The sequence below is a fragment of the Burkholderia sp. LAS2 genome, from assembly GCF_018417615.1.
GTDB classification, from domain to species: Bacteria; Pseudomonadota; Gammaproteobacteria; order Burkholderiales; family Burkholderiaceae; genus Burkholderia; species Burkholderia sola.
Genome location: NZ_CP071052.1, coordinates 2,674,391 through 2,901,445 on the forward strand (window position 1 = coordinate 2,674,391; position 227,055 = coordinate 2,901,445).

Here is a 227,055-nt window from a genome sequence, read left to right on the forward strand (position 1 = left end):
CATGACGACACCTTTTGCCACAGTTCGCGACCTGCTGCGCTACGCGGTCACGCGCTTCTCGAAAGCAAAGCTCGCGTTCGGCCACGGTTCCGACAACGCGTACGACGAAGCGGCCTACCTCGTGCTGCATACGCTCGACCTGCCGCTCGACACGCTCGAGCCGTTCCTCGACGCGCGCCTCTTGCCCGACGAAATCGCGGCCGTGCTCGCGGTGATCGAACGACGTGCGGCCGACCGCGTGCCGGCCGCGTACCTCACGCATGAAGCGTGGATGCATGGCCACCGTTTCTACGTCGACGAACGCGTGATCGTGCCGCGCTCGTTCATCGGCGAATTGCTCGACGACGGACTGCAGCCATATGTCGCCGATCCCGAGCAGGTCGGCGCGGTGCTCGAACTGTGCACCGGCTCCGGCTGCCTCGCGATCCTCGCGGCGAGCGCGTTCCCGAACGCCGAGATCGACGCGGTCGACCTGTCGGACAAGGCGCTCGAAGTCGCGGAAATCAACGTGCGCGACTACGGCCTCGAAGACCGCATCGGGCTGCACCGCGGCGACCTTTACGCCCCGCTGCCCGCGTTCCGAACCGATCCCGACTCGCGCTACGACGTGATCCTGACGAACCCGCCGTACGTGAACGCCGCGTCGATGGCCGCGCTGCCGCCCGAATACCGGCACGAGCCGGAGATGGCGCTCGCCGGCGGCGACGACGGGATGGACATCGTGCGACGCATCGTCGCCGACGCGCACCGCTGGCTGCATGACGACGGCGTGCTCGTCGTCGAGATCGGCAACGAGCGCGAGCACGTCGAAGCGGCGTTCGGCGGCCTCGAGCTCACGTGGCTGCCCACCAGCGCGGGCGACGACGCCGTGTTCCTGATCCAGGCGTCGGACCTGCCCCGCAAGGGCTGAGCGTTCCGCCGGGCCCGCCGTGCGGCGCACCATTGCGCCGCACGGTTGGGTAAGATGCGCGTAGGCGGCCGCCCGGCCGCACGACTTCGGGAGTCCCCTCGGGCGTCCCGCGGGAGTCCTTCAAGCGCCCATGACCCTCGACTGGCTACATCTCGGCACCCTGATCCTGACCATCCACGTGCTCGGGATCGTCGCGGCATGCCATGCAATCATGAACACGCGCACGTCGCAAGGCGCGATCGCGTGGGCCGTCTCGCTCACGGCCATGCCGTACCTGACGCTCGTTCCCTACCTGTTCCTCGGCCGCAGCAAATTCTCCGGCTACGTCGACGCCCGGCGCCACGAACTCGAAATGTTGCGCACGCACACACCGCGTTCGCCGTGGCGCGCGACCGACGCAACCGACGGGCCGGCCGCCGACGCGCTGGGGCAGGCTGCCGTGCTCGCGCTCACGCGGCTCGGCGGCATGCCGTTCCTCGGCGGCAATTCGGTGCGCACGCTCGTCAACGGCGACGCGACGTTCTCGGCCATCCTGTCGGCGATCGACGCCGCGCGCGACTACGTGCTCGTCCAGTTCTTCATCGTGCGCGACGATGCGCTCGGCCGGATGCTGCGCGACTCGCTGCTCGCGCGCGTGGCCGCCGGCGTACGCTGCTGCGTGCTGTACGACAGCATCGGCTGCTTCGACCTGCCGCACAGCTACGTCGACGCATTGCGCCGCGGCGGCGTCGAGGTCCATCCGTTCGCGACCAACCGGAAATTCGTCAACCGCTTCCAGTTGAACTTCCGCAACCATCGCAAGATCGTCGTCGTCGACGGCAATTGCGCGTTCGTCGGCGGCCACAACGTCGGCGTCGAATATCTCGGCGCGAATCCGCGCCTGTCGCCGTGGCGCGACACCCACATCGAGATACGCGGCCCCGTGGTGGCGAGCATCCAGTACGTGTTCGCCGAAGACTGGCACTGGGCGACGCAGAAGCTGCCGCCGATCGCGCTGCCGCCGCCCGCGCAGCCCGGCGACGGCATGCATTGCCTCGCGGTGCCGATGGGGCCCGCCGACAAGCAGGAAACCGGCTCGCTGTTCTTCGCCGAATCGATCAATGCCGCCCGCGAGCGGGTGTGGATCACCACGCCGTACCTCGTTCCCGACGAAGCCGTGGTGTCCGCGCTGAAGCTCGCCGTGATGCGCGGCGTCGACGTGCGCATCCTGATCCCGAGCCGGCGCGATCACTACGTCGTGTTCGAGGCGTCGAAGCTTTACGCGCGCGACCTCGTCGATGCGGGCGTGAAAGTGTTCCGCTACCGGCCCGGTTTCCTGCACCAGAAGGTCGTGCTGATCGACCGCATCGCGGCAGCAATCGGCAGCGCGAATCTCGACAACCGTTCGTTCCGCCTCAATTTCGAGGTCATGGTGCTGACCGTCGACCCGGCCTTCGCCGACGAGGTCGAAACGATGCTCGACGCCGACTTCGCTCAGGCGTACGAGGTCGACGCGGACGAATACCGGCAGTCGCCCGCCTGGCGGCGCATCGCGATGCACGTCGCGCGGCTGTTCGCACCGATCCTGTAACGGCCGCGACGACCGCCGCCCCCGCACGATCCGCACCGGCGCCGCGCACGCGGCGCTGCGCCGTCACAGCAGCTTGTCGATGTCCGCGGCGATTTCGTCGGGCTTGGTGGACGGCGCGTAGCGCTTGACGATGCGCCCTTCGCGATCGATCAGGAATTTCGTGAAATTCCACTTGATCGCCTTGAGGCCGAGAATGCCGGGCGCCTCGTCGGTCAGGTAGCGATACAGCGGATGCGCGTGGTCGCCCTTCACGTCGATCTTCGCGAACATCGGGAACGTGACGCCGTAGTTGCGTTCGCAGAACGCACCGATCTGCTCGGCGTCGCCCGGCTCCTGCTTGCCGAACTGGTTGCACGGGAAGCCGAGTACGAAGAAGCCGCGCGCCGCGTACTGGTCGTACAGCTTCTGCAGCCCCGCGTATTGCGGCGTGAAACCGCACTCGCTCGCGGTATTGACGATCAGCAGCACCTTGCCGCGATACGCGTCGAGCGACACCGGCGCACCGGCCAGCGTCTCCGCGTTGAACGAATACAGGGTGGACATCGGGCACTCCTTTTACGAAACCGGATCGACGTGGAGTCTAGGCGAAATCGCGCCGTTGCGGCATCCGCCGAACGGCCGATGCCCGGCGCAACCGGCGCGCGGTCTAGAATAGCGGTTTTGGCCAGTCATTTCCGCCGTGATCCGTTTCAATCAGTTCAGCCTTGCGCGCGGCACCAAGCCGCTGTTCGAGTCGACCTCGTTCGTGCTCAATCCCGGCGAGAAAGCCGGCCTGATCGGCGCGAACGGCGCCGGCAAGTCGACGCTGTTTTCCGTCCTGCGCGGCGAGCTGCATTCCGACGGAGGCGATTTCTCGATGCCGCCGTCGTGGCGGATCGCCCACGTGTCGCAGGAAACGCCCGCGGTCGATCGTTCCGCGCTCGACTACACGCTCGACGGCGATACCGCGCTGCGCGAGATCGAGGCCCGCATCGCCGCCGCGTCGGCCGCGCATGACGGCGCCGCCGAAGGCGACGCGCACGCGGCGTTCGCCGACGCCGACGGCTACACCGCGCCGGCCCGCGCCGAAGCGCTGCTGCTCGGCCTCGGCTTCACGCTCGCGCAAACGCGCGAATCCGTCGCGAGCTTCTCCGGCGGCTGGCGCATGCGCCTGAACCTCGCGCAGGCGCTGATGTGCCGCTCCGACCTGCTGCTGCTCGACGAACCGACGAACCACCTCGACCTCGACGCGATCGTGTGGCTCGAAGACTGGCTGCACCGCTACCCCGGCACGCTCGTCGTGATTTCGCACGACCGCGAATTCCTCGATTCGATCTGCAACGTCACGCTGCATCTGGAAAACCGCCAGGTGAAGCGCTACGGCGGCAACTACTCGCAGTTCGAAGTGCTGCGCGCGCAACAGCTGGCGCTGCAGCAAAGCGCGTACGAAAAGCAGCAGAAGACGATCGAGCACCTGCAGAGCTTCGTCGACCGCTTCAAGGCCAAGGCGACCAAGGCCAAGCAGGCGCAAAGTCGGATGAAGGCGCTCGAGAAGATGGAGCTGATCGCGCCCGCGCACATCGCGTCGCCGTTCACGTTCGAATTCCGCACGCCCGATGCCGCGCCGAACCCGATGATGGTGATGGAAGACGTCCGCTGCGGCTACCATGCCGACGACGGAACGGATATCCCGATCGTCGAGCGCGTCGCGCTGTCGATCCAGAACGGCCAGCGCATCGGCCTGCTCGGCGCGAACGGCCAGGGCAAGTCGACGCTGATCAAGACGCTGGCCGGCACGCTCGCGCCGCTGTCCGGGCAGGTCCGCGACGGCAAGGGGCTGACGATCGGTTATTTCGCGCAGCACCAACTCGAAACGCTGCGCGAAGACGATTCGCCGCTCGCGCATCTGGCGCGGCTCGCGCCCGACACGCGCGAGCAGGAATTGCGCGACTTCCTCGGCGGCTTCAATTTCTCGGGCGACATGGCGACCAGCCCGGTCGGGCCGTTCTCGGGCGGCGAAAAAGCGCGCCTCGCGCTGGCGCTGATCATCTGGCAGAAGCCGAACCTGCTGCTGCTCGACGAACCGACGAACCACCTCGACCTCGAAACGCGCCACGCGCTGACGATGGCGCTCGCGCAGTTCGAAGGCACGCTGATCCTCGTGTCGCACGATCGTCACCTGCTGCGCGCGACGACCGACCAGTTCATGCTGGTCGCGAAGCATCGGCTGCAGCCGTTCGACGGCGACCTCGACGACTACCGCGACTGGCTGCTGCAGCATGCGGCCGAGCAACGCGCGGCCGCGAAGGCCGACAGCGCGGCCGCCGCAGGCGCCGATCCGGGCGTCAACCGCAAGGACCAGAAGCGCCAGGCGGCCGAGGAACGCCAGCGGCTGTCGCAGCTGAAGAAACCGCTGCAGAACCGCATCACGAAGCTCGAAAAGGAAATGGAAGCACTGCACGCGGAGAAGGCGCGCCTCGACGCGTTCGTCGCCGATCCGGCGAGCTACGAGGCCGCGCGCAAGACGGAACTGACCGACGCGATCCGCACGCTCGGTGAAGTCACGACCCGGCTCGAGACGGTCGAGGCCGACTGGCTCGCCGTGCAGGAAGAACTCGAGCAGATCGGCTGAACGCGGCCATCGGCGCCGGCAGGCGACGAGCGTGTCGGCGGCGGCATAGCGCGGCGGGGCGCCGGGGCGTCGACACCCCATGAATCCGCCGGGCCGCGCCCCGGGCCGGCCCGGAAACGACAAGGCCGGGCGCCCTGGCCCGGCCTCGTTGTCATTGCTGCGTTCGACGCGGTTGCGTCGGCTGGCGCCCGTATGCCCGCCGCACCATCCGCTCAGCGGCGCGGCAGCGTATCGCGCGGCATCTGCTCGTCGTCGTCCATCAGGTACCGGCGCCCTTCGGTTGGCCGGCGGATCGCCGCGGCGACTTCCGCTTCGGTCACATCCTCGGACACGACCTTGCGCGCCAGACGCCCTTCTTCGTCGATCCACTCGACGATCCGGCATCCGCCGCCCCACGGCTGGCGAATCGGCTCCGACACGCGGCAGCCGCGCAGGTTGTAAAGGCGTCCGCCAGGCGCTTCCCCATAGGATTTCAACATAGGTTCCCTTCGCATTGCGCGGTTCGACAATCCGGCAAAGGATAGGGAAAAGCGATGTCCGGCGGGTTACAGCAGCCTACATATTCTTTACAGCGAATTACGCGACAGATCGCCCGGCGACGCACGAGCCGTGCGCGCGCCGGGCCGCTCATTCAAGATCGCGCACGCGGTCGATCGCCTGCTCGAGCCGCTCGACGGCCATCACGTTGAGCCCTTCGATCGGCTGTTTCGGCGCATTCGCCTTCGGGATCAGCGCGGACGTGAAGCCGAGCTTCGCCGCCTCGCGCAGCCGTTCCTGCCCGCGCGGGGACGGCCGGATCTCGCCGGCCAGCCCCACCTCGCCGAACACGATCAGCCCTTTCGGCAGCGCTTTGTTGCGCATCGACGAGTGAATGGCGAGCAGCACCGCGAGGTCGGCGGCCGGCTCGGTGATCTTCACGCCGCCCACCGCGTTCAGGAACACGTCCTGATCGAAGGCCGCGATGCCCGCGTGGCGGTGCAGCACCGCGAGCAGCATCGCGAGCCGGTTCTGCTCGAGGCCGACCGCGAGCCGGCGCGGGTTCGGCACGTGCGCCGTATCGACGAGCGCCTGGATTTCGACGAGCAGCGGGCGCGTGCCCTCCTGCGTGACGAGCACGCACGAACCGGGCACGACCTGCTCGTGCTGCGACAGGAACAGCGCGGACGGGTTGGCCACGCCGCGCAGCCCGCGCTCGGTCATCGCGAACACGCCGAGTTCGTTGACCGCGCCGAAGCGGTTCTTGAACGCGCGCACGAGCCGGAACGACGAATGCGTGTCGCCCTCGAAGTACAGCACCGTGTCGACGATGTGCTCGAGCACGCGCGGGCCGGCGAGGTTGCCCTCCTTCGTCACGTGCCCGACCATGATGATCGCGGTGCCCGACTGTTTCGCGATGCGCGTGAGCTGCGCCGCGCACTCGCGCACCTGCGCGACCGAGCCCGGCGCCGACGTCAGCGCCTCGGAATAGACGGTCTGGATCGAGTCGATGACGGCCACGTCCGGCCGCTCCGCGTCGATCGCGGCCTGGATCTTCTCGAGCTGGATCTCGGCGAGCAGCTTCAGTTCGGCCGCCGGCGCGCCGCCGTCGAGCAGCGCGAGCCGTTGCGCGCGCAACGCGATCTGCGCGGCCGATTCCTCGCCACTGATATAGAGCGCGCGCCGCTCGTTCGCGATATCCGCGAGCGACTGCAGCAGCAGCGTCGACTTGCCGATGCCCGGATCGCCACCGATCAGCACGACGCCGCCGGGCACCAGCCCGCCGCCCAGCACGCGGTCGAATTCGCCGATGCCGGTCGAGAAGCGCGGGACGTCGGCAGCCTCGATGTCGGCGAGACGCTGGACCGGCGCCCGCTTCGCGAGCGACTGGAACCGATGGGCGGCCGGCGACTCGGCGACCGATTCGACGAGCGTGTTCCACGCCTGGCACGACGGGCACTGGCCCTGCCACTTCGGGGTCTGTCCGCCGCACTCGCTGCAGACGTATACGGTTTTCTGTTTGGCCACGCGCGACGCCCTTATTCCGCTCGCACCGGCACGCGGGCCGCGACCGCGCACATCAGCTCGTAGCCGATCGTCCCGCAATGGCGCGCGACGTCGTCGATCGGCAGCGCGTTGCCCCACAGCTCCACGCGCGCGCCGACGCCGGCCTGCGGGCACGGCATCAGGTCGACGGTGATCATGTCCATCGACACGCGACCGACGATCCGCGTGCGGATGCCGTCGACGATCACCGGCGTGCCTTCCGGCGCCACGCGCGGATAGCCGTCCGCGTAGCCGCACGCGACGACGCCGATCCGCATCTGCGCCTGCGCGGAGAACGTCGAGCCGTAGCCGATCGCCTGGCCCTTCGCGATCGTCTGCACCGCGATCAGCTCGGACGAGAGCGTCATCGCGGGCTTCAACCCCGTGTCGGCGATATCGGACGACAGCCCGGACGGCGACGCCCCATACAGCACGATCCCCGGCCGCACCCAGTCGAAGTGCGTGTCCGGATGCCACAGCACGGCCGCCGAATTCGCGAGACTGCGCGCGCCGGCGATGTTTTCCGCGCCGCGCTCGAACGTCGCGAGCTGCTCGGCGACGCCGCGCGCGTTGTCCGCGTCCGAAAAATGGGTCATCAACGTGATCTGGCCGATGCCGGGGCACGCGCGGGCGCGCTCCCACGCGGCACGGTATTTTTCCGGCGTGTAACCGAGCCGGTTCATCCCGCTGTTCATCTTGAGCTGCACGTTGACGGGCTTCGACAGCCGCGCCGTTTCCAGCATCCGCATCTGCTCGTCGTTGTGGACGGTCGTGGTCAGGCTGTAGCGGTCGATCACGTCGATGTCGGTCGAGCGGAAGAAGCCTTCGAGCAGCAGGATCGGGCCGGCCCAGCCGAGCTCGCGCAGCTTCACGGCCTCGTCGAGGTCGAGCAGGCCGAAGCCGTCGGTGCCGCGCAGGCCCGGAAACGCACGGGCGAGACCGTGGCCGTACGCGTTGGCCTTGACGACCGCCCAGACCTTGGACGGGCCGGCAAAGCGGCGGACGACGGAGAGATTGTTCGCGAGAGCGGCGGTGTGGATGGTGGCGGAGATCGGGCGCGGCATGGGAAATTTACGTAAAGACGCTTGCGAATCATCAGCTTACCGCGCCTTTTGAGCACCGAAGCCGACAATTTGCGGAACGATCGGGGAATCTTGCTAGTCCGAATTCGCGTATTTTCATGTTATAAAGCCGTGCGCACAACCCATTTCGAACGGAATAAGCCGATCGCATACCAGGCGGCCTACGCGGCCCTGCCGCAGCGACGAAAGCATCGCATCAGATGAAAAAAGGTTTTTACACCATCATGGCCGCGCAGTTTTTCTCGTCGCTGGCCGACAATGCGCTTCTCATCGCCGCCATCGCCCTGCTGAAAGACCTCCACGCCCCCAACTGGATGACACCGCTGCTGAAGCTGTTCTTCGTGTTGTCGTATGTGGTGTTGGCGGCGTATGTCGGTGCGTTCGCGGATTCGCGTCCGAAGGGCCGCGTGATGTTCATCACCAACTCGATCAAGGTGGTCGGCTGCCTGATCATGCTGTTCGGCGCGCACCCGCTGATCGCGTACGGGATCGTCGGGTTCGGCGCGGCGGCCTACTCGCCCGCCAAATACGGGATTCTCACCGAGCTGCTGCCGGCCGACCGGCTGGTCGCCGCGAACGGCTGGATCGAAGGCACGACCGTCAGCTCGATCATTCTCGGCACCGTGCTCGGCGGCGCGCTGATCAGCCCGCACATCGCGGCGCACGTGATCGCGCACACGCCGGCCTGGATCGGCACGCCCGCCGAAGCCGCGATGGCGATCATCATGGCGATCTACGTGGTCGCCGCGCTGTTCAACCTGCGCATTCCCGACACGGGCGCCCGCTATCCGAAGCAGGAACGCGGCCCGGTCAAGCTGCTCACCGATTTCGCCGACTGCTTCATGGTGCTCTGGCGCGACAAGCTCGGCCAGATCTCGCTCGCGGTCACGACGCTGTTCTGGGGAGCGGGCGCGACGCTGCAGTTCATCGTGCTGAAGTGGGCCGAGGTGTCGCTCAACATGTCGCTGTCCGAAGGCGCGATCCTGCAGGCCGTCGTCGCGGTCGGCGTCGCGGCCGGCGCGATTGCCGCCGCCGCGCGGATTCCGCTGAAGAAGTCGCTGACCGTGCTGCCCGTCGGCATCATCATGGGCATCGCGGTGATGCTGATGGCGTTCTACACGCGCGACCTGTTCCCGTCGCACTGGGCCGTGCATTTCGGCCATCTGCGCCTGCCGTTCTACCTGATCGTCGCGTACATCTTCCTGATCGGCGTCGGCGCGCTGTCCGGCTACTTCGTCGTGCCGATGAACGCGCTGCTGCAGCATCGCGGCCACGTGCTGCTGTCGGCCGGTCATTCGATCGCGGTGCAGAACTTCAACGAGAACCTGTCGGTGCTCGTGATGCTGTGCCTGTATGCGGTGCTCGTGTGGCTCGACGTGCCGGTCGGCGTCGTGATCGTGCTGTTCGGTACGTTCGTCTGCCTGACGATGTGGCTCGTGATGCGCCGCCATCAGGCGAACCAGCGTCAGTTCGACTCGGTCGCGCTGATCGGCGAATCGCGGCACTGACGCTACACTTCCGGTTTTCGTCCGCCGGCGCCGGTCCTCGAACCGGCGCGTTGCCCTCATGACGCACCCGATACCCAACCTCCTGACGATCGCCGGCTCCGATTCGGGCGGCGGCGCAGGTATCCAGGCCGACCTGAAGACGTTTTCCGCGCTCGGCGCGTACGGCGCGAGCGTGATCACCGCGCTGACCGCGCAGAACACGCGCGGCGTGACGGGCGTGCATGCGCCGGACGCCGCGTTCGTGACCGCGCAGCTCGACGCGGTGTTCGACGACGTCCGCATCGATGCGGTCAAGATCGGGATGCTCGCGAACGCGGCGATCGTGCAGGCGGTGGCCGACGCGCTGCGCCGTTACGCGCCGCGCTTCGTCGTGCTCGACACGGTGATGATCTCGAAGAGTTCGCACGCGCTGCTCGCGCCCGATGCCGTCGCCGCGCTGCGCGACACGCTGCTGCCGCTCGCGACGGTCGTCACGCCGAATCTGCCCGAAGCGGCCGCGCTGCTGAACGTTGCGCCCGCCACCACCGAAGACGACATGGTCCGGCAAGGTCAGGCGCTGCTGCAGAGGGGCGCGCGCGCCGTGCTGATGAAGGGCGGCCACCTGCCCGACGCATCCGCGAGCCCCGACTGGCTCGTCGAAGCGACCCGCACGGTGCGGCTCGACGGCGCGCGCGTGCCGGTCAGCAACACGCACGGCACCGGCTGCACGCTGGCGTCGGCGATCGCCGCGCTGCTGCCGCAGCAGCCCGATCTGGAAAGCGCGGTGCGGGAAGCCAAGACCTACCTGACCGGCGCGATCGCCGCGAGCGGCCACCTCGACGTCGGCCACGGCGTCGGCCCGGTCCATCACTTTCACCGCTGGTGGTGAGCGGCCGCTGACGCGGCGTCAGCGATCCTGTGCGGCGAACGCCTGCGCGCGCGCCGGCCAGTCGTCGGGCACGACGAACCCGCGCGCCGTCTCGCGCCACGTGCCGTCGCCGCCCTTTTCATGGATGCCGATCAGGTCGGGCGCCTCGCGCGTCGCCAGCACGGGCGGCAGTTCCGGTGCGCTCGCCAGCGGCTCGGGCTCGACACCCGCGCCGGCGGCGACACGTCGCGGCGCCAACCACGCCAGCCGCGGCAATACGCTCCATGCGGCGCCGTCACGCTGCGCGGCCGCCCACGCCGGCCACTGCGCATGCGTCAGCCAGAAACCGCGCGGGTGATCCGGCGCGATTTCGGCGGATACCGGCGGCACCGGCGCGCCGTGCGGATGGAACAGCCAGCCCTTGATGAACATCTGCGCGTCGGACGGTGCACCGTAGCCGAGCCGGGCGAAGCCGTCGTGTTCGCCGAGCCGCAACTGGTGGTCGAGCAGCCGGCTGCGCTTGCGGTCGAACCGGTCGACGAGATTGGGGCCGACGAAGTCGGCGAGCGACGCGCCGTCGCGGACCGGCGCGCACAGATAGCACTTCACCGCGAGTTCCCAGTGCAGGCGTCGACCGTCCGGCGCATCGACGAGAAAGTCGACTTCGCCGAGCGTGCGGCCGTTGCTGCGCAGCGGCAGATTAGCCGCGACGAGCCGCAGCGACGGCCCGTGCGTCAGGAAGTATTCGAGCAGGCATTCGGCATAGCGGCCGAGCCGGGTGGGCCGAAACCCGTCGAGCGCGCGATGCAGCGGCCCGGGCTGCGCATCGAGCGCGGCGAGCCACGCTTCGACGGCCGCTTGGCCCGCCGCATCCGGCCAGGGGCGCGCGAGCGGCGCGCCCGGCACCGCGGTGAGCAGGCTCGGGCTGGCCAGCAGCCAACCCAGATCGCGTACCGCGGCGTCGAGCAGCGTATCGACGAACGCGCACGCCGCGCCGGTCGTCATGACCCGGCCGGGCCGTTCGCGCCGCCGCCTTGCGCACGCTGGAACGTGTCACGTGCGAGGCACAGGTCGGCCCACGCCTTCGACTTGTCCTGCAGGCTGCGCAACAGGTAGGCCGGGTGGTAGGTAACGATCACCGGCACGCCCTCGTACGCATGCACGCGGCCGCGCAGCGATGCGATGCTGGCGTCCGTCTTCAGCAGCGTCTGCGCGGCAAACCGGCCGAGCGCGACGATCAGCTTCGGCTTCACGAGCGCGACCTGGCGCTGCAGATACGGCTCGCAACTCGCGACCTCGTCCGGCTCCGGGTTGCGGTTGCCGGGCGGCCGGCACTTGATCACGTTCGCGATGTACACGTTGTCGCCGCGCTTGAGCGACAGCGACTGCAGCATGTTGTCGAGCAGCTTGCCGGCCTGGCCGACGAACGGCTCGCCCTGCTTGTCCTCGTTCTCGCCCGGCGCTTCGCCGATCAGCATCCAGTCCGCTTCGCGGTCGCCGACGCCGAACACGGTGTTGGCCCGCTTCTCGCACAAGCGGCACAGCGTGCAGTCGGCCACGCGCGCGGCCAGCGCATCCCAGTCGAGCGTGGCGACCGGCGTGCCGGCAGGACGCGATTCGGCGAGCGGCGCGGGCGTGGATTCGCCCGGCGGCGCCGCGTCGAACCAGGCGAAATCGTCGTCCGCTGCCGGCGGCGCATCATCCTTCGGCGCCATCGTATCGGGCGATGCCGCCGATGCAGCTTGCGCAGGCGGGCGATCGCCGTCGTCGACACCGTGCGCCGACACCCGCGATTCGCGAGCCGCAGAGGCGCCGGCCGCGCCACGCGCGACGGCCGTCGGCGCATCGTCCTGCACCGGTGCACGCGCTGCCCGCACCGGCCGATCAGCCGCGACGGCGGAACCGTCGTCGGTCGCCGCGGTCTGCGCGACGGCAGGCGCGTCGGCTGCCGCGCCTTCGTCCGCGCGCTGCCCGCGCCGCACCCAGATCTGCGCGAGGCCCAGTTCCTCGAGCGCCGCTTCACCCCACGCCATGTGCGTCCCCCTCGTCCTTGTTCAGCGTCAGACGCATCACGATCGCGTCCTCCCGGCTCCGATGCTTCGCCGGATAGTAATTCTTGCGCCGGCCGATCGTCACGAAGCCGAAGCGCTCGTACAGATGGATCGCGCGCGGATTCGACGGCCGCACTTCGAGCAGCATGCCGTCGAGCCCTTCCGCGCGCGAAATGCGCACCGCCTCGCGCAGCAGCGCGAGGCCCGCGCCCGCGTGCTGCGCGACCGGCGCGACGCACAGGTTCAGCAGATGCATCTCGTCGACCACGGGCATCAGCACGCAATAGCCGACGAGCGAGCCCGTCACGTGCCTCAGGCACACGCCCAGATAGCCGTTGCGCAGCGAATCCTCGAAGTTGCCGCGGCTCCACGGGAATTCGTACGCGACGTGCTCGATTGCGACGACCTCGTCGAGATCGGCGTCCGTCATCGGCGCCAGATAGCGGTCGCTCAGCAGGACACCCGTCATCCCTTCGCTCCGCCCGTCTGCGCGGCCCGTACAGCGAGGCGCTCGGCCGTCGTCTGCGCGACCTTGTCGCGCACGTATTCGGGCGCGGCCTGTTCGGCCGGCACCGCTCGCCCGGCGCGGAACGCGCGCAGCGCGGCATGCGCGACCGCCAGCGCATGCGGCAGCGCATCGCCGTCGATCACGGCCGCCCGCGCGGCGGCCGGCAATTGCGCGCCGAACGCCGCGGCCGCATTGCCGGCGAGCGTAAACGGCGCGTCGGGCACGCCGACGGTCCCCGGTGCGTCGAGCGACGCCGGATGCAGCGTGCGCCAGTCGCCCGCGCCGTCGTCCCATTCGAAATCCGCCCAGTAGGCTTCGTCCATCCGCGCGTCGAGCGCGGCGAGCACGCGGGTCGTGCCGGGCGCGCGCAGCCGCGCGTGCTCGGCGCATGCGAGCAGCGTGCCGATCGGCACGACCGGCAGCCCGGCGCCGAACGCGAGGCCCTGGGTAATGCCCGTCGCGGTACGCAGGCCCGTGAACGAGCCGGGGCCCGCGCCGAACGCGATCGCGTCGCAGTCGGCGAGCGTCAGCCCGGATTCGGCGAAGAGTTCCTGGATCGCCGGCAGCACGCGCGTGCTCGACACGGCGCCCGTCGGTTCGTGACGGACCCAGGTTTGCGGAGTGGAAACGGCGTCATCGGCCGGGGCCGAGCGCAGCAGCGCGACCGAGCAGTATTCGGTCGACGTATCGATGGCGAGGAGCACTGTTTGCGTCATGGCCGACATTGTAATGCGCCGCCCCGCTCCCACGGGCCATCGGGCCCGATCTGTGCGCACGTGCGGCGCCGGCGGCGGTTTGGAAGGATCGCTCGACCCGGCGCGACGGTCCGCTTGTTAAGATCGGCCGATCTGAAACCCTTACGGAGACACCCGATGAGCGAACTCACCGCCCAATTCGACCAGGCCCAGATCGACGTCAAGCAACTGACGGAACGGCCGGGCAATCTGACCCTGCTGCGCCTGTACGCGCTCTTCAAGCAGGCGACCGACGGCGACGCGCACGGCGACAAGCCCGGCTTCACCGATATCGTCGGCAAGTACAAGTACGATGCCTGGGAAGCGCTGAAGGGCACGTCGCCGGACGCGGCGAAGCAGCAGTACGTCGAACTCGTCGAATCGCTGAAAAACGGCACGGCGTCCTGACCAAACCGCCCCCGCCGCAATAGGCAATCAAATCAGTGGCGCAGCGCAGCAAATTTCTTTATAATGCGGTCTGCGTCACCTCCCGCGCTCGGCTCGAAGCCGTTCCGGCCCGACGCCTCGTAGCGTTAAGCTCCAATCCGGTTTAGAACCTGTCCCCTCCTGCTTCGACCCTTGCGGTCGTCAACTAGGCTGGCGGCCCCGCTCCAGAAGCGCGCCGCACCCAAAACAGCTTCTAATGCCTCATCCGCCGACGGTTCGGCGGATTGCACCCGTTTCCCGATTTGCTCGCTGAATCCGACGACTTGGGTATGCGCGATTGGCGCCGACGTTTCACCCACTGTGTTTCAAGGATTGTTATGACTTCGAGCATCAACTCCAGCCCGCTCAACGCGATCGCCGACCAGGCGCTCGGTCTCGACGCCGCCGCCGCACCGGCCGCGGTCGAACCGGCGTCGGACGAGCCGAGCTTCGCGTCGCTCGGGTTGTCGCCGGAGATCGTCTCCGCGCTGCAGGCCGCCGGCTACGTGAAGCCGACGCCGGTCCAGCAGCGCGCGATTCCGGCCGGCATCGCCGGCCGCGACCTGCTGGTGTCGAGCCCGACCGGTTCGGGCAAGACCGCCGCATTCATGCTGCCCGCGATCGAACGTTTCGCACAGCTCCAGAAGACGCAGGCGCAGCAGCCGCGCGCGCCGCGCGACCCGAACCAGGGCGATCGCCGCGCGCGCCGCCCGCAACCCGTCGCGCGCCCGGGCCTGCTCGTGCTGACGCCGACCCGCGAACTGGCGATGCAGGTCACGACGGCCGCCTCGACGTACGGCAAGCACCTGAAGCGCCTGCGCACGGTCAGCATCCTCGGCGGCGTCGCCTACGGCCAGCAGCTGATGCTGCTCGCGAAGAACCCGGAAATCCTGGTTGCGACGCCGGGCCGCCTGCTCGATCACCTCGAGCGCGGCCGTATCGACCTGTCCGAACTGAAGATGCTGGTGCTCGACGAAGCCGACCGCATGCTCGACATGGGCTTCATCGAAGACATCGAAACGATCGTCGCCGCCACGCCGGAATCGCGCCAGACGATGCTGTTCTCGGCCACGCTCGACGGCAAGATCGGTTCGCTGACGGGCCGCCTGCTGAAGGACCCGGAGCGCATCGAGATCCAGCAGCGCCTCGAGTCGCGCACGAACATCGCGCAGACGGTCCACTACGTCGACGACCGCGATCACAAGGATCGCCTGCTCGATCACCTGTTGCGCGACGACGCGCTCGACCAGGCGATCATCTTCACGGCGACCAAGATCGACGCCGACCAGCTCGCCGGCCGTCTCGCCGACGCAGGCTTCGAATCGGCCGCGCTGCACGGCGACCTGCCGCAGGGCGCGCGCAACCGCACGATCCGTGCGCTGCGCGAGCGCCGCGTGCGCGTGCTGGTGGCGACCGACGTCGCGGCACGCGGCATCGACATCCCGGGCATCACGCACGTGTTCAACTACGACCTGCCGAAGTTCGCGGAAGACTACGTGCACCGTATCGGCCGTACCGGCCGCGCGGGCCGTTCGGGCACGGCGGTCAGCCTCGTGCACCACGCCGAGCAAGGCGCGCTCAAGCGCATCGAACGCTTCGTGCGCTCGCCGCTGCCGGTCAACGTGGTCGAAGGTTTCGAGCCGCGCAAGTCGCCCCCGCGTAACGGCGGCACCGGCGGCCGCGGCCGTCCGGGCGGTGGTAACGGCGGTCGTCGTTTCGGCGGCAAGCCGGGCGGCGGTTATGGCGGCAACGGCAATAGCAGCGGCAACGGTCGCAGCTACGGCGGCGGCAATGGCGGTGGCTGGAGCGGCAAGCCGGGCGGTAGCCGTGACGGCGGCCCGCGTCGCGACGGCCAGCGCAGCGGCGCCCCGCGCCGTAGCAATTCGGCATCGTAAGCATCTGGGCGGCCCTGCAGCCGCCCCCGCGGATGGGCACCTCGCCCATTCAACCAACCGGCGCATCCGCGCCGGTTTTTTTTCGCCCCCCCGCCAATTTCACGATGCAGGAAATTTTTTTGCGTCGTAAAAAATCATGCTGCACGGCACAACCCGTGCGATTGCGGGATAGGAAAACGCATTTCTTATCTCGAAATGGCGAATGCAAATCGTTGATTAAAAACAATTAAAAAATTCCGCACTTCCCGAGCCAACCCCTGTTTCGCTCCCGCCGATTTGCCTAGACTCTTATACAAGACTTCGCGAACGGGAACGCATCGCTTCCCCGCCTCGCAAACCGCATCGTCACCGCCAGATTCGGCCCGTCACGCATACATCGCATCAAGGAGCTCATCATGTCGCGTCAGCAACAGGCACAGGAACTGCAGCAGCAATGGGAAACCGATCCGCGCTGGAAGGGCATCAAGCGCAGCTACTTGGCCGAGGACGTGGTCCGCCTGCGCGGCTCGATCCCGATCGAGCACACGCTGGCCAAGCGCGGCGCGGAAAAGCTGTGGAGCCTCATCAACAACGAGCCGTTCGTCAACGCCCTCGGCGCGCTGACCGGCAACCAGGCGATGCAGCAGGTGAAGGCCGGCCTGAAGGCCATCTACCTGTCCGGCTGGCAAGTGGCCGGCGACGCGAACGTCGCGGGCGAAATGTACCCGGACCAGTCGCTGTATCCGGCGAACTCGGTGCCGCTCGTCGTCAAGCGCATCAACAACACGCTCACGCGCGCCGACCAGATCCAGTGGTCGGAAGGCAAGAACCCGGGCGACGAAGGCTACGTCGATTTCTTCGCGCCGATCGTCGCCGATGCGGAAGCCGGCTTCGGCGGCGTGCTCAACGCGTTCGAGCTGATGAAGGCGATGATCGAGGCCGGCGCGGCGGGCGTCCACTTCGAGGACCAGCTCGCGTCGGTGAAGAAGTGTGGCCACATGGGCGGCAAGGTGCTCGTGCCGACGCGCGAAGCCGTCGCGAAGCTGTCGGCCGCGCGTCTCGCGGCCGACGTGATGGGCACGCCGACCGTGCTGGTGGCCCGCACCGACGCGGAAGCGGCCGACCTGATCACGTCCGACGTCGACGACAACGACAAGCCGTTCCTGACCGGCGAGCGCACGGTGGAAGGCTTCTTCCGCACGAAGCCGGGCCTCGAGCAGGCGATCTCGCGCGGCCTCGCGTACGCACCGTACGCGGACCTGATCTGGTGCGAAACGGGCAAGCCGGATCTCGAGTACGCGAAGAAGTTCGCGGAAGCGATCCACAAGCAGTTCCCGGGCAAGCTGCTGTCGTACAACTGCTCGCCGTCGTTCAACTGGAAGAAGAACCTCGACGACGCGACGATCGCCAAGTTCCAGAAGGAACTCGGCGCGATGGGCTACAAGTTCCAGTTCATCACGCTGGCCGGCTTCCATGCGCTGAACTACTCGATGTTCAACCTCGCGCACGGCTATGCCCGCACGCAGATGAGCGCGTTCGTCGAACTGCAGCAGGCCGAGTTCGCGGCGGCCGACAAGGGCTTCACGGCCGTCAAGCACCAGCGCGAGGTCGGCACCGGCTACTTCGACGCGGTGACGCAGACGGTCGAACGCGAAGCGTCGACGACCGCGCTGCACGGCTCGACCGAGGACGAACAGTTCTTCGACGGCAAGAAGGTCGCGTAACACGCCAGGCGTTACGCCGATGCCCGCCGCGTCTCGCGACGTCGCGGCATCGGCCACCGGAACAACAATCAGGGAGGAGACGGCAGGCGCGCGAGTCCCATCGCGCAACCGGCCACGCGGCCTGCGGGCCGCCAGCAACGCTGCGCGCCGGCTTCGTCCGGCGCGCCCTTTTTCCGATGCACAGCCCGCCCCGCCACGGCCGGCGCTGCCCTACCGATAGACGATCACCGGAATTTTCGTATGGGTCAGCACGCGCTGCGTCTCGCTGCCGATCAGCAGGCTGCCGAGCCCGCGGCGTCCGTGGGACGCCATGAAGATCACGTCACACCCGCCGCGTTCGGCCGCCTCGATGATGCCGAGATACGGCGACGGATGCACGCTCGTCCACGTGTCGCACGCGACCCCGGCCGCCTTCGCGGCCGCTTCCACCTCGTCGAGATGCGCGCGCGCCTCGCGCTCGCTGCGCGCGCGGAAATCGGCGGGCGGCTCGATGATCACTTCGGAAAACGGCGAGTACGGGTATTGCGGCAGGCACGCATAGGCCGTGACCTGCGCGCCGACCGCGCGCGCCAGGTCGATCGCGCCGTCGATCGCCTTTTGCGACAGTTCGGAACCGTCGGTTGGAACGAGGATGTGCCGGAACATCGCGCCCTCCTTCGTCAATCGCACGCCGCGCGCCCCGGCTCCGGCCGAGCCGGCCGCGACACCGCGTGCATGCCTCTTACGATTGTAGTGGGTGAAACCGTGCAAGCCGCACCGCCAGCGGGTTCGCCCTCATATCGGAAACACGCGGGCGCGCGGCGCCTACTCGCCCCAATAGCCGGGCCGCTCGTACGTGTGCTTCAGGTAATCGAGAAACAGGCGCACGCGCAGCGGCAGATGTCGGCGCTGCGGAAACACCGCGTGAATGCCGATCGGCGGCGCGGCGAACGCATCGAGCACGCTGACGAGCCGGCCGGCCGCGACGTCCTCGCCGACTTCCCACCACGAGCGCCACGCGAGGCCGTGGCCGGCGAGGCACCATTCGTGCAGCACCGCGCCGTCCGAGCATTCCATCGTGCCGTTCACGCGGATCGACACGACCTTGTCGCCTTCCTGGAACGCCCAGCCGCGCTGCTGGTTCGCATTCGCCGCGAGCGCGAGGCAGTTGTGCCGCGCCAGTTCCGCGAGCGTGGCCGGCGTGCCGCGCCGTGCGAGATACGCGGGCGACGCGACGCACACGCGGCGGTTCTCGCCGAGCTTCAGCGACACGAGCGACGAATCGGGCAGCTCGCCGAGCCGCACCGCGCAATCGAACCCCTCGTTGACGAGGTCCACCATCCGGTCGGACAGGTCGAGCGTGACCGACACGTCCGGATGCGCGCCGCTGAATTCGGGCACGAGCGGCGCGACGTGCCGCCGGCCGAAGCCGGCCGGCGCGGAGAGCCGCAGATGGCCGCTCGCCTTGACACCGCCGGCGGACACGCTCGCTTCCGCGTTCTGCATCTCGTTGATGATGCGCTGGCAATCCTCGAGGAACGCCGACCCCTCGAACGTCAGCGTGAGCTTGCGCGTCGTGCGCACCAGCAGCTTCACGCCGAGCCGCTCCTCGAGTGCGTCGAGGCGGCGGCCGATGATCGCCGGCGCGACGCCTTCCGCGTGCGCGGCCGCCGACAGGCTGCCTTTGGCCGCGACCGCGGCGAACGTTTCGATCTGTTTGAACCGGTCCATGACTCCGTCGAGAGGACGGCCTCGCCGTCCTTCAAATAGCTTGAGCCGCACAAGATTAGGTATATGAAAGTAAAAGATCAAGTGATGTTTAGCGTCTTTTTTAGCAGCTTATATCACGAATAGAATCGACCCGACCTCTGAAACTGGAGCGCAAGGCTATGTCGGCCACAACGACACTCTCCTCCCCCGACGCCATCCTCTTCGACGCATTCGGCACGTTGTTCGACGTGCGTGCCGTGCTGGCCGCGGCTGAGCAGATGTTTCCCGGACACGGGGAACGGTTGTCGCAGCTGTGGCGGCGCAAGCAGATCGAATACTCGCAGCTGCGCACGCTCGCCGATCCGGCCGGCGCGCACTATCGCCCGTTTCGGGACATCACGCTCGACGCGCTGCGGTTCGCCGCGCGCAGGCTCGGGCTCGCGCTGAACAGTGCGGCCGAGAAACGCCTGATGGACGAATACGCGTGCCTGTCCACCTATCCCGACACGGTGCCCGCGCTGCGCCAGCTGCACGCGCTCGACCCGCGCCCGCCGCTCGCGATCCTGTCGAACGGCACCCCGCAGATGCTCGACATCGCGATCAAGAGCGCGGGCATGACCGGCCTGTTCGATCGCGTGCTGTCGGCCGACACCGTGCGCGCGTACAAGCCGAGCCCGGCCGCGTATGCGCTCGGCACCGCCGCGTTCGGCGCGAACCCGCGCGGCATCGTGTTCGTGTCGTCGAACGCGTGGGACGTCGCGGGCGCCACCTGGTTCGGCTACACGACGTTCTGGCTCAACCGCACGGGCGCGCCCGCCGAGGAACTCGGCGCGCCGCCCGACGGCACGGGCGCCGGCATGGCCGACCTGCTCGCGTTCCTCGCCACCCCCGCCCCGGCTCCGTCCGGCAGACCCGCAAACCGCACGCGCCCCGGCCCGGGTGCATGACGTTTCGCAGCGCTGCCGCCTTCCCCTTTCACCGAAACCGCAACTGACCGACCAAGGAGATGAAACTCATGAGCACCCCGATCACGCTGCCGCAAGGCATGACGATCACCGGCGAAATCAAGCCGGGTTACGAAGCGATCCTGACGCCCGACGCGCTGGCACTCGTCGCGTCGCTGCATCGCACGTTCGAATCGCGCCGCCAGACGCTGCTGCAGGCGCGCGTCGAGCGCACGAAACGCCTCGACGCGGGCGAGCGCCCCGATTTCCTCGCCGAGACGCAGGCGATCCGCGAAGGCGACTGGAAGGTCGCGCCGCTGCCGGCCGACCTGCAATGCCGCCGCGTCGAAATCACGGGCCCGGTCGAGCGCAAGATGATCATCAACGCGCTGAACTCGGGCGCCGATTCGTACATGACGGACTTCGAGGATTCGAACGCGCCGAGCTGGACGAACCAGATCGACGGCCAGATCAACCTGAAGGACGCGGTGCGCCGCACGATCTCGCTCGAGCAGAACGGCAAGTCGTACCGGCTGAACGACAAGGTCGCGACGCTGATCGTGCGTCCGCGCGGCTGGCACCTCGACGAGAAGCACGTGACGGTCGACGGCCAGCGCGTGTCCGGCGGCATCTTCGATTTCGCGCTGTTCCTGTTCCACAACGCGAAGGAACTGATCGCGCGCGGCTCGGGCCCGTACTTCTACCTGCCGAAGATGGAAAGCCATCTCGAGGCGCGCCTGTGGAACGACATCTTCGTCGCAGCCCAGGAAGCGATCGGCGTGCCGCGCGGCACGATCCGCGCGACGGTGCTGATCGAGACGATCCTCGCCGCGTTCGAGATGGACGAGATCCTGTACGAACTGCGCGAACACAGCTCGGGCCTGAACGCCGGCCGCTGGGACTACATCTTCTCGGCGATCAAGAAGTTCAAGAACGACCGCGACTTCTGCCTGGCCGAGCGTTCGAAGATCACGATGACAGTGCCGTTCATGCGCGCGTACGCGTTGCTGCTGCTGAAGACCTGCCACAAGCGCAACGCGCCGGCGATCGGCGGGATGAGCGCGCTGATCCCGATCAAGAACGATCCGGAAGCGAACGACAAGGCGATGGGCGGGGTGCGCTCGGACAAGCAGCGCGACGCGACCGACGGCTACGACGGCGGCTGGGTCGCGCATCCGGGCCTCGTGCCGATCGCGATGGAAGAATTCGTCAAGGTGCTCGGCGACCAGCCGAACCAGATCGCAAAGCAGCGCGACGACGTGCAGGTCGAAGGCAGGAACCTGCTCGACTTCCAGCCGGAAGCGCCGATCACCGAAGCCGGGCTGCGCAACAATATCAACGTCGGGATCCACTACCTCGGCGCATGGCTCGACGGCAACGGCTGCGTGCCGATCCACAACCTGATGGAAGACGCGGCGACGGCCGAGATCTCGCGCTCGCAGGTGTGGCAATGGATCCGCTCGCCGAAGGGCGTGCTCGACGACGGCCGCAAGGTCACGGCCGACCTCGTGCGCGAATTCGCGAAGCTCGAGCTCGACAACGTGAAGCGCTCGGTCGGCGGCAACACGCAGCCGTACGAACGCGCCGCGGCGATCTTCGAGCAGATGTCCACGTCGGAAGGCTTCACCGAATTCCTGACGCTGCCGCTGTACGAGGAAATTTGACGACGCCGTCGGCTGCGATCGCCGGACGGCCACGCCGTGTCGGCGGTCGCATGCGATGACGGGTCACCGGCAGGAAAAAAGCGCCCCGCGGGGCGCTTCCTCTTTTGCAGCGAATCCTGCCACCGCCCGCAGGCACGCTCAGGCGGCTTCCTGCTCGCGCCGGTGCTGAACCCAATCGCCGGACGCGATGCGCGGACGCCCGGCCGCCGCGTGCGCGGCGACCGGATAATACAGGCACGCGTACTGCCGGCCGCCGAGCTCGACCGTTACCTCGTCCGGCTTGAACAGCGAATCGACGCCCGGATAGACGCGCTCGATCTCGTCGAGCACCGGGACGAGCTGCGCGTCGACCTCGTAGACGTCGCCCCACACCAGCGACTTGCCGGCCGTACCGGCGATCATGCCCGGATACGTGCCGAAATCGACCAGTTCGCCCGGCAGCGCGACCGCGCCCAGCAGCGTCGGCGCGGCGATGCCGTGGCGGGCGGCCGCATGGCCGATGTCGTTGGCCTGTCCGGCTCTCAAGGTGCCATAGACGAATACGTGGCGCATCGTGGTTCTCCTCTTCGATTCGTGTGTTGCCGTGTTGGCGTGCGACCGGTGCGCGATGGGCGCGACGTGGCGCACGCATCGATAGACCGCGATATCGGCCCGATGGTTCGAACCGTCGGTGCGACCGGCTGCGGGCGACCGGCTGCGGGCGACCGGCTGCGGGCGACCGGCTGCGGGCGACCGGCTGCGGGCAGCCACCCCGGATTCGCCGACGCCCACACAAAGTTCATTTGAAGCCGGCATGATGGCCCGAAAAACCGCCGCATGCGCACGCGCGGCGCCTTCTAAAATAACGGCATCGCCGCCGCGCCGCCCGAACTTTCATGAATCCGCCCGCCCAAGCCGACGTATCGAACCCGTACGACGTCATCGACATCCCGCCGGAATTCGCGCCGACCGCCGACCATCCGATGCGCGTGCGCGCGCGGCAGGTCGATGCCGGCCGCCGCATTCCGCTGCACACGCATGCGTGGGCGCAGCTCGCGTATGCGTCGCGCGGCGTGCTGCGCGTGGCGACGACCGGCACGACCTGGATGGTGCCGCCGTCCCGCGCGATCTGGGTGCCGCCGCACGTGTCGCACGAAGTCGTGATCGTCGAAGAGGCCTACTTGCGCACGCTGTATATCGACGAGTCGATCGTGCCGGGCGGGCTCGATGCATGCCGCGTCGTCGAGGTGACGGGGCTGCTGCGCGAGCTGATCGTCGCACTCGACGCGCGCGACCTGAGCGCCGCGCGCGAGCGCCTGCTGTGCGGGCTCGTGCTCGACGAGCTGAGTCATGCCGAACCGTTGCCGCTCGCGGTGCCGATGCCGGACGAAAAACGGCTGCGCCTGCTGTGCGAATCGGTACTCGCGCAGCCCGCGCATGCGGAGTCGCTCGAACACTGGGCGAGCGAGGTCGGCGCGAGCACGCGCACGATCTCCCGGCTCTTCAAGCAGGAACTGGGCGTGAGCTTTTCGCAGTGGCGCCAGCAGGCGCTGCTCGCGCGGGCGATCCCGCTGCTGAACCAGGGGCGACCGCTGTCGCACATCGCGCGCGAACTCGGCTACCAGAGCCAGAGCGCGTTCTCGGCGATGTTCCGCCGCGCATTCGGCGAAAGCCCGCGCGCGTTCATGCTGCGCGGCTACGAGCATCGGGGCCCGGAAGGCGACGTCGCGGAAAACGAAACGCCGGACGACGACGGCGCGATCGACGCGGCCCGCTGATCGCTCGTTTCCGCGCGCCGGACCGTCAGACCGGCCGCACCATGTGGCGGATCGAGCCGAGTTGCGCGAGCCGCGGCCCGGTGACGCGGTAGCCCATGCGCAGATACAGATGCGCGGCAGGATTGTCGACGAACACGCGCAACTGCAGTTCGTGCAGCCCGCGCGCACGCGCCCAGCGATGCGACATCTCGAGCATGTAGGTACCGGCGCCCTGCCCGCGACGGCCGGCCGCGATCTGCACGTCGCGGATGTGCAGCGAATCGCCCTCCTCGGTCACACGCAGCACGCCGATGCGCTCGCCGTCGGCTTCGAGGATGAAGTTTTCGGATTCGCGCCAGCTCGCATAGAACAGGTCGCTGCGCCACACGAGCCCATGACGCTTGTAGTAGCCGCCCATGTTGCCGTGCGTCAACGCTTCGGCATACGGAAAATCGCCGGGCTCCGCGGGTCGGAGCTGATACAGGAGTCGCAGGTCGGTCGGATCGAGCATCGCGCAGGAGTCGGAAACGCATCCCGCCACGATAGCGCAGTCGCGTGCGGATGCAATCGCGAATTTCTCGTAGGGGCGCGGCGCGCGGTGTGGGGTGTCAGCGGAAGGCACAATGGACGATTCAAATGAAAAAGCCCGCACGAGGCGGGCTTCTTCATTTTCTGGCGGAGCGGACGGGACTCGCCTACATCCCGCAGGCCGCGGCTGCGCGTGCACGCGCAGCCCTTCGAGTCCCGTCGGAAGCCGCGCAGGCGGCTTCCTCCGCTCCGCAGTCACGCGCCCGCGAGCGAGCACAACGACCGAATGCACAAACAACAATGCCCGCACAAGGCGGGCATTGTTGTTCGTTTGGCGGAGCGGACGGGACTCGAACCCGCGACCCCCGGCGTGACAGGCCGGTATTCTAACCGACTGAACTACCGCTCCAGTCTTGCTGCTTGCCTGGCAGGCGTCGGTTACTTCCTGCCGGCGCGTCGTTTGTTCGAACGACGCCGAAATCTGGCGTCCCCTAGGGGATTCGAACCCCTGTACTCACCGTGAAAGGGTGATGTCCTAGGCCTCTAGACGAAGGGGACAACGTACTGCTTACATCCTTAACGAGAAAGCCCGTTCAAAAAAACGCTTTTTGAACGGGCTTCGTTCTGGCGGAGCGGACGGGGCTCGAACCCGCGACCCCCGGCGTGACAGGCCGGTATTCTAACCAACTGAACTACCGCTCCAGCTTTTCTGCACCACCGCCTGCAGGATCTCGTCACGTTCCTGCACGCGTTGCGACACTTCCATGAAACGCCGCTGAATCTGGCGTCCCCTAGGGGATTCGAACCCCTGTACTCACCGTGAAAGGGTGATGTCCTAGGCCTCTAGACGAAGGGGACAACGTACTGCTTACATCTTTAATACAAAAGCCCGCTCAAAAACGTCTTGAACGGGCTTCGTTCTGGCGGAGCGGACGGGACTCGAACCCGCGACCCCCGGCGTGACAGGCCGGTATTCTAACCGACTGAACTACCGCTCCAGCTTTCTTACCCAACCTGCAGGACGTCGGTTACGTTCCTGCAAGCCTTGCAACGCTTCTACGAAACGCCGCTGAATTTGGCGTCCCCTAGGGGATTCGAACCCCTGTACTCACCGTGAAAGGGTGATGTCCTAGGCCTCTAGACGAAGGGGACAAAATCTTTTCAGATTTGTCTGACTTTCGCGATTTACTTTACAGTCAACAGCGAAGGCCGAAATTCTAACTGCTTTGAATCATTTTGTGAAGCATTTATTACTACCGCTGCTTCGCAAATCAATCCAGCTTGTTCTGTTGGTGGAGGTAAGCGGGATCGAACCGCTGACCTCTTGCATGCCATGCAAGCGCTCTCCCAGCTGAGCTATACCCCCTTGCAGAACAGAAGTGAGATTATATGGACCGATTTCGAACTTGTAAATACCCTTTTTACGATTCGCGCGAAATTTTTTGCGAAGCCGCCGCGCGCTCATGCGCGGCGGCTTCGCGCTCGCCCATACGTCAGCCCAGCGCGGCCTCGATGCGCGACACCACGACGTCGCGACCGAACAGCACGAGCACCGCATCGATCGACGGCGTGTGCGTCGTGCCCGCCACCAGCAGACGCACCGGCATCGCAAGCTGCGGCATCTTCAGCTTGTGCGTGGCGAGCGTCGCCTTCAACGCCGCGGACACTGCCTCCTTCGTCCAGTCGGCCGCCTTCAGCGCGACGACGAGATCGGCCAGCGCCGGCCGCACCGCATCGGTCACGTGCTGCGCGAGCGCATCGGCGTCGGGCGCCGGCACACGGTAGAACATCGTCGCGCCTTCCGCGATCTCCTTGACCGTCGTCGCACGATCCTTCATCAGGCCGACCACCGCGTCGAGCGCGGGGCCCGTCGCGATCGCCGCGTCGTCGATGCCGAGCGCATCGAGGAACGGCTTCGCGAGCGCCGCGAGGCGCGCGTTGTCGGCTTCCTTGATGTAATGCGCGTTCAGCCAGCTCAGCTTGCTGTGGTCGTACTGCGCGGGCGACTTGCCGAGGTGCTCGAGATCGAACCATTCGACGAACTGTTCGCGCGAGAAGATCTCGGCGTCGCCGTGCGACCAGCCGAGGCGCGCGAGATAGTTGACGACGGCCTCCGGCAGGAAGCCTGCGTCGCGGTACGCCATCACGCTCATTGCGCCATGCCGCTTGCTCATCTTCTCGCCCTGCTCGTTCAGCACGGTCGGCAGGTGCGCATAGACGGGCGGCTCGCCGCCGAGTGCGTTCAGGATGTTGATCTGGCGCGGCGTGTTGTTCACGTGGTCGTCGCCGCGGATCACGTGCGTGATGCCCATGTCCATGTCGTCCACCACCACGCAGAAGTTGTAGATCGGCGTGCCGTCCGGGCGCGCGATCACGAGGTCGTCGAGTTCCTCGTTCGAGATCTCGACACGCCCCTTCACCGCGTCGTCCCACACGACCGTGCCCGTCAGCGGATTGCGGAAGCGCAGGACCGGCTTCACGCCGGCCGGCGGCTCCGGCAGCACCTTGCCGGGCTCCGGACGCCACGTGCCGTCGTAGCGCGGCTTCAGGCCGGCTTCGCGCTGGCGTTCGCGCAGCGCGTCGAGTTCCTCGGCCGACATGTAGCACGGATACGCGAGGCCCTTCTCGAGCATCTGCGCGAGCACTTCGCGATAGCGGTCCATCCGCTGCATCTGGTAGATCGGGCCTTCGTCGAAATCCAGCCCGAGCCATTGCATCCCTTCGAGGATCGCATCGACCGCTTCCTGCGACGAGCGCTCGACGTCGGTATCCTCGATGCGCAGCACGAACGTGCCTTTCATCTTGCGGGCGAACGCCCACGGATAGAGTGCGGAGCGGATGTTGCCGAGGTGGATGAAGCCGGTGGGACTCGGCGCGAAGCGGGTACGGACAGGACGGGTCATAAACGGTAACTCGAACGCCTGGGGCGCATGAATGATTCGACGCGGGACGACGGCAGCCCGGACAGCAACGGAGCCGGCGACGCCCGGAACGGGAAAGAAGCCGGAATTATACTCGCGCCGGACATCGCGCCAAGCGCGCCGCTTGCTTTATGATGTGCGCGCCGCGGCCGCCAGCCGGTGCGGCGCCGGCCGCGCGGAACCCGCTGCGCGGCCTCGGAAACCCTCGCCGCCGCGGGCCGTGTGACCCGCCGCCAAGCCGCCGGAGAACCATCGATGTCGTCCCCTCGCCTGTCGCGCCGCCACTTCACGATCGCGTGCGCGTCCGCCAGCCTCGCCGCCTGTACGTCCTTCGGCGACAAGTCCCGCCCCGGCACGGCCCTGCCGCAGGAGAAGCCCGTCAAGATCGGTATCGCGCTCGGCGGCGGCGCCGCGCGCGGCTTCTCGCACATCGGCGTGCTGAAGGCGCTCGAGGCGCGCGGCATTCCGATCGAGATCGTCGCCGGGACGAGCGCGGGCTCGGTGGTCGGCGCACTCTACGCGTCGGGCATGAACGCGCTGCAGATCAACAAGATCGCCCTCGACATGGACCAGGCGGCGATCAGCGACTGGGCGCTGCCGTTCCGCTCGCGCGGCCTGCTGCAAGGCGTCGCGCTGCAGAACTTCCTGAACAAGACGCTCAACAACCGGCCGATCGAGAAGATGGCGAAGCCGCTCGGCATCGTCGCGACGGACCTGCAAAGCGGCCAGCCGATCCTGTTCCAGCAAGGCAACGCGGGGCTCGCGGTGCGCGCGTCGTGCAGCGTGCCGTCGGTGTTCGAGCCGGTGAAGATCGGCACGCGCGAATATGTCGACGGCGGCCTCGTGAGCCCTGTGCCGGCGTCGTTTGCGCGCAAGATGGGCGCGAGCTTCGTGATCGCGGTCGACATCTCGGCCCGCCCCGACGGCGCAGCGACCAACAACCCGATCGAGATGCTGCTGCAGACCTTCACGATCATGGGCCAGACGATCAAGACCTACGAGCTCGACAAGTACGCGGACGTCGTGATTCGCCCGAACCTCGCGGCGATGGGCGGCAGCGACTTCAACCAGCGCAACGCGGCGATCCTCGCGGGCGAGGAAGCGGTCGCGCGCATCATGCCGGAACTGCAGCGCAAGCTCGCGGCGGCGCGCGGCGTGGCCGTGGCCGCGTAAGCCGCCCAAGCCACGATGAGCGGGAGGCCGCGGCACGCGCCGCCTGCCGCCCGTGGCCGACGCAACGACTTCCGCCCCGCCGTCGACGCCGCCCCAAAAGCAAAAAACCCTGCCGCCTTTCGGTGACAGGGTTTTTTATTTTATCGTCCGGCCCGCGCGACCGGCAAACGTCAGTTGCTGCCGTTCGCCGAATCGTCGCCGAGCGTCGCGCGCACGCGCTGACGCAGGTCTTCGGGCTTCATCGGGAATTCCGATTCGATCCGGCGCGCACCGGTGAAACGCTTTTCCCAGTAGCCGCTGTCGAGATCGTCGACGCGAACCGTGCTGCCCGTCGACGGCGAATGCACGAACTTGTTGTCGCCGATATAGATGCCGACGTGCGAGAACGTGCGGCGCATCGTGTTGAAGAACACGAGATCGCCCGGCTTCAGGTTGCTCATGCTCACCTTCTCGCCGACGCGGCTCATTTCTTCCGCGCGACGCGGCAGCGACATGCCGAGCGTGTCCTGGAACACGTAGCGCACGAAGCCGCTGCAGTCGAGGCCCGAATCCGGCGAGTTGCCACCCCAGCGATACCGCACGCCGATCATGTTCAGCGCGCCGACCACCACGTCGCCTGCCTTGCCCGCCATGCCGGCAAGGAACGACTTCGCGCCGCCGCTCGACGGCTGCGCGCTGGTCTGCTGGAGGGGGGAACCCGACCCGATCTGAGTCGAATTGCTGACATTCTGGTTAAAACTGCTGACTTCGTCGGCGAACGCGCCGGGTGCTGCTGCGAACAGGGCGCCGATGAACAGCCCGGCGATGGTGCGCGCGCATGCCTGGGTCAGGGATCGATGCTGCATTGGTCGATGGAATATGCTTAAAAATCAGCTGATTGGCGGAAAATTTCGGTCGATACTAGCCAGCGCGTAATCGTTTGTCAAAACAAATTAATAAATACAATCGAGATGGTCAGACCATTGGCCGCCTATCACGCTTTCCAGACCGCTTTCAACAGCTTTTGTGTGTAAGGATGTGACGGTCGGGTGAAGATGTCGGACACCTCCCCCGACTCGACGACGGCGCCGTCCTGCATCACCGCGACGCGGTGCGCCATCGCGCCGATCACCTCCAGGTCGTGGCTGATGAACACGTAGCCGAGGTTGTATTTCTGTTGCAAATTCGCGAGCAGCTTCAGCACCTGCTGCTGGATCGACACGTCGAGCGCCGACGTGGGCTCGTCGAGGATCAGGATGCGCGGCTCCAGCACCAGCGCGCGCGCGATCGCGATCCGCTGGCGCTGGCCGCCCGAGAATTCGTGCGGATAGCGGTGCAGCACCGTGCGGTCGAGGCCGACTTCGCGCAGCACCGCGAGCGACTTCGCGCGGCGCGCGTCGGGCGTCATGTCCGGGCGATGCAGCTCGAGCCCCTCGCCGACGATCCGCTCGATCGTGTGACGCGGCGAAAGCGAGCTGAATGGGTCCTGAAAGACCACCTGCATGTTCGAGCGCAGCGCGGTCTGTTCGCGGCCGCGATAGGTCGACAGCGCACGCCCCTGGAATTCGATCTCGCCGCCGGCCGTCTTCTGCAGCCCGAGCAGCGCCATCGCGAGCGTCGACTTCCCCGATCCCGATTCGCCGACGATGCCGAGCGTTTCGCCCTGCCGCACCGACACCGACACGTCGGCCACGGCCGTCACCGGCACCGTGCCGAACCAGCCGGCGAAGCCCGGCCGCTTGCGCGCGAACTGCACGCTCACGTGGCGCGCGTCGAGCACGACGGGCGCGATCGGCATCACCGGCGTGACCGCGCGTTGCGGCCGGCTGTTCAGCAGCCGCTGCGTATACGGATGCTCGGGCGACGCGAAGATCCGCTCGACGGGCCCGCTCTCGACGAGCCGGCCATGCTCCATCACCGCGACGCGCTGCGCGAAGTGCCGCACGAGATTCAGGTCGTGCGTGATCAGCAGGATCGCCATCCCGCGCTTTTCCGCCTCCTCGCGCTGCAGCTCGAGCAGCAGGTCGACGATCTGCGCGCGGATCGTCACGTCGAGCGCGGTGGTCGGCTCGTCGGCGAGCAGCAGGCGCGGCCGGCACGCGAGCGCCATCGCGATCATCGCGCGCTGCCGCTGGCCGCCCGACAACTGGTGCGGGTAGCTGTCGACGCGCTTCTCGGGCTCCGCGATGCCGGTGCGCGCGAGCAACGCGATCGCCCGCTTGCGCGCCTCGACGGCCGATACGCCGTCGTGCAGCACGATCGTCTCGCCGATCTGCACGCCGATCGTATACAGCGGATTGAGCGCCGTCATCGGCTCCTGGAAGATCATCGCGATGTCCGAGCCGCGCAGCCCGCGCATCTCGCGCTCGCTCTTGGCCGCCAGATCCTGCCCGGCAAAACGGATCGCGCCGGTGACATCGGCGTCGCGCAGCAACCGCAGGATCGACAGCGCGGTCACGCTCTTGCCGGACCCCGATTCGCCGACGAGCGCGACCCGCTCGCCGCGCCCGATCGCGAGCGTCACGTCGTCCACCGCGACCGTGTCGCCGAAGCGCACGTGCAGATGCTCGAGCGACAGCAGCGGTTCGTCCGCCTTCGATACGACTGCGTCGCTCATCGCTGCCCTCCCGCCGCGCGCACCGAATCGGCGATCCGCGTGTCGAGCGCGTTGCGCAGCGCATCGCCCATGAAGGTCAGCAGCAGCAGCGTCGCGACCAGCACGCCGAACGTCGACAGCGAGATCCACCACGCGTCGAGGTTGCCCTTGCCCTGCGCGAGCAGCTCGCCGAGGCTCGGCGTCGGCGGCGGCACGCCGAGCCCGAGGAAATCGAGGCTGGTGAGCGCGAGAATCGAGCCGCTCATCCGGAACGGCAGGAACGTGATCACCGGCGTGAGGCTGTTGGGCAGCACGTGGCGCCAGATGATCTGCCAGTTCGTGAGTCCCATCGCGCGGGCCGCGCGCACGTAGTCCTGCGTGCGGTTGCGCAGGAACTCGGCGCGCACGTAGTCGGCAAGCCCGATCCAGCCGAACAGCGACAGCAGCACGATCAGCAGCAGGAAGCTCGGCTCGAAGATCGACGCGAAGATGATCAGCAGGTACAGCTCGGGCAGCGAGCTCCAGATCTCGATCAGCCGCTGCCCGACGATGTCGATGCGGCCGCCGAAGAAGCCTTGCACCGCGCCCGCGGCGATCCCGAGCAGCGTGCCGATCACGGTCAGGATCAGCCCGAACTCGACCGAGATGCGGAACCCGTACACGAGCCGCGCGAGCAGGTCGCGGCCCTGCGCATCGGTGCCGAGCCAGTTCTCGCGCGACGGCGGCGCCGGGTTCGGCACGTTCGAGAAGTAGTTCAGCGTGTCGTAGTAATAGCGGTTCGGCGGATAGACGACGAAGTTGCCGGGCGCCTCGAGCCGCTTGCGCACATACGGATCGAGATAGTCGGCCGGCGTCGGGAAATCGCCGCCGAAGGTGGTCTCCGGGTACGCATGGAACATCGGGAAATAGGTCTGGCCGTCGTAGCGCACGACGAGCGGCTTGTCGTTCGACCACAGCGGCGCCGCGAGGCTCGCGGCAAACGCGACGACGAAGATCACGAAGCTCCAGTAGCCGAGGCGCTGCTGCCGGAAGCGCTGCCACACACGGCGGGCGGGCGACGGCGACACGCGCGCGCGCGCGGCGTCGATGCGGGGGGATGCGACGGCCCGGTTCATCGCGCGCCTCGCCCGCTGGCGCCGGGCATGCGAATGGCTCGTTTCATGTCAGCGCTCCAGGTTGTCGAATTGAATGCGCGGATCGACCCACACATAGCAAAGATCGGAAATCAGCTTGGTCGCGAGCCCGATCAGCGTGAACAGGTACAGCGTGCCGAGCACGACCGGGTAATCGCGCCGCACGACCGACTCGTACGACAGCAGCCCGAGGCCGTCGAGCGAGAACAGCGTCTCGATCAGCAGGCTGCCGGTGAAGAACGCGCCGATGAACGCGGCCGGGAAACCGACGATCAGCGGCAGCATCGCATTGCGGAACACGTGCTTCCACAGCACGCTGCGCTCGGAGAGCCCCTTCGCGCGCGCGGTCAGCACGTATTGCCGGCGGATCTGGTCGAGGAACGCATTCTTCGTGAGCATCGTGACGACCGCGAAGCTGCCGACGACCGACGCGGTGATCGGCAGCGCGATGTGCCACAGATAGTCGAGCACCTTGCCGACGAGCGACAGCTGCGCGAAGTTGTCCGACGTGAGGCCGCGCAGCGGAAAGAGCTGCCAGAACGAGCCGCCGCCGAACAGCACGAGCAGCAGCACGCCGAGCACGAAGCCCGGAATCGCATAGCCGACCAGCACGACGAGACTCGTCGCAACGTCGAACGGCGAACCGTTGCGCACGGCCTTCGCGATGCCGAGCGGCACCGAGATCAGGTACGTGAGGAAGAACGTCCACAGCCCGATGCTGATCGACACGGGCAGCTTCTGCACGACTAGCGACCACACGCTCTGGTGGCGAAAGTAGCTTTCGCCGAGATCGAAGCGCGCGAAGCGCTTGAGCATCAGCCAGTAGCGTTCGAGCGGCGGCTTGTCGAAACCGTACAGCGCCTTGAGCTGCGCGAGCTGCTGCGCGTCGACGCCGGTGTGCGCGCGCATCCCGAACGGCGTCGCGCCCTGCTCGGTCGCGCCCTTGCGCAACTCCTGCACGGCCTGCTCGACCGGGCCGCCCGGCACGAACTGGATCACCGCGAACGTGAGCGTCAGCACGCCGACGAGCGTCGGGATCATCAACAGCAGGCGTTTGAGGATGTAGCTCCACATAGGGCGTCGACTCGTGATCGGTGGCGGGTTGGATGAAGGGCCGGCGCGGCTCAGTGATCGGGCTTCGCCCACCAGGTCGACACGACCCAGCCCTCGGCCGAATAGTACAGCGGCAGCGTCTGCGGATAGGCGAGCGTGTGCCGGTACGCGACGCGGTGCGTCGTGCTGTACCACTGCGGCACCGCGTAGTAGCCGTGCATCAGCACGCGGTCGAGCGCGTGCGTCGCGTCGAGCAATTCCTCGCGCGTCTGCGCGGTGCCGAGCGCGTGCAGCAACGCGTCGACGGCCGGCGATTTCAATCCGATGAAGTTGTCGGAGCCCGGCTCGTCGGCGAACTTGCTCGCGTACCGCGAGTATTGCTCGGCGCCGGGCACCTGCACGCCCGGCAGGCGGATCGTCGTCATGTCGTAGTCGAACGCATCGAGGCGCTTTTGCAGCAGCGCGTAATCGGCCGTGCGAAACCGCACGGCGATGCCGAGCTTCGCGAGGTTGCGCTGGTACGCGGTCACGACGCCTTCCATCGCGCCACCCGCATCGTCGAGGATCTCGAAAGCGAACGGCTCGCCCTTCGCATTGCGCAGCGCGCCGTCGCGATAGGTCCAGCCGGCCTGTGCGAGCAGCGCGCGCGCCTTCAACAGGTTCGCGCGCAGCGAGCCCGGCGGATTCGTGTTCGGCTGCGTGACCATCGGGCCGAACACGGCCGGATCGAGCTGCGCACGCAGCGGCTCCAGCAGCTTCAGCTCGCCCTCGCCCGGCGTACCGGTCGCCTGCAGGTCGGTGTCGGCGAAATAACTGTTCAGGCGCGTGTACGCGCTGTAGAACAGCTGGCGGTTCAGCCATTCGAAGTCGAACGCGAGGTCGAGCGCCTGACGCACGCGCACGTCGCGGAACAACGGCCGGCGCAGGTTCATGAAGAAGCCCTGCATGCCGGCGCCGTTATGCTGGCGGAATTCGCGCTTGACGAGCTCGCCGCTGTCGAAACGCTTGCCGACGTCGCGTCGCGCCCAGTTGCGCGCGACGTACTCGACGAGCACGTCGTATTCGCCGGCCTTGAACGCCTCGAGCCGCGCGACGCCGTCGCCGTACAGCTTGTAGACGATCCGCTCGAAGTTGTGGGTGCCGACTCGCACCGGCAGGTCGGCGCCCCAGTACGCGGGGCTGCGCCGGTAGGTGATCGTGCGGCCGTTGTCGTAATGGTCGATCACGTACGGGCCGCTGCCGATCGGCTGCTCGAACGCGAGCTGGTCGAACGGGATGCGCGAGCCGTCCGCGCGCAATCCCCACTTGCGCGAGAACACCGGCACGCCGCCGGCGATCAGCGGCAACTCGCGGTTCGCGCTGTGGAATTCGAAGCGCACGGTCGCCGGATCGACGACCACGGCCTTCGTGATTTCGGCGAAGTACGCGCCGAACTGCGGTGCGGCCTGCTTGCTCTTCAGCGTGTCGAACGAAAACTTGACGTCGTCCGCCGTGACGCGATCGCCGTTCGAGAAGCGCGCGCGCGGATTCAGGTGGAACGTGACCGAGCGGCGGTCCGGCGCGACGTCGATGTCGTCGGCGAGCAATCCGTACGCGGACGCCGGCTCGTCCAGGCTGCCGGTCGCGAGGCTCTCGAACAGCATGTCGATGCCCGGCGCGGTGTTGCCGCGCATCGTGAACGGATTGAACTTGTCGAACGACGTCAGCCGGCTCGGGTTCGCGAGCACGAGCGTGCCGCCCTTCGGCGCGTCGGGGTTCACGTAGTCGAAATGCTTGAAGCCCGGCGGATACTTCGGCTCGCCGTACTGCGCAATCGCGTAGGCCGCGTGCGCGGCGGGCGCGCCAGCGCCGCGTGCAGCGCCAGCACCGCGGCCACGCGGCCGGCGGCCCGCAGCGCACCGAGGCAGGCGCGCGCGGCGGCGGCCCGGGGCGAACCCTTCGTCATAGAGGCCCTGTCGTCGAATGAGGGTAGTAACGTGGAGCGATTCTACCCATTCAATCCGTCGAGCCAAAAGAAAACCGCCACGCGGGCGGTTTCCTCACGAGCCATTGTCGCGCGCGCGGCATGCATGCGCGACCGGTCGATCAGCGCCAGCCGTTGTGGCGGCCGTGATCCCAGTGACCGCGATCGCCGCCCCAGCCGCGACCATGGTGGCGATACCATTCGTCGCGGCCCCAGTAGCGGCGGCCGTCCCAGTAGCGGTCGCCGTGCCAGCCGATCACGATCGCCGGCGCCGGCCCGTACACGGGCGCCGGTGCGTAGACGGGCGCCGGCTGGTAGACGACCGGCGGAGGCGGCGGCGCATACACGGGCGCGGGCGCGACGTAGACCGGTGCCGGCACGCCGACGTTGATCCCGACATTGACTCCCGCCATTGCTGCGCCCGACACGAGCAAGGCCGTCATACCGGTCACGAGCGAGGCAACACGCAAAGTCTTCATGGATTCCTCTTCTGGTTGTGTCATGTGTGATTCGACTATAGCGGCAAGCGCCCGCCCCGCATATTTCAAGTTTGTAAGAACTGATGCGCCGCATCGCAACGGGAAGCCCGCGCTAACGTCTTGTAACAATCGGCGCCCGGCGCCCCCCCTTTCCGGAAACGTCCTTCAACCTGCGCCGCGGCCCGCGTCAAGCGGCGCCGCGCCCGCGTCGAACCGGAAGCCGAATCGCGCCACCGTTTCGATCCGCGCGGAAAACGCATGCGCGGCCAGCTTGCGCCGCAACCGTACGACCAGCGCATTGACCGTTTCGGGTTCGATGTCCGCATCGCCCCACGCATAACGCAGCACGGCGTCGCGCCCAACCGGCCGCCCCGCTTCGCGCAGCAGGCATTCGACCACGCGAAATTCCCGGGCGCTGAGCGCGAGCCGCCGGCCCCGCTCGTCGAGCGCGCGCGTCGCCGTGTCGAGCCGGATCGATTCCCGCATCGCGATGACGCCCGTGCGGCGCCACAGTGCGCGCAGCCGCTCGTGCAATTCGACGAACGAGCACGGATGGGCCAGGCACACGTCGCAGCCCGCGTTCAGCATCCGTGCACGCTCGGCGGACGTGGTGCCGGCGACGATCGCGGCAATCGTCGCGCTGCCGGCCGACGCGGCGAGCGGCGGGAATCCGTCGAGAAGCGTCGGCACGGAAGCGCCATCGGTCGCGAGGATCACGATCGCGTCGAACCGGTCCTGCGTCGCCGCGAAACAGCCGTCGCGCCATTCGTCGACGCGTTCGACGCCGTGCATGCTTTCCCGAAACGCCTTGTCGAGCCGCGACGCATCAGGCGTCGGCGGCGCAATCAGCAGGATGCGCATCGATCGGCCCCCTCCGTCACGCGAGCGAACGCGGCCAGCATTCGACCGTGATCGCCGCACCGGCCGGCTGCGCATCGCCGATCCGCAGCACGAAACCGTGCACGCGCATCACCGCCGACACGATGCTCAACCCGAGCCCCGAGCCGTTCACGTGGCGCGTGCGCTCGCCGCGATAGAAGCGCTCGAGCACCGCATTGCGCTCGCCGGGCGGGATGCCGGGCCCGGTGTCCTCGAACCGGACGAGCGGACCATGCGACGTCGTCTGGAGCGCGACGCGCACGCGGCCGCCGGGCGGCGTGAATTTGATCGCGTTGTCCGCGAGATTGCTGAACGCCTCGAACAGCAACGCACGGTCGCCATGGATGCCGTCGACCGCGGCCGCATCGAGCTCCAACGACACGTCGACCGCCTCGGCCAGCGGCTCGTAAAGTTCGCACACGTCGCGCAGCAACGCCGCGACGTCGACCGCGGCAAACCCGCCGCGCCGGCTCAGCGTGCCGATCTCGGAGATGCGCAGCATCGCGCGAAAACGTTCGAGCAGCCGGTCGGTTTCGTCGCGCGCCGACGCCAGCAGCGCAGCCGACGCGGGATCGTGTGCGCAGAACGGCTGGTCGGCGAGCCGCGCCAGCATCGTATGCACGCGTGCGAGCGGCGTGCGCAAGTCGTGCGCGATCCCGTCGCAGGTATGGCGCACCTCGCCCATCAGCCGCTCGACTTCGTCCAACATGTGGTTCACGAGATGCGCGAGCAGGTCGAGTTCGTCATAGCCGCCGACCGGCAGCCGCTTGCCGAGATCGCCCTCGGCGATCTGCCGCGTGACGCGCCGGATCTCGGCGACGCGGCGCATCTGCCGCATGCCGAGCATGCTGCCGCCCGCGACGCCCGCGATCAGGATCATCACGCCGCCGATCACGAGCCCGCGAATCGCGACGTCGCGGATCTGGATGAAATGCGACAGGTCGCGCGCGACGACCAGCGTCATCCCGTCGTCGCGGCGCACGGCCATCGCGCGCGTGATCGGCGACGATTGACCGTCGAGCGGCGCGAGCGTGCGGTTCAGCGTCCGGCCGTGGCGATCGGTACGCAGCACGGGCGGCGTCGCGATGTCGCCAGCCACGCGGCGCCCGCTCGCGTCGAACAGCCCGTAGAAATTCGTATGCATGTGCTCGTGCTCGAGCCGCCGATGGATCGCGAGCGGCAGCTCGGCGTCGGGAATCGAATCGAAATAGATCAGTTGCCACGCAAGCACCTCGTCGGTGTCGCGGGCCATCGTGTGCGTCGCGGCCACGCTGATCACGCCCGCGAGCAGCAGCAGCGACACCGAGAAGATCGCCGCGTAAGCACACAGCCAGCGAAACGTCGTCGTATGCCAGCGGCGCGTGAAGTTCGCCGCGCGGGCTGCGTCCATCCGTGCCTCCGTCAAGCGAGCATGTAGCCCGATCCGCGCACCGTCTGGATCATCGGGTTCGCGCCGGGCGGATCGATCTTCTTGCGCAGCCGCCCCATGTGAACGTCGATCAGGTTGGTGCCGGGATCGAAGTGATAGCCCCACACGGCCTCGAACAGCATCGTGCGCGTGATCGTCTGGCCCGCGTTGCGCATCATGAATTCGAGCACGCGGAACTCGGTCGGCAGCAGCGGAATCTCGTCGGCGCCGCGGCGCGCACAGCGCGAAATGAGGTCCAGCTCGAGCGCGCCGACCTTCAGCAGCGTCTGCTGCGGCACGCCCGATGCCTGCCGGCGGCGCAGCAGCACTTCGATGCGCGCGCTCAGTTCGCCGGAATCGAACGGCTTCGTCAGGTAATCGTCGCCGCCCGCACGCAGACCGCGAATGCGCTCGTCGACGTCGCCGAGCGCGCTCAGCATCAGCACCGGCGTATCGATGCCGACCGTGCGCATCGCGGTCACGATCGCGAGACCGTCCGCCCCCGGCAGCATCCGGTCGAGCGTGATCGCGTCGTACGATGCGCTCATTGCGCGCATCATTCCTTCTCGGCCGTTGTCGATCCAGTCGACCTCGAAGCCGCGTGCGGTCAGCTCGCCGACGATTTCGTTCGCGGTCACCGCATCGTCCTCGACCGTCAGTACTCGCATGGTTGCCCTCGCAATGAACGTCAAGACGGGCGCGCACGATGCGCCCGCCGCTATCGTAAGCGCCGCGATCGCCGCGCGGCGCCAGATGAAAATAGCTTCATCCTGCGTCGCGGCACGCGCCTGTGAAACATGTTTCATCCGTGCGTCGGCCGCGCTGCGGCCGGGGCCGCCTACGCTGACGTCATGCGGCATCGGGCCGCGAAACCAGGAGCTACCGGATGAAACTGTCGACCACCGTCGCCTGCATGCTGCTCGCATGCGCCAGCACCGCCGCATTCGCGGGGCCGCACCTCACCCCGCAGGAATGCAATGCATACCCGTTCGTGCACACGGGCCGCGACGTCACGCGGGCGGACCTCGTGCGCGAGCTGACCGAACTCGAACAGGTCGGCTACGATCCCGCCCATGCGAGCCCGTACTACCCCGACGACCTCGACGGTGCGAAGCGTCGGCTCGCCGCCGAGTACCGCGCGGACTGCACGCATGCGCTGACGGCCGATGCCGGCGTGCGGCACTGACCGCCCTGCCCCGCGCGACGCAGCAGCGGGAAAAAACGAAAAGGCGGCACGTGCCGCCTTTTCTTCATGAACGCGCATGGAGGTGAACCCGATGCGCCGCGCCGCCGCTCAACGCGACATCATGTTCATGCTCACGTTGTGCATCACCCACAGCGTGCCGACGATCAGGATCGCGGCAGTCAGCACCGTATAGCTGAACGCCATCACGTTCCAGCGCTGGCCCGACGAGCCGTTCATGTGCAGGAAGTACACGAGGTGCACGACGATCTGCACGAGCGCGAGCACGGCGAGCCCGATCAGCGACGCATGCGGCGACAGCACGCCGCCCATCACGAGGCCGAACGACGCGGCCGTGAGCAGCACCGACAGGATGAAACCGGCGACGTAGCCGCCGACACTGCCGTGCCCTTCTTCGAGTTGAGACGAATGCGAATGGGCCATTTAGATCACGCTCGCGAGATAGACAAAGGAAAACACGCAGATCCACACGATGTCGAGGAAGTGCCAGAAGAGGCTCAGGCACGTCAGGCGTCGCAGGTCGCGATCGGTCAGGTCGCCGCCGCGCAACACGATCTGCGCGGCCAGCACGATCATCCACAACAGGCCGGCCGTCACGTGCAGCCCGTGCGTGCCGACCAGCGTGAAGAACGCCGACAGGAACGCGCTGCGCTGCGGGCCGGCGCCTTCCGCGATCAGGTGCGAGAACTCGCGCAGTTCCATCGCGAGAAACGCCGCGCCGAGCACGAACGTCACTGCGAGCCACGCGAGCAGCGCACCGCGCCGCTGCTTGTACGCCGCGAGCATCGCGAAACCGTACGTGATGCTCGACAGCAGCAGCGCGGCGGTTTCCACCGCGACGCCCGGAATGTCGAACAGCTCTTTCGCGGTCTGCCCGCCCGCGTACTGGTGGCCGAGCACCGCGAACGTCGCGAACAGCGCCGCGAAGATCACGCAGTCGGTCATCAGGTACAGCCAGAACCCGAACACCGAATGCGACGGCGGATGGTCGTCGTGCTCGAGCAGGGTTGCGCTCAAGGTTTTCTGCAACATCAGTTGGCCTCCAGTTCCACGTCGTCGACGCGCGCCGGGCGCTTCGTCGGCTGCTTGTCTTCGGTCTTGCGCACCGTCGACGCAGGGATGTAATAGCCGTCGTTATCGCGCGAGCTGTAGATCACGAGCGTCGCGATGATCCCGACGAGCCCGCCGATCGCCATCCACCAGATGTGCCACACCAGCGCGAAGCCGAGCACCAGGCTGAAGATCGCGATCACGAGGCCCGCACAGGTATTCGACGGCATGTGGATGTCGCGGATCACGGCCGGGTTCGGCCGGCCTTCGCCGCGCGCCTTCATGTCCGCATACGCGTCGAGCGTGCGCACCTGCGGGATCACCGCGAAGTTGTAGTCGGCCGGCGGCGACGACGTCGCCCACTCCAGCGTGCGGCCGCCCCACGGGTCGCCCGTCGTGTCGCGGTACTCCGGCAGATGGCGGTTGCGGATGCTGACCACCAGTTGCAGCAGCTGGCACGCGATGCCGATCGCGATCAGCACGGCGCCGAACGCGGCGACCAGCAGCCACGGATGCCAGGCCGGGTTGTCGTAATGGTTCAGGCGGCGCGTCATGCCCATGAAGCCGAGCACGTAGAGCGGCACGAACGCGACGTAGAAGCCGACCTGCCAGAACCAGAATGCCGCCTTGCCGAGCTTCTCGTTCAGCTTGAAGCCGAACGCTTTCGGAAACCAGTAGTTGAAGCCCGCGAGATAACCGAACAGCACGCCGCCGATGATCACGTTGTGGAAGTGCGCGATCAGGAACAGGCTGTTGTGCAGCACGAAGTCCGCGCCGGGAATGGCCATCATCACGCCGGTCATGCCGCCGAGCGTGAACGTGACCATGAAGCCGATCGTCCACAGCACGGGCGTCGTGAACTGGATCCGGCCGCGATACATCGTGAACAGCCAGTTGAACACCTTCACGCCGGTCGGAATCGCGATGATCATCGTCATGATCCCGAAGAACGCGTTCACGTTCGCGCCCGAGCCCATCGTGAAGAAGTGATGCAGCCACACGAGGAACGACAGCACCATGATCGCGCAGGTCGCGTACACCATCGTCTTGTAGCCGAACAGCGGCTTCTTCGCGAACGTCGCGATGACTTCCGAGAAGATCCCGAACGCCGGCAGGATCAGGATGTACACCTCCGGATGGCCCCACGCCCAGATCAGGTTCAGGTACAGCATCGCGTTGCCGCCGGCGTCGTTCGTGAAGAAGTGCATGCCGAGGTAACGGTCGAGGCCGAGCAGCGCGAGCGTCGCGGTCAGGATCGGGAACGACGCCATGATCAGCACGTTCGTGCAGAGCGCCGTCCACGTGAACACCGGCATCTTCAACAGCGTCATGCCGGGCGCGCGCATCTTGATGATCGTCACGAAGAAGTTCACGCCGGTCAGCAGCGTGCCGACACCGGAGATCTGCAGCGCCCACAGGTAGTAGTCGACCCCTACCCCCGGACTGAACTGCAGCTCCGACAGCGGCGGGTACGCGAGCCAGCCCGTCTGCGCGAATTCGCCGATCACGAGCGACAGGTTGATCAGGATCGCGCTGACCGCCGTCATCCAGAACGACAGCGAGTTGATGAACGGGAACGCGACGTCGCGCGCGCCAATCTGCAGCGGCACGATCAGGTTCATCAGGCCGACCATGAACACCATCGCCATGAAGAAGATCATGATCACGCCGTGCGCGGTGAAGATCTGGTCATAGTGGTGCGGCGGCAGGTAGCCGGGCGCGTTGTACGCGAGCGCGAGCTGCATGCGCATCATGATCGCGTCGGCGAAGCCGCGCAGCAGCATGATCAGCGCGACGATGATGTACATCACGCCGAGTCTCTTGTGGTCGACCGTGGTCAGCCATTCCGTCCACAGCCATTTCCAGCGGCCGGTGATCGTCAGCGCGGCGAGAATGCCCAGCACGACCAGCCCCATGAAGGCGCCGGCCCCCATGATGATGGGCTGATCGAACGGGATCGCCGAAAGTGTGAGTTTGCCGAACATGCGTTACCCCTTCGTGCCGCAGGCGGCGTCCTTCAGGTCGAGGACGTGGCCATCGTTGTATTTCGCGATGATGTTGTGGAAGAGCCGCGGATCGACCGACGAGAAGTAGCGCACCGGCGCCTTTTCGCTCGGCTGCGCGACGCTGCCGTATACGGTCGCGTCGAGCCGGTCCGGCGACGCCTTCACCTTCTGCACCCACGCATCGAACTGCTCGCGCGGCTCGGCGAGCGTGCGGAACTTCATGTCGGAGAACCCGCGGCCGCTGAAGTTGGCGGACGTGCCCGCGTAATTGCCGGGCTCGTCGGCGATCAGGTGCAGGCGCGTCTGCATGCCGGCCATCGCGTAGACCTGGCCGCCGAGCTGCGGGATGAAGAACGAATTCATCACCGAATCCGACGTGATGCGGAAGTTCACCGGCGTGCCGACCGGAATCGCGAGCTGGTTCACCGACGCGATGCCGAATTCCGGATAGATGAACAGCCACTTCCAGTCGAGCGCGACCACCTCGACGTCGATCGGCTTCACCGCCGATTCGAGCGGCTTGTACGGATCGAGTTCGTGCGTGGTCTTCCACGTGAGCACGCCGAGGAACAGGATGATCAGCGTCGGCACCGTCCAGATCACGACCTCGATCGCGGTCGAGTGCGACCAGTTCGGCGCGTAGGCGGCGTTGCGATTCGACGCGCGGTAACGCCACGCGAACCATAACGTCAGCAGGATCACCGGCACGACGACGATCAGCATCGCCCACGTGGACGTCGCGATCAGCGCCTTTTCGGCCGCCCCCACGCTTCCTTTCGGATTTAGTACATCTAAATTACAACCTGACAGGCTCAATGCCGCGCCCATTGAAAGCAGCGCCGACCAGCCTCTTGATGCTCTTCTTTTCATCACACAGCCCGAGGGTCATTGAATCCGTTTGCGTATGCCCGATGCGCATTCGATTCACGAAATTGGCCGAATCATACGTCGCGCGAGTGCGATGAAAAACCGGTGCATGCGGCAAATCATCATTGCAAAATCTGCCGTGAGTCACATTGTCGCGGGGCAATTTCACGCAGCCGGAAGCGCGCCCGGCACTTGCCGTGCCGGGCCGCGGATCGATGTGTGCGCAACGATGCGCGCCGCGCGATGCGGCGGGCTTGCGCGGCGTGGTGCGGCTCGGTGTGCCGCGCTCAGTCGTGCGTCGATGCCATGTACGACGGCAGCGCCGGCGCGGGGCCATCCCCCGCCGGCACCTTCGAATGGCTCGCTTCCTGGATCAGCTTGCCGACGGTCGGATCGATCGCATCGGTGAACGGCTTCGGATCGATGCCGACCGCCAGCACGATCAGCGCGAGCGACGCGAACATCACGATCTCGCGACGGTTCAGGTCGGCGAGCTTCGCGATCCGCTGGCTCGCGACCTTGCCGAACACCACGCGCTTGAGCATCCACAGCGTGTACGACGCGCTGAGGATCAGCGTGAGCGCCGCGATCGCGCCGATCCAGAAGTTGAAGCGGATCGCGCCCATGATCACCATGAACTCGCCGACGAACCCCGACGTGCCCGGCAGCCCGACGTTGGCCATCGCGAACAGCAGCGTGAAGGTCGCGAAGCGCGGCATCACGCCCGCCACGCCGCCGTATGCGGCGATCTCGCGCTGCCGCGTGCGATCCACGAGCACGTTCACGCACAACAGCATCGCGCCCGCCACGAAGCCGTACGACACGAGCTGCACGATCGCGCCTTCGACGCCGATCCGGTTGAACAGGAACAGCCCGAGCGTGACGATGCCCATGTGCGCGACCGTCGAATACGCGAGCAGCTTGCCGAGATCGGTCTGCGCGAGCGCGATCAGGCTCGCGTAGACGATCGCGAACAGCGACAGCGCGATCACGGCCGGCGCGAAGAAGTGGCTCGCGTCGGGCGTGATCGGCAGCGCAAAGCGCAGGAACCCGTAGCCGCCGAGCTTGAGCATCGCGAGCATCAGCGCGGCGCCCGTCGGGCCGTCCGTGTACACGTCGCTCAGCCACGTGTGGACCGGCCACATCGGCACCTTGACCGCGAACGCGGCGAAGAAACCGAGGAACACCAGCAACTGCGGCGCGAAGCCGAGCTGCAGCGTGCGCCACACGGCCATGTCGAACGTATGCGACTGCGCGTACAGGTACAGCATCGCCATCAGCAGCAACAGCGAGCCGGCGAACGAGATGAAGAAGAACTTCACGGCCGCATACACGCGGCGCTCGCGCCCCCACGTGCCGATCAGCAGGTACAGCGGGATCAGCGTCGCCTCGAAGAAGATGAAGAACAGCAGCCCGTCCTGCGCGACGAACACGCCGACCATCAGTCCGGACAGGATCAGGAACGACGCGTAGTACTGCGCGACGCGCACGGTGACCGATTCCCACGATGCCACCACTACCACCAGCGTCGTGAACGCGGTCAGCACGACGAGCCACAGCGACGCGCCGTCGATGCCGACCCGCCATCCGGCATTGAATGCCGCGAGCCAGTCGCGTCTTTCGACGAACTGCATCGCCGCCGAATGCGCGTCGAAACCGGCAATCAGCGGAACGACGGCCGCCAGCCCGGCAATCGAGCCGACCAGCGCAATCAGTCGTATTCGGCGGAAATGCTGGTCGGAACCGGCGCGCAGCAGGCCCGCGCCGAACAGTATCGGAACCCAGATGGCCAGGCTCAGAAAGGGGAAATCATGCATGTCAACAACGCCTTGAGGAGGTCGCGCCTTGCATCGGGGACAGGCGCGACGAAAGGAACGAAATCAAATCGACAGGTAGATTTCGTGAATCGCCAATGTTGGCTAAATGTAAAGCAGCATCACCGGAAAACTTGATGCCGCTCAAACGCGATCGGGTTAACCAGCATAAGGCGATTGATTATTTTCTGCAGCGCAGCAGAGCATTGTTTTTTGGCGTCGGCGTAGGCCAATGATTTATATGCGTAATTTTTTGTATTGACCGATGCGGCGCGCGCCAGGAATAGACGCAGCGCCGCATTTTTGATACCAACCGGTCGTTTCGAAGGGCCGGAACGACCGGATTGACGGCTCGCGGTGGGGAGATCGTGCAGGGTCGCCTGCCTTACACACGCCCTTTCATTTTTATTTCACAGGGGTCGCGTGATCTTTTCCGCGACAGGAATCGATCGCGCGACCATAGAAAGTTCATTTCACGACCGAATACAGCAGCGACCCCGAAAACAGAACCAGCAGCACCGACGCCGAACGAAATAGCGCCGTGATATGACGCGGCCCGGATGCCAGTATCCTCGTCACGCGCCCGAGGCTCGCCCAACCCGCTCCAATGGGCACGAGGACCAGCAGAAACGCACCGAACGCGACGGCCCCGTTACCGACGTTCTGAAACGCCTGGAGTGGAAACGCCGTACTTGCAAGCAGAAAAGCCTTCGGATTCAATAGCGTGGCGACGACGACATCGTGCCACGTCACCGGCTTCGAACGCCGATCCTCTTCCAGCGTGCCCCGTGCCCACATTTTTGCCGCCAGCAGCAGCAGATACGACGCGCATGCCAACTTGATCACGCTCAAGATTTGAGGATGCGCCACGGCGAACGCCAGCAGCGAAACGCCCCAAGCCGAGATAGCGATGACGTAGCCTGCGCCTTCGGCGAACAGGAGCGGGAGGGTTCGCGTCAGACCAACGCTTATTCCGGACGAAAAAAGTAACGTGTTGGTCGGTCCCGGAACGATCAATACCAGGGCCGAGTAAAGGCATATCGTAATGAGTTGATGCGTATCCACTGCAATCTCGATCGAAGGGGTGAGCCAATGTATTCGGCTTCTCGCGCTACGAGGCGATGTCGGTCCCGCCTATCGAACTGCACAACTGCGCAAGAATATCGAGACCCCGCGCCGGCTCCCGTACAAACGGATTCGTCTGGTCCCACGCATAACCCGCCAGAATCGAGCAGACCATGCGTTTCACGTCGGAGGCCTTGTCTTCGTGAAACACGATGTCTTGCAGCGCGCCCGAGTACCAGCGTTCGACGAAGGCGCGGAAGGTGTCGATGCCCTTGCGCAGCGCGATGTCGTAATCACGTGCCCAGTCGACCGACTCGCCACGCAACTGCCGTTCGAGTGCGGCGACCGCCAGTTGAGCCGAGCGCATCGCGATCGTCACGCCCGACGAAAAGATCGGATCGAGGAATTCGCCCGCGTTGCCGAGCAGCGCATAGCCGGGGCCGTGCAGGGTCTCGACGTTCGACGCATAACCCGAGATGCGGCGCACGGGCATCACGAACGGCTTGCTGCCGACCAGTCGCGACAATGTCGGCTCGCTTTGCAGCAGTTCGCGCAACAACGATTCCTGTCGCGCGTCCGGCACGTCGAGAAACCCGGCATCGGCCACGCAGCCGACCGACGAGCGCCCGTTCGTCAGCGGGATCATCCAGAACCACACGTCGCGTCGCTCCGGATGAACGGCGATGCAGATCTTGTCGCGATCGGTCGACCCGGCCGGCAGGCTGTCCTCGACGTGCGAAAAGAGGGCCGCTCGCGTCGGCAGGCCGGTCGGCGCGTCGAGATCGAGCAGTCGCGGCAACACGCGGCCGAACCCGCTCGCATCGAGTACGAACGACGGCTGAACGGAATAGTCGTGCCCGGCTTCGTCGACGATGTCGAGCCGCGGCTTGTCGCCCGGCTGGAAGGCGCGCACCGTATGGCCGAATCGCACGTCCGCGCCCTGTTCGGCCGCACAACGGATCAGCAGATCGTCGAAGGCCGCGCGCTCGACCTGATAGGCCGTCCCCCAGCCCGCGGAAAACTTCTCGCGAAAATCGAACGACGACATCCTGTCGCGATAGACGAAGTACGCGCCGTTCTTGAACTGGAAGCCGGCCTCGACGACCGCCTGCAGCATGCCCGCCTCCTCGAGATACTGCATGCTCTGGGGCAACAGGCTTTCTCCGATCGAAAAGCGCGGAAAATGCTGACGCTCGAGCACCAGCACCGAACGGCCGGCCTTGCGCAGCAGCGCGGCCGCGACGGCACCGGAAGGCCCGGCCCCGATGATCGCGACGTCGATGGAATTCGATTTCATTTCACTCATGCTTGCCAATTCAGTCCGATTGATTGGGTATCTTATGTTTCTGACGCCACGATCCGGCGTTGCCAACTACAATAGGCGCTCAACAAATCCAAGATCGATGAGAGACCCATGACGTCCTCCCGCACGCACGCGCCCGCCTATGTTCCCGAAACCCGGTTCGGCATCTGGTTTCTTCGCACGCATACGTGGGAACATCACGTGCTCAAGGTTGCGATCGACGATCTGAAGCGGCTCATCGCGGCGCCGCTGCCGTCGGCCCCCGTCCTCCTCGACGCAGGATGCGGTCAGGGCAAGTCGTTTCGCCTGCTGAGCGAAGCGTTCGCACCCGCCAGGATCATCGGTATCGACTGCCACGACGACTCGCTCGCGCATGCGTCGGAAGCGGCGCATCGCTGCGCCACGCCCGTCGAACTGCGGCATGCCGACTGCACGCAGATTCCGCTTGCCGATGCGAGCGTCGACATCGTGTTCTGCCATCAGACCTTTCACCATCTCGTCGATCAGGACCATGCGCTGGCCGAGTTTCGCCGCGTGCTGAAACCCGGCGGACTGCTGCTGTTCGCCGAATCGACCGACGCGTACATCAAGTCGTGGGTGATCCGGCTGCTGTTCCGCCACCCGATGGAGGTTCAGAAAAGCGCCGACGGCTACCTTGCCATGCTACGCGACGCCGGGTTCGGTTTCGACACCCGCAACGTGTCGTTCCCCTATCTGTGGTGGAGCCGCGCGAAAGACTTCGGACTCCTCGAGCGCATCGGCCTGTACGCACCGAAACCCGGCAAGCGCCGCGAAACGCTCGTCAACGTCGCCGCGCGCAAGCCTGCCTGAGCCAGCAAGGCCGCCGTTCGGCGGCCCCCTGCTACCGGCCGGTGCCGGTTACTGCTTCAACGTCACGACCTCGCCCGTCAGCGCCGCGCCGGCAACCACCGCGCCGGCACCGCACGTGTACTCGCTCGGGCTGGAGCGCGACACGTTGCGGTAATTGCTCTTGATGCCGACCACCGCATTGCCGCCCTCCTTGCGCGCGCGCGCCTGAAGCTCGATCACGGCCGACAGGAATACATGCTGACACGCCGCCTCGTCGCTCTTGCCGAACGCGTTGGTCTTCTTGTTGGTCGCGAACGTCCCGTACGACTTCATCACGCGCGGATGCGGCTGATCGCCGAAATAGAGCGCGACGCCGTCGTCGAGCTTGCCTTCCTCGCTCTTCAACGCGCTGTCGATCGGATAGTCGCGGATCGTATCCCGTGCGTAGGCGGCCGAAGCCGCGAACGTCGCGCCGATCAATGCCAGTGCCATGCGATATTTCACGTGTGCCCCCGTCATTGAGCATTCAACTGCACGACGTCGCCCGACACGGCAATCGCGCCCGCACTGCCGCTCACGCCACACGTATATTCGGTCGTCGAATTCGAGCTTTTTTCATGGAAGCGCGTCGTCACGTTGATGACCGCATTCCCGCCGTGATGCTTCGCATAAATGCGAAGACGGTTCAGCGCTTCCGCCAGCGCTTGCTCGCACGTCGGCTGCTCGCTTTCGACCCGGCGCACGCGCACCGATTCCGAACGCGGACCGATGCTGGTCTTGACCTCCGGATGCGGCTGCGCACCGAAATAAATCGCGACGCCGCTCGTGTCCGGTGCCGTTGCCGCTGCCGGCAGAGGCAGCGAACGCACCACGGTGCCGCACCCGGTCAGCAACGATGTCGCGACCAACATGCCGGCCAGATGTCGTGTGTGCTTCATTGTTATCGTCCTCCCAGCTCAGTAAGTTCACTTCAATCGCCCTTCCAGGCGTCCAACAACACACTTGCACAGCTGCCGCCGAATCCGAACGAAACCGACAGCGCGCGTTCGATCGCGAATTCGCGCGCGTCGCGCACGAGCGGCATGCCGGCTATCGCGGGATCGGGCACATCGCCGACGGCCGAGCCCGCGACGAAGCCGTCGCGCATCATCAGGATCGTATAGATCGCTTCATGCGCACCGCTCGCGCCGAGCGGATGCCCCGTCATTCCCTTCGTCGACGAGAACGCCGGCACGTCGCCGCCGAATACGTCGCCGAGCGCTTTCAGTTCCTCGACGTCGCCGCGCTGCGTCGACGGCGCGTGCGTATTGACGTAGTCCGGACGCCGTTCGCCGCCATGTTCGAGCGCGCCACGCATCGCGCGCGCCATCCCCGGCGCATGCGGCATCGCCATGCCGGCGTTGTCCGTGCATTGGCCGAATCCGCTGATCTCCGCATGAATTCGCGCGCCGCGCGCGCGTGCATGCTCGAGCGATTCGAGCACCAGAATGCCGGCGCCGGACGCGATCACGAAACCATCCCTGTCAAGCGCATACGGACGCGACGCGCGGTCCGGCGTGTCGTTGAAACCGCTGGACAACACGCCCATCGCGTCGAACATCAACGTCATGTTGTCGTGCAGCGCCTCGCTTCCACCGGCCAGCACGATGTCCTGGCACCCGGAGCGGATCAATTGCGCCGCTTGCCCGATCGCGAGCGCCCCGCTCGTGCACGCGGACGACGGCGAGTACGACACGCCCTCGATGCCGAACACCTGCGCGACGCATGCCGACGCCGTGCTGCTCATCGCCTTCGGCACGACATAGGGCGGCGTCTTGTCGATGCCGCGATGCTGCGCGATCGTCATCGCGTCGTCGTAGTCGGCCATCGATCCGATGCCGGACCCGACGATCGCGCCCACGCGCGGCGAACGGAGCACGTCGGCAGCGAGGCACGCATCGTCGAGCGCCGACGCGGCCGCATGCGCGGCAAAGCGCGCCGTGTCACCCATGAAGCGTTCGTGCTTGCGGGCAAACCGCGCTGCCGGGGCGACCGACGCCACGCCGGCGACCTGGCTGCGAAAACCGCGCTCGCGCCATGCGTCCACGCGGCTCACACCCGAGTGACCGGCGCGCAGCGCGGCCGATACTTCGTCAAGCGCGTTGCCGAGGCACGACACGATGCCGAGCCCCGTGACGACGACGCGCGCCGTCATGCGGCGACCCGCCGGAAGATCAGCGACGTGTTGATCCCGCCGAACGCGAAGTTGTTGCTCATCACGAATTCCGCTTCGATCCGGCGCGCGTCGCCGACGATGTAGTCGAGCGGCGCGCAGGCCGGATCGATCGTATCGAGATTGAGCGTCGGCACATACCAGTTGCGCTTCATCATCTCGATCGTCCACCACGCCTCGAGCGCACCACATGCGCCCAGCGTATGCCCGACATAGCTCTTCAGCGAGCTGATCGGCATGCGTTCGCCGAATACGGACGCGGTCGCATGACTTTCCGCGACGTCGCCCCGGTCGGTCGACGTGCCGTGCGCGTTCACGTAGGCGATCGCATCGGCATCGAGCGCCGCATCGCGCAGCGCGACACGCATCGCGACCGCCATCGTCTCCGCGGTCGGCTGGGTGATGTGCGCGCCGTCGGAATTGCAGCCGAAACCGACGATCTCCGCATGGATCGTCGCGCCGCGCGCCATCGCGTGCTCGTATTCCTCGAGCACGAGCGTCGCCGCGCCTTCACCGACCACCAGCCCGTCGCGATCGGCATCGAACGGCCGCGGCGTCAGGTTCGCGGCATCGTTGCGCGTGCTCGTCGCGTACAACGTATCGAACACCGCGACCGCCGGGCCGGACAACTCCTCCGCGCCGCCCGCCAGCATCAGCGCCTGCTTGCCCGTCGCGATCGCCTCGTACGCGTAGCCGATTGCCTGGCTGCCGGACGCGCAGGCCGACGACGTCGGCACGATCCGGCCTTTCAGATCCCAGAACAGGCTGACGTTGACTGCCGTCGTGTGCGGCATCATCTGCACGTAGCTGTTCGACGTGACGTCGCGCATCGATCCCGTCTCGATCATCGTGCCGAACGCGCGGATCGGCTCGACCGATCCCGACGACGACCCGTACGCGACGCCCATCCGGCCGTCCCGGATCGACGCGTCGTCGCCCAGCCCCGCATCGGCCAGTGCCAGTTCGCTCGCGCGCACCGCGTACATCGATACGGGCCCCATCGAACGGGTCTTCTTGCGCGGATACGTGCGCGGCAGCTCGAACGCCGGCAGCGGGCACGCGAGCCGCGTATGCAGCGCTTCGTAGCAGTCCCATTCCGGCATGTAACGCACCGCGTTGCGCCCGTCGCGCAGGCGCGCCTCGATGTCCGCCCAGCTTTGACCGAAGGCGGTCACGCCGCCCATTCCCGTCACGACCACTCGCTTCATCACACCATCCCGCCGTTGACGCCGATCACTTGTCGGGTGACGTAGGTCGCCGCATCCGACATCAGGAAGCCGACCACCGCCGCGACTTCGTCAGGCTGGCCGACGCGGCCCATCGGGACCGTCTTCAATGCCTGTTCCAGCGGCACGTCGTCGAGCATGCCGGTATCGACCAGCCCGGGCGCGACGCAATTGACCGTGATCTTTCGCGATGCCAGTTCGACCGCCAGCGCCTTGGTCGCGCCGATCAGGCCGGCCTTCGCGGCGCTGTAGTTGACCTGGCCGCGATTGCCCATCACGCCCGACACGGACGCGATCGTCACGATCCGGCCGCCGCCGCGCAGACGCACCATCGGCATGGTCAGCGGATGAACGACGTTGTAGAACGCGTCCAGCCCGGTTTCGATCACGATATCCCAGTCCTCCTCGGACAGCGCCGGAAACGCGCCATCCCGCGTCACGCCCGCGCTGCAGACGATCCCGTAGTACGCGCCGTGCGCGTCGACGTCGGCCTCCAGTTCACGCCGGCACGCCGCGCGATCGCGCACGTCGAACTGCAGCACGCTCGCCGTGCCGCCCTGCGCGCGAATCGTCGCGGCGACGCTTTCCGCGTCGTCGCGGCCGGTGCGGCAATGAACCGTCACGGCGAAACCGTCGGATGCCAAGCGCAGTGCCACGGCGCGGCCGATGCCGCGGCTCGCCCCTGTCACGAGAACTCGCCGAGTCATGAATTGAAACTCCCTTCGATAAAAGTCTGAAAATCGCTCGGTTGGTACACCTTGACGACGGCTTCCGCGCAGCACTCGCCGTCGGCATGAATCGCGCACTCGTACGCGCCGTGCCCCTCGTCGCCGCGCAACAGTTCCCGCGCGACGATGCGCAGCGTCGTGTCCGTGCGGAACGCGGGGCGATGCGCGACATAGCGGTTCGCGCCGAGCAATACGCCCGGCTTCGCCCGGCCGCCCGCATGCGCGGCGAGCAGGCCGACGTGCGCGGCGATCGCCTGCGCCATCAGCTCGATGCCGATCCACGCCGGCATCGCACCGCTGTCGTCGGCGTACCACGCATCGCGGCGCGCCATCGCGCTCACCTCGATGCCGGTTTCCGAGCAGCGCTCGATCGAGTCGAGCAGCAGCATCGTGCCGCGATGCGGCAGCACGTCGCGCACGTCGCCGACAGGAATATCCGCGCCGCCGTGCAGCGCGTCGATCAATGGTCCGGCTTGCATGTCAGGTCCCCAGAATCAGGCTGGCATTGCTGCCGCCGAAAGCGAACGAATTGCTCATCACGTAACGTCCGGTGGCATCGCCGGCCAGACGGCGCTCGCCGTCGACGAGGTCGAGTGCCGGCAGCGCCGGATCGTGCTCGCCGTCCCAGACGTGCGCCGGCAGCGCGATCCCGCGGGCCAATGTCAGCCAGCCGAATCCCAGCTCGGTCGCGCCTGCCGCGCCGAGCATGTGCCCCGTCAGCGGCTTGGTTCCGCTCGCCGGCACGCCGTGCGGAAACACGCGGGCCATCACGTTCGCTTCCATCTCGTCGTTCAGCCGCGTCGCGGTCGCATGCAGGTTCACGTAGCCGATCGCGGACGCAGCCACACCCGCGTCCGCGAGCGCGGCGCGCAACGCGTCCTCGGCGCCGTGGCCCGCCGGATCCGGCGCCGAGATGTGATGCGCATCGCTCGACTCGCCGACGCCGGCCAGGCGAACCGCCGCTTCGTCGCGGCTCATCACGAACAGCGCGGCGCCTTCGCCGATCGTGATACCGCAGCGGTTCCGGCTCATCGGATTGGTCCGGCCCGGGCTGACCGATTCGAGCGACGCGAAGCCCTGCAGCGTGAGCTCGCACAGCGAATCCGCACCGCCGACGACGACCGCATCGCAGAGCTTCAGCCGCAGCAGGCGGCGCGCGGCCGCGAACGCCTTCGCGCTCGACGTGCAGGCCGTCGACAGCGTATAGGCCGGCCCGCCGACACCGAGTACGGCCCGCACGAACGGCGCGGCCGTGCCGATTTCCATCTGTCGATAGTCGAATCCGGCGGGTGTCGTGCCGGTCGCGGCACGCTCGGCGAGCGCCTGTTCCGCCGCCTGAATGCCGGACGTACTCGTGCCGATCACGACCCCGACCCGGCGCGGACCATGGCGCGCGATCGCCGCGGCGATGGACGATTCGATCTGCGCGAGCGCGGCGAGCAGCAGCCGGTTGTTCCGGCAGTCGAAATGCGCGAGCGCGTCAGGCGGCGCGATGTCGAGCGCGGACCGTACGTGCCCGACCCAGCCGCCGGCGGGAACGTCGGTACGCGGCGTCATGCCCGGTGCGACGCCCGCGCGCAATGCGGCGACGATCTCGTCGGTCGTTGCGCCAAGCGCGTTGATCATGCCGGGCGCGGACAGGTAGACCGGCGTCTGTTTCGAATTCATGCGCGACGCTCCTTGGCGGATGGCGTGGCGAGCGGTGCGAACAGCACCGACAATACGATGCCGATCGCGAGCGTCGTGCCGAAGCTGCGCAGCGCGGGCATCGCGCTCGCGCCGAGCATGCCGAACGACAGCAACGTCGTGGCCGCCGACAGCAGCACGCCGGTCCATACGGCGCCGATCCCGGCCTGGTCGCGCAGGCATCCTTCGCGGAGGAACACGGCGTAATTGGCGCCCACGCCAAGCACCAGCATCAGTGCCAGCCAGTTGAACAGCGTGAGCGGCACCCGCGCATAGCCGAACGCCGCGAGCGTCAACGCGATGGCGAACACGACCGGCAACGTCGTCGCGATGCCGCCGCGCATGCCGTATCGCCACGTCAGCAGCGCGGCGACCACGACCAATGCGCCGATCAACCACAGGCCGCTGTCGACCCGATACGCGCCGAACAGGGTCGACACGCTCGCGGCCTTGTCGACCCACGATACGCCCGGCAGCGTGCGCGCGAGGGCCGCGAACGTCGCCGCGTTCGTCGCATCGACCCGTTCCGGAATCGCGAGTGCCGCATCGACGGGACCGGCGCTACCGTCGACGCGCCCGAGCCACAGATGCCGGAACGGCGCCGACCAGCGTGCCGTCAGCCAGCCGTCGACCGACAGCGTCGCCCGAGCATCGCGGGAAAACGCCTGAATCCATGCGTCGGCGACGTCGTCGCGGAAACCCGCTTTCGCGAGCGTCTCGCGCAGCGCGGCGACATCGGCGAACACGTGCGCGTCGAGCACGGCGCGGTCATGTGCCTGCTGCTTCGCCGACGGCACGAACGTCGCGATCGACTGGATGCGGCCGAGCTGCTGCCGATCGAGCGCTCCGACCAGCGCCTCCGAGCGCTCGAGTACCTGTTCCTGCGACGCACCCTGGATGACGAAGAACTGTGCCGTATTCGCCAGTCCGACCGCCGCCCGGATATTGCCTTCCTGTCGAGCAAGACTCGCATCGCGCTGAACCAGCAGATGAATGTCGTCATCGCTCGTCAAGCGCGCCCAGCCCGGAATCGCGACCAGCGCAACGAGCACCGCGGCGGCCACGGCACGCCGGCCCGCGAGCAGCGACTGCCATCCGCTCAGCAGGCGCGCGGCGCCCGAGAAAACGCGGGACGGCACGCGCCGCGGCGCCTGCGTCAGCATGAGCGGCAAGAAGCCGGTCACGGCGGCGAATGCGCAGAGGATCCCGACGATCGCAAAGCACGCGATCTGCTTGAGCGCCGGGAACGGCACCCACATCAGGATCGCGTAACCGAGCAGGCTCGTCGCCAGCGCCACCGCGAGCGCCGGCCGCACCGCCGCCGCGCCGCGCCGCGCGTCCCACTGCCGCCCCGCGGACAGGTACGCGACGAAATACTGGATCGAATAATCGACGGCCTCGCCGATCAGGCTCACGCCGAACACCAGCGTCAGCAGGTGCAGCTTGCCGAATACGAGCAGCGTCGCCGCCAGCGCGCACACGATGCCGAATGCCGTCGACGCAAACGCGAGCACCAGCAGACGCGGCGAACGGAATACGCTCATCAGCAGCAGCGCGATGCCCGCCAGCGACACGGCGCCGATCACGTGCACGTCGCGCTCCGCGCTGGCGCGTGCGGCTTGCGCATAAAACACCGCGCCGGCCCGGTCGACACGAACGCCGCGAAAGTCCGTCGCCAGCGCTTGCTCCGCATCGGCCGTCGCGATACGCACCGCGTGCTGGACCCTGGATTCATAGGCCGAGCCCGGCAGCGACGTCATCACGAGCACACCCGTTGCCCCGTCGCGATGCGACACCAGCATCCCGTCTTCGAGCGACAGACTCGATGCGGCGAGCGGCAGTTCGCCGAGCCGGTGCTGCAGCCAGCCGAACGGATCGTCGGCCACGGCGGTCTGCAGCCCATCGACCGGCGGCGCATAGAGCCGCCGGGTCAACCGTTCACCGAGCGTGGCGTCGCCTTGTTCGAGCGACCGGCGATCCGCGTCCGTCAGCAGGCCGAAACGGGCCGGCAGGTAGGTGGCCGCGATCTGCGACAGGTCGAACGGCGGCACCTCGACCGTCACCGACCGAAATGCGCCGCTCGCGCCGAGCCGCGCGCCAAACCGCTTCGCGGCGGCTTTCGCGCGGGCGGCGTCCCGGTCAGTCACCAGGTAGACGGTGCGATTGCCGAGCGCATCGCCCAGCATGTCGACCGCGCGTTCGGCAACCGGGTTCGCCTCGGTGGCCGGCAGCAACGCTAGCAGGTTCGTCTGCAGCGGCGCCGGCCCGCTGAAGCGCCACAGGATGTAGGCGACGGCCGCCAGCGTGACGAGCAGCCATGCGGCGCACTGCACGCGCCGCCGGGCCCGTTCGCCCGCCACGCCGATCGCGTCGCGCGCCGGGTCCATCAACGCGCCTCCAGCCACGCGCGCTCGGCAGGCGCAGGCGCGTCGACCGGCGTCGTCCGCCCGAACTCGAGCACGGTCACGTTGCCGTTCGCGAACGTCATGTCGAGCCGGCCGAGATAGGCGCCGCCACGCATGTCGAGCATGCGGATCGCCTGGGCGAGCTGCGGCTGATTCGGCCGCAGGACCATTCGCCAACGCTCCGGCGTGCCGCTCGCGTCGACGTCGAATTGCGCGTACAGCGCGGACAGGTCGCCGCCCAGCATGTCGCGCATCATGCGCGACACCTGTGCGACGCCACGGCCGCCACTACTGGACGCGACGAGGCGCCCGTCCGCGCCCGCCTCGCGCACGCCGCAGTCGGTAATCACATAAGTGGCCTTGTAGGGCGTCTCGATTCGCCAGATGACGCCCGACCGGCGATCGAACAACATCGATCCGGTGCTGACGAGCGGTTGCTTCATCGCCGACAGCGTCTGGGTCTGTCGAAAATCCGCGCGTATCGCGTCGACCCGCGCCAGCCGCATCGCGATGTCGGACACGAGCGCGGCATTCTCCGGCCGGGTCGCGGGGGTCGGCACCGGAGCGGCCATCGCGTCACCGCCGGCGAGCACCGCACAGGCGGCGAACATCGCCACCAGCCGTCTGCGGATCGGATTCAGGCCCATTGCGCACGCACCCGTTCGATCAGGGCCGGCGGCGCCACGAACTGCAGCTCGCGCGTCGTCGCATCGACCGCCAGTTGCACCGTATACCCCTTCGTCAGACGCTCACCGGAGGCCGCATCGACGATTTCGTAACCGATCTTCAGCCGGTTCTCGAATTCGAGCAGCGTCGCACGCACGTCGAGCTGCTGGCTGTAATGGGCCGGGCGAACGTACTTCAGATGTGCCTCCACGACCGGCCACAGGTAGCCTGACGCCAGCATCGCCGGATAGTCGTAGTCGATCATGCGCAGCAACGCCGCGCGGCTGCTTTCGAAGTACTTCAGGTAATGACCGTGCCAGCAGACGTTCATCGCGTCGACATCGTGAAACAGGACCTCGACGCGAGCCGTCGCGGTCAGCGGCGGACGAGATGCGTTCATGCCGCCTCCCCGCGCCGGATGCCGCCGGATGCTTCGCCGATCGGCTCGCATGCCGCAAGACGCGCGGTCAGCGCACGCAGCTCCGCTTCGAGCGGCCGGTCCTCGACCACCAGCGGCGACTGGCGGCCAACGTCGTCGATGAACGCGCGCAGCGCGGGCGAAAGCTGTGTCCCGGGGGCGTCGCGCAGACGCAGCCGGGCGGCCTGCACGGTCGCGAGCACATGCGCGGCGGCAACCTGTTCGGTCAGCGCCAGCACGCGCAGGCAATCACGCGCGGCGATGGTCCCCATGCTGACCTTGTCCTGATTGTGCGACTCGGTCGAACGCGAGAACACGCTGGCCGGCATCGTATGCTTCAGCGCCTCCGCGGTCCACGCGGAAGAAGAAATCTGCACGGCCTTGAACCCGTGGTTGATCGCCACGCGCTCCGGCGCCGCGCCGGTCAGGTTGCGCGGCAGTCCGTTGCTGAACTTGTCGTCGACCAGCAGCGCGAGCTGGCGGTCCATCAGATCGGCGAGGTTCGCCACGGCGGTCTTCAGCGCGTCCATCGCGAACGCGATGTGACCGCCGTAGAAATTGCCACCGTGCAGCACGCATCCTTCGTCCGGATCGATCAGCGGATTGTCGTTCGCACTGTTCAGTTCGTTCTCGATGTCGCGACGCATCCACGACAACGCGTCGCGCGCCACGCCGATCACGTGCGGCGCGCACCGCACCGAATAGCGATCCTGCAGACGGCGTCCGGGCAGTTCATCGCGCCCGGCGAGATCGCCGCGTATCCATGCGGCCGCCTCAGCCTGCCCCGCATGCGGTTTCGCGTCGAACAATCGTGCATCGAAGTGCCCCGCCCGCCCGTCGAGCGCGACGGTCGTCAATGCGGTCAGGCGGGCCGCCATCCGCGTCAGGTGATCGGCACGGGCGAAGGCAAGACAGGCCAGGCCGGTCATGACCGCCGTGCCGTTCATCAAGGCCAGTCCTTCTTTCGGTGCAAGCGACAGCGGCGCGCGACCGATCGCGTCCCACGCGGCGCGCGCGCCCCGTTCGTCGCCATCGAACGATACGGTGCGCTCGCCGACCAGCGCCGCTGCGACATAGGACAGCGGTGTCAGGTCGCCGCTGGCGCCAACCGAGCCTTCCGACGGAATGCGCGGCAGGATCCGGTGATTCACGAGATCGGCCAGCCGTTCGAGCAACATGAACCGCACGCCCGAGTAGCCGAACGCGAGCGAGTTGAGCCGAGCGACGACGATCGAGAGCGTTTGCGTCGCGTCGAACCAGTCGCCCATCCCGCACCCGTGATAGCGCGTCAGTTGCAGCGGCAGCGCTTCGACGAGCGCCGGCGGCACCTCGACCACGCACGCGTCGCCATAGCCGGTCGTTACCCCGTAAAGCGTGCCGCCATTCGCGAGATAGTCGCGCAGCCAGGTTGCGCCGCGCTCGATCCGCGCGCGCCATTCGGGCGCCGCGTTCAGCGCGACCGGCGCACCGTCGCGGGCGACCGCGACGACGTCCTCGATCGTCAGATGCCGGCCGCCGATCACGACGGGCGGCCGGTTCGCGTGCGCGGCGACGGTCGCCGCGGCGTCGTTCATGTCATGCTCGGCCACGCGGACCTCCATCGGGCCGCGCCCAGAAATCGAAGAAGTTGAACCATTGATAGGGAGCCTTGCGGCAATAGTGTTCGAGCCGCGCGGCATAGCGCTGCGCCCATTCGGCAACGTGGCCCGCGCGCTCGCGGCGCGGCAGCTCGATCCGGTCGGCGAACGGTTCGAAATAGAGCCGGTAGCCGCGCCCCTCCTTCAGGCAGAAGAACAGGTAGACCGGGCAACCGAGTGCGTGCGCGAGGATGTACGGGCCCTGCGCGAACGGCGCCGTCGCGTCGAGGAAACAGGCGTCGACCGTCTTGCCGGAATCGCGCGGCGGCACGCGGTCGCCGACGATCACGAGCAACTCGCCCGCGTCGATGCGCGACTGCATCATCATCGCCGTATCCGGCCCGAAGTCCGCCACTTCGACGAGCTGCTTGCCGAATTCCCGATTCGCGCCGGCCAGCACACCGGTAAAACGCTTCGCATGCTCGGTGTAGACGATCGCCGTCACCTTCGTGTGCGCGTCGCGCAGCGCAAGCGCCCGGGTCATCTCCAGGTTGCCCAGGTGCGCGCCGATCACGAGCGCGCCGCGCCCGCTCGCGGCGAGCGTATCGAACGCGGACGAATCGTCGAAGCGCACGTCGAGTTCGTCGAGACGGCCGGACCATGCGACGAACTTGTCGAATCCCGCCTGCGCGAAGGCAAGCATGTGCCGGTACGCACTGCGCCATCCCGGCTTCGGCACGTCCGCCGCTCGCGCGTCGCGCAGCCGCGCGATATAGGCATGCGACGCGGTGCGCGCCGTGCGATTCGTCAGCACGAAGTAACCGACGATCGGATGCAGCCAGAGCGACGTGAAGCCCTTGCCGAACCAGCGGCAACTGAGCGCCAGCAACGCCATGCCGATACGGCTGCCGCGTTCCGGCAGGCGCCACCACGCGCGCGTGCGCGCCGCCGGCGATGCGCCGCGCCGCCCGACGAGCCGACGGGTCAGCAGCATCGGTGCGCGCGCCAGCATCCCCGCGACGAGCCGCGCATGGCTCATGCTGATGCGCACGTTGTCGCGCCAGACGTCGAAATGCGACACGCCGTCGGCCGGGTAGACGACGCGCGTCGGGATCGTCTTGAACGTCAGCCCGCGCCAGTGCAGCCGGACCAGGATTTCGCTGTCGAAAGCCATTCGGGTCGGCATCGATACCGCGTCGATCAGTTCGCAAACGGCAGCGACCGGATAAAGCCGAAACCCGCACATCGCATCGGGGATGTCGAGCGACAGCGTTTCGATCCATACCCACACGTGCGTGAGGTAGCGGCCATACAGGCGGGCCTTCGGCACGCTGTCGTCGAAACGCGGTCGGCCCAGGATCACGGCGTCCGGCGCCGCCTGCGCGGCCGCCACGAACGTCGGCACGTCGGCGGCATCGTGCTGGCCGTCGGCATCGATCTGAATCGCGTGCCGATAGCCGCGGGCGCGCGCGGCGCGCAATCCTTCCATGACCGCCGCGCCCTTTCCGGCGTTGACGGGCAACCGCAGCAGCGTCACCGACGGCGCATAGTGCGCGGCCAGCGCGGCCAGCACCTGTTGCGTCGGTGCATCGCTGCCGTCGTCGACCACCAGGATCGGCAGGCCGTGCACGACGAGGCGCGCCAGCGTGCCGCCGATCGCTTCGCGATGGTTGTAGATCGGAATGACGATGCAGGTGTCGCTCATCACTCCGCCGCGCCGTAGACCAACACGCCCGACGTGCATTCCCGCCCGGCGCAGCGAAACGCGAAGCGCGCACGTCCGCGTACGGGGTCGTGCGCGATACGCAACGCCAGCACCGCACCCGGCGGCACCGGCGCCTTGAATTTCAGGTGTTCGATGGAACGGATGGCGCGCGCGGCCGGTATTTCGCGGCCGGCGAGGCGTGCGGCCCAGTCGATTTGCACGACACCGGGCAGGATCGGCAGCCCCGGAAAATGCCCGTCGAAATGCGCGAGCGCGGCCGGCACGCGCAGCTCGTAATGCAACGCGTCGTCGCTGCGCCACGAAGCGAGCAGTTCGAAACCCTCCGGCGTGGCCGTGAACGCGGCCGCCAGCGCGACGGCCGGCAATTTGCCGCGCGCATCGAACGGCATCGTGTGCGGGAATCGCCAGTAGCGCGGCAAGGCGGCCGCGTCGAAGTACGCACCGAGCGCATGCCGCAAGATCGTGGCAACCGCAAGTCGCCCCTCGCTCGCCAGTGCGTCGCGCCCCGCCGCGGTCAATACCGCGACGACGCCGACGTGCGCACGGGTCGTGCCGTCGACCACCACGGCCGCCGCCTGCTCGACGTAGGCGTGCGCATGTAACCGCGCCTCGAGTTCGGGCAGCGAAACACGCTTGCCGTCGAGCTTGACGACGCGATCGCGCCGCCCCGCGAGTGCGAAGCGACCATACGCGTCGAAGCGCGCGGTGTCGTCGGTGGGGTGCCAGCGGTCGTGACCGAGATGGGCGGAACGCACGCACAGCACGCCGTCGTCATCGCAACGCACGTCGACGCCCGTCAGCGGCTGCCACGCGGACGAGACATCCTGACGCCGCCACGCGATGCCGCCGGTTTCGGTGCTGCCGAAGATCTCCAGCGGCGCGGCGCCGAACGCGTTCGAATAGACGATCGCTGCATCGGCCGACAGCGGGCCGCCCGACGAGAAGAACGCGCATGGCGGCGGCGCCTGCATCGGAAAGCCGGGTAACGCCGGCCAGCGCATCAGTTGCGACGGCGTGGAAACCACGACACCGCCACCGTATTCGGCCAGCCGCTGCTGCAGTTGCAGCGGCTCGAGCACCGGCATTCGGTCGAACGCACGGCCCGCTGCCAGCGGCCACAGAATCCTGAAGAGCAGTCCGTATATGTGGTGATGCGGCACGCTCGACAGCGTCACCGCCGCCCCGATACGGTCGCCCCACTCGCGCTGCAGGGTGCGCACTTCGGCATCGAACTGCGCGAGCGACTTCCGCACCGGTTTCGCGGTGCCGCTGCTGCCCGACGTATAAAGCGTCACCGCGGCGGCAGCGTCGATCGGGCGGGCGGTGATATCCGATTCGCCCGCCGTGTCGCGCTCGCACGCGGCCAGTGCCGGCGCATCCAGCACCAGGTCGTATGCATGAGCCAGATCGCCGAGGTAGCCTGGCGCGTTGCTCGCCGGAATCACGATTTCCCCGTGGGTCGCCGCGACCGCGAAGAATGCGCACGCGAACGCGTACGGATCGTCCGTGCAGATCGCGACCCGACGCGCGCCGCGCGCGTCCACCAGCCGGGCGATGGCGTCCACGCGGGCCCGCAGGTCCCGCAGCGTCAGCAGCGCGGTGCCGTCGCGACAGACCGCCACGCCGCTATCGACTTCAGCACACAGCATCTCGTGCAGTGCGATCATGCGCCCCCCGCCCGTTTCCGCGTCGGTACGACGACGAACCTGCGCCACAGCCACTCGCCCGCAAGCAGCATCCCGATCAGCACGTACGCGATCAGCCCGTTGTAGAGCGCCCATGATTCACGACTCCAGTACAGCGCCGTATAAACCGAAAAACCGCCGTTGACGATGAAGAACGCGCACCACGCCTGGGTGACGCGCCGCGTATACCGGACGATTGCCGGGCCGGGCTCGGGATAGGTCAGTCGTGCGAATTTTTCGATCATTGTCGGACCGTGCCGCAGGGTGGCGCCGAACGCGACCAGCAAACCGGCACTCACGCATGCGGGATAAAGATGAAGAAGTCGCTCGCTATCGGTCACGGCAATCGCGACCGACAACGCGGTCAATGCACCGGCCACGCACCAGTCGAGCGTCGTGAGCCGTTTGAGCGCCTGCGCCAGCGGGCCCTTGCCGATCGTGCGCTGCAGCCACAGCAACGCAACCAGCAGGCAACCGACGTAACGCGGCGACATGCTTTGCCACGCAAACAGGATGACGAGCGGATAGGCCACGACCAGCGCCACCCTGGCAGCGACCGCTGACCAGCGCGGCAGGATCGTGCCTGTAGTCGCCCGCATGCCCGTCACCGCTATCGTCACGCGCGCGCGAGCAGCGCGTGAACGGCGGCAACGACGTCACCGACGGTCCGAACGGACTTGAACTCTTCGGGCTTGATGCGCTTGCCCGTCATTTCCTGAAGCTTGATGGCCAGATCGACTGCGTCGATGCTGTCCAGGTCGAGTTCCTCGAACAGGTGCGTATCGGGCGTCACGCGCTCGGGCTCGATCGCGAAATTCTCATGAAAGATCGCGCGGATGCGCTCCAGGATTTCAGCGTCGGTCACGAGTGGGCCCCTTTTTCCAGCACGGCTTCTTGCGATGCGTGATGAGACTGCTGATCGGCAATGAAGGCCGCCAGCGTGTTGATCGACCGGAAATGCGCTTTCGTGCGCTCGTCGTTCGCCGCGATCGTCAATTGAAACTTCTTGCGCAGCATGATGCCGACTTCCAGTGCATCAACGGAATCGAGCCCGATCCCGTCGGTCGAGAATAGCGGCGCGTCGTCGTCGATTTCGTCGACCGTCATGTCGCTAAGATCGAGCATCTCGATCAGAAGCTGCTTAATTTGCAGTTTTAAAGTATCCATGCTGAAACAGGCGTTGAGTAATGTGTACTTCCACCTCGCGGGCAATGCTGCGAGCGGCAATCGACGGCGGCGCCACGCTCGGCGCCAGCCGGTTCGGATCCATCGGTTCCAGCACGTCGATGCGCATGCGAAACGCACGAGACGGCACGTGATACCAACGAAGCGTCTTGGTAAATACCGGCGGATCGCAATCGATCAGAACCGGCTGGATCCGCGTGCGCGACTGCAGCGCCATATGCGCGAAGCCGCGCGAGAACGCATGCAGGCGATCGCCCCCTGGGCTGCGCGTCCCTTCCGGAAAGATGATCATCGTGTAGCCCGCCGCCAGTTGCCTCGCTCCGGCCTCGACGAGATCAGTGGCATCTGCATTGCTTACGTACTCGGCTGCACGGACGATGCCCCAGAAACACGGGTTGCCCCAGTGACCGCGCTTGACGACGCAGCATGCCTTCGGCGTCAACGACAGCAGCACCATGACGTCGAGCCAGGTCGGGTGATTGGCGACAACGATTGCCGGGCCGCCTTTTGCAAGGCGCTCGACGCCGCTCAGCTCGAGCCTCATCACGCCGATACGCTGCAGTAATGCAACCAGCGCGCGGAAGAAATAATGGATGACAAGTGTCACGCCGCGCTGACGCGAGCGCCGGTGCGGCCATACCCCGCCGACGACGATTGCCAGCAACGAGAACACCGATCCGCACAGCGCAAAAAAAACCAGGCTCGCGCCAGTCGCGAACAGGCGCCAGCCGTAGTCAAGCCGCGCGATCATGCCAGCTCCATCGCCACGATGCGTGCTGACCGCGCCACGACGCCGTCGTGCGCGCCGACAGACAACGCAGCACCGCCGCGCTTTGCGTACCGGCCGCATCGCCGGTCGCCCCCGCCTCACTCGGGCCATCCTCCGCCACTTCACAGACCAGATGACCGGCCGGCTCGCCGGCATCGAGCAGAATCGCCAGCCCCACGCTCTCCGTGTCGTCATCGACGTCGCCGTAGACGGGATCGGCCGGCTCGTGCGCATAGACGAGCAACACCGGCGATGCCGGCGACGTTTCGTATTGGGAATAAGCTTCGAGCAGCGCGTAACCGAGCGTTTCATGCCCGGCCGCGCCCGCGGTCGCGGCGGACCGGTCACGCCGGGCGATTCCGAATATGCCTGTAACGGCATTGAGGACCGAAAGACTGAAGGCCGTCGGCGAGACAGGTTCCGCGGCGCCAATGGCGGCGAGAATGCCGCTGGTACGCACCAGTTCGCCGTGACGCGATGCGAATACCACACGCACCGGATTTTCCGTCCCGACACAGTCGTAGGCGACCTGAAGCGCGAGACGCGACAGCCGGCTCAAGCGACGTCGCACCATCGGATCGAGGGCTTCGACGCCCGGCACCCCCGCGGTCGAAATCGACGTCCATCTGGCGATTGGCATGGTCCAATGCAAATCGGCCATTTTTTTGTTCTCTTTGAGATTACTTCGCTGAGGGTAATTTTTCTATTGTGCTGCTCGCCAGTGCGCTGTCACACCCCGCTTTCGCCGAGCGCGCTGTCGTGTATATCGGCCTCAACGGAGGAGACATCGACTTATGGGCTCCCGAGCCACATATGCCCGATAAGACAAGCAATCACATCAGTGAGCACAATACGATCGCACTGCCAACCAGCTTAACTTATCCGGCGCATTGTTTCGGCGAGACTGTAGCAGGACCGTCGCGCAAAATCAACGCGAGGGCCCGGCGCACATCGGCATTTGATACTGTTTGCAAATTGTAATGAAGCCATCGATCCGGGGTCCTCGGAACGCGCTGAAGTATGGCTCGTCAGCAGTCGAAGAAGGATCAGTGAACGCCCCGCCACGCCGGAGGATCGCGCAATACCCAAACACCGGAAAGGCGACTTCTATTGGGCAACGCAAGTGGCCGGATTTCGATCGTCGTCGAACGCCAAAACCGGTTTGTGATGCCGGTTAAAGTAGCCGGCAAGGATGCCGAAGCCGTGGTCAACACATTGATACGACATGCCAGCGAATTATCGCCGAAACGATATAAGTCGCTGGCCTGGGACCGGGGTATGGAAATGGCGAATCACAAAGGCTTTACGGTCGCAACCGACGTTCGGGTCTCTTTCCGCGATCCGCGGAATCCCGGGCAACGCGACTCGAATGAAAACATGAATGGGCTGCCGAGGCAGTACTTCACGAAGGGTACTGACGTCTCTGCCTATTCCCAAGCCGAGCTCGACACCATGGCAAGAGGGCTCAACCAGCGCCCCTCGAGACGCAGAACCTTGATACTCCGGTTGAGCAGTTCCATCAATTTGGGGCATCGACCGGTTAATTTCGCACCCAACGCTAGCCGTTCCTTTACATGGAGCGGCAATAACCCGTCACACCGCCTCCGACCGTCGAAATGCGCACGGACCCGCGCGGAGCAGGGTTGCAAGGGTCTACGGAGGAGCCGAAAAAGAAAAAGCCCCGCAAGTCCGAGAACTTGCGGGGCTTTGTCACCGCTTTTGGCGGAGACGGAGGGATTCGAACCCTCGATCCAGGTTTTGGCCCAGATGCTCCCTTAGCAGGGGAGTGCCTTCGACCTCTCGGCCACGTCTCCCAAACTTTCGCTCGCACCAGGGAGGCAGTGCGACGAGAACGAAATAATATAGGGTTTCGAACCGCGCGTCAATTTCCGTGAGGCATTTTCTTCAATGCATCACGAAAAATTCACGACGCCTGGTCGAGTTCGAACACCTTGTGCAACGCTCGGACGGCCAGCTCCATGTACTTTTCGTCGATCAGCACCGAAATCTTGATTTCGGACGTCGAGATCATCTGGATGTTGATGCCCTCTTCCGACAGCGTGCGGAACATCTTGCTCGCGACGCCCACGTGCGAACGCATGCCGACGCCGACGACCGACACCTTCGACACCTTCGGGTCGCCCTGCACGCGCTCGGCGCTCACATGGCCCTGCACCTGGTTGGTGAGGATGTCCATCGCCTTCTGGTAGTCGCCGCGACCAACCGTGAACGTGAAGTCGGTTTTGCCTTCGACGCTCTGGTTCTGGATGATCATGTCGACGTCGACGTTCGCATCGGCCACCGGGCCGAGGATCTGATATGCGATGCCCGGCTTGTCGGGCACGCCCATCACCGCAATGCGTGCTTCGTCGCGCTGGAACGCGATGCCGGAAATGACTGCCTTTTCCATGGTCTCGTCTTCTTCAAAAGTAATCAGGGTGCCCGAGCGCATTTCTTCGTCGAGCGCAATCAGCGGATCGGTCAGGCTCGACAGCACACGCGTCTTCACCTGGTATTTGCCGGCGAATTCGACCGAGCGGATCTGCAGGACCTTCGAGCCGAGGCTGGCCATTTCCAGCATCTCCTCGAACGTCACGCGATCGAGGCGGCGCGCCTCTTCGACGACGCGCGGATCGGTCGTGTAGACGCCGTCGACGTCGGTATAGATCAGGCACTCTTCGGCGCCCAGCGCAGCGGCCACCGCCACCGCCGACGTGTCCGAACCGCCGCGGCCCAGCGTCGTGATGTGGCCGTCCGGATCGACACCCTGGAAGCCCGTGATGATCACGACCTTGCGGGCGTTCAGGTCGGCCTTCACGCGCTCGTCGTCGATCGAGTGAATGCGTGCCTTCGTAAACGCGCTGTCCGTCTTGATCGGCACTTGCCAGCCGGCATAGCTCACGGCCTCGACGCCGATTTCCTGCAGCGCGATCGACAGCAGGCCGACGCTGACCTGCTCGCCGGTCGACGCGATCATGTCGAGCTCACGCGGGCTCGGCTGGCTCGAAATCTCTTTCGCAAGACCGAGCAGACGGTTGGTTTCGCCGGACATCGCCGAAGGCACGACCACCATCTGGTGCCCGGCCTGATGCCATTTTGCGACGCGTTTCGCGACGTTCTTGATGCGCTCGACCGAGCCCATCGAAGTGCCGCCGTATTTGTGTACGATGAGTGCCATTGTCGTTCTGAACTGGAGGAGAAGCCGCACGGGCGCGCTGGGCAGGCCGCGTTGCCGTTCGGTCACGCGGCTTGTGGCTGTGGACGGACGACGAGGGGGACGGCTGGGACGCAACACGCAAGCGTGACGGATTTTGCCCGGAAGGCCGATCAGGCCGCGCAAACCGGGTACGTCACGCGGAAAACCTGCACAAAACGCTCAAAAATCGAGCCGAGCAAACGACCGAGCGTACCCGATAGACGCCCACTTGACAAGCCGCGCGCCGTGTCGCCGGCCGTTCCGGCGCTGTTTACCAAATGGTGAAAATGGGCGCGCCATCGCGCAGCCGGCAGCCCGCCGCCGCTATGCGATCAGCAGGTCGGGACGCCATTCGAGCCGGCGCCATGCGGCGGCGCCCAACGTCGCGTCGGCAAGCTCGCCGATGTCGCGATTGACGCCCAGCCGCGGCACGTAGATCAGCCGGTCACCCGCGAACAGCAGCGGCACGTCGCGCTGCCAGGCCGGCACGCCGCGCTCCTGGAACAGATTCTTCAGCGTCCGGCCAGGCCCGCCCGGCGACGTGCGCATCCGTTCGCCGCCGGCCCGCGCGCGCGCCGCCAGCCGCGCACCGCGCAGCAGCCCCTCCGGCACCGCATCGGCGCTGCCCGCATCGGCCGGCGCGAACACGAACGCGCCGCGCCATCCCGGCAGGTGCCACACGTCCTGTCCGTCCCATGCGAGTGCCACCTCCGGTTGCGACGTACCCGTGCCGTCGTCGGGCGGTTCGCTGCTGTCGCCCGCTTCCCAGTAGACGACGTCGCGATAGAGCCGCAGGCACTGCCCCGCGTGATCGACGCGCAGCGCATGCGCGTCGTGGGCCGCGCGCAGTTGCCGCATCATGTTGGCGAGCCGGGCCGCCGACGCGCCCGGCAAACCGAGCCGGCGCATCCAGAAGCGCAGCAGGTTCGCGCCGCGCGTGTCGTCGAAGCCGATCAGCGCGTCGCGCGACAGCGCCTGACCGTCATCGCGCGCGGCGACAGCGAAATCCAGCTCGGCCAGATCGTCGAGCAGCCGCTGAGCGGCCGCCGCATGCTGGGCCGCGCGACCGAGCGCGTCGCGAAAGCCCGGGAAATGCACGGCCAGCGCCGGCAGCACGTCGACGCGCAGCGCATTGCGCGCATAGCGCGTATCACCGTTCGATTCGTCGTCGATCCACGCGAGCGCGTGCTGCTCCGCATAGCGCTCAAGTTGTGCGCGCAACAGTCTCAGCAATGGACGCACGCGCTCGATGCTCACGCCGTCGGGGCGATAACGCGGGGCCATCGCGGCGAGCCCCGCGATTCCCGCCCCGCGCAGCAGTTGCAGCAGCACCGTCTCGGCCTGGTCGTCCGCATGTTGCGCGAGCCACAGCGCCGCCACGCCGTGGCGCTCGCCCATCTCGTCGAGCGCCGCGTAGCGACGCTCGCGCGCCGTCGCCTCGATACCGAGCCCACTGTCGCGCGGCACGTCGACGCGCATCGATTCGAACGCGACACCGAGCCGCGCCGCCTGCCCTTCGGCATGCGCGACCCACGCATCGGCGTTCGCGCTCAGGCCGTGATGCACGTGCAGCGCGACGCAGCGCGATGCGCCCGCGACGCGCACGGCCGCATCGAGCAGCACGGTCGAATCGAGGCCGCCGCTGTACGCGATCGCGATGCGCGCATCCGGCGGCAGGCCGGAAAGCGCAACGCCGACCGCGTCGAGTACGACGCGGTCGGTGGAGAATTCGGTGGGCGGGATCACGAGCGGGACGCGCGCGCAGCGGCGCGCGCATTGAATACACGGCCGGTCATGCGCCCGGTGTGGTTTCCTTGAACTTGCCGTAGGCCATCAGGCGCTCGAAGCGGCGCTCGCGCAGCGCATCGATGCTCATGCCCTGGAACTGGCGCAGCGAATCGGCCAGCGCACGGCGCAGCAGCGCGGCCATGCCCTTCGGATCGCGATGCGCGCCGCCGAGCGGCTCGTTGATGATCTTGTCGATCAGGCCGAGCGCCTTCAGGCGGTGCGCGGTCAGGCCCAGCGCTTCCGCGGCTTCCGGCGCCTTCGCGGCGCTCTTCCACAGGATCGACGCGCAGCCTTCCGGCGAGATCACCGAGTAGGTCGAGAACTGCAGCATCATCACGGTATCGGCCACGGCGATCGCGAGCGCGCCGCCCGAACCGCCCTCGCCGATCACCGTCGTGATGATCGGCGTCTTCAGCTCGGCCATCACGTACAGGTTGCGGCCGATCGCCTCCGACTGGCCGCGCTCTTCCGCGCCGATGCCCGGGTACGCGCCCGGCGTGTCGACGAACGTGAAGATCGGCAGTCCGAACTTCTCGGCCAGACGCATCAGGCGTTCGGCCTTGCGATAGCCTTCCGGACGCGGCATCCCGAAGTTGCGCGCGGCGCGCTCCTTCGTGTCGCGACCCTTCTGGTGACCGATCACCATGCACGGATGGCCGCCGAAGCGCGCGAGACCGCCGACGATCGACAGGTCGTCCGCGAACGCGCGATCGCCATGCAGCTCGTGAAAATCGGTAAACAGTTCCGCGACGTAATCGAGCGTGTACGGCCGCTGCGGATGCCGCGCGATCTGCGAAACCTGCCACGGCGACAGGTTCGCGTAGAGGTCTTTCGTCAGTTGCTGGCTTTTCTTCGACAGCCGCTCGATTTCTTCCGAAATATCGACAGCCGAGTCGTCCTGCACGAACCGCAGCTCTTCGATCTTGGCCTCGAGTTCGGCGATCGGCTGTTCGAAATCCAGAAATGTGGTCTTCATGTGTTCGAATCCTTGGGTCTTGCGGCAGCGCGTATTCTACCCGCGCGGGCGATGCTCAAAACCGGCTCTCAACTATTGATGTTTAAAACCCGATAGCCGGCGCTCAGGCGTCGGCGTCGGGCGCATCGAGGCTGCGCCACATGTACCAGGTCGCGACGGTGCGCCACGGCTCCCAGTTGGCCGCAACCTCGCGCGCCTCGCTGCGCGTGACGGGTTCTCCGCTGAAGTAATTGACGCTGATCGCGCGGATCAGGCCCGGGTCGTCGAGCGGCAGCACGTCCGGCCGCGACAGGTTGAAGATCAGGAACATCTCGGCCGTCCAGCGGCTGATGCCGCGGATCTGCGTGAGTTCCGCGATCACGTCCTCGTCGTCCATCGACATCCATTTGTCGACGTGCAGCGCCCCCGACACGAAATGCTGCGCGAGATCGAGGATGTATTCCGTCTTGCGCTTGGACAACCCGCACGCGATCAGCTTGTCCGCGCCGAGCCGGATCACCGGTTGCGGCGCGAGCTTCGGACAGGCGTCCTCGATGCACGCCCACAGCGACTGGGCGGACGGCACCGAAATCTGCTGGCCGACGACCGAGCGCGCGAGCGTGACGAACGGGTCGCCGCGCTTCACGAGATGCGCGGGACCGAACTTCGGAATCAGTTTCTTCAGGATCCGGTCGCGCTTGACGAGGTCCGCGCACGCCTTGTCCCAATAGGCGGGGCGCACGACGACCTCCTCGCCGTCCGCTTCGGACGCACGGGTCTTGCGGGCCGCGTCGGCGGCCGGCAGCGCGGCGGCCGGCTGCGCATGACCGTTCAGCGCGCCGTTCGGCACGGCGCGTGTCGCGTCCGCCTTCGTCGCCGGGACGCGCTTGGCTGCCGGACGCGCGGCGACCGGAGTCGCGCGCCTGACCGGCGCTTTTCTGGCCGTTGCCATCTTGCCTCCTACCTGACGGATCGGTCAGTGGAACGCACCGCGCTCATACGCGACGCCATTCGGTCGATCCGCCCGGTTTGTCTTCAAGTGCGATACCGGCTTCGAGCAATTCCGCCCGGATCCGGTCCGCTTCGGCATAGTCCTTCGCTTGCTTCGCCGCGACGCGCGCGGCGATCTTCGCTTCGATCTCGTCGGCCGCGAGCCCGCCCGCCTGCGCGGCGCCGGACGCCTGCTGCAGGAACGCGCGCGGTTCGCGGCCCAGCAGGCCGAGCAGGCCCGCCAGCTGTTTCAGTTGCCGCGCGAGCGACGCATCGCGCGTGCGGTTGACTTCGCCCGCCAGCTCGAACAGCGTCGCCACCGCGACCGGCGTGTTGAAATCGTCGTTCATCGCGGCCGCGAAACGCTGTGCGTGCGGCTCGTTCCAGTCGAGCGGGAGCGTGTCGGGCTCGACATCCTTCAGCGCGGTGTACAGACGCGTGAGCGACGCGCGTGCATCGTCGAGATGCACGTCGCTGTAATTGAGCGGCGAACGGTAGTGCGTGCGCACGATGAAGAAGCGCATGACTTCCGCGTCGTAACGCTCGAGCACCTCGCGGATCGTGAAGAAGTTGCCGAGCGATTTCGACATCTTCTCGTTGTCGACCTGCACGAAGCCGTTGTGCATCCAGTAATTGACGAACGTCTCGCCGGTCGCGCCTTCGCTCTGCGCGATCTCGTTCTCGTGGTGCGGGAATTGCAGATCCTGCCCGCCGCCGTGGATGTCGAAATGATTGCCGAGCAGCGAGCAGCCCATCGCCGAGCACTCGATGTGCCAGCCCGGACGCCCCATCCCGTACTTCGACGCCCACGACGCGCCGTCCGGCTCGTCCGCCTTCGCGCGCTTCCACAGCACGAAGTCGAGCGGATCCTGCTTCGCGTCGTTCGCGGCGACGCGTTCGCCCGCGCGGAGATCGTCCAGCGACTTGCCCGACAGCTTCCCGTAGTTCGCGAACTTGCGCACCGAGTAATTGACGTCGCCGTCGGTCGCCTGGTACGCGTAGCCGTTCGCCTCGAGCGTCTCGATCATGCCGAGCATCTGCGGGATAAACTGCGTCGCGCGCGGCTCGATGTCGGGCCGCTGGATGCCGAGCGCGGCTTCATCCTCGTGCATCGCGCCGATGAAGCGGTCGGTCAGCGACTTGATCGTCTCGCCGTTCTCGACCGCGCGGCGGATGATCTTGTCCTCGATGTCGGTGATGTTGCGCACGTACGTGACCCGATAGCCGATCGCACGCAGCCAGCGCTGGACGAGGTCGAACACGACCAGCATGCGCGCATGGCCCACGTGACAATAGTCGTAGACGGTGATCCCGCATACGTACATCCGCACTTCGCCGGGCTGGCGCGGCACGAAAACTTGCTTGTCACGCGCGAGCGTGTTGTAGATGCGCAGTGATTCCATAGAGATGAACCGTGAGCCGAAGGAAACCGCCCTGGCGAAGCTCGCCCAGCATGTGAAACGGACGGACCATCTGCCGCGGCGCCAGGCCGCGCGTCCTCGATATCACATGGGGCGGTCAGGCTGCAAGCACAGCGGTGACGGCCACGAGAGGCTAAGAAAGACTGTCTGCCGCTCGCCGGAACGCGCAGACGTTTTGTTAGAATGGGTCGGAGTATAACATTCCGATTTACGCCTATGAAACCTCATCGCGGCCGCGCGCCGAGCGCTGCGACCCTCGTTGCGACCACCGTCATGGGCGTCGCGCTGACGCTTTTCGCAGCGCCCGCGGCGCATGCGCAAAAGGCCCCGGCGGTCGCCGACGGCACCCCGGAAGTCGACGCATCGATCGCCGGCAAGCAGTGGAAGCAGGCGCTCGCGCAGCTCGACGCGCGCATCGCGTCGAACCCGCGCGACGTGCAGGCGCAGTTCAAGCGCGGCACCGTGCTGGCCCGCCTGAACCGCGACGACGACGCGATCCAGCAGTTCGTCGCGATCACGCAGGCGTACCCCGAACTGCCCGAGCCGTACAACAATCTCGCGGCGCTCTACGCGAAGCACGGCCGCTATGACGAAGCGCGCACCGCGCTCGTCACCGCGACGCAATCGAACCCGAGCTACTCGCTCGCGTACGAGAACCTCGGCGATCTGTACCTGCGCCTCGCGGCCGAATCGTACAAGCGCGCGCAATCGCTCGGCCGCACGAGCGGCGCGACCGCGCAGCGCCTCGCCGATCTGCAGAAAATCGTGTCGCCGTCGAAAGCCGCGCCAAACGCCCGCACGACGACGCCGGCCACGCGCGACTACACCGACCGCGCCGCCGCGAACGTGAGCACCACCACGCTGCCGATGTCGCCGACGTTCCAGTTCAGCGGTCCGTCGGGCGCACTGGCGGCACCGTACGTCGCGCCGTCGAAATAATCGGCGCGGCCCTCCTTCCCTCCCAACCTGAGGATCGCAATGAAACGTCTGTTGCTGGCGCTTGGCGGCGCCGCCCTTCTCGCGACCGCGCCCGCGTTCGCGCAAACGGCCACCGCGCACCCCGTCGTGCAGCTGAAGACCTCGCAGGGCGACATCCGCGTCGAGCTCTACCCGGAGAAGGCGCCGAAGTCGGTCGCCAACTTCCTCGATTACGTGAAGGCCGGCCAGTACAACGGCACGATCTTCCATCGCGTGATCAAAGGCTTCATGATCCAGGGCGGCGGCTACAAGACCAACTTCGAGGAAAAGCCGACCCGCGCGCCGATCCCGCTGGAAAGCCGCAATGGTCTGAAGAACCTGACGGGCACGATCGCGATGGCGCGCACGAGCGATCCGAATTCGGCCACCGCGCAGTTCTTCATCAACACGGTCGACAACGGCGGCCTCGACTACCCGAACCCGGACGGCAACGGCTATGCGGTGTTCGGCAAGGTCGTGTCGGGCCTCGACGTCGTGAAGAAGATCGAAGGCGTGGCGACGACCTCGCGCGGGCCGATGCAGGACGTGCCGGCGCAACCGGTCGTGATCGAATCGGCGAGCATCGTCTCCAAGTAAGCACCTGCCGGCACGTCCGGCGCCACACGCGGCCGCGTCGCACGACCGGCCGCGTGCCATTTAAACCGCCTCACCGAAGGAATTCATCATGGTTGAACTGCATACGAACCACGGCGTGATCAAGCTCGAACTCGACGCCGCGAAGGCACCGAAGACGGTCGAGAACTTCCTGAACTACGTGAAGAAGGGCCATTACGACGGCACCGTGTTCCATCGCGTGATCAACGGCTTCATGATCCAGGGCGGCGGCTTCGAGCCGGGCCTGAAGCAGAAGCCGACCGACGCGCCGATCGACAACGAAGCGAACAACGGCCTGAAGAACGACAACTACACGGTCGCGATGGCGCGCACGAACGATCCGCACTCGGCGACCGCCCAGTTCTTCATCAACGTGAACGACAACGACTTCCTGAACCACTCGTCGCCGACGCCGCAGGGCTGGGGCTACGCTGTGTTCGGCAAGGTCGTCGAAGGCCAGGACGTGGTCGACAAGATCAAGGGCGTCAAGACGGGCAACGCCGGCTTCCATCAGGACGTGCCGACCGACGACGTCGTGATCGAAAAGGCCGTGGTGGTCTGACGCACCAGCCGTTACGGAGGCACTTCGATGTTGCAGGAGAGTCCGCCGCGAAGCGTCTCCGCGGGCGTGCCGGGCGAGCGCGAATACGCGCAAGCCGCACGCCCGTTCCTGTTTCTGTCCGATCTGCACCTGAGCGAGGCGATTCCGAAGACGGTCGCCGCGTTCGAGCATTTCGTGAAATACACCGCCGACAGCGCCGACTCGGTGTTCATCCTCGGCGACCTGTTCGAATACTGGATCGGCGACGACATCCTCGACGACGATCCGTTCGCCGCGCGCATGGCCGCGCTGATGCACACGTTCTCGGAGCGCGGGATCGCGCTCTACGTGATGCACGGCAACCGCGATTTCCTGCTCGGCCGGCGCTTCATGAAGGCGGCCGGCGCAATGCTGTTGCCCGACCCTTCGCTGATCATGGCATTCGGCCAGCGCATCGTGCTCGCGCACGGCGACGCGCAGTGCACGGCCGACCGCGGCTACCAGGTGTTCCGCCGCTTCGCGCGCAACCGCGTCGCGCAATGGCTGTTTCTCGCGTGGCCGTTCCGCTGGCGCCGCGCGCTCGCGCAGCGCATGCGCTCGACCAGCGAAGCGGGCCGGATGCGCCCTGCTTCGGCCGCCTACGACGTCACGCGGGAAGGCGTGGCCGCGCTGTTCCGGAAAAGCCGCGCGAGCGTGATCATTCACGGCCACACGCACCGCCCCGCGCGCCACGCGGAACCGGGCGGGATCCGCTGGGTGCTGCCCGACTGGGATCTCGATCACGGCATGCCGCGCGGCGGCTATCTGCGCGTCGACTCGGAAGGCATCCACGCGATGCCGCTCGACTGACGCCGCCGCTGCCGTCGCACCGACCAGCAGCGATCAGTGCGCGTCACGTTCGTCACATCTGGCGTTCGACCGTCTTGCCTTCCAGCACCGCCGACAGCCTGCGCAGGTCGAGGCGCGCCGCGTCGGCGCCCTGCAGCGTTTCCAGATGCGTGCCGAGCCGCTCGAGCGCCGCGACGATTTCGTCGACGCGGCGGCTTTCCTTCGCCGCGTGATCGATCAACCCGTGAATCGCGAGCGACATCGGATCGTCCGCGTTCGGCGTGATCCCGTACGCGCAGAACGCCGCGCGCTCGGGCTGCGGCTTCGGCTGCGCCGGCATCACGATGCGCGCCGGATTGCCGACCGCGGTGCCGCCCGCCGGCACCGGCTTGACGACCACCGCGTTCGAGCCGATCTTCGCGCCCGCGCCGACCGTGAAACCGCCGAGCACCTTCGCGCCGGCGCCGACGATCACGCCGGCTTCCAGCGTCGGGTGACGCTTCGCGCCGCGCGTGAGCGACGTGCCGCCCAGCGTCACGCCCTGATAGATCGTGCAGTCGTCGCCGATGATCGCCGTCTCGCCGATCACGACGCCCATGCCGTGATCGATGAACACGCGCCGGCCGATCGTCGCGCCGGGATGGATCTCGATCCCCGTCAGGAACCGGCCAGCCTGCGACGCGAACCGCGCGAGCCAGTAGCGTTTCGCGCGCCAGCAGGCGTGCGCGAAACGGTGCAGCACGAGCGCATGCAGCCCCGGATAACAGGTCAGCACTTCCCACGCACTGCGAGCGGCGGGATCCCGCTCGCGAATCGTTGCAACGTCTTCGCGCAGTCTCGTGAACATGATGTGATCTGGGAAAAGGCCGGCGCGCATCGCCGGCAATGCCGGCCGTTATCGCGCCGGGTCATTTGCTTATGACGTCCGGCGATTGTAGGGCCAGTCGCGCCCGGCCGCACGCGGTCGCGCGTTCACCCCGCCGTCGGCGCGGGTATTCGGCCGGGACGCTTGTTGCGGCGGGGTTTCCGGAGGCGATCGGTCGGGAGAAACAGCCGGTTCGACGTCTCCGGCAGGCCGACGCACGGCCTGCCCGGCCGCACGCCGCATCCAGCGGACTCCCGCCCCGCCCGCCAATCGGAGCGCCGGCCGCCTACGCGTCGCCGTCCGGCTTGCCCGACTTCAGCAGGATGTGCTTCGCGACGCCGCGCAAGATGTTGACCTCCTCGCGCTCGAGGCCCGTGCGCGCGAACAGGCGCCGCAGCCGCGGCATCAGCTTCTTCGGATTGCGCGGATCGAGGAAGTCGAGCGCGATCAACGCGTTCTCGAGGTGCACGTACATGCGCTCGATCTCGTCGCTCTGCGCGAGCGTGCCGGCTTCGGCCGGCGGCTGCGCCGACGGCTCGCTCGCCTGTTCGAGAAACGCGACGCGCAACTCGTACGCGAGCACCTGCACGGCCTGCGCAAGATTCAGCGAACTGTAGGCCGGGTTGGCCGGAATATGCGCGAGCGCGCTGCACTGGTCGACATGCTCGTTCGCGAGACCGGTGCGCTCGTTGCCGAACACGAGCGCGATGTCGCCCACGCCGACCTGCGCGCTCGCCTGCGCGGCGGCCGCGCGCGGCGCGAGGCGCGGCGGTCCGTATTCGCGCGTGCGCGCGGTCAGCGCGATCGACCAGTGCACGCCGGACAGCGCTTCGCCGAGCGTCGGCACGACGTGCGCGGACGCGAGGACGTCGTCCGCGCCGCTGGCCATCGCGATCGCCTCGGGGTCGCTCTGCACGTGCGGCACGCGCGGCGCGACCAGCACGAGACGCGAGAAGCCCATCGTCTTCAGCGCGCGGGCCGCCGCCCCGACGTTGCCGGGATGGCTCGGCTCGACGAGCACGAAGCGGGTGGACGTGAAGCCGCCGGACGGCGGCGCGGACGAGGCCGCGCCCGACTCGGACGGCGCGGCGGTGTTCTGCGGGGTTTCCACTACGATACGACTCGGTTCATCAGAATGGCCGTATGGTATCGCCATCGCCCGCGCAAACCCACTCGTCCGGACGGCCAGTGGGGTTTCCCCGCATGCCGGTCGCCTGAAACCGCCGAAAATCGGGTAAAATCATGCCCTTACGCGTTGCGCTCGGCGCAGCGCGGGTCGTACCCCGCTCTTTGTCAATTCGCGTCTCACCTCGCCCCGGCACGCTTGCGCCGTTCCGGGCGGTTGTCCCACTTCGTGGCGGCCCGTGCCGCCGGCTACAGGATCCAGGCTCATGCATCCCATGCTCAACATTGCTGTCAAGGCTGCGCGCCGCGCCGGACAGATCATCAATCGCGCGTCCCTCGATCTCGACCTGATCGAGATCCGCAAGAAGCAGCAGAACGACTTCGTCACCGAAGTGGACAAGGCCGCCGAAGACGCGATCATCGAGACGCTGAAGACCGCCTACCCCGACCACGCGATCCTCGCGGAGGAATCGGGCGAATCGGAGAACGAATCCGAATTCAAGTGGATCATCGATCCGCTCGACGGCACGACCAACTTCATCCACGGCTTCCCGTACTACTGCGTATCGATCGCGCTCGAGCACAAGGGCGTCGTCACGCAGGCCGTCGTCTACGATCCGAACAAGAACGACCTGTTCACGGCCACCCGCGGCCGCGGCGCGTACCTGAACGACCGCCGCATCCGCGTCGGCCGCCGCGACCGCCTGTCGGACGCGCTGGTCGGCACGGGCTTCCCGTTCCGCGAGAAGGACGGCCTCGACGCGTACGCGCGCCTCTTCACCGAAATGACGCAGGCCTGCACGGGCCTGCGCCGCCCGGGCGCGGCGGCGCTCGACCTCGCGAACGTCGCGGCCGGCCGCCTCGACGCGTTCTTCGAGCAAGGCATCAACGTGTGGGACATGGCCGCGGGCAGCCTGCTGATCACCGAGGCCGGCGGCCTCGTCGGCAACTACACGGGCGACGCCGATTTCCTGCATCGCCATGAAATCGTCGCCGCGAACCCGAAGATCTACGCGCAGATGATTCCGATCCTGAACCGCTACAGCCGCATGCATCCGGCAGCGGAGTAAGCCCGGGCCGCGCCCGCGTGGCGCGGCTTTCGCGCAAGCCGCTCGCGCGACATCGTCGTGATGGCGCGCCGATCGCCCGACACGCGGGACAATCTTCCGTGTACGCGGGCCGCTTCGTGCGCCTATCCTGAAGTTGCTCGAGTTGCGCGTTCGAGCCGGCGTACTGCCGCTCGCACCGCTTGTCCCGCAACGACAGCATAGGGTTTGCGTCCGGCATGCCCGCGCGGCGAAGCACGCCGTAGGCGTGCCGGCCCCGCCTGTATCAACATCGCCACGGCGCCGTGGCAATCGCATCCGAGTCATCATGTTACGGCTAAGCGAAATTAAACTCCCCCTCGACCACCCCGAGAGCGCGCTCGAGGCCGCGATTCGCGCGCGCCTCGCGGAGCTTGGCGTGGCGCCAGACGGGCTGCTCCGTTACACCGTGTTCCGCCGCGCGCACGACGCGCGCAAGCGCGCCGACATCAAGCTCACGTATATCGTCGATATCGAAGTCAATGACGAAGCGGCCGCGCTCGAGCGCATCGCCGGCAAGCCGCATTGCGGCGTGACGCCCGACATGGCGTACCACTTCGTCACGAAGGCGCCCGAACACGCCGATTTCCTGCGCCCGGTCGTCATCGGCATGGGGCCGTGCGGGCTGTTCGCGGGGCTGATCCTCGCGCAGATGGGGTTCCGTCCGATCATCCTCGAACGCGGCAAGGCCGTGCGCGAGCGCACCAAGGACACCTTCGGCCTGTGGCGCAAGAGCGTGCTCAATCCCGAATCCAACGTGCAGTTCGGCGAAGGCGGCGCGGGGACGTTTTCCGACGGCAAGCTGTACAGCCAGATCAAGGATCCGAACCACTATGGCCGCAAGGTGCTGGACGAATTCGTCAAGGCCGGCGCACCGGAGGACATCCTGTATCTGAGCCGCCCGCACATCGGCACGTTCCGCCTCGTCAGCATGGTGGAAAAAATGCGCGCGTCGATCCACGAGCTCGGCGGCGAAGTGCGTTTCGAAACCCGCGTCGACGACATCGAAATCGACCAGGGCAAGGTGCGCGCGCTCAAGCTGTCCAACGGGGAAACGCTGCGGTGCGACCGCGTGGTGCTGGCCGTGGGCCACAGCGCGCGCGACACGTTCCAGATGCTGCACGACCGCGGCGTCTACATCGAAGCCAAGCCGTTCTCGCTGGGTTTCCGTATCGAGCATCCGCAGGGGTTGATCGATCGCAGCCGCTTCGGCAAGTTCGCGGGCCACAAGCAACTCGGCGCGGCCGACTACAAGGTGGTCCACCACGCAAGCAACGGGCGCGCGGTCTACAGCTTCTGCATGTGCCCGGGCGGCACGGTGGTCGCCGCGACCTCGGAGCCGGGCCGCGTGGTCACCAACGGGATGAGCCAGTATTCGCGCGCCGAGCGCAATGCGAACGCGGGCATCGTCGTCGGCATCACGCCGGACGACTATCCGGGCGGCCCGCTCGCGGGCATCGCGTTCCAGCGCAAATGGGAAGAACGCGCGTTCGAACTCGGCGGCGGCGATTACCGCGCGCCGGGCCAGTTGGTCGGCGATTTCATCGCGGGCCGGCCGTCGACGTCGCTGGGCGCCGTGGAGCCTTCGTACAAGCCCGGCGTGACGCCGACCGATCTCGGCACCGCGCTGCCCGACTACGTGATCGAAGCGATCCGCGAAGCGCTGCCGGAGATCGACAAGAAGATCGCCGGCTTCGCGATGCACGACGCCGTGCTCACCGGCGTGGAGACGCGCACGTCGTCGCCGATCCGGATTCGACGCAAGGACGACTACCAGAGCATGAACGTCGAAGGCCTGTATCCGGCCGGCGAAGGCGCCGGGTATGCGGGCGGCATCTATTCGGCCGCGATCGACGGCATCGAAGTCGCGCAGGCGGTGGCGCTCAGCCTGACGTCGGCGCACGCGTCCTGATCGGCGGTACGGGGTCGGCGCGCGCAGGCTCGCAAGCCGGGCGCCGCCGCCCTGCCCCGCGCGTGGCAACGCTTTCGATCGGGAATGGTGAAAGCGCGCGCGGCTGCCGGCCATGCGCCCTTTCGTCGGCGCCTGATGGCCGACGATCGTGAGCCAGCGCTCGAGGTCGGTTGCCGCTGCACGGCGCCGCCGGCAATCGCCCAAACGGCCAACTTCGCACGTTCGCGTCGAAGCCACTGGTAAACTCGGGCAACCCAAGCAACAACTTCATGCCTGACCTATGACCACGCTGTCGCCCGAAGCCTTCGCAGGCCACACCCCGATGATGCAGCAGTACCTGCGCATCAAGGCCGATCATCCGGACACGCTCGTCTTCTACCGGATGGGCGACTTCTACGAGCTGTTCTTCGAGGATGCGGAAAAAGCGGCACGCCTGCTCGACCTGACCCTCACGCAGCGCGGTGCGTCGGCCGGCACGCCGATCAAGATGGCCGGCGTCCCGCATCACGCGGTCGAGCAGTATCTGGCGAAGCTCGTGAAGATGGGCGAATCGGTCGCGATCTGCGAGCAGATCGGCGATCCAGCCACGTCGAAGGGCCCGGTCGAGCGCAAGGTCGTGCGCGTCGTCACGCCCGGCACGCTGACCGATGCCGCGCTGCTGTCCGACAAGAACGACGTCTACCTGCTCGCGATGTGCACCGGCCACAACAAGCGCGGCGTCGCGGTCAATATCGGCCTCGCGTGGCTGAACCTCGCGAGCGGTGCGTTGCGGCTCGCCGAGATCGAGCCCGAACAGCTCGCCGCCGCGCTCGAGCGCATCCGGCCGGCCGAAATCCTGACGCCGGACGGCGCGACCGACGCCCTTCCCGCCGGCGCAGGCGCAAGCAAGCGCATGCCGGCCTGGCACTTCGACATCGCCTCGGGCACGCAGCGTCTGTGCGACCAGCTCGACGTCGCGAGTCTCGACGGTTTCGGCGCGCATTCGCTGACGAGCGCGTGCGGTGCGGCCGGCGCGCTGCTGCTCTACGCAGCAGCCACGCAAGGCCAGCAACTGCGGCACGTGCGCAGCCTGAAGGTCGAGAACGAAACCGAATACATCGGGCTCGATCCGGCCACGCGCCGCAATCTCGAACTGACCGAGACGCTGCGCGGCACCGAGTCGCCCACGCTGTATTCGCTGCTCGACACCTGCTGCACGACGATGGGCAGCCGCCTGCTGCGTCACTGGCTGCATCACCCGCCGCGCGCGTCGGTCGCCGCGCAGTCGCGCCAGCAGGCGATCGGCGCGCTGCTCGATGCGCCGGCCAACGCAAGCCTCGATGCGCTGCGCAGCGCGCTGCGCCAGATCGCCGACGTCGAACGGATCACCGGGCGGCTCGCGCTGCTGTCCGCTCGCCCGCGCGACCTGTCGAGCCTGCGCGACACGTTCGCCGCGCTGCCGGCGCTGCGCGAGCGCATCGGCGCGATCGTCGCGAACGCGGATGCGCTCGCGCGCGTCGACGCGGCGCTCGCGCCGCCCGCCGAATGCCTCGACCTGCTGACGAGCGCGATCGCCACCGAGCCGGCTGCGATGGTGCGCGACGGCGGCGTGATCGCGCGCGGCTACGATGCCGAGCTCGACGAGTTGCGAGACATTTCGGAGAACTGCGGGCAGTTCCTGATCGATCTCGAAGCGCGCGAGCGCGCGCGCACCGGCATCGCGAACCTGCGCGTCGAATACAACAAGGTGCACGGGTTCTACATCGAGGTCACGCGCGGCCAGACCGACAAGGTGCCCGACGATTACCGCCGCCGCCAGACGCTGAAGAACGCCGAGCGCTACATCACGCCGGAACTGAAGACCTTCGAGGACAAGGCGCTGTCCGCGCAGGAACGCGCATTGGCGCGCGAGCGCGCGCTGTACGACTCGGTGCTGCAGGCGCTGCTGCCGTTCATCCCCGAATGCCAGCGCGTCGCGTCGGCCCTCGCCGAGCTCGACCTGCTGGCAGCCTTCGCCGAACGCGCACGCGCGCTCGACTGGGTCGCGCCGACCTTCACCGACGAGATCGGCATCGAAATCGAGCAGGGTCGCCATCCGGTCGTCGAAGCGCAGGTCGAGCAGTTCATCGCGAACGACTGCCGGTTCGGCGGCGAGCGCAAGCTGCTGCTGATCACCGGCCCGAACATGGGCGGTAAGTCGACGTTCATGCGACAGACCGCGCTGATTGCGCTGATGGCGTACGTCGGCAGCTACGTGCCGGCGAAGTCGGCGTGCTTCGGCCCGATCGACCGGATCTTCACGCGCATCGGCGCGGCCGACGATCTCGCGGGCGGCCGCTCGACCTTCATGGTCGAGATGACCGAAGCCGCGGCGATCCTCAACGACGCGACGCCGCAAAGCCTCGTGCTGATGGACGAGATCGGCCGCGGCACGTCGACCTTCGACGGCCTCGCGCTCGCGTGGGCCATCGCGCGCCACCTGCTCGCGCACAACGCGTGCTACACGCTGTTCGCGACGCACTACTTCGAACTGACGCAACTGCCGGCCGAATTCCCGCAAGCGGCCAACGTCCACCTGTCGGCCGTCGAGCACGGCCACGGGATCGTGTTCCTGCACGCGGTCAACGAAGGCCCGGCGAACCAGAGCTACGGCCTACAGGTCGCGCAGCTCGCGGGCGTGCCGGCGCCGGTGATCCGCGCCGCGCGCAAGCACCTCGCGTATCTCGAACAGCAGTCGGCATCCCAGCACACGCCGCAACTCGATCTTTTCAGCGCGCCGCCGGCGGCCGTAGACGATCTCGAATGCGCGGACGCGCCGGCGCTGCCCGACACGCCGCATCCGGCGCTCGAAAAACTGCGCGACATCGATCCCGACGATCTCAAGCCGCGCGAGGCGCTCGACCTGCTGTACGAACTGCGTACGCTGGTCCGGTCGCACGATGCCGACGGGCACGCGTAAGCGCGTTGCGCGCGGCCTGCCGGCCCGCGCCGCCGCCGCGCTGGTCGCGGCGGTCCTTGCGCTGGCGCAGGCCGCTGCGCTGGCCGCGCCGCCCAAGCGCAGCGCGGCGCCCTACTCGTTCGCGGTCGTGTCGGGCGTCATCAACGTCCCGGCGGACGAACCGGCCGCACAGCGGCTGCTCGATGCGATCGCACGCGAGCGCAACCTCGCGTTCGTCGTCTACGCAGGCGATCTCAAAGGCTCGAAGGAAGCATGCCGCGACACGCTGTATGCGCAGCGCGGCGCGATCCTGGATTCGGCGCGCGTGCCGCTCGTGTTCATTCCCGGCCACGACGACTGGATCGCGTGCAGCACCGCGGCCGGCGGCGGCTACGACCCGGTCGAGCGGCTCGATTTCCTGCGGCAGACGCTGCTCGCCGACGCGGCGCTGCCCGATCCCGGCGCGCTGCAGATTACGCGGGAAAGCGAAGTCGCACGGTTCCGGCCGTATCGCGAAAACGCACGCTGGATGCGCGACGACATCGTCTACGTCGCACTCAATGCGCCGGCGCCGAACAACCATTATTTGACGGCGGGCGGGCGCAACGGCGAATTCGAGGATCGCATCGTCGCGAACGGCTTCTGGATCGACCACGCGGCCGAATATGCGAAGCGGCGCGAAGCACGCGCGATGGTCGTGATTTTCGAAGGCGATCCGCAGTTCGAACGCTATGAACGCTCGGAGCGCTTCGCGTGGCTGCGTTTCAACCGGCCGCGCGTGCGCGACGGCTTCCGTGAGCTGAAACGAACGCTGGTGAAGGCGGCGGCGACGTTCCGCGGCCCGATCCTGGTGATGCACGCGAGCGGCGAACCGCTGGCGAACGGCTTTCTGATCGACCGTCCGCTGCATGGCGACGACGGTGAGCTGGTAGGAAACGTGACGCGCGTCGCGATCGGACCGCGCCATCCGGCGAATCAGTGGGTGAAGGTCAGCGTCTCGCCGGCGCGGCAGACGATCTTCAACGTGAGCCTGCAGGAGGTGCCGAAGAACCTGCCGGTGCCGCCCACGCTGCCGCTCGCGCCGCGCGACGACGTGCCGCTGCCGCAGATGCCGGAAATTCCCGCGCTGCCGGCGCTGCCCGACGCGTCGTCGGTCGCGCCGCCGCTGCAGGGCGACGGCGCCGCACCGGGCGGCGCGTCGTGGCCGGCACCATCCCCCGCATCGGGGCCGGCGCCGGGCCTGCCGGCAAGCTCAGTGCAGCGTACGCCCTGACGGCGCTTCGCCGTCTTCGTCGTCATCCTCGTCGACGATCTCGAGCCCTTCCGCGCCATGCGCGTGCTCGTGCTCGATTTCGTCTTCGGTGGCTTCGCGAACGTCCTTCACGGTCAGCGCGAAACGCAGCGCCATGCCCGCCAGCGGGTGATTGCCGTCGAGCACGACCTTGTCTTCGGCGATATCGGTGACCGTATAGATCAGCGAGTCGGCTTCCTCGTCACCGTCTTCCGGCGTGCCTTCGAACTGCATGCCCACTTCGAGCGGCTCGGGAAAACGGTCGCGCGGCTCGATCTTCACGAGTTCGGGATCGTAGTCGCCGAACGCATCTTCCGGCTCGAGCTGGATCTGCGCCTGGTAGCCCGCCTCGTGGCCGTCGAGCTGTTCCTCGATCTTGGGGAACGTGCCATCATAGCCGCCGTGCAGATAGACCATCGGCTCGTCGCTTTCCTCGATCAGATTGCCCTGTGCGTCCGACAGCTTGTAGGTGACCGACACGACGGTGTTTTTTGCGATTTTCATCCAATTCTCCCAAATACAAAACTCATTATACGATGCGCAACCGGTCTCAAGCCGAACCGCGGGATGCCGCTGCCGCCCCGCTCGGCGCGCCGCCTTCCGATCTTCCCACGCCGCTGCTCGGCGGCCTGACGCCGGCGCAATTCATGCGCGGCTACTGGCAAAAGAAGCCGCTGCTGATCCGCCAGGCGATCCCCGGCGTCGCGTCGCCGGTCACGCGCGATGCATTGTTCGAACTCGCCGCCGACTATGACGCCGAATCGCGATTGATCACCCATTTTCGTAACAAGTGGCAACTGTCGCACGGTCCGTTCGAGCCCGACTCGCTGCCTGCCGTCACGCGCAAATCCTGGACCTTGCTCGTGCAGGGGCTCGACCTGCACGTCGACGCGGCCCGTGCGCTGCTCGACCGCTTCCGCTTCATCCCCGACGCGCGGCTGGACGACCTGATGATCTCGTATGCGACGGACGGCGGCGGCGTCGGCCCGCACTTCGATTCGTACGACGTCTTCCTGCTGCAGGTCGAAGGCCGGCGCCGCTGGCGGGTCGGCGCGCAGAAGGACCTGTCGCTGCAGCCGGACGTGCCGCTGAAGATCCTCGAGAACTTCGAGCCGAGCGACGAATGGGTGCTGGAACCCGGCGATATGCTGTACCTGCCGCCGCACATCGCGCACGACGGCGTCGCCGAAGGCGAGTGCATGACCTGCTCGATCGGCTTTCGGGCCCCGTCCGCCGGCGAGCTGGGCGCCCAGTTCCTGTATTACCTCGCGGAGCGCGGCGGCCTGCGCGACGCGGGCGGCGACGACCTCTACCGCGATCCGAAGCAGCCGGCCGTCGACGCGCCCGCGCAGTTGCCGCCGGCGATGGTCGACCGTGTCGCCGAGATCGTCGACGCGATCCGCTGGCGCAAGCGCGACGTCGCCGAATTCCTCGGCTGCTACCTGAGCGAGCCCAAATCGAACGTCGTTTTCGACCCGCCCGAGCGTCCGCTGTCCGAGGCCGCGTTCGTTACGCAGGCATCACGCCGTGGCGTGCGTCTCGACAGAAGGGCCGCATTGATGTATAACGCGCGCTCGTACTTCATTAATGGCGAGGAAGGTCCGCTCGAGCAAGCCGAGGAATGGCTGCCCGAACTGGCCAATCAACGCCAGATGGAGGCGAAACGGTTTGTAACACTATCCCGGGGTCCCTCGATGACAGCCTTGTTGCACGAGTGGTATCGTGCGGGCTGGATACGGGTCGGAAGCCGGAATTAGTGTGAGTCGCCCCGTATGCCCATGCAGATCAAATTCTGTATGGGAAAGACAACGTATTGACCCCGCATTTGTCGACGGTCGATAGGAAAGTGCATATAATTTCCGCCCAAGCCGTAGGGAAGATTCACGCTCTAAGAAGTGCATCTCCACCAGCGGCCCAGGTCGGTGTTGGAGCACATTACCGGTATTGTTTCGCGCTGTTGCTTACCTTTAACCATAAAAGGACGTGATCATGAAGAAATCCCTCCTCGTAGCTTCCCTGTTGGCTGCTGTTGCACTGGCTGCTTGCAACAAGAGCGCTGATCAAGCTGCTTCGTCGGCTGCTAGCGACGCATCGGCTGCTGCTTCGTCGGCTGCTTCGGCAGTTGCTGGTGCTGCGAGCGACGCTTCGGCTGCTGCTTCGTCGGCTTCGGCTGCTGCGAGCGACGCTGCTGCTGCAGTGGCGTCGGCTGCTTCGGCAGCGACGGCTGCTCCGGCTTCGGGCGCAAGCCAGTAAGCCTTCAGCATCAGCTGAAAAAAAACCGGCCCGAGGGCCGGTTTTTTTACGTCTGCCGCCTTCGAATCGAGCGCCCGGCAGCCGCTTCGGGCCGCCGCAGCGGCCCTGCCCCGCTCATCCGAGCATCAGCCAGTCGAAGCCCGCGTCCTGCGAGGCCACGACCACGTCCTCCCCGTCCGTCCCGAGTACGCCGCCAAACGCCTGGCGGGCCAGTTCCGGCAGGTTGTTCTGCTGGCTCAGATGGGCCGCGACCAGATGCTGGAGACGGCTGCGTTCGAGCGACGCGAGGATGTCGGCCGCCGCGTCGTTGCTCAGGTGGCCGTGGTTGCCGCCGATCCGCGCCTTCAGCGACTGCGGATAGCGGCTCGCGGCCAGCATCGCGGTATCGTGGTTGGATTCAAGCACCAGCGCGTCACAGCCGCTCAGGACGGCCGTGATGTGCGGCGTAGCCATCCCGACGTCCGTCAGCACGCCGAGCCGGCGGTTTCCGTCCATGAACACGAACTGGAGCGGTTCCCGCGCATCGTGCGGGACCGTATAGGGCATCACGGCCAGATCGCGTATCGCGGCCGTCTCGTCGCCCCACAGCACGTGGAGATCGACATCGGCCTCGTCCGCGCCCACCGCGCGCGCGGTGCCCCAGCTCATGTAGAGCGGCAGCGACGCGCGGCGCGCGAGCGTCAGCGCACTGCCGACGTGGTCGCTGTGTTCGTGGGTAATGAGGATCGCATCGAGATCGGCGATGCAGAGATTCAGTCGGCCGAGCCGGCGCTCGACCTCCTTGGCGGAAAAGCCGCAGTCGAGCAGCACGCGGGTGGTCGTCGTGCCGCTCGAGGCCTCGACGACCAGCGCGTTGCCTTCGCTGCCGCTTCCGAGGCTGGCGAATCGCACGCGCTCAGTTCAGCTGCGCGTGCAGCAGCGAAATGATCCGCTGCGCGTCCGACGAGTTGTCGACTTGGCCGTTCGCGCCGATCACCGCCACCTGCGTGCCGCTGGCGCCTGCCGCGCGCACGTTGATCAGGTATTCCTTGCCGGGCTTGGCTGCCGACGGGCCGCCGTAGAACAGCTTGCCGAACAGGCCGTCACGCTTGAGCTCTTCCATCGAATTCGCATAGCGCACGGTATAGACGCCCTTCTCGCGGTCGCGATTGTCGACCGTGAAGTTGGTCCGGTCGAGCGCCAGGCCCACGCGCAGCCACGCGCGATCGAACGACTCGGCCAGTTGCAGCGTCGCCGCGCCGCCGCTCGTGTCGCTGACCTGCGCCGGCGCCGTCGCCGGGCGCGCATCGGTCAGCAACTGCTTCGCCTGCGCGTCGGTCAGGCCGAACTTCTGCATCAGCTTCGACAGGAACACGGCTTCGAGCACCGGGTTGCGCGGACGCTCCTCCCAGCGCGACGACGTGCCGCCCTGCGGGCCGACCATCATTTCTTCCATCGCGCTATGCGTGATCGAGATGTCGGTGTTGCCGTCCGACGTCCGGTTCACGAGCGTGCGGAAGCGGTCGCGCGTGCCCGACGAGTACGCGAAATCGATGACCCGGCCGATCGTGCGGCGGAACCAGTCGTCCGGAATGTTCGCGCGGTTCTCGGCCCAGTCGGTGGCCATGATGCCCGTCGACGGCGCATCGGTCTTCAGCGAGAAGCCGTTCTCCTGCCAGAACTCCTTCAGGATCGGCCACAGCTGCTCGGGCGTGCGGCCGTCGACGACGAGCCAGCGGCGATCGCCGTCGCGCTCGATGTGCATGCCGAGCGGATCCTGCGCGCTCGGGATGCCGTCGGTCGCGTTGCCCGCTTGCGTCGTGGCCCGCGGCGGCAGCGTGCCGAGTCCTGCGTTGGTCGGTGGCGCGACGAACTGCTGCGTCGTCTGCACCGGCTTCAGGTCGCTCGGCACCGCGAGCGGCGGCGCCGAGCCGGTGTTCTTGTAGTTGACCCGGTCGGGGGCCAGGTAGTCGTTCAGCGTATCGCAGCCAGCGAGCGCGCCCAGCGCCAGCGCCACCACCGACAACTGGATGGCGCGAGAGGAAATGGCGAAACGTTTCATGAAATCCTTCGTCTTGCTAGAACGCTCGTCAGGAGCGGCGCCGGACGGAGCCGGCCGGTGCGGGTTGATCAGGGGTCGAGCCGGCGGCCGCAGGACGCGGCCGCGTCGGCATCAGGCGAGAACGCCGGCCTCGACGAGGGCCGAACGCACGGCATCGTGGCAGCGCTCGTCGAGCGCCGTGAGCGGCAGCCGGATCCCGCCCTGCATCTTGCCCATCGCCTGCAGCGCCCACTTCACCGGGATCGGGTTCGCTTCGATGAACAGATTCTTGTGCAGCGACAGCAGCTTCATGTGCAGTTCGCGCGCCGTTGCGACGTCGCCGGCCAGCGCCGCGCGGCACAGCTCGCTCATCGCGCGCGGCGCGACGTTCGCGGTCACCGAGATGTTGCCGTGGCCGCCGAGCAGCATCAGCGCGATCGCGGTCGGATCGTCGCCGCTGTAGATCGCGAAATGCTTCGGCGCGGCCTTGATCAGGTGCGCGGCGCGATCGATGTTGCCGGTCGCTTCCTTCACGCCGATGATGCCCGGCACCTGCGCGAGGCGCAGCGTCGTCTCGTGCGCCATGTCCGCGACCGTGCGGCCCGGCACGTTGTACAGGATCACCGGCAGGTCGACCGCTTCGGCGATCGTCCGGAAGTGGCGGTACATGCCTTCCTGCGTCGGCTTGTTGTAGTACGGCACGACCTGCAGCGTCGCGTCCGCGCCGACGGCCTTCGCGTGCTTCGTCAGCTCGATCGCCTCGGCGGTCGAATTGCCGCCGGCGCCCGCGATGATCGGGATGCGTTTCGCCGCATGCTCGACCGCCGTGCGGATCATCAGGATGTGCTCTTCGACGCTGAGCGTTGCCGACTCGCCGCTCGTACCGACGACGACCAGCGCATCGGTGCCTTCCGCGATGTGCCAGTCGACCAGTTTGCGAAACGCCGGCAGATCGAGACTGCCGTCTTCGAGCATCGGGGTGACGATCGCGGGGATGCTGCCGCGGATTTGAATGCCGTCTTGGGTGCCGTTAGCCATGAAACGCGATTGAGTATGTACCGGTAAACATTGAGATTGTAGCGGATTAGCCGGGCAGTTCGTAACGTGGAATTCCCGCCCCCGCCTTCGGGGTCGCGCCCTCGCGCACTGCGCTAAGACGCTGGACGAATGCCTCGCGCGGCGCGGCGATGAAACCGTCCTCGTACGCGACCACCCGCAGGCGGCCGTGCACGGCGTCCAGCAACTCGCCCGGGGCGAGCAGGAACGCGGGGTTGGACGGTTTTCCGACCGTTTCGTTTCCTTGCGCGAAGGTTTCGTAGATCAGCACGCCGCCCGGCGCCACCGCATCGAGCAGATGGGGCCAGAGCGGACGATGCAGGTAGTTCGTGACGATCACGGCCGCGTACTGCTCGCCGGCCGGCAGCGGCCACGGCGCGCCCTCGAGATCGGCCGCTCGGGCATCGACACCCGGAATCGCGCGCAATGCGGCCAGCGCGGCCGGATCGCGATCGAGCGCGACGACCGGATGCCCGCGCGACGCGAACCCGCGCGCATGGCGGCCGCCGCCCGCGGCGACGTCGAGCACCGCGCCGCCGGCCGGCACGAGCCGCGCCCATTGCGCGACCCAGCGCGACGGCTCGGCCTGGCCGACGTGGCCGCCCGCAGCGGCGATGACGGATTCGCTCATGCGCCGGATCAGTTGTACGACAGGCCCATTGCGTCGCGCACGTCGCGCATCGTTTCCGTCGCGTACTTGCGCGCCTTGTCGCAACCGTCCGCGACGATCGCACGCAGCAGCGACGGATCGTCCATGTACTTCTGCGCGCGCTCGAGCATCGGCTGCTGTTCGCGCAGGATGCCTTCGACGACCGGCTGCTTGCAGTCGAGGCAGCCGATACCCGCCGAACGGCAGCCCTTCTGCACCCACTCGTGCGTCGCTTCGTCCGTGTAGACCTGGTGAAGCTGCCACACCGGGCACTTGTCGGGATCGCCCGGATCGGTGCGGCGCACGCGGGCCGGATCGGTCGGCATCGTGCGGACCTTCTTCGTGATCGTGTCGGCGTCTTCACGCAGGCCGATCGTGTTGCCGTACGACTTGGACATCTTCTGCCCGTCGAGGCCCGGCATCCGCGACGCTTCGGTCAGCAGCGCCTGCGGCTCGACCAGGATGATCTTGCGCGCGCCTTCGAGATAGCCGAACAGGCGCTCGCGGTCGCTCATCGACAGGCTTTGCGATTCCTGCAGCATCGCGCGCGCCTGTTCGAGCGCCTCGTCGTCGCCTTCCTGCTGATACGCGTTGCGCAGCTCGTGATAGAGCTTCGCGCGCTTGCCGCCGAGCTTCTTCGCGGCGTCGAGCGCCTTCTCCTCGAAACCGGGCTCGCGGCCGTACAGGTAGTTGAAGCGGCGCGCGATCTCGCGCGTCATCTCGACGTGCGGCACCTGGTCCTCGCCGACCGGCACGAGCGAGCCGCGATACAGCAGGATGTCGGCCGCCATCAGCACCGGGTAGCCGAGGAAGCCGTAGGTGGACAGATCCTTGTCCTTCAGCTTCTCCATCTGCTCCTTGTAGGTGGGCACGCGTTCGAGCCAGCCGAGCGGCGTGCTCATGCCGAGCAGCAGCGCGAGTTCCGCATGCTCGGGCACCTTGCTCTGGATGAACAGTGTCGCCTGCGCGGGATCGATGCCGGACGCGAGCCAGTCGATCAGCACGTCCCACACGTTCTTCTCGATGACCTCGGGCGTCTCGTAGTGCGTCGTCAGCGCATGCCAGTCGACGACGCAGAAGAAGCACGGGTACTCGGACTGCAGCTTCACCCAGTTTTTCAGCACGCCGTGGTAATGACCGAGGTGCAGCGACCCGGTGGGTCGCATGCCGGAGAAAATACGTTCTGGGAACATGATTGTCGTTAGAAAAGCGAGGCGAAGGGGGACAGGATGGCGCTCAGGACGGCGTAGCCGACATTGACGAGCGGACGCAGCCAGAAGTTCGTCAGCACGCCCGTCGTGACGAGCACGAGGACGATGATGAAACCGTACGGCTCGATGCGCGACAGCGCGATCGATTGCCTGGTCGGCAGCAGCGCCGCCAGGATGCGGCCGCCGTCGAGCGGCGGCAGCGGAAACAGGTTCAGCACGCCGAGCACGAGGTTCGCGCTGACGCCGGCGAACGCCATCCGCGTGAAGAACGGCTCGTCGACGCCGACGGCCGGCAGCACGAGCGTCAGCAGGCCCCAGACGAGCGCCTGCACGAAGTTGCAGGCCGGGCCCGCGAGCGCGACCCACAGGCTGCCCCAGCGCGGATTGCGCAGGTTGCCGAACGATACCGGCACCGGCTTCGCATAGCCGAACAGGAACGCGCCGCCGGTCAGGAAGTACATCGCGAGCGGAATGGCAATCGTGCCGAGCGGGTCGATGTGGCGCATCGGATTGAACGACACGCGCCCCATCGCGTACGCGGTGTTGTCGCCGAGCAGGCGTGCAGCGTAGCCATGCGCGGCCTCGTGCAGCGTGATCGCGAAGATCACGGGCAACGCGTAGACGGCGATGGTCTGTATCAGGGAAGCATCCATATCGCGTTATTGTAACAAGCGCACTCGCGCAAAAATGAACGGCGCGCTCATGCGGCCGAGAGGCCGAACGGTTCGAGCGCGCCGCGCCCCGCGCGGATGAGTTCGGGCGCGTCGCCGGTCAGGTCGATCACCGTCGACGGTTCGCGCGGGCACGCGCCGCCGTCGATCACGAGGTCGACCTGTTTCTCGAGGCGCGTGCGGATTTCCTCCGGATCGTTCAGCGGTTCGTCGTCCGGCGGCAGGATCAGCGTCGTGCCGAGCAGCGGCTGGCCGAGCGACTCCAGCAGCGCGAGCGTGATCGCATGATCGGGCACGCGCAGCCCGATCGTCTTGCGCGACGGGTGCGACAGCCGGCGCGGCACTTCCTTCGTCGCCTGCAGGATGAACACGTACGGGCCCGGCGTCACCGACTTGATCTGCCGGTACTGGCGGTTGTCGACCATCGCGAAGTTGGCGAGCTCCGACAGGTCGCGCACGAGCAGCGACAGGTGCTGCTTCTCGTCGAGGCCGCGAATCCGGCGCACGCGCTCGACCGCATCCTTGTCGTCGAGATGGCACGCGAGCGCATAGCTCGAATCGGTCGGCATCGCGATCACGCCGCCCTTGTTGACGATCTCCACCGCCTGCTTGATCAGGCGCGGCTGCGGATTATCCGGATGAATCCTGAAGAACTGGGACATGGGGACACGTAAAGAGGGAGAAGTCGGATGCACGCATCGGCGGCAACGCGGGCCGCCCGAAGCCGCCCGGCGTCAGAGCCAGCGCTCCCAGACCGGTGTCAGGTCGGGCGGCAACGGCGGCAAGCTGCCGAGCTCGATGCGGCCCTCGCCCGGCGCATGGAAATCCGAGCCGCGCGACACTTCGAAGCCGAAGCGGCGTGCAACGTCCGCGTATTCGCGGTACTGGTCGGGCGTGTGGCTACCCGTGATGACCTCGATCGCGCGGCCGCCGAGATCGATGAACTCGCCGAAGAACGCGTCGAATTCGACCGGCGTATAGCGATAGCGGCCCGGATGCGCGACCACCGCTTCGCCGCCCGCCGCGCGGATCCAGCCGACCGCGTCGGACAGCGACGCCCAGCGATGCGGGACGAAGCCGGGCTTGCCGTCGCCGAGCAGGCGATCGAACACGTCCGACGTCGATTCGGCGTGGCCGTTTTCGACGAGAAAGCGCGCGAAGTGCGTGCGCGAGATCAGGTCGGGATTCGACACGTATTTCAGCGCGCCTTCGTACGCGCCGGGAATGCCGAGCGTCGCGAGTTGCTCGGCGATCGCCAGCGCGCGCGCCGCGCGGCCGTGGCGCGTGCGGTACAGGCCGTCGACCAGCGCCGGATGGGCGGGATCGATGTGCAGACCGACGATGTGCACGGTGCGCGATGCCCACGTGACCGAAATCTCGACGCCGCTCAGGTAGCGCATGCCGAGCGCTTCCGCCTCGCTGCGCGCCGCCGCCTGGCCGCCGATCTCGTCGTGATCGGTCAGCGCCCACAGGGTCACGCCGCCCGCATGCGCGCGGCGCGCGACGTCGGCAGGCGACAGCAACCCGTCGGAAACATTGGAATGGCAGTGGAGATCGGCGTTCATTATCGGCATCGCAGGTAAGGCCTCATTCTACTGCAACGCCGCAATTGCGCCGCCCGGCCGCCGTGCCGCCCGCGCCACGCGCCTATGCGCAGAACGCCTCGATCAGCGCCGCGATCTGCTCGGGCTGGTCGTGGTGCACCATGTGCCCGGCATCCTCGATGAGCTTCTCGCGCCAGTCCGGGAATGCGTTGAAACGCGCCTTGAATTCGGGCAGCGGGATGTCGCCGGCGATGTAAGCGAGCGTCGGCGAATTGACGGCCTCGACGTGCAGCACCTTCGCGCGCACCTGTTTCCAGGTCGCCATCACTTCGTCGAGCCGGTACAGCAGCGGGCCGGGCATCTTGTGCGCCGGGTCGGCCAACAGGTGGTAGAGGCCGTCGTCGCCGCGTTTCGACCAGTGCGCGGCGAGAAACGCGGCGCGGCGCGGGTCGAGCCGCGGATTGGTCTTGATCAGGCGCGCCGCCACGTCGTCGAGGGATGCGTACGGCCGCAGCGCGGGCGGCTGGCGCAACTCGTCGAGCCAGCCGCGCAGCCGGCGCGGCGCCTGTTCGGCGCGGGCCGGCGCGAGCCCGAACCCTTCGAGATCGACCACCCGCCGCACGCGCTCCGGCCGCGCGCCGGCATACAGGCACACGACGTTCGCGCCCATGCTGTGTCCGACCAGATTCACCTCGCCGGTCGGCGCATAGCGGTCGACGAGCGCATCGAGATCAGCCAGGTATTCGTGGAACCAATAGTGGCCGCCGCCCTGCCGCGCGACCGGCCAGTCGGACAGCCCGAAGCCGCGCGCATCGGGCGCGATCACCCGCCAGTCGCCCGCGAGCGCATCGACGACGAACTGGAACGACGCCGCGACGTCCATCCAGCCGTGCAGCATGAACAGCGTCGGCGCATCGGGCCGGCCCCAGCGCCGCACATGCAGCTGGACGCCGCGCACCGTGACGAAATCGGAAACAGAACTCGAGGCAGTCATTGCAGCCGCTCAAAAAAAGAATGGTCGTTCGATTATAGCGGCGCCCCGGCTCCGGCGGCCCGCGATCGAGGTACCGCTCTAGCGGCGAGGTCGTTCCGGCGCCGGCCGGCAGATGGCATCGATCCGGTGCGCGAGCCGGCCGGCGGCCGTCCGGACGCGGCCGAACGCGATCCGGCTAATGCGCGGGGCGTCCGTCCGCCGCGTCCTGCGCGGCCAGTTCGTCGAGTTCGGCCTGGTCGAAGCCGGCATCGCGCCGCGCATCGAAATTGAACGGGCCGCGCAGTCGCGGTGCGTGGTACTGCTCGGCGAGCTGCCGATAGGTCGGCACGGGATCGCGCCCGGCCGCGTCGCACAGATGACGGAACCAGCGGTTGCCGATCGCGACATGGCCGATTTCGTCGCGCAGGATCACGTCGAGGATCGCGGCCGACGCATCGTCGCCCGCCTGCACGAGCCGCGCGCGGATCGGCGGCGACGCGTCGAGCCCGCGGGCCTCGAGCGTCCGCGGCACGAGCGCCATGCGCGCGAGCACGTCGTCCCTGGTCCGCTCGCACATCTCCCACAGCCCGTTGTGCGCGGGAAAGTCGCCGTACGCATGCCCGAATCCGTCGGCGAGCCGGTCGGACAGCAGCGTGAAGTGATAGGCCTCCTCGGCCGCGACCTTCAGCCAGTCCGCGTAGAACGCGTCCGGCAGGCCCGCGAAGCGCCAGACCGCGTCAAGCGCCAGGTTGATCGCATTGAATTCGATATGGGCAAGCGCGTGCAACAGCACGGCACGCCCTTCCGGCGACCGCATGCTGCGCCGCTGCAGTTCGCGCGGCTCGACGAGCGGCGGCCGTGCCGGGCGCCCGGGCAGACCGGCCGGTTCGCGCAGTTCAAGCGCCGGCGCGATCGCGGCCTGCCCGGCCCGCAGCGCATCGTGCAGCACGCGCACCTGCGCGGCCTTGGCCGCCGGCTCGGCAATACGCAGCGCGTCGAGCGCCACGCTGCGCACACAGGCGGGCGCCGGGCCGAAAGAAGAAGACACGATGCTCATAAACGGGGACACCTTGCGTACGCATGCGGGAGCACAGGCACGCGACGGTTTACAATATGCGTTTGTTCCGCGGCGCCAGGCGCCGAGCAAACCGGACGCGCCATTCTACCGGCGCCCATCATCGAAGAGACAAGGAGACCCCGTGACGATCTACAAGCTGGGCGATACGGCCCCGACGATCCACGAAAGCGTATTCGTCGCCGATACGGCAGCCATCATCGGCAAGGTCGTGCTCGAGGAAAACGCGAGCGTGTGGTTCGGCGCGACGATTCGCGGCGACAACGAGACGATTACGGTCGGCGCCGGCAGCAACGTCCAGGAAGGCGCGGTCCTGCATACCGACCCGGGCTTTCCGCTGACGATCGCCGACAACGTGACGATCGGGCACCAGGCGATGCTGCACGGCTGCACGATCGGCGAAGGTTCGCTGATCGGAATTCAGGCGGTGGTCTTGAATGGAGCGATCATCGGCCGCAACTGTCTGGTCGGTGCCGGCGCGGTCGTGACGGAAGGCAAGACGTTCCCGGACAACTCGCTGATTCTCGGCGCACCGGCGAAAGTCGTGCGCGAGCTGTCGGCCGAAGACGTCGCGCGGCTGCGCGCGAACGCGAAGACGTATGTCGAGCGACGCGCGCATTTCAAGGAGCAACTCGTGCGGATCGGGTGATCCGCACGGATTTCAAGGAAGAAGAGTGAGCGACCAGTTACAGAAATTCATGTTCAATGCGGCGCCCGTGCGCGGCGAGATCGTTTCGCTGCGCAACACGTGGCAGGAAGTACTCGCCCGCCGCGACTACCCCGCCCCCGTGCGCACGGTGCTCGGCGAGATGATGGCCGCGTGCGCGCTGCTGTCCGCGAACCTGAAATTTCACGGCACCCTGATCATGCAGATCTTCGGCGACGGGCCGGTCCAGATGCTGGTCGTCCAGTGCGGGTCCGACCTGTCGATGCGGGCCACCGCGAAGTTCGCCGGCGACGCCGCGCAGACGATCGGCGACGACACGCGCTTCGCGTCGCTCGTCAACGCGAGCGGCCACGGCCGCTGCGTGATCACGCTCGACCCGGCCGACAAGCTGCCGGGCCAGCAGCCGTACCAGGGCATCGTGCCGCTGAACGGCGTCGACGGCCCGCTCGAATCGGTGTCGCAGGTGCTCGAGCACTACATGCATCATTCGGAGCAGCTCGACACCCGGTTGTGGCTCGCGGCCGATCGCGACCGCGCGGTCGGGATGCTGCTGCAGAAGCTGCCGGGCGACGGCGGCATCGTGCCGCGCAACGCCGAAACCGATATCGACACGTGGGAGCGCGTGTGCACGCTCGGCGCCACGCTGTCCGCGAAGGAGCTGCTCGAGGTCGAACCGGAAGTGGTGTTCCGCCGGCTGTTCTGGCAGGAAAACGTGCAGCACTTCGAACCGGCCGGCACGCGCTTCCAGTGTTCGTGCTCGCGCGAGAAGGTCGGTGCGATGCTGCGCATGCTCGGTCGTGAGGAAGTCGACAGCGTGATCGTCGAGCGTGGCCATGTCGAGATCCACTGCGAGTTCTGCAACCAGCGCTACGAATTCGATCCGGTCGACGTCGCGCAACTGTTCGCGGCGCCCGGTGTCGAAACCGGCATCGCACCCGCGACCGACCAGCGTCACTGAGTCGCGCGTGAGCCGCATGCCCGTGCCCACCAGCGGCACGGCGCGGGCGCATAATGACGCACGAGCGCCGCACGCGCGGTTCGAGCGCCGGAGGCACGGCCTTCGGCGCCAGCCGCTTTCCACGGTCGGCGCGCCGCAGGAGAAACACATGAATCGCCGCCCCTTTTGCACCGTCCGCACCGTCGTCCTGACGAGCATGGCCGCCGGCACGCTCGCGCTTGCCGGCTGCGCGATGCCGCCGCCGACTGCCACGATCCTGAGCCGCCTGCCGGAACCGGGTGCGTCAGGCGGCCAGCCGCCCGTGCTGTCGAGCGCCGAACGCAAGCGCTACGACGAGATCGACCGGCAGGTGTTGCGCGAGCAGAACAGCGCGATGGCGGCCGAAGCGGCCGCGCGCGCGTGGGCCTATTACTCGCCGCCGCCGGTGACGGTCTACGGCGGCTACTACGGCGGATGGGGCAATCGCTGGGGCACGGGCGTCGGTTACGGCTACCCCGGCTGGTGGTGGTGAACGGGCGTCGCCCGATCGATTGACGACCGGCAGGAAATAAAAAAGCGCGGCATTTCCCGCGCTTTTTCAATGGATTCGACGTACCGCGCTCAGTGATGCGCCGGCTTGCCCTTGTCGCCGCCGTGATGCCGCGACGGCTTCGCGATCGACTGCGGATTCGGCACGACCCGCACCGGCGCCGCGGACACGGCGCCGCGCGTCGACGTATTCGACGGCGTGGTGTTCACCGGTCCTGCAGGTGCATTCGGCGACACGAACTGCACGAATACTTCGCCATCCTTCACCATGCCCATCTCGTAGCGCGCACGCTCCTCGATCGCCGCGGTGCCGCTCTGCAGATCCTGCACTTCGCCGGCGGTGCGCTCGTTGCGCAGCTTCTCGTCCGCGTTCTTCTGCAGCTGGTCGTCGAGTTGCTGACGCAATTCGTGCACCCGCAGCCAGCCGCCGTGTCCCCACCATAGGGGGTACTGAATGAGCGCCAGCAAGGCAATCAGGACGACAGTGACAAGCCGCATGTAAGAGACGCAGATATAAGAAGCGCCGCTCCGCGCACAGGCACAGAGCGGCGTCGAGATGACGAACCCGATAGTAGCGCGTTAGCGCAGGTTATAGAAAGCCGATTTGCCCGGGTAGCTCGCGATGTCGCCGAGATCTTCCTCGATACGCAGCAGCTGGTTGTACTTCGAGATGCGATCGCTGCGCGACAGCGAACCCGTCTTGATCTGACCGGCGTTCAGGCCGACCGCGATGTCCGCGATCGTCGAATCTTCCGTTTCGCCCGAGCGGTGCGAGATCACGGCCGTGTAACCCGCGCGCTTCGCCATTTCGATCGCCGCGAACGTTTCGGTCAGCGTACCAATCTGGTTGATCTTGATGAGGATCGAGTTCGCGATGCCCTTCTCGATGCCTTCCTTCAGGATGCGCGTGTTCGTGACGAACAGGTCGTCGCCGACCAGTTGCACCTTCTTGCCGAGGCGATCGGTCAGCAGCTTCCAGCCGTCCCAGTCGCTTTCGTGCATGCCGTCCTCGATCGACACGATCGGGAACTTGTCGGCGAGCGTCGCGAGGTAGTCGGTGAATTCGGCCGACGACAGTTGCAGGCCTTCGCCCGCGAGCTGGTACTTGCCGTCGTGGTAGAACTCGGATGCCGCGCAGTCGAGCGCGAGCAGCACGTCTTCGCCCGCACGGTAGCCGGCCTTCTCGATCGCCTGCAGGATCGTCGACAGGCACTCGTCGTTGCTGCCGAAGTTCGGTGCGAAGCCGCCTTCGTCGCCGACCGCCGTGCTCATGCCGCGGTCGCTCAGGATTTTCTTCAGCGCGTGGAACACTTCCGCGCCGCAACGCAGCGCTTCACGGAACGTCGGCTGGCTGACCGGGACGATCATGAATTCCTGGATGTCCAGGCTGTTGTTCGCGTGCGCGCCGCCGTTGACGATGTTCATCATCGGCACCGGCAGTTGCATCGCACCCGAGCCGCCGAAATAGCGGTACAGCGGCAGGCCGGCCTCTTCGGCGGCGGCCTTCGCGACGGCCATCGACACGGCCAGCATCGCGTTCGCGCCGAGGCGCGACTTGTTGTCGGTGCCGTCCAGCTCGAGCAGCGTCTTGTCGAGGAACGCCTGTTCCGACGCGTCGAGGCCCATGATGGCTTCGGAGATTTCGGTGTTGATGTGCTCGACCGCCTTCAGCACGCCCTTGCCGTTGTAGCGGCCGGCTTCGCCGTCGCGCAGTTCGATCGCTTCACGCGAGCCGGTGGACGCGCCCGACGGCACCGCCGCGCGGCCCATCGTGCCCGATTCGAGCAGCACGTCGCATTCGACGGTGGGGTTGCCGCGCGAATCCAGAATCTCGCGGCCGATGATATCTACGATTGCACTCATGGGTTTCCTCTGAGAATGACGATGGATTCTTCAAACTGCAACGGCGTGCGCGCCGGAACCGCTTTCGCTACAGACGCGCGAAGCCGTCGCAAGGTTCATTCGATCTTTAATTGAAATCGTTTTCCAGGAGCGGATTGCGCTTCACCGCCTGGTCGAGCGTGACGAGGGTCTCCAGCAACGCGCCCATGCGGTTCAGCGGCACCGCGTTCGGGCCGTCCGACTTCGCCTCGGCCGGATTCGGATGCGTTTCCATGAAGAGGCCCGCGACGCCCGTCGCGACCGCCGCACGGGCGAGCACCGGCACGAATTCGCGCTGGCCGCCCGAGCTCGTGCCCTGCCCGCCCGGCAACTGCACCGAGTGGGTCGCATCGAACACGACCGGCGCGTTCGTCTCGCGCATGATCGCGAGCGAACGCATGTCCGACACGAGATTGTTGTAGCCGAACGAGACGCCGCGCTCGCACGCCATGAAGCGGTCTTCCGACAGACCGGCTTCACGCGCCGCGTCGCGCGCCTTGTCGATCACGTTCGTCATGTCGTGCGGCGCGAGGAACTGGCCCTTCTTGATGTTGACGGGCTTGCCCGAGCGCGCGCACGCATGGATGAAATCGGTCTGACGGCACAGGAACGCCGGCGTCTGCAGCACGTCGACGACCGACGCGACCTGCTCGATCTCGTCGATCGAATGCACGTCGGTCAGCACCGGCAGGCCGAGCTGACGCTTCACCTCGCCGAGGATCCGCAGGCCCTCGTCCATTCCGAGGCCGCGAAACGACTTGCCCGAACTGCGGTTCGCCTTGTCGTAGGACGACTTGTAGATGAACGGGACGTTCAGCTTCTCGCAGATCTCCTTCAGGCGACCGGCCGTGTCGATCGTCATTTGCTCCGATTCGACGACGCAGGTACCCGCGATCAGGAAGAAAGGCTGGTCGAGACCGACCTCGAAATCGCACAGCTTCATGCTTGCACTCCGCGCGCTTGCTTGTTGGCGAGCGCGGCTTCGACGAACGACTTGAACAGCGGATGACCGTCACGCGGCGTGGACGTGAATTCCGGGTGGAACTGGACGCCGACGAACCACGGGTGCATCGAACGCGGCAGTTCCATCATTTCCGGCAGATCCTCGCTCGGGGTACGGGCGCTGATGATAAGGCCGCCGGCTTCGAGCTGGGGCACGAAGCGGTTATTGACTTCATAACGGTGGCGATGGCGCTCGTTCACGTCCTTGCCGTAGATTTCTTCCGCCATCGTGCCCGGCTTGATCGGGCAGCGCTGCGAACCCAGGCGCATCGTGCCGCCGAGGTCGGATTCCTCGGTGCGCGTCTCGACCTTGCCTTCGCGGTCGTACCATTCGGTGATCAGCGCGACCACGCGCTCCGGCGTGTCCGGATCGAATTCCGTGCTGTTCGCCTGCTTCAGGCCGACGACGTCGCGCGCGAATTCGATCACCGCGAGCTGCATGCCGAGGCAGATGCCGAGATACGGCACCTTCGACTCGCGCGCATAGCGAACCGCGGCGATCTTGCCTTCCGTGCCGCGACGGCCGAAACCGCCCGGCACCAGCACGGCGTCGAGATGCTTCAGGCTGTCGACACCGTTCGCCTCGAGCTCTTCCGAGTCGATGTACTCGATGTTGACCTTGGTCGACGTGTGGATCGACGCGTGACGCAGCGCTTCGATCAGCGACTTGTACGACTCGGTCAGATCGACATACTTGCCGACCATGCCGATCGTCACTTCGTGCTTCGGATGCTCCAGCTTCTCGACGAGCGCCGACCACATGCTCAGGTCGGCGTCCTTCGGCGACAGCTTCAGTTCCTCGCAGATGATCCGGTCGAGGCCCTGGTCGTGCAGCATCTGCGGAATCTTGTAGATGCTGTCGGCGTCCCACACCGAGATCACCGCGTCTTCCGGCACGTTCGAGAACATCGAGATCTTCTTCGATTCGTCGTCGGGGATGCGGCGATCCGCACGGCACAGCAGCACGTGCGGCAGGATGCCGATCTCGCGCAGCTTCTGCACGCTGTGCTGGGTCGGCTTCGTCTTCAGCTCGCCGGCCGTCGCGACGTACGGTACGAGCGTCAGGTGCACGAAGCACGCGCTGTTGCGACCGAGGCGCAGGCTCATCTGGCGTGCGGCCTCGAGGAACGGCAGCGACTCGATGTCGCCGACCGTGCCGCCGATCTCGACGATCGCGACGTCCGGCTCGCCGCAGGTGGCCGATGCCGCCCCGCGCTCGATGAACGCCTGGATTTCGTTCGTGATGTGCGGAATGACCTGCACGGTCTTGCCGAGATAGTCGCCGCGGCGTTCCTTGCGGATCACCGATTCGTAGATCTGGCCGGTCGTGAAGTTGTTGGCCTTGCGCATCTTCGTGCTGATGAAGCGCTCATAGTGGCCGAGGTCGAGGTCGGTCTCCGCTCCGTCTTCCGTCACGAACACTTCGCCGTGCTGGAACGGGCTCATCGTGCCGGGGTCGACGTTGATGTAGGGATCGAGTTTGAGGAGGGTGACTTTCAGACCGCGCGATTCGAGGATCGCGGCGAGAGAGGCGGCGGCAATACCCTTGCCGAGGGAAGAAACTACGCCGCCGGTGACGAAAACATATTTGGTCATCGCTGGATGCTCGCGGGAAAAACGGATTATACCGTAAAGCCCGCCCTTCTCTCAGCAATTGGCGGTGATGATCGCGCCCTTTCGTGCCGGCCCGCGCGGACCCGCGCCGATCGCGCGCGCCGGCGCGAACCGGCCGGCCGGTCGGCGCGCCGCGCATGCGCCGGCGGGCATTCCGGCCGCCCGGCGAAACGTCAGGCACGCTTCGCGAGCGGCGCGCCGGCCTGCGAAACGCCGCCCTCCTCCGTCTTCAGCGAATTCAGCATCCGCTGCAATGCGCGAGCAGTCTCGATCGGCCGTTCCATCGGGAACAGGTGGCTCCCCTCAAGCCATTCGATGCGCCCGCGCGTCGCGCGGCGCGTCGCATCGAGCCCGACCTGCCGCACCTCGCGCGAGCGCGTGCCGGCGAGGAAGCCGAGCGGCACCGGCGCGCCGTGCGCGAGCCGCGGGCCGAGCGTGTGCGGCAGCGTCCGGTAGATCAGGTATTCGACCTGCCGGTCGAACGCCAGCGCGCGCTCGCCGTCGGCGCCGGCCTGCGGGATGCCGTGGTCGATATAGTCGGCGAGCATCCGCTCGTCCCAGCGCGCGAACGCGGGCTTCTCGCGGAAGTGCCGCCACACTTCGTCGCGGCTCATCCAGCGCGTGCGCCGGTTGCGCGTCGCCGCGGCCGGCGACAGCCGCTCGTCGAGCCCCGCCCACTGGCTCGCGCGCAGCGCGCCGGCGCGCCAGCCCGCGATGATCGGCGAATCGATCATCACGACGCCGCGCACCCACTGCGGCTTCTTCAACGCGGCCATCAGCGACAGGTAGCCGCCGAGCGAATGGCCGACGAGCCAGACCGGGCGCTCGTAGCGGCTGCCGATATCGTCGAGCAGTTGTTCGACGAGATGCGGCCAGTCGCGCGTCACCGGGTAGCGGCGATCGTGGCCGATCCGTTCGATGTAGCGCAGCTCGTAGTCGTCGGCCAGTTCGGCGAAGATCGTCCGGTACGTCGACGCCGGAAAGCCATTCGCATGCGAGAAGTGGAGGATGTCCTTCAAACGACGATGTCTCCTTTGTCGACGAGAGTTAGCGCTTTAGCGCTTACTCTCGTCCCATGCTTCGCGGTCGGCGGGAGTTAGCGCTTCAGCGCTTACGCCAGCCCCATCCTTCATATTTATGTATGTCGGAACCGTGCTTCGGCACGGTACGCCGGCCCCGGATTTTCCGTCCGATACACCAGCCTTCGCCGCGCTCACCGGTCCATCCAGTACCGGCGCTGTTCGTCGCGATAGCGCGCACATGCGAACCCGCCGGCCGGCGCGACGTCGAACCGCACGGCGCCGTCGCGATCGGTGCGCGGCAGCGGAATCCCGCGCGCCTCGTAGCGGGCGAGGACCGTCCGGTGCGGATGCCCGAAGCGATTGCGATAGCCTACAGGAAAAGCCGCGACGCGCGGCCCGACCGAATCGAGGAAAGGCTCGATCGACGACGTACGGCTGCCGTGGTGCGGAACGACCAGGATCTGCGCGGCCAGCGCGTCGCGCGCATCGGCCACCAGCCGGCGCTCGGCGGCGGCCTCGATGTCGCCCGTCAGCAGTGCCGACGTGCCGCCCGCATCGATGCGCAGCACGCACGATTGTCCGTTCGACGAACCCGTGCCCACCCCGCCGGGTGGCCACAGCATCGTGAAGACGACACCGTCCCAGGTCCACCGCTGCCCCGCCGCGCATGGCAGCCGATCGGCCACGCCGGCCGCCTGCGCATCGCGCCACAGCCGGTGGCGCGGCGCAATACCGGCCAGCAGCTGGCGCACGTCGGCGGCCGCATAGACGGCCGGCGCGCCGCCCGCATGATCGGCATCCGCATGACTGAGCACGAGCGAGTCGATCGTCGCGATGCCGCGCGCGCGCAACGCCGGCGCGACGATCCGCGTACCGGCGTGGGACGACTCCGCGCCCGGCCCCGCATCGAACAGCAACGTCCGGCGCGCGGTTTCGACCAGCACCGCCGCGCCTTGCCCGACGTCGAGCACGGTCAGCCGAAAGCCGCCCGGCGGCGGCGCATCGGGCGCCGGCGCGACGAGCGGCAGCCACGTCAGCGGCGCCGCCCAGCGCAACGGCCAGCCGCGCGGCATCAGCGCCCACGCGACACCCACGCAGGCGAGTGCCAGCACCGGCCAGTCGGGCATGCGCAGCCAGAACACGCCGGCCGGCCAGTCCGCCAGATGACCGAGCAGCGTCATCATCGGCGCGAGCGCCGCATGCGCAAGCCGAAAGGCCGCCGCATCGAGCGGCGACGGCAACGCGATGCCGGCCAGCACGACCGGCGTCACGACCGAGCTGACCCACGGAATCGCGAACGCATTGCCGAACGGACCCGACAGGGAGACCTGCGCGAACCAGGCGGCGGTGAGCGGCGCGAGACCGATCGTCACCGCGTACTGCACGCGCGTCGCCTCGGCGATGCGGCGCCGGCAGCGCGTCGCCCACCCGCGCAACCTCCTCCGCAAGCCGGCCGTGCGGCTTTCCGCGCCCGCTTCATCCACATCGTCGAGCTCGCGCACCGCGCGCCAGCCGGCGACGGCCAGCAGGATCACGGCGACCGCGCCGAACGACAGCCAGAATCCGGCCGACAGTACGGCCCACGGATCGGCGAGCAGCACGCCGCCGAGCGCCGCGCACAGCACCGCGGACGTCGGCACGCTGCGGCCGGCCAGATACGCGACGCCGCCGCCCGCGATCATCCACCACGCGCGCTGTGCCGGCACGTTGAAGCCGGCGAGCGCGGCGTAGCCCGCGGCAGCAACCAGCGCGGCAAGCGCGGCCGCGTACGGCGCCGGCAACACGAGCGTCGCGGCCCGCGTGCGCCAGCGCACGCGGCGCCACACCATCGACACGAGCCAGCCGGCGATCGCGCCGACCAGCCCGACATGGAGACCGGAAATCGCGACCAGGTGGCTCGTGCCCGTGTTGCGCAGGACGCGCCAGTCGTCGTCGCCAATGCCCGACTGGTCGCCGATCGCCAGCGCCGCGACGATGCCGCGGTGCGCCGCATCGGCACCGAGCACCGCGCCGATGCGTGCGCGCAGTGTGTCGCGCACCCGGTCGATCGATGCGCGCCATCCCGATGCGCGCGCATCGAGCAATACTGCTCGACGCGGCGCACTGACATAGCCGATCGCACGAATGCCGGCGGCCAGCCACGCCGCCTCGCTGTCGCGCACGCCGGGATTGGCCTCGGTGTGCGGACGCTTGAGACGCACGACGAAACGCCAGCGCTGGGCCGCACGCAAATCGGGCAGCGTTTCGCGTGTCGCGGATGCGCCATACGCGCGCCACGACAGCCGGATCAATGGCGGGAAACGGGTGAGCCCCGCATCGTTCGACTCGACCGCCAACAGCAGCCGCGCGCCTGTTTCGTCAACAACGGGCAACCCACGGATCACGCCCGTGACGACGATGTCGCGCCCTTCCCATTCGACAGGCAGGCTGTCGCGCAGCCGCCATTCGGCGCGCGCGGCCGCATAGCCGAACCCCGCGACGCAGGTCGCGACCGCGCACAGCATCCATCCACATACCAGGACCGCGCGCGTGCGCCGTCGACGCACGCACCATGCGCCCAGCGCCGCGCAGCCCGCGAGCACGGCTGCTCCGATCGTCCATGCGATCGCCCCGGGCAACGCCGCCTGCCGCTGCAGCACGACGACGCCGAGTGCGAACGCGATCCACCCCACGCGCATTCCGCCTCCTCGTCGACCCGGCGCCCCCTGCCAATGCGGCGCCTTCCGGCAACGATTATGCGGACGAAAGGGCGAGTCGCGGCAGCGCGGCGAGCGCGTTAGCCGAAGTGCATACGGCCAGTTCGCCAGTATCCAGCCCGCGCAATTCGGCGAGCACGCCGCCGATGCGCGGCACCTGGTCGGGCGTGTTGCGGGATTTGTATGCCCATTCGGGCGCGATGTCGGGCGCGTCGGTTTCGACGACGAGCGCGTCGAGCGGCAACTCGGTGGCGAGCCGGCGGATCTGTCGCGCGCGCGTGAAGGTCACGTTGCCGCCGAAGCCGAGATGCAGCCCCTGCGCCAGATACGCTTCGGCCTGCTGAAAACTGCCGTTGAACGCATGCGCGATGCCGCGCCGCACGCCGAAACGGCGCAGCCCGGCCAGCACGCGGTCCTGCGACTTGCGCACGTGGCACAGCACCGGCAGGTCGAATTCCCGCGCCAACTGGAGCTGGCCCTGGTAGAAGAACTGCTGCCGGTCTTCGTCGAGCCCCGGCACGAAATAGTCGAGCCCGATCTCGCCGATCGCGACGAAACGCGGATCGTCGAGGCTCGCCTCGATCTCCATGCGCAGCCTGTCGAGATCGGCGTCGCGCGCCTGCGGCGTATACATCGGATGGATGCCGAGCGCATAGGCCGCGCCCGGCGTGCGCTGCGCGAGTTCGCGCACCGTCGTGAAGTTGTCGCGCCTGATGCTCGGGATCACGATGCGCGACACGCCGGCCGCGCGCGCAACCTGCGCGACCGCGTCGCGGTCGGCGTCGAACTCGGCGGCATCGAGATGGCAGTGCGTGTCGATCCACATGTCAGCGGTCCTGCGCCGTTGCGCCGTGCCGCGACGAACCGGCGGCCGGCCAACGGCGTGGCTTTTTTACACCGGCAGCGCCGGCTCCTCGTGCAGCACCCCGTCGCGCAGCCGCATGATGCGGTCGCAGCGCGCGGCGAGATCGGGGTCGTGCGTAACAATCACGAAACTCGTTTCGAGCGTCTCGGACAGTTCGAGCATCAGGTTGAACACCGTGTCGGCCGTCGTGCCGTCGAGGTTGCCGGTCGGCTCGTCGGCGAGCACGCACGCGGGCTTCGTGACCAGCGCGCGCGCGATCGCGACGCGCTGCCGTTCGCCGCCCGACAGTTCGCCCGGCCGGTGCTTCGCACGCGGGCCGAGACCGACGCGTTCGAGCATCGCCTGTGCCTGCGCGCGCGCGTCCTCGGTCGTCATCCGGCGGATGCGCAGCGGCATCGCGACGTTGTCGAGCGCCGTAAACTCGGGCAGCAGGTGGTGGAACTGGTAGACGAAGCCGAGCGCGCGGTTGCGCAGCTCGTTGCGCTCGCGCTCGGCGAGTTGCGTAAACGGCTTGCCGAGCAGCGACACTTCGCCGGCGCTCGGTTCGTCGAGCCCGCCCAGCACGTGCAGCAGCGTGCTCTTGCCGGAGCCCGACGCGCCGACGACCGCGAGCTTCTCGCCCCGCCGCACCGTCAGCTCGGTGTTGTTGAGCACCTGCACGTTGAAGCCGCCCTGCACAAACGCCTTCGTGATCCCGCGCGCCTGAAGCACGTATTCCTGCATACCTGCCGAATCCTGTCTGTTGTGTTGTTGTCGTGAATCCGCGAATGCGGCCGCGCGGTCATTCATAGCGGAGCGCCTCCGCCGGCTTCACCTTCGCGCCGCGCCAGCTTGGATAGAGCGTCGCGACGGCCGACAGCGCGAATGCGATCAGCCCGATCCGGATCACGTCGCTCGCGACCAGTTCGGACGGCAGCTCGCTGATGAAGTACACCGACGGCGGCAGGAACTGCACGCCGAACAGGTGCTCGATCATCGGGATCAGCCACGGGATGCTCCACGCGATCAGGCAGCCGAGCGCGACGCCGGACGCGGTGCCGACGAAGCCGATCGTCACGCCCTGCACGACGAAGATCTTCATGATCGACCCCGGCTGCGCGCCGAGCGTGCGCAGGATCGCGATGTCGGCCTGCTTGTTGGTCACCGTCATCACGAGCGACGACACGAGGTTGAACGCGGCCACCGCGATGATCAGCGTGAGGATGATGAACATCATCCGCTTCTCGATCTGCACGGCCGAGAACCACGTCTTGTTCTGCTGGGTCCAGTCGCGGATGTACAGGCTGCCCGACAGCGTATGCGACAGCTCGACCGCGACCTGCGGCGCCTTCTGCATGTCGGTGAGCCGCAGCCGCACGCCGGTCGGCGCGTTCATCCGGAACAGCGCCTCGGCGTCGCGGATGTTGATCATCGCGAGCGTGCTGTCGTATTCGTAGTGGCCCGATTCGAACACGCCGACCACGGTGAACTGCTTCAGGCGCGGCATCATGCCGGCCGGCGTGATCGAGCCTTCGGGCGCGACGAGCGTGACCTTGTCGCCGACCGTCACGCCGAGATTGCCGGCGAGCGCGTCGCCGAGCACGATGCCGAACTGGCCCGGCACGAGCGCGCCGAGCTGCCCGGCCTTCATGTCCTTGCCGATGTCGGACACCTGCGGCTCGAGCGACGGCTCGACGCCGCGCAGCATCACGCCGCTCACCGCGTCCTGGCGCGTGAGCAGCGCCTGCGCGTCGACGTACGGCGCGGCGCCGATCACTGACGGATTGCGGCGCGCTTCCTGCGCGGTCAGTTGCCAGTCGGGCATCGATCCCGTCGGCGAGAACACCTCGACGTGCGCGAGCACCGACAGCATGCGGTCGCGTACTTCCTTCTGGAAGCCGTTCATCACCGACAGCACGACGATCAGCGCCGCGACGCCGAGCGCGATCCCGAGCATCGATACGAGCGCGATGAAGGAAATGAAGCCGTTGCCGGTCGTGCGTTTGCCGGCGCGCGTGTAGCGCCAGCCGATCTGCCATTCGTACGGAAGTTTCAAGCGAATCCTTTCTGCTGGTTACGGCGGGAGGCACGCCGCGGCCGGACCGCCGCCGGGTGGCGGCCGGCAGCCCGGGCACGGTCGAAAAAACGGCCGCCGGACGCGAACGGGCCGTCAGCCGGCCCGATCACGCGCGCAGTTTGCCATACAATGCGCACCATCATGCACGACCGACGCCTCCATTTTCTCGTTCCGTTCGCGCTGCCGTCGGCGGCCGACGCGGCCTCGTCCCTGCACACGCTGGACAGCCCCGCGCTCCAAAAGTTGCTCGCCCGCGCGACTCTCGTCGAGCGTGTGGCCGGCGAGGACTTCCAGCGCACGCTGCCGCACGAGCGCTGGCTGGCAAGCCGCTTCGGCGCCACGCAGGGCAACGCCGCCGACGAGGCGCCGCTCGCGCCCTACATGCTGCTGGCCGACGGCGGCGATCCCGGCACCCAGGCATGGGCGTGCGTCGAGCCCGTGCACGTCGAAATCGCGCACGATCACCTGGTACTCGTCGATCCGGCTTCGCTGGCGCTCGACGACGGCGACGCGGCCGCGCTGCGCGCGGCCGCGCGGCCGCTGATCGAGGAGCTCGGCGTGCGGCTCGAAGCGCCGAACCCGGCGCGCTGGTACCTGTCGAGCGACCAGCTCGCGCGCCTTGCCGGCGCCGCGCCGCTGCGCGCCAGCGGCCGCAACATCGAGATCTGGCTGCCGCACGAGGCGCATACGGGCGAGCGCTCGCGGATGTGGATGAAACTGCAGAACGAAGTGCAGATGGCGTGGTTCCAGCACCCGGTGAACGAAGCCCGCGAGGCGCGTGGGCTGCCCGCCGTCAATTCGGTCTGGTTCCATGCGCAGGGCACGCTGAAGCCGGTCGGCAAGCCGTTCGCGCGCGTGCTGTCCGCGTCGCCGGCCGCGCTCGGCCTCGCACGCGCCGCGCACGCCGAAGCCGACGGCCTGCCCGCGACGTTCGGCGCGCTGCCCGCCGCCGATGGCGCGACGCTCGTCGAGCTGCCGACGCTGACCACGCCGTTCATCGAGCAGGACTGGGCGCGCTGGCACGACGGCCTCGCCGCGCTGGAGCGCGACTGGTTCGCGCCCGCGCTCGCCGCGCTGCGGAACGGCGAGCTGGCGAGCGTCGACGTCACGCTGTGCGGCGACACGGGCTCCGTGACGCTGCACGCGACGCGCGGCGACCTGCGCAAGTTCTGGCGCCGCCGCGCGCTTGCCTCCCTGTTCGAATAACAAGCCAACCCGAATGACCCGGATCGTTACCCGCCCCGTCGCGCCCGCCGACGCCGAAGCGCTCGCGCGCCACGGACTGCACCCCGTCCTCGCGCGCCTGTACGCGTCGCGCGGCGTGCAGTCGCCCGTCGACATCGAGACCGCGCTCGCGCGCCTCGTTCCGCCCACCGAGCTGAAAGGCTGCGCCGATGCGGCGGTGCTGCTCGCCGACGCGATCGCCGACCAGCGGCGCCTGCTCGTCGTCGCCGACTACGACTGCGACGGCGCGACCGCCTGCGCGGTCGCGGTGCGCGGCCTGCGGATGTTCGGCGCGCAGATCGACTACCTGGTGCCGAACCGCTTCGAATACGGCTACGGCCTCACGCCCGAGATCGTCGAGCTCGCGGCTGCGCGCAAGCCCGACCTGCTGATCACCGTCGACAACGGGATCGCGAGCGTCGCCGGCGTCGAAGCCGCGAACGCGCGCGGCATCGACGTGCTCGTGACCGACCACCACCTGCCCGGCGACGCGCTTCCCGCCGCGCGCGCGATCGTCAACCCGAACCAGCCCGGCTGCGCGTTTCCGAGCAAGCACCTCGCCGGCGTCGGCGTGATGTTCTACGTGTTGCTCGCGCTGCGCGCCGAGCTGCGTCGCCGCGGCGCGTTCGCGAGCAAGGAAGCCGAGCCGCGGCTCGACGGCCTGCTCGACCTCGTCGCGCTCGGCACCGTCGCCGACGTCGTACGGCTCGACGGCAACAACCGCGTGCTCGTCGCGCAGGGGCTGCAGCGCATCCGCAACGGCCGCATGCAGCCGGGCATCGCCGCGCTGTTCCGCGCCGCCGCGCGCGAAGCGCGCACCGCGTCGGGCTTCGACCTCGGCTTCGGCCTCGGCCCGCGCCTGAACGCGGCCGGGCGGCTATCCGACATGTCGCTCGGCATCGAATGCCTGATCACCGACGACATCGGCCGCGCGTGGGATCTCGCGCAGCAACTCGACGTGATGAACCGCGAACGCCGCGAAATCGAAGCCGGCATGCAGCAGCAGGCGCTCGCCGATCTCGCCGACGTCGATCCGGCCGACGCGTGCACGATCACGCTGTTCAATCCCGAGTGGCACCAGGGCGTGATCGGCATCGTCGCCGGCCGGCTCAAGGAAAAGTTCCACCGCCCGTCGTTCACGTTCGCGCACGCCGACGACGAAGGCAAACGGGTCAAGGGATCGGGCCGGTCGATCGCCGGCTTCCATCTGCGCGACGCGCTCGACCTCGTGTCGAAACGCGAACCGGACCTGATCGTCGCGTTCGGCGGCCACGCGATGGCGGCCGGCCTCACGCTCGACACCGACAACGTGCCGCGCTTCGCGGCCGCGTTCGAGGCCGTCGCGCGCGAATGGCTGTCCGACGACGCACTCGCCCGCGTGATCGAGACCGACGGCGAGCTCGAGGACGCGTACTTCACGCCGCAGTTCGTCGGCCTGCTCGACGAGGCCGTGTGGGGGCAAGGGTTTCCGGCCCCGCTTTTCTCGGGCGAATTCGACGTCGTGTCGCAGTCGCTCGTGAAGGAAAAGCACCTGAAGCTGCAGCTGGCGCGCGGCCGCCAGCGCTTCAACGCGATCTGGTTCAACCACACCGAGCCGCTGCCGGCGAGTGCGCTGGTCGCGTACCGGCTCGTCGCCGATACGTGGAACGGCGTCACGCGCGTCCAGCTGATCGTCGAACACGCGGCCGGCTGAGCATCGCACCCGGCCCGCGACGCGCCGCCGCGCGCGCGCCGCGCCGGATGGGCCGTCAACACGCGTGCTGGCACCGTTTGCGTCACCGGGCAAGCCCGCCGATCGGCTATAATTCCGCTTTTTTACGAAGCAAGAATAGCGAACGATCATGGAAGCGGAACGTCTCAACGCGATCGAAAGCTCCCTGCTCGACCTGCGCAACCGCGCGGGCGAGCTTCGGGGGTATCTTTGACTACGACGCCAAAGCTGCGCGTCTGACCGAAGTCAACAAGGAACTCGAAGACCCGAACGTCTGGAACGACTCGAAGAACGCCCAGGCGCTCGGTCGCGAGAAAAAGCTGCTCGAAGGCGTCGTCACGACGCTCACCGCGCTCGATAGCGACCTGCGCGATGCGCTCGACCTGTTCGAGCTGGCGCGCGAGGAAGGCGACGAGGACACCCTTCTCGCGTCCGAAGACGACGCCGCGAAGCTCGAGGCGCGCGTCGGCGACATCGAGTTCCGCCGGATGTTCTCGAACCCGGCCGATCCGAACAACTGCTTCATCGACATCCAGGCCGGCGCCGGCGGCACCGAGGCATGCGACTGGGCGTCGATGCTGCTGCGCCAGTACCTGCGCTACTGCGAACGCAAGGGCTTCAAGGCCGAGGTGCTCGAAGAGTCCGACGGCGACGTCGCCGGCATCAAGAACGCGACGGTCAAGGTCACGGGCGAATACGCATACGGCTTCCTGCGCACCGAAACGGGCATCCACCGTCTCGTGCGCAAGTCGCCGTTCGACTCGTCGGGCGGTCGCCATACGTCGTTCTCGTCGGTGTTCGTCTATCCGGAAATCGACGATTCGATCGAAGTCGAGATCAACCCGGCCGACCTGCGCATCGACACGTACCGCGCGTCGGGCGCGGGCGGTCAGCACATCAACAAGACCGACTCCGCGGTACGGATCACGCACATGCCGACCGGCATCGTCGTGCAGTGCCAGAACGACCGCTCGCAGCACCGCAACCGCGCCGAAGCGATGGCGATGCTGAAGTCGCGCCTGTACGAAGTCGAAATGCGCAAGCGCCAGGCCGAGCAGGACAAGCTCGAATCGAGCAAGACCGATGTGGGCTGGGGCCACCAGATCCGCTCGTACGTGCTCGACCAGAGCCGCGTGAAGGACCTGCGCACGAACGTCGAAATGAGCAACACGCGGGCGGTGCTCGACGGCGACCTCGACGACTTCATCAGCGCGAGCCTCAAACAGGGCGTGTAAGCGCCGCGGCGCGGCCGGCCCGCGCCGCCCTTCCCGTTTGCGTTGCCGCACCCCACTCCGAATTCCGACCATCATGACCGAACCGACCCAAACGCAGCCCGCCGTCACGGCGGACGACAACCAGATCATCGCCGAGCGCCGCGAGAAGCTGCGCGCGTTGCGCGAGCAAGGCGTCGCCTATCCGAACGATTTCCGCCCCGAGCACCACGCAGCCGACCTGCAGGCCAAATTCGCCGATTCGGACAAGGCCGCGCTCGAAGCAAACCCGGTCGAGGTGTCGGTCGCCGGCCGCATGATGCTCAAGCGCGTGATGGGCAAGGCGAGCTTCGCGACGGTGCAGGACGGGTCGGGCCAGATCCAGTTCTTCGTGACGCCGAACGACGTCGGCGCCGACACCTACGACGCGTTCAAGAAGTGGGACCTCGGCGACATCGTCGCCGCGCGCGGCGTGCTGTTCCGCACCAACAAGGGCGAGTTGTCGGTCCAGTGCAAGGAGCTGCGCCTGCTGTCGAAGGCGCTGCGTCCGCTGCCGGACAAGTTCCACGGCCTGTCCGACCAGGAAATGCGCTACCGCCAGCGCTACGTCGACCTGATCGTCACGCCGGAAACGCGTGACACGTTCCGCGCCCGCACGAAGACGATCGCGTCGATCCGCAAGTTCATGGACAACGCCGAGTTCATGGAAGTCGAGACGCCGATGCTGCACCCGATCCCGGGCGGCGCGGCCGCGAAGCCGTTCGTCACGCATCACAATGCGCTCGACATGCAGATGTTCCTGCGCATCGCGCCGGAGCTGTACCTGAAGCGCCTGATCGTGGGCGGCTTCGAGCGCGTGTTCGAGATCAACCGTAACTTCCGGAACGAAGGCGTGTCGCCGCGTCACAACCCGGAATTCACGATGATGGAGTTCTACGCCGCGTACACCGACTACCGCTGGCTGATGGACTTCACCGAGCAGTTGATCCGCCAGGCGGCGATCGATGCGCTCGGCACCGCGACGATCCAGTACCAGGGCCGCGAGCTCGACCTCGCGAAGCCGTTCCATCGCCTGACGATCACGCAGGCGATCCAGAAGTACGCACCGGACTACACCGACGGCCAGCTGTCGGACGACGCGTTCCTGCGCACCGAACTGAAGCGCCTCGGCGTCGACGTGTCGCAGCCGGCGTTCCTGAACGCAGGCATCGGCGCGCTGCAGCTCGCGCTGTTCGAGGAAACCGCGGAATCGCAGCTGTGGGAGCCGACCTACATCATCGACTACCCGGTCGAGGTGTCGCCGCTCGCACGCGCATCGGATACGGTGCCGGGCATCACCGAGCGTTTCGAGTTGTTCATGACCGGCCGCGAAATCGCGAACGGCTTCTCGGAGCTGAACGATCCGGAAGACCAGGCCGCGCGCTTCAAGAAGCAGGTCGAGCAGAAGGATGCGGGCGACGAGGAAGCGATGTTCTTCGACGCCGACTACATCCGCGCGCTCGAATACGGGATGCCGCCGACCGGCGGTTGCGGGATCGGTATCGACCGTCTGGTGATGCTGCTGACCGACAGCCCGACGATCCGCGACGTGCTGCTGTTCCCGCACCTGCGCCGCGAAGACTGACGCCCACCACCGCGTGTGCGCCGCGTCCCGTGGCGCGCACGCGTCGGCTTTGTAACGACGCGTAAATCCCGCCAGCCGGCGTCCGCCGGCCTTCGATCCTCCCCCGTTTTATTCCCTCGTCGCGACGCGCTTCTCCGGGTTTTCCCGGAAACGGCCGTGAATGCCCCGCTGCAATTCGTTACACCTTGATACGGCGCGCCGCTGGGCCGTGGACGACACTCCTGTTGCGTCACCACGCATGACCACGGGACCAGAACGAGGCGCCGGAACGCCGAGTCTGCTCGCTCCCGAGCGTGGGATCCTGCTCCGGCGCAGCGCGCCGATCCGGATCGACCTTGGAGAACAAAATGGACAACCAGAATCAGACCACGCCGCAAAAGCAACGCCTCCACCCGCTGATCGCCACTGCAGCGGGCGCCGTCATCGTCGCCAGCCTCGCGGCGACGGCAGCGATCACGGGCGTCTTCCCGAAAGCCACCAGCAGCAACGAACAGAACGGCCAGACCCAGGCCGCGCTGATCGCATCGCAGCCGGCCGTCGATACGGCCGCGGCCGCCAGCGCCGCGCTGGCCGCGCAAGCGCAGCGGCAGGCAGCGGAACAGGCCGCCGCGCAGCAGAAGGCCGCCGTCGCGCAGGCCGAGCCGAAGCCCGCGCCGCGCCCGGCCGCGCCGCACCGCCGTCACACGACCGCACCGCAGCCGCCGCAATACGCGCAGCAGCCGTCGGCGCCCGCGCAAGCCTACTGCCAGAGTTGCGGTACGGTCGTCGCGATCACGCAGACGCGCACGCCGGGTCAGAGCTCGGGGATCGGCGCCGTGGGCGGCGCGGCGGCCGGTGGCCTGCTCGGCAACCAGTTCGGCCACGGCAACGGCCGCACCGCGATGACGATCATCGGCGCGCTGGGCGGCGGGCTCGCCGGCAACCAGGTCGAGAAGCAGGTTCGCGCGGAAACCGACTATCAGGTGCAAGTGCAGATGGAAAGCGGCGCGACGCGCACGTTCACGTACCACAACCCGCCGCCGTTCGGCCAGGGCCAGCGCGTGCGGATCGAGAACGGCACGCTGGTCGGCGCTTAAAGCTGATCGCGTAATCGCAGGCGTCCCCTGCCCGCGCAACGTGCGCGGGCAGCGCGCCCAAAACGAAAACGGCTCGCGAGCAAATGCTCACGAGCCGTTTTTCATTGGCGCGGCGTGCACCGTTGCAGCGCACGCCATGACCGGTCGGGTCCGTCAGTCCTCGTCGTCGAAATCCGATTCGTCGATCCAGTGTGCCTGGATCGCCTCGAGGATCTTCTCGCCCGAGTGCGTCGGATCGTCGTCGAAGCCGTCGAGCTCGAGCACCCACTGGCGCAGGTCGACGAAGTTGATCCGCTGCGGGTCGATGTCCGGGTGCTTGTCCGCCAGCGCAATGGCTATTTCACGCGAATCGGTCCATTTCATCGCCTGCCTCCGGTTCCTGTCAGTGATTTTCCTTCGCGTGGTTGATCGAGTACTTCGGGATCTCGACCACCAGGTCCGAATCTTCCTTCACGATCGCCTGGCACGACAGGCGCGACGTCGGCTCGAGGCCCCACGCCTTGTCCAGCAGATCATCCTCGTCCTCCTCGGACGGCGTCAGATCGTTGAAGCCTTCGCGGATCACCACGTGGCACGTCGTGCATGCGCACGACTTCTCGCATGCATGCTCGATCTCGATCCCGTGATCGAGCAGGTTGTCGCAGATACTCTTGCCGGGCGTCGCGTCGATCACCGCACCGTCCGGGCACAGTTCGACGTGAGGCAGCACCACCAGTTGAGGCATGTTCGTTCCGTCAGTCAGGGTGCGGCGCCGCGCGCCGCACGTTCATCGTCGCGCGGGCCGTTGCCGGCCGATGCGCGGTTCGTGGGTTCAGATCTCGTCGAGCCGGCGGCCCGACAGCGCGCGCTTGATGCTCTTGTCCATCCGGCGCGCCGCGAATTCGTCGGTACCGTCGGCCAGCGCCTTGGTCGCCGCTTCGATCGCGTTCGTATCGTCGCCCTGCGCGACCGCGCGCAACGCCGCGGTCAGCGCGTCGACCTGCGCGCGCTCGTCGGCCTCGAGCAATTCGCCGTCGGCCGCCAGCGCGGCCTGCGTCGCCTCGAGCATCCGCTCGGCCTCGACCTGCGCTTCGCGCAGCGCACGGGCGCGCATGTCGATTTCGGCGGTCTTGAAGCTGTCTTCCAGCATCTTCGCGATGTCGTCGTCGGCGAGGCCGTACGACGGCTTCACGACGACCGACGCCTCGACGCCCGACAACTGCTCGCGGGCGAACACCGACAGGAGGCCGTCCGCGTCGACCTGATAGGTCACGCGAATGCGGGCCGCGCCCGCCGTCATCGGCGGAATGCCGCGCAGCTCGAAGCGCGCGAGCGACCGGCAGTCGGCGACGAGCTCGCGCTCGCCCTGCACGACGTGGATCGCCATCGCAGTCTGGCCGTCCTTGAAGGTCGTGAATTCCTGCGCACGCGCGATCGGAATCGTCGAGTTGCGCGGAATGATCTTCTCGACGAGACCGCCCATCGTCTCGACACCGAGCGACAGCGGAATCACGTCGAGCAGCAGCCAGTCGTCGCCGGTGCCGCGGTTGCCCGCGAGCAGATCGGCCTGGATCGCCGCGCCGAGCGCGACGACCTGGTCCGGATCGAGGTTCACGAGCGGCGGCTGGCCGAAATACTTCGCGACCGCGTCGCGGATCACCGGCATGCGCGTCGCGCCGCCGACGAGCACGACGCCCTTGATGTCGGCCGGCGTGACCTGCGCATCGCGCAGCGCCTTGCGGGTCGGCGTGAGCGTGCGCTGCACGAGCGGCTCGACGAGCGACGCGAACGTGTCGTGCGAAATCGTCTGCACGAGGTGCGCGCCGCTCGACAGCGTCACGTCGAGCGCCGCTTCAGGCGCCGACGACAGCGCTTCCTTCAGCACGCGCACGCGATCGAGCAGCAGGCGCACGTCCTCGGGCGCGAGCGTCTTCGCGTCGATACCGGCCTGCGCGAGCACGTGACCGAACAGCGCGTGGTCGAAATCGTCGCCGCCGAGCGCGGAATCGCCGCCCGCGGCCAGCACCTCGAACACGCCCTTCGTCAGCTTCAGGATCGACAGGTCGAACGTGCCGCCGCCGAGGTCGTACACCGCATAAAGGCCTTCGGCCGCGTTGTCGAGACCATAGGCGATCGCCGCGGCGGTCGGTTCGTTCAGCAGGCGCAGCACGTTGAGGCCCGCGAGGCGCGCGGCATCCTTGGTCGCCTGGCGCTGTGCGTCGTCGAAGTACGCGGGCACAGTGATCACCGCGCCGACCAGATCGTCGCCGAGCGAATCCTCGGCGCGATAACGCAGTGTCGCGAGAATCTCGGCCGACACTTCGACCGGGCTCTTCACGCCGTCGATCGTGCGGATCTGCACCATGCCCGGCGCGTCGACGAATTCGTACGGCGCGTTCGCCGCGCCTTCGACCTCGGCCTTGCCGCGGCCCATGAAGCGCTTGACCGACACGATCGTGTTGCGCGGATCGGTCGCGGCCTGCGCCTTCGCTTCGTGGCCGATGCGGCGGCCGCCCTTCTCGAGGTAACGGACCACCGACGGCAGCAGCACGCGGCCCGCTTCGTCCGGCAGGACTTCGGGCACGCTGTTGCGCACGGCGGCGACGAGCGAGTTCGTCGTGCCGAGATCGATCCCGACGGCGAGTCGCCGCTGGTGCGGTGCCGGCGCCATGCCCGGTTCGGAAATTTGCAGTAAAGCCATCTTGGTTCGTTCGGGCGCTCGGCCCGTTTGCTGCGCGTGCCGCCAGGCACGCGGTTAAGTTTCGAGGCGCTCGATCTGCGCGCCCACTTCCGACGCGACCCGTTCGATGAACATCAGCTGACGCACGGCTTCCGCGGCTGCCTGGTCGGCGCCGCTGTCGAGCAGCGTGCCGAGGCGCTCGACGCGCACGCGCTTCTCGTCGCGCAACTCGGCGAGCAATGCATCGAGCGCGTCGACGTTGCGGGCGGCCGCGGCGTCCTCGATGCCCTCGCGCCATTCCATCTGCTGCATCAGGAAGGCGGGCTCCATCGCCGTGTTGTTTTCCGCGCCGATGTCGACGCCGCGCAGCGACAGCAGATAGGACGCGCGCTTCAGCGGATCGCGCAGCGTGCGGTACGCCTCGTTCGCGCGCGTGGCCCATTGCATCGCGATGCGCTTTTGCGCATCGCCGGCCGCTGCGAAGCGGTCCGGATGCACTTGCGTCTGCACCGTCCGATAGGCGGTGTCGAGCGCCGTCTCATCGAGCGCGAATTGCGCCGGCAGGTGAAACAGGTCGAAATGGCTGTCTTTGAGCGAAACCATCGTCGCGTTCAATTCCGGTTCGTCGCGCGGCAAACGCCGCACATTAAAAAGGCGGCCCGTGCCGCCTGTTGCCCGCGTCGCGCGGAGGGAGCCGCGTCACACGCGGAACGATTCCCCGCACCCGCACTCGTCCTTCACGTTCGGGTTGTTGAACTTGAACCCTTCGTTCAGGCCTTCACGGGCGAAGTCGAGCTCGGTGCCGTCGATATAGGCGAGGCTCTTCGGATCGACGACGACCTTCACGCCATGGCTCTCGAACACCTGATCCTCGGGAGCCAGCTCGTCGACATACTCGAGCTTGTACGCGAGCCCCGAGCACCCGGTCGTGCGAACGCCAAGCCGCAGGCCCACACCCTTGCCGCGACGGACGAGGTATTTCTGCACGTGCTGTGCTGCTTTTTCGGTCAGTGTAATTGCCATGATGTCCTTGCCGCGGCGCGCCGCCGGGGCCCGCCGCGTTCCCTTCCCTAGCCGCTCGATGCCGTTCAGGCTGCTGCCTGATCGCTTTCCTTGGTGTCGTGGCGCTTCTTGTAGTCGGCCACGGCTGCCTTGATCGCGTCTTCCGCGAGGATCGAGCAGTGAATCTTCACCGGCGGCAGCGCGAGTTCCTCGGCGATCTGCGTGTTCTTGATCGACAGTGCCTCGTCGAGCGTCTTGCCCTTCACCCATTCGGTGACGAGCGAGCTCGATGCGATCGCAGAACCGCAACCGTAGGTCTTGAACTTCGCGTCTTCGATCACGCCGTCCGCGCCGACGCGGATCTGCAGCTTCATCACGTCGCCGCATGCCGGCGCGCCGACCATGCCCGTGCCGACCGTGTCGTCGTCCTTCGCGAACGAACCGACGTTGCGCGGGTTTTCGTAGTGATCCAGAACCTTGTTGCTGTAAGACATGACTCAGACTCCTTGACTCGTTACGTCTGCGTGCGTCAATCCGCCCGCGGTTGCATTCAATGCGGTATCAGTGCGCGGCCCATTCGATCGTCGACAGATCGATGCCTTCCTGGTGCATTTCCCAGAGCGGCGACAGTTCGCGCAGCTTCGCGATCTTGCTGTTCAGCAGATCGACCACGAAGTCGACTTCCTGCTCCGTCGTGAAGCGGCCGACCGTGAAGCGGATCGAGCTGTGCGCGAGTTCGTCGTTGCGGCCGAGCGCACGCAGCACGTACGACGGCTCCAGCGACGCGGACGTGCATGCGGAGCCCGACGACACCGCAACGTCCTTGATCGCCATGATCAGCGACTCGCCTTCGACGAAGTTGAAGCTGATGTTCAGGTTGTGCGGGACACGGCGATCCATGTCGCCGTTCACGTAGGTTTCCTCGATCTGCGACAGGCCGCGCAGCAGCTTGTCCCGCAGCATGCGGATGCGCTCGTTCTCGGTCGCCATTTCCTCGCGCGCGATGCGGAACGCCTCGCCCATGCCGACGATCTGGTGCGTCGCCAGCGTGCCCGACCGCATCCCGCGCTCGTGACCGCCGCCGTGCATCTGCGCTTCGATGCGCACGCGCGGCTTGCGGCGCACGTACAGCGCGCCGATGCCCTTCGGGCCGTAGGTCTTGTGCGCCGAGAACGACATCAGGTCGACCTTCAGCTTCGCGAGGTCGATCGCGACCTTGCCGGTCGACTGCGCGGCATCGACGTGGAACACGATGCCCTTCTCGCGGCAGATTTCACCGATCGTCTCGATGTCCTGGATCACGCCGATCTCGTTGTTCACGTGCATCACCGACACGAGGATCGTGTCCGCGCGCAGTGCGGCCTTGAACACGTCGAGGTCGATCAGGCCGTCGTCCTTCACGTCGAGGTAGGTGACTTCGAAACCGTCGCGCTCGAGCTCGCGGCACGTGTCGAGCACGGCCTTGTGCTCGGTCTTCACCGTGATGATGTGCTTGCCCTTGCCCTTGTAGAAGTTCGCGGCGCCCTTGATCGCGAGGTTGTCCGACTCGGTGGCGCCCGACGTCCAGATGATCTCGCGCGGATCGGCGTTCACGAGTGCGGCCACCTGTTCGCGCGCTTCCTCGACCGCACGCTCCGCGTCCCAGCCGTAAGCGTGGCTGCGCGACGCCGGGTTGCCGAACTGCTCGCGCAGGTACGGCACCATCTTGTCGACCACGCGCGGATCGACGGGCGTCGTCGCGCTGTAATCCATATAGATGGGCAGGTGGAGAGTCTCTTGGGTCATCTGTCGCTCCGGGTATTCTGTGCAGGGACTATGTGCGTTATGGGGGTTGGCGGGCGCCTTCGCGCTCACGAACTCGCGATGTTGAACACCGAATTGGGGCCGAGCGGCATCGTGCGCACGGGCTCGGCCGGTGCGGCGACGGGCTCCGGCGCGCGACGGTCGCGCAGCACCGCAGGGGCGCCCTCGCGTGCGCGCTGCTGATCGACGAGATCCTGCAGCGACACCGAATCGAGGTATTCGACCATCTTCTGGTTCAGCGTCGACCACAGCTCGTGCGTCATGCAATGGCCGTCGGGCTGCTTCGAGCCGTCGCACGTGCCTTTGCCGCCGCACTGCGTGGCGTCGAGCGGTTCATCGACCGCGATGATGATGTCGGCGACGGTGACGTCCTGCGCGCGACGCGCGAGGTTGTAGCCGCCGCCCGGGCCGCGCACGGATTCGACGATTTCATGCCTGCGCAGCTTGCCGAACAGCTGTTCGAGATACGAGAGCGAAATCCGCTGGCGCTGGCTGATGCCTGCAAGCGTCACCGGGCCCTGCTCCTGGCGCAGTGCCAAGTCAATCATCGCCGTGACGGCGAAACGGCCTTTGGTGGTGAGTCTCATGGTGTCTAGGGGACTGCAATCTTGACGATTTTGGTCAAGTATAAATATTTGACGTTTTTAGTCAAGTATCCATGTCTGTGAAAGGGTATTCGCAGACCGCTGAATATTGCGCGGTCAGTGCGCCGTGCGTGCGCGGAGCGTCTCCAGCAGGCCCGCGCACGCGCGCTCGACCTGGTCGAGCACCTGCTCGAAGCCCTGCGCGCCGCCGAAATACGGATCGGCCACTTCGGTTTCGGTCGCGCCCGGCGCGAATTCCATCAGCAGGCGCACCTTGTCGCGATGCTGCGGCGGACAGCGACGGCGCAGCTCGGCGAGATTCGCTTCGTCCATCGCGAGCAGCAGATCGAACCGCTCGAAATCCGCCGCGCTCACCTGCCGCGCGCGCAGCGCCGACAGATCGTAGCCGCGGCTGCGGGCTGCCGCCTGCGCACGCGTATCGGGCGGCTCGCCGACGTGCCAGTCGCCAGTGCCGGCCGAATCGATCGCGATCCGGTCGGCCAGCGCGGCCGCATCGACCTGGTGGCGCATCACGCCCTCCGCGGTGGGCGAACGGCAGATGTTGCCGAGACAGACGAAACAGATCGCAACGCGGGTCATCGCACTATCGAAAAGCCGCGGCGCACCGCGTGGGAGAAGAACACGCCATTATACAAAGGCGGCCGACATCACGCCGCCGCGCGAAGCGACGGCGTCATGCGTTACAGCGCCTTCGGCGCAGCGAGCGCCATGTCGCCGGATGCCGCGGGCAGCGGCTGCGCCGCGTCGCCGACCAGCCCGAACGACACCGCGCGCGCCAGTTCGGCGGACGCCTGGTGAACCGCGAGCGGGCCGCGCGACGGCGCATCGGCCATCGCATGCAGATAGGCAACCGCTGCCAGCGGAACCACGATTGCCAGCGGCCAGTACATCGATATTGTCTTTTTCATGATGCGGACCTCGTTGACCTCGTACCCCGAAACCCGATTCCGGGGACTACAGACGAGATTCTATAGACCGCATCTATCAAGATAAATATGCAAATAGCGAACGCACTGTTGCCGCTCGCTGAACAGTGTCAGCCGAGGTGACTTTGCGACGCCGCGTACAGCTCGCGGAACGTGCGCCCGGTCGGCGTCGGAAGGTCGCGCGTATCCATCCAGCCGCCCATCATCGGCAGGCGCCGCAGCATGCCGCCGTCGCCGCCCAGCCGTTCGAGGACGCGCACCGCGAGCTTGGTCGTCAGCGCATACAGCATCGGGCGTCGGGCGAAGAACCCCCACGCGGCGAGCGCCGCGCGTTCGCGCCACGGTCGCAGGTGGCGCTCGACCTGCTTCTCGCGCAACGTGCGCAACAGGTGCGACAACGGAATCCCGGCCGGGCACACGCTGTCGCATTCGCCGCACAGCGTCGCCGCCTGCGGCAGGTCGAGCGTGCGGTCGAGCCCGACGTAGCTCGGCGTCAGCACCGATCCCATCGGCCCCGGATAGACCCAGCCGTACGCATGACCGCCGACCTTCTGGTACACCGGGCAATGGTTCATGCACGCGCCGCAGCGGATGCAGCGCAGCATCTCCTGGAATTCGCCGCCGATCAGGCCCGTGCGGCCGCCGTCCACGAGCACCACGTAGTTGTGCTCGGGGCCGTCCTCGTCGCCGGGCCCGCGCGGCCCGGTCAGCAGCGAGAAATAGTTCGACGTCTTCTGCCCGGTCGCGGAACGCGGCAGCAGCCGCATCGCGGTCGCGAGATCCTCGAGGGTCGGCAGCACCTTCTCGATGCCGGTCACCGCGACATGCACGCGCGGCATCACCGTGCACATGCCCTCGTTCCCTTCGTTCGTCACGATCGCGACCGAACCCGTTTCCGCGATCACGAAGTTGCCGCCCGTCACGCCCATGTCGGCCGACATGAAATGCGGGCGCAGCACCTCGCGCGCCTCGCGCGTCATGTCCGGGATCTCGGTGAGCCGCTCGCGCCCATGCGTGCGCGCGAACAGGTCGGCGATCTCGTCCTTGTCCTTGTGCACGACGGGCGCAATGATGTGGCTCGGCGGCTCGTTGTCGTTGATCTGCAGGATGTATTCGCCGAGATCGGTCTCGATCGACTGCACGCCCATCTCGGCGAGCACCGCGTTCAGGCGCATTTCCTCGGACACCATCGACTTGGTCTTGATGACCTTCTTCACGTCGTGCCGGCGCGCGATGCCGGCCACGAGCCGCGCGGCGTCCGCAGTCGTTTCGGCGAAGAGCACCGTCGTGCCGCGCCGCGTCGCCTCGCGCTCGAACGCCTCGAGCCACACGTCGAGATTCTCGAGCGCGCGGTTGCGGCGCGCCTTCAGCGCGGCGCGCGTGGCCGGAAAGTCGATCAGGGTCATCGCGTCGGCGCGCGCGGACACGAACTTCGTCGACAGCTTCTTCAGGTTCTGCTGCAGGCGCTGGTCGGCCAGCTTCTGGCCGGCGCGCGCCTTGAAATGCATCGATTGGACTTGCATCGCGGTATCGGGGGAAAAGTGAGCGGAACCGGGCGTCAGACGTCGCCCGCCAGCACTTGCGCGACGTGCAGCACGCGCGTGTCGCGGTCGCCGGTGCGGCGCAACCGCCCTTCGATGTTCAGCATGCAGCCGAGATCGCCGAGCACCACAGTGCCCGCGCCCGACGCGCGCACGTTCGCGCATTTTTCGTCCGCGATGGCCGCCGAGATGTCGCCGTACTTGACCGAGAACGTGCCGCCGAAGCCGCAACAGTGCTCGCAGTCCTTCATCTCGGTGACGGCCACGCCGCGCTGCGCGAGCAGCGCGCGCGGCTGCGCCTTCACGCCGAGCTCGCGCAGGCCCGAGCACGAATCGTGATAGGTGACCGGCCCGGCGAATTCGCCCGGCGCGAGCGACACCTTCGCGACGTTCGCGAGGAAATCGGTCAGTTCGTAAACTTTCTGCTGGAACCGCGTGTAGCGCCCCATCAGCTCGGGATCGTCGCGGAACAGGTCGCCATAGTGCGCGCGGATCATCCCGCCACACGAACCGGACGGCGCGACGACGTAATCGAATGACTCGAACTCGCGCAGCGTCTTTTCCGCGAGGTCGCGTGCGAGCGCGCGGTCGCCCGAGTTGTAGGCGGGCTGGCCGCAGCAGGTCTGCGTAGGCGGCACGATCACCTCGTAGCCGGCGTCGCGAAGCAGCTTGAGCGCCGAAAAACCGATTTCGGGGCGCATCAGGTCGACCAGGCAGGTGACGAACAAACCGACTCGCATACGTGCTCCTTCGAGAAAACGGCTCTCATTATCCGACGTTTGTCCGGCAAGACCAACGCCGGCCCGCGCGCAAGCCCGCGGTGCGCGAAACGAGGACTTCCTCGAACGGCGTTCGCTTTTTTCACGATACGAGATACAATCGATCCAACACCGCTTGACGCGTCAACCGATTCCTCCCCCGACATGAGCCAACCCACCCCGGATTCAAAAACGTCGATCCAGGTGATCGAACGCATGATGCGGTTGCTGGACGCGCTCGCCGCGCACAGCGACCCCGTCAGCCTGAAGGAACTTGCGCAGCGCACGGAGTTGCACCCGTCGACCGCGCACCGCATCCTCAACGACATGGTGACCTGCCGCCTCGTCGACCGCTCCGATCCCGGCACCTACCGCCTCGGCATGCGGTTGCTCGAGCTCGGCAATCTCGTGAAGGCGCGCCTGTCGGTGCGCGACGCGGCGCTGATGCCGATGCGCGAGCTGCACCGCCTCACCGGGCAGACCGTGAACCTGTCGGTGCGCCAGGGCGACGAGATCGTCTATATCGAGCGCGCGTATTCGGAGCGCTCGGGAATGCAGGTCGTCCGCGCGATCGGCGGCCGCGCGCCGCTGCACCTCACGTCGGTCGGCAAGCTGTTCCTCGCGGCCGACGAAACGTCGCGCGTGCGTGCGTATGCGACGCGCACGGGGCTGTCCGGCCATACGCAGAACAGCATCACCGATATCGCGAAGCTCGAGCGCGAGCTGACGATCGTCCGCCAGCAATCGTGCGCGCGCGACAATGAAGAACTCGAACTCGGCGTGCGCTGCATCGCGGCCGGCATCTACGACGATTCGGGCAAGCTCGTCGCGGGCCTGTCGCTGTCGGCGCCGGCCGACCGGCTGCAGGACGCGTGGCTCGGCCAGTTGAGCCGGACGGCGCTCACCATCTCGGAATCGCTCGGCTACCGGCCGGCGCCCGCGAAGGACGTGGACGGGCTGCAGCGGCAGGCGTAAGCCGCGCCGGCGGCCAGGTTCCTTCCGGCGCCGGCGCCGGTTTCGCCAGACAAAAAAAGCCCCGCGATTGCGGGGCTTTTGCGTTGCGGCGACCGGTACGGTACGGCGGCGAACCGCCGCGCGCGATCAGGTGCCGCCGCTCGGCGTGTTGGCCGCCGTCAGGCGCTCGCCGCCGCCGGCATCGAGCCAGTTGCGCAGGCGCGAGGCATCGGCGAAACGCGAGTACTTGCCGAACGAATCGAGCAGCACCATGACCATCGGCCGGCCGTGAATCGTGGCCTGCATCACGAGGCATTCGCCCGCTTCGTTGATGAAGCCCGTCTTCTGCAGGCCGATGTCCCACGAGCCGTTGCCGCGGATCAGCGCGTTGGTGCTGTTGTAGACGAGGTTGCGCTTGCCCGTGTACACCTCGTAGGTGCGATCAGTCGAGAACTGGCGGATCATCGGGTACTGGTACGCCGCATTGACCATCTTCACGAGATCGCGCGCGCTCGACACGTTCGAGCTCGACAGGCCGGTCGAATTCTCGAAATGCGTATCGGTCATGCCGAGCGACTTCGCCTTCGCGTTCATCGCTGCGATGAACGCCGGACGACCGCCCGGATAGTAGCGCGACAGCGCGGCGGCCGCGCGGTTTTCCGACGCCATCAGCGCGATGTGCAGCATGTCCTCGCGCGACAGCACCGAGCCGACCGACAGGCGCGAGCCCGTGCCCTTCTCGTAGTCGCGGTCTTCGTCGGTGACTTCGAGCTGATCGGTCATCGGCGACTTCGAGTCGAGCACGACCATGGCCGTCATCAGCTTCGAGATCGACGCGATCGGCACGACCGCGTGCGAATTCTTGTCGAACAGCGCCTCGCCGGAATTCTGGTCGACGACGTACGCGACGCTCGAGCGCAGCGCGAGCGCGTCGGGCGTGTCGTGCAGGCCGAACGCCTGGCCGACCGTCGGACGGCGCGGCTGGAACGCGACCTTGCGCACCGCGCCGCGATGGCCGCCATGCAGGTTGTTCGCCGCGAGCGTCACGCGCTTACGCGACGCTTTCGCGCGCGGCGCATCGGCGTCGGCGACCTTGGCGGATTTGTCGGAGGTCGCCCGGGCCGACTTCTTCTTCGCTGACGAAGCAGGAGCGACGGCCTTTTTCTTGGCGGCTTGGGTCTTCGCAGTGGCGGCGAAGGCGTCGGCAGGCGTGACGGACGCGGTGGTCGCGAGCAACGCGACTGCGACCGACACAGCGGTGCCGAGCGTCATGCTCTGCAACAATCTGCGCGGTGAAAACGATTCGGCTTTCATTGGGGTCTGGACAAAGCGGGCGGGAGGTTTCCGCAAGTGTAGTTAAAGCTGAAAAAAAGAGCAATATTAGGCACTTACCGATCGTCTTTAAACCGGAATGTAAGAGTCGGCCAACCTCCGGCCAATCGACCCTTCCGTTCCCATCGAAAAAATCGATGGGACGCACTGCCCGACAGCGCCCGTCTCCCGATTACCACGCGGTTAATTGAGATAACGTCACTTCGGCGGCAATTTAAAGCGGGGAAAGTACGTATCCGATGCTCGGCGTGCCCAGGGCGCCGGTCTCGGCCGTGACGGCGGCACGTCGCCACGGCACGCGCATCGAAACGGCGCGTTTTTCGACAGGAACAGAAGGATAACGTTCCATGGGCCTGTCAGGTTTACCTGTGCGTGATCATGGTGCGGCGCGTTTTCCCCGGCGCCGTGCGCACCATGTGGGAACACGCATGAAACCGATTCCGCACGGGTGCGATAACTCGTTGTTTTATCGATAATTTGTCGCGATTGTGCAACGCACAAAAAGTGCTTGACATCCGTGCTCTCTGCCCTAAAATAGGCCTCATTGCTGCGTTGCACAAAGCACGCGGCGCCGAAGTTCCCCAGCGTAGTGCCCTTTATCCTGCGATCGACGCGATCGCTTTTCAGGAGCCTGACATGTCCTTGCTGACCCCCGAGCAAATCGCCGCCGCCCAAAAAGCCAACCTCGAAAGCCTGTTCGGTCTGACGACCAAGGCGTTCGAAGGCGTCGAAAAGCTGATCGAACTCAACCTGCAAGTCGTGAAGTCGACGCTGGCCGAAGGCCAGGAAAACGCGCAGCGTCTGCTGTCGGTGAAGGACGCGCAGGAACTGATCGCGCTGCAAGCGAGCCTGTCGCAGCCGGTCGCGGAAAAGGTGCTGTCGTACGGCCGTCACCTGTACGAAATCGCATCGTCGACGCAAGCCGAGTTCGCGAAGGTCGCCGAAGCGCAATTCGACGAGCAGAACAAGAAGGTCCAGGCACTCGTCGACAACGTCGCGAAGAACGCCCCGGCCGGTTCGGAAACGGCTGTCGCCGCACTGAAGTCGGCGCTGAACGCTGCGAACACCACGTACGAAACGGTTCAGAAGGCCACGAAGCAAGCGGTGGAAATCGCTGAAACGAACTTCAACGCCGCTGCTGCCGTCGCAACGAAGGCTGCAACCGCCGCTGCCGCACGTCGTTCGAGCAAGCCGGCCGCGTAAGCGTCCCCTGCTCCTGAAAGAGCCGCGCCCAGCGCGGCTTTTTCGTTTCTGGCGCCGGAATGTGCCGGGCGGGCGGCCAACTGCCCGCCACCATCGAGCCTGTCGCGCGCCACGCAAAACAAAACGCCGCCGTCCGGTTTGCCCGGGCGGCGGCGTTTTCGTGGCCGGCGCGTGGCCGGCCATGCCGGTCGCGTTACTGTTACTTCTTGCGTTGCGGCGGCAGGTCCGTACAGACGCCTTCGTACAGCTCGGCGGCCATGCCGACCGATTCGCCGAGCGTCGGGTGCGGGTGGATCGTCTTGCCGATGTCTTCCGCGTCCGCGCCCATCTCGACCGCGAGGCACACTTCGCTGATCAGGTCGCCCGCGTTCAGGCCGACGATCGCACCGCCGATCACGCGATGGGTTTCCTCGTCGAAGATCAGCTTCGTGAAGCCTTCGTCGCGACCGTTCGCGATTGCGCGGCCCGAAGCGGCCCACGGGAACACGGCCTTGCCGTACTTGATGCCTTCGGCCTTGCACTGGTCCTCGGTCTTGCCGGCCCACGCCACTTCCGGATCGGTGTAGGCCACCGACGGGATCTGCAGTGCGTCGAAGTACGCCTTTTCGCCGTGCGCGGCTTCCGCGGCGACGTGGCCTTCATGCACGGCCTTGTGCGCGAGCATCGGCTGGCCGACGATATCGCCGATCGCGAAGATGTGCGGGACGTTCGTGCGCATCTGCTTGTCGACGTCGATGAAGCCGCGATCCGTGACCGCGACGCCGGCCTTGTCGGCACCGATCTTCTTGCCGTTCGGGCTGCGGCCCACCGCGACGAGCACGAGGTCGTAGCGCTGCGCTTCCGCCGGCGCCTTTTCGCCCTCGAACTTCACGTAGATGCCGTCTTCCTTCGCTTCCGCGCCGACCGTCTTGGTCTTCAGCATCACGTTGCCGAAGCGCTTCGCGTTGTACTTTTCCCAGACCTTCACGAGATCGCGGTCGGCGCCCATCATCAGGCCGTCCATCATTTCGACGACGTCGATCTCGGCGCCGAGCGTCGAGTAGACCGTCGCCATTTCGAGGCCGATGATGCCGCCGCCGATCACGAGCATGCGCTTGGGCAGCTGGCGCAGTTCGAGCGCGCCCGTCGAATCGACGACGCGCGGGTCTTCCGGCATGAACGGCAGCTTCACGGCCTGCGAGCCCGCGGCGATGATCGCCTGCTTGAACTTGACGACCTTCTTGCCGTTTTCGCCCTGCACTTCCATGTGGAACGGATCGACGAACGCGCCGACGCCGGTGACCACTTCGACCTTGCGCGCCTTCGCCATGCCGGCGAGGCCGGTCGTCAGTTTCTTGACGACGCCGCCCTTGAAGTCGCGCAGCTTGTCGAGATCGACTTGCGGCTTGCCGAACGTGATGCCGTGCGACGCGAGCGCCGCGGCTTCCTCGACGACGAGCGACGTATGCAGCAGCGCCTTCGACGGGATGCAGCCGACGTTCAGGCAGACGCCGCCGAGCGTCGAATAGCGTTCGACGAGTACGGTCTTCATGCCGAGGTCGGCGGCGCGGAATGCGGCCGAGTAGCCGCCGGGGCCGGCGCCGAGCACGAGCATGTCGCACTCGATGTCGGCGGCGCCGCTGTAGCTGCCGGCTTGCGGCGCGGGCGCGGGTGCCGGCGCGGGTGCCGGCGCGGCTGCGGCCGGAGCCGGTGCGGCGGCTGCGGGCTTCGGCGCTTCGGGCGCTTTCGCGGAAGCGGCTGCGCCTGCCGACGCTTCGACGATGGCGATGACGGTGCCCTGCGAGACTTTCTCGCCGGCTTTGACCTTGACTTCCTTGACGGTGCCGGCGACGTCGCTGGGCACTTCCATGGAGGCTTTATCGGATTCGAGCGTGATGAGCGTTTGCTCTTTTTCGATCACGTCGCCGGGTTTGACGTTGACTTCGATGACATCGACGCCGCTGAAATCGCCGATATCCGGAACCTTGACTTCGATGAGACTCATGACTGTCCCCTTCTTGAATAGCTGCAGAGAGAGAGGGAGGGACCGGCGGAAAGACGGAACCTGACGACATGCGGCCTGACAAGAGCACGCGACGTTGGGCAGGACCACCTTTGCCGTCCGCCCAAGGACGCGCCTTTCTTTTGGTCACTTTTCTTTGGAAGACAAAGAAAAGTGACCGCCGCCCCGCGCAGGGGCGACGCTAGCAGACCGTTGGCAAAACAGGTTCAACGACAAGAGCGTGGAGAACAGACACGAAACCACGCCCCCGCGAGCCCCTCATCTCATCAAAGAATGATGCGACGGAAATCCCCGAGCAACGCGCCGAGATACGCATTGAACCGCGCGGCTTCGGCGCCATCGATGACACGATGGTCATACGACAGCGACAACGGCAGCATGAGCCGCGGCACGAACTGCTTGCCGTCCCACACCGGCTTCATCTGCCCGCGCGACAACCCGAGGATCGCCACTTCCGGCGCGTTGATGATCGGCGTGAAGTTTGTCCCGCCGATCCCGCCGAGCGACGAGATCGAGAAGCAGCCGCCCTGCATCTGGTCCGGCTTCAGCTTGCCTTCGCGCGCGGCCTTCGACAGGTCGCTCATTTCCTTCGCGATGTCGACGAGGCCCTTCTTGTCCGCATCGCGGATCACCGGCACGACGAGGCCGTTCGGCGTATCGGCCGCGAAACCGACGTGGAAGTACTGCTTGAACACGAGGTTGTCGCCGTCGAGGCTCGCGTTGAAGGTCGGGAATTTCTTCAGCGCGGCGACGACCGCCTTGATCACGAACGCGAGCATCGTGAACTTCACGCCCGCCTTTTCGTGTTCCTTGTTCAGCTGGACGCGCAGCGCTTCGAGCTCGGTGATGTCCGCTTCGTCGTTGTTCGTGACGTGCGGGATCATCACCCAGTTGCGATGCAGGTTCGCGCCCGAGATCTTCTTGATGCGCGACAGCGGCTTCGCCTCGAACGGGCCGAACTTCGAGAAGTCGACCTTCGGCCAGGGCAGCAGGTTCAGCTCGCCGCCGCCTGCCGGCGCGGCTGCCGCGGCCGGCGCCGCGCGCTGGCCCGTCATCACGCCCTTCACGAAGCCCGTCACGTCTTCCTTCGTAATGCGGCCCTTCGGCCCCGAGCCCTGCACGCGCGCGACTTCGACGCCGAGTTCGCGTGCGAACTTGCGGACCGACGGCGATGCGTGGCTCGCGCGATATTCGCCCGACGGCGCGGCGGCCGGAGCCGGAGCCGGAGCCGGAGCGGCGGCGGCCGGTGCCGGCGCAGCCTTCGCGGGTGCCGGTGCGGCGGCGGGCCGGGGCGGCCGCGGCCGGCGCCGGCGCGCTGGCCTGCGGTGCGGCTGCAGCCGGTGCGCCTGCGGCTTCGAGCAGCACGATCAGCGTGCCTTCCGACACCGAATCGCCCACCTTGACCAAGATGCCCTTCACGACGCCGGCGGCCGGGCTCGGCACGTCCATCGTCGCCTTGTCCGACTCGAGCGTGACGAGCGACTGTTCCTTCTCGACCGTGTCGCCGACCTTCACGCCGATCTCGATCACCGGGACATCCTTGTAGTCGCCGATGTCGGGCACCTTCACTTCGAGCGTGCCGCCGGACGCGGCCGGTGCGGCAGCGGGCGCGGCGGCGGCCGGTGCCGGCGCTGCTGCGGGAGCGGGAGCCGCGGCCGCGCCATTCGCCTGCGCGCCTGCGCCGCCTTCGAGCAGGATGATCAACGAGCCTTCCGACACGGAATCGCCGACCTTGACCTTGATTTCCTTCACGACGCCGCCGACCGGGCTCGGCACATCCATCGTCGCCTTGTCGGACTCGAGCGTGACGAGCGACTGCTCGGGCTCGACCGTGTCGCCGACCTTCACGCCGATCTCGATGACCGGCACGTCCTTGTAATCGCCGATATCCGGCACCTTCACTTCGATCGCTTGACTCATCTGTTTCTGTCTCCATGGCCGCGCGCGCTCCTCGCGGGAGCGGCGCGCGGCATCACACGGCGTGTGCGTTAAACGGTCATCGGGTTGGGCTTGGACGGATCGAGGTTGTACTTGGCGATCGCGTCCGCGACCACCTTGCGCTCGATCGTGCCTTCGTCGGCCAGCGCGTTGAGCGCGGCGACGGTGACCCAGTGACGGTCGACTTCGAAGAAGTGACGCAGCTTCTCGCGGGTGTCCGAACGACCGAAGCCGTCGGTGCCCAGCACGACGAAGCGGCGATCGATCTGGCCGCGGATCTGGTCGACCAGCGCACGGACGTAGTCGGTCGAAGCGATGACCGGGCCCTGCGTGTCCTTCAGGCACTTCTGCACGTGCGACAGGCGACGCTCCTCGGTCGGATGGAGCAGGTTCCAGCGCTCGACCTGATGGCCTTCGCGCGCGAGTTCGGTGAAGCTCGGCACGCTCCACAGGTCGGCGGCGACGCCCCAGTCGTTCTTCAGCAGGTCGGCGGCGGCGATCACTTCGTTGAAGATCGTGCCCGCGCCGAGCAGCTGGACGCGCGGCGCCTTCTTGTCGGCGTCGGCCTTCCTGAACGCGTACATGCCCTTGATGATGTCGGCCGCCACGTGCTCGCCCTGCGGAATCGCCGGGTGCTCGTAGTTCTCGTTCATCACCGTGATGTAGTAGTACACGTCTTCCTGGTCCTGCACCATGCGGCGCAGGCCGTCCTGGACGATCACCGCGAGTTCATAACCGAACGTCGGGTCGTAGCTCACGCAGTTCGGCACCGATGCCGCCCACAGCAGCGAGTGGCCGTCTTCGTGCTGCAGGCCTTCGCCGTTCAGCGTCGTACGGCCCGCGGTGCCGCCCAGCAGGAAGCCGCGCGAACGCATGTCGCCCGCGGCCCACGCGAGGTCGCCGATGCGCTGGAAGCCGAACATCGAATAGAAGATGTAGAACGGCACCATGATCTCGCCGTGCGTCGAATACGACGTCGCCGCCGCGATCCAGTCGCACATGCCGCCCGCTTCGTTGATGCCTTCCTGCAGGATCTGGCCGGTCTGCGATTCCTTGTAGAACATCAGCTGGTCGGAATCTTCCGGCACGTACTTCTGGCCTTCCTGGTTCCAGATGCCGATCTGGCGGAACAGGCCTTCCATGCCGAACGTACGCGATTCGTCCGGGACGATCGGCACGACGCGCTTGCCGAGCGCCTTGTCCTTCAGCAGGATGTTCAGGATCCGCACGAACGCCATCGTCGTCGAGATCTCGCGGCCTTCGCCCGTGCCCTTCAGGAGCGGCTCGAACGCGTCGAGCGCCGGCACCGGCAGCGACGTCGCCTTCTCGCGGCGGTGCGGCAGGTAGCCGCCGAGGTCCATGCGCTTCTGGCGCATGTATTCGAGTTCCTTCGAGCCTTCCTCGAACTTCAGATACGGCACGTCGGCGATCTGCTCGTCGGTGATCGGCAGGCGGAACTGGTCACGGAACTTCTTCAGTTGCTCGACCGGCAGCTTCTTCTGCTGGTGCGTGATGTTCATCGCCTGGCCCGACTCGCCCATCCCGTAGCCCTTGATGGTCTTCGCGAGGATGACGGTCGGCGCGCCCTTCGTGTTGGTCGCTTCGTGGAACGCCGCGTAGATCTTGTGCGGATCGTGACCGCCACGGTTCAGCGCCCAGATGTCGTCGTCCGACCAGTCGGCGACGAGCGCCTTCAGTTCAGGCGTGTTGAAGAAGTGCTCGCGGACGTACGCGCCCGACTCCGACTTGTACGTCTGGTATTCGCCGTCGACGCATTCCATCATCCGGCGCATCAGCGCGCCCGACTTGTCGCGCGCGAACAGCGCATCCCAGCGGCTGCCCCAGATGACCTTGATCACGTTCCAGCCGGCGCCGCGGAATTCCGATTCGAGTTCCTGGATGATCTTGCCGTTGCCGCGCACCGGGCCGTCGAGACGCTGCAGGTTGCAGTTGATCACGAACACGAGGTTGTCGAGCTTCTCGCGGCTCGCCATGCCGATCGCGCCGAGCGATTCCGGCTCGTCCGTCTCGCCGTCGCCGAGGAACGCCCACACCTTGCGGCCTTCCGTCTTCGCGATGCCGCGCGATTCCAGGTACTTCATGAAGCGTGCCTGGTAGATCGCCATGATCGGGCCGAGACCCATCGACACGGTCGGGAACTGCCAGAAGTCCGGCATCAGCCACGGGTGCGGGTACGACGAAATGCCCTTGCCGTCCACTTCCTGACGGAAATTGTCGAGCTGCTCTTCCTTCAGGCGGCCGAGCAGGAACGCGCGCGAGTACACGCCCGGCGACGAGTGGCCCTGCACGAACACGAGATCGCCGCCATGCTGGTCGGACGCCGCGTGCCAGAAATGGTTGTAGCCGACGTCGTAGAGCGTCGCGGCCGACGCGAACGATGCGATGTGGCCGCCGACGTTCGTGTCCTTGCCCGCGCGCAGCACCATCGCCAGCGCGTTCCAGCGCGTGTACGAACGGATGCGGTGCTCGATGTCCTGGTCGCCCGGAATCTTCGCCTGTGCTTCGAGCGGAATCGTGTTGATGTACGGGGTATTGGCGGAGAACGGCAGGTGTTCGCCGTGCATGCGGGCGAATTCGATCTGCTTTTCGATCAGGTAATGCGCGCGGCCGGTGCCCACGGAGGAGATCACGCCATCGAGCGACTCCAGCCACTCGACGGTTTCTTGCGGGTCGTCGTCACGTTCGGCGGCGACATACTTCATCACTTCGTTCGGTACAGCGGACATTCTCGTCTCCTGGGTCCTGGAATGTGAGGATCGCTCTCGTGCAGACGACGCGGCGCGGCCGGCTGCGGGCAAGCTCCGACGGATTGTAATGAGCGTGGACGGGCCTGCGCAACAAAATTTTCGAATCGTGAGATCTTTTCTCATGATGCGAAATATTGCTGCGCTGCACCCATATTTCGGGGCTCCGCGGCCCGTCTCGTCGGAACAAAACCGTTTCCGTTCAACATATCCGGTATCGGTTTTCCATGTATTGCGCTGCGCTACAATCCTGCCATGTTGACCGATCGGCTTTTCGCACGCTCGGCGCGACCGCCGGGCCCGCCGGCGGAGTCGCAGCCGTCCCGTTGGCACCACGGACCGTGGTGGTCCAATTCCTATTTGCTGACGCCGCTGCTGTCGATCCTGGTGTTCCTCGTCGTGATGAGCCTCATCCTGTGGAGCCTCAACCGGCGCGAACAGCAGCAGCAGGAAGACACCCTGTTTCGCAACGTCGCGTGGGCCCAGCAGCAGATCCGCCTGTCGATGACGGGCGCGCAGGAACAACTGCAGGCGCTGTCGCGCGACCTCGCGTCCGGCCGCCTCGATCAGAACGCGTTCCAGATGGCGGTCGCGGACGTGATGCAGACGCATCCGGAAATCCTCTACCTGAACTGGTACACGGCGCCGGGCGTGCAGCGCTGGCCGGCCGTGCATCCACCGCTGCTCGGCCAACGGCTCGCGAAGCCCGGCGACGCGCAGATGCAGGACGCGGTGCGCGGCGCGTACGACGAGGCGCGCAGCACGCGCCGCCAGGCGTATTCGCCGCTGATCTACGACGAGTTCGGCAACGGCTTCATCACGTTGCAGACGCCGGTAATGCGCGGCGACCGCGAATATCTCGGCTCGCTCGCCGCGGTGTTCTCGGTCGAAGGGATCCTGAAGCACGACATTCCGCAGGAGCTGTCGTCGAAGTACAAGATCTCGATCACCGACTCGAACAACCGCGAGCTGTCGTCCACGTCGACGCGCCCGCGACTGCCGCGCGACTCGCACTACGATCTCCCGCTCGACCCGCCCGGCCAAGGGCTGACGGTGCGCGTGTACGCGTTCCCGCAGCTCACGAACCTGACCAACAACACGCTCGTGTGGCTCGTCGCCGGGCTGTCGTGCTTCGTGCTATGGAGCCTCTGGAGCCTGTGGAAGCACACGCGCCAGCGCTTCGAGGCGCAGCAGGCGCTGTACGCTGAGGCGTTCTTCCGCCGCGCGATGGAAAACTCGGTGCTGATCGGCATGCGCGTGCTCGACATGCACGGCCGCATCACGCACGTGAACCCCGCGTTCTGCCGGATGACGGGCTGGGACGAGACCGATCTCGTCGGCAAGGTCGCGCCGTTCCCGTATTGGCCGCGCGACGCGTACCCGGAAATGCAGCGCCAGCTCGACATGACGCTGCGCGGCAAGGCGCCGAGTTCGGGCTTCGAGCTGCGCGTGCGGCGCAAGAACGGCACGCTGTTCCATGCGCGCCTGTACGTGTCGCCGCTGATCGACAGTTCGGGCCGCCAGACCGGCTGGATGTCGTCGATGACCGACATCACCGAGCCGAAGCGCGCGCGCGAAGAGCTCGCGGCCGCGCACGAACGCTTCACGACGGTGCTCGAAAGCCTCGACGCCGCGGTGTCGGTGCTCGCCGCCGACGAAGCCGAGCTGCTGTTCGCGAACCGCTACTACCGCCACCTGTTCGGCATCCGTCCGGACGGCCATCTGGAGCTGTCGGGCGGCGGCTTCGACCGCGCGCAGGCGTCGTCCGACTCGATCGACATGGTCGACGCGTTCGCGGGCCTGCCGGCCGCCGCGCTGACAAGCAGCACGGCGGACGCGCAGGAGGTGTACGTCGAGAGCATCCAGAAGTGGTTCGAGGTGCGCCGCCAGTACATCCAGTGGGTGGACGGCCACCTCGCGCAGATGCAGATCGCGACCGACATCACGACCCGCAAGAAGGCGCAGGAACTCGCGCACCAGCAGGAAGAAAAGCTGCAGTTCACGAGCCGATTGATGACGATGGGCGAAATGGCGTCGTCGATTGCTCACGAATTGAATCAGCCGCTCGCCGCGATCAACAACTACTGTTCGGGCACGCTCGCGCTCGTCAAGAGCGGCCGCGGCACGCCCGAGACGCTGCAGCCGGCGCTGGAGAAGACCGCGCAGCAGGCGCTGCGCGCGGGGATGATCGTCAAGCGGATCCGCGAATTCGTGAAGCGCAGCGAGCCGAAGCGCCAGCCGGCGCGGGTCGCGGACATCGTCGCCGACGCGGTCGGGCTCGCCGAAATCGAGGCCAGGAAGCGCAGAATCCGGATCGTCACGGAAATCCTCGCAAGAATGCCTATTATTTATGTCGACCCCGTGTTGATCGAGCAGGTGCTCGTGAACCTGATGAAGAACGCAGCCGAGGCGATGGCCGACGTGAAACCGGCGTCGGTGGACGGCGTGATCCGCGTCGTCGCCGACATCGATGCGGGCTTCGTCGACATCCGTGTGATCGACCAGGGCCCGGGCGTCGACGAAGCGACCGCCGAGCGCCTGTTCGAACCGTTTTACAGCACCAAGTCCGATGGCATGGGCATGGGGCTGAACATCTGCCGTTCGATCATCGAATCGCATCGGGGGCGTCTGTGGGTGGTCAACAACGTCGAGCCGGACGGCCGCATTTCCGGCGCGACGTTCCACTGCAGCCTGCCCATTGGGGAACCCGCTGATCTCGGCCAAGGGGGGCGCGAGGCATCGGCATCACATACCGTTACGGGAGAACTATGAATAGCCCTGTCACCACCACTCAGGAAACCGTCTTTGTCGTCGACGACGACGAGGCCGTACGGGACTCGCTGCGCTGGCTGCTGGAGGCGAACGGCTATCGCGTGCAATGCTTCTCGAGCGCCGAGCAGTTCCTCGATGCGTACCAGCCGGCGCAGCAGGCCGGCCAGATCGCGTGCCTGATCCTCGACGTGCGGATGTCGGGCATGAGCGGCCTCGAATTGCAGGAACGCCTGATCGCCGACAATGCCGCGCTGCCGATCATCTTCGTCACCGGCCACGGCGACGTGCCGATGGCCGTGTCGACGATGAAAAAGGGTGCGATGGACTTTATCGAGAAACCGTTCGACGAAGCCGAGCTGCGCAAGCTCGTCGAGCGGATGCTCGACAAGGCCCGAAGCGAAAGCAAGAGCGTCCAGGAGCAGCGCGCCGCGAGCGAACGCCTGTCGAAGCTGACCGCGCGCGAGCAGCAGGTGCTCGAACGGATCATCGCGGGCCGCCTGAACAAGCAGATCGCCGACGATCTCGGCATCAGCATCAAGACGGTCGAGGCGCACCGCGCGAACATCATGGAAAAGCTCAACGTCAACACGGTGGCCGACCTGCTGCGCCTCGCGCTGTCGAAGAAACAGGCCTGAGCGGGTGCTCCGGCCGCGGCGGCACGGCCCGCCCCGGCTGCCCGGCCCGCAACCGGCGTTTGCCGCCCCGCGCGATGCGGCCCACTCGCGCGGCGGCGGCCGTTCCTCCCGGCGCACGCGCGCCGCGGCCATGACGCTTCCCGTTGATTCGCTGTCGGACGGCAGCAGGCGAACGGTATAATTACGTGCTTTGCTACGGCGCTTCGGGCGCCGTACGCCCGCATTCCAACTTCCCGGCAGGACCCACCACCATGACAGCCCTCCTCATCGACGGCAACGCCCTTTCGAAGACCTTGCGCGCCCAGGCCGCCGAACGCGCCGCCGCGCTGACCGCGCGCGGCCACCAGCCCGGTCTCGCGGTGATCCTCGTCGGCGCGAACCCGGCGAGCGAAGTCTACGTGCGCAACAAGATCAAGGCGTGCGAGGACAACGGTTTCTTCTCGCTGAAGGATGCGTACCCGGCCACGCTGTCGGAAGCCGACCTGCTCGCGCGCATCGACGCGCTGAACCGCGACCCGAAGATCCACGGCATCCTCGTCCAGCTGCCGCTGCCCGCGCATATCGACAGCCACAAGGTGATCGAGGCGATCGCGCCGGAAAAGGACGTCGACGGCTTTCACGTCGCGAACGCGGGCGCGCTGATGACCGGCAAGCCGCTGTTCCGCCCGTGCACGCCGTACGGCGTGATGAAGATGTTCGAAGCGCACGGCATCGCGCTGCAAGGCGCGAACGCGGTCGTGATCGGCCGCTCGAACATCGTCGGCAAGCCGATGGCGATGATGCTGCTCGACGCCGGCGCGACCGTGACGATCTGCCACAGCAAGACGCGCGACCTCGCCGCACATACGCGCCAGGCCGACATCGTGGTCGCGGCGGTCGGCAAGCGCAACATCCTGACCGCCGACATGGTGAAGCCGGGCGCGACGGTGATCGACGTCGGCATGAACCGCGACGACGCGGGCAAGCTGTGCGGCGACGTCGATTTCGCGGGCGTGAAGGAAGTCGCCGGCTACATCACGCCGGTGCCGGGCGGCGTCGGCCCGATGACGATCACGATGCTGCTGATCAACACGATCGAATCCGCCGAACGCGCGGCGGCCTCCGCAGCCTGACACTGCCTTTGCCCGGCCGGCGCGCGGTTCAGCGCGCCGGCGCCTCGCCAGCCGCCATCGCGCGGCTGCACCTCGCCGGCCGCATCTCGCCGGCCGCACCTCTCCGGCCGCACCTCGCCGGCCGCCCGCATCCGACCCTGCGTCAATCGCGTCATTAGAAACTAACGATTGGAAAGCGCACGATGCGCCCCAATAATGTCGGTATCGGGCGCCGCTTCGTCGCGCCTCACCCTTTTCACCCCGGTTCATCCGGCAACAGACAGGGAGTCTTAATGTCCGCCAGCGCCAACACCAATCCGCTCCTCGACTTCTCCGGCCTGCCCCGTTTCGGCGAGATCCGCCCGGAACACGTGACGCCCGCGCTCGATACGCTGCTCGATGCCGCCAGCCGCGCGGTCGAAACGGCGAGCGCGAGCGACACGCCGTCGACCTGGGCCGCCGTCGTCGAGACGGTCGAGCGAGCCACGGAGCCGCTCGGCCGCGCATGGGGCATCGTCGGCCACCTGAATGCGGTCGCCGACACGCCCGAACTGCGGGCTGCCTACGGTGAAAACCTGCCGCGCGTGACCGAGTTCTGGTCGAGCGTCGGCCAGAATCTCGCGCTGTACGAAAAGTACAAGGCGATCGCCGCGAGCGCCGAATACGCGACGCTGTCCGCCGAGCGCAAGAAGATCCTCGACAATGCGCTGCGCGACTTCCGCCTGTCGGGCGCCGAGCTGCCCGAGGACCAGAAGCCGCGCTTCGCGGAATTGCAGGAACAGCAGGCCGCGCTGTCGAAGGCGTTCTCCGATCACGTGCTCGACGCGACCAATGCGTACGCGTACTTCGCGAAGGACGAAGCCGAGCTGGCCGGCCTGCCCGGCGACGCGATCGAGGCCGCCCGCGAAGCCGCGCAGAAGGACGGCAAGGAAGGCTGGAAATTCACGCTGCATTTCCCGTCGTACTTCCCGGTGCTGCAGTACGCGGACAACCGCGCGCTGCGCGAGACGCTCTACCGCGCGTATGCGACGCGCGCGTCGGAGCTCGGCCCGCAGTACGGCGACGGCAAGGCCGAATGGGACAACACGGCGATCGTCGCCGACGCGCTGAAGCTGCGCCGCGAAGAGGCGCAGATGCTCGGCTACCGCAACTTCGCCGAAGTGTCGCTCGCGCCGAAAATGGCCGAATCGCCGCAGCAGGTGATCGCGTTCCTCGAGGATCTCGCGACGCGCGCCCGCCCGCACGCGGACAAGGACTGGGACGAACTGCGCACGTTCGCCGCGAATGCGCTCGGCCTGACCGAACTCGCGCCGTGGGACGTCGCGTACGCGGCCGAAAAGCTTCGCCAGCAGCGCTATGCGTTCTCGGAAAACGAGGTCAAGCAGTACTTCCCGGAGCCGGCCGCGCTGAAGGGCCTCTTCACCGTCACCGAAACGCTGTTCGGCGTGCAGATCAAGCCGGACGACGCGCCGGTATGGCACAAGGACGTGCGCTTCTTCCGCGTCGAGAACCGCGACGGCTCGCTCGTCGCGCAGTTCTATCTCGACCTGTACGCGCGCGAAGGCAAGCGCGGCGGCGCGTGGATGGACGACGCGCGTTCGCGCGCGAAGCGCGGCAGCGACGTGCAGACGCCCGTCGCGTACCTGACCTGCAACTTCTCCGCGCCGGTCGGCGGCAAGCCCGCGTGCTTCACGCACGACGAGGTCATCACGCTGTTCCATGAATTCGGCCACGGGTTGCACCACATGCTCACGCGCGTCGACGAGCTCGGCGTGTCGGGCATCAACGGCGTCGAATGGGATGCGGTCGAACTGCCGTCGCAGTTCATGGAGAACTTCTGCTGGGAATGGGACGTGCTGTCGTCGATGTCGTCGCATGTCGATACGGGCGCCGCGCTGCCGCGCGCGCTGTTCGACAAGATGATCGCCGCGAAGAACTTCCAGAGCGGGCTCGGTACGCTGCGCCAGATCGTGTTCTCGATGTTCGACATGCTGCTGCACGTCGATTTCGACCCGGCCGGCGCCACCGGCGTGACCGCGTTCGCGCGCGAGATCAACGAGCGCTATCACGTGATCCCGCAGGCGGCGTTCTCGCGCTGGCCGAACACGTTCAGCCATATCTTCGCGGGCGGCTACGCGGCCGGCTACTACAGCTACAAGTGGGCCGAGGTGCTGTCGGCCGACGCGTACGCGGCGTTCGAGGAAGCGGCCGCCACCAGCGGCAGCGTGCTCGACGCGGCAACCGGCACGCGCTATCGCCGCGAAATCCTCGAGGTCGGCGGCAGCCGTCCGGCGATGGAGTCGTTCAAGGCGTTCCGCGGCCGCGAACCGCAGATCGATGCGCTGCTGCGCCACAACGGGATGGCCGCGTCCGCGCACTGAGCGCGCCGCCCGGCCCTTCCGGCTGTTCCGGCTGCATCGACAGGCACCGCTTCGGCGGTGCTTTTTTCATGGCGCGGGCGTGTCGTCGCCCGCTTCGTCGTCGAACAGCAGGAATTGCCCGTGGCGCTCGGCCGTGTCCTCGTCGATACGCACGCCGACGCCGAGCAGCCGCACCGGCTGCGCGCGCCGCAACAACCCCTTCGCGAGCAGCGTGACGGCCGTCTCGGCATTCGTCGCGTCGGCCACGCACTCGACCGTCGTACGCTGGAAATCGGCGAAGCGGATCTTCACGTACAGCTTGCGGATCGACCGCGCGGCGCCGGCGCGCTCGATCCGCGCGTCGAGTTGCACGACGAGGCGTCGGATTTCGTCCGCGCATTGCTCGAGCGTCGTCAGGTCGGTCACGTAGGTCGTCTCGACGCTGACCGACTTGCGCTCCTGGTCGGCCTGCACGGGCCGCTCGTCGATCCCGCGCGACAGTTCGTACAGCCGCCGCCCGAACGCGCCGAACTCGCGGTGCAGGTCGATCAGCGGCCAGTCGCGCAGCTGCGCGCAGGTCTGGATGCCGAGCCGGTCGAGCCGCGTGGCCGTCACCTTGCCGACCCCGTGCAGCTTGCGCACCGGCAGCGCCGCGACGAACGCGTCGATCTCGTGCGGCCGCACGACGAACAGCCCGTCGGGCTTGTTCCAGTCGGACGCGATCTTCGCGATGAACTTGTTCGGTGCGACGCCCGCCGACACGGTCACGCCGACCGTATCGCACACCCGCTCGCGGATCTCGCGCGCGATCAGCGTCGCGCTGCCCTGGCAACGCTCCGACCCGCTGACATCGAGGTACGCCTCGTCGAGCGACAGCGGCTCGACGTCCGGCGTGTAGTCGCGATAGATCGCCATGATCTGCCGCGACGCCGCGCGATACTTGTCCATCGCGGACGGCAGGATCAGCAGGTCCGGGCACTTGCGCATCGCCAGCGCCGACGACATCGCCGAATGCACGCCGTAGCGCCGCGCCTCGTAGTTGCAGGTCGCGATCACGCCGCGCTGGTCGGGCCGGCCGCCGACCGCGAGCGGCCGGTTGCGCAGCGACGGGTCGTCGCGCATCTCGACCGACGCGTAGAAGCAGTCGCAATCGCAGTGGATGATCTTGCGCATGCGCGGTGGCGCGTCGCCGGGCGGCGGCGCGGGCGGATCGGCAGGCGGGATGGTGGTCGGGCTCACGGTGCCGATACTGTACAAAAACACAGTGCCGGTTTCAACTGCCGCGTATGACCCGAGTCGGTCGCCCGCCGCCGGCCACCCACACCCGGCTGCGCCGTACCGGCCCGGTTTGCACGGATCGTACCGGCCGGGCACGCGCAGCGGCGCCTATACTCGTCTGCCGCGATACACGAAACGCAGGGGTGTCAGATGAAGACGATCGGACTGATCGGCGGCATGAGCTGGGAATCGTCGGCCGAGTACTACCGGATGATCAACCGGCACTCGAAGGCATTGCACGGCGGCCATCACAACGCGAAGAGCGTGCTGGTCACGGTCGACTTCGCCGAGATCGAAGCGCTGCAGCGCACGCACGACTGGGCGGCGCTCGGCGAACGGATGGCCGACGCCGCGCGGCAGCTCGAAGCGGCCGGCGCCGATCTCGTCGTCCTGACGACCAATACGATGCATCGCGTGCACGACGCGATCGAAGCCGCGGTGACGCTGCCGTTCCTGCACATCGCCGACCCGACCGGCAGCGCGCTGCGCGATGCGGGCGTCGAGCGCGTCGCCCTGCTCGGCACGCGCTACACGATGGAGCTGCCGTTCTATGCGGAGCGGTTGCGCGAGAAATTCGGGCTCGACGTGCTGACGCCGGACGAACGCGGGCGCGACGACGTGCACCGGATCATCTACGACGAGCTGTGCCACGGTGTGATCTCGGCGGAATCGCGCGTGACGTACGTGTCGGTCATCGACGAACTGGCAAAACGCGGCGCGCAGGCCGTGATCCTCGGCTGCACGGAAATTACGCTGCTGATCGGCGCGGACGATTCGCCGCTGCCGGTATTCGATACGACCGCGCTGCATGCGAAGGCGGCCGTCGAGTGGGCGGCGCGCTGAACGACGCACGCCGGCGCTGAACGACAATCGCCGCCTGAAGGTATCGCCGCATTGTTCCGTGCGGCGGGATTCACTCTCCCGGCGGGCGCGTCGCCGCGCGCCCGACTCCGTGCTCTCGCCCGTCATACGGGCCCGGCGCGCACGGCCCGCGAAGCACCCACCCCGCTTCACGCGGGCGCGCCGACGCACTGGTTATTCATTGGTAATAAAGTGACTGCAAATTGGTACACGCGCAGCGGCGCCGCAAACGACGCTGCGCGTCGCGCTCTCTTTTTCACCAACGGGAAACAGGAACATGAAAAAACTCAGCACCGCAATCGGCGCGCTGCTCGCCGTGTCGGCCACGCTCAGTGCGCACGCCGACCCCAACATCACCGCATCGGTGGCCTCGACGCCCCGGGACGGCTTCGATCGCATGACGTGGGAGATCACGCCCGAGGTCGTGCCGACCCAGGTCAACGCGAGTTACTACTGGGCCAACCAGTTGTCGTCGCAACATGGCGGCCACGCGATCTACACCGGTATCCAGCCACGCACGCAAAGCAGCAACGTGGTGATCTTCAGCGCGTTCGGCACCGGCACGACGCCGCTGTCGGCGAATTGCCGCGGCGGCGCCGACGGCGGCTCCGGCACCTCGTGCTCGATCGCCTACCCGTGGAAAACGGGCCACGCCTACCGGTTGCAGGTCACCGTGACGCAGGGTAATCGCAGCGACGGGCGCTCGACCGTCGACGGCTTCATCACCGACGTCGCCACCGGCGCGACGACGCCGACCGGCAGCATTGCCCTGCCGGCCGACTGGGGCGGCCTGTCGAGTTCGGCTTATCTGTTCGACGAGTACTTTCCGTTCAACGCCGCGTCGAGGGACCCGATGCAGCGGCCATGCGTGCCGTATGCGCGCTACATGACGTCGCTGCCGCATTTCTATCTGAAGGACGTCGACTACCCGACGACCGAACGGTCGATCCGGCTGAATACGGGCCAGGACAAGTGCGCGGCGCTGTCGGGCACGCCGAACGCGCGGGCCACGCTGGTCAACACGACCACCTATCTGCTCGAGAACGGCTTCTTGCCCGGGAGCCCGGGCGCACCGAAATAACGAAGACGGACGCGAAAAACAAAAAACCCGGCACGGAGCCGGGTTTTTCGTAGACGAAGTGCGCATCGGTCAATTGCGCGGCACATCGCCTGGTGTGCTTGGTTGCGGGGACAGGATTTGAACCTGTGACCTTCGGGTTATGAGCCCGACGAGCTGCCAGACTGCTCCACCCCGCGTCAGAGAAATAAATTATAGGGTGAGGAAGTACTCACGTCAATACTTTTGTCACAATTTCTGCTTCCGTTGCCCAAGCGGCGATGCGTGACACATGCGCGAGCCCGCATGACGCACGCGTTCGCACCCCATGCTCGCGGTAAGATGGCGGCCTTCGCATTCACGCCGCATGCACCCCCCGTTCATGAAAATCGCCACCTGGAACGTCAACTCGCTCAACGTCCGCAAACAGCACGTGCTCGACTGGCTCGCGCAAAGCGGCGCCGACGTACTGTGCCTGCAGGAACTGAAGCTGCCGGACGAGAAATTCCCGCGCGCCGATCTCGAGGCGGCCGGCTACCGCAGTTGGTTCACCGGCCAGAAGACCTACAACGGCGTCGCGATCCTCGTGCGCGACACGCTCGCCGTCGACGAATCGGACGTCGTGCGCAACATCCCCGGCTTCGAGGATTCGCAGCAGCGCGTGATCGCCGCGACGGTCGACGGCGTGCGCATCGTGTCCGCGTATTTTCCGAACGGCCAGGCGCTCGACTCCGACAAGTTCGTCTACAAGATGCAGTGGCTCGACGCGCTGCAGGCGTGGCTGCGCACCGAGCTGCAGCGCTACCCGAAGCTCGCGCTGCTCGGCGACTACAACATCGCGCCGGAAGACCGCGACGTGCACGATCCCGCGAAATGGGAAGGCCAGAATCTCGTGTCGCCGCAGGAGCGCGCGCATTTCACGCAGTTGATCGAACTCGGCTTCGTCGATGCGTTCCGTCGCTTCGAACAGCCCGAGAAAACCTTCACGTGGTGGGACTACCGGATGATGGCGTTCCGCCGCAACGCGGGGCTGCGCATCGATCACATCCTGCTGTCGCCGGCGCTCGCGGCGACCTGCGCGTCGTGCGAGGTCGATCGCGTGCCGCGCACGTGGGAACAGCCGTCCGACCACACGCCGGTCGTCGCGGTCGTCGGCTGATCGTTCAGGGCCTGTTCACGCCGATAACAGGCCCCAGGCCGCCCGCGCGCGATCAGCGCCGCGCGGGCGCCGGCCCGAGATGGGCCCACAGAAAGCCGAATTCGGCTGCGTCGGCTTCCGCGCGTTCGAGATCGTCGGCGCTGCCGTGGCCGCCGTCGGTGTTCTCCCAGTACCACACCCGTTCGTGACCGAGCGCCTGCATGCGTGCGGCCATCTTGCGCGCATGCGCGGGATGCACGCGGTCGTCGCGCGTCGACGTCGTCAGCAACAACGGCGGATATGCGACGCCTTCGCGCACGCGGTGATATGGCGAATACGCGGCCAGCGCCGCGCCTTCGCGCGGATCGTCCGGGTCGCCGTATTCGTCGAGCCATGCGGCGCCCGCGTGCAGCTTCGGATAGCGCTGCATGTCGAGCAGCGGCACGCGGCACAGCACTGCGCCGAACAGTTCCGGACGTTGCATCATGCACGCGGCGACCAGCAGCCCGCCGTTGCTGCCGCCCTCGATCCCGAGCTGCGCGGCGTGCGTCACGCCGGTCGCGACGAGATCCTCGGCGACCGCGAGGAAATCGTCGAACGAACGCTGCCGGTGTTCGCGCTGCGCGTCGACATGCCAGCGCGGCCCGAATTCGCCGCCGCCCCGGATGTGCGCGAACGCCATCACGCCGCCGCGTTCGAGCCAGCCGATGCCGAACGCATCGCTGTAGCCCGGCAGGTTCGGAATCGCGAAGCCGCCGTAGCCTGACAGCAGGCACGGCCGCGCGACACGCGCCCTGCCTTCCGGTGCATCGAGGGCATCGCGCGGACCGATCAACGTGTACGGCACCACCGTGCCGTCGCGCGAACGCGCGCTCGCGCGGCGGACGACGAGCCCGGCCGCATCGAACTGCACCGGCGGCCGGTCGAGCAGCACGCGGCGCGACGGCGCATCGTCCGCGCGATCGGCAAGATCGGCCAGCCAGCATTCGGGCGGATCGAGATAGGTGTCGACGTCGACGTACACCTCGTCGTTCAGCGTCGACTCGACGGGTTCGACGTCGATCTGCGCGTCGCCCGGCCAGTCGAACGGCCGCGCGTCCCACGTCCATGACCCGTCTTCTGCATGCTTCGGCTGCCACAGCATCGTGCGGTTGTGCACGTCGTCGAGCCAGCTCGCGATCAGCATCGTGCGCGTGTGCGTCCACGTACAGGCGGACGTCGTCGGGCGCGGCGCGAACAACGTCGTGAATTCGCGCGCACCGGCGAGGAACGCCTGCTCGCGGATCGCGAGCAGCGAGCCGCCCGCGTGGCGCACGCCGTTGCAGTCCCAGTCGAGGCGCGGCTCCAGCACGAGCCAGCCTTCCCAGAACCCGACCTCGACATGCGTCGGCACGTCGTAGCGCGCCCATTCGCCTGCGTCGGTCAGCCGGTACGCGTGCGCGTCGAAGAAGTCGACGCTGCGCCACGCGACGTGGCGGCGGTCGATCGGGTCGTACCATGCGCCGGCGCTGATGTCGTCCGGCTCGCCGCTGAACACGACGGGCGCATCGGCGAGCGCGGTGCCGCGTACCCAGCGCCGCGCTTCATACGGATAACCGGCCGCGGTCGCATGCGCTTCGCCGCGATCCCAGCTCACGTACACGGTGTCGCGGTCGATCCAGCCGACCGTGTGATGGCCCGGCGCGTCGATCGTGAACCCGCCGTCGACGAACCGCCGCTCGACGAGATCGAATTCGCGCACGACGACCGCGTCGGCGCCGCCCGGCGACAGCGACAGCAGCACGCGATCGCCGTCCGGATACAGGATCGCGTCCTGCTCGAACACCCACGATTCGCCCTCTTCGGCGCCGAGCGCGTCGACGTCGAGCAGCGTTTCCCACGCCGGCTGGCCGGCCCGCCAGTCGGCCCAGCGCGTGCGGCGCCACAGTCCCTTTGGATGGAGATCGTCCTGCCACAGGTCGTATGCCCAGTCGCGCCAGCGGGTCGGAATCACCGGGCGTTCGCGCGGCAGATACGCTTTCGCGAGACGCGCGGTCAACGCACGATATTCATCGTCGTCGCGCAGCGCGGCGCGCGTGCGCGCATTCTGCTCGTCGACCCACGTGCGGGCGCGCTTGCTGTCGAGTGCTTCGAGGAAACGGAACGGGTCGGCCCCGGCGGGCCAGCGGAAGGAGTCGGACATGGAGGATCGGCGGGATGGCAAACGGCGTGCAAACCGCGATTATGTCCGATCGCGGCATGCGCGGGCCCGCGCATGCCGCGAATCGTGCTCGGTCAGGGCTCCAGATGGAGTTCCTGGATCTTGCGCGTGATCGTGTTGCGGCCGATGCCGAGCCGCTCCGCGGCTTCGACCTTGCGGCCGCGCGTGAAGTCGAGCGCCTCGCGGATCACGGCCGCCTCGAAGCGGCGTGCGAGTTCGTCCATCACGTCGGCCGAGTTCTCGCGCAACAGCCGCGCGACTTCAGTGCGCAGCCCGTGCTCCCACAGCGGGTAGCCGGTCGGCGCGCTGCCGTTCGCCGCGCTCGCGACCGGCGCGGCCGTCGGCGCTGCACCGATCGCGGCAGGCGCCGCCGTCGCGTGGCTACCGCTGCCGTGCACGTCCGCGCCGTCGCCCGTCGCGACGACCGGCGCACCGGCCGGCACGAGGTCGGGCGGCAGGTCCTTGATCTCGACCGTCTGCGCGGGCGCCATCACGGTCAGCCAGTTCGCGAGATTCTCGAGCTGCCGCACGTTGCCGGGAAACGGCAGCGACGTCAGGTACGCGAGCGCGTCGTCGGACACGCGCTTCGGCTCGACGCCGAGATCGCGCGCGCTCTTCTGCAGGAAGTGGCGCGTGAGCAGCGCGATGTCCTCGCTGCGTTCGCGCAGCGGCGGCAGACGCAGCCGGATCACGTTGAGCCGGTGGTAAAGGTCCTCGCGGAACAGCCCCTGCCGCACGCGCGACTCGAGATTCTGGTGCGTCGCCGCGATCACGCGTACGTTCGCGCGCAGCGGGTTATGACCGCCTACGCGATAGAACTGCCCGTCCGACAGCACGCGCAACAGGCGCGTCTGCAGGTCGAACGGCATGTCGCCGATTTCATCGAGGAACAGCGTGCCGTTCTCGGCCTGCTCGAAGCGGCCCTGCCGCGTCGTCTGCGCGCCGGTGAACGCGCCGCGCTCATGGCCGAACAGTTCGGATTCGAGCAGATCCTTCGGAATCGCCGCCGTGTTCAGCGCGATGAACGGCCCGTTCGCGCGCGGGCTGTGACGGTGCAGCGCCCGCGCGACGAGCTCCTTGCCGGTGCCCGACTCGCCGGTGATCAGCACGGTCGCGGCCGAATGCGACAGCCGCCCGATCGCGCGGAACATGTCCTGCATTGCGGGCGCCTGGCCGAGCATCTCGGGCGCCTCGGCCACGCGCTCGTCCTGCGGCGCGCCGCCGCGCAGGCTTTCTTCCACCGCGCGACGGATCAGCTCGACCGCCTTGTCGACGTCGAACGGCTTCGCGAGATATTCGAACGCGCCGCCCTGGAACGCGGCGACGGCGCTGTCGAGATCGGAGAACGCCGTCATGATGATGACGGGCAGGCCCGGCAGCCGCTCGTGCATCGCCTGCAGCAATTCGAGGCCCGAGCCGCCCGGCATCCGGATGTCGGACACGAGCACCTGCGGCGTCTCGTGGTCGAGCGCGGCCAGCGCGTCGCGCACGTTCGCGAAGCTCTTCGTCGCGAAGCTGTCCCGGGCGAGTGCCTTTTCAAGCACCCAGCGGATCGATTGGTCGTCGTCTACTATCCAGATCGGCTTCATAGGTCGGTCAGGTATGGGTGAATCGCAATGCCGCCGCTCAATGGTCGAGCGGCAGCAGAATCTGAAATTCGGTACGTCCGGGCCGGCTTTCGACCTCGATCATCCCGTCGTGCTGCTGGACAAACGTCTGCGCGAGCGTGAGGCCGAGGCCGCTGCCGTCGTCGCGTCCGGACACGAGCGGGTAGAAGATCCGGTCGCGGATCTCCTCCGGAATGCCGGGCCCGTTATCGACCACGTGCAAGTCCAGTGCCAGCTTGTACAGGCGCTTCGCGATCGTGATCTTGCGCGCGATGCGCGTGCGCAGCTCGATCTTCGCGTCGCCCTGCGCGATCCGTTCGCGCAGCGCCTGCGCGGCGTTGCGCACGATGTTCAGCAGCGCCTGGATCAACTGCTCCTTGTCGCCGCGCAGGTCCGGCACGCTCACGTCGTAATCGCGCTCGATCGTGAGCCCGCGCGGGAATTCCGCGAGCATCACCGCGCGTACGCGTTCGCACACTTCATGGATGTTCACGTCGCCGACGATGTGCGGATGCCGGTGCGGCTCCAGCAACCGGTCGACGAGCGTCTGCAGGCGGTCGGACTCCTTGATGATCACCTGCGTGTATTCGCGCAATTCGCCGCGCTCGCGCTCGCCCAGCTCGAATTCGAGCAGCTGGGCTGCGCCGCGAATGCCGCCGAGCGGATTCTTGATCTCGTGCGCGAGATTGCGGATCAGTTGCTTGTTGACCGCGGTCAGGTCGTGGATGCGCTCTTCCCGATCGGTGCGCGACTGCCGTTCGTTCTCGAACAGCTCGACGAGCACGAAATCGGGCGCGTTCTCGAGGAAGCCGACGATCGCATGCACGTGCAGCGGTTCGCGGCCGGGCCGGTCGAGCACGGTATCGAGGTGCGTCGCGTGAAAGCGTTCCTGGCCGATCGCGGTGATCGTCGACGCGAGCTCGTTCGCGTTCGGGAAAATCTCGCCCCACGGCCGCTGCGCGAGCTGCCGCCGCGAGATGTCGAGCATTGCCTCCGCGGACGGGTTCGCGAACGCGACCCGCAGCGTCTTGCGGTCGAGCACGATCACGACCGTCGGCAGCGCTTCGAGCCCCGCCAGCAGACCCGAGCGTGCGAGCCGCTCGTCGTCCGTCAGTCGTTCGGGCTGCCCCGTTTTCGCCTTGATCAGATTCTTCAGAACCATCTGCGTGCTTGTCGCGCCTCACCGGGCAGAAAATGAAAATCGGCGGAACAAAAAAGGGACGGCCGGACGCCGTCCCCTTTCAGACTCCGCCGTTCCCGCCGCGAGCCGCGCGACGGGAACGAACCGGCATGACGGCGCTGAATCGAAGCGCCATCGCCGATTAGAGCGAGTAGTACATCTCGAACTCGATCGGGTGCGTCGTCATGCGGAACTTCGCCAGCTCCTGCTCCTTCAGCGCGAGGTACGCGTCGATCATGCCGTCCGTGAACACGCCGCCACGGGTCAGGAACTCGCGATCCTTGTCGAGCGCTTCGAGTGCCTGGTCGAGGCCCGCGCAGACGGTCGGGATCTTTGCATCCTCTTCCGGCGGCAGGTCGTACAGGTTCTTGTCCGCGGCTTCGCCGGGATGGATCTTGTTCTGGATCCCGTCGAGGCCGGCCATCATCAGTGCCGTGAAGCACAGGTACGGGTTCGCCATCGGATCCGGGAAGCGCGTTTCGATACGGCGGCCCTTCGGGTTCGACACGTGCGGAATGCGGATCGATGCCGAACGGTTGCGTGCCGAGTAAGCGAGCTTGACCGGTGCCTCGAAGTGCGGGACCAGACGCTTGTACGAGTTCGTCGTCGGGTTCGTGATCGCGTTCAGTGCACGGGCGTGCTTGATGATGCCGCCGATGTAGAACAGCGCCAGTTCCGACAGGCCGGCGTAGCCGTTGCCCGCGAACAGGTTCTGGCCGTCCTTCCAGATCGACTGGTGAACGTGCATGCCCGAACCGTTGTCGCCGACGACCGGCTTCGGCATGAACGTCGCCGTCTTGCCGTACGAGTGCGCGACGTTATGGATGATGTACTTCGACCATTGCGTCCAGTCGGCGCGCTGAACCAGCGTCGAGAACTTCGTGCCGATTTCGTTCTGGCCCTGGCCCGCCACTTCGTGGTGGTGCACTTCGACCGGGATGCCGAGCTGTTCGAGCAGCAGGCACATTTCCGAACGGATGTCCTGGAACGTGTCGACCGGCGCGACCGGGAAGTAGCCGCCCTTCGTGCCCGGACGGTGGCCCGTGTTGCCGCCTTCGAATTCCTTGCCTGCCGACCACGGCGCTTCTTCCGAGTTGATCTTCACGAAGCAGCCCGACATGTCCGTGTTCCACTGGACCGAGTCGAAAATGAAGAATTCCGGTTCCGGACCGAAGTACGCCGTATCGCCGATACCCGTGCTCTTCAGGTACGCTTCGCCGCGCTTCGCGAGCGAACGCGGATCGCGCTCGTAGCCCTTGCCGTCGGCCGGCTCGACCACGTCGCAGGTCAGCACGAGGGTCGACTCTTCATAGAACGGGTCGACGAAGGCAGCGCTCGGATCCGGCATGAGCAGCATGTCCGACGCCTCGATGCCCTTCCAGCCCGCGATCGACGAACCGTCGAATGCATGGCCGCTTTCGAACTTGTCTTCGTCAAACGCCGAAACCGGCACCGACACGTGCTGTTCCTTGCCGCGCGTATCCGTGAAGCGGAAATCGACAAACTTGACGTCCTCGTCCTTCACGAGCTGCATGACGTCGGCGACGGTTTTACTCATAACCTCTTCTCCTGATTGAACAATTCCGGCGGACTGGGAAACCGCCTCGTTTATCGAGCTGACCAGGGTCTTGCTTTGGCGCAGCGCGCCCCGATTCGACCGAATTCTATATAGCAGCTTCCGTGCCAACCATCGCAAAACCAACGCGAATCACGCCGGCCCGCGCCGCAGCGGGGCTTCGCTGCGCGATTCCGGGGCCGGGCGCCGCACCGGCGATGGCGACGTCGCACCGATATGGTGCAATCGATCGGACACATCCGCACAACGCGATCATTCTGGTGCACGCCGTCCATTCTGCACCGTTTTGGTGAGCGTGTGTCCGGCGCGCCCCGTGCCGCATCCGGACGTTCGTGCAGCGACGTCGCGCTAGAATGGCCGTTTGACCGATACGGAGACCCCTGCCATGAGTACGCTGGACCAGCTTTACGCGAAGGCCGACGAACGCCGCGCACAAGGCGCGCTCAACTATGCCGGCGCGCTGCTGCCGGTCGAGGCATTCGAACTGCTGCAGCTCGATCCATCCGCGCGCCTCGTCGACGTGCGCACGCGCGCCGAGCTCGACTGGATCGGCCGCCCGCTCGTCGGCGACGGCCAGTACCTGCACGTCGAATGGACGCGCTACCCGGGCGGCGTGCCGAACGCCGAATTCGTCAACGAACTGAAGGCGGCCCTCCCGGCCGATACGCCGATCCTGTTCCTGTGCCGCAGCGCCGCGCGCTCGAAGCTCGCGGCGGTCGCGTCCGCGCAGGCCGGCTTCACGAAGGCGTTCGACCTGCTCGAAGGCTTCGAAGGCGCGAAAGACGCCGAAGGCCACCGCAAGACGGTCGACGGCTGGTGCTTCCGCAAACTGCCGTGGATCGGCGCCTGACGGCGCGCCGCGCCCGCCGGTTGCGACAGCCTCATCGTCGACCCGGGCGATGACATGCCGATGACGGGCCGCGTTGCGCGGCCCGCTGCTTTTGGTGCGGCCGGGTTGTTGCAGGCCGCCGCTCAGGCGCGCGGCGTGTCGGGCTCGACGACGTCGCCGCCGAGCAGGTGCACGCCTTCGCGCAGCTTCACGAACGCGGCCGCGACCGCTTCCGGCTCGCCCTTCACGCCGAGATCGATGTGACGGCGCGCATAGATGCCGCCGCGCTCCGCGTCGCCGACGCTCGGCAGGCTGAACACGCGCACGCCCGGGAAATCGCGCTCGATCTTCTCCATCAGCGGCGTCAGCGTCGATTCCGGCAGCTCGAACACGTACAGCGAGCGCTCGGCATGCGGCGTCGCGTGATGCAGATGCGCGTACTTCGTATCGAGCACCCATTCGATCATCGGCCATGCCATCACCGGGAAGCCCGGCACGAAGTGAAGATCGCCGACCGAGAAGCCCGGAATCCGGTTATAGCCGTTCGGGATGATCGTCGCGCCGGCCGGGAACACGCCCATGTTGAAGCGATGCTGGTTCTCCGGCGACTCGAAGTCGACCGGCGTGGCAGGATCGGTGTGCGTTTCGCGGATCCGTTCCGAAATCAACGCCTTCGCGTCCGGATGCAGCTCGAGCGGCACGCCGAGCGCGGCGGCCGCGCACTGGCGCGTATGGTCGTCCGGCGTCGCGCCGATCCCGCCCGTCGAGAACACGATGTCGCCCGACGCGATCGCACGCGCGAGCGTCGCGGTGATGCGCGCGGGATCGTCGCCGACGTATTCGGCCCAGTCGAGCGCGAGGCCGCGCGCGCCCAGCAGTTCGATGACCTTCGCCAGATGCTTGTCCTGCCGGCGGCCCGAAAGGATTTCGTCGCCGATGATGATGATGCCGATGCTCATGCCTGCCCCATGTCGATTGCGGTGGCGCGCGCACTCGCGCGCAGGTCTTCCAGCGCGCGCAGGCAGTAGTGCCCGAACCACAGCGCCGAGAAGACGAGGATGAAAGCGTAAACCCAGATCATGGCGGCCGCGACGAACGGGAACAGCACCATCATCCAGACCGACGAGACCCACACGAAGGTCGGCACGGTGCCGAGCAGCCCGGTCGCGACGCCGATGCCGATCAGCGGCCAGCGATGCCGGCGCACGAGCGCGCGGCGCTCGTCGCGGCTCGCGTGCAGCGCGAGCGCGTCGTAGGTCATCACGCGGTACGTGAGCCAGCCCCAGATCACCGGCGGCAGCAGCGCGAAGAACGGCGGAATCAGCCACAGCGGGATCGTGACGACGAGCAGCACGACGCCGACGATCGCCGCGCCGAGCGAATTGACCACGCTGCCGAGGAAGGTGCCGCCCCGCTTCGGCTCGAGCGCCGCGAACTGCCGGTTCGACAGGTGCTTGATCACGACCGGCATCGAGATCGTCGCGATCAGCAGCAGCACGGTCAGCACGATCAGCGGGATCGCGAGCGACACGACCACGAACGGCGCGACGACCGCATGCAGCTGCGACATGCCGATCGCATCGAACGCGCGATACAGCGCGGCCGTCAGCACGAAACCGTCGAGCGCGCCGCGCGCGAGATCCAGCAGCGTCTGCCACGAGAACCACAGCACGACGCCCCACAGCAGCGCCGACACGACGAACGGCATCAGGGTGAGCCACAGCATGCGCGGATGCAGCGCGCTGGCGAGCGCCCGGACGAAGGAACGCAGCAGGTCGTTCATGCGAGCCTATGAAATCTGGATTGACGGAGAAAAACGGGGAAAGCATAAACCACGCGGCCCGCGTGCGCCAAAGCGCAGGCGGGCCGCGTGGGAAAGTCGTTCACCGGGAGAAAGGCCCGATCGGGATGGGGATCAGGCCGACGCCGCGCCGCGCTTCGCGGGGAACAGGCGCCGGAAGATCCGCACGAACGCGAGGCCGTGCTGCGACCAGAAGCCGTCGCCGTAGGACACGCCGTCCACCTGCTCGCGGATGCCGGTCGGCTCGACCGTGCGGTTCCACGACGCGGTGCCGAACATCATGTCCCACCACGGGAACAGCACGCCGAAGTTGCAGCCGTACTTGGTGCCTTCGTGGCCGTAGCCGACCGCATGGTGGCGGCGGTGGAAGATCGGGCTGACGAGCAGGCGCTCGCCGATGCGGCCGTACGACAGCCGCGCATTCGTATGCTGGATGCTCTGCAGGAAGTTCGTGACCGCGGTCAGCACGACGAACTGCGACGGCGTCACGCCGATCACCAGCGCGATCGCCGCGAAGAAGCACGACTGGAGCACGTCGTCGAGCAAGTGATTGCGGTCGTCGCACCACAGCGACATCTGCCGCTGGCTGTGATGAACCGCGTGCAGCTCCCACCAGATGCCGAACTTGTGCTGCCAGCGGTGATACCAGTAGCCGGCGAAATCGAGCACGACGAGGTAGATCGCGAACGCGACGATCGGCTGCGAGGTCACGCCCGGCCACAGATAGTCGAGGTTCACGTTCGCGACGCCGTGCAGGCGCAGCCACGCCTGGAGGTTGTCGAACACCGGCTGCAGCGCGAAGAAGAAGAACAGCGTGTAGATGCCGAGCTTCGAGATCGCGGTGTAGATCACGTCGACCCGCACCGCGCGGCGGTTCTTCCAGCGCTCGACCGGCAACAGCGCCTCGAGCGGGCGCAGCAGCGCGAACATCAGCACCATCTGCAGCGCGCCGACGATCACCCAGTACAGCGCATCGTAGGTGTCCTCGTCGTAGTCCATCAGGTTGAACTTGAAGAGGAGCGGCTGCACGACGTCGACGTACAGCCAGGTCTGGATGTCCGACACGAACGCATCGATCAGGTGCAGCATCGTTCGCCTCCGCCCGTCACGCGCCGTTCGCCGCCTTCCACGGCGCGCGGTCGTAGAAGTAGATGCCGTGCGGCGAGCGGCCGACGGCGATCGTCTGCACCAGCTTGCGCGAGGCCAGATCGATGATCCCGACCTTCTTCGCGAAACGGAACGTCACCCACAGCGTCTTCTTGTCGGCGGACAGCTCCATGTCATCGGGGCCCGGCAGCAGGCCGGTGATGTCGCCGACCTTGGTGAGCGTGATCTCGTCGATGATGCTGATCGTGTTCGCGACGCGGTTCGTGATCGCGACGTGCGTGCCGTCGGCGAGCGAGCGGAAGTTGTGCGCGCCCTTGCCCGTCTGGATCGTCTTCACGATCTTCTGATTGCGCCAGTCGACGACCGCGACGTAATCGGCGCCCGTCATGCCGACCAGCAGGTATTTGTCGTCCGGCGTCATCCACAGGCCCGCCGGCACCTTGCCGACCGGCATCTTCCACTTGACCGTCTGCGTCGCGAGGTCGACCGCCGCGATCTCGCCGGACACCTGCAGCGACACGAGCACGGTCTTGCTGTCCTTCGTGAACGCGAGGTGGCTCGGCATCACCGCGAGCGGCAAGCGCTTCACGAGATGCAGGTCGCGGCCGTCGTAGCTGTAGATGTCGAGCCGGTCGAGGCGCAGCCCGGTCGACACGAACCACTTCTTGTCGGGCGAAAAGCCAAGCTGGTAAGGATCCTCGATGCCTTCGACCGTGCGCTGCAGCTTGCCGGTCTTCGGATCGACGAACATCAGGCTGTTCGAGACCGAATTTGCGACGATCAGCGACGAATTGTCGGGCGTCGCCATCAGATGGTGCGGCTCCTTCCCGGTCGGCATCGTGGATACGACCTCGCGGGACTGCTGGTCGATCAGGGAAAGCGTCGCTTCGGCCGAATTGAGGACGATCACGTTATTCGCGTGTGCGGCGGGCGCCAGCACGGCGGCGGCCAGCGCAAGCGTGCGGCCGAAGGAAAGGAAAGTGCGCATGAAGACTCACGTCGTGGAACAGCGGTCATTGTAGAACGTTCGGCGGGCCCCTCCGGTTGACCCATGCCGGTATTGCGCCGCTTTTGCGCCGCCTGTGCGTCACCTCGCCGCACGCCGCGGCGGCGGGACGAGCCGCCGCGGCCGGCGTCGCGGTGCAGGCCCGGCCAACCGACGTCGCGCTAGCGCTGCATCGACTCCCAGACCTTGTGCAGACGCTTGACAGAGACCGGCATCGGCGTGCGCAGTTCCTGCGCGAACAGCGAAATCCGCAGTTCCTCGAGCAGCCAGCGGAATTCCGCGAGCCGCGCATCGGCGACGCCGCCACGCTGCGACACCGCGCGCTGGTACTGCTGGGCCAGGGGCAGCAGGTCGGCCGACTGCTTCGCGTCGCGCGCCGGATCGGCCTTCAGCTTGTCGATCCGCAGCGCGATGCCCTTCAGGTAGCGCGGGAAATGCGCAAGCTGTGCGTAAGGCGTGTCGATCACGAAGCGCTTGCCGACCAGCGCGGCCAGTTGCTGCTGCAGGTCCGCATGGGCCTGCGCGAACGGCTTCGCCTGCGCGAGCTTCTTCACGAGCCCCGCGTATTCGGCCAGGATCTGTCCGACGAGCCGCGCGATTTCCTGCGCGAGCAGGTTCAGGCGGCTGCGGCCCTCGTCACGGCGCGCGTGGAAGCTCGCGTCGTCGTCGGGCAGCGGGTCCTGCAGGCATGCGCGGTCGAGCGCCGTGTCGATCAGCTGGTCGCGCAGCTCGTCCTGCGTGCCGAGCGACATGTACTGCATCGCCATCTCGCGCAGGCCCGGCAGGTTCTTTTCCAGGAACTTGATCGGCTCCTTCAGCTGCAGCGCGAACAGCCGCCGCAAGCCGGCCCGGTGGATGCGCGCGGCCTCCTCCGGCGAATCGAACACCTCGACGTCGCAATGCGTGCCGCGGTCGACGAGCGCCGGATAGCCGTACAGCGTCTGGCCGCGCCGGCGGATTTCCAGCAGCTCGGGCAGCTTGCCGAAATTCCACGTCGTCAGGTTCTCGTACAGCGCGGTCGCGCCGGTTTCGGCCGGGGCGGCCGTCTGCGGCGCCGCGCCCTTGCCCGGCTTGCCGCCTCGCGCCGCCGAACCCGGCGGGGCGGCAGGCGCGGCCGTGTCGCCTGCGTCGCCCGCGCCCGCGTCGCCGCCGGTCGCGATCGTCGACGCCGCCGCGATCTTCTGGAACTGCTGTTGCGCCTGCGCGCCCAGCTCCTGGCGAAGCTGCGCGAGATTGCGCCCCATCGCGAGCTGGCGGCCGTGCTCGTCGATCACCTTGAAATTCATGAACAGGTGCGCGGGCAACGTCTCGAGCTTGAAGTCGGCCGTTTTCATCGCGACCTGCGTCTCGCCGCGCACGTCGGCGATCAGCGCCTCGACGAGGCCGCCCGCGCCGAAGCGCTCGCGCCCCATCCGCTCGACGAAACCGGCCGCGTACTCGGGCAGCGGCACGCAGTGCCGGCGCAGCTTCTGCGGCAGCGACTTCAGCAGCAACTGCACCTTCTCCTTCAGCATCCCGGGCACCAGCCACTCGCAGCGGCGCGCGTCGACCTGGTTCAGCGCGTAGAGCGGCACCGCGAGCGTCACGCCGTCGCGCGGCGTGCCGGGTTCGAAGTGGTACGTAAGCGCCATCTCGACGCCGGCCATCGTCGCGCGCTTCGGGAACAGGTCGGTCGTCACGCCGGCCGCCTCGTGACGCATCAGGTCGTCGCGCGACAGGTACAGCAGCCGCTGCTTGTCGTCGGGCTGGCCGCCCTTCTTCACCTCGTCGCGATACCAGCGCTCGAACGCGACGCCCGTATGGATGCCTTCCGGGATCGCGTGGTCGTAGTACGCGTAGATCAGCTCGTCGTCGACCAGCACGTCCTGGCGGCGCGACTTGTGCTCGAGCTGCTCGATGTCGGCGAGCAGCTTGCGGTTGTGCGCGAAGAACGGCAGCTTCGTGTCGAATTCGCCTTCGACCAGCGCGCCGCGGATGAACAGCTCGCGTGCGCGCGCCGGGTCCTGCTTGCCGAACGCGACGCGCCGCCGGTGGTAGATCGGCAGCCCGTACAGCGTCGCGCGCTCGAACGCGCTGACCTGCGCCGGACGCTTCTCCCAGTGCGGCTCCGACAGCGATTTCTTCAGCAGGTGCGCGCCGATCTTCTCGACCCACTCCGGCTCGATCTTCGCGAGGCAGCGCGCGTACAGCCGGCTCGTCTCGACGAGCTCGGCCGCCATCACCCAGCGGCCGGCCTTCTTCGCGAGCGCGGAGCCTGGCCACAGGTAGAACTTGATGCCGCGCGCGCCGAGGTAATGCGGATCGTCGTCGGCCTTCATCCCGAGGTTGCCGAGCAGGCCCGTCAACAGGGCCAGATGAATCTGCTCGTACGTGGCTTCGGCTTCGTTGAGCCGCCAGCCGTGCTCGCGCACCACCGTCAGCAGCTGCGAATGGACGTCGCGCCACTCGCGCAGCCGCAGGTGCGACAGGAAGTTCTGCCGGCACGCGTCGATCAGCTGGCGATTCGACTTCTTGTGCGCGACGGCCTCTTCGAACCACGCCCAGATCTTCAGCCACTGCAGGAATTCGGAGCGCTCGTCCGCGAACCGGCGATGCGCCTGGTCGGCCTGCTCCTGCGCTTCGATCGGGCGGTCGCGCGGGTCCTGCACGGACAGCGCGCTCGCGATGATCAGCACCTCGCGCAACGACTGCTGGTCGCGCGCGGCGAGAATCATCCGGCCGACGCGCGGGTCGAGCGGCAGCCGCGCGAGCTCGCGGCCGAGCGGCGTCAGCGCGTTGTCGTCGTCGACCGCGCCGAGCTCGTTGAGCAACTGATAACCGTCCGCGATCGCGCGGCCGGGCGGCGGTTCGAGGAACGGGAACGATTCGATCGCGGTCAGGTGCAGCGACTTCATCCGCAGGATCACCGACGCGAGCGACGAGCGCAGGATTTCCGGATCGGTGAAGCGCGCACGCGCCTGATAGTCGCTTTCCTCGTACAAGCGGATGCACACGCCGTCGGCCACGCGGCCGCAGCGGCCCGCGCGCTGGTTCGCGGCGGCCTGCGAGATCGACTCGACCTGCAACTGCTCGACCTTGTTCCGGTACGAATAGCGCTTCACGCGTGCAAGGCCGGTATCGACCACGTAGCGGATGCCCGGCACCGTCAGCGAGGTTTCGGCCACGTTGGTCGCGAGCACGATCCGGCGCGCGTTCGACGCCTTGAACACCTTGTCCTGGTCGGCCGCCGACAGCCGCGCGAACAGCGGCAGGATCTCGGTGTGCGGCGGATGGTGCTTGCGCAGCGCCTCGGCCGCCTCGCGAATCTCGCGCTCGCCGGGCAGGAACACCAGCACGTCGCCGGGGCCTTCGCGGCACAGCTCGTCGACCGCGTCGACGATCGCGTCCATCAGGTCGCGTTCGGCTTCGCGTGCGGTCTTCACGCGGTCGCGGCCGCCCGTGCCTTCGGCGTTCTTGACGGCCGGGCGATCCTCGGCCACCGGCCGGTAGCGCATCTCGACCGGGTACAGCCGCCCGCTCACCTCGATCACGGGCGCCGGACGTTCGTCGGTGCCGAAATGGCGCGCGAAGCGATCGGCGTCGATCGTCGCGGACGTGACGATCAGCTTCAGGTCCGGCCGCCGGGGCAGGATCTCCTTCAGATAGCCGAGCAGGAAGTCGATGTTCAGGCTGCGCTCGTGCGCCTCGTCGATGATCAGCGTGTCGTACGCTTTCAGCAGCGGATCGGTCTGCGTCTCGGCGAGCAGGATGCCGTCCGTCATCAGCTTCACGGACGCGCCCGGCGCGAGATTGTCGGTGAAGCGCACCTTGTAGCCGACCACCTCGCCGAACGGCGTGCCGAGTTCCTCGGCGATGCGGCGGCCGGTCGACGACGCGGCCAGGCGCCGCGGCTGCGTATGGCCGATCAGGCCGGTGCCGCCGGCGCCGAGGCCGCGGCCGAGATCGAGACAGATCTTCGGCAACTGCGTGGTCTTGCCCGAGCCGGTTTCGCCGCAGACGATGACGACCTGATGACCGGCGATCGCGCGCGCGATTTCGTCGCGCTTGCCCGACACGGGCAGGCTTTCGGGGTAGGTGATCGGCGGGACGGGGTTCGGCGGGACTGCCGCGCGCGCCGCACGCTCGCGGCGCGGGGCGCGCTCGCCGGTTGCCTGCGGCGCGCCCTTCGCGGCCGGCTGGCGCGCGTCGCCGCGCCGTTCGTCATGGCGCGGCCCGCGCGGCGCGGGTGCAGGCTTGCCCGCCGGCTTGTCCTGCTGCTGGCGCGGCGGCTGGCCCTGCTGCTCGCGCGCATCGGCCGCACCATCCGGGTGCTTCGCCGACGGCGTATTGGCCCGCGTCGGCGCGGGACTTTTAGAAACATTCGACATGGGGGCGCATTATAATCCCGCCCATGAATTCCCAAACCGACCTCCCTCCCGCCCAGACCGGCGCCGCGACGCCGCCGGCCGCCGACGATTCGGCCGCCAGCCACGCGCAGTTCGTCGACTGGATGCGCTCCGTCGCGCCCTATATCCACAAGTTCCGCAACAGCACGTTCGTCGTGGGGTTCGGCGGCGAGGTGGTGCAGCAGGGGCTGCTGAATGCGCTCGTGTCCGACATCGCGCTGCTGCAGGCGATGGGCATTCAGATCGTGCTGGTGCACGGCTCCCGCCCGCAGGTCGAGGAGCAGTTGAGCCTGCACGGTGTCGAATCCGAGTTTTCGCACGGGCTGCGCATCACCGATGCGCGCGCGCTCGAATCGGCGAAGGAAGCGGCCGGCGAAGTGCGCCTCGACATCGAGGCCGCGATCAGCCAGGGTCTGCCGAACTCGCCGATGGCGCACGCGCACATCAGCGTCGTGTCGGGCAACTTCGTGACCGCGCGGCCGGTGGGGATTCTCGACGGGGTCGATTTCGCGCACACGGGCATCGTGCGCAAGATCGACGCCGAATCGATCCGTCATTCGCTCGCGAGCCGCAAGCTCGTGCTGCTGTCGCCGCTCGGTTTCTCGCCGACCGGCGAGGCGTTCAACCTGTCGATGGAAGACGTCGCGTCGGCGGCCGCGATCGCGCTGCGCGCCGACAAGATCATCTTCCTGACCGAAGGGCCCGGCATCGTCGGCGACGAAGGCGAGCTGGTGCGTGAAATGTCGCTCGACGCGGCGGCCGAGCTGCTCGATTCCGGCAACATCCAGGGCGACGACGCATTCTTCCTCAAGCATTCGATCCGTGCATGCCGCGGCGGCGTGACCCGCGCGCACCTGATCCCGCAATCGCTCGACGGCAGCATGCTGCTCGAACTGTTCCTGCACGACGGCGTCGGCACGATGATCTCGTACGAGAACCTCGAGAGCCTGCGCGAGGCGACGCCGGACGACGTCGGCGGCATCCTGTCGCTGATCGAGCCGCTCGAGTCGGACGGCACGCTGGTGCGGCGCGGCCGCCACCAGATCGAACGCGACATCGACCACTTCTCGGTGATCGAGCACGATGGCGTGCTGTTCGGCTGCGCGGCGCTGTACCCGTACCAGCAGGAGAAGATCGGCGAGATGGCGTGCCTGACGGTCGCGCCGGAAGCGCAAGGCTCGGGCGACGGCGAACGTCTGCTCAAGCGCATCGAGCAGCGCGCCCGCGCGCGCGGCCTCACGCACATCTTCGTGCTCACGACGCGCACCGAGCACTGGTTCCTCAAGCGCGGTTTCGTCAAGGTCAGCGTCGATGACCTGCCGGAAGACCGCCGCAAACTCTATAACTGGCAGCGCAAGTCGCTCGTGCTGATGAAGCAGCTCTGAGCGCAGGCACGACTGCCCTTCCCCCCAGACCGATTACAGGAGAAGTACACGATGGCTCGAATGATCCAATGCGCGAAGCTCGGCAAGGAAGCCGAAGGCCTCGATTTCCCGCCGCTGCCGGGCGAACTCGGCAAGCGCATTTACGAGAGCGTCTCGAAGGAAGCGTGGCAAGGCTGGCTCAAGCAGCAGACGATGCTGATCAACGAAAACCGCCTGAACATGGCCGACCCGCGCGCACGCCAGTACCTGATGAAGCAGACGGAGAAGTACTTCTTCGGCGACGGCGCGGACCAGGCGTCCGGCTACGTGCCGCCGACGGAAGGCTAAAGCAACGCGACTCGCGACGGCCGCGCCGTACCGGCGGCGTCGCGACGTGAAGCCGATGTCCAGGCAAACGGCACCGTGTATCGCACGGTGCCGTTTGCTTTTGGGAATGCGTGGTCCGGCGCCAGCGAAGGCAACGCGACGCGCGGCCCGCCGGGCGCCCGATGCCGCGGAATCGCCGAATCGCCACCTCGCACCGGCCTGCCCCGCTCAACCTGCCGGCTTCAACGTGCCGCGATCGTCGGGTTGCGCGGCTTCGCCTGCGAGGCTTCCCGCCCCCGTACTCTCGGTCCCCCACTCGGCCGCATCGCTGCGCTCGGCGCTCGACAGTTCGTCGGCGCGATACCCGGTGCGATCGAGCAGCGCCAGCATGCACGCGAGCGACACGAGCGCATAGAGCCCCGACGCGACCGCGACGCCGACGATGCTGCCGGTCGCGTTGAGGATCGCCTGCGCGAGCACCGGCGTGCCGCCGCCGACGACCAGCGCGCTCAACTGATACGCAAGCGACAGGCCCGTATAGCGGATGTTGGCCGGGAACACGCGCGCGAGCACGCCGCCGACCGCGCCGTAGAACATCGCCGACGGAATCGTCGAAATGCACATGCCCGCGACGGCGACCCAGTACGAACGCGTCGCGAGCGCATGGAACATCACCGGCATCAGCACGATCTCGGGAATCAGGATCCAGCACATCGCGCGCCGCATGTCGACTTTCGACACGAACCACGCGCCGACCGGCTGCATGAGGAATTGCACGACGAGCGAGATCGACAGGATGCCGAGGAACGTGCCCTGCGCGTAACCGAGCTCCCTGGTCGCCCACGACAGCGCGAACGTGCTGCGGAAATACGTGACGTTGATCACCGGCAGCGTGCCGGCCGCGAGCAGCACGACGACCCAGTGGTCGCGCACGACGTCGCGCAGCGGCAGCTTCACCGTGCGCTTGCGCGCGAGCACGCGCTGCATGTCGATCGACTCCTCGAGCCGCAGCCGGATCACCATCCCGATGATCACGAGCACCGCCGACAGCAGGAACGGAATGCGCCAGCCCCACATCAGGAACGACGGCGTCGGCAGCGCGCTCAGCGCGAAGAACGCGGCCGTGGCCAGCAGGTTGCCGGTGGGCGAGCCCTGCTGCGCGAACGCCGCATACAGGATGCTGCGATGCTTCGGCGCATTCTCGCTCGCGATCAGCACCGCGCCGCCCCACTCGCCGCCGACCGCGATGCCCTGCAGCACGCGCAGCACGACGAGGCCCGCGGGCGCCCATACGCCGATCGACGCATAGCCGGGCAGCAGGCCGATGCCGGTCGTCGCGAGCCCCATCATCACCAGCGTGATCACGAGCGCGGTCTTGCGGCCGACGCGATCGCCGAGATGGCCGAACACGATCCCGCCGAGCGGCCGCGCGGCAAAGCCGGCCCAGAACGTGACGAACGCGAGCAGCGTCGCGACGCCGGGGTCCATCGTGCTCGAAAAGAACACCTTGCCGAACACGAGCGCGGCGGCCGTGCCGTAGATGTAGAAGTCGTACCACTCGATCGTGGTGCCGACGAACGCCGCGAGGGCGGCGCGGCCGGGCCGCGGCTGTGCGGCGGGCGGGGATTGCGGACGGCTCATCGATGTCTCCATGTTTGTTCGGCTGCGCGACTGTCGCGCGCGTTGCCGGGCGGCCGGCGTTGCGCCGCCGGCTGGCGGGATTGCGCTACGTTGCGTTGCCCCGGGGTTGCCGTCGATGTTGCGATCGGTCGGTTCGGGACGACTCTCATCTGCAGGGGCCCTCGCCCGTCACGTCTCGTCCGGCGCGACCTTCAGCACGCCGGCATGGAGCAGTTGCTGCTGGAGCGCGCGATCGATGCCGAGACGGTCGAGCACCGCGCGCGTGTCGCGGCCGAGCGCGGGTGGCGCCGACCGGTAGGTGGCCGGCGTGCGCGACAGCTTCACCGGCGACGCAGTGCCGCGATACGCGCCGATCTCGACGAACAGCTCGCGGTGCAGCGCATGGGGATCGCGCGCGACGTCGGCCACCGTGCGCACCGGCCCGCATGGCACGCCGGCCGCCATCAGGTCGCGCGCGAGCGGCTCGCACGCGTGCGCGGCGAGCCGCGCTTCCAGTTCGACCTTCAACTGCGGCCGGTGCGCGCAGCGGCTGCGGTTATCGACGAAGCGCGGGTCGCTGGCGAGCGCCGGCGCCCCGAGATGCGCGACGAGCCGCGCGAACTGCCGGTCGTTGCCCACCGCGAGGAAAATCGGCACGGTCGCCGTGCGGTAGCTGTCGTACGGTGCGATGTTCGGATGCGCGTTGCCGCTGCGTTCCGGCACGCGGCCCGACCCGAAGAAATTCGGCAGGTGCGGATGCAGCAGCGACACGCCGCAGTCGTACAGCGCCACGTCGATCGACTGGCCGCGCCCGCTCTTTTCGCGCTCCGCGAGCGCCAGCAGGATGCCGGCGAGCGCGTTCAGCCCCGTGACCATGTCGACGATCGGCAAGCCGATGCGTGTCGCGGCGCCGTCGCGCTCGCCGTTCACGCTCATCAGCCCGGCCATCGCCTGGATCACCGCGTCGTAGCCCGGCAGGCCGCCGAGCGGGCCGTCGTCGCCGAAGCCCGTCACCGCGCAATGGATCAGCCGCGGGAAGCGCGGCTGCAGGTCGCGTGCGTAATCCATCCCCCAGCGCGCGAGCGTCCCGGGCTTGAAGTTCTCGACGAGCACGTCGGCGTCTTCGAGCAGGCGCCACAGGATCGCGCGCCCTTCGTCGTGCGACAGGTCGAGCGCGAGCCCCTCCTTGTTGCGGTTCACGCCCATGAAGTACCAGGCCGTGTCGCCGAGGAACGGCGGCCCCCAGCCGCGCGTCTCGTCGCCGTCGGGCGGCTCGATCTTGATCACCGTCGCGCCGTGGTCGGCGAGCGCCTGCGTGCAGTACGGGCCGCCCAGCACGCGGCTCAGGTCGACGACCTTCAGGCCGTCCAGTGCGCCGCGCGTGGTGTTCGGCGTCGCCGCCTGTGTCGCCGTCATCGTGCTCATCGTTCGACCTCCGGCAGCAGGTCGAGCGCCATGTCGAGCGGCACCGGCGTGCCACGCAGCAGCGCATCGGACGCGGCCGATTCATCGTCGAGCGATGCCGGCGCGAGCGGATCGACCGGCAGCAGCTTGTGCCGCACGATCAGGTGCGCGAGCGCGAGACGCCTGAAATCCGGCGCGAGCCGCGCGCCCTCGCAGGCCATCAGCACGGCCGCGCTCGCGTAATACAGCGCGGACGCGGCCTGCCGCACGCGCGCGTCGTCGCCTTTGTCGGCGACCCGCATGAGCGCATCGCACGCCCGCGCCAGAATGCGCCGCAGCGCCGTGCGGCTCGCGTCGGGCAGCGGCGCCGCGCCCAGACGATCGCCGAGGAACGTGCGCAGCGCGTCGAGCGCATGTTCGCGCTGCGCGGCGCGCGCGACGTCGAGCGCGACGATGTTGCTCGTGCCTTCCCAGATCGAGCCGAGGTGCGCGTCGCGCACGAGCCGTGCGTCGCTCCATTCCTCGATATAGCCGGTGCCACCGCGCACTTCCATCGCGTCGCCCGTCACGCGGCGCGCGTCGCGGCAGGCGCGGAACTTGATCAGCGGTGTCAGGATCCGCACGCAGCGCGCCGCCTGCTCGTCGCCCGCATCCGCGTGCGGCAGCAGCAATGCGATCTGCATGAACATCGCGCGCGCGGCCTCGGCCGGCAGCAGCATCTTCATCAGCTGGCGCTGCATCAGCGGCATCTCGATCAGCTTGCGGCCGAACGCGTCGCGATGCGCGGCGACGTGCAGCGCTTCGTTCAGCGCGCGCCGCATCAGCCCGGCCGCGCGCACGCCGTTCGACAGACGCGACATGTTGATCATGTCGGCCATCTGGTGAAAGCCGCGGCCGATCTCGCCGATCAGGTAGGCCTGCGCGCCTTCGAGCGCGATCTCGCCGCTCGCCATCGAACGGCTGCCGAGCTTGTCCTTCAGGCGCACGATCCGGTAGCGGTTGCGCGTGCCGTCCGGCAGCGTCTTCGGCAGCAGGAACAGCGCGAGACCCTTGATGCCGTCCGGCGCGCCGTCGGGCCGCGCGAGCACCATCGCGAGATCGGCGTCCGCGTTCGAACAGAACCACTTGTCGCCGGTCAGGCGCCAGACGGTCTCGCCGTGCGCGTCGGTTTCGCGGGTCGCGCGCGTCGCGATCCGGCCGACGTCGGAGCCCGCCGCCTGCTCGGTCATGAACATCGCGCCCTGATACAGCGTGTCGAAGTCGCGCGACGCGAGCCTCGGCAGGTAGCGCGCGACGAGCTCGGGATCGCCGAAGCGGCGCAGCGTGCGCGTCAGCGAATCGGTCATGCTGACCGGGCAGCACAATCCGAATTCCGCCTGCACGAACAGGAACGTCAGCGCGTACTTGACGAGCGGCGGCACCGCGTCGGGCTGATGGCTCAGCGACGCGAGCCCGAGTTCCGCATACGCGACACGTTCGAGCGCGACGTACGCCGGATCCTTGTCGATCCGCTGCACGGCCTCGCCGCGCCGGTTGCGATGCTCGAGCACGGGCGGATGCTTGTCCGCACGCGACGCCCATTCGTCGAGTTCGCCCGATACGCGCGCGCCGAGCGCGCGCAGCCGCGGCTCGAGTTCGGCATAGTGCGCGTCGCCGAGATGCAGCTTCAGCAACGCGCCGAGATCAGGATCGACGGTGAAGAAATTGAGACCCCGGCTGTCGGGGATATTGGATGCGCCGGGGTCCGGCGTGCGAGCGGTGTCGTTCATGCGTGCGTCTCCTGGATTGCCTGCGCAGGTGCCCGGGCCGCGTGCCGCAACGCCCGGCCGGTCCTGCGTCAAGCCTTCCGAAGAGCGTAGGCGTGCGGTCGATAAGCGTCCAATACAGGATTTATCCGGTACGATAGATATCGCTTATCGATGCCGACGCCGGGAGGAGACACCGTGGAACTGAGGCAGTTGCGCTACTTCGTGGCGGTCGCCGAGGAGCTGCATTTCGGGCGCGCGGCGAAGCGCCTGTTCATCTCGCAGCCGGCGCTGAGTTTCGACATCCGCAAGTTCGAGGACGCGCTCGGCGTGCAGCTCTTCTCGCGCACCAACAAGACGGTCGCGCTGACCAACGCGGGCGAGGTGCTGCTCGGCGAAGCGCGCCGGCTGCTGCTGCAGGCGACCGAAGCCGAGCGCCTGACGGTGCGCTCCGCATCGGGCCTCGCGGGCCGGCTGCGGATCGGCTTCGTCCACTCGATGCTGTATCGCGGGCTGCCCGATGCGGTGCGGCGCTTCGAGGCCGACTATCCGGGCGTCGAAGTCGTGCTGAGCGAGATGAACACGCACACGCAGGTGCAGGCGATCCAGCGCGGCCAGATCGATCTCGGCTATGCGCACTGGGGCCGCTTTCCGCCCGACGTCGAATCGGCGCCCGTCTATGCGGAGCCGTTCGTGTGCTGTCTGCCGGCCGCGCATCCGCTCGCGCGGCGCCGGCAGATCGCGCTCGCCGCGCTCGCGACGGAACCGTTCATCCTGTTTCCGCGCGACGCCGCGCCGCACTATCACGACTTGATCATCGCGCAGTGCGTGAACGCGGGATTCAGCCCGCTGATCCGCCACGAGGCCCGGCTGTGGCAGACGATCCTGTCGATGATCGAGTTCGGGATGGGCATCGCGCTGGTGCCGCGCGTGCTGCAGCAGGCGAAAAGCGACCGGCTCGCGTTCGTGCCGCTGAAGGACGCGTCGCTCGAATCGCGCACGCTCGCGCTGAAACGCAGCGGCACCGCCGAACCGGTCGCGCTGCGCTTTGCCGGCTACGTGCGCGCATCGATCGACGCGCTGCCGGCGCTCGCGGGCTGAGCATGCGGCCTGAGAACCGGTGCTTGCGGCTATTTGAAAAAATTTGCAGAAAGGGCTTTACGAACCCCAAAAGCTCTGACATAATTTGATTCTTCTTTGGGCGGTTAGCTCAGCGGTAGAGCACTGCCTTCACACGGCAGGGGTCACTGGTTCGATCCCAGTACCGCCCACCAAAGAATATTCCGGGGTGTTCTCGGAACATCCCGAAACCCGCTTAGCTGAAAGGCTTAGCGGGTTTTTTTATTCCCGGGAATTCCGGAAAACGCCAACGGCAGCCGGGGGTATGTGGGGGTATTTTTAGGGGTATGCGTCGCAACACGCAGCGCCTCCGTTCGGAGATACCCCCATGCCGCTCACCGACATCGCAATAAGGAACGCCAAGGCCGGCGACAAGCCGCAGAAGCTGTTTGACGGTGGCGGCCTGTTCCTACTCGTCACGCCGGCCGGACAGCGGTACTGGCGGTTCAAGTACCGAATCGCCGGGAAGGAAAAATTGCTCGCGCTCGGCGTCTATCCGGATGTATCGCTACAAGCGGCACGCAAGAAACGCGATGACGCCCGCGAGAAGCTGGCGGCAGGCATCGATCCCAGCGAAGCGAAAAAGGCGGACAAACGCGCCGCCCGCCTCGCGGCCGCGACGAGTTTCGAAGCCGTCGCGCGCGAATGGTTCAACAAGCATTCGCCCGGATGGGCAACGAGCCATTCGAGTAAGATCATCGCCCGCTTCGAGAATGATGTGTTCCCTTGGATCGGGAAGCGCCCTATCGCTGAAATTCAGCCAGCCGAGGTGTTCGACGTTATCCGCAGGATCGAAGCACGCGGAACGCTCGACACGGCCCACCGGGCAAAACAGAACTGCGGCCAAGTATTCCGATATGCCGTCGCAACCGGTCGTGCTTCACGCGACGTAACGGCCGACCTTCGGGGAGCACTTCCACCCATCCAGCAAAAGCATTTCGCGGCCATCACGGACCCCGGCAAGGTCGGCGAGTTGTTGCGTGCGTTCGACGGTTTCGGCGGTACGTTTCCGGTTCAGTGCGCGCTCAAGCTCGCGCCGATGCTATTCCGTCGCCCGGGCGAACTGCGCGCCGCCGAATGGTCGGAAATCGACTTGGACAACGCGACGTGGGAAATTGATGGCGCACGCATGAAACGCAACAAGGCGGACAAGATGGACGGCGGAGCGCATATCGTGCCGCTGCCGAATCAGGCCGTCGCCATCCTTCACGAATTGCACGCGTTGACCGGCGGCGGCCGTTATGTATTCCCCGGGGCACGCGACCGGAATCGACCAATGAGCGAGGCAACGATTAATGCCGCGCTGCGCCGGCTCGGCTACGATACGCGCACCGAAGTCACCGGCCACGGCTTCCGGGCGACGGCACGCACCATCATGGTCGAAGTGCTCGGTGTCGCGGTCGAGGTGATCGAATCACAACTGTCCCATACCGTGAAAGACCCGCTCGGACGCGCGTACAACCGAACGACCTTCCTTCCTCAGCGTCGCGAAATGATGCAGAAATGGGCGGACTATCTCGACCGACTCAAGGCAGGTGCCGAAGTCATCCCGTTTAACGCTGCGACACGGTAGCCGCGCGCTATCGTCCCTGCCCGCGCGCCGGCTTAACGAACGCCGCATACGGATTGTCGGCCGGCAACGGCGGCGGCGCGTCGATAGCTTGCCGACCGCGCGGGCTCAGGCCGAACGCATCGAGCAAACGGGCCGCTTGGGCGCGCGCATCGCTCAGCGCGCGCAGCGCCGGATGCGCCTTGCTTCCGCCCGTCCCGGTCGCAATCGTCAACCCTTCACGGTCCAGCGTCTCGCGTAACTGCGCCTCCGTTGCCAATGTTTCGGCAAGCAGTTCGAGCGCGCGTAGGTCGGAAGCGCTCAACAGACCCAAGCTCACGACGAGCGGCGCGACGCGGTCCCATTCCGCAGCCGCACGCGATGACATGCCGTCCGGCGGTGGCGGCGCGACGGTCAATTGATCGGCCGCGATGCCCTTAAGCCGGTCGGCACGCAACGTACCCGAAAGCGCCTTCGCGGCGTTCGATTTCTGCGGCATGATTCGCTCCCTAAAAATGGTTTTGGCGCTGGCGTTGCAAAAATTCGCGTTGCGCCACGGTCAACGGGACGGTCACGCTAGAGATTGCTTACCCCCTACCCATCCTCACGCGGCCGCGCAGACCTCCCGCAAAGCCCGTCAGCAAGCCCCGAGCGTGTCGACTAAGGGGGCAATGTGTCGACGCATATGCCGACCGCTTAAAACGCCCGCAATAAGTCCCTTCGTGCCGCGCGCGGTCGCCGCGCGTGTACCCGCGAATCCGAACAGGCGAATCTAACGCAATCTTCCCGATTGCCCTCTCCCCGCTGCACCTGCTGCCCGGACATTGGGCGCTCTCGGGTAAACGTGGGCCGCCTTACGCCAACGGGGAGATATGATCTGGCTCCTACTGGTCTTCGGCAATCGCCCCGCGTAATATCCAAGGCGTATGCCGATTACATTGCCAACATGTCCGGCGGTCGCGCATGATCTACGCGTAACGACTTAGAAATATTTAAAGGGCAGAAACCAAAAATGAAGAGCTTAGGCCTGACCAACATAAGAAGTTTAAAGGAAACGGGGGTGGTTGACTTGGCGCCGATCACACTCTTACTTGGGCAGAATAGTTCAGGCAAAAGCACATTTTTGAGAACATTCGCACTATTCAAGCAGGCCTTAGGGGTTCGTGCGCGGGAGCCGTTTCTTTGGGTCGGCGAACTTGTTGATTTTGGCGGATTTTCCGAAACATTATCAACGTTTTCGGAAACAGAAAAAGTGTCGGTTTTGGTAAAATTTGATCTGCCATTAAATACACTTCTTCAACAGACTCGCGCCGTATCGATTAATAGGCCGATCCCAAAAGACCAGCACGACACTGAATTCACCGTCACCATAACAGAATTTTCCGGGAAAGATGGTGACTCTCGAGAAAGCTTCGGATACGAATTTAAATTCGATCGGAATGTGATTGAGTTTAAGTTAAGCTCCGATGGAATTTTCGAGAGATTCGAAATAAATGGACGAAATAGCTTAAATCTGATGCGAGATTGGATCGGGGTTAGAGAATGGAATGGACCAATTCCCACGCTCACTCGATTCAGCTCGCCGGAAACGCTCGATGAGGCGCGCAAAAAGACAACTTTTCAAACCACTCTTTTGGCATTCATCGCCTCACGCATGGATGGACGATCGCGCGACGAGCGGCATTATGAGGTCTTGTATAGGCTACTTAAAACCCCGTTCAATAACTTACTCCGCACGGTAAAATCGACAGATATCGGCGACGCCAAATGGCGACGGGCAGCGCACAGTTGGACGGAAGCGTCACCAGCGTTCGTGGAGCTGCAGAATCTGGTGATTGGCTTTCGCTTTCCGGAGCTTACTGCTTATATTTTCGATTATTTCTCGTTTTCTCTCGAAAACATGAAATATATTACACCGCTGCGAGCCAGTGCGGAGCGATACTATCGGAAGCAGGGGCTGGCGGTTAATGAACTCGACCCGCGCGGCACAAATTTCGCGTTGTTCCTAGACAATATGTCGATCGAGGAGCGCCACAGTTTCGCTGAGTGGACACGAAAATTTTTTGGCGTCTCAATTCAAATATCTCCAGAGCAGGGCGGGCATCTTTCCTTGATGTTGCGATCGATCGATGAGACTGCGAAGGATTTCAATATCGCTGACACTGGATTTGGATTCTCTCAAATGTTCCCCATCTTGGCTCAACTCTGGGCGGTACAAAATATTAGATCGAATCGAAAAAGTGGTCGAATATCGGCGCCCGTGATATTTGCAATCGAACAGCCAGAATTGCATCTGCATCCTCGGTTGCAAGCCCAGCTAGCGAATGTATTTGTCGATGCGGTCGTCGCTGCGCGCACGATGGGAATCGATTTGCGCGTTATCGTCGAGACACATAGCGAATATCTCGTAAATAGGCTCGGAGCCCTAATAAGCAAGAAAAAAATCCCCGCGGATGACGCTTCGGTTCTCATATTTGAGAAACAATCGGTCTCCTCGCCAACAGAGATCAGACAGTCAACATTTTCCGATAAAGGTTATCTAAAGAATTGGCCCCATGGATTTTTTGAGCCCGCATAAAAATGATAATCGAATTAGACGAATCGCTTAAAAATATTCAGAGCGACCTCACAGACGAGCACCCGCTTGCGATCGCCTTGGATATCATTGCCAACGCAAACCGGGAGGGTTGTCACGTTGTCTTTTCTGATCGTGACGTCGCGGACCATCTACTTTCGATCGGCGCGGCGCTCAGTGGAAGGACCAAGCAGGCCTTAAAACACATCTACAATCGCGCGACTCAACTGGCCGAGTTTGCGGAAATTGCATGCGTAAAACTTTTGATCGGCGACTTCTCCGAAATATCGCATGAAAAAATAGGCAACCAAAGACTCATCAAGGTTCCGGCTAACAGCGTCAATTCGGCATTGTTGCAAAAACCATATCTTCTAGTGGAAAATTTGGATGATGCGATTTTTTATAGATTCATCACCGAGGAACTTAATGGTGAATTGAATTCACTGGGAACTGTCGCTTTTGAGCCTTACAATGGTGGGGGAAATACCACAGGTGACGTCTACGACCACATTAAAGGTACCGCCGAGCGTTTGTGCCTCTGCATTGTCGATAGTGATCGACGCTTTCCGGGAGCGAGCCCTGGCGAAACAGCAAGCAAAGTAGAAGCAAGCGATCGAATTCGCCCGTCTGCACTCGCTGAATCATATGTTCTTCCCGTCTGCTCGATAGAAAATCTTATACCATTTGATTTTCTTCGAAAGGTGTTTCAAGGCGACAAAACCATAACAGAGCGATTGGACGTGTACGAAGCTCATCATTGCGATGAGATCTGGCCATTTGTCCAACTCAAGAAGGACATCCGTTGCGCTGATTTATGTGATGAGCGCAGAGCCTTTAGTAAATTTTGGACCGAACGCCTTGGCTGCACCGAACTCATTAGTAAGTGCGTATCGACGCAACGATGTGAAAAACGCGATAAATGCGCGACGACTATACTCCCTCCAGTCGCGCACTCGCCACTTGACGCAGTGCTTAGCGGGCTTGATTCGATGACGCTAAAAGCAACTACGCCACTTCCATCGGTAAAAGCGGCTTGGGTCTTGATTGCCCGATTAATTTCGGCATGGTGTTGCGGGGGCCCTCATTTGGCCGTCGGGTAAAAAAGGCGGTATCGGAAACGGCAGACGCCGTCGCAAGACGCCGCCTGCCGGGCTCGTTTATCGGCGGGCGATCGTTCCAGTCTTCGTCGCCTCTGCTACCACCTTGCATAGTGGCACGCTTGCGCTTCACGCTGTAAGCCGTGAGCACTGCATGCTCGACCATATCATCGAGCGCCAGTTTAGCCTCGCCGCGCAGATCGGTCCCAACCTTCGGCGTCAGCATGCCGGCCAGCGCGACCGAGTCGCCGTCATCGAGCGCCAGCAATGCTGGTCTTGGCATTTTCGTCGAAAGCAATCACGTTAACGAAAAGCGCGTCGCCATTGCCAACGGATACGCGCATTTTTGCCGTGACGAACCGGCGACCGCTCGGGGCAGTCCATTCACCCGGCTTGCCGTACACCGTGCCGCCGATCAACGCGTCAATCACAGCCCACTCCGTCCGTGCCCGCGCGCGGTACGCGTAGAATCTCGCGCACCCGTGCCGCGTCCGCCAGTTCCCGACGGAACTGCGCGAGCAATACCGACGGCGCATCGTAGATGCCGCCTAGACCCAGACTCGCGTCATGCTGCGCTGCCCACCAGCATGCGCGGATCACATGCGCCGCCACGAATTCAAGAGCGGAGCGCGCTTCGTCGCTGGTGTCGTCGCGCGTCAGCACGTCCACCACTCGGGCGAGCATGATCACCGGATTCGGATCGTCGTCTAGCGGCGCGTCAGCTACTGCCGCAATGCGTGCGTATATCGCGTTGAGTGTCATGGATTCTCCATTCTCCGAAATTCATGCCGGATACCGATCACGAAGCCGTCCGTCCGCTAGGTACGTCGATCTAGGACGGCGCACGCGGCGGCTTCCGCGTATGCCGCGTCGAGTCGTTCGCGGAAATAAGCGAGGTTCGGTAGCAGGTCGGCCAGCGGGCCGCGTATCGCTCGCGTCAGCACATCGTCGCGCCGCGCCGACGCCCATCCCTCGACATGAGCAAGCTGCTCGATCAGATTGATCACCTCGGCGCGCAGTTGATCGACATCCTGAGCGGACAGTCTGGGTCCCCATGGCAAATACAGCCCGCCGTCGGGATCGTGGAGCGCGCCGACACAATCGGCGGGGATCGGCTCGGCGTCGTCTGCGGCGGCGCGAAGGTGCGCGACGATTTCCGGTTTATGCGCGATCACGTCTGCCCGGATCGCATCGCGCGCGTCCTTCGGGCCGTTCATCCGCACGATCTCACCGTCGAGCCGAAGGCGAACACCAAGCGATTCCGCCTTGCCCAAAATCTGCGCAACGCTACTCATACGCCCTCCCCATCATCGTCGGTCACGCTCTTTTCGTTCTCTGACGAATCCCCCGTTTTTGCCGCTACTTCGCCACCGGCCTTAACCAACAAGGATTTGGCGGTAGCGGAAGCGTGTTCGGTAGCGCTACCCGATTCCGTTTCCGCTACCGGCAAATACACGCCAGCATTGGAAGGTAGCGAGGTAGCTGATAAATCCGGGGCGGCGGACAGGTAGCGAGAAAATGCTTCGTCGAATTGCTCAGCGCGGTAGCCCTTTCGGACATCGGCGTAGCCGAACTTGATATTTGCGCTTGTGATGCCGTATTTGGACAGTTTCTCGGATAGCTGGCGGGGTGTCATGGGCTTGCCGCGATTCCAAGTTGCCCACGGTTTTTCTTCGTCGTCGCTCAAATAGCCCAACAGGTCGGCGGACGAGATACGCCGCGTCTTGCGCGTCTCGAATACATCCCGGATGTCCGCGAGCAATTCTGCCCCGGAACTTTGTGCAACGGCCCCGTTACCGCAAAGCTTGAGTGCAGCGCCGCGAGCCACTTCGGGCCAATTCCCCCCGGCCAGATCGGCGACCGCAAACAGCGGCTCCCAATTGTCTTGATCGCGGTCGCTGAGCGCATCGGGCAATTCGGGACGGGATGTGCGAACTGCTTCGGCATAGTCCTCCGTCCATCGCGCCAGCTTCGCACGCAGCGCGTCGAACAGGCCAGGTTCCGTATGGCGCAAGCGCTCCGCCGTCTCGTGCGGCAATTTGCGGCGCATCTGCGCGACCACGGCGCGGCTCGTGATCGTTTCCGCCAGCCGGTCGGCATTGATACCGGCGAGCGCCTTAAACCCGAAAACGTTGAAGCGCTTCGGCTCGAAGTCATCGCCCACGGCCACGCTGCGCCAGACGAACGCCGAATCGCGCGTATGCCCTGCGTTCATCAAGCCGCGCAAGTCGTCGGCATCCTTCGTCAGCACGGTCTCAATTTCATCCACGAGTAACGTCGGCTGATACTTTTCGACCATACGAAACAAGACCGACTGCGAAATGCTCGCCGCCTGCGCCGGACGGGGCACCATGCGACCAACAACAGTGAGGAATTGCGTCTTGCCGCACGCCTTTTCCGGAGCATTGATGAGCAGAATCGGGCAGACGCTAACGTGATCGACCAGCCACGCAGCGACACACCACAGTACGGCGGCGGTTACCGTCTCAGAATCGCAGACGATGAAACGGCGGATCGTGTGCGCCATCTCGGACAGCAGAGCGCCCCCGTCGACGGGCTCGTGCCACGGCTCAACGTCCTGAAACGGCACGGCGTTGTCAATTTCGATCTCGCCGCGTGCCGCCTTCACCATCTGGTCGAGCGTCGCGGGCCGCACGTTCAAGCGCCCTGCTTCGTCCTTGCGCACGCGGTCATACTGCATCGGCGGTAGCGCCGCGAGCCAAGCAATGGCCTCATCGTCCGATTTAGCGGGTACAGCCTCATCGGCAGGCGCATCGCTAGCGATCTGCGTCGCAACCGACGTACCGGCGTTTTCCAACTCGGTGATGATTTTCGGCAGAGCAAAAACATCATCCGCGCTCGGTTGCCGGCCGAGCGCGACGATCCAGTCCATCACGTCGCCCGCTGCCGGCAGGCCAAGCGCAGCCACGTCGATGCGTGCCACCGAACAGCCCAGCGGTACGAGCTTCGCCGCCACGTCCTCAGCGTACTTCGCGCCAGGTGCGTCGTGATCCGCCCACAGGATGACGTGACGGCGAGCGAGCGGCAACCAGTTCGCCCCGTCCGCGCTCGTCGCTCCGCCGGACGTGACTGCAACAAACCGGCCCGCGCCGATTCGGGTCAGCGCGTCGACCTTTTGCTCGCCCTCGGCAACGAGCACCGGCACGTTCGGATTCGCGCTCAGGTTGTGCAATCCGTACAACAGCTTCCCGCCGTCCTGTTTCGGCTCGCCATGCTTCCAGCCCGTGCCGTCATTCCAGAAAGGGCGAACGAATTTTTCGTGGCCGCCGCTAGCGTCCGGCTTGTGCATTCGCACGCGGCCGTAAAGGATCGAGCCGTCCGATTGGCGATACAAATGCAGACCGACGGGTACAAAGCCCTCGCTCTTCTTGAAGTCGAACAGACGGCCGGCTGCCGTCCTGTAATCCGCATCGGTCAAAATCAGCTCCTCGGTTGATTCGCTCATTTCGCCTCCCACATGCCCAGCTCGCGGGCTGCTGCAACGAACGTCAGCCCGCGCGCGCGGCGGAACAGTTCCAACACGTCACCGCCGGTCGCGCCACAAGCAAAGCAACGCCAATTACCGCGCACAAGATGGATCGAAAGGCTCGGATGCGTCTCTCCGTGGATCGGACAACGCATTTGCGCGTATCCCGACCCGTTCGGCTTTGAGGGGTGCAGGTGCAGGTGAGCCAGCACGTCGGTGACGGACGGCACACGGTCGCGGCGAAAGCAGGTCATTTGTTAGACCTCCGCGCGGAAACTGGCGGGATCAGCAATCCACGCATCGATGTCAGCGCGACGCCATGCGACCGAGCGAGCGCCAATACGGACGTTTTGCGGGAACGTGCCCGCGCGCATCTTTGCGTAAATCGAGGAACGGGGCAGGCCGGTTTCAATCTCGACCTGCTTGCGGCGGACAAGCGCCTGTTTGATCTCAGCCATTTGAGGCTCCGCAAGAACGTTCCGGGCCATTCCCGGAACACGGAGCCAACGCTAAACATGGCAACTCTTGGCAGTCACGCCGCTATCACGGCGCATTTCTGGATAAGGCTATGCGCCTAGTCGCGGCAACTATGGTGGCAACTAACGCTGCTTGGTTGCCGCGCCCGGAAACGGTGACGCGACCTTCTTTGGGGCATATTTGGCACATAGCGTGCTGACGTATTGGTGAGATACACCGAACTCATCCCCCAACTTCCGGTGCGTCTCACCCTGCCTTGCCCGCTGCACAATTTCGTCGCGCTGTGCTTCGGTCAGCTTCCGTCCATTTGATTTGCGAGCGTGCTCGCTCGCAGGCGCAAGAATCGAAATGTCGTCGTTCTGGCACGCGCGCATCCCAACATTGATGATCGCAGCATGGGCGCGCAGCGAGTCCCACGCCTCGCTCTCGTGGATGTTCCCGCACAGATCATCCTTCTTGAAGCGTTCCCGAATTTTGTTGAGCGCTTCGCGGAACATTTCTGCATCGGGAGCCGCGATCGTTTCCATTCGCTCGACGAACCCATCTACCTCCCACAGATTTGCGCCTGCGAACAAAGCGCTCTCCGGATGAAACGCCGACACGCCGAGCATGATGGCAATGCTTTGATTTTGCGGATCGAGATATTCGTAAGTACCATCGCGCCGTTTTCGACGCTGCGCCGATGAATGGCCGATCCAGTTCGCCTCTTTCGCCATATCACACCCTTCTTGCGCGGCCTTCATTAGCTGGAACCTCCGCCGGGCCGGTGAAGGGGCCGGCGTTCGCTCCGTCGAGCTAGGCGAAGGCAATAGACAATTTAGCGGATTCGGGGACATAACGCACGCTCGACGGGAAAATTGCGCCCCACGCGAAACGACCACGAGCACGACATGGGCACGGCTGAAAACCACTTGTGTAAGACCCGGCAACTATCGTCATCTGGGGGTATTTCTGGGGGTACGTTTGCTCCTGATGGCCGGCCACGTCCATATTTGAAAAGGCTTGTAACAGGCAATTTCAGGGAAGTACCGCCACCAAAGATTCGAAGGGCCGGCAATCGCCGGCCCTTCTTGCTTTCCGGGCCAGCACTTGGCGAAATGTTCGTTAAGTGGCCTCTCGCCCAACCGGATTGTTGCCACATTCTTGTCACACTTCTTCTTCGAGGTGTCTGGTGCCAAGCCGATCTTCACGAGTTCAAGCCGGCCAGCGCGCACCAAGTTGTAGACGGTCGCCCTCGAGACGCCCAATTGCTGTATCACATCGGCAACGCGATATAACCGGTCGGTGTGCAGCTGCGGCGTCACTGGCGCGGCGGGGTTCCGCTGCTCCTGTCGATGCGCCGGTGTCGGCGGCCGCTCGCGCAGCCGCGCCGCAACACGGCTCGCGATTCGATCCGCGAGCAGATCGAGCAAGTCGTCACACAGCACCAGGTCGCGGCCGGCGGCCACACCCGCCTTGAAAGTCTTCAATACGTAGGGCATGGCCCTTCCTTCGAGGTCGATCACGACAAACAGCGCCCCGCCCTTTCCGGCGAGGCGCGCACGTGTTCAGTCCCAGCCAATAGCCTTGTTGATCGCGATGTCGAGTTCGTCGGTTGCTGCCTCGGCCCGTTGCCAAAACCACTCAGCGCCTGGGACGGTATCGAGGACGATCTTCTGCTCGAGCGCACCGCGCAGCGCGTAGATGCACGTCCGGAGTTCGCCCTGCAGTGCATGGATTGTCGCGATGTCACGTGACGACACCGAAATTTGATCAGGAATACTACCGATATGGAAAGCGTTCTCGGAAACGTGGAACGTCATGATGGGCTCCGTATGCGATCGCATCGCCCCGCTGTCAAACGGGGTGGGCAGCGACAAGCGGAGTTGACAGACCGGGGCATACGGAACCCGGCAGGCCGAAGCATCTCCACTCGCGCCACCCATAGAAGATGCGTAATCTCAGACGAAGAAAACCACCACTGCGAGCGGTTTACCGCCCCATGCATTCGGGCTGTCAACGTTGTTTGGGTCGACGGGTTCAGCACAGGGCACGCGAAAGAAAAATTGCAACAAAATCAGTATGTTATGAAACCCTTTACGACATGTACAGGTCTGCTTGACATCGTGTTAGCGGCCGGTGAGACCTGACTGAAACGGCTCCTTCACGCCTACTAGAATCCGAATCGCCTTAGGCGGCACTTCATCATTGCGTACCGCCTGCATACGCGAAATGACGTGCACATTACTTAACAGGGCTACAAGTTGAAGCACCGCCGGCGGTGTTTCACCCGCTCCTGTATGGATTGGGTTGAGGTGAACAGACACGCCTGTCGGAATCTGCTTGAACATCGCTTGATAGACATCGGAATCACCGCATTGCCAGCCTGCATCGCGTAACACCTGAGCTATCTGCTGACCGAATTGCTTTCCGTCTGCGTCGCCCATCACCGAAACGATTTGCAAATGTTGCCCTTTGAACGGCATTGCAGCCGCAAGAATTGCGGAAGCTTGGCTCTTCGACAGAGTTCGCCACATCAATTGCGACTGCAGGCGCAGGTTTTCGGCAGTAAGTCGTGCCGTTTCTTTATCAAGTTGCGCTGCACGCAACACCGCATCCGCGGCGCTTTTACCCGCCTCCTTCGCTTTCTCGTTGGCAACGGCGATTTGGAGGCTGGCGTCCGACTGATACTTGGCTAACGCGCGATCCTTCCTCTCGGAGATCCTTTCGTTCAATTTGAACTGCATATAGCCCGAAACTATCGTCACAACAGTAAAGAAGGCAGCGAGCGCACCCGCCACGTAATAGACCTTGTTTACCCAATCGAGCAAATCTTCATCAGACACCCCCGGCATCAGTCGCACTCCCGTCGCTAATATGAATGTGTTACGTGCGGTATTTTCGCACGGCACTGAGCGCCCGCACTTGCGCAGCGCCTTTCCTTTTAAACTTGACTTACAACCATAGTCCAAATCTCTTTCGCTTGGGGCCACGCTTGAATCGCTGCAGCTGTTACGGAAAGCACCGTCAGTATGTCAAGAGCAATTTGAATATTGCGATTTGTCTTATGCCGTCGCTCCTCGTTTTCGTAATTGTGCAAAGCTGTCAGCGCGCGCGGATGCAACACGAACATCATGTCTCGGCGCTCGAGCAGCCCCTCGTCGGCAAGTGAACGGAGTACTAGGTCGTAATAGGCGTAGCGTCTGTCGCGCCGTGGATGAAAGACCGAGCGCATTCCATGAAGGTGTGTAGCCAATGTGATCGCGCCAACGCCACCTCGCTGGCCTTCGATCTCCCTCGAAACAATGTGCTTCAGCACCGTCAATCGATCAACAGTCGTCGATGATCGCCGGTTATACAACCGCTGCAGCAATCCATCTAACGCGACTACCAGCCGATAAATCCCGAACAAGTTGCGTAATTCGAATTCCATCGGGGAGGTGGTGAAAAACTCGTGCATGCGCAGGTAATAGCGAAACTCGACGGTCGCACCTTCAATGTCGCACCAACGGACCGTCCGTGCTTCGTCATATGCGGTCCCGTTCCATCAGAATCCCTCGACACCCTGCGAATTAACCCTGAACAACAACAGGCCCCACGCCTGGTCACCGCCTCGACTCGTGCTCTCCACGTGGTAGTAATCACGAAATACTGTGCGAAGACCTGATAAAGGGATTGGATTCGGCGCCAAGCGGCTCGCGGCACCCGTCAATGCGCGGCGAAGAAAGAAATTGCGGAACATAGCGCCCCCGGTATTTTATTGAGCGCCTTTCGGTGTCGCTACGTTATCACCCCGCGTGCCGCGTCAAAGCGTCGAGATAAAGCAGCACGCTAGAATGCGCTCACCAACAACAATGCAACGGGGGTGCTGTGATTCCAACTCGACGCTATGCATTTGCCGCGTGCGTGAGCGCGGCGATCGTCTTCTCGGCGCCCGCCGACGCGCAAGCAGTCAGCGCTCGTGCACGCCTCGTCACGACCTGGCAAGCAAAGGATCTCACGGGTAAATCGGCGGCCGTAGAGCGCCTCGCTGCACTCGAAGAAATGGACGAAGTTTACGACCGTCCCGGCGACAACTGCACGCAATTCATCGGGCCCGTCACCGTCGAGGGCATCCAGTTCACACCGAGCGGCGGCACTCTCGAAACGTTTCGATTCACTGACAAGAACGGAACCCAATGGTCCGTGCCAACGAACATCGGCCGCCTATCGAACGTCGACCGACAACGCGCGAACAGCCTCATCCGCGTCGGTAAGCGCTACCTCGTGCACGTACAGGTGTGCGGCAGCGGCGGAATCGCAAGCTTGGTCAGCATGTACGACACAACCGTAAATTTCGGTCCAATTCGCTGACCTCGTTTGGTCAGGTGCCGGCTATCGCCTGCGACAGCCGGCACACATCACGGCATCGTGAACAGCAGCGGATTGCCGGCTGCCGCGAAGGGTTGGAAATGTGGCAAACAGTGAACGCGCCGCTTGGGCAATCGATATTCGCTCGCAATACCGCATCGATGCCACTTTCGTATTCTGCCAGGCGACCGGCCTTTTTTCTTACTTGCACTCGCCCGACTCGGACAATGCCTATCTCTGCCGGAAGTCGAACGCCCCATTGCCGCACGGGTACAGCTGAAGGCCGTGTCCGACGCCTAGTTTGGACGGGGGCTGGCGCCGGCGATACGGAACCAATCGAAATGCTATGAAAGCAATTCGACGGGACAGAACTTTCCGTATCGTTCACATCTGAAGGTCGCGCTGGCACAGGCGCACTCCGCTATAGCCGGGATGCATCGGTGTCTTATCTCGACCGGCTCCGCATCTGTCCGACACGCTAAGGCGCACCGCCGACGTTCCCAGGACTAACGCTTGCGCCGTCGCGGATCGATGCCGTTTTGTTCGAGTAGCTTTCGCAGGCGGGCGTTATCGCCCCATAGCGTTGCGAACGCGATCAGCATCATGACGGTGGGGAACCATTCGCCGGTTCCGGCGATGATGGCCCAAGCGACGGCGAAACAGACTATCGCCGTGCCGATGAGAAGTAGGCGGTCGGCAATCCACTTCATCGCGCACCTCGGATCGCCGTGTTCATCTTCAACCCGAAATAGCTATGCGGGCCGGGCGCGAGAACCTCCGGATGCCGCAGGATTTGCGCCATGACGAGCGGATGAATCGCCAGCCCATAGCGTGTGCCCCATCGAGCGACTGCAAGCGACGTGTTCGCGTTGCCCTTGCCTGCGCCGCACGCCAATGTCGAATCGGTTGCGACCATCAGGCTACCGATGACCGCGCCCAGATAAGCGCTGCCAAGGATCGAGCCGACAACACCGACCTTTTCGACTAGCGTAGTCGCACCGAGCATTTCGCCCACCGTCGCGTCGGGGCCAAGCGCCTTTAGCGTCCCCATCATCGTACTGACAGCCGCAACCGACGTTTGTACCGTCGCGAAAAGCGTTGTCGGAACGGGCATATGCAGCGCGGTCATGTTCGTCTGGAAGGCTTCAAAGAAGCTCGGGCATGTCGGCATGGGTAGCTCCCCGGATCAAGCGCATGATTTTCGCATACCTGCCACGTCGGCCTACCTGTCACCGTTGACAGGCAATTCACTAGACCAGCGGCAGTTTGTTCATTGGTGCTACGAAAGAACGAGCCCGATTCGCCTTTTACCTGCGACGGCGCCCACCAAAGAATTCAAGGGCCTGCGTCTCACGACGCAGGCCCTTTTCGTTTTGGCGGCGCGCGTGTCCGCCCCGATACGGGCGCCGCGTCATTCGACGCCGCGCCTTCCGCACGCAGGTGTGCCGTGCTTACCGCACGCGCCCCACCCGCTCCGCCGTCGCATCGAATGCGCGCTTCGCCTTGTCGACGATCTCGTCTACCTCCGCCTCGCGGATCACGAGCGGCGGCGACAGCAGCATCCGGTCGCCGGTCGCCCGCATGATCAGGTTGCCGTTGAAGCAGAAGTCGCGGCAGATCGTGCCGATATCGACACTCGCATCGAACCGCTCGCGCCGCTCACGATCGCGCGCAAGCTGAACGCCAGCAACCAACCCGCTCCCCGCGATCTCGCCGACGATCGGATGGTCGCCCAGCGCGTCGCGCAGCCGGCGCTGGAAATACGGCCCGATATCGGTCTTCACGCGCTCGACGATCCCCTCGTCGCGCAGCAGCTTCAGGTTCGCGACCGCGACGGCCGCCGCCACCGGATGGCCCGAATACGTGAGGCCGTGATTGAATTCGCCGTTATCGATGATCGGGCGCGCGACGCGCTCATGAATGCCCACCGCCCCCATCGGCACATAGCCCGACGTCAGGCCCTTCGCCATCGTGATCAGGTCCGGCTCGAAGCCGAAGTGCTGGTGCGCGAACCATTCGCCGGTGCGCCCGAACCCGCCGATCACTTCGTCGGCGACGAGCAGAATGTCGTACTTGCGGCAGATCCGCTGGATTTCCGGCCAGTACGTCGACGGCGGGAAGATCACGCCGCCCGCGCCCTGGAACGGCTCGCCGATGAATGCCGCGACGTTCTCCGCGCCGAGCTCGAGGATCTTCGCTTCGAGCTGCTGCGCGCGTGCGAGGCCGAATGCTTCGGGCGTCTCGCCCGGCTGCGCTTCGCCGAAGAAATACGGTTGATCGATATGCACGATGTGCTCGACTTTCGACGGCATCTGCTCGTGCATGTAGCCCATCCCGCCGAGCGTGCCGCCCGCGATCGTCGAGCCGTGATAGCCGTTCTTGCGCGAGATCACGTACTTCTTCTGCGGCTTGCCCTGCACGCGCCAGTACTGGTGCACGAGACGCAGCACGGTGTCGTTGCCTTCCGAGCCGCTGTTGCAATAGAAGAAGTGGTTGAAGCCGGCAGGCGTCACTTCGGCCAGCATCGCCGACAGTTCGATCACCGGCGGATGCGTGGTTTTGAAGAACGTGTTGTAGAACGGCAGCTCCTGGATCTGGCGATACGCGGCGTCGGCGAGTTCCTTGCGGCCGTAGCCGACGTTCACGCACCACAGGCCAGCCATCCCGTCGATCACCTTGTTGCCGTCCGAGTCCCACAGGTAGACACCGTCGGCCTTCACGATCACGCGGCTGCCGGCGCGGTTGAGCGCGCCCATGTCGGAGAACGGGTGGATGTGGTGCGCGGCGTCGAGCGCACGAAAATCGGCGGTCGAGTACTGCGGAAAAGCGTCGTTTCGATCGGTCATGTTTTCTCCGTCAAACAGCGCCGCACGCCTACACGTGCAGCAGCAAATGCCTGCGTTCCCACGAGCTGATCACACGGAAGAACGCTTCGTATTCGGTTTCCTTCAATGCCAGGTAGGCCTTCACGAACTTGTCGCCGAGGATGCCGGCGAGCGGCTCGCACGCGGCCATCAGCGAGATGCCTTCCTCGAGGTTGCGCGGCAGCTGATACGGCAGATCGTAGCCGTCCGATGCGATCGGCTCGGTCGGCGCGAGCTGTTGCGTCATGCCGAGATAGCCGGCAGCGAGCGTCGCCGCGAACGCAAGGTACGGGTTGCAGTCGACGCCCGGTATCCGGTTCTCGATGCGACGCGCGACGGGGCTCGACTGCGGGATGCGAAAACCCACCGTACGGTTGTCGTAGCCCCATTGCACGTTGATCGGCGCGGCCATGAAGCGCGACAGGCGACGGTACGAATTGATGTACGGCGCGAAGATCGGCATCAGCGCCGGCGTGTACTTCTGCAGCCCCGCCAGATAGCTGTGGAACAGCGGCGACACGGCGCCGTTTTCGTCGGCGAACAGGTTACGCCCGGTGCGTATGTCCGCGAGGCTCTGATGAATGTGCATCGCGGACCCGGGCTCGTTTTCCATCGGCTTGGCCATGAACGTCGCATACATGTTGTGACGCAATGCAGCCTCGCGCACCGTGCGCTTGAACAGAAACACCTGGTCGGCCAGCGACAGCGCGTCGCCGTGCATGAAGTTGATCTCCATCTGCGCGGCGCCGACTTCATGGATCAGCGTCTCGATATCGAGGCCCTGCATTTCGCAGTACTCGTAGATGTCCTCGAACAGCGGATCGAACTCGTTGACGGCCTCGATCGAATACGACTGGCGACCCGTTTCCGCCCGCCCCGTGCGGCCGACGGGCGGCCGCAGCGGCAAGTCGGGATCGGCGTTCATGTCGACCAGATAAAACTCGAGTTCCGGCGCGACGACGGGCTTCCAGCCCTTCGCCTCGTACAGGTCGAGCACGTGGCGCAGCACGTAGCGCGGCGAGATTTCGACCGGCGAGCCGTCGAAGTGCACGCAGTCGTGGATCACTTGCGCGGTCGGATCGACTGCCCACGGGATCAGGCAGATCGTCGACGGATCGGGCACGCACACCATGTCGGGATCGGTCACGCCGGTCAGCGTGCCGTCCTCCGGATAGTCGCCGGTGACGGTCTGCACCATCACGGCCTGCGGCAGGCGCATCGATTCGCCAGATTCGAATTTGTTGCGCGGAATGATCTTGCCGCGCGCGATGCCGGCCATGTCGGGAATGATCGCCTCGACTTCGGTGATGCGGTGCTGTCGCAGGAATTCGCTCAGTTCGGGTTGCATGATCGGCCTCGTTAGTCGATGTCGATATCGGATGCGGCCGGCGATGGCGTCGCGCCGCCGCCCGCACGAAGGCGATGCGTCATCCGCGCGCGGCACGCCGCGCCGAATGCCGCGAAGATGTCGCGCGACAGCGGCTGCTCCGCGTAGCGCCATTCGGGATGCCACTGCACGCCGAGCGCGAACGCACGCGCACCGCGCACGCTGACGGCTTCGACCAGCCCGTCGGGCGCGCTCGCTTCGACGGCGAGCCCCGCGCCCAAGCGCGCGAGGCCCTGGTCGTGCAGCGAATTGACCGTCGCCTCTTGCGCGCCGCGCGCGATCCGCTGCAGCAGGCCGCCCGGCGTGAGCTGCACGACATGCGCGGGACCGTACTGCCGTTCGAGCGGATCGTCCGGTCGTTCGCGGTGGTCGTCGAAGCCGGTCGTCGCATGCAGCCGCTGATGCAGCGTGCCGCCGTACGCGACGTTCAGCTCCTGCATGCCGCGGCAGACGGCGAGCACGGGCACGCCCGCGTCGATCGCCGCGCGGATCAGCGGCAGCGCGGTCGCATCGCGCGCCGGATCGTGCAGCGTGTCGGGTACGCTCGCAGCGCCGCCGTAATGATGCGGTTCGACGTTCGAATAGCTGCCGGTCAGCAGCAGTCCGTCGATTGCCGCGACGATCGCGTCGGCCGGCTGCCGCGCGCCGAGCGCGGGCAAGACGAACGCGAGCGCGCCGGCGCCGTCGACGATGGCGGCGAGGTACTTCTCGCCCGCCGTGTGGTTCGGATGGGCGCCGCGCAGGATGCGGTCGGCGGTGACGGCTACGATCGGGCGTTCACGCATCGACGTCTCTCCGGTAAGGGCGCGCGACACGCTTGCGCGCGCAACGATCCAGGTTCACGGGTACGTCGCACGCGCGTGCGATCGCGCGGCGCAGGCGCAGGCGCGATCCTGCCGCACGGATGCTGCGGCAACGGGCGATGCGTCCCGGAACGGAAGCGAAAACGGAAGCGGACGCTAGGGCAACAACGATGCGCTGCCGTCGCACTGCACCGCGCTCGACAGGTGCGCGGTCGCGAGATTGAAGCGGCGCGGGCCGCGATGGGAAATGGCGAAGAAGCGAGGCTCGCGTAACGGGGTGGCGCGCGTGCCGCGATCAGCATGCCGGTTCGGCCCGGCCTGAGGCGGCGCGCCCGCCGACGGACTTCGCGTCCGGCGTATCGAAGGGCTGGCGGCTTTCACGATCGTACTCGACTGACTGATGGAGACAGGACACGTGTCGCTATGCCGCGTGGCGACACGTCAGCAAGATGTCTCGCAGCGGATGCCGGCGCAGTCCGGCCATCGTCGATGGCCTCGCCGCCGGTACGCGCGTGACGACTTCCTGACATTCAGCTTATATCACCGAAAAATTGCGTCAAATTTTCAGGTGCCGATGACGCCATCGGTCAGACGAAAAAAACGGCATCGATCGCGCGGATCGATGCCGTTTTGTGCATTGCATCGGCTCGCCTGCCATGTGCCGACGGGGCGGAACGCACTGCCCGCCGCGCTGCCGCATGCATGCGGCCCTGCTCAGCGATGCGCGAGCGCCGTTTCGACGAGCGTCTGCAGCAGCGGCACGATCCGCGCTGCACGCGCTTCGTCGTACGCGTACGGACGCGTCTCCTCCATGTAGGTGATCTGCGACAGCTCGAGCTGCACGGCCTCGACACCGGTATCGGGCACGCCATAGTGACGCGTGATGTAGCCGCCCTTGAAGCGCCCGTTCGCGACGGCCGTGTAGCCGCCGTGCGCGAGCACGCGCGCAGCGAGCGCCTCCGCGAGACCGGGCGCCGCACTCGCGCCGCTCGACGTGCCGAAGTTGAAGTCCGGCAGGCGGCCGTCGAAGAAACGCGGCACGTGCGAGCGGATCGAATGCGCTTCCCACACGAGCACGCGGCCGTGTTCGCCCTTCAGGCGCGCGATCTCGCGTTGCAGCGCGTCGTGATACGGCAGCCAGTAACGGTCGCGGCGACGCATGATCTCGTCGTTGCCGGGCAGCGCGTTGGCCGGATACAGCGGCGCCTTGTCGAACGTATCGACCGGCACGAGCCCCGTCGTGTCCTGCCCCGGATACAGGTTCTCGTTGTCGGGCGGACGGTTCAGGTCGACGACGTAACGCGCATGCGACGGCACGAGGATCGATGCGCCGAGATCGGCCGCGAAGCCGTACAGCCGCTCCAGATGCCAGTCGCAATCGTCGACGAAGCGCGCGTCGGGCGTCATCGTCGCTGCGATGTCGTCGGGGATGTGCGTGCCCGCATGCGGAATCGAGATCAGCAGCGGCAGCGTGCCCTGCTTCAGCGTGAATACAGCCGGTTGTTCAGTCATGTCGCCTCACCGTAAGAGTCGGCCGGCGCACCGTGCGCCGGGTGCCGCGCGTTCAGCGCAGCAGTTGCGCCAGCGCGGCGCGGTAGTCGGCATACGCGGCGGCTTCGTCGCGATGGCGGCGGCCGCTCACGACGCGCTCGCCGCCCGTGTAGACGTCGAGCACCGGCGTCTCGCCATGTTCGGCGAACACGATGCCCGACAGCCATGCCGTGCTGTCGTGTTCGGCGATCGCCGGATGATCGGGATCGAGCACGAGCCAGTCGGCGCGACAGCCTGCGCGCAGCGCACCGATGCGTCGCCCGCTTGCCTGCGCGCCGCCCGCGAGCGACGCATCGAACAGGCGATCGGCGACGTGCGCCTGCGACTCGCTCGCCAGCACGTTGCGCGCGCGGTGCACGAGCCGCTGCCCGTATTCGAGCAGGCGCAACTCCGAGCGCCAGTCGACCGACGCGTGGCTGTCCGAGCCGACGCCGATCACGCCGCCTTGCGCGAGGTAGTCGACGGCCGGAAACACGCCGTCGCCGAGGTTCGCTTCGGTCGTCAGGCACAACCCGGCGACCGCGCGACGCTTCGCGAGCGCCGCCGTCTCGGCCGCATCGACGTGCGTCGCGTGCACGAGGCACCAGCGCGCGTCGACGTCGAAACGATCGAGCAGCCATTGGACCGGGCGTGCGCCGTACGCGCGCACGCAGTCGTCGACTTCGGCCGTCTGCTCGGCGATGTGGATGTGCACCGGCGCATCGCCGGGCAGCCCGTCGAGCAGCACACGCAGCCCGCTCTCGGACACCGCGCGCAGCGAATGCGGCGCGACGCCGTAGCGCAGCCCGCCATGCTCGGGCGCCGCGCGACGCATCGCGTCGAGCAGTTCGAGCACGCCGTCGGGCGTGTTGATGAAGCGGCGCTGGTCGTCGCGCGGCGGCTTGTTGCCGAAGCCGGCGAACTGGTACGACACGGGCAGCATCGTGATGCCGATGCCGGCCGCGCGCGCGGCATCGACCACGCGCGTGCCGAGCTCCGCGATCTGCGGATAGCGCGAGCCGTCCTGCGCGTGATGCACGTAGTGGAATTCGCACACCGACGTGTAGCCGCACTTGAGCATCTCGACATACAGCCAGCGTGCAATCGCCGCGAGCGCGTCGGGCGTGATCTTCAGCGCGAAGCGGTACATCAGGTCGCGCCAGCTCCAGAAACTGTCGGCAGGATTCGCGCGGTATTCGGTGAGCCCCGCCATCGCGCGCTGGAACGCGTGCGAATGCAGGTTCGGCATGCCGGGCAGCACCGGCCCGGCCGCGCGCGCGACGCCGGCCGGCGCGTCGGTGTCGGGCGTCACGTCGGTCAGCGTGCCGGCCGCGTCCCAGCGCAGCAGCACGTTGCGGCGCCAGCCATCGGGCAGGTAGGCATGGTCCGCGAACAACAGGGTGTCGGTCATTGCGTGTCCTCATCGACCGGATCGAGCGCTTGAGCATCTCGTCCGGCCCGGTGCCGCGGCCGGCAGGCGCGAGCGCGTCGCGCCAGCGCCGGCCTCGCGGCGATCGACCGGAGTGCGCCGTTGCGCGCCGGGTCCGGTCCCCTGCAAAGCGTCGGCCGGATCCGGTACGTCACGTACCGAACCCGGTCCGTCGCAAAAACTATCCGTTCATCCTGCGAAACACGGTCGTGCCGCCGCGTACGACCTGCTCGCACAGCGGCCGGCCGATCCAGTACGCCAGCTCGGCCAGCGAACCGACCGACCACGCGGCGAAATCGGCCTGGCGACCGACCTCGAGCGCGCCGTGGCGATCCGCGCGGCCGAGCGCCGCGGCCGCATGGCGGGTGACGCCCTGCAGCACCTCGGGCACCGTCATGCGGAACAGCGTGCAGCCCATGTTCAGCGTCAGCAGCAGCGATTCGAGCGGCGACGTGCCCGGGTTGTGATCGGTCGCGAGCGCGATCGGCACGCCGTGCTTGCGCAGCAGCTCGATCGGCGGCAGTTGCGTTTCGCGGATGAAGTAGTACGCGCCGGGCAGCAGCACGGCGACCGTGCCGGCCGCCTTCATCGCCTCGATGCCGGCTTCGTCGAGAAATTCGAGGTGGTCCGCGGACAGCGCGCGGTAACGCGCGGCGAGCGCCGTGCCACCCGCATTCGACAGTTGCTCCGCATGCAGCTTCACCGGCAGCCCACGCCGCGTCGCGGCCTCGAACACGCGTTCGGTCTGCGCGAGCGAAAAGCCAATGCGTTCGCAGAACACGTCGACCGCGTCGACGAGCCCTTCGTCGGCCAGCGTCGGCAGCATCCGGTCGCACACTTCGTCGATGTAGTCGTCCGCGCGGCCCACGTATTCCGGCGGCAGCGCATGCGCACCGAGGAAGGTCGTATAGACGCTGACCGGAAAGCGCTCGCCGAGCTGGCGCGCGACGCGCAGCATCTTGCGCTCGCTCGCGAGGTCGAGCCCGTAGCCGGACTTGATCTCGATCGCGGTCACGCCTTCGGCGAGCAGCGGCTGCAGACGCGCGGCGGCCTGCACGAACAGCGCTGTCTCGTCGGCCGCGCGCGTCGCGCGCACCGTCGACACGATCCCGCCGCCCTGCCGCGCGATTTCCTCGTAGCTGACGCCCGCGAGGCGCTGCGCGAATTCGTCGGCGCGCGTGCCGCCGTACACGAGGTGCGTATGGCAGTCGACGAGGCCCGGCGTCACCCACGCGCCGTGCAGGTCCTCGCGCCGCCAGTGCGCATAACCGTGCGGCAGCGCGGACAATGCGCCGAGCCACGCGATCGTGCCGGTTTCGTCGACGGCGATCGCCGCGTCGTCGATCGTCTCGTCGGGATGGCCGTGCGGACACAGCCTCAGGTGATGCCAGACAGTCGGTTTCATGCGTTCAGTCTCGTTCGCCGACGGCGAGCGATACGGCAAGCAGCGCGCCGCTTCCGCTCACGACGACGTCAAACGCACGCCGCGGCCCGTCGAGCCGCAGCGTGTCCATTTCCTGCAGCGCGTAGTGCGCGCCGTCGATCTCGACACCGACCGCGCCGGTCGCGCAGAACAGCAGCACGGTATCGGCGCGCTCGATGCGGTGCGTGCCCTCGGGCCATACGTCGACCGACCCGCGCGCGGCCGAACGGCGCGTCATCAGGTTGAAGTCGCGCGTCGCGCCGTCGTGCAGCATCGCGTCGATCGCCGTCTCGCCCGCAAAATCCGCACGGGCCAGCGGTGCATCGAGCACGTGCCGCGTGCCGCCCGCTTCGGCGAGCGTCATGCCCGCGCCGGACAGCAGCACGAGCGTGCGGTCGACGCCGTCGAAACGCGAGAACGGCCCGGCCGTGCCGACGTCCGCGACGCTCACGCGCCACGCGAACGCATCGAGTGCCGCGCCGGGCGGGAACGCGCCGATCTCGCGCGTCACGCCGCCGCCGTTCTTCCACGGCGACGCGACGAGATCCGCCGCGCGGATCGTCGTCACGTTCACCGGCGCCTGGTCGAGCGCCGTCATGCTCAGCGGCCGAGCATCGGCAGCTTCAGGCCGGCTTCGCGGGCCGTCTGCTGCGCGAGTTCGTAGCCGGCATCCGCATGGCGCATCACGCCCGTCGCAGGATCGTTCAGCAGCACGCGACCGAGACGCTCGTGCGCGTCGGCCGTACCGTCGGCGACGATCACGACGCCCGAGTGCTGCGAGAAGCCCATGCCGACGCCGCCGCCATGGTGCAGCGACACCCACGATGCGCCGCCCGCGGTGTTCAGCAGCGCGTTCAGCAGCGGCCAGTCGCTGACGGCGTCCGAACCGTCCTTCATCGATTCCGTTTCGCGGTTCGGGCTCGCGACCGAACCCGTGTCGAGGTGGTCGCGGCCGATCACGATCGGCGCCTTCAGTTCGCCGTTCTTGACCATCTCGTTGAACGCCTGGCCGAGGCGGTAGCGATCCTTCACGCCGACCCAGCAGATCCGTGCCGGCAGGCCCTGGAACGCGATGCGCTCACGCGCCATGTCGAGCCAGTTGTGCAGGTGCGGATCGTCGGGGATCAGCTCCTTCACCTTCTGGTCGGTCTTGTAGATGTCTTCCGGATCGCCGGACAGCGCGACCCAGCGGAACGGGCCCTTGCCTTCGCAGAACAGCGGGCGGATATACGCCGGCACGAAGCCCGGGAAGTCGAATGCGTTCTCGACGCCCATTTCCAGCGCCATCTGGCGGATGTTGTTGCCGTAGTCGAGCGTCGCCGCGCCGCGTTCCTGCAGCGCGAGCATCGCGCGCACCTGGACGGCCATCGACTGCTTCGCGACCTTCACGATGCTTTGCGGATCGACCTTCTGCGCCTCGCGCCATTGCGCGACGGTCCAGCCTTGCGGCAGGTAGCCGTTGATCGGGTCGTGCGCGCTCGTCTGGTCGGTCACGCAGTCCGGCGTGATGCCGCGCGTGACGAGTTCCGCGAACACGTCGGCCGCGTTGCCGAGCAAGCCGATCGACACCGGCTTGCCGGTGCGCTTCGCTTCGTCGATCATGCCGAGCGCTTCGTCGAGCGTCGTCGCCTTCTTGTCGACGTAGCGCGTCTTCAGGCGGAAGTCGATGCGCGTCTCGTCGCATTCGACCGCGATCATCGAGAAGCCGGCCATCGTCGCGGCGAGCGGCTGCGCGCCGCCCATCCCGCCCAGGCCGCCCGTCAGGATCCAGCGGCCCGACGGATCGCCGTTGAAGTGCTGGTTCGCGACCGAGAAGAACGTTTCATAGGTGCCCTGCACGATGCCCTGGCTGCCGATGTAGATCCAGCTGCCGGCCGTCATCTGGCCGTACATCATCAGGCCCTTGCGGTCGAGCTCGTGGAAGTGATCCCAGTTCGCCCAGTGCGGCACCAGGTTCGAGTTCGCGAGCAGCACGCGCGGCGCATCCTTGTGCGTGCGGAACACGCCGACCGGCTTGCCCGATTGAATCAGCAGCGTTTCGTTTTCCTCGAGATCCTTCAGCGACGCGAGGATCTGGTCGTAGCATTCCCAGTTGCGCGCCGCACGGCCGATGCCGCCGTACACGACGAGCGCATGCGGATGCTCGGCGACTTCCGGGTCGAGGTTGTTCTGGATCATCCGGTAGGCCGCTTCGGCCAGCCAGGTCTTGCAGGTCTTTTCGCTGCCGCGCGGCGCGCGGATCGTGCGCGTCGGATCGAGACGGGGATCGATGTGTTTCGGATGGTTCATGACGACTGCTCCCGAAGGAAATGGAAGATCAATAAGGAATCAGAAATGCCCGGTGAAGCGATAACGGCTGCCGGGATGCCACAAATTCGCCACCGAGGCGACGACGCCCTGCGACCAGGTGCGCCGATGTAAAACCAGACACGGTTCGACGTCGTCCATCCGCAGCTGCTCGCGCCGCTCCGGCGCCGGGGCCGCCGCTTCGATCCGGTACTCGACGCGCTGCAGCGGCGCCGCGCGCATCAGGTACAGGTTCGGCGTCGTGTTCGTGAAATCCTGCTCGGCGTAATCCGGCGCGACCGCCGGATTCACCCATCGTTCTTCGAGCTGCACCGGCTCGTCGTTCTCGAAGTGCAGCACCTGCGAATGAAACAGCTTCGTGCGCACGGCCACCTGCATCTCGTCGGCAAGCGCATCGTCGGCGCGGATCGTGTCGAGCCCGAGCACGCTCGCGCGGTACGCATGCCCGCGTGCGCCCACCTCTTCCGAGATGCTGCGGATCGCGACCAGCGTCGACTCGTACTTCGGCCGCGCGACGTAGGTGCCCGCGCCCTTCATGCGCGTGAGCACCTGCTCGGCCATCAACTCGCGCACCGCGCGGTTGACGGTCATGCGCGCGACCTTGAACTCGCGTGCCAGTTCGTTCTCGGACGGCACCTGATCGCCCTCCGCCCACTCGCCGGCGTGAATGCGGCCCAGGATGAAATCCTTGATCTCCTGGTAGACCGGCGCACTCATCGGCTTACTGTTCCGATGCGAACGAGAACGGCGCGACCTTCGCGAACGCGCGCTCGCCGACCAGCTTCGCGATCACCGCGATGTCCGGTGCGAAGTAGTGATCGAGCTCGTAGTGCGCAACCTTGCCGCGGATCGTCTCCATCACCGGCGCGAGCTTCGGGCTCGTGTGGTACGGCGCACGCAGGTCGACGCCCTGGGCGGCGGCCAGCAGTTCGATCGCAAGGATGTGCTTCGTGTTGTCCGCGATGTCGGCGAGCTTGCGCGCGGCGAACGTCGCCATCGACACGTGGTCTTCCTGGTTCGCGGAAGTCGGCAGCGAGTCGACCGACGCCGGGTGCGCGAGCGTCTTGTTCTCCGATGCGAGAGCGGCCGCCGTCACGTGCGCGATCATGAAGCCGGAGTTCACGCCGCCGTCCTTCACGAGGAACGGGGGCAGGCCCGACAGCGTCGCGTCGATCAGCAGCGCGATGCGGCGCTCGGCCAGCGCGCCGATTTCCGCCGCGGCGAGCGCGAGGTTGTCGGCCGCGAACGCGACGGGCTCGGCATGGAAGTTGCCGCCCGACAGCACTTCGCCGGTATCCGGGAAGATCAGCGGGTTGTCCGACACGGCGTTCGCTTCGACCAGCAGCACGTCGGCCGCATGACGCATCTGGTCGAGGCACGCGCCCATCACCTGCGGCTGGCAGCGCAGGCTGTACGGATCCTGCACCTTGTCGCAGTCGCGGTGCGACTGGTTGATCGGCGAACCTTCGAGCAGTTCGCGGTACGACGCGGCCGCGTCGATCTGGCCTTGATGGCCGCGCAGTTCGTGGATGCGCGCGTCGAACGGCTTCACCGAGCCGGCTGCCGCGTCGACCGACAGCGCGCCGGCGACGAGCGCGGTGCGGTACAGGTCTTCGATCGCGAACATGTTGTCGAGCGCGAGTGCGGTCGATGCCTGCGTGCCATTCAGGAGCGCGAGGCCTTCCTTCGCCTGCAGCGTCAGCGGCGCGAGGCCGGCGACGCGCAGACCGTCGAGCGCGCTCGCGCGTTCGCCGCGGATGAACACTTCGCCGACGCCGAGCAGCACGGCCGACATGTGCGCGAGCGGCGCGAGGTCGCCCGAGGCGCCGACCGAACCCTTCACCGGGATCAGCGGCAGCACGTCCGCATTGAACAGCGTGATCAGCGCGTCCATCACTTCGCGACGGATGCCCGAGTGGCCGCGGCCGAGGCTCGACAGCTTCAGCGCCATCAGCAGACGCACCGACGAGCGCGCCATCGGCTCGCCCACGCCGACCGCGTGCGACAGCACCAGGTTCTTCTGCAGCAGTTCGAGCTGGTCGTGCGGGATGTGGGTGCTCGCCAGACGGCCGAAACCCGTGTTGATGCCGTAGGCCGGCTCGCCCTTCGCGGCGATGTCGGCGACGGCCTTCGCGCCCGCGTCGATCTTCGCGAAGCTGGCCGGGTCGAGCTTCAGTTGCACGGATTCGCGTGCGATCCGGCGCAGTTGCGGGAGGGTCAGATGGCCGGGGGTCAACGTAATCATGTGAGCAATCCTGTCTAGACAAGTTCGGAGTGGATTGAAGTGTAGCCATCGGAACTTGTCTAGACAACCCGTTTTTCATAATTCCGGCTCGGGAGTTTCCCTGATGTCCGCCACGCGCCGCCGGCTCGGCCGGTCGGGGTCGCGATTTAACATATGTTGTTTTTATTTTTTATTTGGCAACATGTGGATCCTCATTCGCCACGGAGACCGTCATGCCCTTCCCGTCACGATTCGCCGCCCGCATCGGCCGCCCCCTGCTCGTCGCCGCGTGCGCACTCGCGTGCGGCGCGTCCGTCGCCGCCGAGCCGCTGTCCGGCACGCTCGAGAAGATCCGGCAGTCCAACCTGATTTCGATCGGCCATCGCGAAACGTCGGTGCCGTTCTCCTATGTCGATGCGAGCGGCAAGGTCATCGGCTTCTCGCAGGACCTGTGCGACCGCGTGATCGCCGCGGTGAAGGCGCGCACCGGCAAGCCCGACCTGCAGGTGCGCTTCATTCCGGTCACGTCGCAGAACCGCATTCCGCTCGTGCAGAACGGCACCGTCGATCTCGAATGCGGCGTGACGACCAATCTCGCCGCGCGCCATGCGCAGGTCGCGTTCTCGACCACCTTCTTCGTCGCGACGACGCGCCTGCTCACGCGCACGAGCTCGGGCATCCGCGACTTCCCCGATCTCGCCGGCAAGACGGTCGTGACGAACCAGGGCACGACGTCCGAACGCCTGCTGCGCAAGATGAACGAGGAAAAGAAGATGGGCATGCAGATCATCAGCGCGAAGGACTATGGCGAAGGACGTCTCACGCTCGAATCGGGCCGCGCGGCCGCGTACATGATGGACGACGTGCTGCTCGCGGGCGTGCGCCAGCTCGCCGCGAAGCCGGCCGACTGGCAGCTCGTCGGCACGCCGCAATCGTCGGAAGCCTACGGGTTCATGCTGCGCAAGGACGATCCGCAGTTCAAGGCCCTCGTCGACGGCGTGCTCGTGCAGCTGATGAAAAGCGGCGAGATCAATGCGCTGTACGACAAATGGTTCATGAAGCCGGTGCCGCCGAAGGGGCTGTCGTTCGACTTCCCGATGAGCGACGTGATCAAGGCGCGCTACGCGGCGCCGAACGACGCGCCGCTCGAGTAAGCGCCGCGTCGCGCTCGGCCTACGCGCGCGTCCACGCGACGCACGCCGCGTAGCCGGGCGCCGCATCGAGCCACGCCGCATCGAACGCCGCGACGCCGGCGGCGGGCGCGGTCGGGTCGACGATCGTCGTCGCGGGTGTCGCCGAGTCGCGCGGCGGCACGACCGCGAACGCGCGCAGCCCGCCGACGATGCCGGTGCCGAGCGCCTTGAGCAGCGCCTCCTTCGCGGACCACACCCGCATGAATTCGCCCTCGCGCGCGCCGGACGGCAGATCGTCGAGATACGCGATCTCGGCGGGTGCGCACACTTCGCGCGTCAGCGCGCGCCAGTCCGTCGCGCGGTTGCAGCCCTCGATATCGACGCCGACGCGACCGGCCGGCACCCATGCGAGCAGCGCATGAGCGCCCGCATGCGACACGTTGAAGTCGAGCGACGCACGATGCGCAGGGTCCAGCGACGGCCGCCCCGCTGCGTCGACGACGATTGCGACCGCGCGCGGCGCGATGCCGAGCGCCGCGCCGAGCACGTCGCGCAGCGCGGCGCGCGTCGCGGCGCTGCGCACCCCATCCTCGTGCCGCAGGAAACGTGCGGCGCGGGCGCGCTCGTCGTCGCTCAGCGCCGCATACGCGGGCGACGCGAGCGGGACGCGCCAGTCGAAATCGATGCGCGCGATCCGCACGCCGGCGCGCGCGGCGGCGGGCGGCACGTCGAGTGCGTGCATGCGCCATGCGCGGGGCGTTTCAACGGGAGAAGCGGAATCGGACGGAATGGACATCGGCGCGCGGCAGTCTGTGCATGGGAGCGAAACGTCCGATGTTAATCGATCGCGGCGGCGTCCGGCTGCTGCTGCGGGCGCGCGACGCAAACGAGGCTGCGCGTCGCGCTCGCACAGGCTGGGTCACCCGCTCGCCGCCCTGCCCGGCACGCCGCTCCCCGTCACTCGCCCGCGCGACGTCGGGTGCAGCGCGTGCACGACGCCCGGTGCATCGGCCGGCAGCACGCCGTGTTGCAGCCAGTACAACGCGACCGGCCACAGCGTGTCGGTGAAGCGGCTGTGGAAAAACGCGAAATGACCGATCGCGTCGACGCCGATGTCGGCCGGCGCGATCCGCAGATGCGTGACGTTGCTGCCCGTGTAGTAGCCGACCAGCCGCTCGATCGCGGCGACCGTGCCGAACGCGTCGTCGTCGATGCCGACCGCGAGCATCGGCGCCGACAGCCCCGCGAAGCGCGCCGGCAACGCGGCACGGCTCGCCGCGCCGTCGTCGAGCACGCTGCCGAGGTAGCCGTCCTCGAAACGCGGCCGCGAACGCGCCCACGACAGCGCGATACCGCGCGGCGTGTCCTCCATCCAGCCGAGCCGCTTCGCGGGCACGTAGCCGAACACGGCGGCGAGCGCGGGCATCGCGACATGCCACTTCCACCACATGCGGCGCCGCTCAGTGGGCAAATAGTCGCGCCAATACGCGTACTGCGCGCCGACGGTCACCGCATGCCGCACGTGCACGTTCGATGCCGCGAGGCCGAGCACGCAGCCGCCGATGCTGTGCGCAACCACATCGAGCGGCTGGCCCGGAAACGCGTCGCGCGCATAGTGCAGCGCGGCTTCACAATCGAGCCGTCCCCAGTCGAGCCAGTTCGCGCGCAGCTTCGCGAGCTGCGCCGGACGCGATCCGCCGATACCGCGATAGTCGTAGACGAGCACGTCGCGCCCTTGCGCGAACAGCCAGGCCGCGAAACGAAAGTAGTAGTCGCAGCGCACCGACGTCGCGCAGTTGATGACCGTCACGGGCCGCGCTGCGGCGGCGCCGCGATGGCGCCACACGTGGCCGCGCAGTTCGTAGCCGTCGGCTGCCCGCAGCGTCACGGGTTCGGGCGGCAATGCGCCCGCCGCGCGACTGCCCTGCGCTGCGCCGCTTTCCTCGTTCGAAATCGTCATCGTGTCTCCTGTCGGTCCGAGTTAGCGCTTTAGCGCTTACTCGGATCCCACGCATAGCGGTCGGTCCGAGTTGGCGCGTCAACGCTGACTCAGCCTCCCCGTCCGCAACCAACCCGCCTCCATTGAACTTGACGCGTGCCGCGTTCTCAACCAATCTTGCTGCTCCGTTCGCATGAGTCACGCGCATGTCAACGCCACTCGTCCGCCTCCCGTCGCTCGATCTCGTCCGCGGCTTCGTCGCCGTCGGCCGCCGCATGAGCATCACGCTCGCCGCGCAGGATCTGTGCGTCACGCAGTCGGCGGTCAGCCGCCAGGTCCATGCGCTCGAAGCGCATCTCGGCGTGACGTTGCTGCAGCGCGGCTACCGGAAGATTTCATTCACGCCGGAAGGCGAGCGACTGTTCCGCGTCGCCGATGCGGCGCTGCACGGCCTGCAGGACACCGTCGCGTCGCTCGCCGCCGCGCGCGAGCGCCAGCCCGTGACGATCACCGCCAGCATCGGCGTGACCGCGCTGTGGCTGCTGCCGCGGCTCGGCCGGCTGCAGGCGCGGCTGCCCGAAATCGACCTGCGCGTGGCCGCGAACGACAAGGTACTCGATTTGCGCGCGGAGGGCATCGACCTCGGCATCCGCTACTGCCCGCGCGAGCGCGCGCCGGCCGGCGCGCTGCGCCTGTTCGACGAGATCGTCATGCCGGTCGCGCATCCCGCGCTCGCCGCGCGGCCGGTCACGAGCGCGGCCGCGATCGCCGATCACGTGCTGCTCGAATTCGACGGGCCGCCGCAACCGCAGTTGCAGTGGCACGCGCACCTGCACGCGGCCGGGCTCGGCGACGCGCGCCCGAAAGGCGTGCTGCGCTTCAACCAGTACGATCAGGTGATCCAGGCCGCGATCGCCGGCCAGGGCATCGCGCTCGGCCGGCTCGCGCTCGTCGCGCCGATGCTCGCCGACGGCCGGCTCGCGGTGCTCGGGCCGCACACGCAGACGCTGTCGGAAACGTACGGCTACTGGCTGTTCCAGCACGATCCGGCCCCGCGCCGCGAAGTCGCCGACGTGCGCGACTGGATGCTCGCCGAAGCGGCCGAATGCGATGCGTCGATGCACGCGCACGACATGACGTCGGCCTGAGCCGACGGTGCGGATGCGCGTGACCGCGGACAGCCGACGTCGCCCCTTCGCATTCCCGTCACGCATGCCAACCTGACCGAATGATCGCTTGAGCGACGACCGCCCCGCTCGTCTAATCGGATCGAGCGCAACCGTTTCGCCGCGCGCCTTCATCCGGAGACACGCATGACCCCGATCGAGCAGGAAGTCCGGCGCCGCTGGCTGCCCGTGCTGGCAGGCGGCCTGATCATGGGCGCCGCGCTCGGCATCCGGCACGTGCAGGGCCTGTTCCTCGCGCCCGTGTCGCTCGACCACGGCTGGTCGCGGGAGGCGTTCGGGCTCGCGCTGGCGTTGCAGAACCTGATCTGGGGCGTCGCGCAACCGTTCACCGGGATGATCGCCGACCGCTTCGGCTCGGTGCGGGTGATCGTCGCCGGCATGCTGCTGTACGCGGCCGGGCTCGTCACGATGGCGCAGGCGGCCACGACCGGCGTGTTCACCGTCGGCGCCGGGCTCGTGATCGGCATCGCGCTGTCGGGCTCGGCGTTCGCGTCGATCTACGGCGCGCTGAGCCGCCTGTTCCCGCCCGATCGGCGCGGCTGGGCGCTCGGGGTTGCCGGCGCGATCGGCGGGCTCGGCCAGTTCTGCATGGTGCCCGTCGCACAGGAACTGATCGGCGGCATCGGCTGGCGGCACGCGTTCATCGCGCTGGCGCTCGTCGCCGCGTTGCTCGCGCCGCTCGCCGTGCTGCTGTGCGACCGGCCCGCGCAGGCGGCGGGCGCCGCCGCCGGCCCTGAACAGTCGATCGGTGAAGCCGTGCGCGAGGCGTTCGCGCATCGCGGCTTCTGGCTGCTGAACGCGGGCTTCTTCGCGTGCGGCTTCCAGCTCGCCTTCATCGCGACGCACCTGCCCGCGTACCTGCTCGACCACGGGCTGCCGGCGCGCCATGCGAGCGTCGCGCTCGCGCTGATCGCGCTGACCAACGTGGCCGGCACCTATGCGTGCGGCCATCTGGGCGGGCTGCTGCGGCGCAAGTACGTGCTGTCCGTGCTGTATCTCGTGCGTGCGCTCGCGATGGCCGCGTTCGTCGCCGCGCCGCTGTCGCCCACGAGCGTCTATGTGTTCGCGGCCGTGATGGGCTTCACGTGGCTCGGCACGGTCCCGCTGACGAACGGCGTGATCTCGCAGATGTTCGGCGTGCGCTACATCGCGACGCTGTTCGGCTTCGTATTCTTCGGCCACCAGCTCGGCAGCTTCTTCGGCGTGTGGCTCGGCGCGCTCGTGTACGACGCGACGCATTCGTACCTGCCGCTGTGGATCGGCTCGATCGCGCTCGGCGTGCTCGCGGCGCTACTGCACCAGCCGATCGACGACGCGCGCGTCGCGCGCCCGGCATCGGGGAACGCGGCATGGGCATGATGCGCGCGGCGCTGGCCGCCGGCACGCTCGCGTTCGTCGCGTGGTGCGGCGCGGCCTACTTCGATGCGGGCGTCGCCTACGCGCTGCTCGAGCACGTCGCCTTCTGCAATTGATGCGGCAAACCGGAGCGGACGGTCAGCGGCGCTTCGGCAACGTGGCCAGCGCATCGAGCGCACGGGCGCGCGCGGCCGAGTGCTCGACGAGCGGCGCCGGATAGTCGACGCCGAGCCGTACGCCGGCCGCTTCGAGCGCCAGCGGCGACGCTTCCCAAGGTGCGTGGATCGATGCGTCGTCGAGGCCGGCGAGCTCGGGCACCCAGCGCCGCACGTACGCGCCGTCCGGGTCGAACTTCTGCCCCTGCGCGACCGGATTGAAGATGCGGAAATACGGCGCGGCGTCGGCGCCGCAGCCGGCCACCCATTGCCAGCTCGCCGCATTGTTCGCGGGATCGGCGTCGACCAGCGTGTCGCGGAACCACGCTTCGCCCGCGCGCCAGTCGATCAGCAGATGCTTGATCAGGAACGACGCGACGACCATCCGCACGCGGTTGTGCATCCAGCCGGTCGTCCACAGCTCGCGCAGGCCCGCGTCGACGAGCGGATAGCCGGTCCGCCCGCGCTGCCACGCACGTAACGCGGCGGGATCGTCGCGCCACGGCATCGCATCGAACTGCGCGCGGAAGTTGTCGGTCGCGAGCGCCGGGAAGTGATACAGCAGCGTGTAGCTGAATTCGCGCCAGCCGAGCTCGCTCAGGAACTTGTCGGCGTGCGCCGCGTACGCCGCGCCGCCTGCGTGCGCGGCGCCCTGCACCGCATGCCACACCTGTCGCGGCGACACGTTGCCGAAGCGCAGGAACGGCGACAGCCGGCTCGTCGCGGGGCGATCGGGACGGTCGCGCGCGTCCGCGTAGCCGGCGAGCGCGGTCGTCACAAACGTATCGAGCTGTGCGTGCGCGCCGGCTTCGTCGGGCGCCGGCCACGCGTCGCGCAGGCCACCGGCCCAGTCCGGCGCAGGCGGACGCAACGCAAGTGCGTCGAGCGACAGCGCACGGTCGCGCACGGCTTGCGACCATGGATGAAACGCGATCCGCTCGGGTGCCGGCAGCGGCGCGGCGACCGTGCGATCGCGGCGCGCCGCGCGCCAGTACGCGGTGAAGACCTGGTACGGGCCGCCGCTGCCCGTCAGCACCTCCCACGGCTCGTTCAACAGGCTGCCGTTGCTGCTCTCGACCGTCACGCCGCGCGCCTTGAGCGATGCCTTCAGCGCCGCGTCGGCGTCGCGCTGCGGCTGCGCATAACGGCGGTTCCAGTACACGGCGGCCGCGCCCGTGTCGCCGACGACGCGCTCGATCTCGCGCTGCGCGTCGCCGCGCAGCAGCAGCAGGCGCCCGCCATGCCGCGCGAGCGCGGCGTCGAGCCCGGCCAGCGACCCGTGCAGCCACCAGCGCGCCGCGCCGCCGAGCGCGGGTCCGGCGCCGGCGCCCGTGTCGTCGACGAACACGCAGACGAGCGGCCGGCCGGATTCGACCGCGCGCGTCAACGCGGGCTGATCGGTCACGCGCAGATCGTCGCGGAACCAGACGATCGCGGGGGCAACGGACGGCTGGGCAGACACGGGCAGGCACCTCGATGACGAAAGCAAAGGGAGACGCGTATTGTCGCGGCTGCGCTGCGTGGTGTCGACGCCGGTCGTCACGGCCGGCACGCCACGGCGACACCGAACGCGACCGCACGATCCACTTCAATTCAAAGGAAGTCGTGCTGCCGGACGGCCGCACGCACGGCATGTTGCTCTGACGGTGTTGCACGTCGAACGGTTCGGGCACACCGCACACCGCGCACGGTCGACGCAACGCCGAACGCATCGAGCCACGCTGCGGCTGCCCGACGGTCGTCCGTGCCCGCCGGGGCGACCGGCTGATCCGGTCAACGATGCATCGCGTCAATCGAGCCGGAACGTGGCCTCGAAGCGCTCCGCAAACGCATCGAACTCGGCTTCCGGCAGATGGTTGATGCCGCCTGCGCACTTGCGCCCGCCCCCGGTCGCGAAGCCGCGGCAGAACTCGTCCGCGCCGATCGGCCGGCCGTCGGGCACGCGTACGCTGACGACGAGCCCGCCGCCCGCGCGCGGCGACAGTACCGCGAGCGCCGCATGCGGCGCGTCGCGCATTCGCTCGTTCGCGAGCATGCCGGTCGCGCGCCGCGCCCACGGATGATCGGGCATCCGGACCAGCGTTGCGCCCGGCACCTCGCGCAGCGGCGCGAGCGCGCACGCGCGCGCCATGTCGTCGCGGTAGCCGTCGCGCAACGCGGCGAACACGGCCGTCCCGCGCACGAAATCGAACGGATCGACGCATGGCAGCATCGCGTCCGCGAGCGCCGCCGGATCGAAGTGCAGATCGCCGACGCACTCGCCGTAGGCGTTGTAGTTCAGATAGCGCCCGAGTTCGGCGAGCACGCCCCGCTCGGCTTCGTCGACGCCGTGCTCGCGCGCCAGCGCCTCGCCGAGCGCCGGCAGTTCGTCGCCGAACGCCGCGACGATCGCCCAGCGCGCGTACCGGCCGTCGAGATGGCGGTTCACGATCGCGCTCGTACAGACGTCGGCCGCCATGTCGATATGCGCGTCGAAGCGCGGATGGTCGGGCAGCTCGCCGGCAAAGTGATGGTCGAAGTAACGGACCGTCGCGCCGTCGCGCAGCAGCCGCGCGCACGCGTCGCGGTTCTGGTCGTGCGACACGTCGAGCACGGTGACGATGTCGTCGGCGCCCGCGTCGATGCGCTCGAGCAGCCTGATGTCGCGCTTCACGCCGGTCACGAGCGTGCCGTGCACGCGTTCCGCGAGCCGCAGTTGCTGAAGCGCGCACAGGCCGTCCGCGTCGCCGTTGAACGCGAAGACATGCCGCGCGTACTGGTTGTCCTGCATGATCCGTTGCTCCATCGTCAACGCATGAAATCCGCCGTTCGCGCAACTGGCGTGCACGCCGAACGCGCGCGCCAAGTATTGTGCCGCAACCGCGCGCGCCTTCGATACAGCGTAGCGGCGCTGCCCTGCAAACGGCTTGCGGGTCGCCTGCATGTCGTTCGCCACGAGCGCGCTGTTGCCGCTTTATGCGCAGCACGACTTCCCGCTTGAGCGCCGTCGTGCGAAACACGCGGATATCGGGCAGTGCGCCGTCGAGGTCGGTTCTCTCGCCCGGCTCCCTCAACGTACCGGGCACGAATGCATCGCCTCGATCCCGAGCTTTCACGCCGAGGCGGGCCCGCGCCGCACCTGACGGTCGACGCAATGTCGTTTTATGTCATACGTCATCAGATGTGAAAACTTCCGCTTTTCATCGCCTGATTTCTCCAAAACCAAGAAAATTTCCGGGTAAACCCGCGGCGTCATCGCCAACGCACCGGCGTACCATGTCATACGACGACGTACTACATAAACTGCCACCCAGACGCGACGCGGGCTACCGCCCCGTCCGCGGCCGCCCGACCGGAGACACCGTTGAACCCGCCCTCGTCCGCCCTGCCCGGCCGCGACCCGCTCGCGTCCGCCGTCTCGAAAGTGAAGTGGCACGTGCTGCCGCTCGTGCTGATCATGTTCATCGCGAACTACATCGACCGCGTGAACGTCGGCTTCGTCGATCGCCATCTCGAAGCGTCGATCGGCATCGGCGCGGCCGCGTACGGGCTCGGCGCCGGGTTGTTCTTCGTCGGCTACGCGCTGTTCGAAGTGCCGTCGAACCTGCTGATGCAGCGCTACGGCGCGCGCATCTGGCTCGCGCGGATCATGGCGACGTGGGGCATCGTCGCGGCCGCGATGGCGTTCGTGTGGAACGACACATCGTTTTATGCGCTGCGCTTCCTGCTCGGCGCCGCCGAGGCCGGCTTCTTCCCCGGCGTCGTGCTGTACCTGTCGCAATGGCTGCCGCCGCAGGAACGCGGCAAGGCGATGGCGATCTTCCTCGGCGGCTCCGCGTTCGCGTCGGTGCTGTCCGGGCCCGTCACCGGCGCACTGCTGTCGATCCGCGGCTTCGGCCTCGCAGGCTGGCAGTGGATGTTCCTGATCGAAGGGCTGTTCTCGGTCGCGCTGTGCGGCGCGAGCTGGCTGCTGCTGAAATCGCATATCCGCGACGCGACGTGGCTCACGCCGGAAGAACGCACGGCGCTCCAGAACGCGCTCGACGACGAGCGCGCGACGCGCGACGTCCGCTCGAACGTGCCGGTGCGCGCGACCACGCTGCTGCGCGATCCGCAGATCATGCTGTTCTGCTTCCTGTACTTCTCGATCCAGCTGACGATCTACGCGGCCACGTTCTGGCTGCCGACCATCATCCGCAAGATGGGCGGCCTCACCGATTTCCAGGTCGGCCTGTACAACACGATTCCGTGGATGATCGCGATCGGTGCGATGTACGGCTTCGCGGTGCTGTCGTCGAAGTGGAAGCATCCGCAGCGCTGGCTCGCGTTCGCGCTCGTGCTTGCCGCGTGCGGACTGTTCGCATCGACGTCGCCGAATCCGGTGTGGTCGTTCGCGTCGATCTGCTTCGCCGCGCTCGGTTTCAAGGCCGCGGCGTCGCTGTTCTGGCCGATCCCGCAGGGCTATCTCGACACGCGCGTGGCCGCGGCCGTGATCGCGCTGATCAACTCGGTCGGCAACCTCGGCGGCTTCGTCGCGCCGACGGCCTTCGGCTATCTGAAGCAACATACGGGTTCGATCACGGGCGGGCTGTATGCGCTCGCGATCGCTTCGCTCGTCGCCGCGGTCGCCGCGCTGTTCGCGCGCACGCACCGGCGCAGCGATCCGCCGCGCGGCCGGCCGGCCGACGAATCCTTCACGCACGCTTCGATGCTCCGCCATGCCGAACACTGACCGCCTGACCGTCGTCGTCTCGAATGCCGTCGACGGCGACCTCGCCACGTTCTCCCTCGCCGGCGACGGCACGCTCGCGCCGCTCGCCCGTTATCCGGCCGCCGACGCCGCGATGCCGATCGCCGTGCAGGCCGACCGCGCGCGGCTCTACGTCGCGACGCGCGGCGTGCAGCCGACGATCGTCGCGTTCCGCGTCGCCGCCACGGGCGCGCTCGTGCGCATCGGCGCGACCGCGATCGACGCGAGCCATGCGTACCTGTCGCTCGACCGCAGCGGCCGCTGGCTGCTCGGCGCGTCGTACGGCGGCAGTTCGCTGAGCCTCTACGACGCGGCGCGCGTGCGCGACGGCGACGGCACGCCGCTGCAAGTCGCGGGCGGCATCGCGAACGCGCATGCGGTGATCGTATCGCCGGACAACCGCTTCGCGTACGTCAGTTCGCTGGGCTCGGATCGGGTGTTCGGCTTTGCGCTCGTCGAGGACGCCGCCGGCGTGCGCGCGGTCGAACACGGCGAAACGCGCGTGCCGGCCGGCTTCGGCCCGCGTCACCTGCGGTTCGCGGATGACGGCCGCACGCTGGTCGTCGTCAGCGAATTCCGGGGAACGCTCGCGACCTTCGCGCGCGACGCCGACACCGGCCGGCTCGGCGACCCGCACGTGAGCGCGCGCCATCCGGCCGTCGCCGAACTCGCGCAAGGCCATGCGCGCCCGCCCGCTCCCGAACCGTCCGTGTGGGCCGCCGATCTGCACCTGACGCCCGACGAGCGCTTCGCGTACGTCAGCGAGCGCACGTCGAGCCGGTTGCTCGGCTATCGCCGCAACGAAGACGGCACGTTCGAGCCCACCCACGCGACACCCACCGAGACCCAGCCGCGCGGGTTCGCGATCGATCCGTCGGGACGCTGGCTCGTCGCCTGCGGCGAACAGTCGGAACACGTGGCCGTGTATGCGATCGCGCCGGACGATGGCACGCTGTCGCTGCACGCGCGCGTGCCGGGCGGACGCGGCGCGAACTGGATCGCGATCGTCTGACGGTCTGAAAAAGATTCGGCGCCTGCGCGGGAACCGACACCCCGATGCGGGTGCGACGTTCAGCGCCGCTCGCTCGGCGCAACGCCCGTCCAGCGCTTGAACGCGCGCGTGAAATTGGCACGGTCGGTATAGCCGACGCGCGCCGCGATCTCGTCGACCGGCAGCCGCGTGCCTTCGAGCAACCGGAGCGCATCGCGCAGCCGGATTTCGTCGAGCAGCGCCGAATAGGTCGCGCCGTATTCGGCGAGCTTGCGCTTGAGCGTGCGCGCCGATACATGCAGTTCGCGCGCGACGTCGTCGACCGACGGATAGCCGCGTTCGCCGCAGATCAACAGGTTGCGCACGCGCTCGACGATGCTCTCCGCATAGCCGAGCCGCGCGAGTTCGGCCTCGCACTGCTGGACGATCATCTGCGCGGTCTGCGCGTTCGCGGTGCCGATCGGCTCGTCGAGCAGCGCGGCGTCGCAGCGGATGCGGTTCGCGCTCGCATCGAAATGGCAGCGCGGCAGCCGCGCGCGATAGCGCTCGAACCACGGCGGCTCGGGCCATTCGAAATGGAGTTCGGCACGCGACTGCAGCGTACGGCCCGCCGTCGGATCCAGCAGCGAATTGAACAGGATCGCGGTCTCGACCAGAAAATTTTCCACCGCGAACTGGCGCAGCCGGCCGAGCGGAAACGCTTCGAGCACGTCGATGTCGACGATGCTGTCGAGCTGCGCGAGCCGCACCGAGAAAAACGGCACGCGCGTCGGCAGGTAACGGATGCCGAGCGCGATCGCCTCGCCGAGCGTCGCGCAGCTCATCAGCCCGAAGCCGATCAGCCCCGCTTTCGTCAGGCTGCTGCGCAGGCCGATCTCGATCGCGATCGACGGGTCGTCGGTCGCGTCGAGCAGGTTGAACACGATCGCCGCCTGCTGCAGCGGCGTGATGCGCGCATCGGGCTGCGCGAGCCGGTCGCGCCCGACGCCCGAGCCGGCGAGAATGCGGCCGCCGTCGATGCCGCGCTCCTCGGCCAGCATCAGCATGAACAGCGCATACGCGGACGACACCGTCGCCTTGTTCAGTTGGCGCGCGGCATCCGGAACGGACGAGGCCATGCGGCGAACTCCGGAGCGGTTTCGGCGGATTGTAGCGTCGCTGGCCCGAAATGACACCATCATTGGCACCGACGGCCCTCGCCCGCGCTCCCGCTCGCGCCTATGCTTGTCGCATCGGCATTGCGCCCCACCCTTTCCGCACGGATTCCGCTCGATGAGCCAACCCGCACGAACCGCCTTTCGCCACGACGCAGACAAGGTCGCGTACGTCCGTCGCGAAGTCAACGCCGCGAGCGACGCGATCCGCGCACGCTTTCCGCTGCTCGACAACCAGAACCTCGTCGGCGCGACCGTGATGGCCGTGTCGGTGAGCGCGATGCTCGCGATCGCGTGGCTGTATGCGCGCGGCGCGCTCGCATGGTACGTCGCGCTGCCGCTCGCCGCGTTCGTCACGTCGCTGATTCACGAGCTCGAGCACGACCTGATCCACCTGATGTACTTCAAGAAAACGCCGTGGGCGTATCACCTGATGATGGCGCTGTGCTGGCTCACGCGGCCGGGCACGATCAATCCGTGGACGCGCCGGCGCATGCATCTGCATCACCACAAGGTGTCGGGCGGCGAATCGGATCTCGAGGAATTCGGCATCACCAACGGCGAGCGCTGGGGCGTGAAGCGGCTGCTGATGATCGCGGACGGCATGCTCGCCGTCGTGCTGCGGCCGGCCGCGATGCGCCGCAAGGTGAAGCAGTACGTGGCCGCGCAGCCGGTGCGGGATCCGTCCGAGCGCCTGCAGCTGCGCGTCGAGCAGGTGTCGTCGTACATGCCGGTCGGTCACCTGTACTACGCGCTGTGGCACGCGTTCATCGTCTATCACGCCGGCCTGTTCGCGCTGCATGCGTTCGGCGTCGCGGTGACGGTGCCCGCCGGCGTCGAGCGGGCGATGAGCGTCGTCGATTTCCTGGCGGTGGTGTGGCTCGGGCCGAACTTCGTACGCAGCTTCTGCATCAACTTCGTCAGCTCGAACATGCATTATTTCGGCGACATCGATTCGCGCAACGTGATCCAGCAGACGCAGGTGCTGAACCCGTGGTGGATGCTGCCGTTCCAGCTGTTCTGCTTCAATTTCGGCAGCACGCACGCGATCCATCACTTCGTGGTGCGCGATCCGTTCTACATCCGGCAACTGACCGCGCGCACCGCGCATGCGGCATTACGCGAAGTCGGCGTGCGCTTCAACGACGTCGGCACGTTCGCGCGCGCGAATCGCTGGGGCGGCTATCGCCCGTCTCGCGGCACGCACAGCGCGCAGGCCGACGCGTAACGCCGGCGGCGCGCGACATCAGCGCGGCCTCAATCGCCGATCGGCGGCATCGGTCCCTGGCCGCGGATCCACGACCAGTTCGCGAGCTCGGCCATCTCCTTGTCGCCGCGGCTGTCGCCGTACGCGAACAATTGCTTCGGCGGCCGGTTGCCCCACCACCCGCGCAGCCGCACGACCTTCTGCGGCCCCCAGCAGTTCTCGCCGTCGAGCCGGCCGGCGAAGATGCCGCGCTCGAACGCGAGCCGCGTCGCGAGCACCGCGTCGAAGCCGGCCGTCTTGGCCCACTTCTCCAGATACAGCGACGGCGACGCGCTGACCAGCACGACTTCGTGCCCGCGCGCGCGATGTTCGCGAACGCGCTCGAGCATTTCCGGACGCACGAGCCTCGGCAGATAACTGTCGACGAACGTGCGCGCCTGCGCATCGAGCGCGTCTTCGCGGATCGGCCCGAACGCGAACGACGCGAACTTCGCCTTCGCGTCGCCGCGCGACAGCAGCCCGGCCTTCATCGCGACGATCCACGGTAGCGCGCGCAGCCCGGCCCACGCGAAACGCGGCGTGCCGACCGTCTGGCGGACGAAATGGCGAAAGCTGTCGGTAGTCGTGATGGTGCCGTCGAAATCGAAGGCGGCGACGATGCGGTCGGTCATGAAGAATCGGCGGGAAAGCGATGAGATGCCCGGGAAGATAGCAGACTCGCGGCCCCCACGCGAAACCGTATCGCCCGACACGAGACCGCGCGCGGCGAAGCGCATGCGGTCGAGTCGTTCGCTCAGCGCGACGGCCGCGCGGCAAGCGCCGCCGGCAGCACGACGTTCATCAGGTGATCGGCGCGCGACAGCAGGTCGGTCACGCGCTCGTCCAGCCCGCGCAGTTGCGCCGGCTGCATCCGGATCTGCTGGACGGCCTGCCCGACGATGTTGCGGCGGTCGAACAGCGTACGCTCGACGCCCGCATCGTCCGGCGCCCGCACGACGTCCGACACCGCGTTCAGCGCCGCGAGCACGACCACGAGGTTTTCCTCCGCATGGCGGACCTTCGCGGCCAGTTCCTCGGTACGACGCGGGAAAAAGCCGAGCGACTGCTTGAGCGCACCGAGCGCCGCGCGATAGTCGACATGGCCGGACGCCGCCCCGAACCAGCGTTCGAACATGCCGGCCTTGCGCGTCGCCTGCGCGAGCATTCCGGCCATCATGTCGGCCGCGCCGAGTTCGTTGAATTCGCGCGTCGTCGCCGCGACGGCTTCGACGAGGTTGCCGGCCGTCTCCAGCGCGCCGTCGCCGATCGTCGCGACCGTCGCGAGCTTCAGCGGCACCAGTTGCCGGATATGCCGCTCGATGCGCGGCGCGTAGTCCGGATAGAGATTCGGAAAGCTGGCCTGGGCGGCGCGGAAGCACGCTTCGAGCTGCGGATGGTTCGATTCGCCGAACAGCGCACGGCCGATGGCGTCGGCGGGCGCCGCGCGCACGGCTTGATCGGGGGCGGGCGCCGGCCCGAAATCGAGCGCCTGCGGGGCGGGCCGCGCCGGCGCACGCGCGACCGGCGCACCGGGCGCGGCCGGCGCGTCGAACGCAAGACGCCCGGGCGTGCGCTCGGGCGTCGTATCGAACTCGAGCCGTTTCGGCTCGTCGGACGGATTCGTCATCGCTGCTTCCTGCCCGGCGCGGCGGTGTTTCGCGCGCCGGGCTGCCGCCCGTCAGACCGCGCCGCCGTACGCGCGGACGAAATCGCCGAGGCCGCGGTTGTAGCCCGCGCCGACCGCCTTGAACATGAAGTGGCCGTCGCGACGATAGAAGCTGCCGACCTGCACCGACGTCTCCATCGAGAAGTCCTCCTCGAGCGCGTACTTCGCGATCACCGCGCCCGACACCTCGTCGGCGATCTGGATGTAGCTGTTGCGAACCTGCCCGAAATTCTGGCGGCGCGCTTCGGCCTGGTCGATCGTCACGACCACCGAGATTTCCTCGACGTCGGCCGCGAGCTTCGTGATGTCGATGAAGATCACTTCGTCGTCGCCGTCGCCACTGCCCGTGCGGTTGTCGCCGCTATGCACGACGCCCAGGCACTTCGACGAAGGCATCCCCCGCTTCGGGAAATCGTCGCCCGGCTGAATGAAGGTTTCCTTGCGCTCCATCGTCCGCACTTCGCTGTTGTAGAACACGAAATGCTGATCCGAGATCAGTTTCGGATTGCTCTGCGCGTCGTACTTGCACAGGAACACCGACACGTCGAGATCGAAATCCGTACCCGTGTCCGTCGCGTTCGCGTCCCAACCGAGACCGATGCGGAATTTCTGCGTGCCGGGCGCTTCCTTCGACAGGTTGACGCGACCGCCTTTCGACAAATTGATCATCTGAACCTCTTCTGCTGGAACCGCCGTTGCGCCGGCGGCGATGCCGGGCCGCGCGCGGCGGCCCCTTCGTGGATGGTTTTCGTGCCGCGCGACGCGCTTACTTGCCCGCCACCGCCGCGCGGTCTTCCTTGCGCTGCACGACGATCGACGACCACACGGCCGCGGCGATCATCGCCGCGCCGACCAGGCCCGTGACGACCTCGGGCACCTCGAGCTTCACGCCGAGGAACATGATGGTCGCGAGCGCGCCGATCGCCCAGAACGCACCGTGTTCGAGATAGCGGTACTGCGCGAGCGTGCCTTTCTTCAGCAGCACGAGCGTCATTTCCCGGATGTAGGCCGCACCGACGCCCAGGCCGAGTGCGATCAGGAAGATGTTGTTCGACAGCGCGAATGCGCCGATCACGCCGTCGAAGCTGAACGACGAATCGAGCACTTCCAGATACATGAAGCCCGCGACGCCTTCTCGCACCACGCGCGTGCCCGTGTCCTCGCCGCCGACCAGGTCGCCCACGCCGTGCGCGATCACGAAGCCGATCACGCCGAACGCGCCCGCGAGCAGGAAGTTCACCTGCTCGGTTGCCGGCACGTAGAACGACGCGACGATCACGATCGCGAGCGTCAGCGCCACTTCCAGCGCGGTGATGCGGCCGAGATGGCGCATCGGGCCTTCGAGGAAGCCGATCCAGTGCTCGTCCTTCTCGGTGTCGAGCATGAACTTGAAGAACACCATCAGCAGGAACGCGCCGCCGAACGCCGACACCTCGTGATGCGCGGACGTCAGCACTGCCGCGTACTTGTCCGGCGATTCGACCGCGAGCGTCAGCGCGTCCCACAGGCCGATGTGGCCGATCACCGCGACGATCAGCAGCGGGAACACGAGCCGCATGCCGAACACCGCGACCGGCAGGCCGAACACCATGAAGCGGTTGCGCCACTTCTCCGACCAGTTCTTGAGCACCGATGCGTTGACGACCGCGTTGTCGAGCGACAGCGAAATTTCGAGCACGCACAGGACCGCGACGATCAGCATGTCCTTCACGCCGCCGAGGAGATAGGCCGCGATCAGCGCGAGCGCGGTGAGCGACAACGGGATCTTGAAGTCTTTCAACATGATGGAGTAATCGAGTTCAGAAAAATGGGCAGGCGGGACGCGCTTACTTCGCGCGCACCCAGTCGCAGAATTCCTGCGTGATCAGGTGTTCGTAGATCTGTTCGTCGCTGAGATCGAGCGATTCGAGATGCAGGAAGCCGACGTTCGGCATTTCGTCCGCCACTTCCGCGAGAAAGTCGAATTCGCTCGGATCGCCGACGCCGACGAGCGACCAGTACAGCGGGAAGTGCTGCGATTCGGCCAGCAGCTGACGCACGCGCTTACGGTCGTTCTTCGGGTTCTGGCCGTCGGTGACGAACAGCACCCATGCGGGCAGATGGCCGTTCGCGGGCGCCGCAGCGGCCGGCGCGAGCGTGTCGTCCGCACCGCCGAACAGCCGGCTGAGAAAGCCGCGCTTTTCCTCGCGCTTCGGCTCCGGCGCACGGAAGAAGAAATCGACGATGTCGTTCATCACCGGTGCGTACTGCGTGCCGCCCCACTTTTCGATCCGTGCATTGAGCACGTGATCGGAAATGTACGAGCCGTAGTTGTCCGGCGTCGCGGTCGGCAGGCGGTCGTAGCCTTCGGTGAAGGTCCACGTGTCGACCTCGCCGTTGTCGTCGAACTTCAGTGCAATGCCGAGAATGCGGTCGTGCGTCTCCTGGATCACGCCCGACTGGTACAGCGGCTTCGCGGAACCCGAGATGTCGAGCGCCGCGCCGACGCGCACGACCGGCGGCTTCAGGATCTGACGTTTTTCGAGGACGATCGCGACCTTCGCCGCGCGTTTCTCAAGCGTAATCATGCGGTGTTCTCTCAGTTCTCTTAGTTGTGCTTCGGAGCGAATCGGGTGATCAGGTCCTGTTCGAGCTGGCGCAGGCGCGGCGCGTCCTGCTCGCGCTGGCGGCGTCCGTCGGCGATGATCTGCGTGATGTCGTCGAACGCGCCGAACAGCTGCTGCTGCGCGTATTCGAACGTGTCGGTCGAGATCACCGGACGCTGGCCGAGCTTCGCGACTTCCTGCGCGTTCTGGCGATTCAGGTCGGCCTGCGCGCGGATCGCCTCGTCGGCCGCGTCGTACGTCGCGTTCGCGAGCGCCGCCGCGCGCTTCGTGCCGAGCTGTTCGAGGTAGAGCGCGAACGCGTTGGTCCACGCGGGGATCAGCACGGTCTTGATCGTCATGAACTTCGACGTCAGCGTGCGTTTCTGGTCCTGCTCCATCCGGATCTGCGGCGCGAGCTGCTTCGACATCAGCATCGCGCGGTCGAGATCGTCGAGCTTGCTTTCGAGCGCGTCGATCTTGCGCTTCACGTCGAGCAGGCGCTGTGCGGCGAACGCATCGTCCGCCGGCTGCTGGCCGGCCGCCAGATGCGCGCGCAGCGCCGCAAGCGCCGTTTCGCCGTGCGCCTTCGACTGCGCGAGTTCCTGGTGCAGCGCGTAGTTGTCGTTGTACATCCGCTCGAGCTCGTCGATGCCTGCCTTCTGGCGCTGCGCATGGTTTTCGAGCTCGACGACGAGCGTGTCCATCCGCTTGCTCACCGATTCGTACTGCGACAGCAGCTTCTCCTTGGTCGAGCGGAACAGCCGCGTGACCTGCGTGAGCAGCCCGCCCTTGTCGGCGCCGCGCGGGTCGAGCCCTTTAGCGGTCGCGATCAACTCGTTGAGCTTGTCGCCGAACTGGTCGGCGTCCGACGCGCGGACGCTCGCGAGGATCTGCTGGGAGAAGGCGGCGATCCGCGTGCCCTGTGTCGCGCCGAGCTGGTCGATCTCGTCGACGGTGATCAGGCGCGCGTGTTCCGTCGGCTGCGCGGCCGGCACGGCGACGTTGGCGACGGCGGCCGGGGCGGCGATGGGCGACAAAGACGGCGTGGAAGGACGATCGCTGACCGCATCGGATTTGTTGTCGTCGAATAGCGGCTTCATGTGGCTACCACGTTTCCTTTTCTGCTTTTTGCTACGTGTTGTCGTGCGCGCGAGGCGCGCTTGCGCGGTGCCGTCGGTGCTCTCTCACGGGCGGCAGACCGGACAATAAAGGGCGACGATGCATGGCGTCAAGGGAAGGATTTCTTTCAATTTCCATTCATTTTGTAATGTCGTGAACGCGCGCGAGGCGCGGACGTCGCCATTCCTGCCGCCATGTGCGTAGGGCACGCACGATCGGCGCGCATCAAAACTTACACGCCCGATCAAAGTGAAAGAGAAATGAAATAGACGATTTTTGCAGATGTGGCGCGGGCCCCTCTGGCATGAAATGCGCGTGCTCGTCGGTCGCGCGTCAGCGATCCCGCACGCGATGCATGCCGAGCCGAGACCGGACGAACGGCACCGATAAGTCACGAATCGTGAAATCCCATCGTCCGTCGATACCGACAAAAGTCGTGCTGAAATGCCGGTCGTCGGCCCACGTCATCTCGTCCAGATGGCACGACGCATACATCGCACCGACCGTGCGCTGCGCGAGCACCTTCAGCGGCCCCTTCGACACGAGCGTAAACGTGACCGCTTCCTCGAACGAGCAGTCGTAGTCGGTGACAAGCAGAAACGCGGCCGGCGTCTCGAACTGGCGCAGCAGCACGTAACCGGAAACGGCGAGACCGGAACGCACGCCATCCACGAGCACATCGGTGCGCGCCGGCCACGCTTCATACGGCCCGTCGTGCGTTGCGAGCGCGAAGCGGTCGACCGGCTTCATCACCGCGCTGCCCTAGGCATACTGCTTCCCCGCTCCATCACCGTGTCAATGCGCAGCCTTCCGATACAGCGCAACGTACCCCGCGAGCATCAGCAGCAGCGATCCGCTGACGCGGTTCAGCCACTTTTCCCCGGCCGCCTTCCATACGCGGACCGAATGCACGCCCAGCAGCGCGTAACCGGTCATGCCGATCGCGTCGATCGCGACGATCGTCGCCGCGAGAATCGCGTACTGCGGCGCGATCGCGTGCGACCGGTCGACGAACTGCGGCAGCAGCGCCGACATGAACAGGTAGTACTTCGGGTTGCTCATCGCGACGAAAAAGCTCTTCAGAAACGCGCTCCGGCGATCGGGCGTCGCAGGCACGCACGGCTGCGCAGCCGCGGCCCCGCCGCTCGATATCAGCATCCGGATGCCGACATACGCGAGCCACGCCGCGCCGAGCAGCTTCAGCGTCACGAACGCCGTTTCCGACGCGTCGAGCAGCACGCCGAGGCCGAACCCGACCAGCGCAACGAGCACGACGTCGGCGGTGACCGCGCCGAGCATACCGACCATCGCGTGACGCAGCCCGTAGCGCGAACCGTTGCTCATCGCGAGCAACACCGTCGGGCCGGGCGTCGCGACACCGACGGACAGGATCAGCGCAAAGGCGAGCAAGGCGGAGAGCGACATGGTGTGGCGTTCCTTTTGAAGAGTGCGATGCGGACGGGCGGCATGGAACCGATCGACCCGACAGACCGCAATCGGCACGCACGGTTTGTTACGACGAATGCGGACTTCGCATGATCGCATGTTCGTCCCGACGCCCGCTCGGCGGTTGTGCGCCGTCGCCGGTGAACGGCCCGCGGTTATCTCAAATAGTGGACTGATTCCTCCGTAAACGACAATGATTCTCGTTTACGTTAGACTCCGCCGCTCGATAAAAGCACGTCCGCGACAGTACGGACGCGTCACGCCGCCCGGATTCCGACTTGCCGCCCTGGGACGGATCATCGACCACACCGATTTGCGTCCCATGTCGACATTTTCGTTACCCGCCCGGCGTCTCACGCCGATTGCCTTCGGCATTGCGCTCGCCTGCGCCTTCCCGGCCGCCGCACACGCCCAGCAAGCGACTTCCGCCGCCAACACCGCGCCCGATGGCGCCGTGCTGCCGTCGATCAACGTGACCGGCGCGGCCGAGCCGCTGCCGGGCGATCTCGCGCCGACCTACGCCGGCGGCCAGGTCGCGCGCGGCGCGGATTTCGGCGTGCTCGGCCAGCAAAAGGCGAGCGACGTGCCGTTCAGCATGACCACCTACACGTCGAAACTGATCGAGGACCAGCAGGCGCGCACGCTCGCCGACGTGCTCGACAACGATCCGGCCGTGCGCAGCGCATCCGGCTACGGCAACTTCTCGCAGGTGTTCGTCATCCGCGGGTTCGCGCTCGCCGGCGACGACGTGTCGCTCAACGGCCTGTACGGCGTCACGCCGCGGCAGCTCGTCCAAACCGATGCGGTCGAGCGCGTCGACGTGTTCAAGGGCGCGAATGCCTTCCTGAACGGGGCATCGCCGAACGGCTCGGCAGTCGGCGGCGGCGTGAACCTCCAGCTGAAGCGCGCGGACGACAAGCCGCTCACGCGCGTCACCGTCGACGGCGCCACGTCCGGTTCGCTCGGCACGCATGTCGACATCGGCCGCCGCTTCGGCAGCGAAGGCCAGTTCGGCGTACGCGTGAACCAGTCGATCAGCGGCGGCGACACGGCCGTCGACGACGAGCGCCGCCGCGGCAATGTGACGGCGGTGTCGCTCGACTGGCGCGGCGACAGGCTGCGCCTGTCAGGGGACTTCCTGTATCAGCGGCAGCGGATCGACAACGGCCGCCCGATCGTGCTCGTCAGCGGCAATCAGTTGCCCGCCGTGCCGTCCGCGACGCACAACTATGCGCAGCCGTGGAGCTTCAGCGAACTCGAGGACACGGTCGGGATCGTGCGCGCCGAGTACGACTTCCTGCCCGCGTGGACGGCCTACGTATCGGCCGGCGCGCGCCATACGAACGAGCACGGCGACTACTACACGCCGACCTACTCGTCGTCCGGCACGACCGGCTCGCGCCTGAGCGTGCCGCACAAGGAAGATGCGCAGTCGGCCGAAGCCGGCGTGCGCGGCCGCTTCACGACCGGCCCCGTGTCGCACTTCGTGACGGCCGGCGCGTCGTTCATCCGCGTCGACAGCCAGTCCGCGTACACGCTGTCGAACGCGTTTCCGACGACGCTCTACGATCCGGCGCCGGTCGCGTTCCCGCCGACGGCCTACGCAGGCGGCGACATGAACGATCCGGGCACGGTCACGAAGAGCTGGCTGCGCAGCGTCGCGGTGTCCGATACGCTCGGCTTCCTCGACGATCGTGTGCTGTTCACGATCGGCGCACGCCGCCAGTCGATTTCGGTCGACAATTTCAGCTACACGGGCGCGGTCACGGGCGTCTACAGCGACGCGATCACGACGCCGGTATTCGGTCTCGTCGTGAAGCCGTGGCGCAACGTGTCGATCTTCGCGAACCGCAGCGAAGCGCTCGCCCAGGGCGAGATCGCACCGAACACCGCACGCAACGCTGGCCAGGCGCTGTCGCCGTACCGCTCGAAGCAATATGAAGCCGGCATCCGGTACGACACCGACAAGGTCGGCGCGTCGCTCGCGCTGTTCCAGATCGAGAAGCCGATGGCGTACACCGATCCGGCGACGAACCTGTTCGGCGCCGACGGCACCCAGCGCCACCGCGGCATCGAGACGGCCGTGTACGGCGAACCGTGGAAAGGCGTGCGGCTGATCGCGGGCGCGACGTACCTCAACGCGACGCTGCAGGACACGGCGGGCGGCGCGAACGACGGCCACCGGCCGATCGGCGTGCCGTCGTTCCTGCTCAACGCGGGCGCCGAATACGACGTACCGATGCTGAACGGGCTTACGCTGACCGCGCGCTGGATCCACACCGGGCCGCAGTACCTGGACGTCGCGAACACGATGTCGATCCACGCGTGGGACCGCGTCGACCTCGGCGCCCGTTACGCGACGGAGGTGTTCGGCAAGAAGACGACGTTCCGCGCGACCGTTCGCAACGTCGCGAACAAGTCGTACTGGTCGTCGACGATCGGCGGATACCTGACGCAGGGCGATCCGCGCTCGGTGTGGCTGTCGATGACGACGGATTTCTGACGAACGCCGAAGGGAGTGGCGGGCTGCCGCCAGAGTTTGCTATACTCTCGGTCTTCCGGAGAGATGGATGAGTGGTTTAAGTCGCACGCCTGGAAAGCGTGTATAGGTTAATCGCCTATCGGGGGTTCGAATCCCCCTCTCTCCGCCAGGATTCAAATGCCCGCGCCAGCGGGCATTTTCGTTTCCGGAGAGAAGCAAGCCGACAATTCGGCTTGCGCGGGGGATTCGAAGGGATTCGCTTGCAAGCGAATCCGCGGCCCGCGCTTGTGTGGGCGAATCCCCCTCTCTCCGCCAGAATCCATGAAGCCCCCTGATTTCCCGAGAAATCAGGGGGCTTTTCATTTGGGCGTCGACACGCGATGCCTCATCGGCCCCCCTCACGGATGCCGAATGTAATCCACCAACGCCCGCGTATACTCATCCGGCCGCTTGTCACACAAACTCACCACGATCGCCACCGCGAACCCCGCCGGCACACCGAACACGCCTGAGCTGATCGGCTCGATCCCGAACCACGTACGCCCGGCGAACCCCGTCAGCTGCGTGAAGAACGGATAAGTCGACACGATGTAATACACGCACACCGCCAACCCCGTCACCATCCCGGCAATCGCGCCACGCGTCGTCGTGCGCTTCCAGAACACGCCCAGCACCAGCGCCGGAAAGAAGCTCGACGCCGCCAGCGAAAATGCCGCCCCGACGAGAAACAGAATTTTCCCGGTATTGAGCGACGCGACATACGACGCGAACAGCGCCACCCCCAGCAGCAGCACCTTCGAGATCGTCACGCGCCGCTGGCTCGACGCATCGGGCGCGACCATGCAGTAATAGACATCGTGCGACAGCGCGTTCGCGATCGTCAGCAACAACCCGTCCGCAGTCGACAGCGCCGCGGCCAGCGCACCGGCCGCGATCAGCCCCGACACGACATACGGCAGCCCCGCGATCTCCGGCGCGGCCAGCACGACCATGTCCGGCTGCATCTGGATTTCCGACCAGTGCACGATACCGTCGCGAATCACCTCGACGACGCTGATCAGGTCGGGTTCGAAGTGATGCCACTGCGTGATCCAGGCCGGCAATTCGGCGAACGGTCGCCCGACGAGATTCGCGAGGATCTCGTACTTGATCAGCACCGCGAGCACCGGCACGCTCAGGTAGAACAGCGCGATGAAGAACAGCGTCCAGCCGACCGACCGCCGCGCCGACGCGACCGACGTGGTCGTGTTGTAGCGCGTCAGGATGTGCGGCAGGCTCGCGGTGCCGAGCGACAGGCACAGCAGCAGCGCGAGGAAGTTCCGCTCGCGCGGCTTGCGTTCGTCCTCGCTCGCGGCCGGAAACGGCTCGTGCATCGGCACGGGCGGTTCGGCACGCGCCAGCAGGTCGTCACGCGCCTGCGTCCACGCCACGCGCGCCGCCGCCGGATCGCGCGGAAAATCGGCCAACTCGCGCTCGCGCCGGCTGATCTCGCGCAGCGGCCCGTTATGGCGCCGCAGATCCGCAAGCTGGTCGACGAGATGCCGGCGCGCATCCGCATAGGACGCCGGCAACCGGTCGAGCCGCGTCTGGATAGCCGTGGCCTGCCGGCGGTATGCATCGCGCACCTGCTGCTCGTCGCGCGCGTCGCGCACCTGCGCCTCGCGCGCCGCGACGCGCTCCATCAGCTTGCCGTAATTGAACTGCGGCACCGGACCGAGCCCGTTCTTCATCGCGATCAGCGACACCGGGATCAGGATCGCGCTGATCAGGATGATGTACTGCGCGACCTGGGTCCACGTGACCGCGCGCATCCCGCCGAGAAACGAGCACACGAGAATGCCCGCGAGCCCGCAGAAGATGCCGATCGCGAAATCGACGCCGATGAAGCGCGTCGCGATCAGGCCGATCCCCTGGATCTGCGCAACGAGGTACACGAACGAACACAGGATCGCCGCGCCGGCCGCGAGCGCGCGCACGGCCGTGCTCGAAAAGCGCGTGCCGAGAAAATCCGGAATCGTGTAGCGCGCGAGCTTGCGCACATAGGGCGCGAGCAGAAACGCGACGAGGCAGAACCCGCCCGTCCAGCCCATCACGTACGCGAGCGCGTCGTAACCGGTCGCGTAGAGCGAGCCGGCCAGGCCGATGAACGACGCGGCCGACAGCCAGTCGGCCGCCGTCGCCATCCCGTTGAACGCGGACGGCACGCGCCGCCCCGCCACGTAGTACTCGACGAGATCGGACGTGCGCGACAACAACCCGATCACCGCATACACGGCGATCGGCACGAACAGGAACACGTAGCCGATCCACACGCCCGAGCCCGTCGCGCGCTCGATCCGCCACATCAGCAGCACGAAGCCGAGAAATCCGAGCGTGTAGAGCGCGTATGCGCGTATCAGTCGACGCGTCAGCATGAATCAGCGCCCGCCGTTCGCATGGCCGGCGCGCGCCGCATGCTCGTCGTACGCGCGGCGCAGCGTGCGGTCCGCACGTTGCATCAACCCGATGTAGACGACGATCAGCACGAGGTACACGAGAATCGCGCCCTGCGCGCCGACATAGAACGGCAAGCTGAAGCCGGCGAAGCGCACGCCGGCGAGTGCGGGCCCGAAGAACGGCACGATGAACGACACCGCGAAGCCGATCACCATCAGCACCGCGATCAGTGCGACGTTGAAGCGCCAATAGCGCGCATGCGCACGCGCGAGCGGTACGGGAACCGGAGGTGGCGCGGCAGGCGCCGAACGGGTCGGAACGGTCATGCCGTTATGTAGCAAAAAGCCCCTGCGCGGGCAATCGGGATTGCCGCGCAGGGGCTCACGCGCGTGACGCGCAACCGGCAGGCGTTCAGCGCACTTCGGTGAGCTGCTCGAGGATGGCCGGATTCTCGAGCGTGGACGTATCCTGCGTGATCGCCTCGCCCTTCGCGAGCGAGCGCAGCAGGCGCCGCATGATCTTGCCCGAGCGCGTCTTCGGCAGGTTGTCGCCGAAGCGGATGTCCTTCGGCTTCGCGATCGGCCCGATCTGCTTGCCGACCCAGTCGCGCAGCGTCTTCGCGAGCGCCGCCGCTTCGTCGCCTTCCGGGCGCGAACGCTTCAGCACGACGAATGCGACCACCGCCTCGCCCGTCGTATCGTCCGGACGGCCGACCACCGCCGCCTCGGCAACCAGTTCATGCGATACCAGCGCCGACTCGATCTCCATCGTGCCGAGCCGATGGCCCGACACGTTCAGCACGTCGTCGATCCGGCCCATGATCGTGAAGTAGCCGGTCTCCTTGTCGCGCACCGTGCCGTCGCCGGCCAGATAGAGCGTGCCGCCGAGCTCTTCCGGGTAATAGCTCTTCTTGAAACGCTCGGGATCGCCCCAGATCGTGCGGATCATCGCGGGCCACGGCCGCTTGACGACGAGAATCCCGCCTTGCCCGTTCGGCACGTCCTGGCCCGTCTCGTCGACCACCGCGGCCATGATGCCCGGCAGCGGCAGCGTGCACGAACCCGGCACGGTCGGCGTCGCGCCCGGCAGCGGCGTGATCATGTGGCCGCCGGTTTCGGTCTGCCACCACGTGTCGACGATCGGGCAGCGCTCGTGGCCGACGTGCTTGTGGTACCACATCCACGCTTCCGGATTGATCGGCTCGCCGACCGTGCCGATGATGCGCAGGCTCGACAGGTCGTAACTCTTCGGATGCACCTTGTCGTCGGCCTCGGCCGCCTTGATCAGCGAACGGATCGCGGTCGGCGCGGTGTAGAACACGGTGACCTTGTGATCGTCGATCATCTTCCAGAAGCGGCCGGCGTCCGGATACGTCGGCACGCCCTCGAACACGACCTGCGTGCCGCCGCATGCGAGCGGGCCGTAGGTGATGTACGTGTGGCCCGTGACCCAGCCGATGTCGGCCGTACACCAGAACACGTCGTCGGGTTTCCAGTCGAAGGTCCACTTCATCGTCTGCGCGGCCCACAGCAGGTAGCCGCCGGTGCTGTGCTGCACGCCCTTGGGCTTGCCGGTCGAGCCCGACGTGTACAGGATGAACAGCGGATGCTCGGCGCCGACCCAGGTCGGTTCGCAGCGGTCGGACTCGCCGTCGGTCAGCTCGTGCATCCACAGGTCGCGATCCGCATGCCAGTCGATCTGGCCGCCGGTGCGGCGATAGACGATCACGCTCTTGACCGCTTCGCAGCCGCCCATCGCGATCGCCTCGTCGGCGATGCTCTTGAGCGGCAGCGTCTTGCCGCCGCGCGCCTGCTCGTCGGCGGTGACCAGCGCGACCGCGCCGACGTCGACGAGCCGCTCGTTCAGCGATTTCGCGGAGAAGCCGCCGAACACGACCGAGTGGGTCGCGCCGATGCGCGCGCAGGCCTGCATCGCGACGATGCCTTCGATCGACATCGGAATATAGATGACGACCCGATCGCCCTTGCCGATGCCGCGTTGCTTCAGCGCATTCGCGAAGCGCGACACGCGCGCGAGGAGATCCGCATAGGTGACGCGGGTGACGGTGCCGTCGTCGGCCTCGAAGATCACCGCGACGCGTTCGCCGTGGCCGGCTTCGACGTGGCGGTCGAGGCAGTTGTACGACGCGTTCAGCTCGCCGTCGTCGAACCACTTGTAGAACGGCGCGTTGCGCTCGTCGAGCACGGTCGTGAACGGCTTGTGCCACGTGAGGCCCTCGCGCGCGAGACGCGCCCAGAAGCCTTCGTAATCCTGCTCGGCCTCGGCGACGAGCGCGCGATAGGCCGGCATGCCGGAAATGGTCGCCGTCTGCTCGAGCGCCGCGGGCGGCGCGAACTGACGGGTTTCGTGAAGAACCGATTCAATCGCAGACATCGACAACCCCTTGGTGAACATGAATCCTCTGCATGGCGGCGCGATCGTGTGCGCCGCGCGTCGTCTTGGCCGGCGCCTGCGCGCCGCTGTCTCCCACCACCCGCACGCGGCCGCGAAGCCTGCGCACGATGCTGCACCGCACCACCTCACATGAACGTGCCCCGCGGCCCGGCAGTTTCCACGATAAGCGCTCCAACTTACCCGTCACTTACGCGGCATGGCCGTTTCGTGCGCCGGGCGGCGCCGCATCGAGGTCGGCTTTACGCTGTTGCGACCGCGACCCTACAATCCTAACTGAACTCGCCTTCCGGATTCCAGCTTGAATCGCTACGCCCTCTTCCTCATCCTGTCGATGCTGTTCGTCGGCAGCAACGTCGGTATCGGTAAATCCATCGTTGCATTCGTCCCCGTCGCCATCCTCGCCACGCTGCGCTTCGTGATCGCGATCGCCGTGCTGTGGCCGCTGTTCAGCCCCGTGAAGATGCGCGCGGTCAAGCGCGGCGAATGGCTGAACCTGTTCCTGCAGGCCTTCTTCGGCACCTTCATGTTCACGCTGCTGATGCTCAACGGCGTGCAGCGCACGAGCGCGGTGGCCGCGGGCGTCATCACGAGCACGATCCCGGCGATCGTCGCGCTGTTCGCGTGGCTGATCCTGCGTGAAAAACCGAACGGCCGTGCGCTCGTGTCGATCGCGCTCGCGATCATCGGCGTCGTGACGATCAACCTCGCCAACGGCGGCGCGGCCGGTCACGGCGCGCAGGGCGACGCGTCCGGCTCGCTGACCGGCAACCTGCTGATCCTCGGCGCGGTGTGCTGCGAATCGATCTACGTGATCCTGTCGCGCCGGCTCACGCAGACGCTCGCGCCGATCGACATCTGCGCGTACACGCACCTGTTCGGCCTGTTCCTGATGCTGCCGCTCGGCGCAACCGCGCTGTGGCACTTCGATTACGCGAGCGTGCCCGCCGGCACCTGGGCGCTCGTCGTCTGGTACGGGCTGTCGGCCAGCATCTTCTCGTTCTGGTTGTGGATGAAGGGTATCCGGCACGTGCCGGGCAGCCTCGCCGGCGTGTTCAGCGCGGTGCTGCCGATCGCCGCGGCCGCGTACGGCATCGCGTT

At 66.7% G+C, this 227,055-nt stretch carries 202 protein-coding genes, 11 tRNA genes and 5 pseudogenes (1 of these 218 running past the window's edge); 64 read left to right on the plus strand and 154 right to left on the minus strand.

The features are described from left to right. The first annotated feature begins 1 nt into the window (after window position 1). The gene (gene prmB, locus JYG37_RS12330) at window positions 2-910 is read left to right on the plus strand and encodes a 50S ribosomal protein L3 N(5)-glutamine methyltransferase (protein ID WP_050012913.1); all 909 of its coding nucleotides are present in this window, start codon (window positions 2-4) and stop codon (window positions 908-910) included. Window positions 911-1,040: 130 nt separating this feature from the next. After that, on the plus strand, window positions 1,041-2,480 hold the full coding sequence (cls, locus tag JYG37_RS12335) for a cardiolipin synthase (RefSeq protein WP_089488570.1): 1,440 nt from the start codon (window positions 1,041-1,043) through the stop codon (window positions 2,478-2,480). A 63-nt stretch (window positions 2,481-2,543) separates the two neighbouring features. Here cls and JYG37_RS12340 read toward each other — a convergent pair whose 3' ends face one another. After that, window positions 2,544-3,023, minus strand: coding sequence for a glutathione peroxidase (locus tag JYG37_RS12340; RefSeq protein ID WP_050012915.1), 480 nt, complete (start codon window positions 3,021-3,023; stop codon window positions 2,544-2,546). 136 nt (window positions 3,024-3,159) lie between these two features. Between JYG37_RS12340 and JYG37_RS12345 the strand changes: the two genes are divergently transcribed. After that, window positions 3,160-5,091 (plus strand): ATP-binding cassette domain-containing protein, encoded by a 1,932-nt coding sequence (locus JYG37_RS12345; protein WP_124593998.1) that lies wholly within the window; start codon window positions 3,160-3,162, stop codon window positions 5,089-5,091. Window positions 5,092-5,303: 212 nt separating this feature from the next. Here the strand turns inward: JYG37_RS12345 and JYG37_RS12350 are convergent, their stop codons facing one another. From JYG37_RS12350 to alr, 3 genes are all read right to left on the minus strand, one after another. Beyond that, window positions 5,304-5,570, minus strand: coding sequence for a DUF2866 domain-containing protein (locus JYG37_RS12350; protein WP_050012917.1), 267 nt, complete (start codon window positions 5,568-5,570; stop codon window positions 5,304-5,306). A gap of 148 nt (window positions 5,571-5,718) precedes the next feature. Further along, window positions 5,719-7,095, minus strand: coding sequence for a DNA repair protein RadA (gene radA / locus JYG37_RS12355; RefSeq protein ID WP_050012918.1), 1,377 nt, complete (start codon window positions 7,093-7,095; stop codon window positions 5,719-5,721). An 11-nt stretch (window positions 7,096-7,106) separates the two neighbouring features. Continuing rightward, window positions 7,107-8,177 (minus strand): alanine racemase, encoded by a 1,071-nt coding sequence (gene alr / locus JYG37_RS12360; RefSeq protein ID WP_213345442.1) that lies wholly within the window; start codon window positions 8,175-8,177, stop codon window positions 7,107-7,109. A gap of 218 nt (window positions 8,178-8,395) precedes the next feature. On the opposite strand from alr, the gene lplT reads away from it, so the two are divergent. Further along, window positions 8,396-9,703 carry a lysophospholipid transporter LplT gene (lplT, locus tag JYG37_RS12365; protein WP_050012920.1) on the plus strand — a complete coding sequence of 436 codons (1,308 nt, stop codon included), beginning with the start codon at window positions 8,396-8,398 and terminating at the stop codon, window positions 9,701-9,703. 58 nt (window positions 9,704-9,761) lie between these two features. After that, window positions 9,762-10,571, plus strand: a complete 810-nt coding sequence (gene thiD, locus JYG37_RS12370) for a bifunctional hydroxymethylpyrimidine kinase/phosphomethylpyrimidine kinase (protein ID WP_050012921.1) — start codon at window positions 9,762-9,764, stop codon at window positions 10,569-10,571. 18 nt (window positions 10,572-10,589) lie between these two features. Here the strand turns inward: thiD and JYG37_RS12375 are convergent, their stop codons facing one another. Genes JYG37_RS12375 through tsaB form a run of 4 tightly spaced genes read right to left on the minus strand, consistent with a single transcriptional unit; the run spans window position 10,590 to window position 13,834 of the window. Next, window positions 10,590-11,555: a DUF1853 family protein gene (locus JYG37_RS12375; RefSeq protein ID WP_204383300.1), complete on the minus strand. Its 966-nt coding sequence runs from the start codon at window positions 11,553-11,555 to the stop codon at window positions 10,590-10,592. Continuing rightward, complete coding sequence (locus tag JYG37_RS12380) at window positions 11,552-12,583, minus strand: uracil-DNA glycosylase (RefSeq protein WP_204383301.1); 1,032 nt, start codon at window positions 12,581-12,583, stop codon at window positions 11,552-11,554. The genes JYG37_RS12375 and JYG37_RS12380 overlap by 4 nt, the downstream gene beginning before the upstream one ends. Next, window positions 12,570-13,070, minus strand: coding sequence for a ribosomal protein S18-alanine N-acetyltransferase (gene rimI / locus JYG37_RS12385; RefSeq protein WP_050012924.1), 501 nt, complete (start codon window positions 13,068-13,070; stop codon window positions 12,570-12,572). The genes JYG37_RS12380 and rimI overlap by 14 nt, the downstream gene beginning before the upstream one ends. Then, a complete protein-coding gene (gene tsaB / locus JYG37_RS12390; protein WP_050012925.1) occupies window positions 13,067-13,834 on the minus strand; it encodes a tRNA (adenosine(37)-N6)-threonylcarbamoyltransferase complex dimerization subunit type 1 TsaB in 768 nt (255 codons plus the stop codon). Before tsaB ends, rimI begins: the two co-directional genes overlap by 4 nt. Window positions 13,835-13,981: 147 nt before the next feature. Here tsaB and JYG37_RS12395 point away from each other — a divergent pair, with 147 nt between their 5' ends. From JYG37_RS12395 to aceA, 3 genes are all read left to right on the plus strand, one after another. After that, window positions 13,982-14,251: an acyl-CoA-binding protein gene (locus JYG37_RS12395; protein ID WP_050012926.1), complete on the plus strand. Its 270-nt coding sequence runs from the start codon at window positions 13,982-13,984 to the stop codon at window positions 14,249-14,251. A 356-nt stretch (window positions 14,252-14,607) separates the two neighbouring features. Continuing rightward, entirely contained in the window at window positions 14,608-16,164 is a 1,557-nt protein-coding gene (locus JYG37_RS12400) for a DEAD/DEAH box helicase (RefSeq protein ID WP_050012927.1), read from the plus strand. A 395-nt stretch (window positions 16,165-16,559) separates the two neighbouring features. Then, on the plus strand, window positions 16,560-17,867 hold the full coding sequence (gene aceA / locus JYG37_RS12405) for an isocitrate lyase (protein ID WP_050012928.1): 1,308 nt from the start codon (window positions 16,560-16,562) through the stop codon (window positions 17,865-17,867). A gap of 210 nt (window positions 17,868-18,077) precedes the next feature. Here the strand turns inward: aceA and JYG37_RS12410 are convergent, their stop codons facing one another. Beyond that, window positions 18,078-18,512, minus strand: a complete 435-nt coding sequence (locus JYG37_RS12410) for a universal stress protein (RefSeq protein WP_050012929.1) — start codon at window positions 18,510-18,512, stop codon at window positions 18,078-18,080. A gap of 159 nt (window positions 18,513-18,671) precedes the next feature. Next, window positions 18,672-19,577 carry a LysR family transcriptional regulator gene (locus JYG37_RS12415; protein ID WP_050012930.1) on the minus strand — a complete coding sequence of 302 codons (906 nt, stop codon included), beginning with the start codon at window positions 19,575-19,577 and terminating at the stop codon, window positions 18,672-18,674. Between the two features lie 158 nt (window positions 19,578-19,735). Between JYG37_RS12415 and JYG37_RS12420 the strand changes: the two genes are divergently transcribed. Both JYG37_RS12420 and aceB read left to right on the plus strand, forming a co-directional pair. After that, complete coding sequence (locus JYG37_RS12420; protein ID WP_050012931.1) at window positions 19,736-20,503, plus strand: haloacid dehalogenase type II; 768 nt, start codon at window positions 19,736-19,738, stop codon at window positions 20,501-20,503. A 68-nt stretch (window positions 20,504-20,571) separates the two neighbouring features. Continuing rightward, window positions 20,572-22,164: a malate synthase A gene (aceB, locus tag JYG37_RS12425; protein ID WP_050012932.1), complete on the plus strand. Its 1,593-nt coding sequence runs from the start codon at window positions 20,572-20,574 to the stop codon at window positions 22,162-22,164. A gap of 138 nt (window positions 22,165-22,302) precedes the next feature. On the opposite strand, the gene JYG37_RS12430 is transcribed toward aceB, so the two are convergent. Then, window positions 22,303-22,716 (minus strand): gamma-glutamylcyclotransferase family protein, encoded by a 414-nt coding sequence (locus JYG37_RS12430; RefSeq protein ID WP_089488664.1) that lies wholly within the window; start codon window positions 22,714-22,716, stop codon window positions 22,303-22,305. Window positions 22,717-23,039: 323 nt separating this feature from the next. Between JYG37_RS12430 and JYG37_RS12435 the strand changes: the two genes are divergently transcribed. Beyond that, window positions 23,040-23,921 carry an AraC family transcriptional regulator gene (locus JYG37_RS12435; protein WP_050012934.1) on the plus strand — a complete coding sequence of 294 codons (882 nt, stop codon included), beginning with the start codon at window positions 23,040-23,042 and terminating at the stop codon, window positions 23,919-23,921. A gap of 25 nt (window positions 23,922-23,946) precedes the next feature. Here JYG37_RS12435 and JYG37_RS12440 read toward each other — a convergent pair whose 3' ends face one another. From JYG37_RS12440 to gltX, 9 genes are all read right to left on the minus strand, one after another. Continuing rightward, a complete protein-coding gene (locus JYG37_RS12440; protein ID WP_213345444.1) occupies window positions 23,947-24,411 on the minus strand; it encodes a GNAT family N-acetyltransferase in 465 nt (154 codons plus the stop codon). Window positions 24,412-24,760: 349 nt separating this feature from the next. Then, window positions 24,761-24,837 (minus strand) — tRNA-Asp (locus JYG37_RS12445). A gap of 73 nt (window positions 24,838-24,910) precedes the next feature. Beyond that, window positions 24,911-24,986 (minus strand) — tRNA-Glu (locus tag JYG37_RS12450). 67 nt (window positions 24,987-25,053) lie between these two features. Next, window positions 25,054-25,130, minus strand: a tRNA-Asp gene (locus JYG37_RS12455). An 80-nt stretch (window positions 25,131-25,210) separates the two neighbouring features. Further along, window positions 25,211-25,286: transfer RNA gene (locus JYG37_RS12460), tRNA-Glu, on the minus strand. A gap of 63 nt (window positions 25,287-25,349) precedes the next feature. Beyond that, a tRNA-Asp gene (locus JYG37_RS12465) sits at window positions 25,350-25,426 on the minus strand. A 78-nt stretch (window positions 25,427-25,504) separates the two neighbouring features. After that, window positions 25,505-25,580 (minus strand) — tRNA-Glu (locus JYG37_RS12470). Between the two features lie 138 nt (window positions 25,581-25,718). Further along, window positions 25,719-25,794: transfer RNA gene (locus tag JYG37_RS12475), tRNA-Ala, on the minus strand. 127 nt (window positions 25,795-25,921) lie between these two features. Beyond that, window positions 25,922-27,331, minus strand: a complete 1,410-nt coding sequence (gltX, locus tag JYG37_RS12480) for a glutamate--tRNA ligase (RefSeq protein WP_050012936.1) — start codon at window positions 27,329-27,331, stop codon at window positions 25,922-25,924. Window positions 27,332-27,604: 273 nt separating this feature from the next. Here gltX and JYG37_RS12485 point away from each other — a divergent pair, with 273 nt between their 5' ends. Further along, window positions 27,605-28,522: a patatin-like phospholipase family protein gene (locus JYG37_RS12485; protein WP_050012937.1), complete on the plus strand. Its 918-nt coding sequence runs from the start codon at window positions 27,605-27,607 to the stop codon at window positions 28,520-28,522. A 170-nt stretch (window positions 28,523-28,692) separates the two neighbouring features. Here JYG37_RS12485 and JYG37_RS12490 read toward each other — a convergent pair whose 3' ends face one another. The 9 genes and pseudogenes from JYG37_RS12490 to JYG37_RS12530 form a co-directional block, all read right to left on the minus strand. Then, window positions 28,693-29,367 (minus strand): C40 family peptidase, encoded by a 675-nt coding sequence (locus JYG37_RS12490; protein WP_050012938.1) that lies wholly within the window; start codon window positions 29,365-29,367, stop codon window positions 28,693-28,695. Between the two features lie 128 nt (window positions 29,368-29,495). Continuing rightward, complete coding sequence (locus tag JYG37_RS12495) at window positions 29,496-31,118, minus strand: ABC transporter ATP-binding protein (protein ID WP_124631406.1); 1,623 nt, start codon at window positions 31,116-31,118, stop codon at window positions 29,496-29,498. Continuing rightward, a complete protein-coding gene (locus tag JYG37_RS12500) occupies window positions 31,115-32,212 on the minus strand; it encodes an ABC transporter permease (RefSeq protein ID WP_050012940.1) in 1,098 nt (365 codons plus the stop codon). Before JYG37_RS12500 ends, JYG37_RS12495 begins: the two co-directional genes overlap by 4 nt. 48 nt (window positions 32,213-32,260) lie before the next feature. After that, the gene (locus JYG37_RS12505) at window positions 32,261-33,304 is read right to left on the minus strand and encodes a microcin C ABC transporter permease YejB (RefSeq protein WP_069617701.1); all 1,044 of its coding nucleotides are present in this window, start codon (window positions 33,302-33,304) and stop codon (window positions 32,261-32,263) included. Window positions 33,305-33,354: 50 nt separating this feature from the next. Beyond that, window positions 33,355-35,228: pseudogene (locus JYG37_RS12510) on the minus strand (extracellular solute-binding protein). A gap of 140 nt (window positions 35,229-35,368) precedes the next feature. Further along, window positions 35,369-35,725 carry a hypothetical protein gene (locus JYG37_RS12515; RefSeq protein ID WP_050012943.1) on the minus strand — a complete coding sequence of 119 codons (357 nt, stop codon included), beginning with the start codon at window positions 35,723-35,725 and terminating at the stop codon, window positions 35,369-35,371. A 165-nt stretch (window positions 35,726-35,890) separates the two neighbouring features. After that, window positions 35,891-36,586, minus strand: coding sequence for a response regulator transcription factor (locus JYG37_RS12520; RefSeq protein WP_124556744.1), 696 nt, complete (start codon window positions 36,584-36,586; stop codon window positions 35,891-35,893). A gap of 16 nt (window positions 36,587-36,602) precedes the next feature. After that, window positions 36,603-37,994: a sensor histidine kinase gene (locus tag JYG37_RS12525; RefSeq protein ID WP_050012945.1), complete on the minus strand. Its 1,392-nt coding sequence runs from the start codon at window positions 37,992-37,994 to the stop codon at window positions 36,603-36,605. 11 nt (window positions 37,995-38,005) lie between these two features. Beyond that, complete coding sequence (locus JYG37_RS12530; protein WP_050013034.1) at window positions 38,006-38,680, minus strand: response regulator transcription factor; 675 nt, start codon at window positions 38,678-38,680, stop codon at window positions 38,006-38,008. Window positions 38,681-38,898: 218 nt separating this feature from the next. Between JYG37_RS12530 and JYG37_RS12535 the strand changes: the two genes are divergently transcribed. Further along, window positions 38,899-39,198: a DUF4148 domain-containing protein gene (locus JYG37_RS12535; protein ID WP_050012946.1), complete on the plus strand. Its 300-nt coding sequence runs from the start codon at window positions 38,899-38,901 to the stop codon at window positions 39,196-39,198. Between the two features lie 108 nt (window positions 39,199-39,306). On the opposite strand, the gene cyoD is transcribed toward JYG37_RS12535, so the two are convergent. The 7 genes from cyoD to JYG37_RS12570 all read right to left on the minus strand — a co-directional run bounded on the left by cyoD (window position 39,307) and on the right by JYG37_RS12570 (window position 47,324). Then, window positions 39,307-39,639, minus strand: coding sequence for a cytochrome o ubiquinol oxidase subunit IV (gene cyoD / locus JYG37_RS12540; RefSeq protein ID WP_050012947.1), 333 nt, complete (start codon window positions 39,637-39,639; stop codon window positions 39,307-39,309). Beyond that, a complete protein-coding gene (gene cyoC / locus JYG37_RS12545) occupies window positions 39,640-40,248 on the minus strand; it encodes a cytochrome o ubiquinol oxidase subunit III (RefSeq protein WP_027784811.1) in 609 nt (202 codons plus the stop codon). After that, window positions 40,248-42,251, minus strand: a complete 2,004-nt coding sequence (gene cyoB, locus JYG37_RS12550) for a cytochrome o ubiquinol oxidase subunit I (protein ID WP_050012948.1) — start codon at window positions 42,249-42,251, stop codon at window positions 40,248-40,250. The genes cyoC and cyoB overlap by 1 nt, the downstream gene beginning before the upstream one ends. A 3-nt stretch (window positions 42,252-42,254) precedes the next feature. Further along, the gene (gene cyoA, locus JYG37_RS12555; RefSeq protein WP_050012949.1) at window positions 42,255-43,142 is read right to left on the minus strand and encodes a ubiquinol oxidase subunit II; all 888 of its coding nucleotides are present in this window, start codon (window positions 43,140-43,142) and stop codon (window positions 42,255-42,257) included. Window positions 43,143-43,426: 284 nt separating this feature from the next. Next, window positions 43,427-44,956: a complex I subunit 4 family protein gene (locus JYG37_RS12560; RefSeq protein WP_050012950.1), complete on the minus strand. Its 1,530-nt coding sequence runs from the start codon at window positions 44,954-44,956 to the stop codon at window positions 43,427-43,429. Window positions 44,957-45,421: 465 nt separating this feature from the next. Continuing rightward, window positions 45,422-46,018, minus strand: a complete 597-nt coding sequence (locus JYG37_RS12565; RefSeq protein WP_235356183.1) for a LysE family translocator — start codon at window positions 46,016-46,018, stop codon at window positions 45,422-45,424. A gap of 46 nt (window positions 46,019-46,064) precedes the next feature. Next, window positions 46,065-47,324, minus strand: a complete 1,260-nt coding sequence (locus JYG37_RS12570) for an NAD(P)/FAD-dependent oxidoreductase (RefSeq protein ID WP_050012951.1) — start codon at window positions 47,322-47,324, stop codon at window positions 46,065-46,067. A gap of 108 nt (window positions 47,325-47,432) precedes the next feature. Here JYG37_RS12570 and JYG37_RS12575 point away from each other — a divergent pair, with 108 nt between their 5' ends. Beyond that, complete coding sequence (locus JYG37_RS12575; protein ID WP_050012952.1) at window positions 47,433-48,152, plus strand: class I SAM-dependent methyltransferase; 720 nt, start codon at window positions 47,433-47,435, stop codon at window positions 48,150-48,152. A gap of 48 nt (window positions 48,153-48,200) precedes the next feature. On the opposite strand, the gene JYG37_RS12580 is transcribed toward JYG37_RS12575, so the two are convergent. Genes JYG37_RS12580 through JYG37_RS12665 form a run of 18 tightly spaced genes read right to left on the minus strand, consistent with a single transcriptional unit; the run spans window position 48,201 to window position 65,075 of the window. After that, window positions 48,201-48,623 carry an excinuclease ABC subunit A gene (locus JYG37_RS12580; RefSeq protein WP_089488578.1) on the minus strand — a complete coding sequence of 141 codons (423 nt, stop codon included), beginning with the start codon at window positions 48,621-48,623 and terminating at the stop codon, window positions 48,201-48,203. Between the two features lie 23 nt (window positions 48,624-48,646). Continuing rightward, on the minus strand, window positions 48,647-49,069 hold the full coding sequence (locus JYG37_RS12585; protein WP_089488579.1) for a signal peptidase: 423 nt from the start codon (window positions 49,067-49,069) through the stop codon (window positions 48,647-48,649). A gap of 32 nt (window positions 49,070-49,101) precedes the next feature. Further along, window positions 49,102-50,325 carry a beta-ketoacyl synthase N-terminal-like domain-containing protein gene (locus JYG37_RS12590; protein WP_050012954.1) on the minus strand — a complete coding sequence of 408 codons (1,224 nt, stop codon included), beginning with the start codon at window positions 50,323-50,325 and terminating at the stop codon, window positions 49,102-49,104. Then, window positions 50,322-51,551 carry a beta-ketoacyl-ACP synthase gene (locus tag JYG37_RS12595; protein ID WP_050012955.1) on the minus strand — a complete coding sequence of 410 codons (1,230 nt, stop codon included), beginning with the start codon at window positions 51,549-51,551 and terminating at the stop codon, window positions 50,322-50,324. The genes JYG37_RS12590 and JYG37_RS12595 overlap by 4 nt, the downstream gene beginning before the upstream one ends. Then, window positions 51,551-52,276, minus strand: a complete 726-nt coding sequence (locus tag JYG37_RS12600; RefSeq protein WP_050012956.1) for a 3-ketoacyl-ACP reductase FabG2 — start codon at window positions 52,274-52,276, stop codon at window positions 51,551-51,553. Before JYG37_RS12600 ends, JYG37_RS12595 begins: the two co-directional genes overlap by 1 nt. Further along, window positions 52,273-52,776, minus strand: a complete 504-nt coding sequence (locus tag JYG37_RS12605; RefSeq protein ID WP_050012957.1) for a hotdog family protein — start codon at window positions 52,774-52,776, stop codon at window positions 52,273-52,275. The genes JYG37_RS12600 and JYG37_RS12605 overlap by 4 nt, the downstream gene beginning before the upstream one ends. A gap of 1 nt (window position 52,777) precedes the next feature. Then, entirely contained in the window at window positions 52,778-53,965 is a 1,188-nt protein-coding gene (locus JYG37_RS12610) for a beta-ketoacyl-[acyl-carrier-protein] synthase family protein (protein WP_050012958.1), read from the minus strand. Then, complete coding sequence (locus tag JYG37_RS12615; protein ID WP_213345446.1) at window positions 53,962-56,370, minus strand: MMPL family transporter; 2,409 nt, start codon at window positions 56,368-56,370, stop codon at window positions 53,962-53,964. The genes JYG37_RS12610 and JYG37_RS12615 overlap by 4 nt, the downstream gene beginning before the upstream one ends. Continuing rightward, window positions 56,370-57,035, minus strand: coding sequence for a LolA family protein (locus JYG37_RS12620; RefSeq protein WP_124638598.1), 666 nt, complete (start codon window positions 57,033-57,035; stop codon window positions 56,370-56,372). Before JYG37_RS12620 ends, JYG37_RS12615 begins: the two co-directional genes overlap by 1 nt. After that, window positions 57,026-57,454 carry an acyl-CoA thioesterase gene (locus JYG37_RS12625; protein WP_050012961.1) on the minus strand — a complete coding sequence of 143 codons (429 nt, stop codon included), beginning with the start codon at window positions 57,452-57,454 and terminating at the stop codon, window positions 57,026-57,028. Before JYG37_RS12625 ends, JYG37_RS12620 begins: the two co-directional genes overlap by 10 nt. Further along, a complete protein-coding gene (locus tag JYG37_RS12630; RefSeq protein WP_213345447.1) occupies window positions 57,451-59,061 on the minus strand; it encodes an HAL/PAL/TAL family ammonia-lyase in 1,611 nt (536 codons plus the stop codon). Before JYG37_RS12630 ends, JYG37_RS12625 begins: the two co-directional genes overlap by 4 nt. Further along, complete coding sequence (locus tag JYG37_RS12635; protein ID WP_050012963.1) at window positions 59,048-60,754, minus strand: glycosyltransferase family 2 protein; 1,707 nt, start codon at window positions 60,752-60,754, stop codon at window positions 59,048-59,050. Before JYG37_RS12635 ends, JYG37_RS12630 begins: the two co-directional genes overlap by 14 nt. Next, complete coding sequence (locus JYG37_RS12640; RefSeq protein WP_124556732.1) at window positions 60,754-62,442, minus strand: ApeI family dehydratase; 1,689 nt, start codon at window positions 62,440-62,442, stop codon at window positions 60,754-60,756. Before JYG37_RS12640 ends, JYG37_RS12635 begins: the two co-directional genes overlap by 1 nt. Next, window positions 62,439-63,059 (minus strand): COG4648 family protein, encoded by a 621-nt coding sequence (locus JYG37_RS12645; RefSeq protein WP_185731881.1) that lies wholly within the window; start codon window positions 63,057-63,059, stop codon window positions 62,439-62,441. Before JYG37_RS12645 ends, JYG37_RS12640 begins: the two co-directional genes overlap by 4 nt. Before the next feature lie 17 nt (window positions 63,060-63,076). Further along, the gene (locus JYG37_RS12650) at window positions 63,077-63,325 is read right to left on the minus strand and encodes an acyl carrier protein (RefSeq protein WP_050012965.1); all 249 of its coding nucleotides are present in this window, start codon (window positions 63,323-63,325) and stop codon (window positions 63,077-63,079) included. Continuing rightward, window positions 63,322-63,627, minus strand: coding sequence for a phosphopantetheine-binding protein (locus JYG37_RS12655; protein ID WP_050012966.1), 306 nt, complete (start codon window positions 63,625-63,627; stop codon window positions 63,322-63,324). The genes JYG37_RS12650 and JYG37_RS12655 overlap by 4 nt, the downstream gene beginning before the upstream one ends. After that, entirely contained in the window at window positions 63,602-64,396 is a 795-nt protein-coding gene (locus JYG37_RS12660; RefSeq protein WP_050012967.1) for a lysophospholipid acyltransferase family protein, read from the minus strand. The genes JYG37_RS12655 and JYG37_RS12660 overlap by 26 nt, the downstream gene beginning before the upstream one ends. Further along, complete coding sequence (locus JYG37_RS12665; RefSeq protein WP_213345448.1) at window positions 64,380-65,075, minus strand: beta-ketoacyl synthase chain length factor; 696 nt, start codon at window positions 65,073-65,075, stop codon at window positions 64,380-64,382. The genes JYG37_RS12660 and JYG37_RS12665 overlap by 17 nt, the downstream gene beginning before the upstream one ends. A gap of 384 nt (window positions 65,076-65,459) precedes the next feature. Here JYG37_RS12665 and JYG37_RS35115 point away from each other — a divergent pair. After that, a pseudogene (locus JYG37_RS35115) lies at window positions 65,460-65,958 on the plus strand (IS30 family transposase); the annotation flags it as partial. Window positions 65,959-66,134: 176 nt separating this feature from the next. On the opposite strand, the gene JYG37_RS12675 reads toward JYG37_RS35115, so the two are convergent. Further along, window positions 66,135-66,228: transfer RNA gene (locus JYG37_RS12675), tRNA-Ser, on the minus strand. Between the two features lie 110 nt (window positions 66,229-66,338). After that, a complete protein-coding gene (locus JYG37_RS12680; protein WP_050012969.1) occupies window positions 66,339-67,592 on the minus strand; it encodes an aspartate kinase in 1,254 nt (417 codons plus the stop codon). Between JYG37_RS12680 and JYG37_RS35120 the strand changes: the two are divergent. Continuing rightward, a pseudogene (locus JYG37_RS35120) lies at window positions 67,575-67,812 on the plus strand (hypothetical protein); the annotation flags it as partial. The gene JYG37_RS12680 and the pseudogene JYG37_RS35120 overlap by 18 nt on opposite strands. Before the next feature lie 122 nt (window positions 67,813-67,934). Here JYG37_RS35120 and tilS read toward each other — a convergent pair. The 4 genes from tilS to cysS form a co-directional block, all read right to left on the minus strand. Beyond that, the gene (tilS, locus tag JYG37_RS12685) at window positions 67,935-69,356 is read right to left on the minus strand and encodes a tRNA lysidine(34) synthetase TilS (protein ID WP_213345449.1); all 1,422 of its coding nucleotides are present in this window, start codon (window positions 69,354-69,356) and stop codon (window positions 67,935-67,937) included. 46 nt (window positions 69,357-69,402) lie between these two features. Beyond that, window positions 69,403-70,374 carry an acetyl-CoA carboxylase carboxyltransferase subunit alpha gene (locus JYG37_RS12690; protein WP_006478433.1) on the minus strand — a complete coding sequence of 324 codons (972 nt, stop codon included), beginning with the start codon at window positions 70,372-70,374 and terminating at the stop codon, window positions 69,403-69,405. Between the two features lie 103 nt (window positions 70,375-70,477). Further along, window positions 70,478-71,305, minus strand: a complete 828-nt coding sequence (locus JYG37_RS12695) for a DNA-3-methyladenine glycosylase family protein (protein ID WP_124556731.1) — start codon at window positions 71,303-71,305, stop codon at window positions 70,478-70,480. Between the two features lie 43 nt (window positions 71,306-71,348). Then, window positions 71,349-72,746 (minus strand): cysteine--tRNA ligase, encoded by a 1,398-nt coding sequence (gene cysS / locus JYG37_RS12700; RefSeq protein ID WP_124651481.1) that lies wholly within the window; start codon window positions 72,744-72,746, stop codon window positions 71,349-71,351. A gap of 234 nt (window positions 72,747-72,980) precedes the next feature. Between cysS and JYG37_RS12705 the strand changes: the two genes are divergently transcribed. The 4 genes from JYG37_RS12705 to JYG37_RS12720 all read left to right on the plus strand — a co-directional run bounded on the left by JYG37_RS12705 (window position 72,981) and on the right by JYG37_RS12720 (window position 75,726). Continuing rightward, window positions 72,981-73,703, plus strand: coding sequence for a tetratricopeptide repeat protein (locus JYG37_RS12705; protein WP_060733325.1), 723 nt, complete (start codon window positions 72,981-72,983; stop codon window positions 73,701-73,703). Between the two features lie 39 nt (window positions 73,704-73,742). Further along, window positions 73,743-74,318, plus strand: coding sequence for a peptidylprolyl isomerase (locus JYG37_RS12710; RefSeq protein ID WP_006478429.1), 576 nt, complete (start codon window positions 73,743-73,745; stop codon window positions 74,316-74,318). Window positions 74,319-74,406: 88 nt separating this feature from the next. Then, window positions 74,407-74,898, plus strand: a complete 492-nt coding sequence (locus JYG37_RS12715; RefSeq protein ID WP_006478428.1) for a peptidylprolyl isomerase — start codon at window positions 74,407-74,409, stop codon at window positions 74,896-74,898. A gap of 27 nt (window positions 74,899-74,925) precedes the next feature. Then, a complete protein-coding gene (locus JYG37_RS12720; protein ID WP_050012974.1) occupies window positions 74,926-75,726 on the plus strand; it encodes a UDP-2,3-diacylglucosamine diphosphatase in 801 nt (266 codons plus the stop codon). A 52-nt stretch (window positions 75,727-75,778) separates the two neighbouring features. On the opposite strand, the gene cysE is transcribed toward JYG37_RS12720, so the two are convergent. Together cysE and JYG37_RS12730 are read right to left on the minus strand one after the other, a co-directional pair. Further along, window positions 75,779-76,552, minus strand: a complete 774-nt coding sequence (gene cysE, locus JYG37_RS12725; protein ID WP_027784824.1) for a serine O-acetyltransferase — start codon at window positions 76,550-76,552, stop codon at window positions 75,779-75,781. 304 nt (window positions 76,553-76,856) lie between these two features. After that, window positions 76,857-77,681: an RNA methyltransferase gene (locus JYG37_RS12730; RefSeq protein WP_050012976.1), complete on the minus strand. Its 825-nt coding sequence runs from the start codon at window positions 77,679-77,681 to the stop codon at window positions 76,857-76,859. 280 nt (window positions 77,682-77,961) lie between these two features. Between JYG37_RS12730 and JYG37_RS12735 the strand changes: the two genes are divergently transcribed. The 4 genes from JYG37_RS12735 (at window position 77,962) to JYG37_RS12750 (ending at window position 84,882) form a co-directional block, all read left to right on the plus strand. Beyond that, a complete protein-coding gene (locus JYG37_RS12735) occupies window positions 77,962-78,765 on the plus strand; it encodes an inositol monophosphatase family protein (protein ID WP_050012977.1) in 804 nt (267 codons plus the stop codon). A 304-nt stretch (window positions 78,766-79,069) separates the two neighbouring features. Further along, window positions 79,070-80,692, plus strand: coding sequence for an NAD(P)/FAD-dependent oxidoreductase (locus JYG37_RS12740; RefSeq protein ID WP_124631414.1), 1,623 nt, complete (start codon window positions 79,070-79,072; stop codon window positions 80,690-80,692). Window positions 80,693-80,972: 280 nt separating this feature from the next. Next, window positions 80,973-83,630: a DNA mismatch repair protein MutS gene (gene mutS / locus JYG37_RS12745; protein WP_124680005.1), complete on the plus strand. Its 2,658-nt coding sequence runs from the start codon at window positions 80,973-80,975 to the stop codon at window positions 83,628-83,630. Next, the gene (locus JYG37_RS12750) at window positions 83,611-84,882 is read left to right on the plus strand and encodes a hypothetical protein (RefSeq protein ID WP_089488586.1); all 1,272 of its coding nucleotides are present in this window, start codon (window positions 83,611-83,613) and stop codon (window positions 84,880-84,882) included. The genes mutS and JYG37_RS12750 overlap by 20 nt, the downstream gene beginning before the upstream one ends. On the opposite strand, the gene JYG37_RS12755 is transcribed toward JYG37_RS12750, so the two are convergent. Continuing rightward, the gene (locus JYG37_RS12755; protein WP_011694320.1) at window positions 84,862-85,404 is read right to left on the minus strand and encodes an FKBP-type peptidyl-prolyl cis-trans isomerase; all 543 of its coding nucleotides are present in this window, start codon (window positions 85,402-85,404) and stop codon (window positions 84,862-84,864) included. The two genes, JYG37_RS12750 and JYG37_RS12755, sit on opposite strands and share 21 nt — an antisense overlap. 32 nt (window positions 85,405-85,436) lie before the next feature. On the opposite strand from JYG37_RS12755, the gene JYG37_RS12760 reads away from it, so the two are divergent. Both JYG37_RS12760 and JYG37_RS35065 read left to right on the plus strand, forming a co-directional pair. Further along, window positions 85,437-86,657: a cupin domain-containing protein gene (locus JYG37_RS12760; RefSeq protein ID WP_050012981.1), complete on the plus strand. Its 1,221-nt coding sequence runs from the start codon at window positions 85,437-85,439 to the stop codon at window positions 86,655-86,657. 56 nt (window positions 86,658-86,713) lie between these two features. After that, a pseudogene (locus JYG37_RS35065) lies at window positions 86,714-86,960 on the plus strand (hypothetical protein). Between the two features lie 20 nt (window positions 86,961-86,980). On the opposite strand, the gene JYG37_RS12765 reads toward JYG37_RS35065, so the two are convergent. The 11 genes from JYG37_RS12765 to JYG37_RS12815 all read right to left on the minus strand — a co-directional run bounded on the left by JYG37_RS12765 (window position 86,981) and on the right by JYG37_RS12815 (window position 96,334). Next, on the minus strand, window positions 86,981-87,145 hold the full coding sequence (locus JYG37_RS12765) for a hypothetical protein (protein WP_162838119.1): 165 nt from the start codon (window positions 87,143-87,145) through the stop codon (window positions 86,981-86,983). Between the two features lie 122 nt (window positions 87,146-87,267). Next, window positions 87,268-88,044: an MBL fold metallo-hydrolase gene (locus JYG37_RS12770; RefSeq protein WP_050012982.1), complete on the minus strand. Its 777-nt coding sequence runs from the start codon at window positions 88,042-88,044 to the stop codon at window positions 87,268-87,270. A gap of 4 nt (window positions 88,045-88,048) precedes the next feature. After that, complete coding sequence (gene bamC / locus JYG37_RS12775) at window positions 88,049-89,194, minus strand: NlpB/DapX family lipoprotein (protein WP_050012983.1); 1,146 nt, start codon at window positions 89,192-89,194, stop codon at window positions 88,049-88,051. 111 nt (window positions 89,195-89,305) lie between these two features. Next, the gene (gene dapA / locus JYG37_RS12780) at window positions 89,306-90,211 is read right to left on the minus strand and encodes a 4-hydroxy-tetrahydrodipicolinate synthase (protein WP_050012984.1); all 906 of its coding nucleotides are present in this window, start codon (window positions 90,209-90,211) and stop codon (window positions 89,306-89,308) included. Between the two features lie 46 nt (window positions 90,212-90,257). Beyond that, entirely contained in the window at window positions 90,258-90,860 is a 603-nt protein-coding gene (locus tag JYG37_RS12785) for a class I SAM-dependent methyltransferase (RefSeq protein ID WP_050012985.1), read from the minus strand. A gap of 8 nt (window positions 90,861-90,868) precedes the next feature. Next, entirely contained in the window at window positions 90,869-92,071 is a 1,203-nt protein-coding gene (locus JYG37_RS12790; protein WP_050012986.1) for a tryptophan--tRNA ligase, read from the minus strand. Window positions 92,072-92,079: 8 nt separating this feature from the next. Then, window positions 92,080-92,742: a site-2 protease family protein gene (locus tag JYG37_RS12795; RefSeq protein WP_011549479.1), complete on the minus strand. Its 663-nt coding sequence runs from the start codon at window positions 92,740-92,742 to the stop codon at window positions 92,080-92,082. Window positions 92,743-92,789: 47 nt separating this feature from the next. Continuing rightward, window positions 92,790-93,422: an L-threonylcarbamoyladenylate synthase gene (locus JYG37_RS12800; RefSeq protein WP_050012987.1), complete on the minus strand. Its 633-nt coding sequence runs from the start codon at window positions 93,420-93,422 to the stop codon at window positions 92,790-92,792. A gap of 72 nt (window positions 93,423-93,494) precedes the next feature. Further along, window positions 93,495-94,325: a 3',5'-nucleoside bisphosphate phosphatase gene (locus JYG37_RS12805; RefSeq protein WP_034178618.1), complete on the minus strand. Its 831-nt coding sequence runs from the start codon at window positions 94,323-94,325 to the stop codon at window positions 93,495-93,497. Between the two features lie 82 nt (window positions 94,326-94,407). Continuing rightward, window positions 94,408-95,298 carry an alpha/beta fold hydrolase gene (locus JYG37_RS12810; RefSeq protein ID WP_050012988.1) on the minus strand — a complete coding sequence of 297 codons (891 nt, stop codon included), beginning with the start codon at window positions 95,296-95,298 and terminating at the stop codon, window positions 94,408-94,410. Between the two features lie 175 nt (window positions 95,299-95,473). Further along, on the minus strand, window positions 95,474-96,334 hold the full coding sequence (locus JYG37_RS12815; protein ID WP_050012989.1) for a ferritin-like domain-containing protein: 861 nt from the start codon (window positions 96,332-96,334) through the stop codon (window positions 95,474-95,476). Between the two features lie 142 nt (window positions 96,335-96,476). Here JYG37_RS12815 and JYG37_RS12820 point away from each other — a divergent pair, with 142 nt between their 5' ends. From JYG37_RS12820 to JYG37_RS12830, 3 genes are all read left to right on the plus strand, one after another. Continuing rightward, the gene (locus JYG37_RS12820) at window positions 96,477-97,001 is read left to right on the plus strand and encodes a gamma carbonic anhydrase family protein (protein ID WP_089488588.1); all 525 of its coding nucleotides are present in this window, start codon (window positions 96,477-96,479) and stop codon (window positions 96,999-97,001) included. Window positions 97,002-97,026: 25 nt separating this feature from the next. Next, window positions 97,027-97,977 carry an Hsp33 family molecular chaperone HslO gene (hslO, locus tag JYG37_RS12825; RefSeq protein WP_050012991.1) on the plus strand — a complete coding sequence of 317 codons (951 nt, stop codon included), beginning with the start codon at window positions 97,027-97,029 and terminating at the stop codon, window positions 97,975-97,977. 148 nt (window positions 97,978-98,125) lie between these two features. Beyond that, entirely contained in the window at window positions 98,126-98,488 is a 363-nt protein-coding gene (locus JYG37_RS12830) for a hypothetical protein (protein WP_089488589.1), read from the plus strand. 89 nt (window positions 98,489-98,577) lie between these two features. On the opposite strand, the gene ftsB is transcribed toward JYG37_RS12830, so the two are convergent. The 9 genes from ftsB to JYG37_RS12875 form a co-directional block, all read right to left on the minus strand. Continuing rightward, on the minus strand, window positions 98,578-99,003 hold the full coding sequence (gene ftsB, locus JYG37_RS12835) for a cell division protein FtsB (RefSeq protein WP_011549473.1): 426 nt from the start codon (window positions 99,001-99,003) through the stop codon (window positions 98,578-98,580). Between the two features lie 81 nt (window positions 99,004-99,084). Further along, the gene (eno, locus tag JYG37_RS12840; protein WP_006478406.1) at window positions 99,085-100,368 is read right to left on the minus strand and encodes a phosphopyruvate hydratase; all 1,284 of its coding nucleotides are present in this window, start codon (window positions 100,366-100,368) and stop codon (window positions 99,085-99,087) included. A 106-nt stretch (window positions 100,369-100,474) separates the two neighbouring features. Further along, on the minus strand, window positions 100,475-101,329 hold the full coding sequence (kdsA, locus tag JYG37_RS12845; protein WP_176016030.1) for a 3-deoxy-8-phosphooctulonate synthase: 855 nt from the start codon (window positions 101,327-101,329) through the stop codon (window positions 100,475-100,477). Further along, window positions 101,326-102,984 carry a CTP synthase gene (gene pyrG, locus JYG37_RS12850; protein ID WP_050012994.1) on the minus strand — a complete coding sequence of 553 codons (1,659 nt, stop codon included), beginning with the start codon at window positions 102,982-102,984 and terminating at the stop codon, window positions 101,326-101,328. The genes kdsA and pyrG overlap by 4 nt, the downstream gene beginning before the upstream one ends. 191 nt (window positions 102,985-103,175) lie before the next feature. Further along, on the minus strand, window positions 103,176-104,021 hold the full coding sequence (locus tag JYG37_RS12855) for an alpha/beta fold hydrolase (protein ID WP_050012995.1): 846 nt from the start codon (window positions 104,019-104,021) through the stop codon (window positions 103,176-103,178). 194 nt (window positions 104,022-104,215) lie between these two features. After that, window positions 104,216-106,702, minus strand: coding sequence for a DNA internalization-related competence protein ComEC/Rec2 (locus tag JYG37_RS12860; RefSeq protein WP_204383315.1), 2,487 nt, complete (start codon window positions 106,700-106,702; stop codon window positions 104,216-104,218). 55 nt (window positions 106,703-106,757) lie between these two features. Then, window positions 106,758-107,546, minus strand: coding sequence for a TatD family hydrolase (locus JYG37_RS12865; RefSeq protein WP_213345450.1), 789 nt, complete (start codon window positions 107,544-107,546; stop codon window positions 106,758-106,760). A gap of 66 nt (window positions 107,547-107,612) precedes the next feature. Next, complete coding sequence (gene lolD / locus JYG37_RS12870; RefSeq protein WP_006482997.1) at window positions 107,613-108,308, minus strand: lipoprotein-releasing ABC transporter ATP-binding protein LolD; 696 nt, start codon at window positions 108,306-108,308, stop codon at window positions 107,613-107,615. A gap of 58 nt (window positions 108,309-108,366) precedes the next feature. Continuing rightward, window positions 108,367-109,620: a lipoprotein-releasing ABC transporter permease subunit gene (locus tag JYG37_RS12875; RefSeq protein ID WP_006478398.1), complete on the minus strand. Its 1,254-nt coding sequence runs from the start codon at window positions 109,618-109,620 to the stop codon at window positions 108,367-108,369. 150 nt (window positions 109,621-109,770) lie between these two features. Here JYG37_RS12875 and JYG37_RS12880 point away from each other — a divergent pair, with 150 nt between their 5' ends. The 5 genes from JYG37_RS12880 to JYG37_RS12900 all read left to right on the plus strand — a co-directional run bounded on the left by JYG37_RS12880 (window position 109,771) and on the right by JYG37_RS12900 (window position 116,487). Continuing rightward, complete coding sequence (locus tag JYG37_RS12880) at window positions 109,771-110,847, plus strand: regulator (protein WP_213345451.1); 1,077 nt, start codon at window positions 109,771-109,773, stop codon at window positions 110,845-110,847. 13 nt (window positions 110,848-110,860) lie between these two features. Further along, on the plus strand, window positions 110,861-112,558 hold the full coding sequence (recJ, locus tag JYG37_RS12885; protein ID WP_050012999.1) for a single-stranded-DNA-specific exonuclease RecJ: 1,698 nt from the start codon (window positions 110,861-110,863) through the stop codon (window positions 112,556-112,558). Window positions 112,559-112,706: 148 nt separating this feature from the next. Continuing rightward, window positions 112,707-113,811 (plus strand): peptide chain release factor 2 gene (prfB, locus tag JYG37_RS12890; protein WP_102961735.1). Its coding sequence is split into 2 segments (ribosomal slippage): window positions 112,707-112,787 and window positions 112,789-113,811, totalling 1,104 coding nucleotides; the frame shifts between segments, so codons are not numbered across the junction. A 73-nt stretch (window positions 113,812-113,884) separates the two neighbouring features. After that, on the plus strand, window positions 113,885-115,411 hold the full coding sequence (lysS, locus tag JYG37_RS12895) for a lysine--tRNA ligase (protein WP_050013000.1): 1,527 nt from the start codon (window positions 113,885-113,887) through the stop codon (window positions 115,409-115,411). Window positions 115,412-115,758: 347 nt separating this feature from the next. Continuing rightward, window positions 115,759-116,487, plus strand: coding sequence for a glycine zipper 2TM domain-containing protein (locus tag JYG37_RS12900; RefSeq protein ID WP_124556715.1), 729 nt, complete (start codon window positions 115,759-115,761; stop codon window positions 116,485-116,487). 153 nt (window positions 116,488-116,640) lie between these two features. Here JYG37_RS12900 and iscX read toward each other — a convergent pair whose 3' ends face one another. The 12 genes from iscX to JYG37_RS12960 all read right to left on the minus strand — a co-directional run bounded on the left by iscX (window position 116,641) and on the right by JYG37_RS12960 (window position 125,763). After that, the gene (gene iscX, locus JYG37_RS12905; RefSeq protein ID WP_006478393.1) at window positions 116,641-116,850 is read right to left on the minus strand and encodes a Fe-S cluster assembly protein IscX; all 210 of its coding nucleotides are present in this window, start codon (window positions 116,848-116,850) and stop codon (window positions 116,641-116,643) included. A gap of 19 nt (window positions 116,851-116,869) precedes the next feature. Then, on the minus strand, window positions 116,870-117,211 hold the full coding sequence (gene fdx, locus JYG37_RS12910; protein ID WP_006478392.1) for an ISC system 2Fe-2S type ferredoxin: 342 nt from the start codon (window positions 117,209-117,211) through the stop codon (window positions 116,870-116,872). Window positions 117,212-117,298: 87 nt separating this feature from the next. Continuing rightward, the gene (gene hscA, locus JYG37_RS12915) at window positions 117,299-119,167 is read right to left on the minus strand and encodes a Fe-S protein assembly chaperone HscA (protein WP_050013002.1); all 1,869 of its coding nucleotides are present in this window, start codon (window positions 119,165-119,167) and stop codon (window positions 117,299-117,301) included. Between the two features lie 54 nt (window positions 119,168-119,221). Then, a complete protein-coding gene (gene hscB / locus JYG37_RS12920; RefSeq protein ID WP_050013039.1) occupies window positions 119,222-119,749 on the minus strand; it encodes a Fe-S protein assembly co-chaperone HscB in 528 nt (175 codons plus the stop codon). A 96-nt stretch (window positions 119,750-119,845) separates the two neighbouring features. Further along, window positions 119,846-120,169: an iron-sulfur cluster assembly protein IscA gene (gene iscA / locus JYG37_RS12925; protein WP_011885413.1), complete on the minus strand. Its 324-nt coding sequence runs from the start codon at window positions 120,167-120,169 to the stop codon at window positions 119,846-119,848. Window positions 120,170-120,234: 65 nt separating this feature from the next. Beyond that, a complete protein-coding gene (gene iscU, locus JYG37_RS12930; RefSeq protein ID WP_006478389.1) occupies window positions 120,235-120,642 on the minus strand; it encodes a Fe-S cluster assembly scaffold IscU in 408 nt (135 codons plus the stop codon). A 67-nt stretch (window positions 120,643-120,709) separates the two neighbouring features. Further along, the gene (locus tag JYG37_RS12935) at window positions 120,710-121,933 is read right to left on the minus strand and encodes an IscS subfamily cysteine desulfurase (RefSeq protein WP_050013003.1); all 1,224 of its coding nucleotides are present in this window, start codon (window positions 121,931-121,933) and stop codon (window positions 120,710-120,712) included. A 65-nt stretch (window positions 121,934-121,998) separates the two neighbouring features. Beyond that, window positions 121,999-122,538 (minus strand): Fe-S cluster assembly transcriptional regulator IscR, encoded by a 540-nt coding sequence (gene iscR / locus JYG37_RS12940; RefSeq protein ID WP_006401955.1) that lies wholly within the window; start codon window positions 122,536-122,538, stop codon window positions 121,999-122,001. Window positions 122,539-122,652: 114 nt separating this feature from the next. After that, a complete protein-coding gene (locus JYG37_RS12945) occupies window positions 122,653-123,135 on the minus strand; it encodes a low molecular weight protein-tyrosine-phosphatase (RefSeq protein WP_050013004.1) in 483 nt (160 codons plus the stop codon). A 101-nt stretch (window positions 123,136-123,236) separates the two neighbouring features. Further along, a complete protein-coding gene (locus tag JYG37_RS12950; RefSeq protein WP_050013005.1) occupies window positions 123,237-123,464 on the minus strand; it encodes a hypothetical protein in 228 nt (75 codons plus the stop codon). Between the two features lie 128 nt (window positions 123,465-123,592). Next, window positions 123,593-125,005 carry a lactate utilization protein B gene (locus JYG37_RS12955; RefSeq protein ID WP_213345453.1) on the minus strand — a complete coding sequence of 471 codons (1,413 nt, stop codon included), beginning with the start codon at window positions 125,003-125,005 and terminating at the stop codon, window positions 123,593-123,595. Window positions 125,006-125,040: 35 nt separating this feature from the next. Then, window positions 125,041-125,763 carry a (Fe-S)-binding protein gene (locus JYG37_RS12960; RefSeq protein WP_050013007.1) on the minus strand — a complete coding sequence of 241 codons (723 nt, stop codon included), beginning with the start codon at window positions 125,761-125,763 and terminating at the stop codon, window positions 125,041-125,043. A gap of 183 nt (window positions 125,764-125,946) precedes the next feature. On the opposite strand from JYG37_RS12960, the gene JYG37_RS12965 reads away from it, so the two are divergent. Beyond that, the gene (locus JYG37_RS12965) at window positions 125,947-126,756 is read left to right on the plus strand and encodes an IclR family transcriptional regulator (protein WP_050013008.1); all 810 of its coding nucleotides are present in this window, start codon (window positions 125,947-125,949) and stop codon (window positions 126,754-126,756) included. Window positions 126,757-126,882: 126 nt separating this feature from the next. Here the strand turns inward: JYG37_RS12965 and pbpG are convergent, their stop codons facing one another. Both pbpG and JYG37_RS34980 read right to left on the minus strand, forming a co-directional pair. After that, window positions 126,883-128,049 (minus strand): D-alanyl-D-alanine endopeptidase, encoded by a 1,167-nt coding sequence (gene pbpG / locus JYG37_RS12970; RefSeq protein WP_213345454.1) that lies wholly within the window; start codon window positions 128,047-128,049, stop codon window positions 126,883-126,885. 232 nt (window positions 128,050-128,281) lie between these two features. Next, on the minus strand, window positions 128,282-128,416 hold the full coding sequence (locus tag JYG37_RS34980) for a hypothetical protein (protein WP_260435469.1): 135 nt from the start codon (window positions 128,414-128,416) through the stop codon (window positions 128,282-128,284). A gap of 287 nt (window positions 128,417-128,703) precedes the next feature. Here JYG37_RS34980 and JYG37_RS12975 point away from each other — a divergent pair, with 287 nt between their 5' ends. Continuing rightward, on the plus strand, window positions 128,704-129,270 hold the full coding sequence (locus tag JYG37_RS12975; RefSeq protein WP_034188948.1) for a phasin family protein: 567 nt from the start codon (window positions 128,704-128,706) through the stop codon (window positions 129,268-129,270). 199 nt (window positions 129,271-129,469) lie between these two features. Here the strand turns inward: JYG37_RS12975 and lpdA are convergent, their stop codons facing one another. The 3 genes and pseudogenes from lpdA to aceE form a co-directional block, all read right to left on the minus strand. Next, window positions 129,470-131,254 (minus strand): dihydrolipoyl dehydrogenase, encoded by a 1,785-nt coding sequence (gene lpdA, locus JYG37_RS12980; protein ID WP_089488596.1) that lies wholly within the window; start codon window positions 131,252-131,254, stop codon window positions 129,470-129,472. A gap of 284 nt (window positions 131,255-131,538) precedes the next feature. Further along, window positions 131,539-133,192, minus strand: a pseudogene (aceF, locus tag JYG37_RS12985) (dihydrolipoyllysine-residue acetyltransferase). Between the two features lie 68 nt (window positions 133,193-133,260). Beyond that, on the minus strand, window positions 133,261-135,957 hold the full coding sequence (gene aceE / locus JYG37_RS12990) for a pyruvate dehydrogenase (acetyl-transferring), homodimeric type (RefSeq protein ID WP_050013012.1): 2,697 nt from the start codon (window positions 135,955-135,957) through the stop codon (window positions 133,261-133,263). Between the two features lie 273 nt (window positions 135,958-136,230). Between aceE and fixL the strand changes: the two genes are divergently transcribed. The 4 genes from fixL to JYG37_RS13010 all read left to right on the plus strand — a co-directional run bounded on the left by fixL (window position 136,231) and on the right by JYG37_RS13010 (window position 142,854). Continuing rightward, window positions 136,231-138,747 carry an oxygen sensor histidine kinase FixL gene (gene fixL, locus JYG37_RS12995; RefSeq protein ID WP_050013013.1) on the plus strand — a complete coding sequence of 839 codons (2,517 nt, stop codon included), beginning with the start codon at window positions 136,231-136,233 and terminating at the stop codon, window positions 138,745-138,747. Continuing rightward, a complete protein-coding gene (gene fixJ, locus JYG37_RS13000; protein ID WP_006493245.1) occupies window positions 138,744-139,382 on the plus strand; it encodes an oxygen response regulator transcription factor FixJ in 639 nt (212 codons plus the stop codon). Before fixL ends, fixJ begins: the two co-directional genes overlap by 4 nt. A gap of 251 nt (window positions 139,383-139,633) precedes the next feature. Continuing rightward, on the plus strand, window positions 139,634-140,494 hold the full coding sequence (folD, locus tag JYG37_RS13005; RefSeq protein ID WP_050013014.1) for a bifunctional methylenetetrahydrofolate dehydrogenase/methenyltetrahydrofolate cyclohydrolase FolD: 861 nt from the start codon (window positions 139,634-139,636) through the stop codon (window positions 140,492-140,494). 272 nt (window positions 140,495-140,766) lie between these two features. After that, entirely contained in the window at window positions 140,767-142,854 is a 2,088-nt protein-coding gene (locus tag JYG37_RS13010; protein ID WP_213345456.1) for a M3 family metallopeptidase, read from the plus strand. A gap of 66 nt (window positions 142,855-142,920) precedes the next feature. Here JYG37_RS13010 and dinB read toward each other — a convergent pair whose 3' ends face one another. Continuing rightward, window positions 142,921-144,096 carry a DNA polymerase IV gene (gene dinB / locus JYG37_RS13015; protein ID WP_213345458.1) on the minus strand — a complete coding sequence of 392 codons (1,176 nt, stop codon included), beginning with the start codon at window positions 144,094-144,096 and terminating at the stop codon, window positions 142,921-142,923. A gap of 165 nt (window positions 144,097-144,261) precedes the next feature. On the opposite strand from dinB, the gene JYG37_RS13020 reads away from it, so the two are divergent. Together JYG37_RS13020 and JYG37_RS13025 are read left to right on the plus strand one after the other, a co-directional pair. Beyond that, window positions 144,262-144,954 carry an aspartate/glutamate racemase family protein gene (locus JYG37_RS13020; RefSeq protein ID WP_213345459.1) on the plus strand — a complete coding sequence of 231 codons (693 nt, stop codon included), beginning with the start codon at window positions 144,262-144,264 and terminating at the stop codon, window positions 144,952-144,954. Window positions 144,955-145,249: 295 nt separating this feature from the next. After that, on the plus strand, window positions 145,250-146,053 hold the full coding sequence (locus JYG37_RS13025) for a DUF3472 domain-containing protein (RefSeq protein ID WP_213345460.1): 804 nt from the start codon (window positions 145,250-145,252) through the stop codon (window positions 146,051-146,053). A 99-nt stretch (window positions 146,054-146,152) separates the two neighbouring features. On the opposite strand, the gene JYG37_RS13030 is transcribed toward JYG37_RS13025, so the two are convergent. After that, a tRNA-Met gene (locus tag JYG37_RS13030) sits at window positions 146,153-146,229 on the minus strand. A gap of 182 nt (window positions 146,230-146,411) precedes the next feature. Here JYG37_RS13030 and xth point away from each other — a divergent pair. Then, window positions 146,412-147,188, plus strand: coding sequence for an exodeoxyribonuclease III (gene xth, locus JYG37_RS13035; protein WP_089488600.1), 777 nt, complete (start codon window positions 146,412-146,414; stop codon window positions 147,186-147,188). Between the two features lie 52 nt (window positions 147,189-147,240). Here xth and JYG37_RS13040 read toward each other — a convergent pair whose 3' ends face one another. From JYG37_RS13040 to glnA, 4 genes are all read right to left on the minus strand, one after another. Beyond that, complete coding sequence (locus JYG37_RS13040; RefSeq protein ID WP_213345461.1) at window positions 147,241-149,349, minus strand: prolyl oligopeptidase family serine peptidase; 2,109 nt, start codon at window positions 149,347-149,349, stop codon at window positions 147,241-147,243. Window positions 149,350-149,441: 92 nt separating this feature from the next. After that, window positions 149,442-150,956 (minus strand): nitrogen regulation protein NR(I), encoded by a 1,515-nt coding sequence (gene ntrC / locus JYG37_RS13045; protein WP_124631428.1) that lies wholly within the window; start codon window positions 150,954-150,956, stop codon window positions 149,442-149,444. Between the two features lie 37 nt (window positions 150,957-150,993). Next, a complete protein-coding gene (gene glnL / locus JYG37_RS13050; protein WP_179233407.1) occupies window positions 150,994-152,136 on the minus strand; it encodes a nitrogen regulation protein NR(II) in 1,143 nt (380 codons plus the stop codon). A 160-nt stretch (window positions 152,137-152,296) separates the two neighbouring features. Continuing rightward, the gene (gene glnA / locus JYG37_RS13055) at window positions 152,297-153,712 is read right to left on the minus strand and encodes a type I glutamate--ammonia ligase (protein WP_124557653.1); all 1,416 of its coding nucleotides are present in this window, start codon (window positions 153,710-153,712) and stop codon (window positions 152,297-152,299) included. A 403-nt stretch (window positions 153,713-154,115) separates the two neighbouring features. Here glnA and JYG37_RS13060 point away from each other — a divergent pair, with 403 nt between their 5' ends. Beyond that, window positions 154,116-154,580 carry a rhodanese-like domain-containing protein gene (locus JYG37_RS13060; RefSeq protein ID WP_050013022.1) on the plus strand — a complete coding sequence of 155 codons (465 nt, stop codon included), beginning with the start codon at window positions 154,116-154,118 and terminating at the stop codon, window positions 154,578-154,580. Window positions 154,581-154,702: 122 nt separating this feature from the next. Here JYG37_RS13060 and JYG37_RS13065 read toward each other — a convergent pair whose 3' ends face one another. The 5 genes from JYG37_RS13065 to hrpA form a co-directional block, all read right to left on the minus strand. Then, the gene (locus JYG37_RS13065) at window positions 154,703-155,518 is read right to left on the minus strand and encodes a competence/damage-inducible protein A (protein ID WP_050013023.1); all 816 of its coding nucleotides are present in this window, start codon (window positions 155,516-155,518) and stop codon (window positions 154,703-154,705) included. Next, entirely contained in the window at window positions 155,515-156,342 is an 828-nt protein-coding gene (locus JYG37_RS13070; RefSeq protein WP_050013024.1) for an EI24 domain-containing protein, read from the minus strand. The genes JYG37_RS13065 and JYG37_RS13070 overlap by 4 nt, the downstream gene beginning before the upstream one ends. A 132-nt stretch (window positions 156,343-156,474) precedes the next feature. Continuing rightward, window positions 156,475-157,449, minus strand: coding sequence for a sterol desaturase family protein (locus JYG37_RS13075; RefSeq protein WP_124651465.1), 975 nt, complete (start codon window positions 157,447-157,449; stop codon window positions 156,475-156,477). A 16-nt stretch (window positions 157,450-157,465) separates the two neighbouring features. Further along, entirely contained in the window at window positions 157,466-158,455 is a 990-nt protein-coding gene (locus JYG37_RS13080; RefSeq protein ID WP_089488603.1) for a YVTN family beta-propeller repeat protein, read from the minus strand. Window positions 158,456-158,634: 179 nt separating this feature from the next. Further along, window positions 158,635-162,840: an ATP-dependent RNA helicase HrpA gene (gene hrpA, locus JYG37_RS13085; RefSeq protein WP_213345462.1), complete on the minus strand. Its 4,206-nt coding sequence runs from the start codon at window positions 162,838-162,840 to the stop codon at window positions 158,635-158,637. Between the two features lie 23 nt (window positions 162,841-162,863). Here hrpA and argA point away from each other — a divergent pair, with 23 nt between their 5' ends. Both argA and JYG37_RS13095 read left to right on the plus strand, forming a co-directional pair. Then, window positions 162,864-164,243: an amino-acid N-acetyltransferase gene (gene argA / locus JYG37_RS13090; RefSeq protein ID WP_050013028.1), complete on the plus strand. Its 1,380-nt coding sequence runs from the start codon at window positions 162,864-162,866 to the stop codon at window positions 164,241-164,243. 51 nt (window positions 164,244-164,294) lie between these two features. Beyond that, the gene (locus JYG37_RS13095) at window positions 164,295-164,570 is read left to right on the plus strand and encodes an oxidative damage protection protein (RefSeq protein WP_006478357.1); all 276 of its coding nucleotides are present in this window, start codon (window positions 164,295-164,297) and stop codon (window positions 164,568-164,570) included. A gap of 207 nt (window positions 164,571-164,777) precedes the next feature. Here JYG37_RS13095 and JYG37_RS13100 read toward each other — a convergent pair whose 3' ends face one another. The 3 genes from JYG37_RS13100 to JYG37_RS13110 form a co-directional block, all read right to left on the minus strand. Beyond that, window positions 164,778-166,190, minus strand: a complete 1,413-nt coding sequence (locus tag JYG37_RS13100) for an MFS transporter (RefSeq protein ID WP_050013029.1) — start codon at window positions 166,188-166,190, stop codon at window positions 164,778-164,780. Window positions 166,191-166,358: 168 nt separating this feature from the next. Next, window positions 166,359-167,585 (minus strand): CaiB/BaiF CoA transferase family protein, encoded by a 1,227-nt coding sequence (locus tag JYG37_RS13105; RefSeq protein WP_124557657.1) that lies wholly within the window; start codon window positions 167,583-167,585, stop codon window positions 166,359-166,361. Window positions 167,586-167,590: 5 nt separating this feature from the next. Continuing rightward, window positions 167,591-169,342: an acyl-CoA dehydrogenase family protein gene (locus JYG37_RS13110; RefSeq protein ID WP_124631430.1), complete on the minus strand. Its 1,752-nt coding sequence runs from the start codon at window positions 169,340-169,342 to the stop codon at window positions 167,591-167,593. 174 nt (window positions 169,343-169,516) lie between these two features. On the opposite strand from JYG37_RS13110, the gene JYG37_RS13115 reads away from it, so the two are divergent. The 3 genes from JYG37_RS13115 to JYG37_RS13125 all read left to right on the plus strand — a co-directional run bounded on the left by JYG37_RS13115 (window position 169,517) and on the right by JYG37_RS13125 (window position 172,010). Continuing rightward, window positions 169,517-170,419, plus strand: a complete 903-nt coding sequence (locus tag JYG37_RS13115) for a LysR family transcriptional regulator (protein ID WP_050013031.1) — start codon at window positions 169,517-169,519, stop codon at window positions 170,417-170,419. A gap of 98 nt (window positions 170,420-170,517) precedes the next feature. Beyond that, window positions 170,518-170,592, plus strand: a tRNA-Val gene (locus JYG37_RS13120). 173 nt (window positions 170,593-170,765) lie between these two features. Next, a complete protein-coding gene (locus JYG37_RS13125) occupies window positions 170,766-172,010 on the plus strand; it encodes a tyrosine-type recombinase/integrase (RefSeq protein WP_213345463.1) in 1,245 nt (414 codons plus the stop codon). A 7-nt stretch (window positions 172,011-172,017) separates the two neighbouring features. Here the strand turns inward: JYG37_RS13125 and JYG37_RS13130 are convergent, their stop codons facing one another. Beyond that, window positions 172,018-172,485 (minus strand): phage terminase small subunit P27 family, encoded by a 468-nt coding sequence (locus tag JYG37_RS13130; protein ID WP_213345465.1) that lies wholly within the window; start codon window positions 172,483-172,485, stop codon window positions 172,018-172,020. A 513-nt stretch (window positions 172,486-172,998) separates the two neighbouring features. On the opposite strand from JYG37_RS13130, the gene JYG37_RS13135 reads away from it, so the two are divergent. Both JYG37_RS13135 and JYG37_RS13140 read left to right on the plus strand, forming a co-directional pair. Beyond that, on the plus strand, window positions 172,999-174,564 hold the full coding sequence (locus JYG37_RS13135; RefSeq protein WP_213345466.1) for an AAA family ATPase: 1,566 nt from the start codon (window positions 172,999-173,001) through the stop codon (window positions 174,562-174,564). Window positions 174,565-174,566: 2 nt separating this feature from the next. Then, complete coding sequence (locus JYG37_RS13140; RefSeq protein WP_213345468.1) at window positions 174,567-175,661, plus strand: hypothetical protein; 1,095 nt, start codon at window positions 174,567-174,569, stop codon at window positions 175,659-175,661. 248 nt (window positions 175,662-175,909) lie between these two features. Here the strand turns inward: JYG37_RS13140 and JYG37_RS35070 are convergent, their stop codons facing one another. The 11 genes from JYG37_RS35070 to JYG37_RS13195 form a co-directional block, all read right to left on the minus strand. Beyond that, window positions 175,910-176,089 carry a hypothetical protein gene (locus tag JYG37_RS35070; RefSeq protein WP_244099271.1) on the minus strand — a complete coding sequence of 60 codons (180 nt, stop codon included), beginning with the start codon at window positions 176,087-176,089 and terminating at the stop codon, window positions 175,910-175,912. After that, window positions 176,082-176,420: a hypothetical protein gene (locus tag JYG37_RS13150; protein ID WP_105786309.1), complete on the minus strand. Its 339-nt coding sequence runs from the start codon at window positions 176,418-176,420 to the stop codon at window positions 176,082-176,084. Before JYG37_RS13150 ends, JYG37_RS35070 begins: the two co-directional genes overlap by 8 nt. Before the next feature lie 56 nt (window positions 176,421-176,476). Beyond that, the gene (locus JYG37_RS13155) at window positions 176,477-176,953 is read right to left on the minus strand and encodes a TubC N-terminal docking domain-related protein (protein WP_213345469.1); all 477 of its coding nucleotides are present in this window, start codon (window positions 176,951-176,953) and stop codon (window positions 176,477-176,479) included. After that, window positions 176,950-179,124: a DUF3631 domain-containing protein gene (locus tag JYG37_RS13160; RefSeq protein WP_213345470.1), complete on the minus strand. Its 2,175-nt coding sequence runs from the start codon at window positions 179,122-179,124 to the stop codon at window positions 176,950-176,952. Before JYG37_RS13160 ends, JYG37_RS13155 begins: the two co-directional genes overlap by 4 nt. After that, entirely contained in the window at window positions 179,121-179,399 is a 279-nt protein-coding gene (locus tag JYG37_RS13165) for a CHC2 zinc finger domain-containing protein (RefSeq protein ID WP_213345471.1), read from the minus strand. The genes JYG37_RS13160 and JYG37_RS13165 overlap by 4 nt, the downstream gene beginning before the upstream one ends. Window positions 179,400-179,402: 3 nt before the next feature. Continuing rightward, window positions 179,403-179,603 (minus strand): helix-turn-helix transcriptional regulator, encoded by a 201-nt coding sequence (locus JYG37_RS13170; RefSeq protein ID WP_060112473.1) that lies wholly within the window; start codon window positions 179,601-179,603, stop codon window positions 179,403-179,405. Between the two features lie 141 nt (window positions 179,604-179,744). Then, window positions 179,745-180,365, minus strand: coding sequence for a helix-turn-helix domain-containing protein (locus JYG37_RS13175; protein WP_213345472.1), 621 nt, complete (start codon window positions 180,363-180,365; stop codon window positions 179,745-179,747). Window positions 180,366-180,557: 192 nt separating this feature from the next. Next, window positions 180,558-181,127: a helix-turn-helix transcriptional regulator gene (locus JYG37_RS13180; protein ID WP_249745994.1), complete on the minus strand. Its 570-nt coding sequence runs from the start codon at window positions 181,125-181,127 to the stop codon at window positions 180,558-180,560. A 42-nt stretch (window positions 181,128-181,169) separates the two neighbouring features. Continuing rightward, on the minus strand, window positions 181,170-181,424 hold the full coding sequence (locus JYG37_RS13185; RefSeq protein ID WP_124631432.1) for a hypothetical protein: 255 nt from the start codon (window positions 181,422-181,424) through the stop codon (window positions 181,170-181,172). 306 nt (window positions 181,425-181,730) lie between these two features. Beyond that, window positions 181,731-182,447 carry a hypothetical protein gene (locus JYG37_RS13190; RefSeq protein ID WP_124631433.1) on the minus strand — a complete coding sequence of 239 codons (717 nt, stop codon included), beginning with the start codon at window positions 182,445-182,447 and terminating at the stop codon, window positions 181,731-181,733. Window positions 182,448-182,545: 98 nt separating this feature from the next. Beyond that, window positions 182,546-183,061, minus strand: coding sequence for a hypothetical protein (locus tag JYG37_RS13195; protein ID WP_124631434.1), 516 nt, complete (start codon window positions 183,059-183,061; stop codon window positions 182,546-182,548). A gap of 446 nt (window positions 183,062-183,507) precedes the next feature. Between JYG37_RS13195 and JYG37_RS13200 the strand changes: the two genes are divergently transcribed. Further along, window positions 183,508-183,954, plus strand: coding sequence for a hypothetical protein (locus tag JYG37_RS13200; RefSeq protein ID WP_213345475.1), 447 nt, complete (start codon window positions 183,508-183,510; stop codon window positions 183,952-183,954). A 503-nt stretch (window positions 183,955-184,457) separates the two neighbouring features. On the opposite strand, the gene JYG37_RS13205 is transcribed toward JYG37_RS13200, so the two are convergent. The 12 genes from JYG37_RS13205 to hutH all read right to left on the minus strand — a co-directional run bounded on the left by JYG37_RS13205 (window position 184,458) and on the right by hutH (window position 197,939). Then, entirely contained in the window at window positions 184,458-184,661 is a 204-nt protein-coding gene (locus JYG37_RS13205; RefSeq protein ID WP_124557644.1) for a hypothetical protein, read from the minus strand. After that, on the minus strand, window positions 184,658-185,122 hold the full coding sequence (locus JYG37_RS13210) for a hypothetical protein (protein ID WP_176016047.1): 465 nt from the start codon (window positions 185,120-185,122) through the stop codon (window positions 184,658-184,660). Before JYG37_RS13210 ends, JYG37_RS13205 begins: the two co-directional genes overlap by 4 nt. A 280-nt stretch (window positions 185,123-185,402) precedes the next feature. Continuing rightward, window positions 185,403-186,797, minus strand: a complete 1,395-nt coding sequence (locus JYG37_RS13215) for an aspartate aminotransferase family protein (protein WP_213345476.1) — start codon at window positions 186,795-186,797, stop codon at window positions 185,403-185,405. Window positions 186,798-186,825: 28 nt separating this feature from the next. Next, window positions 186,826-188,163 carry a glutamine synthetase family protein gene (locus tag JYG37_RS13220; protein WP_050017981.1) on the minus strand — a complete coding sequence of 446 codons (1,338 nt, stop codon included), beginning with the start codon at window positions 188,161-188,163 and terminating at the stop codon, window positions 186,826-186,828. A gap of 11 nt (window positions 188,164-188,174) precedes the next feature. Continuing rightward, window positions 188,175-188,987: a gamma-glutamyl-gamma-aminobutyrate hydrolase family protein gene (locus JYG37_RS13225; protein WP_050017982.1), complete on the minus strand. Its 813-nt coding sequence runs from the start codon at window positions 188,985-188,987 to the stop codon at window positions 188,175-188,177. A gap of 732 nt (window positions 188,988-189,719) precedes the next feature. After that, on the minus strand, window positions 189,720-190,517 hold the full coding sequence (gene hutG / locus JYG37_RS13230; protein WP_006478347.1) for an N-formylglutamate deformylase: 798 nt from the start codon (window positions 190,515-190,517) through the stop codon (window positions 189,720-189,722). 52 nt (window positions 190,518-190,569) lie between these two features. Continuing rightward, window positions 190,570-191,946 carry a formimidoylglutamate deiminase gene (locus tag JYG37_RS13235; protein ID WP_213345477.1) on the minus strand — a complete coding sequence of 459 codons (1,377 nt, stop codon included), beginning with the start codon at window positions 191,944-191,946 and terminating at the stop codon, window positions 190,570-190,572. A gap of 199 nt (window positions 191,947-192,145) precedes the next feature. Further along, window positions 192,146-193,369: an imidazolonepropionase gene (gene hutI, locus JYG37_RS13240; RefSeq protein WP_050017985.1), complete on the minus strand. Its 1,224-nt coding sequence runs from the start codon at window positions 193,367-193,369 to the stop codon at window positions 192,146-192,148. Between the two features lie 4 nt (window positions 193,370-193,373). Continuing rightward, window positions 193,374-193,985 (minus strand): HutD/Ves family protein, encoded by a 612-nt coding sequence (locus tag JYG37_RS13245; RefSeq protein WP_050017986.1) that lies wholly within the window; start codon window positions 193,983-193,985, stop codon window positions 193,374-193,376. A 2-nt stretch (window positions 193,986-193,987) separates the two neighbouring features. Then, window positions 193,988-195,676: a urocanate hydratase gene (gene hutU, locus JYG37_RS13250; RefSeq protein WP_011549425.1), complete on the minus strand. Its 1,689-nt coding sequence runs from the start codon at window positions 195,674-195,676 to the stop codon at window positions 193,988-193,990. A 39-nt stretch (window positions 195,677-195,715) separates the two neighbouring features. Further along, on the minus strand, window positions 195,716-196,411 hold the full coding sequence (gene hutC, locus JYG37_RS13255) for a histidine utilization transcriptional repressor HutC (protein WP_213345479.1): 696 nt from the start codon (window positions 196,409-196,411) through the stop codon (window positions 195,716-195,718). A gap of 4 nt (window positions 196,412-196,415) precedes the next feature. Continuing rightward, window positions 196,416-197,939 carry a histidine ammonia-lyase gene (hutH, locus tag JYG37_RS13260; protein ID WP_050017988.1) on the minus strand — a complete coding sequence of 508 codons (1,524 nt, stop codon included), beginning with the start codon at window positions 197,937-197,939 and terminating at the stop codon, window positions 196,416-196,418. A 212-nt stretch (window positions 197,940-198,151) separates the two neighbouring features. Here hutH and JYG37_RS13265 point away from each other — a divergent pair, with 212 nt between their 5' ends. Further along, window positions 198,152-199,072 carry a glutamate/aspartate ABC transporter substrate-binding protein gene (locus JYG37_RS13265; protein WP_213345481.1) on the plus strand — a complete coding sequence of 307 codons (921 nt, stop codon included), beginning with the start codon at window positions 198,152-198,154 and terminating at the stop codon, window positions 199,070-199,072. A 19-nt stretch (window positions 199,073-199,091) separates the two neighbouring features. On the opposite strand, the gene JYG37_RS13270 is transcribed toward JYG37_RS13265, so the two are convergent. Continuing rightward, window positions 199,092-199,847 (minus strand): 4'-phosphopantetheinyl transferase family protein, encoded by a 756-nt coding sequence (locus JYG37_RS13270; RefSeq protein ID WP_213345483.1) that lies wholly within the window; start codon window positions 199,845-199,847, stop codon window positions 199,092-199,094. Window positions 199,848-199,970: 123 nt separating this feature from the next. After that, entirely contained in the window at window positions 199,971-201,011 is a 1,041-nt protein-coding gene (locus tag JYG37_RS13275) for an alpha/beta hydrolase family protein (protein ID WP_213345484.1), read from the minus strand. A 185-nt stretch (window positions 201,012-201,196) separates the two neighbouring features. On the opposite strand from JYG37_RS13275, the gene JYG37_RS13280 reads away from it, so the two are divergent. From JYG37_RS13280 to JYG37_RS34985, 3 genes are all read left to right on the plus strand, one after another. Beyond that, entirely contained in the window at window positions 201,197-202,138 is a 942-nt protein-coding gene (locus JYG37_RS13280; RefSeq protein ID WP_124557630.1) for a LysR substrate-binding domain-containing protein, read from the plus strand. A gap of 165 nt (window positions 202,139-202,303) precedes the next feature. Further along, on the plus strand, window positions 202,304-203,536 hold the full coding sequence (locus JYG37_RS13285; protein WP_213345486.1) for an MFS transporter: 1,233 nt from the start codon (window positions 202,304-202,306) through the stop codon (window positions 203,534-203,536). Beyond that, window positions 203,527-203,649, plus strand: a complete 123-nt coding sequence (locus JYG37_RS34985) for a hypothetical protein (protein WP_050017994.1) — start codon at window positions 203,527-203,529, stop codon at window positions 203,647-203,649. The genes JYG37_RS13285 and JYG37_RS34985 overlap by 10 nt, the downstream gene beginning before the upstream one ends. A gap of 22 nt (window positions 203,650-203,671) precedes the next feature. Here the strand turns inward: JYG37_RS34985 and JYG37_RS13290 are convergent, their stop codons facing one another. Continuing rightward, on the minus strand, window positions 203,672-205,150 hold the full coding sequence (locus JYG37_RS13290; RefSeq protein WP_213345487.1) for a cryptochrome/photolyase family protein: 1,479 nt from the start codon (window positions 205,148-205,150) through the stop codon (window positions 203,672-203,674). Between the two features lie 14 nt (window positions 205,151-205,164). Here JYG37_RS13290 and JYG37_RS13295 point away from each other — a divergent pair, with 14 nt between their 5' ends. Beyond that, window positions 205,165-205,332 carry a hypothetical protein gene (locus JYG37_RS13295; RefSeq protein WP_213345488.1) on the plus strand — a complete coding sequence of 56 codons (168 nt, stop codon included), beginning with the start codon at window positions 205,165-205,167 and terminating at the stop codon, window positions 205,330-205,332. A 145-nt stretch (window positions 205,333-205,477) separates the two neighbouring features. Here JYG37_RS13295 and JYG37_RS13300 read toward each other — a convergent pair whose 3' ends face one another. Next, window positions 205,478-206,458 carry a hypothetical protein gene (locus tag JYG37_RS13300; RefSeq protein WP_050018010.1) on the minus strand — a complete coding sequence of 327 codons (981 nt, stop codon included), beginning with the start codon at window positions 206,456-206,458 and terminating at the stop codon, window positions 205,478-205,480. 151 nt (window positions 206,459-206,609) lie between these two features. On the opposite strand from JYG37_RS13300, the gene JYG37_RS13305 reads away from it, so the two are divergent. From JYG37_RS13305 to JYG37_RS13315, 3 genes are all read left to right on the plus strand, one after another. Further along, window positions 206,610-206,810 (plus strand): hypothetical protein, encoded by a 201-nt coding sequence (locus JYG37_RS13305; protein WP_213345490.1) that lies wholly within the window; start codon window positions 206,610-206,612, stop codon window positions 206,808-206,810. Window positions 206,811-207,031: 221 nt separating this feature from the next. After that, on the plus strand, window positions 207,032-208,399 hold the full coding sequence (locus JYG37_RS13310; protein WP_050017996.1) for an MFS transporter: 1,368 nt from the start codon (window positions 207,032-207,034) through the stop codon (window positions 208,397-208,399). Further along, window positions 208,386-209,429 (plus strand): lactonase family protein, encoded by a 1,044-nt coding sequence (locus JYG37_RS13315; protein ID WP_213345491.1) that lies wholly within the window; start codon window positions 208,386-208,388, stop codon window positions 209,427-209,429. Before JYG37_RS13310 ends, JYG37_RS13315 begins: the two co-directional genes overlap by 14 nt. 59 nt (window positions 209,430-209,488) lie before the next feature. Here the strand turns inward: JYG37_RS13315 and JYG37_RS13320 are convergent, their stop codons facing one another. Next, entirely contained in the window at window positions 209,489-210,526 is a 1,038-nt protein-coding gene (locus JYG37_RS13320) for an AraC family transcriptional regulator (protein WP_213345493.1), read from the minus strand. A gap of 154 nt (window positions 210,527-210,680) precedes the next feature. Here JYG37_RS13320 and JYG37_RS13325 point away from each other — a divergent pair, with 154 nt between their 5' ends. Then, a complete protein-coding gene (locus JYG37_RS13325) occupies window positions 210,681-211,790 on the plus strand; it encodes a fatty acid desaturase (protein WP_213345495.1) in 1,110 nt (369 codons plus the stop codon). Between the two features lie 29 nt (window positions 211,791-211,819). On the opposite strand, the gene JYG37_RS13330 is transcribed toward JYG37_RS13325, so the two are convergent. From JYG37_RS13330 to JYG37_RS13365, 8 genes are all read right to left on the minus strand, one after another. Then, on the minus strand, window positions 211,820-212,440 hold the full coding sequence (locus tag JYG37_RS13330) for an HAD family hydrolase (RefSeq protein ID WP_213345496.1): 621 nt from the start codon (window positions 212,438-212,440) through the stop codon (window positions 211,820-211,822). Between the two features lie 122 nt (window positions 212,441-212,562). Next, window positions 212,563-213,435, minus strand: a complete 873-nt coding sequence (locus JYG37_RS13335; RefSeq protein ID WP_213345497.1) for a hypothetical protein — start codon at window positions 213,433-213,435, stop codon at window positions 212,563-212,565. Between the two features lie 51 nt (window positions 213,436-213,486). Beyond that, a complete protein-coding gene (locus tag JYG37_RS13340) occupies window positions 213,487-214,143 on the minus strand; it encodes a TerD family protein (protein WP_050018000.1) in 657 nt (218 codons plus the stop codon). A gap of 97 nt (window positions 214,144-214,240) precedes the next feature. Further along, window positions 214,241-215,257, minus strand: a complete 1,017-nt coding sequence (locus tag JYG37_RS13345; protein ID WP_050018001.1) for a DUF475 domain-containing protein — start codon at window positions 215,255-215,257, stop codon at window positions 214,241-214,243. A 43-nt stretch (window positions 215,258-215,300) separates the two neighbouring features. Further along, window positions 215,301-216,041: a VWA domain-containing protein gene (locus tag JYG37_RS13350; RefSeq protein ID WP_050018002.1), complete on the minus strand. Its 741-nt coding sequence runs from the start codon at window positions 216,039-216,041 to the stop codon at window positions 215,301-215,303. Window positions 216,042-216,061: 20 nt separating this feature from the next. Beyond that, the gene (locus tag JYG37_RS13355; RefSeq protein ID WP_050018003.1) at window positions 216,062-217,159 is read right to left on the minus strand and encodes a toxic anion resistance protein; all 1,098 of its coding nucleotides are present in this window, start codon (window positions 217,157-217,159) and stop codon (window positions 216,062-216,064) included. A 352-nt stretch (window positions 217,160-217,511) separates the two neighbouring features. Continuing rightward, window positions 217,512-217,928 (minus strand): hypothetical protein, encoded by a 417-nt coding sequence (locus JYG37_RS13360; protein WP_050018004.1) that lies wholly within the window; start codon window positions 217,926-217,928, stop codon window positions 217,512-217,514. 45 nt (window positions 217,929-217,973) lie between these two features. Beyond that, window positions 217,974-218,603, minus strand: coding sequence for a LysE family translocator (locus tag JYG37_RS13365; protein ID WP_050018005.1), 630 nt, complete (start codon window positions 218,601-218,603; stop codon window positions 217,974-217,976). A 343-nt stretch (window positions 218,604-218,946) separates the two neighbouring features. Here JYG37_RS13365 and JYG37_RS13370 point away from each other — a divergent pair, with 343 nt between their 5' ends. Both JYG37_RS13370 and JYG37_RS13375 read left to right on the plus strand, forming a co-directional pair. After that, window positions 218,947-221,127 (plus strand): TonB-dependent receptor, encoded by a 2,181-nt coding sequence (locus tag JYG37_RS13370; protein ID WP_050018006.1) that lies wholly within the window; start codon window positions 218,947-218,949, stop codon window positions 221,125-221,127. Between the two features lie 57 nt (window positions 221,128-221,184). Next, window positions 221,185-221,275 (plus strand) — tRNA-Ser (locus tag JYG37_RS13375). Window positions 221,276-221,504: 229 nt separating this feature from the next. Here the strand turns inward: JYG37_RS13375 and JYG37_RS13380 are convergent. From JYG37_RS13380 to acs, 3 genes are all read right to left on the minus strand, one after another. Continuing rightward, window positions 221,505-223,520, minus strand: coding sequence for a sodium:solute symporter family protein (locus tag JYG37_RS13380; protein WP_050018007.1), 2,016 nt, complete (start codon window positions 223,518-223,520; stop codon window positions 221,505-221,507). A gap of 3 nt (window positions 223,521-223,523) precedes the next feature. Beyond that, the gene (locus tag JYG37_RS13385; protein ID WP_050018008.1) at window positions 223,524-223,868 is read right to left on the minus strand and encodes a DUF4212 domain-containing protein; all 345 of its coding nucleotides are present in this window, start codon (window positions 223,866-223,868) and stop codon (window positions 223,524-223,526) included. An 85-nt stretch (window positions 223,869-223,953) separates the two neighbouring features. Then, entirely contained in the window at window positions 223,954-225,936 is a 1,983-nt protein-coding gene (gene acs / locus JYG37_RS13390; protein ID WP_213345498.1) for an acetate--CoA ligase, read from the minus strand. A gap of 319 nt (window positions 225,937-226,255) precedes the next feature. Between acs and JYG37_RS13395 the strand changes: the two genes are divergently transcribed. Then, window positions 226,256-227,055, plus strand: partial view of a DMT family transporter gene (locus JYG37_RS13395; RefSeq protein ID WP_124631988.1) — the 5' portion only. The gene runs 109 nt beyond the window's last position; the window shows 800 of its 909 coding nt (coding positions 1-800); its start codon is at window positions 226,256-226,258; its stop codon lies off the right edge, out of view.

What these genes read in the sequence shown, in the direction of transcription:
- thiD (WP_050012921.1), top strand. Translation starts at nt 9,762, where the DNA reads ATGACGCACCCGATACCCAACCTCCTGACGATCGCCGGCTCCGATTCG.
- JYG37_RS12800 (WP_050012987.1), bottom strand. Translation starts at nt 93,422, where the DNA reads ATGTCCCAGTTCTTCAGGATTCATCCGGATAATCCGCAGCCGCGCCTG.
- hutC (WP_213345479.1), bottom strand. Translation starts at nt 196,411, where the DNA reads ATGAGTGCGCCGGTCTACCAGGAGATCAAGGATTTCATCCTGGGCCGC.
- JYG37_RS13285 (WP_213345486.1), top strand. Translation starts at nt 202,304, where the DNA reads ATGACCCCGATCGAGCAGGAAGTCCGGCGCCGCTGGCTGCCCGTGCTG.
- JYG37_RS12680 (WP_050012969.1), bottom strand. Translation starts at nt 67,592, where the DNA reads ATGGCACTCATCGTACACAAATACGGCGGCACTTCGATGGGCTCGGTC.
- JYG37_RS12610 (WP_050012958.1), bottom strand. Translation starts at nt 53,965, where the DNA reads ATGAATTCGAAACAGACGCCGGTCTACCTGTCCGCGCCCGGCATGATC.
- JYG37_RS13020 (WP_213345459.1), top strand. Translation starts at nt 144,262, where the DNA reads ATGAAGACGATCGGACTGATCGGCGGCATGAGCTGGGAATCGTCGGCC.
- JYG37_RS13125 (WP_213345463.1), top strand. Translation starts at nt 170,766, where the DNA reads ATGCCGCTCACCGACATCGCAATAAGGAACGCCAAGGCCGGCGACAAG.
- JYG37_RS12350 (WP_050012917.1), bottom strand. Translation starts at nt 5,570, where the DNA reads ATGTTGAAATCCTATGGGGAAGCGCCTGGCGGACGCCTTTACAACCTG.
- JYG37_RS13265 (WP_213345481.1), top strand. Translation starts at nt 198,152, where the DNA reads ATGCCCTTCCCGTCACGATTCGCCGCCCGCATCGGCCGCCCCCTGCTC.
- fixL (WP_050013013.1), top strand. Translation starts at nt 136,231, where the DNA reads ATGTTGACCGATCGGCTTTTCGCACGCTCGGCGCGACCGCCGGGCCCG.
- JYG37_RS13065 (WP_050013023.1), bottom strand. Translation starts at nt 155,518, where the DNA reads ATGAGCATCGGCATCATCATCATCGGCGACGAAATCCTTTCGGGCCGC.
- JYG37_RS12440 (WP_213345444.1), bottom strand. Translation starts at nt 24,411, where the DNA reads ATGCTCGATCCGACCGACCTGCGACTCCTGTATCAGCTCCGACCCGCG.
- JYG37_RS13330 (WP_213345496.1), bottom strand. Translation starts at nt 212,440, where the DNA reads ATGACCGACCGCATCGTCGCCGCCTTCGATTTCGACGGCACCATCACG.
- JYG37_RS13345 (WP_050018001.1), bottom strand. Translation starts at nt 215,257, where the DNA reads ATGTTGAAAGACTTCAAGATCCCGTTGTCGCTCACCGCGCTCGCGCTG.
- JYG37_RS12710 (WP_006478429.1), top strand. Translation starts at nt 73,743, where the DNA reads ATGAAACGTCTGTTGCTGGCGCTTGGCGGCGCCGCCCTTCTCGCGACC.
- prmB (WP_050012913.1), top strand. Translation starts at nt 2, where the DNA reads ATGACGACACCTTTTGCCACAGTTCGCGACCTGCTGCGCTACGCGGTC.
- JYG37_RS13095 (WP_006478357.1), top strand. Translation starts at nt 164,295, where the DNA reads ATGGCTCGAATGATCCAATGCGCGAAGCTCGGCAAGGAAGCCGAAGGC.
- JYG37_RS12900 (WP_124556715.1), top strand. Translation starts at nt 115,759, where the DNA reads ATGGACAACCAGAATCAGACCACGCCGCAAAAGCAACGCCTCCACCCG.
- aceE (WP_050013012.1), bottom strand. Translation starts at nt 135,957, where the DNA reads ATGTCCGCTGTACCGAACGAAGTGATGAAGTATGTCGCCGCCGAACGT.
- JYG37_RS12705 (WP_060733325.1), top strand. Translation starts at nt 72,981, where the DNA reads ATGAAACCTCATCGCGGCCGCGCGCCGAGCGCTGCGACCCTCGTTGCG.
- JYG37_RS12420 (WP_050012931.1), top strand. Translation starts at nt 19,736, where the DNA reads ATGTCGGCCACAACGACACTCTCCTCCCCCGACGCCATCCTCTTCGAC.
- xth (WP_089488600.1), top strand. Translation starts at nt 146,412, where the DNA reads ATGAAAATCGCCACCTGGAACGTCAACTCGCTCAACGTCCGCAAACAG.
- JYG37_RS13140 (WP_213345468.1), top strand. Translation starts at nt 174,567, where the DNA reads ATGATAATCGAATTAGACGAATCGCTTAAAAATATTCAGAGCGACCTC.
- JYG37_RS12575 (WP_050012952.1), top strand. Translation starts at nt 47,433, where the DNA reads ATGACGTCCTCCCGCACGCACGCGCCCGCCTATGTTCCCGAAACCCGG.
- JYG37_RS13195 (WP_124631434.1), bottom strand. Translation starts at nt 183,061, where the DNA reads ATGCACGAGTTTTTCACCACCTCCCCGATGGAATTCGAATTACGCAAC.
- JYG37_RS12570 (WP_050012951.1), bottom strand. Translation starts at nt 47,324, where the DNA reads ATGAGTGAAATGAAATCGAATTCCATCGACGTCGCGATCATCGGGGCC.
- JYG37_RS13335 (WP_213345497.1), bottom strand. Translation starts at nt 213,435, where the DNA reads ATGACGAATCCGTCCGACGAGCCGAAACGGCTCGAGTTCGATACGACG.
- eno (WP_006478406.1), bottom strand. Translation starts at nt 100,368, where the DNA reads ATGAGTGCAATCGTAGATATCATCGGCCGCGAGATTCTGGATTCGCGC.
- kdsA (WP_176016030.1), bottom strand. Translation starts at nt 101,329, where the DNA reads ATGAAGCTGTGCGATTTCGAGGTCGGTCTCGACCAGCCTTTCTTCCTG.
- cyoA (WP_050012949.1), bottom strand. Translation starts at nt 43,142, where the DNA reads ATGAAAAGAAGAGCATCAAGAGGCTGGTCGGCGCTGCTTTCAATGGGC.
- JYG37_RS12620 (WP_124638598.1), bottom strand. Translation starts at nt 57,035, where the DNA reads ATGGGCCTGAATCCGATCCGCAGACGGCTGGTGGCGATGTTCGCCGCC.
- JYG37_RS12395 (WP_050012926.1), top strand. Translation starts at nt 13,982, where the DNA reads ATGAGCGAACTCACCGCCCAATTCGACCAGGCCCAGATCGACGTCAAG.
- pbpG (WP_213345454.1), bottom strand. Translation starts at nt 128,049, where the DNA reads ATGAAAGCCGAATCGTTTTCACCGCGCAGATTGTTGCAGAGCATGACG.
- tsaB (WP_050012925.1), bottom strand. Translation starts at nt 13,834, where the DNA reads ATGTCGGCCATGACGCAAACAGTGCTCCTCGCCATCGATACGTCGACC.
- JYG37_RS13070 (WP_050013024.1), bottom strand. Translation starts at nt 156,342, where the DNA reads ATGAACGACCTGCTGCGTTCCTTCGTCCGGGCGCTCGCCAGCGCGCTG.
- hutU (WP_011549425.1), bottom strand. Translation starts at nt 195,676, where the DNA reads ATGAACCATCCGAAACACATCGATCCCCGTCTCGATCCGACGCGCACG.
- JYG37_RS12380 (WP_204383301.1), bottom strand. Translation starts at nt 12,583, where the DNA reads ATGGCGTGGGGTGAAGCGGCGCTCGAGGAACTGGGCCTCGCGCAGATC.
- JYG37_RS12960 (WP_050013007.1), bottom strand. Translation starts at nt 125,763, where the DNA reads ATGCGAGTCGGTTTGTTCGTCACCTGCCTGGTCGACCTGATGCGCCCC.
- JYG37_RS12590 (WP_050012954.1), bottom strand. Translation starts at nt 50,325, where the DNA reads ATGACGGCGCGCGTCGTCGTCACGGGGCTCGGCATCGTGTCGTGCCTC.
- JYG37_RS13360 (WP_050018004.1), bottom strand. Translation starts at nt 217,928, where the DNA reads ATGAAGCCGGTCGACCGCTTCGCGCTCGCAACGCACGACGGGCCGTAT.
- JYG37_RS12740 (WP_124631414.1), top strand. Translation starts at nt 79,070, where the DNA reads ATGTTACGGCTAAGCGAAATTAAACTCCCCCTCGACCACCCCGAGAGC.
- JYG37_RS13075 (WP_124651465.1), bottom strand. Translation starts at nt 157,449, where the DNA reads ATGCTGCACCTGATCGATGCGTTCGTGTCGGACATCCAGACCTGGCTG.
- JYG37_RS13105 (WP_124557657.1), bottom strand. Translation starts at nt 167,585, where the DNA reads ATGACGGCGACACAGGCGGCGACGCCGAACACCACGCGCGGCGCACTG.
- JYG37_RS12645 (WP_185731881.1), bottom strand. Translation starts at nt 63,059, where the DNA reads ATGCGGGCGACTACAGGCACGATCCTGCCGCGCTGGTCAGCGGTCGCT.
- JYG37_RS12880 (WP_213345451.1), top strand. Translation starts at nt 109,771, where the DNA reads ATGCGCACCATCATGCACGACCGACGCCTCCATTTTCTCGTTCCGTTC.
- JYG37_RS12790 (WP_050012986.1), bottom strand. Translation starts at nt 92,071, where the DNA reads ATGTTCCCAGAACGTATTTTCTCCGGCATGCGACCCACCGGGTCGCTG.
- JYG37_RS12975 (WP_034188948.1), top strand. Translation starts at nt 128,704, where the DNA reads ATGTCCTTGCTGACCCCCGAGCAAATCGCCGCCGCCCAAAAAGCCAAC.
- ftsB (WP_011549473.1), bottom strand. Translation starts at nt 99,003, where the DNA reads ATGCGGCTTGTCACTGTCGTCCTGATTGCCTTGCTGGCGCTCATTCAG.
- JYG37_RS13185 (WP_124631432.1), bottom strand. Translation starts at nt 181,424, where the DNA reads ATGACGTTCCACGTTTCCGAGAACGCTTTCCATATCGGTAGTATTCCT.
- JYG37_RS12410 (WP_050012929.1), bottom strand. Translation starts at nt 18,512, where the DNA reads ATGTTCCGGCACATCCTCGTTCCAACCGACGGTTCCGAACTGTCGCAA.
- JYG37_RS13040 (WP_213345461.1), bottom strand. Translation starts at nt 149,349, where the DNA reads ATGTCCGACTCCTTCCGCTGGCCCGCCGGGGCCGACCCGTTCCGTTTC.
- JYG37_RS12530 (WP_050013034.1), bottom strand. Translation starts at nt 38,680, where the DNA reads ATGCGAGTACTGACGGTCGAGGACGATGCGGTGACCGCGAACGAAATC.
- JYG37_RS12715 (WP_006478428.1), top strand. Translation starts at nt 74,407, where the DNA reads ATGGTTGAACTGCATACGAACCACGGCGTGATCAAGCTCGAACTCGAC.
- JYG37_RS12485 (WP_050012937.1), top strand. Translation starts at nt 27,605, where the DNA reads ATGTCGTCCCCTCGCCTGTCGCGCCGCCACTTCACGATCGCGTGCGCG.
- JYG37_RS34980 (WP_260435469.1), bottom strand. Translation starts at nt 128,416, where the DNA reads ATGGAACGTTATCCTTCTGTTCCTGTCGAAAAACGCGCCGTTTCGATG.
- JYG37_RS12815 (WP_050012989.1), bottom strand. Translation starts at nt 96,334, where the DNA reads ATGAGCATCGTGTCTTCTTCTTTCGGCCCGGCGCCCGCCTGTGTGCGC.
- JYG37_RS13110 (WP_124631430.1), bottom strand. Translation starts at nt 169,342, where the DNA reads ATGAACGACACCGCTCGCACGCCGGACCCCGGCGCATCCAATATCCCC.
- JYG37_RS12585 (WP_089488579.1), bottom strand. Translation starts at nt 49,069, where the DNA reads ATGAAGCACACACGACATCTGGCCGGCATGTTGGTCGCGACATCGTTG.
- fixJ (WP_006493245.1), top strand. Translation starts at nt 138,744, where the DNA reads ATGAATAGCCCTGTCACCACCACTCAGGAAACCGTCTTTGTCGTCGAC.
- mutS (WP_124680005.1), top strand. Translation starts at nt 80,973, where the DNA reads ATGACCACGCTGTCGCCCGAAGCCTTCGCAGGCCACACCCCGATGATG.
- JYG37_RS13150 (WP_105786309.1), bottom strand. Translation starts at nt 176,420, where the DNA reads ATGACACTCAACGCGATATACGCACGCATTGCGGCAGTAGCTGACGCG.
- lpdA (WP_089488596.1), bottom strand. Translation starts at nt 131,254, where the DNA reads ATGAGTCTCATCGAAGTCAAGGTTCCGGATATCGGCGATTTCAGCGGC.
- JYG37_RS12945 (WP_050013004.1), bottom strand. Translation starts at nt 123,135, where the DNA reads ATGACCCGCGTTGCGATCTGTTTCGTCTGTCTCGGCAACATCTGCCGT.
- JYG37_RS13270 (WP_213345483.1), bottom strand. Translation starts at nt 199,847, where the DNA reads ATGTCCATTCCGTCCGATTCCGCTTCTCCCGTTGAAACGCCCCGCGCA.
- JYG37_RS12500 (WP_050012940.1), bottom strand. Translation starts at nt 32,212, where the DNA reads ATGAACCGGGCCGTCGCATCCCCCCGCATCGACGCCGCGCGCGCGCGC.
- JYG37_RS13325 (WP_213345495.1), top strand. Translation starts at nt 210,681, where the DNA reads ATGAGCCAACCCGCACGAACCGCCTTTCGCCACGACGCAGACAAGGTC.
- JYG37_RS13100 (WP_050013029.1), bottom strand. Translation starts at nt 166,190, where the DNA reads ATGAGCCGTCCGCAATCCCCGCCCGCCGCACAGCCGCGGCCCGGCCGC.
- JYG37_RS12400 (WP_050012927.1), top strand. Translation starts at nt 14,608, where the DNA reads ATGACTTCGAGCATCAACTCCAGCCCGCTCAACGCGATCGCCGACCAG.
- JYG37_RS13365 (WP_050018005.1), bottom strand. Translation starts at nt 218,603, where the DNA reads ATGTCGCTCTCCGCCTTGCTCGCCTTTGCGCTGATCCTGTCCGTCGGT.
- JYG37_RS12760 (WP_050012981.1), top strand. Translation starts at nt 85,437, where the DNA reads ATGCGCAACCGGTCTCAAGCCGAACCGCGGGATGCCGCTGCCGCCCCG.
- JYG37_RS12665 (WP_213345448.1), bottom strand. Translation starts at nt 65,075, where the DNA reads ATGGCCGATTTGCATTGGACCATGCCAATCGCCAGATGGACGTCGATT.
- JYG37_RS12655 (WP_050012966.1), bottom strand. Translation starts at nt 63,627, where the DNA reads ATGGATACTTTAAAACTGCAAATTAAGCAGCTTCTGATCGAGATGCTC.
- lplT (WP_050012920.1), top strand. Translation starts at nt 8,396, where the DNA reads ATGAAAAAAGGTTTTTACACCATCATGGCCGCGCAGTTTTTCTCGTCG.
- JYG37_RS13385 (WP_050018008.1), bottom strand. Translation starts at nt 223,868, where the DNA reads ATGACCGTTCCGACCCGTTCGGCGCCTGCCGCGCCACCTCCGGTTCCC.
- JYG37_RS12720 (WP_050012974.1), top strand. Translation starts at nt 74,926, where the DNA reads ATGTTGCAGGAGAGTCCGCCGCGAAGCGTCTCCGCGGGCGTGCCGGGC.
- dapA (WP_050012984.1), bottom strand. Translation starts at nt 90,211, where the DNA reads ATGGCTAACGGCACCCAAGACGGCATTCAAATCCGCGGCAGCATCCCC.
- JYG37_RS12580 (WP_089488578.1), bottom strand. Translation starts at nt 48,623, where the DNA reads ATGGCACTGGCATTGATCGGCGCGACGTTCGCGGCTTCGGCCGCCTAC.
- iscR (WP_006401955.1), bottom strand. Translation starts at nt 122,538, where the DNA reads ATGAGACTCACCACCAAAGGCCGTTTCGCCGTCACGGCGATGATTGAC.
- cyoD (WP_050012947.1), bottom strand. Translation starts at nt 39,639, where the DNA reads ATGGCCCATTCGCATTCGTCTCAACTCGAAGAAGGGCACGGCAGTGTC.
- JYG37_RS13215 (WP_213345476.1), bottom strand. Translation starts at nt 186,797, where the DNA reads ATGACCGATCGAAACGACGCTTTTCCGCAGTACTCGACCGCCGATTTT.
- JYG37_RS13025 (WP_213345460.1), top strand. Translation starts at nt 145,250, where the DNA reads ATGAAAAAACTCAGCACCGCAATCGGCGCGCTGCTCGCCGTGTCGGCC.
- glnL (WP_179233407.1), bottom strand. Translation starts at nt 152,136, where the DNA reads ATGGTTCTGAAGAATCTGATCAAGGCGAAAACGGGGCAGCCCGAACGA.
- JYG37_RS13010 (WP_213345456.1), top strand. Translation starts at nt 140,767, where the DNA reads ATGTCCGCCAGCGCCAACACCAATCCGCTCCTCGACTTCTCCGGCCTG.
- JYG37_RS13165 (WP_213345471.1), bottom strand. Translation starts at nt 179,399, where the DNA reads ATGACCTGCTTTCGCCGCGACCGTGTGCCGTCCGTCACCGACGTGCTG.
- JYG37_RS12805 (WP_034178618.1), bottom strand. Translation starts at nt 94,325, where the DNA reads ATGAACGCCGATCTCCACTGCCATTCCAATGTTTCCGACGGGTTGCTG.
- acs (WP_213345498.1), bottom strand. Translation starts at nt 225,936, where the DNA reads ATGTCTGCGATTGAATCGGTTCTTCACGAAACCCGTCAGTTCGCGCCG.
- JYG37_RS13315 (WP_213345491.1), top strand. Translation starts at nt 208,386, where the DNA reads ATGCCGAACACTGACCGCCTGACCGTCGTCGTCTCGAATGCCGTCGAC.
- JYG37_RS12515 (WP_050012943.1), bottom strand. Translation starts at nt 35,725, where the DNA reads ATGAAGACTTTGCGTGTTGCCTCGCTCGTGACCGGTATGACGGCCTTG.
- hrpA (WP_213345462.1), bottom strand. Translation starts at nt 162,840, where the DNA reads ATGTCGAATGTTTCTAAAAGTCCCGCGCCGACGCGGGCCAATACGCCG.
- JYG37_RS12635 (WP_050012963.1), bottom strand. Translation starts at nt 60,754, where the DNA reads ATGAGCGACACCTGCATCGTCATTCCGATCTACAACCATCGCGAAGCG.
- JYG37_RS12495 (WP_124631406.1), bottom strand. Translation starts at nt 31,118, where the DNA reads ATGAGCGACGCAGTCGTATCGAAGGCGGACGAACCGCTGCTGTCGCTC.
- hscB (WP_050013039.1), bottom strand. Translation starts at nt 119,749, where the DNA reads ATGGTTTCGCTCAAAGACAGCCATTTCGACCTGTTTCACCTGCCGGCG.
- folD (WP_050013014.1), top strand. Translation starts at nt 139,634, where the DNA reads ATGACAGCCCTCCTCATCGACGGCAACGCCCTTTCGAAGACCTTGCGC.
- JYG37_RS12755 (WP_011694320.1), bottom strand. Translation starts at nt 85,404, where the DNA reads ATGAAAATCGCAAAAAACACCGTCGTGTCGGTCACCTACAAGCTGTCG.
- JYG37_RS12950 (WP_050013005.1), bottom strand. Translation starts at nt 123,464, where the DNA reads ATGAAAAAGACAATATCGATGTACTGGCCGCTGGCAATCGTGGTTCCG.
- iscX (WP_006478393.1), bottom strand. Translation starts at nt 116,850, where the DNA reads ATGAAATGGACCGATTCGCGTGAAATAGCCATTGCGCTGGCGGACAAG.
- fdx (WP_006478392.1), bottom strand. Translation starts at nt 117,211, where the DNA reads ATGCCTCAACTGGTGGTGCTGCCTCACGTCGAACTGTGCCCGGACGGT.
- JYG37_RS12955 (WP_213345453.1), bottom strand. Translation starts at nt 125,005, where the DNA reads ATGCAAGTCCAATCGATGCATTTCAAGGCGCGCGCCGGCCAGAAGCTG.
- JYG37_RS12430 (WP_089488664.1), bottom strand. Translation starts at nt 22,716, where the DNA reads ATGCGCCACGTATTCGTCTATGGCACCTTGAGAGCCGGACAGGCCAAC.
- JYG37_RS13380 (WP_050018007.1), bottom strand. Translation starts at nt 223,520, where the DNA reads ATGCTGACGCGTCGACTGATACGCGCATACGCGCTCTACACGCTCGGA.
- JYG37_RS12490 (WP_050012938.1), bottom strand. Translation starts at nt 29,367, where the DNA reads ATGCAGCATCGATCCCTGACCCAGGCATGCGCGCGCACCATCGCCGGG.
- JYG37_RS13355 (WP_050018003.1), bottom strand. Translation starts at nt 217,159, where the DNA reads ATGAAGCCGCTATTCGACGACAACAAATCCGATGCGGTCAGCGATCGT.
- JYG37_RS12340 (WP_050012915.1), bottom strand. Translation starts at nt 3,023, where the DNA reads ATGTCCACCCTGTATTCGTTCAACGCGGAGACGCTGGCCGGTGCGCCG.
- JYG37_RS12965 (WP_050013008.1), top strand. Translation starts at nt 125,947, where the DNA reads ATGAGCCAACCCACCCCGGATTCAAAAACGTCGATCCAGGTGATCGAA.
- JYG37_RS13320 (WP_213345493.1), bottom strand. Translation starts at nt 210,526, where the DNA reads ATGGCCTCGTCCGTTCCGGATGCCGCGCGCCAACTGAACAAGGCGACG.
- JYG37_RS13225 (WP_050017982.1), bottom strand. Translation starts at nt 188,987, where the DNA reads ATGCGTGAACGCCCGATCGTAGCCGTCACCGCCGACCGCATCCTGCGC.
- JYG37_RS12785 (WP_050012985.1), bottom strand. Translation starts at nt 90,860, where the DNA reads ATGAGCGAATCCGTCATCGCCGCTGCGGGCGGCCACGTCGGCCAGGCC.
- JYG37_RS13205 (WP_124557644.1), bottom strand. Translation starts at nt 184,661, where the DNA reads ATGAAGTGGATTGCCGACCGCCTACTTCTCATCGGCACGGCGATAGTC.
- pyrG (WP_050012994.1), bottom strand. Translation starts at nt 102,984, where the DNA reads ATGACCAAATATGTTTTCGTCACCGGCGGCGTAGTTTCTTCCCTCGGC.
- JYG37_RS13275 (WP_213345484.1), bottom strand. Translation starts at nt 201,011, where the DNA reads ATGACGATTTCGAACGAGGAAAGCGGCGCAGCGCAGGGCAGTCGCGCG.
- ntrC (WP_124631428.1), bottom strand. Translation starts at nt 150,956, where the DNA reads ATGAAGCCGATCTGGATAGTAGACGACGACCAATCGATCCGCTGGGTG.
- JYG37_RS13295 (WP_213345488.1), top strand. Translation starts at nt 205,165, where the DNA reads ATGACGAAAGCAAAGGGAGACGCGTATTGTCGCGGCTGCGCTGCGTGG.
- JYG37_RS12695 (WP_124556731.1), bottom strand. Translation starts at nt 71,305, where the DNA reads ATGGCAACGGCCAGAAAAGCGCCGGTCAGGCGCGCGACTCCGGTCGCC.
- JYG37_RS34985 (WP_050017994.1), top strand. Translation starts at nt 203,527, where the DNA reads ATGGGCATGATGCGCGCGGCGCTGGCCGCCGGCACGCTCGCGTTCGTC.
- rimI (WP_050012924.1), bottom strand. Translation starts at nt 13,070, where the DNA reads ATGACGGGTGTCCTGCTGAGCGACCGCTATCTGGCGCCGATGACGGAC.
- JYG37_RS12560 (WP_050012950.1), bottom strand. Translation starts at nt 44,956, where the DNA reads ATGCATGATTTCCCCTTTCTGAGCCTGGCCATCTGGGTTCCGATACTG.
- JYG37_RS13280 (WP_124557630.1), top strand. Translation starts at nt 201,197, where the DNA reads ATGTCAACGCCACTCGTCCGCCTCCCGTCGCTCGATCTCGTCCGCGGC.
- JYG37_RS13370 (WP_050018006.1), top strand. Translation starts at nt 218,947, where the DNA reads ATGTCGACATTTTCGTTACCCGCCCGGCGTCTCACGCCGATTGCCTTC.
- JYG37_RS13135 (WP_213345466.1), top strand. Translation starts at nt 172,999, where the DNA reads ATGAAGAGCTTAGGCCTGACCAACATAAGAAGTTTAAAGGAAACGGGG.
- lolD (WP_006482997.1), bottom strand. Translation starts at nt 108,308, where the DNA reads ATGCAGGAATACGTGCTTCAGGCGCGCGGGATCACGAAGGCGTTTGTG.
- JYG37_RS12615 (WP_213345446.1), bottom strand. Translation starts at nt 56,370, where the DNA reads ATGGACCCGGCGCGCGACGCGATCGGCGTGGCGGGCGAACGGGCCCGG.
- JYG37_RS12605 (WP_050012957.1), bottom strand. Translation starts at nt 52,776, where the DNA reads ATGCAAGCCGGACCATTGATCGACGCGCTGCACGGCGGCGCGGATATT.
- JYG37_RS13350 (WP_050018002.1), bottom strand. Translation starts at nt 216,041, where the DNA reads ATGATTACGCTTGAGAAACGCGCGGCGAAGGTCGCGATCGTCCTCGAA.
- recJ (WP_050012999.1), top strand. Translation starts at nt 110,861, where the DNA reads ATGACCCGGATCGTTACCCGCCCCGTCGCGCCCGCCGACGCCGAAGCG.
- JYG37_RS12505 (WP_069617701.1), bottom strand. Translation starts at nt 33,304, where the DNA reads ATGTGGAGCTACATCCTCAAACGCCTGCTGTTGATGATCCCGACGCTC.
- JYG37_RS12690 (WP_006478433.1), bottom strand. Translation starts at nt 70,374, where the DNA reads ATGAAGACCACATTTCTGGATTTCGAACAGCCGATCGCCGAACTCGAG.
- JYG37_RS13130 (WP_213345465.1), bottom strand. Translation starts at nt 172,485, where the DNA reads ATGCCGCAGAAATCGAACGCCGCGAAGGCGCTTTCGGGTACGTTGCGT.
- JYG37_RS12750 (WP_089488586.1), top strand. Translation starts at nt 83,611, where the DNA reads ATGCCGACGGGCACGCGTAAGCGCGTTGCGCGCGGCCTGCCGGCCCGC.
- hscA (WP_050013002.1), bottom strand. Translation starts at nt 119,167, where the DNA reads ATGGCTTTACTGCAAATTTCCGAACCGGGCATGGCGCCGGCACCGCAC.
- JYG37_RS12535 (WP_050012946.1), top strand. Translation starts at nt 38,899, where the DNA reads ATGAAACTGTCGACCACCGTCGCCTGCATGCTGCTCGCATGCGCCAGC.
- lysS (WP_050013000.1), top strand. Translation starts at nt 113,885, where the DNA reads ATGACCGAACCGACCCAAACGCAGCCCGCCGTCACGGCGGACGACAAC.
- JYG37_RS12795 (WP_011549479.1), bottom strand. Translation starts at nt 92,742, where the DNA reads ATGGATGCTTCCCTGATACAGACCATCGCCGTCTACGCGTTGCCCGTG.
- glnA (WP_124557653.1), bottom strand. Translation starts at nt 153,712, where the DNA reads ATGAGTAAAACCGTCGCCGACGTCATGCAGCTCGTGAAGGACGAGGAC.
- argA (WP_050013028.1), top strand. Translation starts at nt 162,864, where the DNA reads ATGAATTCCCAAACCGACCTCCCTCCCGCCCAGACCGGCGCCGCGACG.
- iscU (WP_006478389.1), bottom strand. Translation starts at nt 120,642, where the DNA reads ATGTCTTACAGCAACAAGGTTCTGGATCACTACGAAAACCCGCGCAAC.
- JYG37_RS12435 (WP_050012934.1), top strand. Translation starts at nt 23,040, where the DNA reads ATGAATCCGCCCGCCCAAGCCGACGTATCGAACCCGTACGACGTCATC.
- JYG37_RS12375 (WP_204383300.1), bottom strand. Translation starts at nt 11,555, where the DNA reads ATGACGACCGGCGCGGCGTGCGCGTTCGTCGATACGCTGCTCGACGCC.
- JYG37_RS12660 (WP_050012967.1), bottom strand. Translation starts at nt 64,396, where the DNA reads ATGATCGCGCGGCTTGACTACGGCTGGCGCCTGTTCGCGACTGGCGCG.
- JYG37_RS13160 (WP_213345470.1), bottom strand. Translation starts at nt 179,124, where the DNA reads ATGAGCGAATCAACCGAGGAGCTGATTTTGACCGATGCGGATTACAGG.
- JYG37_RS12600 (WP_050012956.1), bottom strand. Translation starts at nt 52,276, where the DNA reads ATGACTCGGCGAGTTCTCGTGACAGGGGCGAGCCGCGGCATCGGCCGC.
- JYG37_RS12625 (WP_050012961.1), bottom strand. Translation starts at nt 57,454, where the DNA reads ATGAACGCATCTCGTCCGCCGCTGACCGCGACGGCTCGCGTCGAGGTC.
- JYG37_RS12415 (WP_050012930.1), bottom strand. Translation starts at nt 19,577, where the DNA reads ATGGACCGGTTCAAACAGATCGAAACGTTCGCCGCGGTCGCGGCCAAA.
- bamC (WP_050012983.1), bottom strand. Translation starts at nt 89,194, where the DNA reads ATGAAACGTTTCGCCATTTCCTCTCGCGCCATCCAGTTGTCGGTGGTG.
- JYG37_RS13060 (WP_050013022.1), top strand. Translation starts at nt 154,116, where the DNA reads ATGAGTACGCTGGACCAGCTTTACGCGAAGGCCGACGAACGCCGCGCA.
- JYG37_RS13340 (WP_050018000.1), bottom strand. Translation starts at nt 214,143, where the DNA reads ATGATCAATTTGTCGAAAGGCGGTCGCGTCAACCTGTCGAAGGAAGCG.
- aceA (WP_050012928.1), top strand. Translation starts at nt 16,560, where the DNA reads ATGTCGCGTCAGCAACAGGCACAGGAACTGCAGCAGCAATGGGAAACC.
- JYG37_RS12860 (WP_204383315.1), bottom strand. Translation starts at nt 106,702, where the DNA reads ATGCGCGTGGGGTGGATCGCGTTCGCACTCGGCGTCGTCGTGCTGCAG.
- JYG37_RS12830 (WP_089488589.1), top strand. Translation starts at nt 98,126, where the DNA reads ATGAATCGCCGCCCCTTTTGCACCGTCCGCACCGTCGTCCTGACGAGC.
- hutI (WP_050017985.1), bottom strand. Translation starts at nt 193,369, where the DNA reads ATGAAACCGACTGTCTGGCATCACCTGAGGCTGTGTCCGCACGGCCAT.
- alr (WP_213345442.1), bottom strand. Translation starts at nt 8,177, where the DNA reads ATGCCGCGCCCGATCTCCGCCACCATCCACACCGCCGCTCTCGCGAAC.
- JYG37_RS13080 (WP_089488603.1), bottom strand. Translation starts at nt 158,455, where the DNA reads ATGCGCACTTTCCTTTCCTTCGGCCGCACGCTTGCGCTGGCCGCCGCC.
- hutG (WP_006478347.1), bottom strand. Translation starts at nt 190,517, where the DNA reads ATGACTGAACAACCGGCTGTATTCACGCTGAAGCAGGGCACGCTGCCG.
- JYG37_RS12935 (WP_050013003.1), bottom strand. Translation starts at nt 121,933, where the DNA reads ATGACCCAAGAGACTCTCCACCTGCCCATCTATATGGATTACAGCGCG.
- cyoB (WP_050012948.1), bottom strand. Translation starts at nt 42,251, where the DNA reads ATGTTCGGCAAACTCACACTTTCGGCGATCCCGTTCGATCAGCCCATC.
- JYG37_RS12865 (WP_213345450.1), bottom strand. Translation starts at nt 107,546, where the DNA reads ATGTGGATCGACACGCACTGCCATCTCGATGCCGCCGAGTTCGACGCC.
- JYG37_RS12520 (WP_124556744.1), bottom strand. Translation starts at nt 36,586, where the DNA reads ATGCGCATCCTGCTGATTGCGCCGCCGACGCCTGATGCGTCGCGGCTC.
- cysE (WP_027784824.1), bottom strand. Translation starts at nt 76,552, where the DNA reads ATGTTCACGAGACTGCGCGAAGACGTTGCAACGATTCGCGAGCGGGAT.
- JYG37_RS13155 (WP_213345469.1), bottom strand. Translation starts at nt 176,953, where the DNA reads ATGAGTAGCGTTGCGCAGATTTTGGGCAAGGCGGAATCGCTTGGTGTT.
- JYG37_RS13245 (WP_050017986.1), bottom strand. Translation starts at nt 193,985, where the DNA reads ATGACGGCGCTCGACCAGGCGCCGGTGAACGTGACGACGATCCGCGCG.
- JYG37_RS13220 (WP_050017981.1), bottom strand. Translation starts at nt 188,163, where the DNA reads ATGCAACCCGAACTGAGCGAATTCCTGCGACAGCACCGCATCACCGAA.
- JYG37_RS13305 (WP_213345490.1), top strand. Translation starts at nt 206,610, where the DNA reads ATGTCGTTCGCCACGAGCGCGCTGTTGCCGCTTTATGCGCAGCACGAC.
- iscA (WP_011885413.1), bottom strand. Translation starts at nt 120,169, where the DNA reads ATGGCAATTACACTGACCGAAAAAGCAGCACAGCACGTGCAGAAATAC.
- aceB (WP_050012932.1), top strand. Translation starts at nt 20,572, where the DNA reads ATGAGCACCCCGATCACGCTGCCGCAAGGCATGACGATCACCGGCGAA.
- JYG37_RS12640 (WP_124556732.1), bottom strand. Translation starts at nt 62,442, where the DNA reads ATGATCGCACTGCACGAGATGCTGTGTGCTGAAGTCGATAGCGGCGTG.
- JYG37_RS12525 (WP_050012945.1), bottom strand. Translation starts at nt 37,994, where the DNA reads ATGGACGCAGCCCGCGCGGCGAACTTCACGCGCCGCTGGCATACGACG.
- JYG37_RS13210 (WP_176016047.1), bottom strand. Translation starts at nt 185,122, where the DNA reads ATGCCGACATGCCCGAGCTTCTTTGAAGCCTTCCAGACGAACATGACC.
- JYG37_RS13170 (WP_060112473.1), bottom strand. Translation starts at nt 179,603, where the DNA reads ATGGCTGAGATCAAACAGGCGCTTGTCCGCCGCAAGCAGGTCGAGATT.
- JYG37_RS12735 (WP_050012977.1), top strand. Translation starts at nt 77,962, where the DNA reads ATGCATCCCATGCTCAACATTGCTGTCAAGGCTGCGCGCCGCGCCGGA.
- JYG37_RS12595 (WP_050012955.1), bottom strand. Translation starts at nt 51,551, where the DNA reads ATGAAGCGAGTGGTCGTGACGGGAATGGGCGGCGTGACCGCCTTCGGT.
- gltX (WP_050012936.1), bottom strand. Translation starts at nt 27,331, where the DNA reads ATGACCCGTCCTGTCCGTACCCGCTTCGCGCCGAGTCCCACCGGCTTC.
- JYG37_RS12810 (WP_050012988.1), bottom strand. Translation starts at nt 95,298, where the DNA reads ATGACTGCCTCGAGTTCTGTTTCCGATTTCGTCACGGTGCGCGGCGTC.
- JYG37_RS13235 (WP_213345477.1), bottom strand. Translation starts at nt 191,946, where the DNA reads ATGACCGACACCCTGTTGTTCGCGGACCATGCCTACCTGCCCGATGGC.
- JYG37_RS13300 (WP_050018010.1), bottom strand. Translation starts at nt 206,458, where the DNA reads ATGCAGGACAACCAGTACGCGCGGCATGTCTTCGCGTTCAACGGCGAC.
- cysS (WP_124651481.1), bottom strand. Translation starts at nt 72,746, where the DNA reads ATGGAATCACTGCGCATCTACAACACGCTCGCGCGTGACAAGCAAGTT.
- hutH (WP_050017988.1), bottom strand. Translation starts at nt 197,939, where the DNA reads ATGATTACGTTGACCCCCGGCCATCTGACCCTCCCGCAACTGCGCCGG.
- cyoC (WP_027784811.1), bottom strand. Translation starts at nt 40,248, where the DNA reads ATGTTGCAGAAAACCTTGAGCGCAACCCTGCTCGAGCACGACGACCAT.
- cls (WP_089488570.1), top strand. Translation starts at nt 1,041, where the DNA reads ATGACCCTCGACTGGCTACATCTCGGCACCCTGATCCTGACCATCCAC.
- JYG37_RS13175 (WP_213345472.1), bottom strand. Translation starts at nt 180,365, where the DNA reads ATGAAGGCCGCGCAAGAAGGGTGTGATATGGCGAAAGAGGCGAACTGG.